Source organism: Mycobacterium sp. NGS58, assembly GCF_059812385.1.
Genome location: NZ_JCALCO010000001.1, coordinates 113439 through 340095, shown reverse-complemented (window position 1 = coordinate 340095; position 226657 = coordinate 113439). Strand labels below are relative to the sequence as shown.

The window sequence follows — 226657 nt, the reverse complement described above, 5'->3', positions numbered from 1 at the left end:
CGACATCGACGCCCACGAGGTGCGGATGGGCATGCGCGTCGAGGCGGTGTGGAAACCCCGCGAGGAGTGGGGATTTGGCATCGACAACATCGAGTACTTCCGGCCGACCGGGGAACCCGACGCCGACTACGACACCTACAAGCACCACCTGTAAAGGGCTTACCTGCACATGAGCGCTCGCAACGTTGCGGTTGTCGGCTTTGCCCACGCCCCACACGTCCGCCGCACCGACGGCACCACCAACGGTGTCGAGATGTTGATCCCGTGCTTCGCCCAGCTCTACGAGGAGCTGGGCATCGAACGGACCGACATCGGCTTCTGGTGTTCGGGATCGTCCGATTATCTTGCCGGACGCGCATTTTCGTTCATCTCGGCGATCGACTCGATCGGTGCCGTACCGCCGATCAACGAATCGCACGTCGAGATGGACGCGGCCTGGGCGCTTTACGAGGCCTACATCAAAATCCTGACCGGCGAGGTCGACACCGCGCTGGTGTACGGCTTCGGCAAGTCCTCGGCCGGCATCCTGCGGCAGATCCTGACGCGGCAGACCGACCCGTACACCGTCGCGCCGTTATGGCCGGATTCGATCTCGATGGCCGGGCTGCAGGCGCGCATCGGCCTCGACACCGGCACGTGGACCGAGGAGCAGATGGCCCGCGTGGCCTTCGACTCATTTGCCAATGCGCGCCGGGTGGACAACGTGGAGGGGTCGATCAGCGTGGCCGAGTTGCTCGAGCGGCCGTACTTCGCCGAACCGTTGCGCCGTCACGACATCGCACCGATCACCGACGGCGCCGCGGCGATCGTGCTCGCGGCCGGCGACCGGGCGCGCGAGCTGCGCGAAAAACCGGCCTGGATCACCGGAATCGAGCACCGCATCGAAACCCCGTCGCTGGGCGCGCGTGACCTCACCGAGTCCCCGTCGACCAAGGCCGCCGCCCAGGTGGCCACCGGCGGGCGGACCGACAATCTCGACGTGGTCGAAATCTGCGCGCCGTTCACGCACCAACACCTGATCATCGAGGAAGCCATCCGCGTGCCGGGACCGACCAAGGTCAACCCATCCGGCGGCGCGCTGGCTGCCAATCCCATGTTCGTCGCCGGTCTCGAACGCATCGGCTTTGCAGCACAACACATCTGGAGCGGTTCGGCTGACCGGGTGCTGGCACACGCCACCAGCGGGCCTGCGCTACAACAGAACCTGGTCGCGGTGATGGAAGGAAAGAACTGATGGCCGGTGCAGGGCCAAACGTTGCTGCGGTACTGGGTACCGGACAGACGAAGTACGTCGCCAAACGCCAAGACGTTTCGATGAACGGCCTGGTGCGGGAGGCGATCGATCGGGCGCTGGCCGACTCCGGCAGCACCTTCGACGACATCGACGCCGTCGTGGTCGGCAAGGCGCCGGACTTCTTCGAGGGCGTCATGATGCCCGAGTTGTTCATGGCCGACGCCATGGGTGCGACGGGTAAGCCCCTGATCCGGGTGCACACCGCCGGATCGGTGGGCGGTTCCACCGGCGTGGTGGCCGCCAGCCTGGTCCAATCGGGCAAGTACCGGCGCGTGCTCGCGATGGCCTGGGAGAAACAGTCGGAATCAAATGCAATGTGGGCGTTGTCGATTCCCATTCCCTTCATCAAGCCGGTGGGGGCGGGCGCGGGTGGCTACTTCGCCCCGCACGTGCGCTCGTACATCCGCCGGTCCGGCGCGCCGACGAACATCGGCGCCATCGTCGCGGTCAAGGACCGGCTCAACGGCAGCAAGAACCCGCTGGCGCACCTGCACCAACCCGACATCACCGTCGAGAAGGTGATGGCGTCGCCCATGCTGTGGGATCCGATCCGCTACGACGAGACCTGCCCGTCATCGGACGGTGCCGCCGCCGTCGTGATCGGCAACGAGGAGGCGGCCGAAGCCCGTCTGGCGCAAGGGCATCCGGTGGCCTGGATTCACGCCACCGCGCTGCGCACCGAACCGCTGCAGTTCTCCGGACGCGACCAGGTCAGCCCGCAGGCCGGCCGTGACGCGGCCGCGGCGCTGTGGAAGGCCGCCGGCATCGAGAGCCCGATCGACGAGATCGACGCCGCGGAGATCTACGTCCCGTTCTCCTGGTTCGAACCGATGTGGTTGGAAAACCTCGGGTTTGCCGCCGAGGGCGAAGGCTGGAAGCTCACCGAAGCCGGGGAAACCAAGATCGGCGGCCGGCTCCCGGTGAATCCGTCGGGCGGCGTGCTGTCGTCGAACCCGATCGGCGCCTCGGGCCTGATCCGCTTCGCCGAAGCGGCCATTCAGGTAATGGGCAAGGGCGGTGACCACCAGGTGCCCAACGCCCGAAAAGCCTTGGGACACGCCTACGGCGGCGGCTCTCAGTACTACTCGATGTGGGTGGTCGGTGCCGACAAGCCCGCGGCCCAGAAGGTCGATGCGTGAGCGCGCCGACGACGATGCAGAGCGCCGCGATGAGGTGGGGGCACCTCCCGCTTGCGGGGGAGAGCGGCGCCCTTGACTGAGCATCCCGCGCACGAGGCCGGCCGCCGCTCCCGCGACGCGGTGGCGGCCCGGGACAAGGACGCTTGGCTCGCGGTATTCGCCGACGACGCCATCGTCGAGGACCCGATCGGACCCTCGGTGTTCGACCCCGAAGGCGTGGGGCACCGGGGCCGTGATGCCATCTCGGCCTTCTGGGACAAGGCGATCGCGCCCACCACGAAGATCGAGTTCTTCTTCCGCGACACCTATCAGTGCGGCAACGAGGAAGCCAACGTCGGGCACATTCTCATCACCACGGGTGAGTACCAGACGACCGCCGAGGGAGTCTTCACTTACCGAGTCGACGCCGAGGGCAAGATGGTGGCCCTGCGTGCCTACTGGGAGATGGAGCGCGCGGCGGCCAACACGCGCAAAGTCTAGAGCGGCTCCAGCCCGGCCAGATGTCGCTGGGCGAGCTCGCGGTAGGCCTGCGGGTTCACCTTGACCCACATCTCCGCGCCGGTCCCGGCGACCGGTCCCTTGATCTGCGCCGGCGCACCAACGGCGAGCATCCCGGCCGGGATCTTGGTGCCGGCCGTCACCAGTGAATGCGCGGCGACCAGGCTGCGCGCACCGATCACCGCACCGTCCAAAACGGTAGCGTGGTTCGCGATCAGCGCCTCCTGCCCCACGTGGACCCCGTGGATGACGCACATATGCGCGACCGTCGCACCGGGACCGATGTCGACGGGGATGCCGGGAGGCGCGTGCAAAACCGACCCGTCTTGGACGTTGGCGCCCTCACGCACCACGATGGGCCCGTAGTCGCCGCGCAACACGGCGTTGAACCAGACCGACGCCCCCTCCTCCACCACGACATCGCCGATCAGAGTGGCCGTCGGGGCTATAAAAGCGGTCGGATCGACCCGTGGCGCGCGGCCCTCGAACGCAAACAGCGGCATCGTTTAGATATACCCCGAGTGCGGATGCGTTGCGGGAAATCCCAGCCAGACGCGCCGTCGTTGCGCGGCACGGGCGCAAAACTGTAACGTGTTCTAGTTAGAGGCCCAGTGAGTTGGAGGTGACAGGTGAGTACCGACACCAAGGCGGTCGGCATCCGGGAGATCGATCCCGGCGACCTGCCGACCCGATACGCCCGCGGCTGGCACTGCCTGGGCGTCGCAAAGGACTTCCAGGACGGTAAGCCGCACGCGATTCAGGCTTTCGGCACCAAGCTGGTGGTGTTCGCCGACTCGCAGGGCGACATCAAGGTCCTCGACGGGTATTGCCGCCACATGGGCGGCGACCTCTCGGAGGGCACCATCAAGGGCGACGAGGTCGCCTGCCCGTTCCACGATTGGCGCTGGGGTGGCGACGGCCGCTGCAAGCTGGTCCCCTACGCCAAGCGCACACCCAAGACGGCGCGGACCCGATCGTGGGCGACCGACGTGCGCGGCGGCCTGCTGTTCGTCTGGCACGACCACGAGAACAATCCCCCGGACCCCGCCGTACGCATTCCGGACATCCCGGAATCCCACAGCGACGAGTGGACCGACTGGCGATGGAACAGCATCCTCATCGAGGGCTCCAACTGCCGCGACATCATCGACAACGTCACCGACATGGCGCACTTCTTCTACATCCACTTCGGGTTGCCGACGTACTTCAAGAACGTTTTCGAGGGACACATCGCGTCACAGTTCCTGCACAATGTGGGCCGGCCCGACGTCAACGACCTCGGCACGTCTTACGGTGAGGCGCACCTGGATTCCGAGGCGTCCTATTTCGGGCCGTCGTTCATGATCAACTGGCTGCACAATAGCTATGGCGGATACAAGGCCGAGTCGATCCTGATCAACTGCCACTACCCGGTGACCCAGAATTCGTTCGTGCTGCAGTGGGGTGTCATCGTCGAAAAGCCCAAGGGCATGGATGAAAAGATGACCGACAAGCTGTCGAAGGTGTTCACCGAGGGGGTCAGCAAGGGCTTCCTGCAGGACGTCGAGATCTGGAAGCACAAGACACGCATAGATAATCCGCTGCTGGTCGAAGAGGATGGCGCGGTCTATCAGTTGCGTCGTTGGTACCAGCAGTTCTACGTCGACGTCGCCGACATCGAGCCGGAGATGGTGGAGCGCTTCGAGATCGAGGTCGACACCACCCGGGCCAACGAGTACTGGAATGCGGAGGTCGAGCAGAACCTCAAGGCCAAGGACTCCGAGGCGGACGAGCCCGTCACCGACGACGTGCCGGCCAAGCAACACTAGGAATCATGGGCGACGATCAGCCGGCGGTACCTGACGTCGATCGGCTTGCGCGATCGATGCTGTTGCTGCACGGCGATCATCACGACCACGACGAGCATCCGGCCCGCTCCGAGCGCAAGGGTGGATCCTGGTCGAAATCAAAGGATTTCGCCAACGATCCACAGCGCGCCGCTGCGGTCGCCGAAGCCAGTCGTGCCGACCGCGAGCGTTACCTCAATTCGGGTCTGCTGCCGGTGGACTGCCGGTTCTGCCATGTGCGGGTCACCGTTCGCCGGCTCGGGCCGGGACACACTGCGGTGCAATGGAACACCGAGGCGTGGCAGCGGTGTGCGCACTTCACCGAGGTGCGTGAGTCCGGCGGCAACACCGCGCGTACGAGGTCGTGCCCCAAACTCGCCGACAGCATTGAGCATGCGGTCGCGGAGGGCTACCTCGATGAGGCGCAGGACGAAGAGTGAGCGGCGGTCTATAGCTCACAGGCCCGAGAAGCGCTCCTTGACGGTCTCGGTGCTGAGCCCATAGTCGGCCAGCGAGTAGGTGTGCTTCGGCGCGCGCTCGCCTGACTGGCTGTCGGCGTGGGTTTTCTCCATTGCGGCCTTGGCCTCGTCGGTCAGCGCCAGCCCGAAGTGCCTATAGATGTCGGCCACGGTGCCCATCGGGTCGGCGATCAATTCTTTGTAGTCGACGTCATAGAATTGCGACGGACTGTATCTGGCCCGCGCGGTGTTGAACCGCTCCAGCCCCCGCGACCAGGTTTCCATTGCGTCAGCACCGATTTGGGCCCCGGTGAACGATGTCGACCACCCCTCCGCGGTGTGCTGCGCCAGTGAGCACATCGACGCCATGATCGTCTCGACCGGCCGATGGGTCTGAATCACCAACGCGTCGGGATAGGTCGCCATCAGTGCGTCCAACGCGAACAGGTGGCTGGGATTCTTCAGCACCCAGCGCTTGTCGGCGTCGTTGAGCCCAATCAGCTGAAGGTTGCGGCGGTGCCGCTGGTACGACGGCGTCCAGTCCTGCTCCGAGAGCCACCGCGCGTAACTCGGCAGGTGCGCCAGCGTTTCGTAGGAAACCGAATGCAGCGACTGCCGCAGGAGCTGCCAGCATTCCTCCAGCTCGTAGGCGGCCATGAAATGCAGCCCCGTGTAGCCGGGGTTTTCCTGGTGATGCTGGGTGAACTGCGCGTCGAGCTGGCGGTAAAGCGGGTGTGATTCCCAGGTCTCGCGCGGCGGGCGCGGTTGCGGGAATTCGGCCAGCCACATGTGCAGGCCCTGATGCGCGGGATCGGCGCCCAGGAGCCGGTGCAGCGCCGTGGTTCCGGTGCGCACCAGGCCGGTGACGAAGATGGGCCGTTCGATGGCAACGTCGGCATACTGCGGGTACTGCTTCCATGCGGACTCGGACAGCAGTCTCGCCACCAGCGCACCGCGCAGGAAGAAGCGATTCATCTTGCTGCCCAACACCGTAAGCCCCGCTTCGGTGCGGTAGGAGTCGAGCAGCACTCGCAGCGCTTCGCGGTAGTTGTCATCGTCTGCGCCGAAGTCGTCGAGCCCCGTCAGCTTGGTGGCCGATGCGTGCAGCTCGTCGACGGTCCCGATATCGGTGCGATCGCTCATTGTTGCGCCGCCTCCTCCTCATCGCTTCGCTCTGCATCGTCAGCGCCGGACATCAGGCGTGATACTCCCCGCAGTTGACGTCCAGGGTCTGCCCGGTGATGCCGCTGGACAGGTCACTGGCCAGGAACAGAATGGCCGACGCGACTTCGTCCTCGGTGGGCAAGCGCTTGAGGTCGGAGTTCGCCGCGGTGGTGGCATAGATCTCGTCGACGCTGGTGCCGTACTTGCCCGCCTGATGCTCGAAATAGGCCTGCAATGTGTCGCCCCAGATATACCCCGGCGCAACCGAATTGACCCGGATTCCCTTGTCCCCGAGCTCGGTGGCCAGCGATTGGGACATGGAAAGCAGCGCGGACTTGGCCATTTTGTATGCGCCGTATTTCGCCTGCGAGTGGCGCAGCACCATCGAGTTGACGTTGACGATCGATCCGTGGGTCGCCTCCAGCGCCGGCGTGAAGGCCTGGATCAGCCGCAGCGCGCCTAATGCGCTGAGCTCGATCGCGTCGCGGATGTGCTGAAAGCTGGTGCCGGCCAGCGGTTTCATCGACGGGACCCGGAACGCGTTGTTGATCAGTACGTCGACCTTGCCGTACGTGGCCATGGTCGTCTCGACTAGGTAAGCGACCTCGTCGTCGTCGGTGATGTCGGTGCGCACCGCCACGGCCTTGCGGCCGGAGTCGTTGACCCGCTTGGCAACCTCGTCCAGCCGTTCGACGGTACGGGCCGCCAGCACCAAGTCGGCACCGTTGTCGGCACATCGGTGTGCCAGCGTGGTACCGAGACCCGGGCCGACGCCACTGATGATCACTACCTTGTCGTTGAGCATGCCTGACATCGTCACCCCAGCATCCTTGCCGCAATCTGTTGTTGGCGCAGCGCAATTCGCGCGCGCCATTCGTCGTCGGAAATCTTGTTGTGCTCGAAGTACGGCAGCGTAACCGGTATGGCGTCGATGTCGACCAGCTCGACGGTAGGGCCGTCGGCTTCGGTGAGCTCGCGCGACACCCGTTGCCAGCGGAACTGCAGGATGCCCTTGCGATGACCGAGGGTCTCGACCCAGTTGGTCACCCCCGGATTCTGGTCGGCGACGACGATGCGCACCTTGCCGTCCGGATCCGCTTGCGCCTGAGTGTTGTTCAGCGAAGTCTGGTGGTTGATGTAGTCCAGCGAGATGTACCACAGGCTGCCCAGCTGGAACCCGAGGTAAGGTGCGTCGGTGACGGGGATGGTGATCACCAGCGCTTGGTCGGGCTGCAGCTCGTAGTGCCCCACCGACGAGTACTGGGTCGCGAGTCCGCCGGGTGTGAGCCGGGGTGCGACCATCGTGTTGACCGGGATGTTGAAGTAGAACCACTGCGGAAACTGCAACCACGTCTTGACCCGGTTCACCAGCTGCTTTCCGGCTGTGGCGTACCGCTTTTCGATGATTTCGCGGGTCAGCGGCGGCGGTGCGGTGCCCGCGGTGTCCAGCCGCGAGATGGCCAGCGTGCCGCGCTGCGCCGCCCAGTCGCCGTACACCTCGCGGATGACCAGTTGTCCCGGGCTCGTCGGTCGCACCCGCCACTCGAAGCTGCCGTCGGGTGCGATCTGCAGTTCCCGATCGTCGAACGCGGCCTGGCTGGCCGGGACGTTGTCGTCGGTGTACTCGCCGCCGAGCAGCTGGAAACTCAGGTCGGTGGTGGAGCCGCGCCGACCGGTGACGACGTAATCGTGATCGGCGTGCACCCGCGTGCCGAAATAGAGCGTGTCGGGGTTGTCCAGGCCCATCTTGGTGAACGGCCCCGTCCCAGACTGCAAGAAGGGATGGTCGCGGTCGTAGTCGAACGACAGGTGCAGACAGCCGGCGATGCAGCCGGCCAGGTACTGCAGCCCTTCCAGCAGGTCGGCCTCGGACTCGATGTGGGGCGCCGCGGCCACCAGCTTTTCGGACTCGGCGATGGCTTCGGTGAGGGAATCAGAGAACACGCCTAGACGCTAGAACGTGTTCTACTTTTTCGTCAATGGCGAACGTTCCCGCGCGTCGGCCACAGCGTTCAAAGACGACGCCGAGTCACTAGGGTGGGCACGCGTGGGAAAGGTCGATCAGGTGCTGGCGGACGTCGGGATGCCGATTGAGGTAGTCGATGACGTTGCCGTTACCGCCCTCGGCCTCAGACCGTTGCTGCAGCTGCTGGTGGAGGTCCGGATGCTTCTGCAGGTACGAATCGATGGATGCACCCACGTCCTGATTGCACTGCGCGCTGGCCGTGCCGGCCAAGGGCACCGCGATCACCATAGCGGCGGTAGCGGTCATCAATCCCCCGGCGAGCAGGCCGTACAGCCCACGACGTCGAGCGCCGACTGTGTTGGATGTGCTCATGCGCGCCAGGCTACCCGCGGCACCTTAGCGTGGCCTGTGCGTGCCATCGGCCGAACGGCGGATCAGCGCGGAACCGCGGTGCCGCTCTCTTGCTCGCGCTTGATCTCGAGCGCGATGTCGATCAGCTGGTCTTCCTGGCCACCGATGAGTTTGCGCTGCCCGGCGCGGTGCAACAGCTGGTGGGCCGGCACACCGTAGCGCTCGGACTGGCGGATGGCGTGCTTGAGGAAGCTGGAGTACACGCCGGAATACCCCATGATCAGGGCGTTGCGGTCGAGCAGGCACTCGGCGGGCATGGCGGGGGCGACCACCTCTTCGGCGGCGTCGGCGATGTCGAAGAAGTCGATCCCGGTCTTCACGCCGATCTTGTCGAACACCCCGATCAGCGCCTCGACGGGAGCGTTCCCGGCCCCGGCGCCGAACCGGCGGCAGGAGCCGTCGATCTGCTTGGCGCCCGCCCGGACGGCCTCGACGCTGTTGGCGACGCCGAGCCCGAGGTTCTCGTGGCCGTGGAAACCGACCTGGGCGTCGTCGCCGAGCTCGGCGACCAGCGCCGCCACCCGGTCACGCACGCCTTCGAGGACCAGCGCTCCGGCCGAATCGACCACGTAGACGCACTGGCAGCCCGCGTCGGCCATGATGCGGGCCTGCGCGGCCAGCTTCTCCGGCGAGATGGTGTGGCTCATCATCAGGAACCCGACCGTCTCCAGGCCGAGCTCGCGGGCCAGGCCGAAGTGCTGGATCGACACGTCGGCCTCGGTGCAGTGCGTGGCGATCCGGCAGATCGAACCGCCGTTGTTCTGGGCCTCTTTGATGTCTTCCTTGGTGCCCACGCCGGGCAGCATCAAGAAGGCGATCTTGGCTTCCTTGGCCGTGTCGGCGGCCAGCTTGATCAGCTCCTGCTCGGGGGTCTTGGAGAACCCGTAGTTGAAGCTCGAGCCGCCAAGGCCGTCGCCGTGGGTGACCTCGATGACGGGCACCCCCGCGGCGTCCAGGGCCGCCACGATGGCGCCGACCTCGTCCTTGGTGAACTGGTGGCGCTTGTGGTGGGAGCCGTCCCGCAACGAGGTGTCGGTCATCCGGACGTCCCAGATCGGGTTGAAGAAGATGTCGGTACTCATGCCTGCGCTCCTCCGGCCGTCGCGCTCAACGACTCCTTGGCGATCTCCTCGCCGACCTTGGTTGCCGCGGCGGTCATGATGTCCAGATTTCCAGCGTAAGGCGGCAGATAGTCGCCCGCACCCTCCACCTCGACGAACGTGGTGACCAGCGCCTGGCCACCGGAGTTGATCGACGGGTCGTCGAACTGGGGCTCGTTGAGCAGCCGGTAACCCGGCACATAGGTCTGCACCTCGGCAACCACGTCGTGGATGGACTTGGCGATCGCGTCCCGGTCGGCGTCCTCCGGGATGGCGCAGAAGATGGTGTCGCGCATGATCATCGGCGGGTCCGCCGGGTTCAGGATGATGATCGCCTTGCCGCGTTCGGCGCCGCCGATGGTCTCCACACCCCGGCTGGTGGTCTTGGTGAACTCGTCGATGTTGGCGCGGGTGCCGGGGCCGGCCGACAGCGAGGCGACCGAGGCGACGATCTCGGCATACGGCACGCCGCCGAGGTCGGCGACCGCGCGTGACACCGCGTAGACGATCGGGATGGTCGCCTGCCCGCCGCAGGTGATCATGTTGACGTTCGGCGCGTCCAGGTGCTGGCGCAGGTTGGCCGGCGGGATCACCGCGGGGCCGACCGCGGCCGGCGTCAGGTCGATGGCCCGGATGCCGGCGGCCTCGTACTTGGGTGCGGCGTCGCGGTGCACGTAGGCGCTGGTCGCCTCGAACACCAGGTCGGGCTTCTCCGACTGGGCCAACAGCCAGTCCACACCCTGGTGGGTGGTCTCCAGACCCAGCTTGCGGGCCCTTGCCAAGCCCTCGCTCTCCGGATCGATGCCCACCATCCAGCGGGGCTCCAGCCAGTCCGAACGCAGCAGCTTGTAGAGCAGGTCGGTGCTGATGTTCCCCGACCCGACAATGGCCACAGTCGCCTTAGTCGGCATGATGCTCCTCGAGCTTTGAGATTTAAGTTGAATGATTTAAATCGAGCCTATTCGAACGACAGGCGGACCGAACCGAGGCCCGCGAAATCGGCGACGAAGTCGTCGCCGGGATGCGCGTCGATCGCCCGCGTGCACGACCCGGGCAGCACGACGTCACCCTTGCGCAACCGGACGCCGAAGCTTTCCACCTTGCGCGCCAGCCAGGCCACCGCGGTGACCGGATTGCCCAGCACGGCGTCACTGCGACCCTCGGCGATCACCTCGCCATTGCAGGTCAGCACCGCGTCGATCTTCGTGACATCGAGCTCGGCGGGCGACACCCGGGCCTGACCCAGTACGTAGCCCGCCGATGACGCGTTGTCGGCGATGGTGTCGCACAATCCGATCTTCCATTCGGTGATCCTGGTGTCGATCAGCTCGATCGACGGGACCAACGCCTCGGTGGCCGCGAGCACGTCCGCCTCGGTGCAGCCCGCGCCCGGCAGGTCGGCGGACAGGATGAAACCGACTTCGACCTCCACCCGCGGGTACAGGTAGCGGTTCGTCTTGACGGGGGTGTCTTCGAACAACTGCATCTCGTCGAGGAGATGGCCGTAGTCCGGCTCGTCGACCCCCATCATCTGCTGCATCGCCTCGCTGGACAGCCCCACCTTGTGGCCCAGCACCCGGGCCCCCTCGGCGACCCGCTGACGGATGTTGATCAGCTGAATCTCGTAGGCGTCGACGACGTCGATGTCCGGGTGGGCGGCGGTCAGCGGGGCGATCGGTTCGCCGCTCCGCTCGGCTTGCGCCAGATCGGCGGCCAGCTCGTCGCGCGTGGCAACACTGAGCATTTTCTCCAAGTCTCCTCGTCGGTCGACCGGGCCAGTAGCGGCCGCCCCGGGCAATTCTATAACGTGTTCTACATGTCAGCGCAGGAGTACGACGTCGTCGTGGTCGGAAGCGGCGGAGCCGGCATGGTGGCCGCCCTTACCGCCGCTCACCGGGGTCTTTCCACCATAGTCATCGAGAAGGCCCCCCACTTCGGCGGCTCTACCGCACGCTCCGGCGGCGGCGTTTGGATCCCAAATAACGAAGTGCTCAAGCGTGACGGGGTCCGCGATACGGCCGAGGCCGCCCGCACCTATCTGCACGGGATCGTCGGCGATGTCGTCGAGCCCGAACGGATCGACACCTACCTCGAGCGCGGCCCCGCGATGCTGTCGTTTGTGCTCAAGCACACCCCGCTGAAGATGTGCTGGGTGCCGAAGTACTCCGACTACTACCCCGAGTCGCCGGGCGGCCGCGCGGAGGGCCGATCGATCGAACCGAAGCCGTTCAACGCCCGCAAGCTCGGCGCCGACGAATCCGGCCTGGAGCCGGCGTACGGCAAGGTCCCGCTGAACGTCGTGGTGATGCAACAGGATTACGTTCGGCTGAACCAGCTCAAGCGGCACCCGCGCGGCGTCCTGCGCAGCTTGAAGGTCGGGGCGCGCACCATGTGGGCGAAGGCGACCGGCAAGAACCTCGTCGGCATGGGCCGGGCGTTGATCGGACCGCTGCGCATCGGGTTGCAGCGGGCCGGGGTGCCGGTAGTGCTCAACACCGCGCTCACCGACCTCTACCTCGAAGACGGTGTCGTGCGCGGCGTCTACGCGCGCGGTGCCGACCAGGCCGAATCCAATGAGCCGCAACTCATCCGGGCCCGGCGTGGTGTCATCCTGGCATCGGGTGGGTTCGAGCACAACGAGCAGATGCGGGTGAAATACCAGCGCGCCCCGATCACCACCGAATGGACCGTGGGTGCGGTGGCCAACACCGGCGACGGAATCCTGGCGGGCGAAAAGCTCGGCGCCGCATTGGACATCATGGAAGACGCATGGTGGGGCCCGACCGTCCCTCTGGTGGGGGCGCCCTGGTTCGCGTTGTCCGAGCGCAACTCGCCGGGGTCGATCATCGTCAACATGTCGGGCAAGCGGTTCATGAACGAGTCGATGCCCTACGTGGAGGCCTGCCACCACATGTATGGCGGCCAATATGGTCAGGGACCCGGGCCGGGCGAGAACATTCCCGCGTGGCTGGTGTTCGACCAGCAGTACCGGGACCGCTACATTTTCGCGGGATTGCAGCCCGGACAACGCATTCCGCGTAAATGGTTGGAATCCGGCGTCATCATCCAGGCCGACACGCTGGCCGAGCTGGCGCAGAAGGCCGGACTTCCGGTCGGCGAACTCACCGCGACGGTGGAACGTTTCAACGGCTTCGCGCGCTCCGGCGTCGACGAGGACTACCAGCGTGGCGAGAGCGCCTACGACAGGTACTACGGCGACCCCACCAACAAGCCGAACCCCAACCTCGGCGAGATCAGTCACGCGCCGTACTACGCGGCCAAGATGGTGCCCGGCGACCTCGGAACCAAGGGCGGTATCCGCACCGACATCCACGGCCGGGCGCTGCGCGATGACGGCAGCATCATCGAAGGCCTCTACGCCGCCGGCAATGTCAGCGCTCCGGTGATGGGCCACACCTACCCCGGTCCGGGTGGCACCATCGGTCCGGCCATGACGTTCGGCTACCTGGCGGCGTTGCACATTGCCGGCGGAGCCGGGGAAAGGTAACCGCGATGCCAATCGACGTAGAAGTCGCGCTGAATGCCGAGCTGGATCCCATCGAATTCTCCTGGTCCAGTAGCGATGTGCAGCTCTACCACCTCGGACTGGGTGCGGGCGCCGACCCGATGGACCCACGCGAGCTGCGCTACCTGATCGACGACACCCCGCAGGTGCTGCCGACGTTCGGCAACGTCGCCGCCACCTTCCACGCCACGAAACCGCCCACAGTCAAGTTCCCCGGCATCGACATCGAGCTGGGCAAGGTGCTGCACGCCAGCGAGCGCGTCGAAGCCCCCGCTCCGCTGCCGCCGTCCGGGTCGGCGAAGGCCGTCACCCGGTTCACGGACATCTGGGACAAGGGCAAGGCCGCGGTGATCTGGAGCGAGACGACGGTGAGCGCGCCGGATGGCACGCTGCTGTGGACGCAGCGCCGATCGATCTTCGCCCGCGGCGAAGGCGGATTCGGCGGCGAGCGCGGTGCCTCGACATCGGACAACGCGCCGGACCGTGCCCCCGATCTCGAGGTCGACGTGCCGATTCTGCCGCAACAGGCGCTGCTCTACCGGCTGTGCGGTGACCGCAACCCGCTGCACTCCGATCCCGAATTCGCCGCTGCCGCAGGCTTTTCCCAACCCATTCTGCACGGGCTGTGCACGTACGGCATGACCTGCAAGGCGATCACCGATGCGCTGCTCGACGGTGATGCCGGCGCGGTGGCGGCCTACGGCGCGCGTTTCGCCGGGGTGGCGTTCCCCGGCGAAACGCTCAGGGTCGGCATCTGGAAGGACTCGACGTCTTCTGAAGGCCGCTTTTTGGCCAGCGTTGTCGCGCCCTCGCGCGACAACGCCGTCGTGCTCTCGGGCGTCGAACTGGTACCCGCGTAGGCGCTTTCACGCGGGCCCTGCCCCGAGCACCCCTGCCGCGCCCCTGCGCACCTCTTCCCGAGGCGAGCGTGAAACTAACTTCACGTTCGGAGCCCAGCGTGAGACTAGTTTCACGCTCGGCGGGCACGGGCGGCACGGACTCGGCGGACGATGTCGGCGGGCCGATCCCCCGCGACGACCCGAATGACGATCCAGCCCTGGTGCTGCAACCTTTCCAATCGCCTGATATCCCAACCGAATTGTGAACGATCGCTACGGTGGTGGTCTCCGTCGTACTCCACAGCGACTTTGACGTCGTCCCAGCCCATGTCCAGGTACGCAATCGCTTGGCCGAACTCATCGCGCACCGGGATTTGCGTTTGCGGCCTCGGTAGTCCAGCCTCCATCAGAACCAAGCGCAGCCACGTCTCCTTCGGAGACTGCGCCCCGGCATCGAACAGAGTGAGCGCACGGCGTGCGCGCGCGATGCCGCGACGTCCCGAGTACCGCTCAGCCAACAGTCGTACATCAGCCACTTTGAATTCCGCCGCACGCGCCAGCGAGTCGATGGCAGCGACTGCGCTCGTGGTTGGGTACCAACAGCCGAGATCGAGCACTGTCCTGGCCACCGTAGTCACCGGAACGCCGTTGAAGACCGTTATCTCTTCGTCCTCTATGCGGTCCCCGCGCGTATGAATACCCGGCAAGCGGTGGCGGTTATCATGGATCAATTCGACTGTCGTCGTACCGTCGACCCACTTACTTCCGTGCAAGGCAGCCGCAGATAGCCCCGCGACTACTCCTCGGCGCTTGGCCCAGAGCCATCCGGCTTGCGCGCGCAATGCGGCAGTTACCTGTACATCCCGATTGACATAGACATCGCGGAACAGCCTGATGTAACGGGTAGCAAGCTGACTTCTGGTCAGCGTTCCATTTGCAATGGCCTCGCTACCAAGGAACGGCTCAGCCATCGCCGCAGCGTCGCATGCCGCGGAGACGACGTCACTTCACCCGTCCAACGTGAAGCTATTTTCACGCTCGGTCACGAACGTGAGACTAACTTCACGCTCGGCAAAAGGCCGGCGCCAGACGGGCGCTAAAGCGCCCAGAAGCAAGCCTTAACCCAGGATCAGGCCCGACGTGGGCACGCCGGTTCCCGCGGTGACGAGTACGTGCTCGACGTCGGGCACCGGGTTCACCGATGTCCCCCGCAGCTGGCGCACTCCCTCGGCGATGCCGTTCATGCCGTGGATATAGGCCTCGCCGAGCTGGCCACCATGGGTGTTGATGGGCAGCCGCCCGCCGATCTCGATGGCACCGTCGGCGATATAGTCCTTCGCTTCACCCTTGCCGCAGAATCCCAACTCCTCCAACTGAATCAGCGTGAACGGGGTGAAGTGGTCGTAGAGCACGGCGGTCTGAATGTCCGTCGGCTTCAGACCGGATTGCGACCAGAGCTGCTGGCCCACGACCCCCATCTCGGGCAGGCCGAGCTCGGGCCGGTAGTAGCTGACCATCGTGTACTGGTCGGGGCTGGAGCCCTGCGCCGCCGCCTCGATGATCGCCGGTCGCTGCTTGAGATCCTTCGCGCGCTCCGGCGACGTCACCACGATCGCGACCGCTCCGTCGGTCTCCTGGCAGCAGTCCAGCAGCCGCAGCGGCTCGGCGATCCACCGCGAATTCTGGTGATCCTCAATCGTTATCGGCTTCTCGTAGAAGTATGCCTTCGGATTCTTGGCCGCGTGCTTGCGGTCGGCGACCGAGATCGCACCGAAGTCCCGGCTGGTCGCGCCGGACAGATGCATGTACCGCTGGGCGATCATCGCGACCTGCGCGGCCGGCGTGGACAGCCCGTGCGGGTACGAGAAGGAGTTGTCCGCCGCCGTCGAATCAGCCTGCACGCCGGCGTTTCCCACCAACCGGGTCTGAACCTGACCGAACCGCATGCCCGAGCGCTCGTTGAACGCCCGGTATGCGACGACGACGTCGGCGACCCCGGTGGCCACGGCGATCGCCGCCTGCTGGACGGTCGCGCACGCGGCGCCGCCGCCGTATCCGATCTGCGAGAAGAACTTCAGGTCGCCGATGCCGGCCGCACGCGCGACGGCGGTCTCGTTGTTGGTGTCCATCGTGAAGGTGGTCAGCCCGTCGACATCGGACGGCGAAAGCCCCGCGTCGTCCAGCGCATCCAGCACCGCCTCGGCGGCCAGCCGCAGCTCGCTACGGCCGGAGTCCTTGGAGAAGTCGGTGGCGCCGATGCCGACGATCGCAGCCTTGCCCGACAACATCAGACTCCCCCGATCGTCAGCGTGACGTTAGCGATCACGTGGTCACCAAGGCTGTTGCGGCCGAACACCTTCAGCGTGATCAGGCCGTCGTCGACGGCGGTCACCTCACCGGAGAAGGTGACCGTGTCGTACGCGTACCACGGCACACCGAGCCGCAACCCGATCGATTTGATCAGCGCCGTCGGACCCGCCCAGTCGGTGACGTAGCGCTGCACGAGGCCGGTGTCGGTGAGGATGTTGACGAAGATGTCCTTGGACCCCTTGGCTTGAGCCAGGTCCCGGTCATGGTGCACGTCCTGAAAGTCCCTGGTGGCCAGAGCCGTCGAGATGATGAACGTGGGCGTGCCATGCAGCTTGAGTTCGGGCAGGGTGGTGCCCACTTCGACAGCCGGTGCGCTCATGCTTGATCTCCCAGGGGCTCCCAAGCATACAGGCTCCATTCCGGACCGGACTCACCGGCCGGGAAGTCGATATAGGTTGCGCGGACCGGCATTCCGATTTTGATGTCGGCGTGGTCGACGTTGCGCAGCTCGCCGAGCATCCGAACGCCCTCTTCCAGCTCGATCAGCGCGATCACGAACGGCAGCGTGCGCCCGGGCACCTTGGGTGCGTGGTGCACCACGAAGCTGAACACCGTGCCGCGGCCGCTGGCCACCGCGTAGTCGATGGGCTCGGCCTTGTCCTGCCACACCGCCGGCACCGGTGGGTGCTGCAGGGTGCCGTCGGCGAGGCGCTGGATGCGCAGCTCGTGGGAGTTGACGCCCTCCCAGAAGAACGCGGTGTCGCGTGACACCGCGGGACGCATCATGGCGTCGGCGTCCAGATCCTGCGGGACGGAGCCGGTGGCGCCGGAATCCTCGCGTGGCCTGAATTTCAGTATGCGCCAGGCCATCTCGGCGACATTCTCGTCGCCGACCCGCCACGTGATGTGCTGGTTGATGAACCAGCCCTCACCGAGCCCGGTCTGCTTGGGGCCGACCACGTCGCGCATCTCGGAGTGGACCGTGACCCGCTCGCCCGGACGCAGATACCGGTGATAGGTCTGTTCGCAGTTGGTCGCGACCACACCGATGTAGCCGGCGTCGTCGAACAGCTGCATGATCGGGCCCATGGGGTCGTCGGTCGGGCGCTCGCCCCCCAGACCGAACATGGTCCACACCTGAATCATGGCCGGCGGGGCGACGATTCCGGGATGACCGGCGGCCTTGGCGGCGGCCTCGTCGACGTAGATCGGGTTGGCATCGCCGAGCGCCTCGACCCAGTTGTTGATCGTCGGCTGGTTCACCGGATCCCGGGCGTCCCGCGGCTTAGCGACGACGGTGGCGGTGATTTCCGCGACCGCTTCCTTGATATCGGTCATCGAGGCACCCTCGGCACTTGGAGGCCGGACGCCGCGATCATCTCGCGCATCACTTCGTTCACGCCCCCGCCGAAGGTGATGACCAGGTTGCGCTTGGTCTGGGAGTCCAGCCAGTTGAGCAGATCGGCGGTGTCCGAATCGGCGGGGTTGCCGTACTTCCCGACGATCTCCTCGGCGAGCCGGCCGATGTACTGGATGCGCTCCGTGCCAAAGACTTTCGTCGAGGCGGCATCGGCCACGTTGATGTCCTCGCCCGCGGCGGCGACCTGCCAGTTGAGCAGCTCGTTGATCCGCCACATGGCGTGGATCTCACCGAGCGCTCGCTTGACGTCCTGGTGGTCGATCGGCGTGACGCCGTCACTGCCCGGCTTGGACGCCCAGGCGTGCACCCGGTCGTAGATGCCTGCGGTGCGACCGGCGGGGCCCAGCATGACGCGCTCGTTGTTGAGCTGGGTGGTGATCAGCCGCCATCCGCCGTTCTCCTCGCCGACCAACATGTCGGCGGGCACCCGTACATCGTTGTAATAGGTGGCGTTGGTGTGGTGCGCGCCGTCGGACAGGATGATCGGCGTCCAGGAGTAGCCGGGGTCCTTGGTGTCGACGATCAGGATCGAAATGCCCTTGTGCTTCACGGCTTCCGGGTCGGTGCGGCAGGCCAGCCAGATGTAGTCCGCGTCGTGGGCACCGGTGGTGAAGATCTTCTGCCCGTTGACGATGTACTCGTCGCCTTGGCGCACGGCGGTGGTCCGCAACGAGGCCAGGTCGGTGCCCGCCTCGGGCTCGGTGTAACCGATCGCGAAGTGCACCTCGCCCGCCAGGATGGCCGGCAGGAACCTCTTCTTCTGCTCATCGCTGCCGAACTGCTGCAGAACCGGGCCAACCGTCTGCAACGTCACCGCGGGCAGCGGCACGTCGGCCCGGTGCGCCTCGTTGACGAAGATCGACTGCTCGATCGGGCCGAAGCCCAAGCCGCCGAACTCCTTTGGCCATCCGACACCGAGCTTGCCGTCGCGGCCCATTCGCCGGATCACCGCGCGGTAGGCCTCGTTGTGGCGGTCCTGCTCCATCGCCTTCATCTCGTCGGACGAGATCAGGTTCGAAAAGTATTCCCGCAGTTCCGCTTGCAGCTGGCGCTGCTCCGGAGTCAGGTCTATGAACATTGCGCTCCCACCAGGTCGAGACGATGAGAAGGACCGCCCAGCAACCGGGACAGGTCCTTGATCGTGGAGTAGTACCGGTGCATCGGATAGGTGATGTCCATTCCCATCCCGCCATGCAGGTGATGGCAGATCTGCATGACCGGGGGCGCCTGCGAGGTGACCCAGTAGCCGAGCACGTCCAGGTCGTCCACCACCTGGGGGGCGGATCCGCCCCTTTCCGACAGGCCCCAGACAACCGACTTCGCCACCAAATCGATGGTCCGCGAGGCGATGTAGACCTCGGCGAGCTGGGCGGCCACCGTCTGGAACGTCGACAGCGGCTTGCCGAACTGCTTGCGGTTGGCCACGTAGTCCGCGGTCAGGCGCAGCGCCCCGGCCACCAGCCCGTCGGCGTAAGCGCCGATGGCGGCCAGCACCAACTGGTTGACCCGGGACGCCGTCGCGCCCGCCAGCACATCGGAGTCGTCGACCGCGACGTCGACGAACGTGACCGTGTATTCCTCGGAGCCGTTCGAGGTCGGGGTTTGCACGACCTCGACCCCGTTGGCCTTCGGCGACACCACGACCACCGCGCTGTCGGCGGTGACGAGGATCCAATCCGCTTGTCCGGCATAGCCGACCCCGACCTTGGTGCCCGACAACCGTCCGTTGCCGAACGCGGTCGAGGGCCGGTCCGGCAGCGCGGTCCCCGGCTCGTTGAGGGCGGCGGTCAGGACCGCCCCCTTCGCCCCTTTAACCAAGCCGGCCAAAAACCGGTCCTGCTGTTCGTCGGAGGCCAGCTCGAGCAGCGGCAGCGTACCGAAACCCAACGTGGCGAGGGCCGGCGTGATGGCGCCGTGGCGGCCGATCTCGGTGAGCACGTTGGCCACCTCGGGCAGACCCACGCCATCGCCACCGAGACGTTCCGGCACCGCAAGCGCCGTCACGCCCCCGCTGACCAAAGCGTCCCAGCTCAATTCGCGCTCGGACACCGACGTCACCACATCGGCGACGGCCTGTTGGGTCGCGGTGAGGTCGAAGTCCATCAGGACGTCACCGCGGGCTGGCCGGCGTAGTCGACCTGCCAGTGCTTGATGCCGTTGAGCCAGCCCGACCGCAACCGCTCGGGCTCGCCGATCGGCTTGAGATCCGGCATGTGATCGGCGACCGCGTTGAAGATCAGGTTGATCGTCATGCGGGCCAGGTTCGCACCGATGCAGTAGTGGGCCCCGGTGCCGCCGAAGCCGACGTGCGGGTTCGGGTCGCGCAGGATGTTGAAGGTGTGCGGGTCTTCGAAGACCTCTTCGTCGAAGTTGGCCGACCGGTACGACATCACCACCCGCTGGCCCTTCTTGATCTGCACGCCACCCAACTCGGTGTCCTCGTTGGCGGTGCGCTGGAAGGCCGAAACCGGTGTGGCCCAACGGATGATCTCGTCGGCCGTGGTCGCCGGGCGTTCCTTCTTGAAGAGCTCCCATTGATCGGGGTTGTTCGCCATCGCGATCATGCCGTGGGTGATCGAGTTCCGTGTGGTCTCGTTGCCGGCCACGGCCAGCATGACGACGAAGAATCCGAACTCGTCGTCGGAGAGCTTCTCGCCGTCGATGTCGGCCTGGATGAGCGTGGTGACGATGTCGTCGGTGGGGTTCTTGCCACGCTCCTCAGCCATCGCCATGGCGTAGGTGATGAGCTCCACCGACGACTGTGCCGGGTCGACGTGCGCGTACTCGGGGTCGGTGCCACCGGTCATCTCATTGGACCAGCGGAAGAGCTTGTCGCGATCCTCCTGCGGTACGCCCAGTAGACCCGCGATGGCTTGCAGGGGCAGTTCGCACGAGACCTGTTCGACGAAGTCGCCGCTGCCCTCTTTCGCGGCGGTCTCGGCGATGTTCTGGGCGCGCTGGGCCAGCTCGGCCTCCAGCCGTCCGATGGCGCGCGGCGTGAACCCGCGCGAGATGATCTTGCGCAGCCGGGTGTGGTGCGGCGCGTCCATGTTGAGCATGACGCTGCGCTGCAGCTCGACCTGCTCACGCTTCATCTCCGGCGGCCAGGTCGGGATGGCGCCGTTCATCCAGCTCGAGAAGATATCGCTGCGCTTCGACACCTCCTTGACGTCGGCGTGCTTGGTGACGATCCAGTATCCGTGGTCCTCGAACCCGCCCGCGCCATTTGGGATGTCAACCCAGTGGATCGGCTCTGCCTTACGCAGCTGGGCGAGCTCCTCGACGGGCAACCCGGCAAGGTTGACGTCGGGGTCAAGAAAGTCGAAGTCGGCGGGAATGTTGGGGGGTGCCATGTAGGGTGCGCTCCTTTTACAACACTAATTGCAACGTGTTCTAGTGCCAGTAAAACACGCCTCCTGCGCAGATAAAAGGCAGGTCATCATCCTCGCTTGTCAGAGTAATGAAACGTGTTCTAGCCTGACGGAATGGGTAACCCTGTCATCGTCGAAGCCACCCGTAGCCCTATCGGCAAACGGAACGGCTGGCTGTCCGGCCTGCACGCCACCGAGTTGCTGGGGGCCACGCAGAAGGCTCTTGTCGAGAAGGCCGGCATCGACGCCGGCGACGTCGAGCAGATCATCGGCGGCTGCGTCACGCAGTTCGGCGAGCAGTCCAACAACATCACGCGCGTTAGCTGGCTGGTCGCGGGCCTGCCCGACCACGTCGGCGCGATGACCGTGGACTGCCAGTGCGGCAGCGGCCAGCAGGCCAACGGCCTGGTCGCCGGTCTTATCGCGGCGGGTGCCATCGACATCGGCATCGCGTGCGGAATCGAGGCCATGAGCCGCGTCGGGCTCGGCGCGAACGCCGGTCCCGACCGGACCGTCCTGCGTCCGTCGTCGTGGGACATCGACCTTCCGGACCAGTTCACCGCGGCCGAGCGCATCGCCAAGCGGCGCGGCATCACTCGTGACGAGATCGACGAGTTCGGCCTGGCGTCCCAGACCAAGGCCAAGCAGGCTTGGGAAGAGGGCCGTTTCGATCGCGAGATCTCCCCGATCGAGGCCCCCGCGCTCGACGAGAACAAGCAACCGACGTCCGAGCGCGTCACCATCAGCCGCGACCAAGGCCTGCGCGACACCACGCTGTCGGGCCTCTCCGCGCTGAAGCCGGTCATCGAGGGCGGAATCCACACGGCGGGAACGTCGTCGCAGATCTCCGACGGCGCCGCTGCCGTGCTGTGGATGGACGAAGACAAGGCCAAGGCGCTGGGCCTGCGGCCACGGGCCCGCATTCTCAGCCAGGCGCTGGTCGGGGCCGAGCCGTACTACCACTTGGACGGCCCGGTGCAATCGACGGCGAAGGTGCTGGAGAAGGCCGGGATGAAGATGGGCGACATCGACATCACCGAGATCAATGAGGCCTTCGCCTCGGTGGTGCTGTCGTGGGCGCGGGTGCACGACCCGGACATGGCCAAGGTCAACGTCAACGGCGGGGCGATCGCGCTGGGGCACCCGGTCGGCAGCACCGGCAGCCGGCTGATCACCACCGCCCTGCACGAGCTGGAACGCACCGACCAGACCACCGCGCTGATCACCATGTGCGCGGGCGGCGCCCTGTCGACCGGCACCATCATCGAGCGCATCTAGCGTTCGCGCGTTTTCGGTCGTGAGCGTTTCCGACGAACGCCGCATCGCCGCGGCGCAGTCCTACATCGACGCGTTGGTCAGCCATGACGGTGACGCCGTTCCCTTTGCCACGCACTGCACCCGCATCGAACAGGGAATCAAGAACGGTTTCTCGGGAAACCATCTGCGGCGCAGCCTCAATCGCGGGCTCCAGTACCGGTTGCTCGCGAACACAACGCCACCGGATTACCGCATCGACGGCGACCGGGTGCATGCGGCGTACCAGGTGCTGACCAAGGCCGCGTTCGGCGGCCGGCGGCTCGCCGCGCACATCGACGAGACGTTCGTGATCCCCGCCGAAAGCGCAAGCGGGAAAGCCGAGATCCATCACATCAAGGTTCGCTTCCAACCCTTCATCCAGCGCTAAGGAACTCCCATGCCGAAACCGAAGCCACGTTCACTGAATGCCCCCTGGGTCGGCTTCATCATCAAGTGGATGGCCAAGGGCAACACGTGGATCTATAAGCGCAGCAACGGAAAGTTCGGCGGCACCTTCCAGAAGGCGCCGGTCGCCCTGCTCACCACCACGGGCCGCAAGACCGGTGAACCGCGGGTGAGCCCGCTGCTCTACCTGCGCGAGGGAAACCGGGTGATCCTGGTCGCGTCGAAGGGCGGCAGCGACAAGCATCCGCTGTGGTACCTCAACATCAAGGCCAATCCCAAGGTGTCCGTACAGATCAAGGACGAGGTCCTGCAGCTGCAGGCCCGCGATGCCACGGAGGCGGAACGTGCCGAGTACTGGCCGAAGCTGGACGCCATGTATCCCTCGTTCGACGACTACCGAGCCTGGACCGATCGCGTCATCCCGATCGTGATCTGCGACCCCTGAGTTTTTATTTCATCGGGGTGGGGAATCATCTGGGCACCATGCCCGACCACCACTGGATCCGCAACTCGCGTCCGATTGCGCTGCTGCTCAAGTATTTCGCGCGTGCCCATATATGGGTGTACCGCCGAACCAACGGCAAGGTCGGGGCAAAGCTGCTGCGGTTCCCGGCGGCCCTGTTGACCACCACCGGACGCAAGTCCGACGAGCCGCGAACCACCGCGACGCTGTACCTGCGCGACGGCGACCGGGTCATCGTGCCCGCGTCCTTCGGCGGGCGCGACGAAGATCCGCTGTGGTATCTCAACCTCAAAGAGAATCCCGACGTACGGGTGCAGATCCGCGCCCAGCGCCTGGACCTGGTCGCCCGCGACGCCACCGCCGCTGAGCGCGAACGGTATTGGCCGCGATTGACGCGGATCTATCCGCCCTATCGCAAGTACCGCGAGGCCGCGGACCGTGTCATCCCGCTGGTGGTGTGCGAACCGCGTCAGGCGCCATAGACGGGCACCGGCCGCCGGGCCTTGGCGAGCAGATCGGCGACGACGCGCCCCAGTTCCGCCGGATCCCACCTGGCGCCCTTGTCGATCTCCGGCCCGTGCGCCCACCCCTCGGCAACCCGGATCTTGCCGCCCTCGATCTCGAACACCTTGCCGGTGACGTCACGCGATTCGACGCTGCCCAGCCAAACCACAAGTGGTGAAATGTTTTCCGGGGCCATGGCGTCGAAGTCCTGGTCCTGCGTCGCCATCATCTCGGCGAACACCGTCTCGGTCATGCGGGTGCGGGCCGAGGGTGCGATGGCGTTGACGGTGACGCCGTAGCGCCCCATCTCGGCGGCACCGACCAACGTCAACGCCGCGATGCCGGCCTTGGCGGCGCTGTAGTTGCCCTGCCCGACGCTGCCCTGCAGGCCGGCGCCCGAACTGGTGTTGATGATCCGGGCGTCCACGGTTTTGCCCTCCTTGGACAGCCCACGCCAGTACGACGCGGCGTGGCGCATCGTGGCGAAGTGTCCCTTCAGGTGCACCGCGATGACGCCGTCGAACTCCTCTTCGCTGGTGTTGGCCATCATCCTGTCGCGCACGATGCCGGCGTTGTTCACCAAAACGTCCAGGCCGCCGTAGGTTTCGACCGCGGTGTGGATCAGGCTCGCCGCCTGGTCCCAGTCGGCGATGTTGGATCCGTCGGCTACGGCTTCACCACCGGCGGCGACGATTTCGTCGACCACGCCCTGGGCGGCGCTGCCACCGCCGGCCGGCGAACCATCCAGGCCCACCCCGATGTCGTTGACCACCACACGCGCGCCTTCTTCGGCGAAGGCCAGCGCATGTGCGCGACCGATACCGCCGCCCGCTCCGGTGACGATGACGACGCGGCCGTCAACCACTCCCATAGTCCTTGTCTCCTCTACTTGATCGCGCTCGCGTTCGTGGTGGCCAGATAGTGCGGCGGCTCGCCGCCGCCGTGCACCTCCAACGAGGCCCCGCTGATGTAGGACGCCACGTCAGAGGCCAGAAATGCTGCGGCCCAACCGATATCGACGGGCTGGGCGAGCCGGCCGAGGGGGACGTTCTTCGAGATCGCGGCGATGGAATCGGCGTCGCCGTAGAACAGTTCGGATTGCTCGGTCTCCACCATGCCGACCACGCAGGCGTTCACCCGGACCTTCGGGCCCCACTCCACGGCCAGGGTCTGCGTCAGGCTTTCCAGGCCGGCCTTGGCGGCCCCGTAGGCAGCGGTGCCCGGGGAGGGCCGGCGGCCGGACAGGCTGCAGACGTTGATAATCGATCCACCCTGCTGTTGGTCCTGCATGTGCGCGTTCGCATGCTGCGAAACCGACAGCGCACCAATCAGATTCAGTTCGATGATCTTGCGGTTGAACTTGGCGCTGGACTCCGCGGTCAGCACGTACGGCGATCCGCCGGCGTTGTTGACGACGACGTCCAGGCGCCCGTGCCGGTCCACGACGGTGTCGATCAAGCCCTTGACGGCGTCGTCGTCGCGGACGTCGCACGAGTGGAATTCATACGGCAGTCCCTCGACCGCCCGCCGCGCGCAGGTGACGACGGTGGCGCCCTGCCCGGCGAAAACGGAGCTGATGCCGGCACCCACGCCACGGACACCACCGGTGACGAGAACCACCCGCCCGGCCAGCCCCAAGTTGATGGCGTCGGATGCTTCGGCGCGAGTCACTGTGCTAGCGTACCAAGCAAGTGCTTGCTTAGGTAGTTACCCCACAAGGAAGTGGCACCTTGCCCATCACATCCATCACCACCGAACCGGGCATCGTCGCGGTCACCGTCGACTTCCCGCCCGTCAACGCCATCCCGTCCCGCGGCTGGTTCGAACTCGCCGACACCGTCACCGCCGCCGGCGACGACCCCAACACCCACGTGGTGATCCTGCGCGCCGAGGGTCGCGGCTTCAACGCCGGCGTCGACATCAAGGAGATGCAGCGCACCGAGGGATTCACCGCGCTCATCGACGCCAACCGCGGCTGCTTCGCCGCGTTCCGCGCGGTCTACGAGTGCGCGGTGCCCGTCGTCGCGGCCGTGAACGGATTTTGCGTTGGCGGCGGCATCGGGCTGGTCGGCAACTCCGACGTCATCGTGGCATCCGACGACGCCACCTTCGGGCTGCCGGAGGTGGAACGCGGTGCCCTCGGCGCGGCGACACATCTGTCGCGACTGGTTCCGCAGCACATGATGCGCCGGCTGTTCTTCACCGCGGCCACCGTCGACGCCGCCACCCTGCACCACTTCGGTTCGGTGCACGAGGTGGTGCCGCGCGACGAGCTTGACGAGGCCGCCCTGCGGGTCGCGCGCGACATCGCCACCAAGGACACCCGCGTCATCCGGGCGGCCAAGGAGGCGCTGAACCTGATCGACGTACAACGAGTCAACTCGAGTTACCGCATGGAGCAAGGCTTTACGTTCGAGCTCAACCTCGCCGGGGTTTCCGACGAGCACCGCGACGCGTTCGCCGGTACCGAGAAGGGCAAGAAGTAGTGGCCGACAAGAGAACCACTCTCGACGAGGCCGTCGCGCAATTGCGCAGCGGCATGACGATTGGCATCGGCGGCTGGGGATCACGGCGCAAGCCGATGGCGTTCGTGCGCGCGCTGCTGCGCACCGACATCACCGACCTGACGGTAATCACCTACGGGGGGCCGGACCTGGGCCTGCTGTGCTCGGCCGGCAAGGTCAAGCGGGTCTACTACGGATTCGTTTCGCTCGACTCCCCGCCCTTCTACGACCCGTGGTTCGCCAAAACCCGCGCCAATGGCGCGATCGAGGCCCGGGAGATGGACGAAGGCATGCTGCGCTGCGGGCTGCAGGCCGCCGCGCAGCGCCTCCCGTTCCTACCGATCCGGGCCGGGCTGGGCAGCTCGGTGCCGGACTTCTGGGAGGGCGAACTGCAGACCGTGACCAGCCCGTATCCCGCGCCCGGCGGCGGGCACGAGACGTTGCTCGCGATGCCTGCGCTGCGCCTGGACGCCGCGTTCGTGCACCTCAATCTTGGTGATGCGCAGGGTAATGCGGCCTACACCGGGATAGACCCGTACTTCGACGACCTGTTTTTGATGGCCGCCGAGAGGCGCTTCCTGTCGGTGGAGCGCGTCGTGCCCACCCAAGAGTTGGTCAAGGCGGTCCCCCCGCAGGCGCTGCTGGTGAACCGCATGATGGTAGACGGCGTGGTAGAAGCGCCGGGTGGTGCGCACTTCACCACCGCCGCACCGGATTACGGCCGCGACGAAAAGTTCCAGCGGCACTACGCCGAAGCGGCCTCGACGGATGAGGGTTGGCAGCAGTTCGTGCAAACCTTCCTCTCGGGCAGCGAAGAGGACTATCAGGCGGCCGTGCGCGCATTCAAAGAGGAGGCCTCGTCATGAGCGGCGACGCGATCACCCGACCCGAGGTCTGCGCGGTAGCCTGCGCCGAATTGTTCCGGGATGCCGGGGAAATCATGGTCAGTCCGATGACGAACATGGCCTCGGTCGGGGCCCGGCTGGCCCGGTTGACCTTCTCGCCGGACATCCTGCTGACGGACGGCGAGGCGCAGCTGCTGGCCGAGACCCCCGCCCTGGGCGCCTCCGCGCCCGTCGAGGGCTGGATGCCGTTCGGGCGGGTCTTCGAAACCCTGGCCTGGGGCCGGCGACACGTGGTGATGGGTGCCAATCAGGTTGACCGCTTTGGCAATCAGAACATCTCGGCGTTCGGCCCGCTGCAGCGGCCCAAACGTCAGATGTTCGGTGTCCGCGGTGCGCCCGGCAACGCCATCAACCACGCCACCAGCTACTGGGTGGGCAATCACTCCAAGCGGGTGTTCTGCGAGAAGGTCGACATCGTCTGCGGAATCGGCTGGGACAACGTCGACCCCGACAACCCGGCGTTCCGCTTCGCCAACACGTATCGGGTGGTGTCCAACCTGGGTGTGTTCGACTTCGGCGGGCCGGACCGCACGATGCGGGCGGTGTCACTGCATCCCGGGGTTTCGGCGGATGAGGTCGCCGAAAACACTTCGTTCGACATCCACGGCCTGGACGGAGCAGAGGAGACGCGGCTGCCGACCGACGACGAGCTGCGGCTGATCCGCGAGACGATCGACCCAAAGTCGCTGCGCGACAGAGAGATCCGTTGATGAGACTGCGCACGCCGCTGACCGAGCTGGTCGGTGTCGAGCATCCGGTGGTTCAAACCGGGATGGGTTGGGTGGCCGGTGCCCGGCTGGTATCCGCCACCGCCAACGCCGGTGGGCTGGGCATCCTGGCCTCGGCCACCATGACGCTGGACGAATTGGCGACGGCCATCGGCAAGGTCAAGGCCGCCACCGACATGCCGTTCGGCGTGAACATCCGCGCCGATGCCGCCGACGCGGGCGACCGCGTCGACCTGATGATCCGCGAAGGCGTCAAGGTGGCGTCCTTCGCCCTGGCGCCCAAGCAGGAACTCATCGCCCGGCTGAAAGATGCCGGCGCCGTGGTGATTCCGTCGATCGGCGCGGCCAAGCACGCCCGCAAAGTGGCGAGCTGGGGGGCCGACGCGATGATCGTGCAGGGCGGGGAGGGCGGTGGGCACACCGGGCCCGTCGCCACGACCTTGCTGCTGCCCTCGGTCCTGGATGCCGTGCAGGGCAGCGGGATTCCGGTGATCGCGGCCGGAGGGTTCTTCGACGGGCGGGGCCTTGCGGCCGCGCTGAGTTATGGCGCCGCCGGCGTCGCGATGGGCACCCGCTTCCTGCTCACCTCGGATTCGACCGTGCCCGATGCGGTGAAGCGTCGCTACCTGGAGTCGGCGCTGGACGGCACGGTCGTCACGACGCGCGTGGACGGCATGCCGCACCGGGTGCTGCGCACCGGCCTGGTCGAGAAGCTGGAAGCCGGTTCACCGGTACGGGGCCTCACCGCGGCCGTGCGCAACGCCGCCAAGTTCAAACACATGTCGCAGATGACCTGGCGGTCGATGGTCAGCGACGGGCTGGCGATGCGCCGTGGCAAGGAGCTGACGTGGTCGCAGGTGGTGATGGCGGCCAATACGCCAATGCTGTTGAAAGCAGGACTGGTTGACGGCAACACCGAAGCCGGCGTGCTTGCTTCCGGACAGGTGGCCGGGATCCTCGACGACCTGCCGTCGTGCGCCGAGTTGATCGAGAGCATCGTGCGCGAGGCGGTCGAACACCTGAAGGCCGCGGCCGCACTGGTCGAGCAAAACCCAGCTGTGGACTAAGGACCCTGGCCGTAGCTCACCCGCGGTGTCACCCTGGACGCCGAAGAGCTGAGCGGTGGCCCGAGGCGTGATTCAGCTATATCCTAAATTCTGAGAAAATTAAGCTATAGTCTTCATATGCCTAAGGTGAAGGCTAATACTTCACTACGCGCGACGCTGATCGGCGACGTGGTGGGCTCGCGGCGGGTCAGCAACCGGCCAGCGCTGCATCGTAACCTCGCCGCCGCTCTGAGCCGGATCGCCCGCGACGCAATCGACCCGCCGGCCTTCACCGTCGGCGACGAGTTTCAGGGCAGTTATCCGAGCGTCGGTGCCGCCATCGACGCGGCGTTGACCGTGCGCCTCCTGCTTGCGCCCGACGTCGATATCCGGTTCGGCATCGGCTGGGGCGCGGTCACCATCCTCGACCCCGACGCGGGAATCCAGGACGGGCCGGGCTGGTGGGCCGCGCGAGACGCCATCCAGCAGACCGCAGACGTTCAGCGACAACCCGGGTTCGCGCTGGTACGCACGACCTTCCGAGCGGCCGGCGACACACGCGGCGACGCCGGCGCGGTCAACGCGGCCCTGATGTGTCGGGACCATCTGCTTGGATCGCTCGATGAGAGATCGTTGCGGATCGTGAGGGGGCTGATGACGGGCCGGACCAAAAAGGAGCTAGCCGCGGACGAGGGCATCAGCCCGTCGGCGGTATCCCAGCGCGCCAGCCGCGACGGCCTGGACCTGATTGTCACTGCGAGCCAATATCTTCGGAGCCTCCCGTGAGCGCCGTCGCGGTCTTGCTCATCGCACTGGGCGTCGCCGATCTCTGCCGGCGCGCGACCGGTGCGGTCTGGCCGCCGCTGTTGATCGGGCCGGTCGCTGTATTGGCATGCGCGGCCGTGGGCGCCCTGTGGCATGCCGGCGACATCGCGTTACTCGTGCTCGCGGCCGTGGCGGTCATCGCCTGGGAATGGCTGTGCGCCAGAAGCGAACGCACCGGCACTGCGCAAGGCGCACCCTTGGCCGTCTTCGGCTCGGCACTGGCGCTGCCGGCGGTCGTGTCGGGCTGGTCATCACCGACCGGCGGCGTCGTCGCGCGGTGGTCGGCCTGGGTTCACCTGCCGCTCGGCCACGTCACGCCCACCCGACTGCTGATGCTCGTGGGCGTGGTCCTGGTCCAGTTCGCCACCGCGAATCAGCTGGTGCGCCTGGTGCTTGGCTCGGTGGGCGCGGTGCGCCCGGCCGGCGAGCCGCAGCCGTCGGACCGGCTCAAGGGCGGCAGGCTGCTGGGACCCATGGAACGCCTGCTGATCCTGAGCCTTGGCGTCGGCGGACAGGTGGCCGCGGCCAGCGCCGTCGTCGCCGCCAAGGGCATCATCCGGTTTCCCGAACTGAACGCTCAAACGAACCGCAACGGCAGCGTCGGCATCGACGAGGTCACCGAGTACTTCCTCGTCGGCAGCTTCACGAGCTGGCTGCTTGCCTTGGGCGGCATCGGTCTCGTCGTGGCTACCCCTTAACCGTCCGGCTACAGGCGCTCGATGATGGTGACGTTCGCCGTCCCGCCACCTTCGCACATCGTCTGCAGGCCATAGCGTCCGCCGATGCGCTCCAGTTCGTTGAGCATGGTCGTGAACAGCTTGGCGCCGGTGGCACCCAGCGGGTGGCCGAGCGCGATCGCGCCGCCGTTGGGGTTGACCTTCTCCGGGTCCGCCTTGATCTCCTTGAGCCAGGCCAACACCACCGGCGCGAAAGCCTCATTGATCTCCACGGTGTCGATGTCGTCGATGGACAGCCCGGCCTTGTCCAGCGCATAGCGCGTCGCCGGGATGGGCCCGGTCAGCATGAAGACCGGGTCGGCGGCGCGAGCGCTGATGTGATGGATGCGGGCTCGTGGCGTCAAATTGTGCTCCTTGACGGCCTTTTCGGACGCCAGCAGCACGGCACTGGCACCGTCGGAAATCTGACTTGCCATCGCCGCCGTCAGTCGGCCACCCTCGACCAGCGGCTTGAGCCCGGCCATCTTCTCCAGCGACGACTCGCGCGGGCCCTCATCGACCCGGAACGGCCCGGATTCCGTTTCCACGGTGATGATCTCGTTGTCGAAGTGGCCGCCACGGATGGCCGCGAACGCGCGCTCGTGACTGGTCAGCGCGTAGCGCTCCATCTCCTCGCGCGACAGGTTCCACTTCTCGGCGATCAGCTCCGAACCCCGGAACTGCGAGATCTCCTGGTCGCCGTAGCGGTGCAGCCACTGCTTGGATTCGTTGGTCGGCGAAGTGAAGCCGAACTGCTCGCCCACCGTCATGGCCGACGAGATCGGGATCTGGCTCATGTTCTGGACGCCGCCCGCGACGATGAGATCGGCCGTGCCGGACAGAACCGCCTGTGCGCCAAAAGAAATCGCCTGCTGGCTGGAACCGCACTGCCGATCGACCGTGACCCCCGGAACCTCTTCGGGATAGCCGGCGGCCAGCCACGAGAGCCGGGCGATGTTGCCCGCCTGGGCGCCGATGGCATCGACACAGCCGGCGATCACGTCGTCAACTGCGGCGGGATCGACGTCGACCCGGTCGAGCAGTCCCCGCCATCCCAGAGCACCCAGGTCGACCGGGTGAACCCCGGCCAACGATCCGCCGCGCTTGCCGACCGCGGTACGCACAGCGTCAATGACGTACGCCTCTGGCATTTCAGACTCCTTCTTCGATCTTGTTTGATCCCGCGGTAATTCCGCCAAGAACGATGGCGAGGTATTGCCGACCGACTTGCTCCGCGGTGAGCGGGCCGCCCGGCTGATACCAGCGCACCGACACCCACGTGGTGTCCCGGATGAAGCGATAGATCAGGTCGACGTCGAGGTCGGGGCGAAAGCAGCCCTCCGCGACGCCCTGATTGAGCAACTCGAGCCACATCTTGCGCTGTTGCCGGTTCATGTCCTCGATGTAGGAAAACCGGGGTTGGGACAACAGGCGCTGGGCCTCGTCCTGGTAGATGACGACCTGCGCGTGCCGGTGCTCGATCGCCTCGAAGGACGCCATGAACAAACCCTTGAGCCGCTCCAGGGGGTTGGCCTCGCTGTCCACGATTTCGCGGTAGCGCGCAAACAACCAGTCCAGAAAGCTTCGCAACAGCTCGTCGACCATCTCCTCTTTGGAGGAGAAATGGTGATACAGACTGCCGGACAGGATGCCTGCGCTGTCGGCGATGTCGCGGACTGTGGTGGCACGCAATCCGCGCTCGGCGAACATGGCCGCGGCAAGCTCCAGTAACTCGTCTCGACGGCTGTTGGCCTGACCGGGCGCTCGGTCCACCCGACCAGAGTATCAACCAAGCGCTTGCTTGGCCACCGAGGTCGGTTCGCGGCCGCGTCGGCCGTTGCCCGGGTCAGCGCAGCGAGACCGCGGGCGGAGTCTGCGACTCGTCGGCGTTGCCGGACACGAACGCGTTGACGACGCTCGTTTTGGTGCCACCCGACCGGGTCTGGGCGGTCAGCGGGAAGTTGACGGACCCGGAGAAGGTCGCCTCGAGACGGAAGGGGTCGAACAGGTTGATCTTGAGGCCACTGATGTCCGGCTTGCCCCAGGCCGCGGTCCCATCCACCAGGTCGTAGTCGAAGGCGTGCTGGGGGCAGTCGGGCGGTCGCAGTTGATTCGAATTCGCGCAATTCGCCAGCGCGGCCGATATCGCTGCGCTGGTCGCGGACAACCCCTTGTCGCTGAGTTTGAACTCCAGGTCGTTGAAGTACGCACCCGATGCCGTCAGATTGTCAAGCAGGAAGGGCTTTTTCACGTTGACGGCCAGATTCGGATTGCTGCTGGCGACGTCCACCCAACCCGGAAAGACGTATACCGGCGCGGTGCCGACGGGCTTGTCGAAGAACGTCGCCGTCTTGACGGCGGCCTGCTCGATGCCGGCGTTGAGGGTGTCCACCTTGATCGCGGCGTGGTCCAGCTTCCAGTCGCCGCCGACCTTCTTGATCGACATCGTCACGTCCGAGGTGTTCTCGCCGAATTTCGCCGAAACATGCACCTGGCCGAAGCCGAAGCTGCGGGCGGAATTGTCATCGAGGATCTTGATGTCGGTGATCGGCCACCGCGCGATCTGTCGTTTGAGGATGTCGTCGGTCAGAAACTCTTTCGACGCGGGCTGGTCGGTGCTATAAGTCAGCGCGGCTTGCGCGTCCCCGCGGGCAAGCGCTTCGAGGTAGCCCTTGGCGGCATCACCGGCGCTGCCCGATCCGCCGCCGCTGCTGACGGCAATCACGATGATGACGATCACGACGAGCACGACCGCGGCCACGCTCAACCCGATGATCAACGGCTTGCGATTGCGGCGACCGGGGCTACCGGGCGGGCCGTTGAAGTTGGCGACGGTCACCGGTGGTGGCGAGGACCACGAACCGTACGCGGGCTGGCCGAACGGGGCTGCCTGGCCCCCCTGGCCCCACTGTTCCGGCCAGCCGGCATCGGATTGCCAGGGGGTGCCCGGAGGCTGGCCGGGTGAGTTAGCAGGACTCGGGTTCTCACCCCACGGTCGGTGACCCGGCCCTTCGCTCACAGCACCCTCCCACCTGCATCGACCGCGTTGGTCGACAATTGTAAACACGTCGCGGGCTCCCGCCAGTCAGCGATATCGCAGCTCACGGGTGCTGACTGGATACCGAGATGACCTCTCCCGTGAGATAGCTCGAGTAATCGCTGGCGAGGAACGCGATGGTGGCCGCCACCTCCCACGGCTCGGCGGCCCGCCCGAAGGCCTCGCCGGCCGACAACCGGTCGAGCAACTCCGACGACGACGTCTTCTCCAGGAATTTGTGCCGCGCGATGCTCGGCGACACCGCATTGATCCGCACGTCATACTCGGCGGCTTCGATTGCGCTGCAACGGGTCAGCGCCATCACCCCCGCCTTGGCGGCGGCATAGTGCGACTGCGAGTGCTGTGCGCGCCAGCCGAGAACGCTGGCGTTGTTGACGATCACCCCGCCGTGCGGCGCGTCGCGGAAGTACCGCAGCGCCGCGCGGGTGGCGCGAAACACCGACGTCAGGGTCACATCCAGGACGCGGTCCCACTCCTCGTCGGTCATGTCGACCACCGGTGTCTGTCCGCCCAGCCCGGCGTTGTTGACTAGGACGTCGATGCGTCCCATCCGGGCAGTGGCCGAGGCGAACAGGGCATCGATCTGCGCGGTGGACGTCACGTCGCACAGCACGCTTTCGACGCGGCCCTGTCCCAGCGCCGTGAGCTCGTCGGCGGTCTCCCCGAGCCGGCGCTCGTGGTGGTCCGAGATCACCACGTCGGCCCCCTCGGCCAGCGCCCGTCGTGCCGTCGACGCGCCGATACCGGTGCCCGCGGCCGCGGTCACGACCACCACCTTGCCCTGCAGAAGTCCGTGTCCGGCAATCTCTTTCGGAGCTTCGGACAGACTCATGCTTCCTCCTCAGTCTTTGCGCAAGCGCTCATCCACGAACTTCTCGAGGTAGGCCGAGCACCCGCTCGGCGATGATGTTGCGCTGGATCTCGTTAGATCCGCCGTAGATGGTGTCGGCGCGGGTGAACAGGAACAGCCGCTGCCATTCGTCGAACTCGCCGTCGGCCAGGGTCAGTCCGGGCTTACCGATGACATCCATGGCCAGCTCGCCCAGATCGCGATGCCAATTGGCCCACAACAACTTCGACACGTTATCTTTCCCGACGGCCTGGCCGCCTCGATCGACGTCCATGGTGGCCAACGCGTAACTGCGCATGGCCCGAAGCCCGGTCCACGCGCGGGTCAACCGCTCGCGGATGAACGGGTCGTCCGCGGCGCCGGTGCGCTCGGCGAGCTCGGCCAGGTTGGAAAGCTCACGGGCGTAACGAATCTGCTGTCCGAGCGTCGACACGCCCCGCTCGAAAGTCAGCGTCCCCATGGCGACCCGCCAGCCGTCGCCGGGCTCGCCGACCACCAGAGCGGCCTCAGTGCGGGCGTCGTCGAAGAACACCTCGTTGAATTCCGCGGTGCCGGTGATCTGGACGATCGGGCGGACCTCCACGCCCGGCTGGTCCAGCGGGACCAGCAGATACGACAAGCCGGCGTGCCGCTTGGAGCCCTTCTCGGTGCGCGCGACCACGAAGCACCATTGCGACAGGTGCGCCAGCGACGTCCACACCTTCTGGCCGTTGATCACCCACTCGTCGCCGTCGAGTTCGGCGGTGGTCGCCACGTTGGCCAGGTCGCTGCCGGCACCGGGCTCCGAATATCCCTGGCACCACAGTTCGGTCACGTCGAGGATCTTCGGCAGGAAACGCTGCTGCTGCTCGGGCGTCCCGAACGCGATCAGCGTGGGGCCGAGCAGCTCCTCGCCGAAGTGATTGACCTTGTCCGGGGCATCGGCCTTGGCGTACTCCTCGTAGAACGCCACCCGGTGCGCGGTGGACAGGCCGCGGCCGCCGTGCTCGACCGGCCAACCCAGGCAGGTCAACCCGGCCTCGGCGAGATGCTGGTTCCAAGCCCGCCGTTCTTCGAACGCTTCGTGCTCCCGGCCGGGCCCGCCGAGGCCCTTGAGAGCTGCGAATTCGCCGACCAGATTGTCGGCGAGCCACTGACGGACCTCCGCCCGGAACTCCTCGACGTCCTGCATGCCCTGTAGGCTAACCTACCAAGCACTTGCTTTGTTAGACCGTCGGTGACTGCGCCTCGCGGACGGAACTCTCTAGGAGCATTCGATGACCAACGATCCGCGCACGGTCCCCGCGGCGCTGGATCGATTCGCGGGCCGGCTCCCCGATCACGACGCGCTGATCACCGACGAACGCTCCTTCACCGCCGCCGCGCTACGCGACGAGGTGCACCGCGCCGCCGCCGCGCTCATCGATCTCGGCGTCCGACCGGGCGACCGGGTGGCCATCTGGTCGCCGAACACCTGGCATTGGGTGGTCGCCTGCCTGGCGATCCACCACGCCGGCGCGGCGATGGTGCCGCTGAACACCCGCTACACCGCCGCCGAGGCCGGCGACATCCTGGCCCGCACCCGGGCGCCCGTGCTCTTCGGGATGGGCCGATTCCTGGGCAACGATCGCGTCGCCGACCTGGACCGCGCGGCGCTGCCCGCGCTGCGGCACATCGTGCGGATACCGATCGAGGCCGCGGAGACCGGGGCAGGCACCTGGGAGGAATTCGTCGCCCGTGGCGCCGACGTCGGCGCGGTCGCCACCCGTGCGTCCGCCGTCGTACCCGATGACGTCAGCGACATCCTCTTCACTTCCGGTACCACCGGCCGCAGCAAAGGCGTGCTGTGTGCACACCGGCAGTCCCTGTCGGCCTCGGCGGCCTGGGCGGCCAACGGCAAGATCACCAGCGACGACCGCTATCTATGCATCAATCCGTTCTTTCACAACTTCGGTTACAAGGCCGGCATCCTGGCCTGCCTGCAGACCGGTGCGACGCTGATTCCCCACCTGACCTTCGACCCGCTTCGCGCGCTGCAAGCCATCGAGCAGCATCGCATCACCGTGCTGCCCGGGCCGCCCACGATCTACCAGACGTTGCTGGACCACCCGGCACGCAACGACTACGACCTGAGCTCGCTGCGGTTCGCGGTGACCGGTGCCGCGACCGTGCCGGTCGTGCTCGTCGAACGCATGCAAACCGAACTCGACATCGACATCGTGCTGACCGCGTACGGACTGACCGAGGCCAACGGCATGGGAACCATGTGCCGCGCCAACGACGACGCGGTCACCGTGGCCACCACCTGCGGACGCCCGTTCGCGGACTTCGAACTGCGCATCGACTCCCACTCGCCCGGGGAACCGGGCGAGGTGCTGCTGCGCGGGCCGAACGTGATGCTGGGCTACCTCGAGGACCCGGAGGCGACCGCCGCCGCCATCGACACCGACGGCTGGCTGCACACCGGTGACATCGGCGCCGTCGACGAAGCCGGCAACCTGCGCATCACCGACCGGCTCAAAGACATGTACATCTGCGGTGGATTCAACGTCTATCCCGCCGAGGTCGAGCAGGTCCTGGCCCGGCTCGACGGCGTGGCCGACGCCGCCGTGATCGGAGTTCCAGACGAGCGCCTCGGTGAAGTGGGCCGGGCGTACCTGGTGACCCGGCCCGGTGTGCAGCTCGACGAAGAATCTGTGATCGCTTACACCCGCGAGCATCTGGCGAACTTCAAGGCGCCGCGATCGGTGCGGTTCGTCGACGCGTTGCCCCGCAACGCGGGCGGCAAGGTGCTCAAACCACAACTGCGAGAGCAGGGCTAATGGATCTGGAACTCGACGAAGACACCTTGGCCTTCCAGGCGGAGGTGCGGGAATTCTTGTCGGCCAACGCCGACTCGATCCCGACGAAGTCATACGACAACGCCGAAGGCTTTGATCAGCACCGGCATTGGGACCGCGTGCTGTTCGACGCCGGCCTGTCGGTGATCAACTGGCCTAAGAAGTACGGCGGACGCGACGCACCGCTGCTGCACTGGGTGGTGTTCGAAGAGGAGTACTTCCGGGCCGGGGCACCGGGGCGCGCCAGCGCCAACGGCACCTCGATGCTGGCGCCGACGCTCTTCGCGCACGGCACCGAGGAGCAGCGTGACCGGATCCTGCCGAAAATGGCCAGCGGCGAGGAGATCTGGGCCCAGGCGTGGTCGGAGCCGGAGTCCGGCAGCGACCTGGCGTCGCTGCGGTCCGCCGCCACCCAGACCGACGGCGGCTGGCTGCTCAACGGGCAGAAGATCTGGAGCTCGCGAGCACCGTTCGCCGAGCGGGGATTTGGGCTGTTTCGTTCCGATCCCGGCGCCGAGCGGCACAACGGGCTGACGTATTTCATGTTCGACCTGAAGGCCGAGGGCGTCACCGTGCGGCCGATCGTTCAGCTCGGTGGTGACACCGGCTTCGGCGAGATCTTCCTCGATGACGTCTTCGTTCCCGACGAGGACGTCATCGGTACCCCGCACGAGGGCTGGCGGGCGGCCATGAGCACGTCGAGCAACGAGCGCGGCATGTCGCTGCGCAGCCCGGCACGCTTCCTGGCAACCGCCGAGCGGTTGGTGCGGCTGTGGAAGGACAGTGGCTCACCGGCCGCGTTCGCCGACCGGGTCGCAGACGGCTGGATCAAGGCGCAGGCCTACCGGCTGCAGACCTTCGGCACGGTGACCCGGCTGGCCCTCGGCGGGGAGCTGGGCGCCGAGTCGTCGGTGACCAAGGTGTTCTGGTCCGATCTCGACGTCGAATTGCACCAGACCGCGCTCGACCTGCTGGCCGCCGACGGGGAGCTGGCGAGCCGATGGACCGAGGGGCTGTTGTTCGCATTGGGCGGCCCGATCTATGCCGGCACCAACGAGATTCAGCGCAACATCATCTCCGAGCGGTTGCTGGGCCTGCCGCGCGAGATGTCCGGGGGCAAGAAGTGAGATTTGCGCTAGACGAACAGCAGCGCGACTTCGCGGCCAGCATCGACGCCGCGCTCGGCGCGGCGGACCTGCCCGGCGCGGTGCGCGCGTGGTCCACGGGCGATACGGCACCGGGCCGCAAGGTGTGGGAGCAGCTCGCCAACCTGGGCGTCACCGCCCTGGCCGTGCCGGAGAAATTCGACGGCATCGAGGCTCATCCGGTCGACCTGGTCGTCGCCATCGAGCGGCTGGGGCGTTGGTGTGTGCCGGGTCCGGTGGCCGAATCCATCGCTGTGGCACCGGTATTGCTGGCCGACGATGAACGCTGCGCAGGCCTGGCTTCCGGCGAGCTGATCGCCACCGTCGCACAGCCGCCGCACACACCGCGGGCCGTCGACGCCGACGTCGCCGGCCTGGTGCTGTTGGCGGGCGAGGACGGTGTCACCGAGGCGACACCGGGTGACGTCCACGAGTCCGTCGATCCCAGCCGCCGGCTCTACGACGTGATGGCCACCGGAGCGGCATGGAGAGCAGACGTCAAGCGCGCCTACGAATTCGGCGCGCTGGCCACCGCGGCACAGCTGATCGGTGCGGCCGAGGCGCTGCGCGACGGCGCGGTCGACTATGCCAAGCAGCGCACCCAGTTCGGCCGGGTGATCGGCTCGTATCAGGCGATCAAGCACAAGCTCGCCGACGTGCACATCGCCATCGAACTGGCCCGTCCGCTGGTGTACGGCGCGGCGCTGACCATGGATCCGCGCGATGTCAGTGCGGCCAAGGCGGCCGCATCCGAGGCGGGCCTGCTGGCGGCGCGGTCGGGGTTGCAGACCCACGGCGCCATCGGTTTCACCCAGGAACACGACCTGTCGCTGTTGCTGCTGCGCGTGCAGGCGCTGCGGTCCGCCTGGGGTACGCCGGAGGAACATCGGCGGCGAGTGCTGGAGGCGCTATGACTCACGCCGGCCACGATGCAGAACGCGGAGATGCTTAGGGAGTGGCGCCAATGACTGAAGAACGGCAGATGCTGGCCGAGACCGTCGCCGCCCTGGTGTCCAAGCACGCCGGCCCTGCGGCGGTGCGCGCGGCCATGGAGTCCGACCGTGGTTACGACGAATCGCTGTGGCGACTGCTGTGCGAACAGGTCGGCGCCGCGGCCCTGGTAGTGCCCGAGGAGTTGGGCGGTGCGGGCGGCGAATTGGCCGATGCCGCAGCCGTGTTGCAGGAACTCGGCCGCGCCCTGGTGCCCTCCCCGCTGCTGGGTACCACCCTGGCCGAGTTGGCGCTGCTGAGCGCGACCGAGCCGGATGCCGCGACGCTGGAAAGCCTTGCCGAGGGCGGCTCGATCGGTGCGCTGGTGCTCGATGCCGACTACGTGATCAACGGCGATATCGCCGATGTCGTGGTCGCCGTCGAGGACGGCCGGCTGAACAGGTGGACCCGATTCGGCGCTGAGCCCGTCGCCACCATGGACCCGACGCGGCGCCTGGCGCGAGTCACGGCCGAGGAGACCGTGTCGATCGGCACCGACCCGGGGCTGGCGGACATGGCGGCAGTCCTGCTGGCCGCCGAGCAGATCGGCGCCGCCGAACGCTGTCTGGAACTGACCGTCGACTACGCCAAGGAGCGAGTGCAATTCGGTCGGCCGATCGGCAGCTTCCAGGCCCTCAAGCATCGGATGGCCGATCTGTATGTCATCGTCGCGGCCGCGAAGGCCGTCGTGACCGACGCGTGCGAGAACCCCAGTCCCACCAACGCCGCCACCGCGCGCCTGGCCGCCACCGAGGCACTGAACGCGGTGGCCGCCGAGGGCATCCAGCTGCACGGCGGCATCGCGATCACCTGGGAACACGACATGCACCTGTACTTCAAACGTGCTCACGGCAGCGCGCATCTGCTGGAATCGACGCAAGAACTACTCAAGCGACTGGAATCCGAGGTACTCACGACGCCGTGACCGACCGTGTCTCGCTACGAGCCGGCATCCCACCGTTTTACGTGATGGATGTCTGGCTGGCGGCCGCGGAACGCCAGCGCAGCCATGGCGACTTGGTCAACCTGTCGGCGGGCCAGCCCAGCGTGGGGGCGCCCGAGCCGGTGCGCGCAGCCGCGGCCGCCGCCGTGCATTCCAACGAACTGGGTTACTCGGTCGCACTGGGCATTCCCGAGCTGCGGGCCGCGATCGCCGCTGACTATCAGCGCCAGCACGCACTCGAGGTGGAACCCGACGCGGTGGTGATCACCACGGGTTCCTCGGGCGGCTTCCTGCTCACCTTCCTGGCCTGCTTCGACGTCGGCGACCGGGTGGCGCTGGCCAGTCCTGGCTACCCGTGCTACCGAAACATCCTGTCGGCGTTGGGATGCGAGGTGGTGGAAATACCATGCGGACCGCAGACCCGCTTCCAGCCGACCGCGCAGATGCTCGCCGAACTCGACCCCCCGGTGCAAGGTGTGATCGTGGCAAGCCCGGCCAACCCCACGGGCACGGTCATCGAACCGACGGAGCTGGCCGCTATCGCCTCGTGGTGCGATGCGACGGGAGCGCGATTGATCAGTGATGAGGTCTATCACGGACTGGTCTACGAAGGGGCACCCCAGACCAGCTGCGCGTGGCAGACGTCGCGGAATGCCGTGGTGGTCAACAGCTTTTCCAAGTACTACGCGATGACGGGCTGGCGGCTGGGCTGGCTGCTGGTGCCGTCCGAGCTGCGCCGTGCGGTGGATCGCCTCACCGGGAACTTCACCATCTGCCCGCCCGTGCTGTCACAACTCGCCGCGGTGGCGGCCTTCACCCCGGAGGCCACCGCCGAAGCCGACGGCCACCTGCATCACTACGAGGCCAATCGCTCGTTGGTGCTCGACGGGCTGCGCAGCATCGGCATCGCGCGTCTGGCTCCGACCGACGGGGCCTTCTACGTGTACGCCGACGTCTCGGAATTCACCGACAAGTCGATCGACTTTTGCGCGAAGCTGTTGGGCGACACCGGCGTTGCTATCGCGCCGGGCATCGACTTCGACACCACCCGGGGCAATTCGTTCGTGCGCCTGTCGTTTGCGGGGCCGACGCTCGACATCGAAGAAGCGGTGCGCCGGCTCGGGCCCTGGCTTTCGGCCCAGTAGCAAAAGCCGGCGAGGCGCTCAAGCGTCGAGCGCTTGCGCGATGCGCGCCTCGAGCGCGGTCCGATCGCCGATACCCGCAACGTCGATGCCGAACCGCTCACCGAGCGCGTCGAGGACCGCCGCAGCGTCGTCAAGGCGGATCTTCTCGCTGCCGTCGGCGCGGTGGACGGTCAGGTTTGCACCGGCCAGGTTGTAGCGGGCGTCGTCGGTGGTCAGCGCGACCATCAGGCCGGTCACGAAGATCGACGACGGGTGCGTGGACACGTACCAGCTGCCCACCGTCAGATCGATTTGCGGCACGGTCTGCGTGCCGAACATGTACAGCGGTTGCCACTCGTCCCGGACCAGGGCCTGCAGGACCAGGCCGTCACCGCGATCGCTCAGCCGGTACGGCTCGTGCGTGGTCTGCTGGGCGTTCCCGGTCTGCAACCGGATCGGAGAGGTCAGGGTCTGGCCGCCGAACCCGACGTCGACCAGGAAGGAACCCTGCGACCCGGGGAATGTCACCGCCAGCACCGTGTGTGTCTGGGCGCCCAGCGGCGCGTCGGGCGGCTGCATCCAGACCACCCGCCCGGCCAACCGCCGCACCCGAAACCCGATTTCGGCCAGTACGTACCCCATCAGACCGTTCTGCTCGTAGCAGTAGCCCCCGCGGCGCCGGTAGACCAGCTTGTCGGTCAGCGCTTGCGGGCTCAGGTCGTCGACCGGCACGCCCCTCAGCGGGTCGAGATTCTCGAACGGGATCGAGCCGGTGTGCGCGGTCATCAGGTCCTGCAGCACCTCGAGGGTCGGCTCGGCGGGACCGCCGTAGTTGATGCGGTTGAAATACGCGCCCAGGTCCACCGTCATGCCATCATTCTGTCCCGCGGCCGTCCGGCAAACGAGCGGGGTTGTTTCATCCGTGTGGAATACGGCAACCCGCCACAAGGGGCCTCAGCGCTTTCCAACACAAACGGAGTCCATCATGAACAGCAGCAACACCGTCTGGATCGTCATCGCCGCAGTCGTGGCCGTCTTCATAATCATCGTCCTCGTCATGCTTGCCCGGAGAGCGAGCATGCGCCGCCGCGAGCGGGAGGCCGAAGGCATTCGCGAACAGGCCAAGGTGGAGAGCGCCAAGGTCGAGCGCCGTGAAGCGCTGGCGGCGGAGACGGCCGCCAAAGCCCGCGCCGCTCAGGCCGAAGCCGAGGCCAAGGCGGCCGAAGCCGCCCGCCTGCAGGATCGTGCGGCGGCGCACCAGACCGAAGTGGCGTCCTCGCGCGAACAACTCAATGAACAGTTTCAGCGGGCTGACAGCCTGGACCCGAAGGTGAGGGCCGAAAAGGACTCGGCCGCCGACGAACGCGGTGCCGACCGCGACGCCGCGTGGAGCCAGGAGCAGCCGATTGCGGACAACTCCCCCACGGTGAACATGTCGGAGCGCGAGCGCGAGCGCGACGCGGGGAGCCATCGCGCTGGGCCCACCTAAAGAACCACTACAGCCAGGTGTCTTGGGTGGTGGTGGTCAAAAACGCCTCCAGGTCGTCGCGCCATTGCGCAGGCGTCGTCTTGTCCGGCTCGATGCCGGTGTATTCACCGCGGTAGAACAGCAGCGGCCGCGGCTTGATCTTGGGCGCCTCCGAAAGCGATTGGACAGCACCGAAAACCACGAAGTGATCGCCCCCGTCGTGCGCGGAGGCGACCGTGCAGTCGATGTAGGCCAGCGAATTGTCGATGATCGGGGAGCCGAGTTCCGAAAGGTGCCAGTCGATTCCGGCGAACTTGTCCGGCTCCTTGGAGCCGAAGCGGGCCGAGACGTTCTTCTGATGCTCGGTCAGCATGTTGACGCAGAACCGGCCGCTGGCCTCGATGGCCTTCCACGACCGCGACACTTTGGTGGGGCAGAACAGCACCAGCGGCGGATCCAGCGACAGCGCGGCGAACGACTGGCACGCGAAGCCGACCGGGGCGTCGTCGTGCACGGTGGTGATGATGGTGATTCCGGTGCAGAACTGGCCGAGCACGCTGCGGAACGTACGCGGGTCGATCGGCGCGGCAGTCATAGCCTCGAATTTAACCCTTGAAACCGACGCTGAAGTCGTGGCCCCACAGGCTGATCGCGGTGCTCTCCCGGGCGATCCAGTCGTCGTCTTCGACTTGCCTTCCCTCGCAACCGAATTCGACGTCGAACCCGCTGGGCGTCTTCATGTAGAAAGACAGCATCAGGTCGTTGACGTGGCGGCCCAGCGTCGCCGACATCGGCACTTTGCGGCGCAGCGCCCGATCCAGACACAGGCCCACGTCGTCGGCTTGTTCGACCTCGACCATCAGGTGCACGATGCCGCTGGGCGTCTGCCCCGGCATGAAGGCCAGGCTGTGGTGACGCGGGTTGCACCCCAAAAAGCGCAGCCACGCCGGCGGCCCGTCGGCCGGTCGGCCGACCACCTGCGGTGGTAACCGCATCGAGTCGCGCAGCTTGAAATCGAGCACGTCCCGGTAGAAGTGCAAAGTCTCTTCGTCGTCGCGGGTGGTCAGCACCACGTGCCCCAGCCCCTGCTCGGCGGTGACGAATTTGTGCCCGTACGGGCTGACCACCCGGCGGTGTTCCAGGGCGGCGCCGTGGAACACCTCCAGGCAGTTGCCGGACGGGTCGGAGAACCGGATCATCTCGTCGACCCGGCGGTCCGCCAGTTCGGCGGCGGTTGCCTCCTTGTAGGGCGTGCCCTCGACGTCGAGCCGGTTGCGGATCTCTTGCAGGCCAGCGGCATTCGCGCATTCCCAGCCGGCCTCGATGAGCCGGTCCTGCTCGCCGGGCACGATCACCAGGCGGGCCGGGAAGTCGTCCATCCGCAGATACAGCGCGCCCTCGGTCGCGCCCTTTCCCTCGACCATGCCGAGGACCTTCAGGCCGTAGTCGCGCCAGGCCGCCATGTCGGTGGCCTCGATACGCAGATAGCCCAGAGAGCGGATGCTCATCGCGCACCTCCCAGGAAATCGATGGTGAGCTTGTTGAACTCGTCGAACTTCTCCACCTGCGCCCAGTGCCCGCATTGCCCGAACACGTGAAGCTGCGCGCGCGGAATGGTTTTCAGCGCGACCAGAGCCCCGTCCAGCGGGTTGACCCGATCCTCGCGGCCCCAGATCAGCAGCACCGGCTGGCGCAGCCGGTGCACCTCGCGCCACATCATGCCGAGCTCGAAATCCGCTCCGGCGAAAGACATTCCCATCGCCCGGGTCGCCGTCAGCGATTCCGGCGTACTGGCCAACTCGAACCGCTGCTCGACCAACTCCGGGGTGATCAGTTTCTGGTCGTAGACCATCACCCGCAGGAACGCCTCGAGGTTTTCGCGGGTGGGCTCGGCGGAGAACTTGCCCAGCCGTTTGACGCCCTCGGTCGGGTCAGGCGCGAACAGGTTCACGCTCACCCCACCCGGCCCCATCAGCACCAGGCGCCCGGCCCGGTCCGGGTAGTCCAAGGCGAAGCGGACCGCGGTGCCACCCCCCAGCGAGTTCCCAACCAGCGGAACACGTCCCAGCCCCAGCTGGTCGAAGAGGCCCGCCAGGGCGCGCGCCGCGTAATGGTTGAACTGCCCATGCTCAGCGCGCTTATCGGAGTGCCCGTACCCGGGCTGGTCGACGGCCAACACATGAAACCGCTCGGCCAGCACCGGGATGTTGCGCGAGAAGTTCGTCCAACTCGCCGCCCCCGGACCGCCGCCGTGCAGCAGCACGATTGTCTGCTCGTTGCCGACGCCCGCCTCGTGGTAGTGCAGCTTCAGCGGACCGTCGACGTCGACCTCAACGAATCGCGAGGTGGACTCGAACGTCAGCAGCCCCGTTGTCGCGGTCATGCGTTAGACCATGGTGTCGCCGGGCGGCAACCCGAACTCATTGTTCCCGAAGATCTGGTAGGCCCGCTCGGGGTCGTTGGCCGCGTGCACCCGGCCGGCGTGCGCGTCGCGCCAGAACCGTTGCACCGGTTGGTCATTGCCCAGGGCGGTGGCACCGGAAGCCTCGAACAGCCGGTCGATGGAGGCGATCGCACGGCCGGTCGCGCGCACCTGGTCGCGACGAGCGCGGGCACGCAGGTCGAAGGGGATCTCCTTACCGGCCGACAGCAGCGCGTACTCGTCGGCGACGTTGCCGCTCAGCTGGCGCCACGCCGCGTCGATGTCGCTGGCCGCTTCGGCGATGCGGACCTTGGCGAACGGGTCGTCCTTGGCCTTCTCGCCCGCGAACGCCGCGCGCACCCGCTTGCCCTGGTGCTCGACGTGCGCGTCGTACGCCCCGTAGGCCATGCCGACGATCGGCGCCGAGATCGTGGTGGGGTGCATTGTGCCCCAGGGCATCTTGTAGACCGCGGCGCTGTTGGTCTCGTAGCCGCCCGCGGTGCCGTCGTTCATCGCCTTATAGGACAGGAAGCGGTGCCGCGGCACGAAGACGTCCTTCACGACGACGGTGTTGCTGCCGGTGCCGCGCAGGCCGACGACATGCCACACGTCGTCGATGCGGTACTCGCTGCGCGGGATGAGGAAGGAACCGAAGTCGACCGGGCGGCCGTCCTTGATCACCGGACCGCCGAGGAACGCCCACGTGGCGTGGTCACAGCCCGAGGACCAGTTCCAGGAACCGTTGACCAGGTAGCCGCCGTCGGTCACCACGCCCGCGCCCATCGGGGCATACGACGACGAGACCCGGGTCGTGGGGTCCTCGCCCCAGACCTCTTCCTGCGCCCGTTGGTCGAACAGCGCCAGGTGCCAGTTGTGCACGCCGATGATCGAGCTCACCCATCCGGTGGACCCGCACGCGCTGGCCAGCCGCCGCACCGCCTCGTAGAACAGCGCCGGATCGCATTGCAACCCGCCCCACTGCTCGGGCTGCAACAGGGTGAAGAAGCCCACGTCCTGCAGGTCCTGAACGGTCTCGTCGGGCAACCGCCGCAGGTCCTCCGTCGCCTGAGCGCGTTCGCGTATCTGCGGGAGCAGATCATCGATGCCAGCCAAAACCGACTGCGCATCACGCTGTTGAATGGACGTCACTTAGGTTTGCCTCCTGCGCCAGACTTACTCAGCGGACTTACACCAGAGACTAGAACACGTTCCGATTTGTGTCGAGCAGGGTATTCCTGCGGCTGGTAGCGATACGAATCCGCTTTTCTGTAACATGTTCTAGTTGCAACGAAAGGAAGGGACGGGCCTTGACCGAGGCGGATCTGGACCAAGCACCCGACGAGCCGCTCGGTGACCACGTCCTTGAACTGCAGATCGCCGAGGTCATCGCCGAGACCGACGATGCGCGGTCGCTGGTGTTCGCGGTACCGGACGACGCCGGCGACCCCGACGTCCCGCCCGAGCGGCTGCGGTACGCGCCGGGCCAGTTCTTGACGCTGCGCATTCCCAGCGAACGCACCGGGTCGGTGGCACGCTGCTACTCGCTGTGCAGCTCGCCCTTCACCGACGACGCTCTGACGGTCACGGTCAAACGAACCGCGGACGGCTACGCGTCCAACTGGCTGTGCGACCACGCGCACAAGGGCATGCGGATCCACGTGCTGGCCCCGTCGGGCAACTTCGTCCCCAAGACGCTGGGCGACGACTTCCTGCTGATGGCAGCCGGCAGCGGGATCACCCCGATCATGTCGATCTGCAAGTCGGCGCTTGCCGAGGGCGGCGGGCAGGTGACGTTGGTCTACGCCAACCGCGACGACCGTTCGGTGATCTTCTCCGACGCCCTGCGCGAGCTGTCGGCCAAATATCCCGACCGGCTGACGGTGCTGCACTGGCTGGAATCGCTGCAGGGCCTGCCCACCGTGGCCGCGCTGGCCAAGCTGGCCGCCCCCTACACGGACCGGCCGGTGTTCATCTGCGGACCGGGCGCTTTCATGGACTCGGCGAGACAGGCCCTGGAAACGCTGAAAGTGCCTGCGGCGCAAATACATATCGAAGTCTTCAAGTCGCTGGACTCGGATCCCTTCGCGGCGGTGAAGATCGAGGACACGGCCGAAGGTGACGAGCCACCCGCGACTGCGGTGGTCGAGCTGGACGGCGAAACCCACACGGTGTCGTGGCCGCGCAACGCCAAGCTGCTCGACGTGCTGCTGGCCAAGGGCCTCGACGCGCCCTTCTCCTGCCGCGAAGGTCATTGCGGCGCGTGTGCGTGCACGTTGCGCAGCGGCAACGTGAGCATGGAGGTCAACGACGTGCTCGAGCAGCAGGATCTGGACGAGGGCCTGATCCTGGCCTGTCAATCTCACCCTGAATCTGATTCGGTAGAAGTCACCTACGACGAGTAGTCGCCGGGTTAAGTTCACCCTTGGGCCACAGGGAAGGGAAGCATCGATGATGCGGCTGGTATGGGGATTCGCAGTCGTCGCGATGATGCCGATGTTTGCGCCCGCCGGGGTGTGCGCCGCGGCGAGCAACACCGCCACCACGCTGTTCCCGCTGGATGGGCCCAATCAGCTGGAGACGCGCGCCATCCTGAATTGCTTCAAAGCCGATGGCCACTGTGACTTCACCGCCGGGGCGGACATGCTGACGCCCGACGGGGTCACCGGTTTCCCGCCCGGCCTGTGGGCCCGGCAAACCACCGAGATCCGGTCCTCCAACCGGCTGGCCTACCTCGACGCGCACGCCGACGGCCAGTACGAGCGGGTACACAAGTCGATGGGTTTTGACGAGATCACCACCATCTACATGGGTGAGGGCCCGCCGGAGAAATATCAGACGCACGGGCGCATCGACTCCACAGACTGGCAGACGGGCCAGCCCAAGACGGACAACAACGTCATCGCCTGCACCCACATCCAGGTGGTCTACTCCGGGGTCAACATCACGTCCCCGAGCACCTGCGCGGTCACCACGTTCTCCTGAAACGCCACGGGTTACGGCGAATCAGATCAAGGCTTTTCCTTCCACGCTTGCAACGCCCGGTAGAGCTCGGCGCGGGATCGGATGCTCAGTTTGCGGTAGACGCGGCTGAGGTTGACCTCCACGGTCTTGGGGCTCAGGAACATCGCGGCGGCGATGTCGCGATTGGTCAACCCCGAGACGGCCAGGTCGGCAACGCGTTCTTCGGTCGCGGTCAGTCCTGGGTCGCGGGTCCGGATCGAGAGGCCGCGCGCCAGTTCGGTTTCGGCGCGCTCGGCCCACACGGTGGTCCCGAGTCGCACAAAGGTGTCCCGTGCCTCGCGCAGCGCTGCGCCGGCCGTGTCGCGCCGGCGCTGGCGGCGCTGCAGCTGGCCGAACAACAGCTGAGTGCGGGCGCGCTCGAAAGGCATTGCGAGGCGTTCGTGTTCGGCCAATGCCAGCTCGACGCTGCCGATGGCGCCCGCGACATCACCGTGCGCAGCCTGAAGCATGCCGCGACAGCGCATACCGACCGCCAGGGTCCATGCGCGGTCGAGTCGGCGGCCATTGCGCACCAGGGCTTCCACCAGTGGCTCCGCATCGTCCAATCGACCGAGACCGACCATGGCTTCAACGGCTTCGGGAACGAAAGACGACGAGATGATCTCACTTGCTTCCGGGAAGAGTGCCGCCATGGGCAACAGCGGTTCAAGCGCGCTCATCGCCGCTTGGTAGTCACCTGCCGACACCTCGACGAACCCGGCTATCGTTGCCGGCCACTCGGCCAAACGTCTTGAGCCGCAACGTTGCGCAGCCGCTATCGCCTGGCTCAGGTCGCTTCGAGCTTCCCCGAGGCGGCCGACGTGTGCGGCGACCGCGGCCCGAAGGGTAAGCCCGATGAACATCGGGAAGTCACCGCCCAGCAGAGTTGCCCGTTCCATCGTGGCGTCGGCGATTACCGCCGCACTGGCGAGGTTGCCAAGCCAGATATCGATGAGCGTGAGGTGAAAACCGATGAAGATCAGCTCGGCCTCCTCGCCGAGAGCCAGGCATTCCCGTTCTATTTCCGCTAGTTCGTCACGGGCCGGCCACAACTCGCCCGTCCAAGCGCGCAACAAACTCATCTGTGCACGAGGCCGTAACGGCAACGGGACTGGCGCGCCTGGCCCTTCCAATTCGACCGCGCGTTGCATCGCGGGCCCGTCAAAGCCCTTGCCGCCCATGAAGTCGATCATCACTCGCATGCCCAGCGCCGGGCCGAGCAGTGCCGCGGTGCCGAGGCGCTCGGCATCGGCCACGGCCCGCTCAACGCGCGCGTAGGCATGCTCGTGTCGGCCAGCGTTGAGGAGGGCGAATGCCAGGCCGATCAGGATGCGGACCCGCAAGGCGGCGTCGGTGCCGCTTTCGTCTACAGCCTGCTCGAGCACGCTCGCCGCTTCCAGGAAGCTGTCGTCAGACAAGACGATCAGCCCCAGCTGATGCAACGCTTCGGCACGGGTCGGTCCGTGCGGCAGCGCCGCGATGACCGCATCCAGGATCCGCCGGGCACGTGCGGGGTCACCCGCAACGAAATGGTCTGTCGCACAGCGTATCTTGCGCATTGGATCGTCGTCGCCGGCCAGACCGACGGCAAGTTCAACCAGCTCGGCGGCGGCGGCGGGGGCGCCCCTGCCGCGGGCAATCTCGGCTGCCCTGTCCAGCGCGGCCACCGTCTCCGGCTTCCCGGACGTGTCGGCGAGCGCGAGGTGGCGGGCGTGCAACTCGGGTTGGGCGGTGAGTTCGGCGAGCCGGCGGTGCATTTCGCGGCGGCGACCGGGCGCCGCTGCGCTGTAGACGCCGTGCGCCAAGAGGGGGTGGGTGAACCGGAGCCGGGTTCCGTCGATGGCCACCACCGCTTGGTCTTCGGCTTTCCTGAGCGATTGCACCACTTGATCCGGTGGCGAATTGGTGGCCTGCGCCACCATCGCCACCGTCGGATCGGGCAGGCTGGCGATGGCAAGCAGAATGTCTTCGGCGCCGACCCGACTGATCCTCGCGCGGACCAGCTCATTGAGGCTGCCGGGCAGACTCATTTCGAAAGGGCGTCCCTCGGCGCCCAGTTCTCGGGCCAACTCCAGCGCGAAAAATGGGTTGCCCGCGGCTATCTCGTGAATGCGCAGCAGCGTGGGGCGCGCCACCGAGTGTCCCAGCCGCATCAGCAGGACCTGGTGCAATTCGCCTACGGTCAACGGCTGCATTCGGATGCGACACACGTCGCCGGGACTGGGCAGCTGCAACCGCTCGGCGGCCCCTTCGGTACGCGTCGTGCACAGCAGGGCCGCGCCGGCGCGAAGGCGGCGCGCGGCATACGCCACCACACTGGCACTCGACGCGTCCGACCACTGCAGGTCGTCGATGGCGATCACGACAGGCCGCACCGCGGCGAGTCGACCGACGATCGCCACAAACGCCGCCGCCACCGCCCTGGGATCAATCTCGGAAGCCTCGACGAACTCTCTCAACAGCGCACCGCCCAAGGCCTGCTGCTGCGGAGACGGCAGATCGGCCCATACCGAGTCGTCGACGTCATCGAGCAGGTCGGCCAGCACCGTGTACGCCAGCACCGATTCGGCCGCTGCGGCGCGGCAGCTCAGCACGCGATATCCGCATTCATCAGCCCGACGGACCGCGTCCGCCCACACCGCCGTCTTGCCGATCCCCGCCTCGCCCTCGATAACGAGTGCGCACGATCGATGTGGCAAAGACGCAAGAAAGTCGCTGACGGCGCGCTCTTCGGCCTGCCGGCCGACCAATCGCTCCGTCACATCAACCCTCACACCATCAGACGGCCGGACCGCCACGTCGACGCCGAAGTCGCGATGACAATCCATCCCCCACGGCCAGACACCCCGATGTCCGGCTCCTTCGTTTGCCAGCCCTGGAGCCGGGCGTGGCCGGTGGCTACTGCAGGGATTCTCGCAGAAGTTCGCTGAAACGGCACGATTTTCCGCGATATAAATGATCGGCAACGATGCATGAACGGCCGAAAAACTTTGCTCGACGGCACCCGCGAGCCCACGGGCAGACATGGTGGCCGCCGTCGAGCCAGCCCGTCAGCCGTCCCGAAGCCACATCCAACCGACGCCGCAGCTGATCCGCTCCGCGGGCGTGCCGACGTCGGCGCAGACCTGCGCGACGAGCTCGGCCGACTCGGCAGCAAAGACACCGAAGGTGTAATCGTCGTCCGGCACCGTCATCGCCGTCAGAAGCTGGACCGGCGTTCCACGAGTCGTCATCAATTCAGCACGACTATTCAGTCGGTCGACGATATCGCCTATCGAGTGGGCGGCTGTTCGTGGTCCGTACCACTCGACGAGGAACCGTTGTGGTTGAGGCCCCGTAATCGCCATTTGTTCTTCAAGATATAGACGCCTTTAATCGCCGGCATCAGGGTTTTCCCTACTGCCTTTCAAAAGTGTAGGGACATTCCCGATTCATCGGCCGAGAAACCGACGTAGCGCCGCCAATCAATATTTACGTCTGCTACCGCGGGAGCGCGAGGAATTCTCATGGCGATCAACGGCACTCCACGACGGCGTACGAGCGGCGACCTCGGCGATCAGCCTAGATGCGCAAGGTCACTCCACAGGTGCCCCCATAAAGAAATTCGATCGCGCACGCCGGCGCAAGTCACTTTCATTTCCAGAAGCCGTCCGGAATTTTCTGTGCGCTTTCAAATCCTGAAAAACCCGAACCCGGGGGCGCCCGAATGGATGCCCCCGGGCTTCAGCCGTTATCGCCGTCAGTACAGCGGTATCCACGTACCGAAGAACCAGTAACCAAAGCCGCCGTAGTCCGCGTTGAAGACCGGAAGGACGGTGAAGTTGTTGTAGGTGAACGGCGCGTAATAGTTCTGGCCGTAAGACGCGTCAACCGGCGTTCCTTGCCAGGGCTGGTTCCAGCCGCCGGCAGGCGGCGGCCCGTTCCAGCCGCCGGACGGTGGCGGGCCTTCCCAGTTCGGCGGTGGGGCGCCAGGCGCGGGGCCGTTGTTCCATCCGTAGCCGCTCGGTGGCGGCGGAGGTGGCGCTCCCTGGCCCGGGACCCAGTAGCCCGGCGCGTTGGTGGGGCCGCCTATCTCCCCGGTGGGGCGAAGGATCGGTGGGGGCGGCGGGTAGTACGGCGGGTGGGGAGGCTGAGTCCACGGCGCGTTAAGAACCGGGCGAGGCGGCCTGGGCGGGTACGAGTTGCGCTCGCCCGGCTGGTTGGTCGTACCGCCCCAGGGTGCCCCGGTGGTCGGGGTCACGCCACCCCACGGCGCGCCGTTTTGTGGCGTCGTGCCCGAGCCCCCGTACCCGGGATTGGGATTGGGGTTGGGCGCGGGGGTGCAATTCTTGTACCAGGCGGGACATACCGTCGGCATCGATGACGTCGAGCCGTTCTGCGCCGGCTGCTGCCACGGGCTCGGCGGCGTCGAGCCGTTCTGGGCCGGCTGTTGCCACGGGCTCGGCGGCGTGTTGTTCGGCGGCGTCGTCCCCGAGCCCCCGTAACCGGAATTCGGGCTGGGGCCGGGGGCGGGGGTGCAGTTCTTGTCCCAGTTGGGGCATTCGGTCGGCATCGGGGCCGTCGTGCTGTTAGGTGGCGGCTGCTGCCAGGTGCTCGACGCGGGCGGCGGCGAACTGTGCGCCGGCGTGCTGGGTGGCGGTTGCGTGGTGTGCGGCGCCGGCGTGGACTGCCACGTGCTGGGCGGCGGTTGCGTGCTGGGCGGTTGCGTGGTGTGCGCCGGCGCCGTCGACTGCCAGGTGCTCTGTGGCGGCGGGGTGCCGTGCGGCGCTGTGGCTACCGGTGGCGTGCCGGTGCCCCCGTAACCGGGGTTGGGGCTGGGGTTGCCGGAGCAGCCCTTCTGCCAGCTGGGGCACGGCGGGTCCAGCGGGGCGGAATTCGCGAAGCCCCCGTTGACAGTCGTGACCGACATTCCCAGGCCCGTCGCGACTGCCGCCGCTGCGGCGAGGCGTTTGATCGACATTGGTTACGTCCCCTCTCGGGCGTTGGTCCGAACGATTCGGCTGCGCCGCCCTACGGGCAGGTCACGTCGATCTCGAATGGCTTGGTCACCGGCTTCGGCTGGTGGGGATCGCTCACGTCGGCACCGGTCGCCGTGCCCTTGATCTGAATAGCGTTGTCGCCCACCGCGGCTCCGGCGTTCCCGCCCTGCCCCTTTGCGGCATCGGAGAAACCGAGCGTGATGCCGTCGACGTTGCCCAGTCCGACAGCGTGAACGATTGGGGGGTTGTCCTTGCTGACCACGGCCCCGACGCCCTTGGCCGGGTCGCCGATGCCGATGTTGATGTTGTCGCCGACGGGTTTGCAGGTGACCGGACCGCTGACGTTCTGGCTCTTGCCGTCCACGATCACCTGCGGCCCAGCGGGCGGCCCCGCCGAGTTCGACGCTTGTGGGTTCGACTTATTGCTGGAACAGCCTGCGCCACTAGTGATTACGATGGCCATGCCGGCTACACCGACGATGATCTGACGCTGCACGGCTGTTCTCCTTCAGGTGGGGATGTCCACTGTTCGCGATCCCGATGGACTACTGCGCCGGACCCGGGATTTGGTAAGCGCACCTACCGGTCGTGTGTTCGGTCAGCGCGACGGGGTGGCCGTCCACCTGGATCGCGCAGTCGTGCGGACCGCCGGTCTTGTCGGTGTAGTTCAGCGCCAGGTACGGGCTTCCGGTGACCTGCACGGTCTGCGACCACGGGACCGAAACCCAGGTCGTGGTGCTCGCGGGATACACCGGGGTCCCGGGATCCGGGATGACGGAGAAAACGTCGCCGCCGCCGAGGATCCGGTACACGACGGTGTGTTGCGTCGGGTCCGCCTTGGCTGCGGGCAACAGGGCCGGTGGTGCGGCGCTCATCGCGATGGCGACTGCCGCGAGCACCCCGGCCAGGGCGCTCGGACGTGCAGCCGTGTCGGAGCGGCGCCTCCGGCGAGAGTCAGCATTCAAGTGGTGGTGAGCCGAATCCGTTGGCATGGCGTCCCTTTCGATGCGCAACCGCCGCGACATCAGGCGTGCCCGCAGCCTTCCGGTGAAGCAACTATCGCCGGGGCGGTCGCTACAAGCTAAGGCCGCGCGCTGAAACGTCTCAATTAGGGATTTCCCTACACTTTTCGCCCGACGGGTTCGCCGCAACCCGCTATCGGCCGTCAAAGGTTCCCGAGCAACGGGCGGCCGAAAGCCTTTGTATCAGCGGGGCAGGCCGAGAAGCCGCTCGGCGGCGACCGTCAGCAGGATCTGCTCGGTGCCGCCCGCGATGGTCAGGCAGCGGGTGTTGAGGAAATCGAACACGGCCTGGTTGTGCACCAGGCCGCCGCCCTCGGACACGTCCATCGTGTACTCGGCGAGCGCCTGGCGGTAGCGGACGCCGATGAGCTTGCGGACACTGGACTGCGCCCCGGGGTCTTGCCCGCCGACGGCCAGCTGAGCGATCCGTTGATCCAGCAGCGCACCGGTCTGCGCCGCGACGATCAACCGGCCCAACCGGTCTTGCTCCGCCGCGTCGAGGTCGAGCTCGGCCAGCATCTCGAGCAGCTCCTCCATCGGGTTGCCCAGCGCGGTTCCGTTGGCCATCGCGACCCGCTCGTTGGCGAGGGTGGTGCGGGCCAGCCGCCAACCGTCGTTCACCTCGCCGACGACCAGTTCGTCGGGAACGAACACGTTGTCCAGGAACACCTCGTTGAACAACGAGTCACCGGTGATCTCGCGCAGCGGACGGATCTCGATGCCCGGTGAGCTCATCTCGACCAGGAAGTAGGTGATGCCTTTGTGTTTCGGCGCGTCCGGATCGGTGCGCGCCAGGCACACTCCCCACTTCGCCTTGTGCGCGGCCGACGTCCAAACCTTCTGCCCGGTCAGCTGCCAGCCGCCGTCGGTGCGGACCGCCTTCGTGCGCAGCGAGGCGAGGTCCGAACCGGCGCCCGGTTCGGAAAACAGCTGACACCAAAGGAATTCGCCGCGCGTGGTGCCCGGCACGAAACGCTCGATCTGTTCCGGCGTGCCGTGCTCGAGGATGGTCGGCGCCGCCCACCAACCGATCACCAGATCGGGCCGGGCCACACCGGCGGCCGCCAGCTCCTGATCGATCAGCAGTTGCTGGGCGGGTCCCGCGCCGCGCCCGTAGGGCGCCGGCCAGTGCGGCGCCTGCAGGCCCGCCTCGGCCAGGGCCGCCTGCCGCTTCTCCTCGGGCAGCGCCGCGATTTGGGCTACGGCGGCGGCGATCTCCTGGCGCTGGTTCTCCACCTCAGTGAGGTCGATACCCAGCCGGCGCCGCACGCCCGCCTGGGTCAGCGCGGTGATGCGGCGCAGCCAGGTCTCGGCCCCGCCCAGGAAGCGGCCGAGGGCGTGAGCGCGGCGCAGATACAGGTGCGCGTCGTGCTCCCAGGTGCAGCCGATGCCGCCGAGCACCTGGATGCAGTCCTTGACGTTGGCCTTCACGGCGGCGATGCCGGTGCTCGCGGCCAGGGCCGCGGCGATGGAGAACTGGGATTCGTCGCCCTCTGCCGCCGCCCGCGCGGCGTCGGCGGCGGCCACCTCCGCCTGCTCGGCTCGGCAGAGCATCTCCGCGCAGATGTGCTTGATGGCCTGGAAGCTGCCGATCGGCTTGCCGAACTGCTCGCGGACCTTGGCGTAGTCGACGGCGGTCTCCAGCGACCACCGGGTGATGCCGGCCGCCTCGGCCGCCAGCACCGTCGCGGCCAGCTCCTCGACGCGTTCGCGGCTGTCCGACACGACGGTGGCCGGGGCCAAGTTCAGCGTCAACCGCGCCAGTGGCCGGGAGAAGTCGCTGGCCTGCAGGGGCTCGATCCGCACACCCTCCCCGTCGGCGTCGATCAGCAGCCACTTGGCGCCAGCCGGCGCCAACAGCACGGCACCCTCGGCCACCCCGAGCGCGCACGCCACGGTGCCCGAGGCCTTGGACGTCGCGTCGTCGAACTCGATCTCACCTTCCAGCGCCAGGCCGGCGAAGCGCTCACCCGAGGCGAGGGCGCCCAACAACTCGGGATCGGACACAACCAACGTGGCCAGCGCGGTGGTGGCGACCGGCCCGGGAACCAGCGCCTTCGCCGCTTCCTCGACCATCGCGCACAGGTCTTCGATGCTGCCGTCCGCGCCGCCGAACTCCTCCGGGATGGCGACGCCGAAGATCCCCAGTTCCGCCAGCCGGGAGTACACCGGCCGCCAGGCGTCGGACTTACCCTGCTCCACGTCGCGGATCGCCGTGGTTCCGCCAGGTCCGGACGTCGAATTGCGGGCCCAGTCGCGCACCAGGGCTCGCGCGGCAAACTGCTCGTCGGTGACGGTCGCTACCACCTGAGAGGACCTCCGCGTCATGAGTTTCGATGTGACAAGGGGGTGGGCCCCTGTCCCGATTGTGCGATCTGCCGGCCGAGCGGGTACCTCTGCATCGGGTGTTGGCACGCAACCCGCTCTCCGAAGACTAGAACGTGTTCTAATAGTGCCAGTGATCGACCGTCAAGTCGAACGCCATCACAGCAGCACAGCGCTTGTCCGCGGCGGTATGGAGGTGGGAGATTCACACGCAGAATGCGTATCGTTTGCTAACGAACCGCCGGGAACAGGAGCAAACCGTCACATGCCAGCCAACGCAAATCCGAGCCGCGTTTCCGACTCGCAGCCGCGCGAGGTCATGAACGTGGCGGTATTGGCGGAATCCGAACTGGGGTCGGAGGCGCAGCGGGAACGCCGCAAGCGCATCCTCGATGCCACCATGGCCATCGCTTCCAAGGGAGGCTACGAGGCGGTTCAAATGCGCGCGGTGGCCGATCGCGCCGATGTCGCGGTGGGGACGCTGTACCGCTACTTCCCGTCGAAGGTGCACCTGCTGGTGTCGGCGCTGGGCCGCGAGTTCAGCCGCATCGACGCCAAGACGGACCGCTCGGCCATGACCGGCGGAACGCCCTTTCAGCGGCTCAACTTCATGGTGGGCAAGCTGAATCGCGCGATGCAACGTAATCCCCTGCTGACCGAGGCGATGACGCGTGCGTACGTGTTCGCCGACGCGTCGGCCGCCAGCGAGGTCGACCAGGTCGAGAAGCTCATCGATTCGATGTTCGCGCGAGCGATGGCCGACGGCGAGCCGACCGAGGACCAGTACCACATCGCCCGGGTGATCTCGGACGTGTGGCTGTCGAACCTGCTGGCGTGGCTCACCCGCCGGGCGTCGGCCACCGACGTCAGCAAGCGACTGGACCTGGCCGTGCGGTTGCTGATCGGCGACCAAGACTCCAAGTAGTCCGGCTCACGCCGGCGGACCGGCGGTGCGGCCGCGGATCAGCTCGGTGTCCAAGAGTTCGACGGCCGGTAGCCCCGATCGTGGCGGTTTCAACAACAGCTCCGCCGCGCGACACCCCTTCTGCAGGCTGGACTGCGACACCGTGGTCAGGCCGCGGTTGGTGGCGTCGGGCACGCCGTCGAAACCGGTGACGGTCATCTGCCCCGGCACATAAATGCCGTGTGCCCGTAGGTAATCCATGGCGGACAGGGCCAGGATGTCGGCGGTGCACATCAACGCGGTGATCCGCGGATTGGCCTCCAGGGCTGCCTTGGCGGCGCCGCCGCCCGATTCGGGCAGGTGCTCGTAGCTTTCCACCACGGTCAGGGAATCCGGGTCGATACCGGCGGCCGTCATCGCGTCCCACACGCCGATGACGCGCTCGCGCTGCACGTCGAATGCGGGCGAGCGCAACCGGTCGGCGTCCACCAGGCCCTGACGTCGGTCCCGGCCCAGCCGCATGGTCAGCAACCCGATCTCGCGATGCCCCAGGCCCAGCACGTAGTCGGCGATCTCGCGCATCGCGGCGCGGTCGTCGATGCCCACCCGGGAGACACCGGCCAGCCCCTTGGGTTGGTCGACCACCACTACCGGCAGCCGGCGCTGCAGCACCACCTGCAGGTAGGGATCCTCGTCGCACACCGAATAAACCAGGAAGCCGTCCACCCCGGCCGAAAGCACAGCGGCTGTACCGTCTTTCAGGCTGCGGCTGGGCCCGACGGCCACGAGCAACAGCCCCTGCCCCAGCGCCTCGCACGACTGCGCCACCCCGGCGACGAAGTCGCGCGCGGCGGGGTCGCTGAAGAAGTAGGTCAGCGGTTCGGCCATCACCAGGCCGACCGCGCCGGCCTTGCGGGTCCGCAAGGACCGCGCCACCGGGTCGGGGCCGGCGTATCCCAGCCGCTTGGCAGTCGCGAGCACGCGCTCGCGCAGGTCCGGGGAGAGCTGATCGGGCCGGTTGAAGGCATTCGAAATCGTCGTGCGGGAAACGTTGAGCTCGTCCGCCAACGACGCCAGAGTCGCACGCCGGCGCGGTGGGGGGCTCACGTCCGCTGAGGCTACAGCGGACCGGGGTCCCCGCGTACGAGCTTCAAGTTGCGGTTTTGTAATGGAAACGATTTTCATTAGTATTATGGTTCGGCTGACGGGCCGGCAGGAGGAATCGGACGTGCGCACGGCACTGACGCGGCAACGAACGGCGGAGGCCGGGCCCGCCGATGCGACGCGATGGCTGGCGGCCGCTCTGGTGGTGACCGGCGGCCTGCTGCTCATTGGCTGCAGCGGCACGGCGCACTCGCGCGCCCTTTCCGTCGTCGCTTCCACCGACGTGTGGGGCAGCGTGGCCCGCGCCGTCACCGGCCGGCACGTCGCCGTCAAATCCATTCTCAGCGGGGCCGACATCGACCCGCACTCCTATGAGGTCAGCCCGGCAGACGCCGCCGCGATCGCCGACGCCCCGCTGGTGGTGTTCAACGGCGGCGGCTATGACGGCTGGGTCGACGAGGTGCTGGCCCACCACCGCGACGCCAAGCCCGTCATCGCCTACTCCTTCCTGGAGACCAGCGCACAGCCCCGCAACGAGCACGTCTTCTACGACCTGACCGTCGCCAAATCCGTTGCCGTCGCCATTGCCGATCGGCTCGCGACGATCGACCCCGAAAACGCCGCCGACTACCGCGCCAATGCCGCCGCGTTCGGCCGCGGCGCCGACTCCATCGCCGGGGCCGAACACGCAATCGCCACCAGCCACCCCAACACACCGGTGCTCGCGACCGAACCGGTCGCGTTCTACCTGCTGAAGGCTACGGGGTTGGTGAACCGGACACCGCCCGCGTTCGAGGCGGCCATCGAGAACGAGACCGATCCCGCGCCGGCCGACATGGCGGTGGTTCTCGACCTGGTCGGCCGGCGTCAGGTGTCGGCCGTGTTGATCAATCCGCAGACCTCCACGACGGCGATCAACGGCCTGCGCGATGCCGCCCGGCGGGCGGGCGTCCCGGTCACCGATGTGGCCGAAACGTTGAGCGAAGGCGCGGATTACCTGACCTGGCAACGCAATACGGTCAGCCAGTTACAGTCCGCGCTGCAGTCGAGCCGGCCCGTGCGGTCATGAGCCTCGAACCCTTCGCGGAAGTCGAAGACTCCGCCGAGACAGTGTCGCTGCGCGGGGCTCGGCTGGCGTTCGGCGACCGGGTGCTGTGGGACCACCTCGACCTGTCCGTGGGCCGCGGCGAGTTCATCGCGGTGCTCGGCCCGAACGGCAGCGGCAAGACGTCGCTGCTCAAGGTGCTGCTTGGGCAGCTGGCACTGAGCGCCGGTGCCGGGTGGGTGGACGGAAAGCCGATCACCTCGGGCAGCGGGCGCATCGGCTATGTGCCCCAACATCATCCGATGGACGCCGACGTAATGCTGCGCGGGCGCGACCTGGTTCAGCTGGGCATCGACGGGCCACGCTGGGGTGCCTTTCCGCTGCGGTCCGCCGATCGGGCCCGCCGGCGCGCGGCGGTGCGGCAGGCGCTGCGCCAGGTCAACGGCGAACACCTGGCGGACGTCCGGGTCGGAACGATGTCGGGTGGGGAGTTGCAGCGGGTGCGCATCGCCCAAGCATTGGTCAGCGACCCGCTGCTGTTGCTGTGCGACGAGCCGCTGCTGACGCTGGACCCGGCCAACGCCAAGCTGGTGTCGGCGCTGATCGAGCGGCGCCGGCAGGACACCGCGACCACGGTCATCGTGGTCACCCATGAGATCAACCCGATCCTGCCGTACGTGGACCGGTTGCTGTATCTGGTCGACGGCCGGTTCGAGATCGGCACCGTCGAGCAGGTGATGACCAGCCAGACACTCTCGGCGCTGTACCAATCGGACATCCAGGTGGTGAAGGTCAAGGACGGTTACGTGGTGGCCGGCGCACGGGACGACGGGTATTGCTGATGGAGCATCGGCTCGTCGGCTTGCTGGACAATCTGCTCTCCTTCGACATCACCGCGCACCTGCTCGGTCATGACTTCGTGCAGCAGGCGCTGGTGGCGGCCGCGCTGCTGGGGTTGGTGGCCGGACTGATCGGGCCGTTCATCGTCATGCGTCAGATGTCGTTCGCCGTGCACGGTTCCAGCGAATTGTCGCTGACCGGAGCCGCTTTCGCGCTTCTGGCCGGCTTTGGCGTGGGAGTCGGCGCGCTGATCGGCAGCGCCCTGGCAGCGGCGCTGTTCGGCGTGCTGGGGCGGCGCGATCGGGAGCGCGATTCGGTGATCGGCGTGGTGCTGGCCTTCGGGTTGGGCCTCGCGGTGTTGTTCATCCACCTCTACCCGGGCCGCACCTCGACCAGCTTCGCCCTGCTGACCGGCCAGATCGTCGGGGTCGGCTATACGGGGCTGACCATGCTGGCGCTGGTGTGCCTGCTCGTCATCGCGGTGCTCGCGACGTGTTACCGCCCGCTGCTGTTCGCCACCGTCGATCCCGACGTCGCCGCGGCGCGCGGCGTGCCGGTCTACCGGCTGGGTATCGTGTTCGCCGCGCTGGTCGGCGTGGTGGCGGCCCAGGCGGTGCAGATCGTCGGGGCGCTGCTGGTGATGTCGTTGTTGATCACTCCCGCCGCGGCGGCGGCCCGGGTGGTCTCCTCGCCCGCGGCAGCGATGGTGACCTCCGTGGTGTTCGCCGAGGTGTCCGCCGTGGGCGGCATAGTGCTGTCGCTGGCGCCCGGGGTGCCGGTGTCGGTCTTCGTCGCCGGCATCTCGTTCCTGATCTACCTGGTCTGCTGGTCGATCGGACGCCGACGATCCGCTGCCGCCTAAGCTGGGCGCATAGCTCGACCAACGAAGGCAATGGTGCGCCGGCGAATCGCATTGATGCAGGCGGCGGTGTCCGCCCTGGCGACCGGCTGCACCACCATCGTCGGCGGGACCGCGTCGCCCGCGGACACCTCCGGTCCGCTGCCCCAGACCCCGGTGGCCGCCGCGTCCCTGGATGCGGTGCTGCTCGGCGTGGACCAGATCAACTCGTCGCTCAGGTCGGGCATGCGGCTGCGATACGGCGCGCAGACGATGTGGGACTGGAGCTCGACTTTCAGCGACAAGACCTGCCTGGCGATGGACGGCCCCGCCCAGGAGGCCGTCTACGCGGACACCGGCTGGACCGCGATGCGCGGCCAGCGGCTGGATGACAACTTCGACGACCCGGCGGTCCGCAACAACTCCGCCATCCAGGCCGTGATCGCCTATCCTTCCGCGCGGAAGGCCGATACGTTCTACGACGCCTCGGTGCGACGATGGTTCGGCTGCGCCAACCGCACGTTTGCCGAACATCCCACGGACAAGCCCGAAATCGTGTGGAAGGTGGGCGAGGCCCACAACGTGGGCGGCACGCTGAGCACGTCCGAAGTCCAGGAAGACAGCAACGGCTGGACGTGCCAGCGGGCGCTGACCGCGCGCAACAACGTCGTCATCGACGTCGCCACCTGCGGCTCCTTCCTGCCCGGCGGATCGGCGGTCGACCTCGCCGAGCAGATCGCCGCCAAGGTCGCCAGGCAGTAGCTTGGCGCCCGCACCGCGTCCTCGCCTACGCCGGCGCCCGGGCGCCCCCATAAGCTGGGCGGGTGGCCGCAATCGACCTCAACGCCGACTTGGGCGAGGGCTTCGGCGTCTGGCGCCTGGGTGACGACGAGGCCATGCTCGGCATCGTCACGAGCGCCAACGTCGCGTGCGGTTTCCACGCGGGCGACCCTGCAGGCCTGTTGCGGGTATGCCGGTCGGCCGCCCAACGCGGGGTCCGGATCGGAGCGCAGGTGAGCTACCGCGACCTGGCCGGGTTCGGCAGGCGCTTCATCGATGTCGCCGCCGGGGACCTGATCGCAGACGTGGTCTATCAGATCGGCGCGTTGCGGGCGATAGCGCACGCGGCCGGTTCCGCGGTGTCCTACGTCAAACCGCATGGCGCGCTGTACAACACGATCGTGACCCATGCCGAACAGGCGGCCGCCGTGGCCGAGGCGGTGCGCCTGGTGGATGCCGGGCTGCCGGTGCTTGGCATGGCGGGCTCGGCGTTTTTCGACGAGGCCGCCCGCCGCGAGTTACGCACGATCGCAGAGGCTTTCGCCGACCGCGCCTACCAGCCGGACGGCCGGCTGGTGTCGCGTAAGGAGCAGGGCGCGGTGCTGGACGACCCGGCGGCAATCGCCGAGCGGGTGGCGACCTTGGTCACCTCTGGGCAGATCGCCGCGATCGACGGTACCCAGCTCACCTTGGAAGCGGAATCGGTTTGCGTGCATGGTGATTCGCCGGGAGCGGTGCAGATCGCCACCGCCGTTCGCGAGAGCCTCGTGGCGGGCGGCACCGAGATCAGGGCCTTCTGCTGATGCGACTCAAACTCGGCCGCCCCGACATCGCCCGGTTCGCGGACCGGTTCGACGCCCCCGCCGCCGGACCCGACGCGCTCTCGGTGACCTGGATGGGGGTGGCGACCCTACTGATAGACGACGGGTCGTCGGCGTTGATGACCGACGGCTACTTCTCCCGGCCGAGCCTGGCGAAGGTCGCGGCCGGCAAGGTGGCACCCTCGCCCGCACGCGTCGACGGATGCCTCGCGCGGGCGAAGGTCTCGCGGCTGGCGGCGGTGATACCGGTGCACACCCACATCGACCACGTTCTGGATTCCGCGCTGGTCGCCGACCGCACCGGCGCGCAGCTGGTCGGCGGGCAGTCCGCCGCCAATGTCGGGCGCGGTTACGGGTTGCCCGGGAGCCGGATCGTCGTCGCCGTCGACGGCGAACCGATGCGGTTGGGCGCCTACGACGTCACCCTGATCGAATCGCACCACTGCCCGCCCGACCGGTTTCCCGGCGTCATCGACGAACCGCTGATCCCACCCGTGAAGGCGTCGGCGTATCGCTGCGGAGAGTCCTGGTCGACGCTGGTGCACCACCGTCCGACCGGCCGGCGGCTGCTGATCCAGGGCAGTGCCGGCTTCGTCAAGGGCGCCCTGGCCGGCCACCGCGCGGACGCCGTGTACCTGTCCGTGGGGCAGCTGGGGCTGCAGCCGCGGTCATACCTCGTCGACTACTGGACCGAGACAGTGCGCGAGGTGGGGGCTCGCCGGGTGATCCTCATTCATTGGGACGACTTCTTCCGCCCGCTGACAAAACCGTTGCGCGCCCTGCCCTATGCCGGCGACGACTTGGAAGTCTCCGTCGGCATCCTCGACGAGCTGGCGGCGCAGGACGGCGTCGCGATGCACCTGCCCACGGTGTGGCGGCGCGAAGACCCTTGGAAGTAAAGCGGTTTAAACGTTGGCCCTGACGCTTGCGCTGTTACTGCTTGCTGTGGTCCTGGCGTTCGCCGTCGCGCGCCCCGGGGGCTGGCCCGAGGCGCTGGCGGCGGTCCCGGCGGCCCTCATCCTGATCGCCGTCGGCGCGATCTCGACACATCAGGCGGCAAAACAGATCGCCGACCTGTCCGGGGTGGTGGCGTTCCTCGGGGCGGTGCTCGTGCTGGCCAAGCTGTGCGACGACGAGGGCCTGTTCGAAGCCGCGGGCGCGGCGATGACGCGGGGGCGGGTGGGGTCGGCCGGCCTGCTGCGCCGCGTGTTCGTCATCGCCTCGGTGATCACCGCGGTGCTGAGCCTGGACGCGGCCGTGGTGTTGCTGACCCCGGTTGTGCTGGCCGCCGTTCGGCGAGAGCGCACCCGGGTGCGGCCGTACGCGTACGCCACCGCGCACCTGGCGAATGGCGCATCGCTCTTGCTTCCGGTGTCGAACCTGACCAACCTGCTGGCCTTCCACACCGCCCACATCTCGTTCACGAGATTCACGTTGGTGATGGCGGCGCCGTGGGTCGGCGCGGTGGCTGTCCTCTACGTGATCTTCCGGTGGTTCTTTGCCAAAGACCTGCGGGTGCAGCCGGACCCGGAGCAGATGGGCGCGCCACCGCGCCCACCGGTGTTCGTGTTGGTCGTCGTCGCTCTCACACTCGCCGGTTTCGCGGTCGCCCAGTCCGTGGGGATCGCCCCGGCCTGGGTGGCGCTGTGCGGGGCCGCGGCGCTGGCGGTGCGCAGCCTGCGGCACCGGCACACCTCGGTTGCCGACATCGTGCGCTCGGCGAACGTGTCGTTTCTGGTCTTCGTGCTGGCGCTGGGCGTCGTGGTGCAGGCGGTCATGCTCAACGGGATGGACAGGGCGATGTCAGCGGTGCTGCCGTCGGGTTCGGGCCTGCCCGCATTGCTCGCCATCGCCGCTATCGCCGCCGTGCTGGCCAACGTCGTCAACAATCTGCCCGCCACGCTGGTGCTGCTGCCGTTGGTTGTGCCGAGTGGGCCGGTGGCAGTTTTGGCGGTGCTGATCGGGGTGAACATCGGCCCAAACCTGACTTACGTCGGTTCGCTGTCGAACCTGTTGTGGCGGCGCGTGTTACGTCAGCACGATGTCGACGCCGGGGTAGGCGAATACACCCGCCTGGGCGTGTGCACCGTGCCCGCCTCGCTGGCGGTGGCGGTGCTTGCGCTGTGGGCGTCGGCGCGGCTGCTGGGTCTCTAGGGCGCGGGCGGGCCGCAGGGGCCCGATCGGATTATCGACGCCAACTCCTCGCGCGACTGCGCCCCCACCCGCTGACAGGCCCGGTACACGTGGCCCTCCACGGTGCGCACCGACATCACCAGCGCCTCGGCGATCTCGCGGTTGGACAGGCCGGCCACGACGAGTTCGACGACATCGCGCTGTCGGCCGGATAACTTCAGGCCGGTCGGAGTGTGCAGCGCCGGCGTGTGCAGGCCACCGCAATCGTCGGCCAATTCCCTGGCCAGTGCCGCGGCGTACAGGCCGCGGCGACGCTGTTGGTGTTCGTCGAACACCACCGAGGCCTGCGCCGCGGCATCGGCGGCCGCGACCCGATCGCCGATCCCCCGGTACGCCACCGAGGCCGCCAGCAGGCCCTCGCCGTCCTTGGCCGATAACGCCTCCACATGCGACGCGACGGCGGCGGCCAACGGCAGCGACAACACGTCGGCCAGCTCCCGTGCCCGGACCGCCTGCGAGGCGTCGCCCCATTGCGCCGCCGCCTGGATGCAGGCCACCTCGTGCGTGGGCTGGCCGCGATCGCGGGCAAGCCGCGCCGCCTCCTTCACGCCCGCTACGGCCTCCGGCAGCCGGCCCCCCGCCGCCAGGGCCCACCCTTCGGCCAGCGACAGGCCGGTATGCATGAACAAGAAGTCGGCCGGCACGCAGGACCGTGCCGCGGTGACCGCGTCGTTCGCATCGTCGGCCTGCCCGAGTTTGGCGTGCGCCTCGGCCAGCGCGAAGTAGCTCGCCGGGCGCAAACCCGTTGTCACATAGTGTATTTGAACTCCGGCCACCGCCTCGTGCACGAGCCGGGCCGCCTCGGCGACCGCGCCGCGGGCTAGCTCGGCGTTGCCCGACAGGAGGGCGAGGTTCGCATAGGCCAGGCCCGGAATGTCACGGGACGAATCGGCCAGTTGCTGCGCCGTGCTGACGAATTCGTCGATTCGGCCGGTCAGCCGGCAGGCCCGCCCGTAGACGGCGCCGAACCAGAACCGCATATGCGAGGCCTGAAACGAGGTCGTCGCCCGCCGCAGCGTCTGCTGGGCCACGTCGGCGAGCTCATCGACCTGTCCCAGCGCCCCCATGGCCATGATCAGCGCGAGCGACGCCATCATCGCGTGGAAGCCGGGCAGGTCGGGGAAGGCCAGGGCGGCGCGGGCATTTGCTGCCGCGGCCGCACAGCGTGCCGCCACCGCATCCAGGCACGCCTGCACCGCCAACCGCTCCGCCCGCTGGGCCGGCGTCTCGGAATCGAGCGCCGCGAGACCGTCGAGGATATCGGCCGCGTCCTTGGGCTTGAAGAGATGCCAGATCAGGTTGGCCGCCCGCACCGTCGCCCAGTGATGGCCGTCGGGCAGGTCACAGTTGGCCATCTCACGCAGCGCCGCCTCAGCCTGCTCACCGCGCCCGAGCAGCGCCAGGTTCATGGCTCGCACGCCCGCCGCCCCGGGCGCACCGGCTTCGGCGGCGGCGGTGGCGAACCGGTCGGCCAGATCGAGATCCAGCAGGGTCATGGCATGCCGTGCCGATTCCAGGTAGAGCGCGGGGTCGGGATCGAGGTCGGACTCGAGACGAAGCAGCGCGCGGCGCACGGTGGCCTGCATGTCCGCGTCGCCGTCTTTGCCCAGCCGCGCCGCCAACCTGCCACGGATCTCCGACAGGTACAGCTCTCCGGCGCCCGCGCGGCGCAGCTCACCGAACAGCGGATGGGCGAGCCTGGCCGTCAACCCCGCGCCGGTGCGTTCGATGTTCACCAGCCCCATCCGCTCGGCTGCGGCCAGGTCGCTGCGCCGGGCCAGATCGCACAGCACCTCCACGGCCAGCGGCTCACACTGCGACAACGTGTCGATCACCATCGCCATCTCCGGACTGAGGCGGCCCATCTGACGGCTCACTGTTTCGGACAGGCTCGACGAGACCGCGACATCGCCGTCCCACATCCACACCCCGGCCGTTTTACGCATCCGCCCGGCGGTCACCTGATCCGCCACCAGCTGCCGCAGGAACAGCGCGTTGCCACCGGTCAACTTCTGGAACCGGTTTGCGCTGCGCGCATCGACCGGACCGTCCAGCTTGCTTTCGATGACTTCGCGCGTCTGGGCAGCCGAAAAAGGTTTGAGGTCAAGTCTTTCCAGCAGTCCGTCTTTCCACAGTGCTGTCACCGCATCGGGCTCGTCGCTGCCGCTGCGTACGGTGACCACCAGCCGGACCCCGCCGGACTGCGCCAGCTGGTGGACGACGAGCGCCGACAATCCATCCAGCAGGTGCGCATCATCTATCCCCACCACCACGCGGCGCTGACGCTGTTGCGCGACAAACGAATTGATCACCCGTCGCACATCGGTCAGCGGGTCCGACCGAGCCTCGTTCATCGCCTCGGTCATCACACCGATGAATGCCCCGAGGGGCAGCGCCTGCGCCGAGTCGGTGCCGACGATCCACCTGGTCCGCTCGCCGGACGCCTCGGCGCGCCGCAGCACTTCGTGGGCCAGCCAGGTCTTACCCACTCCGGCGGCGCCGACGATCACCACGCCCGTGTGGGCACCGCCCGGACCCAGGGCGCGGCGAATAATGCCCCATTCGCTGTCACGCCCGGTCAGCGGCTCGGCGCCGATCACTCGGCGACTATAACGGCGCGCAAGCGCCGCATGGGAGGCTTTGGCGGTGTTTCGGGGACCTCACGTGTAGGCGCCCCGCAGCAATGACGTAGTCGACTACGCTGTCCACCCCATTTTCCGACCATGAGCATGGCTTTTGTCAGATAGGCGCTCAGCACAGGTGGTGGGGTATGGCAAAGGTCGGCAATCACGCATTGGTACTGGGAGCGAGCATGGCGGGTCTGGTCGCCGCGCGAACGCTCAGCGAGTTCTTCCACACGGTCACGGTGGTGGAGCGCGATCCGCTGCCCGACATCCCTCCCGATACCGCCGCCGCTCGCCGGGGCGTGCCACAGGGTCGCCACCTTCATGGCCTGCTGCCCCGCGGCGCTCAGGTACTCGAGCAATTGTTCCCCGGCGTCCTCGATGAGATGGTCATGGACGGTGCACATCACCTGGACGGCCGGGACCTGTCCCGGCTCTACTACCACCTGGGCGGGCACCTCATGGTGCGCACCGGCGGCGCCCCCTCGTTCGCCGCGTATCTCGCCACCCGGCCCTTCCTCGAGGAACACGTCCGCGCGCGGCTGCGCCGCATCGCCAACGTCACTCTGCTCGATGAGCACGACATAGTGGACTTGACCACGACGCCGGATCGCCGGCGCGTCACCGGCGCCCGAATCGTCAACCGCCGGACCCGCGAGGACGTCACGTTGAGCGCGGACCTGGTGCTCGATGCCACCGGGCGCGGCGCTCGCACCCCGGCATGGTTGACCGCCCTGGGCTACGAGCGTCCGCCCGAGGTCCACGTGCCCGTGCATCTGACCTATGCGAGCCAATGCCTGCGCATGGCACCGGACGCGCTGCACGAATTCGGTTTCATCGTTGGGCCGGTGCCGGGCCGGCCGCGTGGGCTGGGCCTGCTGCGCGCGGAGAACGACACCTGGATGTTCACCGTTTTCGGCGTCGCGGGCAACGCGCCGTCGACAGACCTGATATCGATGTGCGAGTTCGTCTGGGACTGCGCACCGCCCCACCTGCTGGCCGCGGTCCTGGCCGCCGAACCCGTCGGGGAGCCCACCCGGCACGGTCAGCCGTCCAGTCAATGGCGGCGCTACGACAAGATGCGTCGCTTCCCCGAAGGCCTGCTGGTCATGGGCGACGCGATCTGCAGCTTCAACCCGATTTACGGTCAGGGCATGACGGTCGCCGCGCTCGAGGCAGTGGCGCTGCGCGACTGCTTGTCCGGCGGCACGGAGCAGCTGGCGCGGCGATTCTTCCGGGCCGCCGCGGTGCCGATCCGCCAGGCGTGGGAGCTGTCGGCCAACCCGGACCTGTGCCTACCCGAAATCGAGGGCACGCCACCGCTGCTCACCCGACTGCTCAACGGGTACATCGATCGCATACTCACCGCGACCGAATACGATCCCGTCGCGGTCGACCGCTTCGTCAAAGTCACCGCGCTCATCGATCCCGCCACCCGGCTGCTGCGGCCGGACATGATGTGGCGGGCCGCCCTGGCCAACCGCCGCAAACCCGCGGACCGTTCGGTTGACGTGACGGAGACGTCGGCGGATGCGGCCGATAACGTGATCCTGAACTGGTGAGCGCCCTATCGTAAGGGCCATGACGGCCGCACTGGCCTGCCTGAAATGCGGCGCCGAACTGCGGCTGACCGCAAAGTTCTGCGACGAGTGCGGTTCACCCACTGCGGTGCCCGGCCCTTCCGCGGAGTACAAGCAAGTCACTGTGCTGTTCGCCGACGTGGTGCGTTCGATGGACATCGCGGCGGCCGTCGGCGCGGAGCGGCTCCGCGAGATCATGGCCGGGCTCGTCACCCGTGCGGCGGCGGTGGTCCAACGGTATGGCGGCACGGTGGACAAGTTCACCGGCGACGGCATCATGGCGGTATTCGGCGCGCCGGTCGCTTTGGAGGACCACGCACTGCGCGCCTGTCTGGCGGCGCTCGGCATCCAGGAGGAGGTCGCCGACCTGGCGGCAGACGTTGAACGCCGCGACGGTCTGGCCCTGCAGTTGCGGGTGGGGCTCAACTCCGGCCAGGTGATCGCCGGTGAGATCGGTTCCGCCGCTGTGGGTTACACCACCATCGGAGAACAGGTGGGGATGGCCCAGCGGATGGAGTCCATCGCGCCGCCCGACGGCGTGATGCTCAGCGAATCGACGGCTCGGCTGGTCGACGGCGCGGCGGTGCTGGGCGAGCCGCAATTGCTCCGCATCAAAGGCGCCGAGGACGCAGTGCCGGCGCGGCGCCTGCTGAGCGTGGCCACCGAACGGACCGGTGTCTCGCACTCGAAATTGGTGGGCCGCGACTGGGAATTGACCACGCTGACCGCGATGCTGGATCGCTCGATGGCGGGCCAGGGGTGTGTGGTGGCCGTGGTCGGCCCTCCCGGCATCGGCAAGACCCGGCTCACCGCCGAAGCCGCCGATGCCGCGAAAAGCCGTGGCGTCGAGGTGTTTTCCACGTTCTGTGAATCACATGCCACCGACGTTCCATTCCATGCTGTGGCGCGCCTGCTACGCGCGACCGGCCGACTGGGCGGCTTGGACGAGCAGACCGCACGGGCACAGGTTCGGACGCAATTTCCCGACGCCGATCCGCAGGACCTGTTGCTACTCGACGACTTGGTGGGCATCGCCGACCCCGCGGTCACCTTGCCGAAGATCGACCCCGATGCCCGGCGACGGCGACTGACCGCGTTGATCAACTCGTCCCAGCTGGCCCGCACCGAACCGGCGGTCTTCGTGATAGAGGATGCGCACTGGATCGACGAGGTCAGCGAATCGATGATCGCCGATTTCCTTGCGGTGGTACCGCATACGCCCGCCCTGGTGCTGATCACCTATCGCCCCGAATACCGCGGGGCGCTGGCGCATGTCGCGGGCGCGCAGACCATCGCCCTTGCACCATTGACCAATTCGGAGACCGTGCAGCTGATCGGTGAACTGCTCGGCGCGGCTCCATCGGTCAGCCACATCGGCGAGATAATCGCCGAGCGCGCTGCCGGCAATCCCTTCTTTGCCGAAGAGGTCGCCCGTGATCTCGCCGAACGGGGTGTGCTAGTCGGCGAGCGTGGCGGCTACACATGCCACGTCGATGTGGCCGACATCAGTGTGCCTGCCACACTGCAGGCAACCATCGCCGCCCGCATCGACCGGCTCGGCAATGCGGCCAAACGCACGCTTGCAGCCGCCGCCGTCATCGGCTCCCGCTTCAGCACCGATCTGCTGGCCACCCTCGAGCTCGATCCGGCTGTCCACGAACTGATCGCGGCGGAGCTGGTCGACCAGGTGCGGTTCAGGCCAACCGCCGAATACGTGTTCCGTCACCCGCTCATCCGCACGGTCGCCTACGAGTCGCAGCTGAAGGCGGATCGCGCGCACCTGCATCGTCGGCTGGCCACCGCGATCGAAGCCGGCCAGCCGCAGTCGGCCGACCAGCACGCGGCGTTGATCGCCGAACACTTGGAGGCGGCCGGCGACATGCACGCCGGCTACGAATGGCATATGCGCGCGGCGACGTGGGCGACCAACCGCGACATCAACGCCGCGCGGCTCAGCTGGCAGCGCGCAATGAGCATCGCCGACGCGCTACCCGACGATGCTCCGAACCGCACCGCCATGCGCATCACCCCACGTACTTTGCTGTGCGGAACGGCATTTCGTGTTCACGTTAGTGTCGGAGCCGCCCGCTTCGAGGAGTTGCGCCGGCTGTGCACCGAAGCCGGCGACAAGACGTCGTTGGCCATCGCCACGGTAGGGCGGGTGGCCGATCACGCATACCAGGGCCGGTTGCGTGAGGCCTCGAGACTGGCGGCCGAAGCCTGGACCCTGGTCGAGTCGCTCGACGATCCGACCCTGACCGTGGGGCTGTCCGCCGGGCCGATCTACGCGAAAATGGAGGCCTCTGAGTACTCGGACGTACTGCTGTGGTCGCAGCGCGTGGTCGAACTGGCCGACAACGACCCGTCCAAAGGCAACTTCCTGCACGGATCTCCATTGGCCCTCGCCCTCACCAGCCGTGCCCTTGGCCGGTATTGCCTCGGTCGTCCCGGATGGCGCGACGACCTGCTGGACGGATTGACCATGGCGCGCAACGCAGACCCCTTGACGTACGCCGGAACCGTGACCTACGCCTATGGCACCACCATTCCGACGGGAGTGCTCAAACCCGACGATTCCGTGATGCATGAGATCGAGGAAGCCCTGACCGCCGCGGAGCGATCCGGTGACGATTTCGCCTTGGCCCACGCGCAGGTGACGATGGCCATTGCGTTGGTGCACCGCCCCACAGTTGCCGAGCGCGACCGCGGCGAGCGGCTCGCGGCCGAGGTCCACGACATATTCCTGCGCGATCAACACCATCTGGGCGATTTGCCCGTCGTCCGTGCGGCTTTGGCGCGTGAAATGGCTCGACGTGGCGACCACGACCGCGCCATCTCGCTCATGCGTGACACCACTGAAAACGTGGTTCATCAGGGGCAGTTACTGGGGTGGGGCATCGTAACGACGGCTGTCCTGGTGCAGACGCTCCTAGACCGCGGTGCCGACGGTGACCTGACCGAAGCGGAGGCCGTCACGGAGCGGCTAGCGGAGGCGCCGACCAATGAACGATATGCGTTGCGCGACATATTCGTGCTTCGATTTCGTGCCCTACTGGCCCGGGCCCGCAGTGATGACGCGGCATACGCCGGCCTGAGGGATCGCTACCGCGATATGGCGAGAACGCTTGGCTTCGAAGCCCATATCGCCTGGGCCGACGCTATGACCTGACTAGCCGCGCCGGTAGGCGGGCGGCAGCGGCATCGCCAGTCCGGCGAGCACGCTGCGCAACACCGTCGGGTAGTCGGTGATGATGCCGTCGACGCGAAAGCCGATCTGCTGACGCATGGCGGCGGCGTCGTTCACCGTCCAGGGAATCACCTTGAGCCCCAACGCATGCGCGCGATCGACGAAGGGCTGGCCGGTCACCAGCCGGTAGTCCGGTGAGGCGATGCTCGCGCCCACCATGCGCGCGCCGATCAGGGGGTCGCCGATGAGGGCGGGGTCTTCACCGGCCAGCCACGGGGAGTCCGCCGCCCAGGTCCGCGCGTCATACAGGGCCACCAACGGAACTGACGGTTCGGCGCCGCGTACCAGTGGCAGGGTGCGCCAGTCGAAGCTCTGGATCTCCACGCGGTCGACCTTGCCCGCGGATCTGACCGCGGCCAGTATCACGTCGACGAACTCCTGCGGTTCGGCGGATGTGCCGGGCTGATCGGCCTCCACTTTGGTCTCGATGTTGTAGCGGATCGCACCGGCGCCGTAGGAGTCGGCGAGGGCGAACACCTGCGGCAGCGTCGCTATCTTGTTGCCCCGCACCACTTCGGCGCGAGGGTAGTCGACGAGCGGACGCCCACAGTCCAGGGTGTCGACCTGCGCCAGGGTGAGCTCGTGCACGAGCTTGCCGACATACGGATACTGCGGATCACCGTCGAACGCGGGGGCGGTGTCGGCGCACTTCTCGGGCTGAATCGTCGGGTCGTGCCACACCAGGGGTTGACCGTCCTTGGTGAGGACGACGTCGAGTTCCAAAGTGCTGACGCCCAATTCGAGGGCCTTGGCGAACGCTCGCAGGGATTCCTCGGTGGTCTCCCCGCGCCCGCCGCGGTGGGCCTGCAGGTCGAAGTCGGGTGATTGGGCGCGGGCGATGCCGACAGGCCACAGCACGACGGTCAGCATCACGATCAGCACGGCACGACGGCGCGCGCAGGGGCGGGGCAACCGAGTTAACCCCTGCGCTGGCGCGTGATTTCGGCGAGCACCACCCCGGCGGCCACGGACGCGTTCAGCGATTCGGTGTTCTGAGCCATCGGGATGGACACGACTTCGTCGCAGTTCTGCCGCACCAGGCGTGACAGTCCCTTGCCTTCCGAGCCCACGACGACCACCAGCGGATCGGTGCCGTCGATGTCGTCGAGCGTGGTCTCGCCGCCGGCGTCCAGTCCGACCACCCGCAGCCCGCGGCCGGCCCAATCCGTCAGTGTTCTGGTCAAATTGGTGGCCCGCGCCACCGGGATGCGGGCCGCGGCCCCGGCGCTCGTGCGCCACGCGACCGCCGTCACCGAGGCCGAGCGCCGCTGCGGGATAAGCACACCGTGGCCGCCGAACGCGGCCACCGAACGCACGATGGCACCCAGGTTGCGCGGGTCGGAGATGTTGTCCAGCGCGACCAGCAGCGCCGGCGGCGAGGCGAGCGCGGCAGCAACCAGATCGTCGGGGTGGGCGTAGTCGTAGGGCGGCACCTGCAACGCGATCCCCTGGTGCAGGTGGTTGCTGGTCATCCGGTCCAGATCGGTGCGCGGCACCTCCAGGATGGAGATTCCCAAATCGGCTGCGCGGGTGACGGATTCGGTCAACCGCTCGTCGGCTTCGGTGCCCAGCGCCACGTAGAGCGCGGTAGCCGGCACCCCGGCCCGCAGGCACTCGAGCACCGGGTTGCGGCCGAGCACGGTCTCGGATTCGTCGGTTCGGCCCCGCGCCGGCCGACGGGCCTGGGCCTTAGCGCGCCTGGCGGCCGGATGATTCGGGCGCATATGCGCGGGCGGGGTGGGACCGCGGCCCTCCAGGCCGCGGCGGCGCTGTCCCCCCGACCCCACGGTGGGTCCCTTCTTGGTGCCCTCTTTGCGAATCGCCCCGCGGCGGCGCGAGTTGCCGGCCATCTACTTGTCGCGCTTTTCTTCGTGGGCCAAAAGCTCCCACTGCGGCCCGTCGGCGGTGTCGGTGACCTCGATGCCGGCGTACTTGAGCCGGTCGCGGATCTCGTCGGCGAGCGCCCAGTTGCGTTCCTCGCGCGCCTTCTGCCGATTCTCCAGCTCCGCCTGGACCAACACGTCGACCGCGGCCAGCGCCGCCGACGTCTCGTCGCGGGTCTCCCAGCGTTCGTCGAGGGGGTCGCACCCTAGGATGCCCATCATCGCGCGGATAGCGCCGGCATGCTGCAGCGCGCCTTCGTGATCGCCGGAGTCCAGCGCCCGGTTGCCTTCCGCGCGGGAGGCGTGCACTTCGGCCAGCGCGGCCGGCACCGCCAGGTCGTCGTTGAGGGCCGCGGCGAACCGCGGCGTCCACTGCCCGGGCTCGACCCCACCCACCCGCACCCGCACGCGATGCAGGAATTCCTCAACGCCGACATACGCTTTCACCGCGTCCTGCAGGGCGACCTCGGAGAATTCCAGCATCGACCGGTAGTGGGCGCTGCCCAGGTAGTAGCGCAGTTCGGCGGGGCGCACGCGCTGCAGCAACGCCGGTATCGCGAGCACGTTGCCCAGCGATTTGCTCATCTTCTCGCCGCCCATCGTCACCCAGCCGTTGTGCAGCCAGTAGCGGGCGAAGCCGTCACCGGCGGCGCGGCTCTGGGCGATCTCGTTCTCGTGGTGCGGGAAGACCAAGTCCATTCCACCGCAATGGATGTCGAATTCCGGGCCGAGATAGGTGCGGGCCATGGCGGAGCATTCCAGGTGCCAGCCCGGTCGCCCTCGCCCCCACGGCGAGGGCCACGACGGCTCGCCGGGCTTTTCGCCCTTCCACAGAGTGAAGTCGCGCTGATCGCGTTTGCAGGTCGCGACGCCCTCGCCCTGGTGGACGTCGTCGATTTTGTGGCCGGACAGCTGCCCGTATTCGGGATAGCTGAGCACGCTGAAGTAGACGTCGCCGCCGGCGGCGTAAGCGTGATCGGTTTCGATCAGCCGTTCCATTAGTTCGACCATCTGGGTGATGTGCCCGGTGGCTCGCGGCTCGGCCGACGGCGGTAGCACGTCCAGGGCGTCATAGGCGGCGCTGAAGGCGCGTTCGTAGGTGGCCGCCCACTCCCACCACGGCCGACCCGCCGCGGCGGCCTTGCTGAGGATCTTGTCTTCGATGTCGGTGACGTTGCGGATGAACGCGACGTCGCAGCCGCGGGCGATCAGCCATCGGCGCAGGATGTCGAAGGCCACCCCGCTGCGGACATGGCCGATGTGCGGCAGGCCCTGGACTGTGGCGCCACACAGGTAGATGGAGACATGACCCTCGTGCAGCGGAACGAAATCACGCACGGCACCGGCTGCCGTGTCATGTAGCCGCAAGCGGGCGTGATCGGTCACGACGTGCCAGCTTACCGGGTAGTTCCACGGCGCCCGGCGCTGCGCGGCCTTACCCGGTGGCGATCACCAGCGCGGTGGCGATGGCGGCGAGGCCCTCGCCGCGTCCGGTCAGCCCTAACCCGTCGGTCGTCGTCGCCGACACCGAGACCGGCGCGCCCAGCAATTCCGACAGCACCCGCTGCGCCTCGTCGCGGCGTGGACCGACCTTCGGCCAATTCCCGATGACCTGCACGGCGGCATTGCCGATCCGAAAGCCCTGGTGCGACGTCAGATCCGCGACATGGCGCAACATGTCGGCGCCACTGACGCCCTTCCAGCGCGGATCGTCGATCCCGAATACCGCCCCCACGTCGCCCAGTCCGGCCGCCGACAATACCGCGTCGCACAGCGCGTGCGCCCCGACGTCGCCGTCGGAATGCCCGGCGCAGCCGTCGGCGTCGGCAAAAAGCAGACCCAGCAGCCGGCACGGCCGACCGGGTTCGATGGGGTGCACGTCGACGCCCAGCCCGACCCTGGGGAGGTGATCCGGCGCGTTCACCCGCGCACCACGGCCTCGGCCAGCAACAAATCGAGCTGCGTGGTGATCTTGAATGCCAGCGGGTCGCCCTCGACGACCTGGACCTGGCCGCCGACGTGCTCGACCAGCGATGCGTCGTCGGTGAAACCCGGCATCCCGGCCCGGGCGCGGTAGGCACGTGACAGCAGCTCGGTCGCGAAGCCCTGCGGCGTCTGCACGGCGCGCAAGCCGGCGCGCTCCGGCGTCCCCAGGACCACCCCGTTGGCGTCCACGGCCTTGATGGTGTCATGCAGGGGCAGCGCGGGCACCACGGCGTCGTGACCGGCCTTCAGCGCCTCCACCACGCGGTTGATCAACACCGGGGGAGTCAGCGCCCGCGCGGCGTCGTGCACCAGCACGAACTCGGACGCCGCCGAAAAGGACGCCAGGGCGGCGAGGGCCAGGTTGACGGATTCGGTGCGGTCGGGCCCGCCCGCGACGACGGTGATCTCTCCGGCGGTGAGGTGATCACCCAGGAGCCGCTTGGCCTCGTCGATCCGGTCGGCGGGAACCGCCACCACGACGTGATCGACGACCCCGGATTCGAGCAAACCGGCGACCGCGCGCTGCAGCAGCGTGCGGCCGTCAACCACACAAAATGCCTTGGGAATTCCTGCGGCCAGTCGTTCGCCCGATCCTGCGGCGGGGACGACTGCGACTACTCCGCCCGAGGTGCCCGTCTCCGGGGCCACCGAAGTGTCAGGACCTTCAGGAAGCGGCGGCCAGAACCTCGTCGAGGATGGTCTCCGCCTTCGCGTCGTCGGTGCTCTCGGCCAGCGCCAATTCACCGACCAGAATCTGCCGGGCCTTCGCCAGCATCCGCTTCTCCCCGGCCGACAGCCCACGCTCCTGGTCGCGACGCCACAGGTCGCGGACTACCTCGGCGACCTTGTTTACATCACCGGAAGCGAGCTTCTCGAGATTGGCCTTGTAGCGGCGCGACCAGTTGGTCGGCTCTTCGGTGTGTGGGGCGCGCAGCACCTGGAAAACCTTGTCGAGACCTTCTTGTCCGACGACATCGCGGACACCGACGTACTCGGCGTTTTCGGCGGGAACTCGAACGGTCAGGTCACCCTGCGCCACCTTCAAGACGAGATACTCTTTTTGCTCCCCTTTGATGGTGCGGGTTTCGATCGCCTCGACTAACGCAGCACCGTGATGCGGGTAAACAACGGTGTCGCCGACCTTGAAGATCATCTGATTCGAGCCCCTTTCGTTACTTCATCCTAACACGGCCACCCAACTACGCGCGAAGCAACGATGCAGGTCAGGGGCACAACACGCGAAGATTAGGGGTTGACATGGGGATCAAGTCGTGCAGTGCAGGACATTACCAACGCCCCCGGGGCGGCCCGGCGGCGGCCTTGAAAACGGCTCTTGGGGCGCTCCTGCGCAGGTCTGGCGCCCCGCGCTATCGCGCGCGAGACCTTGCTACTACTGTGCATAGTTGCATTAGTCGAACCCGGCTCAGCAGGAGGCTTGAGAGAGTGAACCGCTTCAAGATCCGCCTCGGCCTCCCCGCGCTCGCCGTCGCCGGCGCGACGGCCGTTCTGCTCAGCGGTTGCGGAGCCGGTCAGGTCTCGCAGATGGCGGTCCAGGAACCCGCCATCAACGGCAACAAGGTCACGTTCAACAACGTGGCGCTGCGCAACATCCGGATCCAGGCCAGTCAAAGCGGCGACTACCTGCAGCCGGGCCGGACCGTGGACCTGGTGCTGGTGGCCGTCAACCAGTCGGTGACCACGGCCGACAGACTCGTCGGCATCACCAGCGACATCGGCACGGTGACGGTCAGCGGCGACGCTCGACTGCCCGCGGGCGGCTCGCTGTTCGTCGGCACGCCGGAGGGCGCGAAGGTGGCACCGGGTCCGATCGGTGCCAACACCGCGGCGGCCAAGGCGACGGTCAACCTGGCCAAGCCCATCTCCAACGGCCTCACCTACAACTTCACCTTTAATTTCGAGAAGGCCGGGCAGGCCACCGTCGCCGTGCCGATCTCGGCCGGGCTGAAGCCACCGCAGGAAAACCAGGCCGGGTAACCGCCTGTCGTGACGCGGGCTTGTCGTAGCGGCTCGATACCGTCATGACGTGGCAACAGCGCGCTCCCAATACCGGTGTTCGGAATGCCGGCATGTCACCGCGAAGTGGGTCGGCCGCTGCCTGGAGTGCGGCACCTGGGGCACCGTTGACGAGGTCCCGGTTCTCAGCGCGGTCACCGGCCGTCGTAGCGGGCTGGCGATGGTGTCGCCGGCCGTGCCCATCACTTCCGTCGAGCCCAACGCCAGCCGGCACCGCACGACGGGCGTAGGCGAACTCGACCGGGTACTCGGCGGCGGCGTGGTGCCCGGCTCCGTCACCTTGCTGGCCGGCGATCCGGGCGTGGGTAAGTCGACGCTGTTGCTCGAGGTCGCGCATCGATGGGCGCGATCCGGTCGGCGCGCGCTGTACATCTCGGGTGAGGAGTCTGCGGGCCAGATCCGGCTGCGCGCCGACCGCATCGGCTGTGGCAGCGACGAACTTTATCTGGCCGCCGAATCGAATCTCCACGCCGTGCTCGAGCACATCGCCACGGTCAAGCCGGCGCTGGTGATCGTGGACTCGGTCCAGACCATGTCCACCACCGAGGCCGACGGCGTGGCCGGCGGCGTCACGCAGGTGCGCGCGGTGACGTCGGCGCTGACCGCGGCGGCCAAAACCAACGGCGTCGCGCTGATCCTGGTCGGGCACGTCACCAAGGACGGTGCCATCGCCGGGCCGCGTTCCCTGGAGCACCTGGTCGATGTGGTGCTGCACTTCGAGGGCGACCGCAACGGCTCGCTGCGCATGGTCCGGGGGATCAAGAACAGGTTCGGGGCCGCCGACGAGGTCGGGTGTTTCCTGTTGCACGACAACGGGATCGAGGGCGTCGCCGACCCGTCGAACCTCTTCCTGGACCAGCGTCCGGCGCCGGTTCCCGGCACCGCGATCACGGTGACGCTCGACGGGAAGCGGCCACTCATCGGTGAGGTGCAGGCGCTGCTCGCCACGCCCGCGGGCGGCTCGCCACGCCGCGCCGTCAGCGGCATCGACCAATCCCGGGCCGCGATGATCACCGCAGTGCTGGAGAAGCACGCCAAGCTGCCGGTCGCCGCCAACGACATCTACCTGTCCACGGTCGGCGGCATGCGGCTGACCGATCCGTCGTCTGACCTGGCGGTCGCGGTCGCGCTGGCGTCGGCGCTCGCGGACCTGCCGCTGCCGACCACGGCGGTCATGATCGGCGAGGTGGGATTGGCCGGAGACCTCCGGCGGGTCAGCGGCATGGATCGGCGCCTGTCCGAGGCCGCGCGCCAGGGGTTCAGCATCGCGCTGATCCCGGACGGCGACGATCCCCGCCGCGAGATCGTGCCGAACGGGATGCAGGCCCTGCGCGCGCCCACCATCGTGGCGGCGCTGGAGCACATGATCGACATCGCCGGCCACCGCGGTGGCGCGCCCGCAAACCCGCGTTCGCTAGACGCATGGCGCGTTCGGCCTGAAGAATGACCTTCTGTGACCCGTCCGACGCTGCGTGAGACCGTCGCCCGCCTGGCACCGGGCACCGGGCTGCGTGACGGCCTGGAACGGATCCTGCGTGGGCGTACCGGCGCGCTGATCGTTCTCGGCAACGACGAGGCGGTCGAGGCCATCTGCGACGGCGGATTCGCGCTGGATGTGCGCTACGCCCCCACCCGGCTGCGCGAGCTGGCGAAGATGGACGGCGCCGTCGTGCTGTCCACCGATGGCAGCCGCATCGTGCGGGCCAACGTGCAGCTGGTACCGGACCCGTCGATCGCGACCGACGAATCGGGCACCCGACACCGCTCGGCGGAGCGGGCCGCGATCCAGACCGGCTACCCGGTGATCTCGGTGAGCCACTCGATGAACATCGTGACCGTCTACGTGGGCGGGGAACGCCATGTGGTCGCCGACTCGGCGACCATCTTGTCGCGGGCGAACCAGGCCATCGCCACCCTGGAGCGCTACAAGATCCGGCTCGACGAGGTCAGCAGGCAGCTGTCGCGCGCCGAGATCGAGGACTTCGTCACGCTGCGTGACGTCTTGACGGTGGTGCAGCGGCTCGAGCTGGTCCGACGGATCGGTGAGGTGATCGACAACGACGCGGTGGAACTCGGCACCGACGGCCGCCAACTGCGGCTGCAGCTCGACGAACTCCTGGGCGGCAACGAGGATGCGCGCGAACTGATCGTGCGCGACTACCACGCCAGCCCAGAACCGCTGTCGGAGGCGCCGGTGACGGCCACGCTCGACGAGCTGGACGCGCTGTCGGATACCGAGCTGCTCGACTTCACCATTCTGGCAAAGGTTTTCGGATATCCGACGACCACCGAGGCGCAGGATTCGGCGGTCAGCCCGCGCGGCTATCGCGCGCTGGCCGGCATCCCCCGTCTCCAGTTCGCCCACGCCGACCTGCTGGTTCGCTCATTCGGGACGCTGCAGAACGTGCTGGCGGCCAGCGCCAGCGACCTGCAATCGGTCGACGGCATCGGCGCGATGTGGGCACGCCACGTGCGTGAGGGATTGTCGCAGCTGGCCGAGTCGACGATCACCGACTCATTGAACTAGGTGCGCGCTGATGCGTGCCGGCCTCAGCCCGCCGGCGGCGCGGGCATCGGCGGCGCCTCCGGCGGAGGCACGGCGCCCGGCTGCCCCGGTCCGGGCACCGGACCCGGCGGCGGCGGCGGCTGGTTCATGATGAACGGAACCGGCATCGAGCGAAGATTCCCCAGTTGCACGACGAGGTTGTACGTGCCCGGCCCGATGGCCGGCCGCGGCAGCGGGCAGTGCGGGGCCGAACCCATTCCCGTCCACGTCACCGCGGTGGTGACCTGCTCGCCCGGCGTGAAGGTCTTGATCAGCGTTTCGTTGGACGGGGCGCAGTCCAGGTTCGACCACAGCCGTTTGTTGTCCAGCGAGTAGACGTAGGCGGCCAGCACCGCGGCGCCGACGTCGCGCTTGCAGGCCACCAGCCCGATGTTGGTGACGACCATGGTGAATTTCGGTTGGTCACCGATGAAGTACTGCGGCGCATTGGTCAGACCCTTGACCGCCAGCGTCGAATCGGGGCAGTCGTCGCCCTCCTTCAGAATCGGCGGCGGCTGCACCGCTGCCGTGGGGGTGGGGGTCTCCGGGTTCTGCCCCTGCGCCGGCGGCACCACGGGAGCCGGTCCCTCGGGGCCCGCCGGTGGGGGCGCCTGCGGCGCGGGTGATACCGGCTTGTTCGCAGCGGCGGTGGCTTTGTCGGCGTTGGCGGGTTTAGCTCCCGCGTTATGTCCCATGAACGCGATGACGACGGCGGCTACGATCCCGATCACGACGACCGCGATGCCAATGGCCAGGCCTCTGCGCCGCCAATAGATCTCGGTGGGTAGCGGGCCACGCGGTTCCAGATCGAGCACGTTCGCAGCGTAGGCCCAGGTCACATCGATTCGGCTGACCCGGCTCGGCGTGTCGCCGGGTTTGCTGGGCGACCGCCGTGTAGTAGCGCCCGAAATCGGGGCCGAAGCGTGCCCTATCCGGCGTTATTCACCAATGTCGCCGGCGTGATCGCACAACTCCGCCCGCCCGTCCGCAAGGTGGTAGGTGACCCCAGCCACCGCTGCCGTGCCCGCGGCCACCCGTTCGGCGATGATCGCCGACCGAGACGTCAACTGCGCAACGGTTTCGCAGACGTGTCGCTTCTCGAACTCGTCCACGCGGCTCAGGCCCTCGCGCCTGCCCATCAGGATCGATGGGGCGACGCGTTCCACCACGTCACGCACGAAACCGCCGGGTATCGTGCCGTCGTCGATCGCGGCCAGCGCCGCTTTGACCGCGCCGCAGCTGTCGTGACCCAGCACGACGATGAGCGGCACGTTGAGCACCGCCACGGCGAACTCGATGGAGCCCAACACCGCCGAATCGATGGCCTGCCCCGCGGTGCGCACCACGAACATGTCACCCAAGCCCTGATCGAAGATGAGCTCGGCGGCCACCCGGCTGTCGGCGCAGCCGAACACCACGGCGGTGGGGCTCTGACCCGCGGCGAGGCTCGCTCGATGCTCAACACTTTGGCTGGGATGCTGCGGCTTGCCGGCGACGAATCGCTCGTTACCCTCTTTGAGTGACTTCCACGCGGTTACCGGACTGGTGTTAGGCATGGCCGACATCTTGCCGCATCCGCCGGTTGCGGGCCCCGAATTCATATCAGTCACCGATCTTGTTCACTGGTACGACCGGTCGCGTCGCGATTTGCCTTGGCGCGAGCCGGGGGTGAGCGCCTGGCAGATTCTGGTGAGCGAATTCATGCTGCAGCAGACGCCGGTATCGCGGGTGCTACCGATCTGGACGGATTGGGTGCGGCGCTGGCCGACCGCGTCGGCCACGGCCGCGGCCAGCGCCGGGGACGTGCTGCGCGCATGGGGCAAGCTGGGCTACCCGCGCCGGGCCAAGCGGTTGCACGAGTGCGCCACCGTGATCGCGCACGATCACGATGACGTTGTGCCCGATGATGTCGACACCCTGCTGACGCTGCCCGGTGTCGGTAGCTACACCGCACGCGCAATCGCCTGCTTCGCCTATGGCCGGCCGGTCCCGGTGGTGGACACCAACGTGCGCCGGGTGGTGGCGCGTGTGCTGCATGGCCTGGCCGACGCGGGCGCACCGTCCGCGACGCGCGACCACGCCGACGTGTCGGCGCTGCTGCCCGACGACGCAACGGCACCGAAGTTTTCCGTCGCGCTGATGGAACTGGGCGCGACGGTCTGCACGGCGCGCACACCGCGCTGCGGGCTGTGCCCGCTGGACCGGTGCGCGTGGCGAGACGCCGGCCATCCGCCCGCCCAAGGTCCGGCCCGTCGCGTACAGACCTACGCCGGAACCGACCGTCAGGTCCGCGGGAGGCTGATGGATGTGTTGCGCGCCAACGATTCTCCGGTGACGCGCGCCGAGCTGGATGTGGCTTGGCTGACCGATACGGCGCAGCGCGACCGGGCGCTGTATTCGCTGCTGGCCGACGGCTTGGTGACGCAGACGCGCGACGGCCGGTTCGCGCTGGCCGGCGAGGAGTAGTCGGTCAGGCCGGCGGCAACGGCGCCAGGAACGACTCGACCGCCTCGCGGTACAACTGGGGCGCCTCGTCATGAACCAGGTGACCGGCGTCCGGGACCTTCAAATACGTTGTCGCGACTCCCGTTTCGGCCATCTCCTGCATCTGTCCCGGCGGGGTGACCGAATTGCCGGCCTCGATGAGCAGTGCGGGCACGCGCACGTCGCGCCATTGCGTCCAATAGTCCCGGGTGCCCCACTCCGCGGCGATCTCGATCCACCGCGCGGTGTGACCGTGCAGCCGCCAACCGGTTTCGGTGCGGTCGAAGGCCTCCAGGAAGTATTGCCCGGCGACGGGCCCGAATTCGTCGCAAACCTGTTCGGCGGAGTCGAATTCGACCGGCAGGGCGTGCAGCCACGGCTCCCAGGGGCCGGTGGTGCGGCCGCGGAAGTCCGGCGCCATGTCCTCGAGCACCAAGGCGGAAACGAGTTCGGGCCGCTCGGCGGCCAAGCACCATGCGTGCAGGGCGCCCATCGAGTGCCCGACCATCCGGACCGGCACCTCCAGCGTGCTGACCACGTCGGCCAAGTCGGCCACGAACCGTTCGGTGCTGATCGGGTGGGGATCGTCGACGTCGCGGCCGCGGTGCCACGGCGCGTCGTAGGTGTAGACGGTGCCCAGCCGGGTCAGCCAGGGCAGCTGCCGCGGCCAGGTGGTTCCCCGTCCCATCAGGCCGTGCACCAGCACCAGCGGCTCGCCGTCTCCCCCGCGGCAAGTCAACAGTTGGCTGGGCATAGCACCATCTTGCGTGCACCGCCCACGGCCCGAGCATGGGGATGGGCGGGGTAGCCTGGCGGCATGTCGCCAGTGGTGAAGATCAACGCAATCGAAGTACCCGCCGACGCCGGCCCGGAACTGGAGAAGCGGTTCGCCCACCGGGCACACGCCGTCGACAACCAGCCCGGCTTCCTCGGCTTTCAACTGCTCCGCCCGATCAAGGGCGAGAACCGCTACTTCGTGGTGACCCAGTGGGAGTCCGAAGAGGCATTCCAGGCGTGGGCGCAGGGGCCCGCCATCGAAGCGCACTCCGGTGAGCGGGCGAAGCCGGTGGCGACCGGGGCTTCGCTGCTGGAATTCGAGGTTGTGATGGACGTTGCCGGCAACAAGCAGGCTGGCTAGCGGGCGATCGGCCCGGCGCCGCGCATTGACGCTGAGCGCGGCCGCCGCTTTGGTAGTGACACTGGCGCCCGGTTGCGCCCCCAACCCCTCCCCGCAGGCGAACGCGGCGAATCCGGGACGGCAGATCGACATCCGCACCCCGCCAGGGATCCGGGCCCAGCAGACGCTGGACATGCTCAACTCGGACTGGCCCATCGGCCCGGTCGGAGTGGGCACCCTCGCCGCGCCCGACAAGGTCGAGTCGGTGGAAACCACCATGGAGGCGCTGTGGTGGGACCGTCCGTTCGCCCTTGACGGCGTCGACCTCGGCGCGAATGTGGCGACCCTGCACCTGACCTCGTCCTACGGTGCCCGGCAAAGCATCCGGATTCACACCGACGATGGCGGGTGGGTGGATCGGTTCGATCTCGACACCCAGACGCCCACGATCAACTCCTGGCACGACATCGACGCGGTGCTGGGCAAGACGGGTGCGCGCTACTCCTATCAGGTCGCCGAGGTCGACGACGGGCACTGCGACCCGGTGGCAGGCACCAACACCCACGAATCTTTGCCGCTGGCATCCATTTTCAAGCTTTACGTGTTGCACGCGCTCGCGGGCGCGATCAAGAACGGAACGGTGTCCTGGGATGACCAGCTGACGGTCACCGCTAAGAGCCGCGCAGTCGGCTCGTCAGGGCTGGCTTTGCCTGCGGGAGCGCATGTTTCGGTACGCACCGCCGCCGAGAAGATGATCGCCACCAGTGACAACATGGCGACCGATTTGCTGATCGACAAGATGGGCACGCACGCCATCGAGCAAGCGCTGGCCACGGCAGGCCATCACGATCCGGCCAGCATGACCCCATTCCCCACCATGTACGAGTTGTTCTCCGTCGGCTGGGGCAGGCCAGACCTGCGCAGCCAATGGGAGCATGGATCACCGCAGGTCCGCGCGCAGCTGCTAAAGCAGGCGAATTCGACGCCGTATGACCCGGATCCGATGCGGGCCCACTCGCCGGCATCCTCCTATGGTGCCGAGTGGTACGGCAGCGCCGAGGACATCTGTCGCGTCCATGCGGCGCTGCAGGCCGACGCGGTGGGCAAGGCCGCACCCGTGCGCGAGATCCTCTCCGCGGTCGCGGGTATCCAGCTGGACCACAATGTCTGGCCGTATATCGGCGCGAAAGCCGGTGGCCTGCCGGGTGATCTGACGTTCAGCTGGTATGCCGTCGACAAGACACAGCAGCCGTGGGTGGTCAGCTTTCAGCTGAACTGGCCGCGCGATCACGGGCCGACGGTGACCGGCTGGATGCTGAAAATCGCCAAGCAGGCCTTCGCGCTGATCGCCCCGCGCTGAGGCTCAGAGGCGCAGCGTCCAACGGCCACCCCGGAAGTGCATCACAACGCGGCTGACCGGCTCGACGTCGATTCGCCAGAACGATTCCGGGGTGATGTCCAGCGCCGCCACGATCGCAGATCGGATCACCGCCGGGTGGGTCACCGCAACCGTGCGTAACGGATTGGCGATCAACGACTCCAGCCACTGCCCCACCCTTCGGATCAGGTCGGCGATCGACTCGCCGCCGTGCGGCGCGGCGCCCGGTCGGCTCAACCAAACCTCGAGTTCATCCGGTGGCAGGGCCGAAAGCGCCTCGCCGCGCCACTTTCCGCAGTCCAGATCGGCTAACAGCGGCTCGGTTTCGGCTTGTAGGCCAAGCAGTTTCGCGGTCTGCCGGGTGCGCCGCTCGGGCCCGGACATCCGCCGCTGTGCGGCGCCGCCGACGTCGTCCATCGCCTCGACCTGGCGGCGGCCGATCGCGTTCAGCGGTTCGTCGGCGGGAAAACGGCCGCCGGCCATGGCGTCCGTCATGCCATGGGAGAGCAGGGTCAACCGGACGACGCCGGTCACATCGCGATACTCGCCGCCTGCCGGGTGCGTATCGAAAGCAGCCGTCCGCTGATCGTCGCGAACACCAGACCGATCCCCGCCCACAGCACCAGCTGGGTGGCCAGCGACAGCAACCTGAACTCGTAGAGCACGTCGGCGGGAAATCCCGGATAGATGATCGTCCCCGCGGCGTCGCGCAGCGGTCCGGGTGTCTCGTCCACGGCCGGCAACAGCATCGCCACCACCACGATCGCCACCAGATAGGTTCCGGCCGCCAGCAGGCCCGCGCTCCAGGCACCGAACCGGGCGGCGAGGCGGCGCGCCAGCCACACCGCGGCGATCGCCAACACCACCGACACCAGCACCAGCACCAGGTACCAGCCGGTGCGCGCACCGATCGTGTCGGCCTGTCCGACGGCCGGTGGGTTCGGCGGGTACTTCACGAACGGGACCACGTACACCGCCCCGAACGCGCCGGCCGCCAACAGCAGCGAAAGCCGCTGCGGCCGGCCCACTTCCGCCCGCGCATAGACGACGCTGAACAGCACTGCGAACAGCGCCCCCATGGCAAGGCCGAAGATCAGCACACCGAATCCCAGTCCGGGGCCCGATTGCACGCCGCGGGTGAACAGCTCCGCGCCGTGCTCGTGCACGCCGTGGGCATTCTCGGCGTCGGTGCGGCCGTCTTCAAAGGCGATCGCGCGGCCAATGACGGGCTCGGCGCACACGCGGGCGAAAATGAACGCCAGCACCGCGCCGACAGCGCCCGCGAGCAGGCCGCCCCCGATTAGGCGTTTCTCCACGAGACGCGATCAGTGGCAGGGGAAGCCGAGCAGGTGCCGTGCATCGTGCACGAACTCGTGCACGTGCGAATCGCTGCCGAACAGCGAGACCGCCCCCTGGTCGACACCGACGAAGTACAGCGCCAGCAACGCGAGGAAGACGGTCGCCGCGAACCAGAGTGCGGTGCGCGCCGCGGACAGATCGACCGATCGGGTGCGGCTGCCGGTTAGCTGCGGGTGGGACACAATCGACTCCTTCTGGGGATAACGCGTCCCCGCTGGGTATGACGAGCCGCGGGTCTGACTTTTGACAGTGGCGCGACCGTTCTGGACTTTCACCAGATTCCGTTGCACGTCGGTGACAACGGTCAGTGTAGGGGGCAGCGAAAACGGGCGGTAGTCCGACATCGACTACCGCCCGTTTCCCTTGTTCGCTACTGGACGTCCGGCCCCGGGTCGGCGGCGCTGTGCGCTCCGGCTTTGGCCAGGTCCGGCTCGGCCGGCGGCTTGCGGGTCCCGGTGAAGGTGAAGGTCGCGTCCTCGCCCGCGCTTTCGCCGTCCCAGTTGTCCACGTCGACCGTGACGACCTGGCCCGGACCGACCTCCTCGAAGAGGATCTTCTCGGAGAGCTGGTCCTCGATCTCGCGCTGGATGGTGCGCCGCAGCGGGCGGGCACCCAGCACCGGGTCGAAGCCGCGCTTGGCCAACAACGCCTTGGCCTTGTCAGTCAGCTCGAGGGCCATATCCTTGCTCTTGAGCTGGGTGGCGACCCGGGTGATCATGAGGTCGACCATCCGGATGATCTCGTCCTTGGTCAGCTGGTGGAAGACGATGATGTCGTCGATGCGGTTCAGGAACTCCGGGCGGAAGTGCTTCTTCAGCTCGTCGTTGACCTTCTGCTTCATCCGCTCGTAGTTGTTGTCACCGCCGCTCTGGGTGAAGCCCAGGCCGACCGGCTTCGAGATGTCCGAGGTGCCGAGGTTCGAGGTGAAGATCAGCACGGTGTTCTTGAAGTCGACCGTGCGGCCCTGGCCGTCGGTGAGCCGGCCGTCCTCGAGGACCTGCAACAGGCTGTTGTAGATCTCCTGGTGGGCCTTTTCGATCTCGTCGAACAGCACCACCGAGAACGGCTTGCGCCGCACCTTCTCGGTCAGCTGGCCCCCCTCCTCGTAGCCGACGTATCCCGGGGGCGCGCCGAACAGCCGCGACGCGGTGAACCGGTCGTGGAACTCGCCCATGTCGATCTGGATGAGAGCGTCGTCGTCGCCGAACAGGAAGTTGGCCAATGCCTTGGACAGCTCGGTCTTCCCCACACCGGACGGGCCGGCGAAGATGAACGAACCCGACGGGCGCTTGGGGTCTTTCAGCCCCGCGCGGGTGCGGCGGATCGCCTTGGAGACGGCCTTGACGGCGTCCTCCTGGCCGATGATCCGCTTGTGCAGCTCGTCCTCCATGCGCAGCAGCCGGGTGGTCTCGGCCTCGGTGAGCTTGAACACCGGGATACCGGTCCAGTTACCGAGCACCTCGGCGATCTCGTTGTCGTCCACCTCGGCGACCACATCGAGATCACCTGAGCGCCATTGCTTTTCGCGCTCGGCACGCTGGCCGACCAGTTGCTTCTCGCGATCGCGCAGGCTGGCCGCCTTCTCGAAGTCCTGGGCGTCTATCGCCGATTCCTTCTCCCGGCGCGCCTCGGCGATCTTCTCGTCGAACTCGCGCAGGTCTGGCGGCGCGGTCATCCGCCGGATCCGCATCCGGGCGCCCGCCTCGTCGATCAGGTCGATCGCCTTGTCCGGCAGGAACCGGTCGTTGATGTAGCGGTCGGCCAGGGTGGCCGCGGCCACCATCGCGCCGTCGGTGATCGACACGCGGTGGTGCGCCTCGTAGCGGTCGCGCAAACCCTTGAGGATCTCGATGGTGTGCTCCACGGTCGGCTCACCCACCTGGACCGGCTGGAAGCGGCGCTCCAGCGCGGCATCCTTCTCGATGTACTTGCGGTACTCGTCGAGCGTGGTGGCGCCGATGGTCTGCAGCTCGCCGCGGGCCAGCTTGGGCTTGAGGATGCTCGCGGCATCGATCGCGCCCTCGGCGGCGCCGGCGCCGACCAGGGTGTGCAGCTCGTCGATGAACAGGATGATGTCGCCGCGGGTGTTGATCTCCTTGAGCACCTTCTTCAGGCGCTCCTCGAAGTCACCCCGGTAGCGGCTACCGGCCACCAGTGAACCCAGGTCCAGCGTGTAGAGCTGCTTGTCCTTGAGCGTCTCGGGAACCTGGCCATGCACGATCGCCTGCGCCAGGCCCTCGACGACGGCGGTCTTACCGACACCCGGCTCACCGATCAGCACCGGGTTGTTCTTGGTGCGCCGGCTCAGCACCTGCATCACCCGCTCGATTTCCTTCTCGCGGCCGATGACCGGGTCCAGCTTGCCTTCCATCGCGGCGGCTGTCAGGTTGCGGCCGAACTGGTCGAGCACCAGGGACGTGGACGGGCTGCCGGATTCGCCACCGCGCCCGCCGGTGCCGGCCTCGGCGGCTTCCTTGCCCTGGTAGCCACTCAACAACTGGATCACCTGCTGGCGCACCCGGGTCAGTTCGGCGCCCAGCTTCACCAGCACCTGCGCGGCCACGCCCTCACCCTCACGGATCAGGCCCAGCAAGATGTGCTCGGTGCCGATGTAGTTGTGGCCGAGCTGCAGCGCCTCGCGCAGACTGAGTTCGAGAACCTTCTTGGCGCGGGGCGTGAACGGAATGTGTCCCGACGGGGCCTGCTGACCCTGGCCGATGATTTCCTCGACCTGGCTGCGAACGCCCTCGAGCGAGATGCCAAGTGACTCGAGCGACTTCGCCGCGACGCCCTCACCCTCGTGGATCAATCCCAGCAGGATGTGCTCGGTGCCGATGTAGTTGTGGTTGAGCATCCGGGCCTCTTCTTGCGCCAGGACGACGACCCGCCGTGCTCGGTCGGTGAATCTTTCAAACATCGGGTTACCTGCTCTCCCTCACATCGGTACAAACCTGTTAGCGGCCCAGTGCCGGTCCCTGTGGCCGGAATCGCGTACCTGTCTCCACTGTAGTGGTCGGCTTGCCGGCGGGCCTAACCTTGGCGGCCGTTCTTCGCCGCGGACCCGCCCGGTCCTTCCTGGGCCGGTCTCACCTGCGACTGCCTGCGGCGTTGCCCGCCATATCTGAAGAAACGTTGCGGTGTTCCAATTCGTTTCCCCGGGCCGCCCGACGATTGTTTCGCGCCCAGCGAAATGACAAACCGGCGCCTGGGACGTGAGTCCGGGCGCCGGTTTGCGGACGGCTAGGTGGCTGCGTGGAACGCGTCGATCACGTCGGCCGGGATGCGGCCCCGCGTCGACACGTTGTGCCCGTTGCGGCGGGCCCATTCGCGAATGGCGGCGCTCTGCTCACGGTCGATCGCGCCGCGGCCGCGTCCCGACCCGGAACGGCCACGCCGCCGGCCCCCGACGCGGCGGCCGGCTTCCACCCACTGCTTCAGATCGCCACGCAGTTTCGCGGCATTCTTGGACGAAAGATCAATCTCGTAGGTGACTCCGTCAAGCCCGAATTCCACCGTTTCGTCGGCCGCGCCGGCACCGTCGAAATCATCGACCAGGGTGACGGTCACTTTTTTTGCCATTGGCTTATCCTCGCATTTCGTCCTGAGCAGTTACTGAGCAGATCGGATCAAACCTCCCCGGGCCACCAATGTGCCATAGCAGTGCAGCATACTCAATCTGTACGGAAGCCGCACATTGAGACTTTCAACTACAACTGGGGCCTAACAATCGGGAACAAAACAGTCTCTCGAATTGACAGTCCAGTCAATGTCATCAACAACCTGTCGATGCCCATTCCCGTTCCGGTGCATGGCGGCATCGCATACTCGAGCGCGGCAAGAAAATCTTCGTCGAGCACCATGGCCTCATCGTCGCCGGCGGCGGCCGCGCGCGCCTGCGCGGCGAACCTCTCGCGCTGCACGACGGGGTCGTTCAATTCGGAATAGCCGGTGGCCAATTCGACTCCGCGCAGATAAAGGTCCCACTTCTCGGTGACGCCCGCGATGCTACGGTGCTGGCGCGTCAAAGGCGTTGTCTCGACCGGGAAATCCCTCACGAACGTCGGTGCGACCAGCGCGTTGCCCACGGTGTGCTCCCACAGTTCCTCTACGATCTTTCCGTGTCCGTAGCCCCGGTCAGCGGGAATCTCGACGCCGAGCCGATCGGCGATTCCGAGCAACTGTTCGACCGAGGTCGCGGGCGTGATCTCTTCACCGAGTGCCGCAGACAATGACGGGTACATTTGTATGGAAGCCCATTCTCCGTCTATGTCGTAGACGCTGCCGTCGGGAAGCGGGAGTTGTCGGGTTCCGATCGCCTCATCGGCTACCTCTTGAATAAGCTCGCGCGTCACTACTGCCGAATCGTCATAGGTTCCGTACGCCTGGTAGGTCTCCAGCATGGAAAATTCCGGAGAATGGGTGGAATCCGCACCTTCGTTTCGGAACACTCGATTTAGTTCGAAAACCCGGTCGAATCCACCGACGACGCAGCGCTTCAGGAACAGTTCCGGTGCGATCCTCAAGTAGAGATCGATGTCGAGTGCATTGGAATGTGTGATGAACGGCCGCGCGGCCGCGCCACCGGCCAGCGTCTGCAACATTGGGGTTTCGACTTCGAGAAACCCACGGCGTTCCAAAGCGCTGCGTAGCGCGCGGATGACGGCGATCCGCTGCCGTGCCACCGTGCGCGCCTGCGGTCGCACGATTAGGTCGACGTAGCGCTGCCGTACGCGCGCCTCTTCGCTCATCTCCTTGTGCGCGACGGGCAGCGGACGCAGCGACTTGGACGCCATCTGCCAGGAGTCGGCCTGCACGGACAATTCGCCCCGTCGCGAGCTGATCACGTTGCCGTGCACGTAGACGATGTCGCCGAGGTCGACGTCGGCCTTCCAGGCATCGAGGGACTGCCGGCCGACCTTGTCGAGGCTGATCATCACCTGCAGGCTGGTGCCGTCGCCCTCCTGCAGCGTCGCGAAGCAGAGTTTGCCGGAGTTGCGGGCGAAGATCACCCGGCCTGCGACGCCGACGATGTCATCGGTCGCGGTGTCGACAGCCAGGTCGGGATGGGCCGCGCGGACCTGCGCCAGCGTGTGGGTGCGTTCGACCGCGACGGGGTAGGGGTCGTGCCCCTCGGCGAGCAGCCGAGAGCGCTTATCGCGGCGAATTCGGTACTGCTCGGGAATGTCTAGGTCGTCGGCACTCACGACGTGCCAGCTTAAAGGAACGCGCTTTGAGGGTGCGCCGACGGCTTTGCCTGTGCGCCGCGGCGCGGGAGTGTCAGCGTGCCGTCTTCAGCCGGCCGCGCTGCGCATCGCGGTTGCGTTCGAAGATCAGCCGCAGCCCGTGCAGAGTCAGGTGCTGGTCGTAGTGGCTGACGGTCTGCAACTCGGGCAGCAACAGCGGTGCGGTGTGGCCGGTGGCGACGATCGCGACGTCGTCGCCGGCAAAGCCGTCTACATCCTCGCGGATGCGCCCGACCAAACCGTCGACCAGCCCGGCGAAACCGAATACGGCCCCCGCCTGCATGCACTCGACGGTGTTCTTGCCGACCACCGAACGGGGACGGGTCAATTCCACCCGCCGCAGGGCGGCCGAGCGGGCCGCGGCGGCATCGGAGGACACCTGCAAGCCCGGCGCGATGGCGCCGCCGAGGAACTCACCCTTGGCCGACACCACGTCCACACAGATCGAGGATCCGAAGTCGATGACGATGGCGGGGCGGTTGAACCGGTGAAAAGCGGCCAGGCAGTTGACGATTCGGTCGGCGCCGACTTCCTTGGGGTTGTCGACGAGCAGCGGGATGCCGGTGCGCACCCCGGGCTCGATGAGCACGTGCGGCACCGACGGCCAGTACTGGTCGAGCATGATCCGCACCTCGTGCAGCACCGAGGGGACGGTCGACAGCGCCGCGGCGCCGGTGAGCCGCTCCGAATCGTCGCCGATGAGACCGTCGATGGTCAGCGCCAACTCATCGGCGGTGATCTCGGCTTCGGTGCGAATCCGCCATTGCTGCACGACGTTTGCGTGCTCTTTGGATCCCGAGATCAGCCCGACGACGGTATGGGTGTTACGGACGTCGATCGCCAGCAGCACGGCTACCGCGCAACGATCCGGGGATCGAGTAGCTCGGCCGCATCGTCCGGTACGAACGCCGGATCGCTGCCCAGGTCGACCTGCTTGTTGTCGGCGTCGACGAAGACGATCCGCGGCTTGTAGGCGCGCGCCTCGGCGTCTTCCATGGTCCCGTAGGCGATCAGGATCACCAGGTCACCCGGGTGGACGAGATGTGCTGCCGCACCGTTGATTCCGATCACACCGCTGCCGCGTTCGCCGGTGATCGCGTAGGTGACCAGCCGGGCGCCGTTGTCGACGTCGACGATGGTGACCTGTTCACCCTCGAGCAGGTCCGCGGCGTCCATCAGATCCGCGTCGATGGTCACCGAGCCCACGTAGTGCAGGTCGGCCTGCGTGACGGTGGCCCGGTGGATCTTCGACTTGAGCATCGTCCTGCGCATCAATTCCTCCAAGGTGATTGGGCGTATTCGTGGTGTCCGTCCGGCCCAGCGGTGCCGGCGGGTGTTTCGATCTGCATTTCGATGTTGTCCAGCAGCCTGGTGGTGCCCAGCCGGGCCGCGACCAGCAGCCGGGCCGAACCGTGGGTGGGCGCCGGGCCGAGACCGGCGTCGCGCAGCTCGAGGTAATCGACCGTGAGGTCGGGCACGGCGTCGAGCACCGCGCGGGCCGCGGCCAGCGCGGCAGCACCGCCGTCGTGCGCGGCATGCGCACCGGCGGTCAGCGCGGCCGAAAGCGTCACGGCCAGTTCGCGTTGCGTGGGGTTCAGGTAGCGGTTGCGCGACGACATCGCCAGGCCGTCGGATTCCCGGACGGTCGGCACCCCGACGACCTGCGCGTCGATGTTGAGGTCGACGACCATCTGACGGACCATCACCAGCTGCTGATAGTCCTTCTCCCCGAAGAAGATTCGGTCCGGCCGCACGATCTGCAGCAGCTTGCACACGACAGTCAGCATTCCGGCGAAGTGGGTCGGCCGGACAGCGCCCTCGAGCTCGGCGGCCAGCGGGCCCGGCTGCACTGTCGTGCGCAGACCGTCGGGATACATCGCGGCGGCGGTTGGGGCGAACACGATTTCGACGCCGTCGGCGCGCAGCAGTGCGACGTCGTCGTCCAGGGTCCGGGGATAGGCGTCGAGGTCCTCGCCGGCGCCGAACTGCAGTGGATTGACGAAGATCGACACCACCACCACCGCGCCGGGCACCCGCTTGGCCGCGCGCACCAACGCCAGGTGTCCGTCGTGCAGTGCACCCATGGTCGGCACCAACATCACCCGGCGCCCGGTGTGGCGCAGGGCGCGGCTGATGTCGGCAACATCGCGTGGGCCCGAGTAAAGGTTGAGTTCGCCCGCCGTGAAGGCCGGAGGCTTGCCGGGTCTCATGGCGCCAGCACCTCCACGACGTCCTTGGGGGCATGCGCCCGCTGGGCGGTGCGCAGGGCGTTCACCCGGTACGCCTGCGCCAACTCCGGCCCGACTTGTCCCAGTGCGGCCAGATGGGCCGCGACCGCGGCAGCATCGCCACGCGCGACCGGACCGGTGAGCGCCGCCTGGCCGCGCTGCAGGGTGTTCTCCAGCGCGGCCCTGACCAGCGGTCCGATGATGCGTTCGGCGATGCCGCCCGGCTGGTCGTCGACGGTCTGCTGGCCGAGCAGTTCGCTCCCGCGCAGTGCGGCGCGCAGCGCGTCCAGCGCGTCGGCGAGCACGGTCACGATGTGGTTGCCGGCGTGGGCGAGGGCCGCGTGGTACAGGACGCGGGCCTCCTCGGCGACGCAGAACGGTTCGCCGCCCATCTCCAGGACCAGCGATTGGCCGATCGCGTATCCGATTTCGTCGGCCGCGGTGACGCCGAAGCAGGAATCCGCCAGCCTGCTGATGTCTTCATCCGAGCCGGTGAACGTCATCGCCGGGTGAATCGCGAGCGGGATGCAGCCGTCACGGGCCAGCGGCTCGAGAACGCCGATCCCGTTGGCACCGGATGTGTGGACCACGATGGTTCCGGGCCGCACCGCCGACGTCGCGGCCAGCCCTGATACCAGGCCGGCGAGTTCGCTGTCGGGAACCGCGAGCAGCAACAACTCGGCACCGGCGGCCACGTCCGGTGGTGGTGCCACCGGCGTATCGGGCAGCCGGCGTTGCGCGCGCTGCCGCGACGCATGGGAGATGGCGCTACACGCCACCACGACATGGTCCGCGCGCTCCAGCGCGACACCGAGAGCGGTGCCGACGCGGCCGGCCGAGATGATTCCCACCTTGAGCCGAGCCGGGCGCAAACCGTCGAGCTGCACCATCGCAGACGACCTCACAGATATCTTGTTTCGTTCCGGTCCCACCTGGTGGGTACCGTTCGGTCACTACGACTGTAGTCGATTACCAGGTATTACCCAATGTGAGGAAGCTCCCAGCTCAGCTTTCGCGACGACGTCGCCGGCCGCCTTGGGAGGGCTGCACCTGGAGGCGGGCCAGCAGGTCGGCCACCGACTGGCCCCCCGTGGGAGTCGCTTCTCCCGTGCCCTGAGGGTCCTCTAGCTGCGGGTCACCGCCGTGCCGGGGCGCCTGCTCCGGTGTCGGTGGCGGGGCCAGGCGTGGCGGTGGCGCGCCTGCAGATGGGCCCGGGTGCTCCGGCGGAGCCGGCGGTGGGGGTGGCGGCGTCGCGGCAGCGGGCGGGGGCGGCGCGCCGGATGGTCCGGGCGACGGTTCGCCAGTGGGCGAGAAGTTACTCACTGGGTAGTCGCGGTACTCCGCCGAGTGGCGAGACCGTACCCGGCGGCCGGAGTCTCCGTACGGCGGCGGGGGCACCGGCTCGACGGGCGGGCCATCCGAGGCTTCGTCGACGCCCGAATGCCGGGCACGCCGCCGCCCACCGGCCGAGTCCGCACTCGAACCGGTGCCGGCCCAATTGCTACCCGGCGCGCCCGGCGGCAACCACTGGCCTTCCGCGCCGGCCGGCTGCCAACCCTGCCCCGGCCACTGCGCCCGCGGCTGTGGTTGCGGTTCTGGCGACGGTTCTGGTTCGCGCTGCGGTTGGGGTTCCGGTTGGAACTGTGCCGCCGGCGCGGCCGGCGGCGGTGGCAGGCGAGGCTCGAACCGCGGCTCCGCAGGTCCCGCATAGGGGGACGCTTCGGCGTAGGCGGGGTCCTGGGCGTACGCGGGATCCGGCGCCGGCTCGTAGTGGTTTTGCACCCGTTCCCGGCGGGGCGGCGGCTGCTGCCGCGGGGCAACCAGCGGTTCCTCGGGCACGTCGATGATGGCGTCGTCGGTGCGGCCGGTGTTCTCCTGCGGCACCGACGTCACGCGGTCACTGGGCACCCAGTCGACGGCGGTATCGCGGGGGTTATCTCCGTTGCGATCCCACTCGCTGTACGCGCGCTCCGGTTGCGGCTCGGAGTCCTGCGTGCCGCCGAGGGCCGGACGGTGCGCGAGGTCGGTGTCGAACAAGATTTCCAGGCTGGTCCGCAACGCGGAAAGTTCCGCGCGCAACTCGGCGAGATCGTCGGCGGCCTGAGCGCGCAGCTCGGAGGCCAGCTCGCGACGCAGTTGCGACTCGACGGTCAGCTCGTATTCGCGCCTGGCCGAGATCTCCCGGTCCAGCTGCAGGTCGTACACCAGCTTGAGGTCGCGGACCCGGGACTGATCGGCGTCACTTTGGCGGCGGTAGAGCACGGAAACGAAGGCACCGGCGACTGCGGCCCACAGCGCCAGGATTACAGCGAGCTTGAGAAGTTCCACCCGATTGGTGAAAACCAATGCGGAACTGGCCCCCATCGCGAGGACCAGCAACGCCGTCAAGAGCACCCACCCCGGCCTGCGGCCGCCGCGCCGGACTCGAGCGCCGCGGGACAGAACGGTCATGGCCTGAGAGTACCTGTGCGAGGTCAATCCGCGTGTCGCGCGGCTTCGGCGATTCTCGCGCGGGTTAACCGCAAGGCCGCGGGCGTTAACCGCCCGCCCGTTGCCGGCAATCGCGGGCGCGGGGCTAGCTTTCCGCCCCCTCGCCGTGCTCCGTCGAATCCGGCGGCGACTTGCAGCAATGTTGCAGCCAGAGTGCGGCAACCACGAGCGCCAGTGCGCTGACGGCGGCCACCACCGTCCCGGAGGTGTCCTCGGCAGCAGCGCGCAACCAAGATTTGCGGGGCAGGAAGTACACCAAGATGCCCACCCACCAGCCGAGCATCAACGCGCCAACCCAGGCCGAGGCCTTGGCGACTATCAGGCTGCGCGCCACCGCAAGCGGGTGCAGCCAACCCGGACCGGATCCGATTTCGCCCTCGTTGATCCTGGCTCGCACGTAGCGCGCCCACAGCGCCTCGGCGATGGCCACCGCGAGCAGCGACAGGCCGGTCCACACTGTGATCGGCGGAAACCACCGGTAGAGCCCATTGACCAGCAAATACCCCACGACGGCCGCACCGACCACCGCGGCCGTCAGGTCACGCTTGCGGGTGGGCCCCATCAGCTCGTCGGCCCCCGGCCGGCCGGCCGGTTCCCGTTCGGGCGAAGCGATAGGGCGGTCGGCCGCACGCCGTCCCGGTCGGCCGCGTCCAGCTGGGCGAGCAGGTCGGCGACGGGCTGCGGGCCGTCGGCCAGCGTCAGCCGGGCTTCCGGGTCGACATCCAGCCATGGGATGAGCACGAACGCCCGTAGGTGAGCCAGCGGATGCGGCAACGTCAGGTTGTTCTCCCGCGAGATCAGCTCGGTCGGGCCATAACAGGCGATCAGGTCGACGTCGAGGGTGCGCGGTCCCCAGCGCTCGCCGCGCACCCGGCCCGCCGCGCGCTCGAACTCCTGCGCCCGGCGCAGCCAGCCCTGCCCGTCGCACTCCGGGTCGTCGGCGATCAGCACCGCATTGAGGAATGGTGCCTGATCGACCCGGCCCCACGGGTCGGTCTCGTACACCGGTGACACGGCGAGCACCAACTCCCCCAGCCCGTCGACCACCGACTGCAGCCGCCCCAGCCGGTCGCCCAAATTGGAGCCGATGGACAGCACGACTCTGGTCATGGGCGCCGCGTCCCCCACAAGTGGGAGGTGCCCCCACCCCCGCAAGCGGGCGGTACCCGCACGATGGTGGCCGCGCCGGCAGCACCGTCGTCGCGGGTCATAGCGCCCCACCGCCCGCCGGAATCACCGAACCGCGGCCGCCGCGGCGCGACCGCCGTACCGCCACCGAGACGTCGGCGAACTGCTGTGGCATCGGAGCCTGCGGCTTGTGCACGGTCACTTCGACGGCGTGCACGCGTTCGTCCGCCATCACCTGGTCGGCGATCTGGGCCCCGACGGTTTCGATCAGATTGCGCGCGGGCCCGGCGACCACATCCGCGGCCAGCCGGGCCAGCGCGGAGTAGTCGTAGGTGTCGGCCAGTTCGTCGCTGACCGCTGCGTCGGCGAGATCGATCCACACGGTGATGTCGACGACGAAGTCCTGACCGTTGGCGCGCTCGTGGTCGAACACCCCGTGTTGTCCGCGAATCTTCAGGCCGCGCAGGTCGATTCGATCAGCCATTGTCTCCAGCCAGTTCCGTGTACGACCCGTCGGTCCAGGCCGCTACGACCTTGAGGGCGTCGACCGTGGCCCGTACATCGTGAACACGCACCCCCCAGGCGCCGTGCAACGCGGCCAGTGCCGAAACCACCGCGGTCGCCGTCTCCCGCCCATCGGGTGGTCGCGGCGAACCGTCGGCCCCGGCCAACAACGTACCGAGGAACCGCTTGCGCGATGCACCCAGGAGCACCGGGATGCCGGTGGCGACGAGTTGCGGCAGGGCATGTAGCAGCGCCCAATTGTGTTGTCCCGTCTTAGCGAACCCCAGTCCCGGATCGATCATCAGCCGACCGGGGTCGACACCGGCAGACACCGCGGCGTCGACGCTGGCCAGCAGCTCTGCGCGCACCTCGGCGACCACGTCGCGGTAGTGCGGCGTAGCGTGCGGCCGCCCGGCCGACACCGATCGCCAATGCATCAGGACCCAGGGCACTTTCGCGTCGGCCAGCAGCGGCGCCATGGCGGGATCCGCGCGGCCGCCCGACACGTCGTTGACGATTTGCGCTCCGGCGCACAGCGCGGCGCACGCGACCTCGGCGTGCATGGTGTCGATACTGACGGTGATATCTTGTGCGGCAAGATCTTTGACGACGGGTACGACCCGTGCCGTCTCGACGCGCGGATCGATCCGCGTGGCGCCGGGCCGGGTGGACTCTCCCCCGACGTCGACGATGTCGGCGCCGTCGGCGATCAGGGTCAAACCCTGCGCGACGGCCTTGTCGGGGTCGAGATAGCGGCCGCCGTCGGAGAACGAATCGTCAGTGACGTTCAGAACTCCCATTACCTGCACAGGCGCCAGGCTCACTTACGCAGGATCAGGTCGAGCGCTTCGGCTCGAGAAGCGGCGTTGGTTTTGAACAGTCCGCGCACCGCCGAGGTGGTGGTGACCGCTCCGGGCTTGCGAACACCCCGCATCGCCATGCACAGGTGCTCGGCCTCCACCACGACGATCACGCCACGCGGATTGAGCTTTTTCACCAAAGCGTCGGCGATCTGGCTGGTGAGCCGCTCCTGCACCTGGGGCCGCTTGGAGTACAAATCGACCAGCCGCGCGATCTTGGACAGGCCGGTGACCCTGCCGTCGTTGCCCGGGATGTAGCCGACATGGGCCACGCCGTGGAACGCCACCAGGTGGTGCTCACACGTTGAGTACAGCGGGATTTCCTTGACCAGCACCAGCTCGTCGTGATCCTCGTCGAACATCGTGTTCAGCACGCTGTCGGGGTCTGTATAGAGCCCGGCGAACATCTCGCGGTACGCGCGGGCGACCCGTGCCGGTGTTTCCCGCAACCCATCCCGGTCGGGATCCTCACCTATCGCGTGCAGCAACTCGCGGACGGCGGCCTCGGCGCGCCCCTGATCGAACGCCCGCGTCTTTGGCATCGCGGTATCCGGCAGCGCCATCGAATCCTCCGTTTGCTCAGCCGTGAGCCGGCGGGTTGGACCGGCTTACGTCGTCGTCCTGCCGGTCGGGCGATCCGCCCTCCGGGGCAGGCTGGCCGGGCGGGGGATACGGCGGATACGGCGGATAGGCGGGATGGGGCTGACCCGAGCGACCCGTGCCGCCCTGCGGACCGGGATGACTTTGCTGACCGCCAGGGTGGCCCTGCTGTCCGGGATAGCCCTGCGGGCCGGCGTAACCGCGTACGGGTTGCTGCCAGTAGGGCTGCTGGCCGGGCTGGGCGGGTGGATGCCAGTGATTCGGCTGCTGTTGCTGCGGCGGCCAGCCCGGCGCCCGCCAGCCGGCCGGTGCGCCGTAGTCGGGTTGCGTGGGCCCCTGCGGCTCCCCCGGACGATTACCGCCTGGAGCGCCATGGAATCCGTTGCCGCCGTTGGCGTTTCGCTCGGCCTCTGCCTGCGCGGCCGCGGCGGCCTCGGTGGCCCGCGCGATGGCCGCCTTGAAGGCGGGCTCTTGAACCGGCGGGGGCCAGGGCTCGCCGCGCTCGATGGCCAGCTCGCCGGGCGTCTTGATCGGCGGTTTGTCCGACGGGATGCGGCCGCCGAAATCGTCGAACATGGTGAGCCGCGGCCGTTTTTCGACACCGGAGAAGATGCCCTCCAACTCGGCGCGGTGCAGCGTTTCCTTTTCCAGCAGCTCGCCCGCCAAAGTGTCGAGAATGTCGCGATACTCGGTGAGGATCTCCCACGCCTCGGTGTGGGCGGCCTCGATCAGTTTGCGGATCTCGTCGTCGATGTCGCGGGCAACCTCGTGCGAGTAGTCAGCCTGGGTCCCCATGGTGCGACCCAGGAATGGGTCGCCGTGTTCCGAACCGTATTTGACGGCACCGAGTTTGGAGCTCATCCCGAATTCGGTGACCATTGCGCGGGCGATCTTGGTCGCCTGCTCGATGTCGGACACCGCGCCCGTCGTCGGCTCCCGGAAGACCAACTCCTCGGCGGCGCGCCCACCCATGGCGAACACCAGCTGCGCGATCATCTCCGAGCGCGTCCGCAGGCCCTTGTCTTCCTCCGGTACCGCGACCGCATGCCCGCCGGTGCGCCCACGAGCCAAAATCGTCACCTTGTAGATCGGCTCGATATCGGGCATCGCCCATGCGGCCAGCGTGTGCCCGCCCTCGTGATAGGCGGTGATCTTCTTTTCCTGCTCGCTGATGATCCGCCCCTTGCGACGCGGCCCCCCGATCACGCGGTCCACCGCTTCCTCCAGGGCCGCGCTGGTGATGACGGTGCCGTTCTCGCGGGCGGTGAGCAGCGCCGCCTCGTTGATGACGTTGGCGAGGTCGGCGCCGGTCATGCCGACGGTGCGTTTGGCCAACCCGGCGAGGTCGGCGTCCGGGCCGATCGGCTTGCCCTTGGAGTGCACTTCCAGCACGGCTTTGCGACCGGCCAGGTCCGGGTTGGAGACCGGGATCTGGCGGTCGAAGCGGCCGGGGCGCAGCAGCGCCGGGTCCAGGATGTCCGGTCGGTTGGTGGCCGCGATGAGGATGACGCCGGCCCGCGGGTCGAACCCATCCATTTCGACCAGCAGCTGGTTGAGCGTCTGCTCGCGCTCGTCGTGACCGCCACCGAGGCCCGCGCCGCGCTGGCGGCCCACCGCGTCGATCTCGTCGACGAAGATGATGCAGGGATTGTTCTGCTTGGCCTGATCGAACAGGTCGCGCACCCGGGAGGCACCGACGCCGACGAACATCTCGACGAAGTCGGAACCCGAGATGGTGAAGAAGGGCACACCGGCCTCCCCGGCGACCGCGCGGGCCAGCAGCGTCTTACCGGTTCCCGGCGGCCCGTACAGCAGCACGCCTTTGGGAATCTTGGCGCCCAGCGCCTGATAGCGGCCGGGGTTCTGCAGGAAATCCTTGATCTCGTAGAGCTCCTCGACCGCCTCGTCGACACCGGCAACGTCGGCGAACGTGGTCTTGGGCATGTCCTTGGACAGCTGCTTGGCGCGCGACTTGCCGAAGCCGAAGCCCATGCGGGCGCCGCCCTGCATGCGGGAGAACATGACGAACAGCCCCACCAGCAGCAGCAGCGGCAGGACGTAGACCAGCAGCTCACCCAGGATGCTGCCCTGGTTGACGACGGTGCTGACCTTTGCGTTCTTGGCGCTCAGCGCATTGAAGAGGTCGACCGCGTAGCCGCTCGGGAACTTGGTGATGACCTTGTCGGAATTGTCGGTGTCACCGTTGCCCTTCTTCAGGGTCAACCGAAGTTGCTGTTCGCGGTCATCGATTTGTGCGCTTTTGACGTTGTCGCCGTTGATCTGGGACATCGCCACCGACGTGTCGACGGGCTTATAGCCGCGGGTGTCGTCACTGAAGTAGAAGAACGACCAACCGAGCAGCACCACGACAGCAATCGCCGTGATGGTGCGAATCACGTTTTTCCGGTTCATCAATCATCGGCCTTGCCGGCCAGGTCCTTCCCGATGTGCACGCAGCTGGAAAAGTCCAGGCTACCGCTAGTGGCGATCGCCAGCTCCGGCAGAGCCGGGGCGCAGCGGGTCGACACCGTACCGCTAGTGGCGATCGCCAGCTCCGGCAGAGCCGGGGCGCAGCGGGTCGACACCGTTCTTTCTCAGTTAACGTCCGGCAGTTCCCGGCTACGCGTAATACCGGGCCTCGACCACGTTGCCGTCCGGATCGGCGAAGTAGAACCCCTGCGGTGCCCACCCCCGCGCGCCGAAGCTCCGGTTCAGCCGCGCGCTGGTGTCCACGCCTTCGGCCTGCAGCCGTTGGTCCAGCGCATCGTATTCGGCCTTCGACAGCGCGAGGCAGACGTGATTGACCGGATGGCCGGCGCTGCCCTCGATGCGGGTCAGCGCTTCGGTCGCCGAAATGCCTTCGGCGGGCATCAAGTCGATGATGGAGTCCGCACACACCCGCACGCTGGGAAAGGGCGCATCCCCCGCTTCGAATTCGGCGAACCGGACCGGTTCCAGCCCGATGACGCGGGTGTAGAAGTCCATCGACACCTGCGGATCCTTCGTCCAGAGCACCACATGATCCAGTCGCATCGCACCGAGTATTCCCCCTACTGGGCTTTTGATCGTCAACCGAGAGCGGTTCGGGCGAGCCAACACCGTTCGGGGCCTTCTCAGCCAGCAACCGTTGTGCTTTGGTGGGACGGTGCCCCCAACCGAACGGTTAGTAGACACCAATGGTGTGCGGCTGCGAGTGACGGAGGCGGGCGACCGAGGCGCACCCGTGGTGCTCCTGGCGCACGGCTTCCCCGAGCTCGCCTACTCCTGGCGTCACCAGATACCCGCCCTCGCCGACGCCGGCTACCACGTGCTCGCGCCCGATCAGCGAGGCTACGGCGGTTCGGATCGTCCGGATGCCGTCGACGCCTACGACATTCATCAGCTGACCGCCGATCTGGTCGGTCTGCTCGACGACGTCGGCGCGCAGCGCGCCGTCTGGGTCGGGCACGATTGGGGCGCCGCCGTGGTGTGGAACGCCCCGCTGCTGCATCCGGACCGGGTCGCGGCCGTCGCCGCTATGAGCGTGCCGGTCACGCCGCGCCCCCAGGTGGCGCCGACGACGGCGTGGCGCAAGACGTTCGGCGACAACTTCTTCTACATCCTGTACTTCCAAGAGCCCGGCGTGGCCGACGCCGAATTGAACGCCGATCCCGCTCGGGTGATGCGCCGCATGATGGGCGGCGGCCTGCGGACCGATGACAAGGCCACGGCGCTGCGGATGGTGGCCCCCGGTCCCGAAGGGTTCATCGAACGGTTGCCCGAACCCGACGGGCTGCCAGACTGGATAAGCCAAGACGAGCTCGACCACTACATCGTCGAGTTCACCCGCACCGGTTTCACCGGCGGCCTGAACTGGTACCGCAATTTCGACCGCAACTGGGAGACCACCCCCGAACTCGACGGCGCGAAGATCTCGGTCCCGTGTTTGTTCATCGGCGGGACGGCCGATCCCGTCCTGTCTTTCACCCGGACCGATCGCGCCGCGGATGCCATCTCGGGTCCGTACAAACAGGTCATGATCGACGGCGCCGGGCATTGGCTGCAGCAGGAGCGCCCCGACGAGGTGAATGCGGCCCTACTGGAATTCCTCAACGGATTGGAGCTGAAATGAGCGCGCCCCTGCGTTTCGGTGTCTTTATCACCCCGTTTCATCCCATCGGTCAATCCCCAACCGTGGCACTGGAATACGACATGGAACGCGTCGTCGCCCTGGATCGGCTGGGATTCGACGAGGCCTGGTTCGGCGAGCACCACTCCGGTGGCTACGAGCTGATCGCCTGCCCAGAGGTGTTCATCGCGGCGGCGGCCGAGCGGACCAAACACATCCGGCTGGGCACCGGCGTCGTGTCGCTGCCCTACCACCATCCACTCATGGTCGCCGACCGCTGGGTGCTGCTGGACCACCTGACCCGCGGACGGGTGATGTTCGGCACCGGCCCCGGCGCGCTGCCGTCGGACGCCTACATGATGGGCATCGACCCGATCGAGCAGCGCCGGATGATGCAGGAGTCGCTCGAGGCGATCCTGGCGCTGTTCCGCGCCGCACCCACCGAGCGCATAGACCGTCACTCCGACTGGTTCACCCTGCGCGACGCGCAGTTGCACATCCGGGCCTACACGTGGCCCTACCCCGAAATCTCCACGGCGGCAATGATTTCGCCGTCAGGGCCGCGGCTGGCCGGCGCACTGGGCACGTCGCTGCTGTCGTTGTCGATGTCGGTGCCCGGCGGCTACGCGGCGCTGGAAACCACCTGGGACGTGGTCCGCGAACAGGCCGCGAAGGCGGGCCGGGGGGAGCCGGATCGGGCCGGCTGGCGCGTCCTGAGCATCATGCACATCGCCGACAGCCGCGAGCAGGCCATCGACGATTGCACCTACGGCCTGCAGGATTTCGCGAACTACTTCGGCGCCGCAGGTTTTGTGCCGCTGGCCAACAGCGTGGAAGGCACCCAGACGCCACACGAATTCGTCGCCGACTATGCGGCCAAAGGTAACTGCTGCATCGGAACTCCCGAGGACGCCATCGCTCACATCGAGGATCTGCTCGACCGCTCCGGCGGTTTCGGCACCCTGCTGATGCTCGGCCACGACTGGGCCTCCCCGCAAGCGACGTACCACAGCTATGACCTGATGGCGCGCAAGGTGATTCCGCACTTCAAACGACAGCTCGAAGCCTCCCGTTCTTCGCACGACTGGGCGAAGGGCAAGCGCGACCAGTTGATCGGCCGGGCCGGTGAGGCCGTCGTGAAGGCCATCACCGAACATGTCGACGAGCAGAAAGACGCGGTGCACTGATGCGCGCGGCGGTGTTGCGGGACGGTCGCATGGTCTACCGCAACGACGTGCCCGACCCGATACCCGAGGCCGGCCAGGTGCTGGTGGGGGTGCGAGCATGCGGGATCTGTGGCTCCGATTTGCATTTCGCCGCCCACGGCGCCCAGGTGCTGGAAATGAGCGACCGCGTGGCCGGCGGCTCCGGCGCCATGCACGTCGACCTGAACCACGACATCTTCATGGGTCACGAGTTCAGCGCCGAGATCCTCGAAGCCGGGCCAGACACCGAGACCCATCCGTCGGGCACCCTGGTCACCTCGTTACCAGTTCTGTTGTCTGCCAAGGGCGTTGACCCGATCGTTTACAGCAACAGCACCATCGGTGGCTACGCCGAACGGATGCTGCTCTCGGCGCCCCTGCTGCTGCCGATCCCCAACGGCCTGGACGTCAAGCACGCAGCCTTGACCGAGCCCATGGCGGTGGGGCTGCACGCCGTCAACAAGTCCAACATCGCCCCCGGCGAGACGGCCCTGGTGCTCGGCTGCGGCCCGATCGGAATCGCCATCATCGCCGCTCTGCGGGCAAAGGGCGTCGAAACCATTGTGGCGTCCGATTTTTCGCCTAAACGCCGCGAGCTGGCTGCCGAGATGGGAGCCCACCAGACGCTGGATCCGGCGCAGGGTTCGCCCTTCGACACCGTCAAGTCCGCGGTGGTGTTCGAGGCGGTCGGCGTGCCAGGCATCATCGATGACGTGCTGCTTCGCGCGCGGCCCGGCACCCGCCTGGTGGTCGCCGGTGTGTGCATGCAACCCGACACGGTGCATCCGTTCTTCGCGATCGCCAAGGAGATCAACGTCCAATTCGTACTCGCCTACACGCCCGAGGAGTTCGCCGATTCGCTGCGCGCCCTGGCCGAAGGCGACATCGACGTCAGCCCGCTTATCACCGGTGAGGTCGGGTTGGACGCGGTCGGTACGGCTTTTGACGATCTCGCCGACCCCGAGCGGCACTGCAAGATTCTGGTCACGCCGTAAACGTTGTCGGTCGGGCCGCCTATAATCGAACTTATGTTCGAATTGCCGCCCGATCCGCGTTCCCTCGTAGCGCTCGTCGAGTCCACGCACCGGGAGGAATCGATCCTGGTGGCCCGCCGGTTGGCGGCGGTGGCGGCGTTGCTTCGGCACCGGGTCGCCACCGCGGAACGGCCCGAGCGGGAGTACGCGGAAATCGACGGCTTCGACCAGACCGCCGCCGAGGTCGCCGCCGCGATGAACCTCTCGCCCGTGGGCGCCAGCTACCTGGTGTCGTACGCGGAGGCCCTCGACACCAGGTTGCCCGAGGTCGCGGCTCTGCTGGCCGAAGGCCGAACTGATTGGCGCACAGTGCGGTTGATCATCACCCGTACCGATCTGGTCACCGATGGTGACATCATCGCCAAGCTCGACCATTCGCTCGCCGACCGCATCGGCAACTGGCACGGCTGGTCGAGGCAGCGGATCGTCAACGCGGTCGATGCAGCCGTACGCTGCTTCGATCCCGATGCCGCCCGTGAACGCCGCCTTACCGCCGAGAATGACCGTCACATTGCAGTCCGTGCGAAAGACGATGGGATGGCGGAAATCTACGGCTCAGTCGCGGCCGCCGCGGCCGCTGAGTTTGACCGCCGGCTCTCCCAGCTCGCCACGCAGGTGTGTGCGCGCGACCCCCGGACACTAGATCAGCGCCGGGCCGACGCGTTGGCCGCGTTGACCGAGGGCCGTGGATTGGCCTGTGCCTGCGGACAGCCGGAGTGCCCTACCCGTGCGGGCGACCACCGTCCCGACGGTGATCGCGCCGAGGCGCGCGTGGTCATCAACGTCGTGGCCAGCGAACAAACCGTCTACACCAATGGGGCCGAGCCCGGCTACCTGGAGGGTTATGGCGTCATCGATGCCGAGCAGGTGCGCCAATTGGCCTCCGCCGCATCCGTACTCGTCGCCAGCCCGGCGACCAGCGCGGCCGAGGAGCTGCGCTACCAACCGTCTGCGGCGCTGGAACGGGCCGTTCGATGCCGCGATCTCACCTGCCGCTTCCCGGGCTGCAGCCGGCCCGCGGCGGTCTGCGACCTCGATCACACGGTTCCGTTCAATCACCAGACTCCGGCGGCAGGAGGACGGACCACCGCGGATAACCTCAAATGCCTTTGCCGCCAGCATTAGCGAGCCAGAAAAGTACTCTCTAGGCATGACCACGAAAAACACCCCAAACCCCCAGGTCCGGGCCGGTTGCTACTGCCGCATCTCCTCCGACCCGAAGGACAAGCGCCAAGGCGTAGACCGGCAACGGGAGGACACCTCCGCGCTGTGCGAGGCGAAGGGCTGGACTCCGGTCGGCTTCTACGTCGATAACGACCGGTCGGCCTCGAACGGCAAGGCGCGGCCGGAGTGGGACCGGCTCCTCGCCGACGTGCAGGCCGGACGGCTAGACGCCATAGCCGTGTGGAACCAGGATCGCGGCTGGAGACAGATGAGCGAGCTTGAGGAGCTGCGGAAGTTCTTCACCAAGCTGGGCCGCAAGATCCTGCTGTCCGCGACGGTTATTGGCGACATCGATCTCTACGACCCCTACAGTGTGCACGCGGCGCAGAACCGGACCTCGGCCAGCGAGCTGGAGACGGCCGTGATGAAGATCAGGATGCGTCGTGCAGCTCGTGAGCGAGCCGAGAAGGGTGTTCCCGCGTGGCGACGGGCATTCGGCTACGGGGAGGACCGGCAGCCGGACCCGCGCACGGCTCCGCTCGTCGCGGAGGCGTACCGGGCCATCGTCGCCGGGTCCTCTCTCGGGGACATCTGCCGGTCGTGGAACGAGGCCGGGGCGCTCACGTTGAACGGGAAGCTGTGGACGCAGCCACAGCTGTCGAACTTCCTGCGGAAGCCCCGGAACGCTGGACTCCGGTCGCACAACGGGAAGATCGTCGTGAAAGTCGTTGATGGCGAGGAGAAACCGGTGAAGGGCGCTTGGCCGGCACTCGTAGACGAGGACCTGTGGCGGCGGGCGCAGGCCGTCTTGAACGCGCCCGGCCGCGCTCCCGGCGCGAAGTCGGTGCAGCGGCACAAGCTCACGGGCGTGATGCTGTGCGGCAGCCCCGGCTGCGGCGGCTACCTGGCGGGGAATTGGCAGATGCAGCAGCACAGGGGCGGGCCCCGCGCTCATTCGATTGCGTACCGCTGCAAGACGTGCCGTGGGGTGTCGATCAGGGCCGAGCACGTCGAACCCCTTCTGTACAAGCTCGTTTCCGCCCGCCTGGCGCGGCCGGACGCCGTGGACCTGCTGAAAGCCGAGTTGCACGACACGCTGGAGGCAGAGCGCATCCGCACCGAAAAGACCGTGCTTCGAGGGCGTTTGAACGAGCTGGCGATCGAACGGGCCAAGGGCGAGCTAACCGGGGCTCAGGTCAAGGCTGCTACGGAGTACGTGCAGGCGCAGATCGACGCCCTCGACGCGGCCGAGCAGGACCAGGAACGGCGGAGGCTGTTTGACCGGATTCCGCTCGGCAAGCCGGAGGTCGCGGCCGCAGTCGAGAGCCTATCGCCGGACCGCTTCCGGGCGATCCTCTCCGTCCTCGCGACGGTCACCATCTTGCCGGTTGGCAAGGGGAGCCACACTTTCCGGCCGGAACGCGTACAGATCGAATGGCGATAAAAGCCCAGCGTAGCCACACCCTAAACCGTAGGACCCTACGGACGCAACGGTTTTGGGTGGAAACGCCGGGGCGCGTCGTCCCCGACTTTCCTGTCCGGGTAGTAGAGTCACGTCCGCACGCGAGGTCACGGGCCGTACGCCACTAGGGCACAGTAACCGGCCGGAAGTCCCGCCGTAATCGGCAACCTCCTGAAAACAGGAGCGATTGCCGATGTCACGACCTCCTCAGCCCACGCTGCTCCGGCCCCGCGAAGTCCAGGCCCTCCTCGACCTCGATTGCGTCGAGACCGTATGGCGCATGATCCGGCGGGGCGAGCTACCCGCCACGAAAATCGGCCGGTGGTGGCGTGTACGCCCCGAAGATGTCGATGCCTACCTGGCCGGCCGGTCTACCGCTGACAGCGAGCTAGACGCCTACGTGGAGCGGCTTGTGGACGCCGCACCGAGGCTCAGCCCTTCCCAGCGCGAGAAGCTGGCGGAGCTACTCCGGCCGGCCCGGCAGACGGGCGCGTTCGGATGATCCCGAACAGCAGAGCGCCCGCCTCAAGCGCTGGGCACTCAGCATTGGCGGGCAGCTCTTCCCTTGGCACGGGGAATGACGATCTTCCGTCGTCACGTATTCGGTTATCGCCCGATCCTGCCATGGGCCACCGACTGATTCCGCCTCGCCGCGCCGGACAGAGCGGGGGCGCAGGATGACGTGGACCAAGTTGTCCGACGACTACTCCGACGACTGCTGGGAGCTGTCCGACGCCGCATTCCGGCTCCACACCGAGGGATTGATCTGGTCAAACCGGAAACTCCTCGACGGACGGCTACCGAAGGACGGCATCCAGCGGTGGGCTAAGCGCCCTGAGGCTGCTCCCGAGCTAGTCGCGTGCGGTTGGTGGGAGGACCGGGGCGATCACTACCAGATCATCCACCACGCCCGTTATCAGCCGACCCGCGAACAGGTTCTGGCCCGGCAGAAACGGAACCAGAAGAACGGGCAGGCGGGTGGCCGTCCGAAGGGTCCGCCGCGAGAGCAGGCCTCTCGGAAGGACGGTCAGGAAACCCAAGTGGGAACCCAAATGGAAACCCAAGTGGGTTCTGACGATAACGAGAACGGGAGCCTAGAAATCCACACGGAAACCCAAGTGGGTAACCCACCTGGCAACCCACCTGGCAACCCACAGGGACGGGACGGGCCGGGACAGGAAGGGACTGGCTCACAACAGGGGTACGGAACTAACGGGGAGCTAGCCGAAAACGGTTCGGTGTCGGTGAAGTTGGTTCTGTGCCATGACTGCCGGGTGAATCCGACTGTGAGGTCCTCCGGCGAGGAGCAGCCGTACGACGACCCCATGTTGTGCCGGGGCTGCAACAACATCAGCCTGGCGGATTCGGCTGCGCCTGACGACGACCAGGAGTGGCCGTGATTTGCGACCTCTGCGGCTGCGACCTCCTCCGGCCTGAATCGATCGCCCTCCGAGCCTGTTTGGAATGCCGACTCAGGATCGCGAGCGAGAACACCGAGAGCCTCTCCGACCGGCGACGCCGGATCGTCGCGGCCCGGATCGCCGAACTCGAGGCCGGGGCCGGTGGTGCGTGAGCGGTCGGGGCTGGGACCGGCGAAAGGACGGCGAACCTCCGGAACCGTCCGTGGCGCAGCTTGTGTGCTGGCGCATGGGGATCGCGGGCCGGAGCGAAACCCTGCTCGCCCCGATCGCGGAATTTACGGGCTGGGCCTCGGTTTCCGAGGCGTGCCAAGCGAGCGTGGAACTCCAGCCGTGCGATGAACGATGCACCGGCGACCACGCAGTCGTCTACACGGACGAGCGGGGCCGTGTCTGCTGCCGCCGCATACCGAAACCCAACAGCGGAAACGGAAGGAACGAAACCGATGACCAACCAACCGATTGATGACGACATGGACGGCCTCGACCCCGACCGGCTGCACGTCCTCGCAGGAGTCAGCAACTACTTCGCGCAGGCCCGCCGCATGGAGGCCGCGCTCGCGGCCGGAGACGCCGACGCCATGGCCCTGATTTGCGGTGAAATCGCCTCCGGAGACGTCATGATGGCGTTCATCGCGGCGTGTACGGAGTGTGTGCAGATGGCCCGGCAGCTGTGGGGCGACGAGAAGGCGGAGGCGATCTTGGCGGAACGCGCCATCCGCCAAATCGACCTTGCGGAGCGGCAGAAGCAGCAATTCCGCAACGAAGGACCCGCCGATCCTGGCACTCGCCCGGACGGCCCGGACGCGCCCTAGTGTCAGGACCGGCCCGGCAGGAGGCAGGCCATGCACCGAGCGACACCCGTCCGCCGCTCCTGCCGGGCCACACCCCGAGTGTCGGAACGGTTTCTGTCGGGGCGCGGGTGTACGCTCGGCTCGAACTGGTGGTGTTGTCACGCGCAGCTGCCGGTGAGAGCGGGAAGTTCGGCAAAGCCACGGCTGGCCGAGATCGCGCTGGAGGCCACAGGCCCCGCGATCCCCGGATGAATCACAGGTCTTGTTTTCGCTTGCGCTGCAACGGTTTTGGTGTGCGGGGCTACCCCACCATCGAAGGACAACAATGGAGCAGTTTCTTGCCCAGCTGCAGCAGCGGCGGGCGGCAGTAATCGAGGACCGGGCACGCGCATTCGCCGAGCGCCAGGCAGCAATTGACGTACGAGCAGAGGCCGGCCGACGTAAGTTCACGACATCTGAGGCGAGGGTGTATCGGAATGCCCAAGCGACGATCGCTGATTGCGACCGCACCATCGCGCAGCTGGATGAGCGGATCCAGCATCAGAAGGACGAAATCTGCCGGGCCGGTCGTGACCCCGACAACCCAAACCCCAACGTGATGGCGCTGATGGGTGCTCGCGGTAACGGTGGCGGCATGGACGCCCGTGCGATGGGTGAGTCGTGGGCACGCCGGACGGCCCAGCTGATTGCGGGTGGTCGCGGCGAAGCGAGGGCGATCGGAAGCGGCAGCCTGGACGTCCCAAGCCTGGTGCTCCCCGGCGTTGTGAGCATCCCTTGGCCGACCCGGCTCATCGACCTGTTTGCGAGCCGCAAGCCCGCCCTGTCAAACGCGATTGAATACTTCCGGCAGACGGTGCAGACGAACAACGCCGCCCCGGTCCCAGACCTCGGAACGAAGCCAACTTCGACGTTCACCATCGAGGCGATCCAGGATCATTGCAGGGTCGTCGCGCATTTGAGCGAGGCGGTCCCGATCCGGTTTTTGCAGGACGTGGATGCGCTATCCGGTTGGCTCTCCAACGAAATGGTCCAAGGCGTGTTCTCGGGCCTCGAAGAGCAGGTCGTGTCCGGGAACGCGCAGGACGAGAACATGCAGGGCCTGCTGACGCTGCCCGGTGTCACAACCGTTCCGTATCAAGGTGATCCCGCCACGACGATTCGGCACACCCTGACGGTGCTGCAAAATATGGGTGAGCAGCCAAATGGCATCGCGCTCAACCCATTTGATGCCGAGGAGCTGGATCTTCAGCGGTGGGGAACTGCTGGCGGGCTCTTGACCAGCGGTTTTGACCATCCGAACACGACCGGCTGGGGATCGTCCAATAACTTTTTCGGTGACTCCTCGCAAATCCGCCGTGTCACTAGCCCTTCGGTTCCGGCCGGGACCGCGATCATCGCGAACTGGAACACCCTCGACCTGTTCATCCGCGAAGGCGTGAACGTCCTGATGAATCAGTGGGGCGAGGAGCAGTTCACCACGAACAGCTTCGTCGTCCGTGCGGAGCTGCGGGCCGTCGCCGCGTTCACGAGGCCACGAGCGTTCGCGCTGGCGACGATCACGGGTAGCTGACCGGTGGATGTCTACGCGGACCGGTACCCGGCTGTGCACGCGCAGCTCGCCGGTCGGCGTGACCTCGATGACGACTACGACGATGACGATGACAGCGACTACGACGATGATGCCGTGGACGCCCTGCGCGTAATCCACGACCTCGCTGCCAGCCACGGAGGCGTCTCCTGTGATTGATGACCGGGAATGGTTGGAGCCGGAGGAGGCCGCGAAGCGGATGGGCCTCACCGCCGGGCAGCTGAACGATCTCGTGCGCCGGGGAGCCGTCCGCGCCCGCCGGAACGGCTGGGCCATCGAGGTCGAGCCCGCGATCGTGAACGTGCAGCCACGCCCGGAAAAGCCCTCGCCTAAGCGGGGTTCCGGAGCTGCGAAGAAGAGCCCCCACACGAGCGTGCGGGGCGGTAAATGAGCCCTCGTCCCGGTCACAGACTTAACCTCCCTGCGGCCGGGGCGAGTCGGGGCGCGGCGTGACCGCTCGGAGGCCCAGAGCGGACCGGGCTGGGATTGGCCTTGGTTCGCCCTCGCGGTCACGCCGCAGCCCCGTTCCAGTCCTCGTGGTGGAGGAACGGTTCAGCGACCAGATCGGTACGCACGGACCGGGATCGGGTCGGCCGTGGTCAAGAAGCGGCCCGGCCGTCCCGTTCCGAACACACAGACCGGGCGTGCCCCAGGTGGTTTCCTTCGCCGGATTGGCTACCTCGCGCACGCTTCCGGGCGGGCGTTGGCCGTGACCACGCCGGAGCCGCCGAAGCGCGAAGGAAGCGCGCTGTGCTCTGCGCGTGGACAGGGACACGGCCAACGCCCCCGCCCCAAACAGTCGATGCCACTTGGCAACCCCACCCAGGACCCCGGCGGAGGACACCACCACCACCGCCGTTGGAACCGGCCCGACCCCGAAGGGTTCTCCTCGCACCGCCGGGGGCCGGGCCGGCCAACAGGGACCTACCCCAAACACCGAGTGCGGAGCGGGCTTTGCAGAACCACCCCGAACCCGTGGTGCCGAGCGGTGATTCCGAGACCACCCCAAACCCTCGGTGCCACTCGGGGATTCCGACCAACCCCCAGGGGGAGTGAAAAGTTCCAGGGGCGCGCCTCGTCGCGACTCCCGAAAGGAATTGGCATCCCTCCCCGAAACTTCACACCAAAAATCGCAATCCCCGCTAGTCAGAAGGGATTTGGCAGTATGGGTCGTGAAGGTCGTGAATTGCCGAGTGGCATGGTCGTTTTGCGAGGTAGTGATGCCTAGGGTTGCGTCCGACGAGCGCCGTGAACGCGATGCGCTGATCCTCCGGCTGTTCCTGGCGGGGTCCTCCTATCGCCAGATCGCAAAACACCCGAGGGTCAATCTGTCTGCGCGTGGTGTTGGGGACGTGATCCATCGGGAGCTGGCCGCTGACGCCCCGCACCGGGAATCCCTCTCCCAGCAGGCGGCGGATATCTACCTGCTGCGGTTGGAGCGGATGCTTGCGGCCGCGATGCCGTCGGCTCTCCAAGGGGATTGGCGGGCGTGGGAGGGCTGCCGGAGGTTGCTAGAGCAGCAGGCCCGATTCTTCGGGCTGACCGCGACCCCCGCCAATGATGACGGCTCGATCCGGCCGGGGCTCCCGGAGCGCGACGCGGACGGCCCGACCGTACTCGAACGGTACCGTCGCCGCCACAAACCGCCGCAGCTGTCCTAGAGGGGCGTACGGCATAGTTGTACTGGTGATGCCAGATCGTAAGGCGGGAACCCTCGCTGATTGCGGCTGCGAGGCCGAAGCTATTGCGAGTGATCCTGGATGGCAGCGTGCAGCCCGCTGGGCGCGCTGGCTGGCGTGGGTGAGCCTCCTTTGGATGTGTGCAGAAGGCGCTATCGGTTTATGGCAAGGGTTTGTGGCAGGTTCGATCGCTCTTGTTGGCTGGGCACTCGGCAGTGCAGTCGAAGGCTTGGCGAGCTTGATCGTGGTGTGGCGGTTCACGGGATCCCGCACTCTGTCGGAAGCTGCCGAGCAGCGAGCGCAGCGCGGCGTCGCCGTGTCTTTCTGGTTGATAACTCCCTACATTGCCGCCGAGTCGGTGCGAAACCTGGTTAACGCGGAGCGACCGGGCACGACCGTTGTCGGTATCGCGCTTACCACTGTGGCGCTCCTCGCAATGCCGTTGCTCGGCCGGGCTAAGCACAAGCTCGCCGCTCGACTTCAATCGCAGGCCACAGCTGGCGAGGGCACGCAGAACTACCTTTGCGCGGCGCAGGCCGCGGCCGTGCTGCTCACGCTGGCTGTGGTCGCCATCTGGCCCGGCGGCTGGTGGCTCGACCCCGCAGTGGGCCTAGGCATCGCCGGAATCGCTGCCTGGCAAGGCGTTCAAGCCTGGCGTGGTGAAGACTGCGGCTGCTAGCGATAAATGGGGATTACGGCTGCTTAGTGACCGGGTCCCATCATTCCGCCAGGTCCCATCATGCCGCCGGGTCCCATCATGCCGCCGGAGCCTCCCATCATTCCCCGCATCATCGGGGGCATTCCATCTCGCACGAACCCGCTCACTTCCCCGGCGTGGGCACGGATAGCTTCGGTGAGGGCGGGATCGTCGGAGGTTTCTTCGGCGATTACTCCCGTGGGAGTCAGGGTCAATTGGCGTCGGTAGCCGCCGGCGTTGCGGAACAGGGTCGGCAGGCTGCCGCTCATGCACATGACCTCAGCACCCCGGTCGACGTGGGAGTACATGCTCGACACGTGGGCTTGGAGTCGCGCAACAAGGTCGGGCGAATTCGACTGGGTGGTAGTGCGTATCCCGCCGGGGATCTCCTCGACCGTGCGGGTGATCTCCGTGTGGCGGTTGAACATCTCCATGTAGAGGCTCATGTCGGCCGGACTGGCACCCATCATGCCCCCGTCAGTCAGGCGGATCCGCAAAACGGGCGATCCGACGACGCCGCGAAGCGCATACCCGATACCCACAGCAGCCGTCGCGCCAAGCGCCGCAAGCGCAGTCCGCCGCGTGAACCTAACCATGTGACGCTATGGCCGAGGGCCGCTAGGGGTCGTGGTTGCGGGCGACTGCGGAGCAGGTCCCATCATCCCACCGGGCATCATCTCGCCGGGTTTCATGTGGCTACAGCAGGCCATCCGTTCCGAACCCATATGGCCGCCCCACGGACCACCGAGGCTTGAGCTCAGGAAAAACCCCGAGAAGAAGATCGCCCCGACGATGAACAAGCCTCCGGCGACAATGCCGACCCAGGCCAACGCCTGGTTCAGACGGCTCGGCCGCGGCCGGGAGTTCTTGGGTTGATGGGTGGTTGTGCCGGCACCATCTGCCGCCGGGGCTACGTCGGTCGGACTTGCCATGGCTGGAACCTCCTGTCTAAGGATTGGTAAGTCGCGGCCGATACTACCCCACCCTAGGTGGGGTGGGTAAGCTGCTGAAAAGCGCAGGTCCGTGGGGCCCCTTTGCCCTTGACGGGAGCGGGAAGGAGACGCGGGTGGAGCAGGAGCTGACAGGTAAGAAGCGTGCGGCGCTGAACCGCCTCAAGACGGTGCGTGGCCATCTCGATGGGATTATCCGCATGCTCGAATCCGACGCGTACTGCGTGGATGTGATGAAGCAGATTTCTGCGGTGCAGGCGGCATTGGAGCGCACGAACCGAGTGATGTTGCATAACCATTTAGAGACCTGTTTCTCGGAGGCCGTCCTGGGTGGGCGGGGCTCAACAGCTATCGACGAACTCGTTGACGCCCTTAAGTTCAGTCCCGCATTGACTGGTCCGGACGCTTGTCTGAACGGCACCACCCCCGACGAGGTCGAGAAAGCTGGCACAGCATGACCGGCAGCCTGCCCGACGGCTCGGTGCGAGCAGCAGGACGCCCAAGTGCGGGCCGGCAACCCGGCCGGAATCTTCGGCCTCTACCCGCCCGGCTAGTAGCAGACGGCGATGGTTATGAACAACCAAGGCCGATGGTCGTCGAGGACGAGTGCTTCGTTGCCGCCCGGACTAACCTAGCTACTCATGCATTGGCTGCACTCCCTGCACTACGGTGATGTGCCTGCTTACCTGTCAGCTGCCGTCGCGATCGTCTTCGGCACCCTGGGGTGGTGGTCATCTCGGCGATCCAAGAAGGCTGAAAAGGCAGCCACGCAGCAAGCAGTGAAGGCAACGCAGGCCGCTCAGGATGCAGCAGCTGCACAGCGGCAAATTGCCGAGGACACCAGGCGACTCGCGACCGCCCAGGAGACGCACACGGCGCTATTACAAGATGCGGCGGAGCAGGCCGAGCGATTCCCCTGGGTCATCCATCGCCAGGGCGATTCCATGGACTTCCGACTACGCAACCTCACCAACACCCGTAAGTACCAGGTGGTTGTCACCGGCGAGCCAGCAGGACGGCCAGCAGGAGTTTTCCGCATGGGCGGCGGCGGAGACAACCAATTCGATTTCATCGACGGACACGAAACGGTGGAACTGGACCTCTTCGTTGCGGCGCAGACGATCGACCGGACGGTCACAGTGAGTTGGCATCCGACACAAGACCATACGGGCGACCCGTGGACACAACGCATCGGACTGCCATAGACATCCCGAAGCGGTCTTAGCGGACTCGTCAAGGGTTCTTTCGACTTTCGTTCCCATCATCGACTCAAGACTTTCGGTGGCTGGCACGACAAGCAACTTGCCGACGGCACCGTAGTGTGGACGTCACCGAGCGGACGGACCTATCGGACCTCACCCGCCGGTGCCGACCTCTTCCCGCAGCCGCGCCGTCCGGCATGCGTGATGCCCTCCCAACGACAGCGAACCAGATCACAGTACCGCGGCGCACGAATAGCCCAATCGCGCAAGCACAATCGTGAACAACGGCCGGTCAACGAGGCCCGAAAGCGGTTGGAGCAGGCGCGAGAACAAGAGATCGCGTCGCGCAAGTTTCGCAACCACATGCGCGACATGCTTTTCCTGTTCAAGGGCGCGCCGAGCACCAGCCCGTATTGCACCTGGGTGAACGATCCGCGAGAAGCCGAAGAGCTACCACCTGGTTGGACGCCCAATGAGCCGGTGCTGCAGCCCTTGCCGGACGATCCGCCCTTCTAACCCGTCCCAATACCGGTTCGGTCCTCGGCTCAGCCTCCGGCCGGGGGCTGGGCAATGACGGTGGGCTTGAAACCGTAACGGGGGGCCACAAAGTGGGCGCCGGCGCTGCGCCCCGTACCGCCGGTGGACGTAATCGGCACCCCACCGACCGCATTCGTGGCACGGTCAGCCATCCCCGCGGCTGTGGCGCCGTTGAGGGCGACGGCCACCGAAGGTGCCGTCGGGGCCGTGCTCGCCCAGGCTGCCGGTACCGACAATCCGCCGACTGATGCCGCCTTTCCGACGGCTCCGCCAACCGCGCCCACCGAGCCCGGACCCGCGCCCGAAACGGTGGCATGCAGCGAGGCTTCCGCGGCTTTGGCGACGCCCTCGGTGGCCGACTTAGCGGCCGGCATCATGCCCTGCGCGATGCCTTGGATGTCTTTGAACGACGTGGTGAAGAGCCGCGTCGGGGAATCAATCGGATGAACGCGTCGAAAGGCGTACTGGCATCCAATGTTTGCGACCCCGTCAGGCCCTCCAACAAATCACCCAACGGGCCCCCCACCACCAGGCCATCGCCGTCGGGGTTCAGGCTGATGCCGCCCAGGGAGAGTGTGGGATTGGCGGACGGCGTGGGATTGTTCGTCGACCCGGTCAGCGCATTCAGCGTTTGGGGCACCGCGTCCTGCCCGCTCGCGCTTCCGGCCGCTTCTGCCACCGCGGCGGCCTGACGAGCCGGGCCGGCAGGGTTGGTAGCCGGTGCGGCCGGCTCGAATGGCGGCAACATCGACGCGGCGGCCGACTCACCGGCGTATCCGTACATCGCGCCGGCGTCTTGAGCCCACATTTCGCCGTATTGCGCCTCGGTGGCCGCGATGGCCGGGATGTTCTGGCCGAGGAAATTCGTAGCCAGCAACTGCGCCAGCAAGGCCCGGTTCGCCGCAATCACCGGTGGTGGCACCGTTTCGGCGAATGTCCACTCATAGGCACTCGCCGCGACCACCGCCTGAGTGGCGACGTGTTCGGCCTTTCCACCCGCGGCGAGTAACCACGCCACCTGTGGGGCAACCGCAGTGAGCATTGCCGAGGCGGCCGGCCCCTGCCACGGTCCGTCGGTGAGGCCCGCGATCACCGCCGCGTAGGCGGTGGCCGCGGAATGCAACTCAGTGGCCAGACTTTCCCAGGCCGACGCGGCGGCTAGCAGTGGCGCCGAGCCGGGTCCTGCGTACATCAGCGCGGAGTTGATCTCCGGCGGCAACTGCGCGAAGTCGAGCATGGTGTTCTCGCCTAACCGACCGCGGCAGTGTTGGCGATCTCCGTTGCGGCGTACGAACCGGCGCTGATGCCAAGCACTGTCGCCAGCTGCTCACGAGCCGACGCAGCCTGCGCGCTTATCTCTTGGAAGAGCTGGCCGTGCCGGGAGAATTGCTGCGCGGTCAATATCGATACCGCGTCGGCTGCGGCGGGGGCCACCATGGTCGTGGGAAGTACCACCGCCGAACTTCCCTCCCGCACGGACGCATTGATCCTGTGCAGCTCGCGAGAAGCAGCATCCAATATCTCGGGCTGCGCATTCAAGAACGACATGTCTTGTCAAACCCCTTTCAATTCAATAAATCTCGGCACCGATAGATCCGCCGAGTCATACGCCTGGACACGTTAGGCCAGTCATGTCCACCGATGACAGCCCGAGAGTGGTCAATTCACGACCCAGATGGGAACTGTTCACTTAGCTGAGCCGAAATGGTGCAACATTTGGAGGCGGCATGAAACCAGTTGTGAAAGAATATATTTGGGGTCATATAAGAATCTATATGAGGTCACTGAGGCGCTCACCGGGCTTTGCCGACGATGGTTTGGACGGGGCCCGGCCTAGCCGAGCGTTGGGAGTCGTCATGCTCCCCGTGGCCGGCGGCTGAGCCTGGGCGCGGCCCAGAACGTGTCATGCACTACCGAATCAGCACTTTATGCGGGGTGGCGGTATTCGCCCGCTCACCGTCATGGCTTCGGCGTCAAATGGTCTGTTGTATCTCATTGTGCGCGTCTGCAGGCCGCGCGAAGCCGGCACCTCCGGCCGCCTTGACGACGGCGAGTTGATCTCCAAAGTCTTGTCCGCCTCGAGCGCCCTGGCGGCCGCGATCTGCCCGGCGGTCAACCGAGCAATGCCGAACCAATGTTGCACATTTCCCTAAATCCTCTGCGGACCGCGATATCACCGTCTATCGTCCCGAATAAATACCGGACAGGTCTGAAGTAGGCAGCATGGACGACCAGAAAAGAACGCCAATCACACTCGCCATATACCGTGACGTGCGCGTGGGCATGGTGATTTTAGCCCTGATGGTCTTTGTGGCCATTGTCATAGAGCAGCTAGCCTCAACCTGCTGGCAATTCACCCTCAGTGCTTACTATTACACCTCCGCGCACAGCATCCTGATCGCCGCGCTTCTGGCGTTGGGCGCGCTATTCATCATGTACAAGGGCAGCAACGACACCGAAAATGTGTTGTTGAATCTGGCCGGAGTCTCCGCATTGATGATCGCGATGGTGCCGCAGGGTCGACCCACGCCCCTGTGTGGAAAGAATGATCTGCCGCCCCAATTCGAGCCCGCAATTCAGCCCAACGTGTGGACGGTCGTTATCGCGCTGTTTGGGGGCTGGTTGACAATGGCCGCGCTGCACAGGCGCAACCACACTCGGCATAAGAAAAGCCCGTTGGGGGCCGTAGCGTTGTTGATTTTCTGGGCGATTATGGCGATCGGCTTCATTGCCCTTGTCTTTTTCCCGGACCGGTTCTACGGGTATATCCACGGCATCGCCGGCGTCCTGATGCTCTTGTCCTTCATCATCACCGTGTTCTGCGCCGCGCTCGTTGTCAGGCAGGAGGACACTGTGAAGTCACCGCACAAGGACCGCTATAAGTGGTGCTACTGGATCATTGCCGGGATGATGCTGGTGACGTTAATCGTGATTGTCGCAGTGCATCTCAAGCATCCCGCATGGCAACCAATAATCATTCTGGTCGAATCGGCGGTGATCCTCGAGTTCGCCTTGTACTGGGCGATCCAGACCTGGGAACTGTGGAATTCGCCCGACCGCATTGGGCGCCTCCCCGACGACGTCCAGCGGAGGCTCGCGGATAAACGGGCGAGGGACAAGGGAATCCGTGGATTCAAGTCCGACTCGTCCGGACCACCCGAAGAGGGTCCGGGCGGAAAGATACTGCCGCTTCTGTAGGGCGAGCCCGGCGTGGCACAAAGGTGCGCCAAACCTGCACTCAGGCAAGCAGAATCGCGATCGCGTTGCGTTGGTGATGCCGCAACGCTTGTTGAAGCAATCCAGCCGCTAAGGTCCAGTCATGCCGAAACCCAGCATTAGAAGGTTTGTCCGCCGATCGATCGCCGTGACCGCGGCCGGGCTCACACTCGCGGCGATCTCGGCATGCGACAAGCACAACCCGCCGCCCCCCGGGGCCAACCCTCGTCAGGTCACGGTTGTGGGCACCGGCCAGGTGCAAGGCGTCCCGGACACCCTGACCGCGGACGTCGGCATCGAATTCACCGCACCCGATGTCACTACGGCCATGAACCAAACCAACGATCGCCAACAAGCGGTCATCAACGCACTCACCGGCGCCGGCATCGACAAAAAGGACATCAGCACCACCGAGGTCACGCTGTCACCCGAATACAACAACCCCGGACCCAGCGGTACCGCCGCCATCACCGCGTACCGCGCCACCAACGCCATCGCCGTCAAAATCCACCCGACGGATGCCGCGTCGCGGTTGCTTGCCCTCATCGTCGGCACTGGCGGGGATGCCACCCGCATCAAATCCGTCCGCTATTCCATCGCCGATGACTCGCAACTGGTGAAGGACGCCCGTTCGCGGGCGTTCAACGACGCGAAGAGCCGCGCCGAGCAGTACGCACAGCTGTCCGGGCTCCGGCTGGGCCGGGTGCTGTCCATTTCGGAGGCCGCCGGCAACACCCCGCCGCCGGCCGGGGCGCCGCGGGCCATGCCGTCGATGGTTCCGCTGGAGCCCGGCAAGCAGACGGTGACCTTCTCGGTGACCGCGGTGTGGGAGCTGGACTAGCGGCGATCGCAAGCGCGGCGTAGCCGGGCGTAGCGGGTCGCCGCCATCGGACTGAGCCCGGCGAGTCCGGGCGGGGTCTACTGCTGATAGACCCTGGGATCCAGGGTTCCGATGTAGGACAGGTCGCGGTAGCGCTCGTCGTAATCGAGGCCGTAGCCGACGACGAAGTCGTTGGGAATGTCGAAGCCCACGTAGGCGATGTCGACATGGGCGCCCTGCGCGTCGGGCTTGCGCAGCAGCGTGCACACCCGCAGCGAACGCGGGTGGCGCGTCTTGAGGTTGCGCAGCAGCCAGGACAGGGTGAGGCCCGAGTCGACGACGTCCTCGACGATCAGCACGTCGCGGCCCTCGATATCGCGGTCCAGATCCTTGAGAATGCGCACCACGCCCGAGGAAGACGTCGATGATCCGTACGAGCTGACGGCCATGAACTCGAACTGCGTCGGCAGCGGGATCGCGCGGGCCAGGTCGGTGACAAAGATCACAGCACCCTTGAGGACGGTGATCAGCAGCAGGTCCTGTCCTGTCTCGATCGCCGCGTCGCGGTAGTTCTCCCCGATTTCGGTGCCGAGTTCGGCAATTCGCGCCTGAATTTGCGCCGACGTCAACAGCACAGACTTGATATCCCCGGGGTAGAGCTCCGCGGGTTGAGCGGGGGTGATCGCCGAGGAGATCTGGGCCACGCCCACAGAGTGCCACGAGGACGGGCGAATAACCAAGGGCAGCCCCGACGCTGGGGCTATTGCCTTGGTTTGCCGACGGGCTCGCGCCACAGCGTCAGCACGCCGTCGCGGCGGCCCGCGAACAATCGTTGATCGGGAACCGGCGACCCCACCGCCACTCCGCCCTGCCCACGCCAGTCGGTGGCCAGGGCGTCCACCGCGCGAATCTGCTTGTCGGTCAGGTTCGTTGCCCCGCCCGTCAGCAGCCAGGCCCGGATCACCCGCCGCCGCACGGGGGCGTCCAGCGTCACCAGCGCCCGCACCCGCAGGCCGGAGTCCGCCCTGGTCTCGGGCAGCGCCCGGGCCGCCAGCGCGTCGATCAACTCGGAATCCTCCCTCAGCGAGGTCGCGGTGCGGGCGAGCGCCTCGGCCACGCCACCTCCGAGCACGTCTTCCAGCAGCGGCAGCACCTCGGCGCGCAGCCGGGTCCGGGTGAAACGGCGGTCGGTGTTGTGCGGATCCTGCCAGGGAGTCAGCCCAAGCTCTTGGCACGCGCCGTGCGTGACGGCCCGGCGCACCTCCAACAACGGCCGGCACCACGGCGGGTCGTACGGCCGCATCCCGGCGATCGAGCGCGCCCCGGACCCGCGGCCCAGACCCAACAGCACGGTCTCGGCCTGGTCGTCCAGCGTGTGGCCCAGCAGCACTGGACCGGTGTGATAGGCGCTCAACGCCGCGTACCGGGCCGCGCGCGCCGCCGCCTCGGGACCGCCCCGGTTGCCCACCTGAGCCCGGATCACTTGGGCCGCAACGCATCCCAACGAAATGGCCTGCGCGCGGGCGGTCTCGGCGACGGCGGCCGAGTCGGATTGCAACCCGTGGTCGACGACCACCGCGGTAGTGGGCCGCAGCTGGGCCGCGACCGCGGTGAGCGCCAGCGAATCCGGGCCGCCGGACAGCGCCACGCACCACTGTTCGACGGTGGCGAGGTGGGCCTTGATGAACGCCTCGACAGCCGCGCGCAGCTGGCCTACAGCACCCGGTCGATCCATCGCTGGGGCTCTTCGATCTCGGCGGGCAGCGGCAGCGTATCGGGGCCCGTCCAGATGGCGTTGAACCGCGCCATCCCCACTTGGCCGACCACATGGTCGACGAACGCCTTGCCGCGGGTGTACTGGCTGAGCTTCGCATCGAGCCCCAGCAGCGCGCGCAACAACCGCTGCAGCGGCGGCTGCTTGCGGTGGCGGCGCTCGTCGAACCGGCGGCGGATGGTGGCCACCGACGGCACCGCCATCGGCCCGACGGCATCCATGACGTGGTCGGCGTGGCCCTCCAGCAGCGTGCCCAGCACCAGCAACTGGTCCAGCGCCTGCCGCTGCGGTTCGGACTGCACCGCGCGCACCAGTCCCAGAACCCCCGACGAGTTGGCGTCGGGTTCCGACGGCTTGTCGCCGCGACTGCGGGCATAGTCGGCGAGCCGGCCGATCACCTGCCCGATGTCCTCTCCGGTATCGCGGGTCAACAGCCCGAGCGCGTGCGACATGTAGTCGGGCAGCCACGGATTTGCGGTGAACTGCACCCGATGGGTGACCTCGTGCAGGCACACCCATAGCCGGAAATCCGACGGCTCGATCCGAAGCTGCCGCTCGACGGCGAGGACGTTGGGGTACACCAGCAGCAGGCAGCCCGTCTTGGCCCCGTTATCACTGGCGAACGGGTCGTATTGGCCGAGGATCCCCGAGGACACGTACGCCAGGACGGCGCCGGTCTGCGCGCCGGTGACGCGACCGGTGAGAAACCCGCGCGGCTTCTCGGCGCCGTGCATCATCACACGCATCGACTCGGTGGCCGCGGCGATCCAGTCCGGACGGTCGACGATGCGGGCGGCCGGCACCGCACCATTGGTCACCAGGCCGGTGACGTCACGCACCAACGGTTCGGCTTTGGTGGACGCGGCGGCGAGTTCGTCGATCACCTGGCGGCGGGTGTAGTCGCTGGACGGCGGACCCGGCCGGGCCAGCCGCCGACCGACCGAGGCCGCGAACTGCCAGTCGACGGCGGTGCCCAGGGTCAAGTCCGGCGACGGCGTCATGAGCACCCGCAGGACCACAGCCGGGTCGCCAGCGCGTCCATCACGTTGCGACCGTTCGGGCCGGCATCGTTGGAGATGAACGCGAAGGTGAGCACCCGGCCGCTGCGGTCGGTGAGCACTCCGGCGAGCGCGTTGATGCCGGTCAGCGAGCCGGTTTTGGCCCGCAGCCAGCCCGCCGGGCCCTGGGCCGTGGAGGCGTCGGTGAAGCGATCGGCGAGCGTCCCGCTGCCGGCGGCGATCGGGAGCAGATCCAGCAGCGCCCGCAGCGACGGCTGGTCGGGCCCCGCCGCGGCCTGCAGCACGCCGTCGAGCGTCTTGGCCGTCAGCCGATCGTCGACCGAGAGTCCACTGGAATCCAGCAGCGTTGCACCCGCGGTGTCGACGTGCGCGGTGGTCAGCCGGTTGGTCACCGCGTCGACGGCGCCGGCGAAGCTACGCGGTCGGTTGATCGCGGCCGCCACCTCGCGAGCGATGCTTTCGGCAAGCACGTTGTCGGAGTGATCCATCATCTCGGACAGCCGCTGGACCAGCGGCGCCGACTGAACGACCGCCAGCTGCCGTGCCCCCGACGGCGCGGCGACGATCGTCACCGCGTTCGGGTCCAATCCCAGCGCCTTGGCCAGCTCCCGGCCGGCATCCAGGGCCGGGGTACGGGACCGCCGTGAGTTGACTGTCGAAGGCTGGATGCGGCCGGCGTCGATCATCACCGACTCGATCGGCGCGATATCGCCGTTGTCGACGTCGGCCAGGTCCCAACCCTGCGCCATCGTCGGCCCGCTGAACGCCGAGGTGTCCACCTGCACCGCGGTCGGCGTAACGCCGCTGCGGCGGATCTGTTCGACGAGATCGCTGATCCGGGCCGACCCCCGGTACCACGTGTCCACGCCGGGCGGCGCGGCGGACAGCGCCGGATCGCCCGCGCCCACCAGCACGACGGGTCCCTGCGCGTTTTGGCTGCCGGCCACCACGCGGGTGCTGATCCGGGCTTGATGGTCGAGCGTGAGCAAGGCCGCGGCCGCCGTGAGCACTTTGTTGGTCGAGGCGGGCACCAACGGCATGTCGGCCGCCACCTGCCACAGCTCTTTTCCGGTGATGGCGTCGGTGATTCGTCCGCCCAGCCGACCCAGGTTGGGGTCGCTTGCCACCGGCGCCAGCATTGCGCCGACGCCGGGTCCGCTGGGTAGTTCGGCGGTGTCGCTCACCGGAGTCATGCCGGGCTTCACCGCCGGCGCGTGCGGGGGCGGTATCGGGGCATGCGTGCTGTTGGCGCCGTGTCCGGTCGTGGTGAAAAACACCGCCGCCGCCACGACGGCGGCGACGAACACCAGCACGCCCAACCCGATGAGCACTGGGGTGGATTTTTGCCAGCGAGTACGGGCCATCACTCTCCTGACTGTCTGGACCCATTCTGCCGAATCCGCGCCGATGCGCTCGACTAGGGTGTAGCAGGGCAAATTTGGTCTGCCCAAACAGACGCCTTCCTCATCAGACAAGGAGCCGACGCGGTGGAATTCGACGTGACCATCGAGATCCAAAAGGGCCAGCGGAACAAGTACGAGGTCGACCACGAGACTGGACGGCTACGTCTGGACCGCTACCTGTACACCGCGATGGCCTACCCGACCGACTACGGCTTCATCGAGGACACCCTCGGCGAAGACGGCGACCCGTTGGACGCGATGGTGCTGTTGCCGCAGTCGGTGTTTCCCGGCGTGATCGTCGAGGCGCGTCCGGTGGGCATGTTCCGGATGACCGACGAAAAGGGCGGCGACGACAAGGTCCTGTGCGTACCGGCCGGCGACCATCGCTGGGACCACGTCCAGGACATCGGGGACGTTCCGGAGTTCGAGCTGGACGTGATCAAGCATTTCTTCGTGCACTACAAGGACCTGGAACCGGGCAAGTTCGTCAAGGCCGCGGACTGGGTTGGTCGCGAAGAAGCCGAGGCGGAGATCCAGCGCTCGATCGAGCGGTTCAAGGCCGAAGGGCACTGACCTACGCCGGCGGGCACTAGTCTCCGGCGCGGGCGGCGCGCCGATTGCGCAGGATGCTCCAGCCCAGCGCCGCCGCGATGAAGACCACGCCGACCGAGGCCGTGACCGCTTCGGGGACCTCGAATCGGGGCTCGATGGAGCCCAGCATGATGACCGCCAGCGCGCCTATGGCCCAGTGCGCTCCGTGTTCCAGGTAGGCGTACCGGCCCAACGCCTCCTGGCCCACCAGGTAGATGGTGATCGACCGGACGAACATCGAGCCCACCAGTCCCAGCCCCAACGCAATGACGATGGGATCCGAGGTGATGGCGAACGCGCCGGTGACGCCGTCGAACGAAAACGCGGCATCGAGCACTTCGAGGTAGAGGAACAGCGTCAGGCCCGCCCAGCCAGTCGCGGCGGCCGTCGCCTCGGCGTCGGATGGCCGAAACGCCCGGCTCAACCCGTTGACCACCAGATAGGTCACCATGCCCAGCAGCCCGGCGGTCAGCACCGTCGCCGCCTCGTCACCCGAGTGCGTCAATTGCGTGCCGACTCCGACCAGCACCAGGCAGGTGACCACCAGCGACACCTGCCCCAGCCGGCCCAAGCGTGCGAACGGGATCTCAATCCACTTGAGCCACTTTATTTCTCGGTCATAGAAAACGAAATCCAGGAACAGCATCAGGAGGAAGATTCCACCGAACGCGGCGATCTGGGGGTGTGCCGCCATGACGAGCTTTTGGTAGCTGGGCGAGCCGTCCGGAAACTCCAGCGCGCCGTGCGGCGGCGGATGCAGGGCCAGCTCCATCGCGCGCACCGGGTCCAGACCAGCTGTCGCCCACACGATGAGCAGCGGGAAGAGAAGTCGCATGCCAAACACGGCGACGAGGATTCCGATCGTCAGAAACATCCGCTGCCAGAAGCGGCTCATCCGTTTCAGGATGGAGGCGTTGATGATCGCGTTGTCGAACGACAACGACACCTCGAGGACGGCCAGCACCAGCAGCAGGTACAGACCTTTGAAGCCGCCGTAGGCATATCCGACGCCGAGGGCCGCCGCGGTAACCAGCAGCGAGATCCCGAACGTGCGCAAAGCGGACATGGATCCTTCCCCGACAGCCGACCACCCTAGCGAACCGGATCGCCGCGGTGGTCGCTTGCTGCGGGCCGCATAGAATTTTCAAATTGTGGCGAGACATCGGGACACCCGGCCGAAAGCGCCGCCGCCCCGATGACCGAAATCAGCGCCTCACAGGGGCCGGTGGCCCGCGGCAGCATGGCCAGGGTCGGCACCGCCACCGCGGTGACGGCGCTGTGCGGCTACGCGGTGATCTATCTGGCCGCCCGCGATCTGGCGCCGAGCGGCTTTTCGATCTTCGGGGTGTTCTGGGGCGCTTTCGGACTGGTGACGGGAGCGGCCAACGGCCTGCTGCAGGAGACCACCCGGGAAGTTCGCTCTTGCTTCGCTCGAGGGCCCTATGTCAGCGACCTGGCCGCCCTGCCGGTGTCCGGCGAACCCCGTACCCACCCGATGCGGGTCGCCCTGCTGGTCGGGATGGCCGCGGCCATCGTGATCGCCGGCAGCTCTCCGCTGTGGAGCGGACGGGTGTTCGTCGAGGCGCGGCTGGGATCGGTGGCTCTGCTGTCCGTCGGGCTGGCCGGGTTCTGCGTGCACGCCACGTTGCTGGGTATGCTGGCCGGCACCAACCAGTGGACCCGCTACGGCGCGCTGATGGTGACCGACGCCGTCATCCGCGTGATGGTGGCCGCGGCAACCGTGGCACTCGGCTGGCGTCTGGTCGGCTTCTTGTGGGCGACGGTGGCGGGCGCGGTCGCCTGGCTGATCCTGCTGACGGCCTCGCCGGCGACCCGGGCCACCGCCCGCCTGCTGACCCCCGGCGGCACCGCGACTTTTTTAAGGGGCGCTGCGCATTCGATCACCGCGGCCGGGGCCAGCGCCATCCTGGTGATGGGTTTTCCGGTGTTGCTGAAGCTGACCAGCGCGGAGCTCGGCGCGCAGGGCGGGGTGATCATCCTGGCCGTCACGCTGACCCGCGCGCCACTGCTGGTGCCGCTGACGGCCATGCAGGGCAACCTGATTGCCCATTTCGTCGACGAGCGCAGCGACCGGATTCGTGCGCTGCTCGCCCCGGCGGCGATCGTTGGGGGAATCGGCGCGGTCGGGGTGCTGGCCGCCGCCGTGGTGGGCCCGTGGCTGCTGCGGGTCGCCTTCGGGCCTCAGTACCACGCCAGCAGCGCGCTGCTGGCGTGGCTGACCGCCGCCGCGGTGGCGATCGCCATGCTGACGCTGACGGGCGCGGCGGCGGTGGCCGCCGCCCTGCACCGGGCCTACTCGCTGGGTTGGGTGAGCGCCACGGTCGCCTCGGGACTGCTGCTGTTGCTGCCGCTGTCCCTGCAGACCCGAACCGTGGTCGGGCTGCTGTGCGGCCCGCTGGTGGGGATCGGAGTTCATTTGGTGGCTCTGTCGCGCGCCGCGCGCTCTACCGGCTGATATGACCGCGTCAGCGTGTACCTTGTGGGCTTAAATGGGTACTGAAACGCAGGTCGTGTGGGTCGTCATTCCGGCCTTCAACGAAGCAGCTGTCATCGGTGAGGTGGTGGCCGATGTGCGCTCGGTGTTCGACCATGTCGTGTGCGTGGACGACGGCAGCGCCGACGACACCGGCGAGATCGCCCTGCGGGCCGGCGCTCACCTGGTGCGGCACCCGATCAACCTCGGGCAGGGCGCCGCCATCCAGACCGGTGTCGAGTACGCCCGCCAGCAGCCGGGGGCCGAGATTTTCGCCACGTTCGACGCCGACGGCCAGCACCGCGTGAAGGACCTGGCGACGATGGTCGACCGGTTGCGCGTGGGCGACGTCGACATCGTCATCGGCACCCGGTTCGGCGCGCAGCACGGCGCCCGGCCACCGTTCATGAAGCGGATCGTGTTGCAGACCGCCGCGCGGTTGAGCCGGCGCGGCCGCCGACTTGGCTTGACCGACACCAACAATGGGCTTCGGGTGTTCAACAAGAAGGTCGCCGACGGCTTGGACATCACGATGAGCGGCATGAGCCACGCCAACGAATTCATCATGCTGATCGACGAAAATAATTGGCGCGTCACCGAAGAACCGATCGAGGTGCTCTACACCGCGTACTCGATGTCGAAGGGGCAGCCCCTGCTCAACGGCGTCAACATCATTTTCGACGGGTTCCTGCGAGGCAGGCTTCCGAGATGAAAAGGGTTGAAAAATGAACTGGATTCAAGTGCTGCTGATCGGATCGATTGTCGCGCTGCTGGTCTATCTGTTGCGCTCGCGCCGCAACGCCCGATCCCGGGCGTGGGTCAAGGTGGGCTATGTGGTGTTCGTGCTGGCCGGCGTCTACGCCGTGCTGCGGCCCGATGACACTACGGTGGTGGCGCAGTGGTTCGGGGTGCGCCGCGGCACCGACCTGATGCTCTACGCGCTGATCATGGCGTTCTGCTTCACCACGCTCAGCACCTACATGCGGTTCAAGGACCTCGAGTTGCGGTACGCGCGGCTGGCCCGGGCGGTGGCAATGGAGTCCGCGCAGGCTCCCGAAGCGGTCTAGCCGGCCTGCGCCCGCCGGAAGAATTCCACCGTGCGGGCCACCCCCTCGGACAGCTCGACCTTCGGTTTCCAGCCCAATACCGCTGCGGCCGAACCGATGTCGAGGCAGGACCGCTTGAGGTCGCCAAGCCGCGGCGGCGCGAACTCCGGGTCATCGGGCCCCCCGACAGCGGCCGCCACCGCCGAATGCAGTTGGCGGTCCGAGGTTTCGATGCCGGTGCCGACGTTGAAACGCTGCCCGCCACCCGCCTCTCCGGACGCCTTGACGAAGGCGTCCACGACGTCGTCGACGAAAACGTAGTCGCGGGTGTTGCTGCCGTCGCCGAAAACCTTGGTGGGCTTACCCGAGAGCAGCGCCTGGGCGAAGATCGCCACCACACCGGCCTCACCGTGCGGATCCTGGCGGGGGCCATAGACATTCGCCGGCGCGATATGTGAACAGTCCAGGCCGTACAGGTGGCGGAAGGTGTTCAGGTAGATCTCGCCCGCCACCTTGCCCGCCGCATACGGCGAGGCGGGATCGGTCGGCACGGTCTCGGGCGTGGGGTACCGCGGCGGTGTGCCGTAGATGGATCCGCCCGAGGAGGTGTGCACGACCTTGCGGACCTGCGCGCGGCGCGCGGCCTCGGCCAGGCGCACCGTGCCGATCACGTTGACCGATGCGTCGAACTGTGGGTCGGCCACGGAGTGCCGCACGTCGATCTGGGCCGCTAAGTGGAACACCACCTCCGGGCGGTGCTCGTCGAGGATGGCCTCCAGGTCGGCGGTCACGATGTCCGCTTCGACGAAGACATGCGCCGGATTGTCGGCCAGATGCTCGAGGTTGGTCGCGCGGCCGGAGGCGAAGTTGTCCAGCCCCACCACCGCATGACCGTCGGCCAACAGACGGTCGACTAGCGTCGAGCCGATGAATCCGGCCGCCCCGGTAACCAGTGCACGCACCGGCCCACCATACATAGCTGCCTTGGCCGCCGCGCTCATCGCGGTGCAGCTGGTGGTGCGCGCGGTCCTGGCGTTCGGTGGCTACTTCTACTGGGACGACCTGATCCTCATCGGCAAGGCCGGCACCCACAACCTGCTGGCGCCGTCGTATCTGTTCGACGACCACGACGGCCATCTCATGCCCGGGGCATTTCTGGTCGCGGGCACCATCATCCGGCTGGCGCCGCTGAACTGGACCTGGCCGGCGGTCAGCCTGGTGGTGTTGCAACTGCTGGCATCGCTGGCGTTGTTGCGCGCGCTGTGCGTCATCCTGGGCTGGCGGCCGGTGCTGCTGATCCCGTTGACGTTCGCGTTGTTCACGCCGTTGGCGGTGCCCGGATTCGCGTGGTGGGCGGCGGCGCTGAACTCACTGCCGATGCTGACCGCGCTGGCCTGGGTGTGCGCCGACGCCATCTTGCTGATGCGCACCGGCGAACGCCGCTACGCGGTGACCGGGGTACTGGCGTACTTCGGCGGGCTGCTGTTCTTCGAGAAGGCCGCGGTGATCCCGTTCGTCGCGTTCGCGGTCGCCGCGCTGATGTGCCATGTGACCGGCGATCGCAGCGTGGGGTCGGCGCTGGCGACCGCGTGGCGGGGCGGCCGGCGGTTATGGATCGCGGCGCTGGTCGTCACCGCCGGCTGGATCGCGCTGTATCTGGCCGTGGTCAATCAGCAGCGGTGGAGTTCCGACCTCTCGATGACGTGGCAGCTGCTGATGCGCTCGATCACGCACGGCATCGTGCCGGGGTTGGCCGGCGGCCCGTGGCACTGGGATCGGTGGGCGCCGGCCTCGCCCTGGGCCACACCCCCGCCGTCGGTGATGGTGCTGGGCTGGCTGGTGCTGGCCGGCACCCTCGCGGTCTCACTGGTTCGCAAGGAACGTATCGGGCCGGTGTGGCTGGTCGCCGTCGGCTACGCCGTGGCCTGCCAGGTGCCGATCTATCTGATGCGGTCGTCGAAACAGACCGCGCTGGAACTCGCGCAGACCCTGCGCTACCTGCCGGATCTGGTCGTGGTGCTGGCGCTGCTGGCGGCCGTGGCATTGAGCGCCCCCAACCGGCAGGCCGGACCGCGCTGGCTCGACGCTTCGCGCAAACGCACCGCGGGTGTCGCGGGTCTGACGGTGTTGTTCGCGGCCAGCAGCCTGTACTCGACGTCGACGTTCCTGACCAGCTGGCGCGACAACCCCGCCCAGCCATACCTGCGCAACGCCCGGGCTTCACTGGCCGCCGCGCGTGCGGCCTCGGACGCGCCGCTGCTGGATCAGGAGGTCGATCCGTTGGTGCTGCAGCGGGTGGCCGCCCCGGAGAATATGGCCAGCCACCTGTTTGCCCTGCTACGCGATAGGCCCGAATTCGCGCCTGCGACAACCCAATTGCGCATGATCGACAGCTCGGGCCGGCTGGTCAAGGCGCGGGTCACCTGGGTTCGGACCATCGCTCCTGGGCCCATGCCGCGGTGCGGTTACTTCGCCCAACCGGACAGGCCGGCCCGCCTGGTCCTCGACGGCCCGCTGCTGCCGGCCGACTGGACCGTCGAACTGAACTACCTGGCCAACAGCGACGGCTCGATGACGTTGTCGATGACCCAAGGCCCCCAGGTCAAGGTGCCGGTGCATCCCGGACTCAACCGGGTCTTCGCCCGGCTGCCGGGCGCCGGGGACGCGATCACCGTGCGCGCCAACACCACCGCGCTCGCGTTGTGCCTCGCATCGGGCCCGGTGGGGTTCGTCGTACCCGCGTAAAACTATGGAGCCGCCTGGGGGAATCGAACCCCCGACCTATTCATTACGAGTGAATCGCTCTACCGACTGAGCTAAGGCGGCATACCCGCACGCCGGGCGGCACGAGTCTACGGCAGAAGGGCAGGCACTCCCAAGCCGCCCGAAATCAATCACGCAGTTCCTGGCCGATGGTGGCGACCATGGCGTCGACGGCGAACTTGGGCTTGACGTTGATCGCCAGCGCCTCGCGGCATTCGAGCACCGCTTCGATGCAGCGCAGCAGCCGCGCGGGCGGGGCGTGGGCGGCGAGCGCCGCCACCCGCTCGGCCATGTCGGGATGGTTGGCCCGCACCCCCCCGGCACTGGCGGAGGTCATCAGCGCGTCACGGAAATAGGTCGCCAGGTCGATCAGCGCGCGGTCCAGGGCGTCGCGCGAGGCGCGGGTCTGACGCGACTTCTGCCGTCGCTCAAGGTCCTTCATCGCACCGGCCGCGCCGCGCATCGCGCCCGCGGTGCCCTTGCCGGTGCCGCCGCCACCCAAAGCCGTGCGCAGCTCTTCGGTCTCGGCCTCCGCGCGGTCCGCGGTCAGCACGATCGCCTCGGCTTCGGCCGCCGCCACCAGCTCTTCGGCGGCGGCGTAGGCCCGCGACGGGGTGGCGGCGTCGCGCACCAGCGTCAGCGACCGCTCCCGGCGCGCGCGGGCCTCGGGGTCGGTGGCCAGCCGTCGCGCCCGGCCCACATGGCCACCGCTGACCGACGCCGCCCAGCTCGCTGTGTCGGGCGTCAAGCCGTCGCTCTCGGCCAGCACGTGTGCGATCGCCTCGGTCGACGGCGTCACCAGCGCCACATGCCGGCACCGGGAACGCAATGTGATGGCGATGTCCTCAGGATCCACCGACGGCGCGCAGAGCAGGAACACCGTCGACGGCGGCGGTTCCTCGACGACCTTGAGCAGGGCATTGGCGGCGCCTTCGGTCAACCGGTCGGCATCCTCGATCACCACAACCTGCCAGTGTCCGGTGGCGGGGCGCCGCGACGCGATCTGCACGATCGAACGCATCTCGTCGACGCCGATGGACAGGCCTTCGGGAATCACCCGCCGCACGTCGGCATGGGTGCCGGCCATGGTCGTCGTGCATGCATGGCAACGTCCACAGCCCGGCTCCCCGTCGGACGTGCACTGCAGCGCGGCCGCGAAACACAACGCCGCCACCGAGCGCCCGGAACCGGGCGGACCGGTGATCAGCCACGCATGTGTCATAGTCCCCGCGCCCGCGACGCTGTGGGCTGAGTCACCACGGGCGGCGTGGGCGGCCGCCAGCAACTCGGCCGTCACCGCATCCTGGCCTACCAGCCGCGTAAACACCCCGGACATCACCGGTAACACTAATGGCGCTGCCGACAGATACCGAACGGCCACCGTACCGCGACCGTTCCGTTATCTCCGACGTCGTGGCGGGCCCCGGGCAACCTGCCTAGATGAGTATTAAGTTTCCGAAGGGTCACCGGTGACCGATACGGTGGGTTAGTGACAACGGCGGCTGCACTACCGGGGCGGATCAGCGCATTCGTCCGCTGGGTGATGCGTACACCGTGGCCGCTCTTCTCGCTCAGCATGCTGCAGGCCGACATCATCGGGGCACTGTTTGTGCTCGGCTTCCTCCGCTACGCGCTGCCGCCCGAGGATCGCATCCAGTTACAGGATCTGCCCGTCTTGAACGTGGCGATCTTCGCCACGGCGCTGGTCGTCGTGTTCCTCACCGGCTTGGCCCTGACTCTGCGGCTGCTGCTGCCGGTGTTCCGGTGGCAGCGCCGCGACAACATGCTGGCCGAGGCCGACCCCGCCGCCACCGAGCTGGCCCGCAGCCGGGCGTTGCGAATGCCGTTCTACCGCACGCTGATCAGCATCGGGGCGTGGGCCATCGGCAGCGTGGTGTTCATCATCGCCAGCTGGTCGGTGGCCCGCTACGCCGCACCCGTGGTGGCGGTGGCCACCGGGCTGGGCGCCGCGGCGACCTCGATCATCGGCTACCTGCAGTCCGAGCGGGTGCTGCGGCCGGTGGCGGTGGCCGCCCTGCGCAGCGGGGTGCCCGAGAACGTCAAGGCGCCCGGGGTCATCCTGCGGCAGATCCTGACCTGGATGCTGTCCACCGCCGTGCCGGTGCTGGCGATCGTGCTGGCGGTGGTCGCCGACAAGATCTCGCTGCTGCATGCCACGCCGGAGAAGTTGTTCACCCCGATCCTGTTGCTCGCGGTGGCCGCGCTGGGCATCGGGTTGGTCAGCACGCTGCTGGTGGCCATGTCGATCGCCGACCCGCTACGCCAGCTGCGCTGGGCGCTCTCCGAGGTGCAGCGCGGAAACTACAACGCGCACATGCAGATCTACGACGCCAGCGAGCTGGGCCTGCTGCAGGCGGGCTTCAACGACATGGTGCGCGACCTGTCCGAGCGGCAGCGGCTGCGCGACCTGTTCGGCCGCTACGTCGGTGAGGACGTGGCCCGACGGGCGCTGGAGCGCGGCACCGAGCTCGGCGGCCAGGAGCGTGACGTCGCGGTGCTGTTCGTGGACCTGGTCGGCTCCACCCAGCTGGCGGCGACCCGCCCGCCCGCCGAGGTCGTCCACCTGCTCAACGAGTTCTTCCGGGTGGTCGTGGAAACCGTCGGCAAGCATGGCGGTTTCGTCAACAAGTTCCAGGGGGACGCCGCGCTGGCCATCTTCGGCGCTCCGATCGAACACCCCGACTCACCCGGTGGAGCGCTGGCCGCGGCCCGGGAACTGCACGACGCGCTACTGCCGGTGATCGGTTCGGCCGAGTTCGGCATCGGAGTGTCATCCGGGCGGGCCATCGCCGGTCACATCGGCGCGCAGGCCCGCTTCGAGTACACGGTGATCGGCGACCCGGTCAACGAGGCGGCCCGACTCACCGAGCTGGCCAAGCTGGAGCCCGGGCACGTCCTCGCGTCGGCCATCGCGGTCAGCGGGGCCCTGGACGCCGAGGCCCTGTGCTGGGATGTCGGCGAGGTCGTGGAGCTGCGCGGCCGCCGGGCGCCGACCCAGCTGGCGCGCCCCGTGCACTTGGCGGGAACGGCGGATTCGGCGCCCACCCAGGCTCGGGCCCAGGAGATGTCCGGCGAAACCATCGGCCCGGGCTACTGAGCCGGACTAGCTGCGCTTGGCGGCCTTTTTGGCCGCCGCCTTCTTGGCCGGCGCCTTGCGGCTGGTCTTCTTGGCGGGACGCTTCGCCGGACCACGCGCGCGGCGGTCGGCCAGCAGTTCTGCGGCGCGCTCGTCGGTGATCGACGCGACGTCGTCGCCCTTGCGCAGACTGGCGTTCGTCTCGCCGTCGGTGACGTACGGCCCGAACCGGCCGTCCTTGATCACCATCGGCTTGCCCGTCGCCGGGTCGGCGCCCAGCTCGCGCAACGGCGGCGCGGCGGCGCCCTGCCTGCCGCGGCGTTTAGGTTCGGCGTAGATCTTCAGCGCTTCCTCGAGAGTGATGTCGAACATCTGCTCCTCGGTCGCCAGCGAGCGAGAATCGGTGCCGCGCTTCAGATATGGGCCGTAACGGCCGTTCTGCGCGGTGATCTCCTCGCCGGAGGCGGGATCGACGCCGACCACCCGCGGCAGCGATAGGAGCCGCAGCGCATCCTCGAGCGTGACCGTCTGCAAGTCCATGGTGCGCAGCAGCGAACCGGTGCGAGGCTTGGGGCCGGTGGGCTTCTTGCCCTTCTTCGCCGGCGCGGCGCTGCCGTCGTCGTCGGGCGGTGGCTCGGGCAGGACCTCGGACACGTACGGCCCGTACCGGCCGTCCTTGGCGACGATCTCGTGACCGGTGTTCGGGTCGACCCCGAGCACGCGACCCTCCTGCGGGGTGGCGAACAGCTGCTCGGCCACCTCCAGCGTCAGCTCATCGGGGGTCAGCGAGTCGTTGAGGTTGGCCCGCTGCGGTTTGAGTTCGCCGCTGGGATCATCGGGGTCGCCGGTCACCATGCGTTCCAGATAGGGCCCATTCTTGCCGACCCGCACATACACCGGCCGGCCCTGCTCGTCGTCAAAGAGCTTGATGGAGTTGACTTCTCGAGCGTCGATGCCTTCCAGGTTGACGCCGACGAGTTTCTTCAGGCCACCGGAGCGGGCCACCGAATCGGCCACCCCGTGCTCACCGCCGAAGTAGAAGTTGTTGAGCCAGTCGGTACGCCGTTCCTGTCCCGAGGCGATCGCGTCGAGCTCGTCCTCCATCGCGGCGGTGAAGTCGTAGTCGACCAGGCGCCCGAAATGCTGTTCCAGCAAACCGGTTACGGCGAACGCCACCCATGAAGGCACCAGCGCGCTGCCCTTCTTGTGGACGTAGCCGCGGTCCTGGATGGTCTTGATGATCGACGAGTAGGTCGACGGGCGGCCGATGCCCAACTCTTCGAGGGCCTTCACCAGTGACGCCTCGGTGTAACGCGCCGGCGGGTTGGTGGCGTGGCCGTCGGGGGTGAGTTCGATGGCGTCGAGCCGCTGGCCCTGGGTCAACTGCGGCAGCCGGCTCTCCGCGTCGTCGGCCTCACCGCCGGCCAATTCGTCGACGGTCTCCACGTAAGCCTTCAGAAAGCCCGCGAAGGTGATGGTGCGACCGCTGGCCGAAAACACCACGTCGCGATTGGCTGATTGGCCGTTGATCCGCAGACTCAGCGTGGTGCCGCGCGCGTCGGCCATCTGCGAGGCCACCGTGCGTTGCCAGATCAGCTCGTAGATGCGGAATTCGTCGCCGTCGAGTTCGCGGCGCACCGCGTCCGGGGTCGCGAACGTCTCACCCGCGGGCCGGATCGCCTCGTGCGCCTCCTGGGCGTTCTTGACCTTGCGCGTGTACTGGCGCGGCGACGGGGACACGTATTCGGCGCCGTAGAGCTGGCGGGCCTGGGTGCGCGCGGCGTTGATCGCCGACTCCGACAGCGTCGTGGAGTCGGTACGCATATAGGTGATGTAGCCGTTCTCGTAGAGCCGCTGGGCGATGCTCATCGTGCGCTCGGAGGAGAACCGCAACTTGCGGCCGGCTTCCTGCTGCAGCGTCGAGGTCATGAAGGGTGCGTAGGGCCGCCGGGTGTAGGGCTTTTCTTCCACCGACGCGACGCTGAGCTGGGCGCCGCGCAGGCCCGCGGCCAGCTGCGTCGCGCTCGCCTCGTCGAGGACGGTCACCTCGTCGGCCTTGCGCAGCTGACCCAGCGAGTCGAAGTCACGGCCCGTGGCCACGCGCAGGCCGTCGACCCCGGTCAGGCGGGCGGTGAAGGTGGGCGGCTGTGCCGTCGGATCGGACACGCTGGCGTCCAGCTTGGCCAGGATGTCCCAGTACGAGGCGCTGCGGAACGCCATGCGGTCGCGCTCACGCTGCACGATGATGCGGGTGGCCACCGATTGGACCCGGCCCGCCGACAGCCTGGGGGCGACCTTCTTCCACAGCACGGGGCTGACCTCGTAGCCGTATAGGCGGTCCAAGATGCGCCGGGTTTCCTGCGCGTCGACCAGGTCGATGTCGAGGTCTCGGGGGTTTTCGGCGGCCTCGAGGATCGCCGGCTCGGTGATCTCGTGGAACACCATCCGCTTGACCGGAATGTTCGGCTTGAGGGTTTCCAGCAGGTGCCAGGCGATGGCTTCGCCCTCGCGGTCACCATCCGTGGCCAGATAGAGCTCGTCGACGTCCTTGAGCAGGCCCTTGAGCTCGGTGACCGTGCTCTTCTTCTCGGGGCTGATGATGTACAGCGGTTCGAAGTCCGCGTCCACGTTCACCCCGAGGCGGGCCCACGGCTCCGACTTGAACTTCGCGGGCACGTCGGCCGCGGCCCGGGGGAGGTCGCGGATGTGACCGCGCGACGATTCGACGATGTACCTGGAGCCCAGGTAGCTGGCCAGTTTGCGCGCCTTGGTGGGCGACTCGACAATCACGAGCCGCCGCCGGCCGCTGCCGGTGTCCTTTAGTTTCGGGTCAGCCAACTGCCCTTACGCTCCATCCCTGATTGGTCCCCCCGCGAGACCACCTGCAGGAAGAATGACAGGTCGGCATCGAAAATTCCGGTGAAACTCAGGTACGCGACCGTTCCTCCGCCCTGCGGCACCTGACAATTTCGCACCCTTGGGCGGGCCCACGCAAACCGACCTTCGCGAAGACGACGGAAAGCCAATGCGATTTCGGGTGCTGTCCGCCGGCTAGACGCGGGGCCACCGCGATAACGCCTCGGCGCCGTCGGGCGGCTCCCCCACGTTCTCTACCAGGCGCGATAGCCTGCGACGTCCGCTGATCCGCAGCGCCGGCCGACCGCCACGGGTGCCGATCAGGGTGGGCGCGATCCCGACGCGCATCAAAGCGGACGCCAGCGGCGAGTGCATGTCCGGCGCGTGGGGATCCAATGCCAGCAGGTAATGCTCGCCCTCCGGGTTGCCGGCCGCCAGCGTCCACGCCCGCAATTCGCGTGGCCCTGGCAGCCAGCGCGGCGGCACCGTCTTGACGGCACCGCGCGTCCATTCGCTGGCCAGCGTCCTCAACGAGGGGTCCACAGCCGTCCGCACCAACGGGGTGTCCTCATCGGTCCGGCTGATCTCGGCCACCAGGCCGGCCTCCCGGATCATCTCGGCCAGCGCCGAGGCCCGCCAGGACTGATCCACGACCACCGACAGCCGGGCACCCGCGACGGGATTTTCACCGGTGGCACCCACGGTGACGATCTGCCCGGACGCCGCCAGCACCCCGGAAAGATCGGCGACCGCGGGCGGCACCGACTCCGCTGTAAAGAAGGAAAGCTGGCTCACGCCCCCGACAGTAGGCCAGCGGGCCGGTCCGCGTCTTGAGGCAACCGGCGCGGCGTACCGGGCCAACCGCGATGCGCCCCTGGTCGTGGCAGTAAAAGAGGAAACCCCCCGGCTGGACCCGCTGGGCGGGTCTGCACGGGGGGTATCCGTTCAGGTCTGCTCTGTCTTAGACGGAGCGGACTCCGGTGGCCTGGGGGCCCTTAGGGCTGTGGCCGATCTCGAACTCGACCTTCTGGTTTTCTTCGAGGGTGCGGAAGCCCGAACCCTGGATCTCCGTGTAGTGGACAAACACATCGGCGGAACCGTCTTCAGGAGCAATGAACCCGAAGCCCTTCTCCGCGTTGAACCACTTCACAGTTCCCTGTGGCATCTCTCGATCTTTCCTTTTCTTCTGGGTGCGGGGCATCGCCTTTCGATGTCCCGGGCCTGGTACGACCGCCATACCTCGCTGAGTCGCCGGAACTTCACCCGACCGATTAACCTCGCAGGAACCGCGGCCGCAACGTCGATCCTGCGAAAGTTTTACACGAACACAGAAGCTGCGACCGCAAATAGTCAACCATGTTCATCGCGTCGGCGACAGACTTGTCTCTCCCGCCGATTTGAAGGCCGATAGCCAGGCCGATTTCACGATGGATCCACCGGAGGAGTGAGATGGCGAGTTTCGGCAGCGACCTGCTGGTCGCCGCACTCGCCGGAACCGCGTCGGACGAGCATCCGCTGCGCCATGTCGCCGAGCTGCCACCGCGCAGCGGACGGCCGCTCGACTGGCCGGCCTGGGCCGAGTCCGACGTGGTCAGCGCGTTCGCCGCGCGCGGGATCACCTCACCCTGGTCGCATCAATTCGCGGCCGCGGACCTGGCGTACGCGGGCCGTCACGTGGTGCTCAGCACCGGTACCGCGTCGGGCAAGTCGCTGGCCTATCAGCTTCCCGTCCTCAACGCGTTGGCGACCGATCCGCGGGCCCGGGTGCTCTATCTGTCGCCGACCAAGGCGTTGGGCCACGATCAATTGCGGGCCGCGCACGCGCTCACCGCGGCCATTCCGCGGCTGCATGACGTCGCTCCCACCGCCTACGACGGTGACAGTCCCACCGATGTCCGACGCTTCGCGCGAGAACGTTCGCGGTGGTTGTTCTCCAACCCCGACATGATCCATTTGTCGATCTTGCGCAATCACGCCCGCTGGGCCGTCCTGTTGCGCGGTCTGCGATTCGTCATTGTCGACGAATGTCATTACTACCGTGGGGTTTTCGGCTCCAACGTGGCGATGGTGCTGCGCCGCCTGCTGCGGTTGTGCGCCCGGTATTCGTCGTCGCCGACGGTGATCTTCGCCAGCGCGACAACGGATTCGCCGGGCGCGACGGCCGCCGAGCTGATCGGGCTGCCGGTCGAGGAAGTCACCGAGGACGGTTCGCCCCAGGGCGCCCGGACGGTGGCGTTGTGGGAGCCCGCGCTGCGCGCCGATCTGACCGGCGAGAACGGCGCGCCGGTGCGACGCTCCGCCGGTGCCGAGGCGGCGCGGGTGATGGCCGACCTGATCGCCGAGGGCGCTCAGACGCTCACGTTCGTGCGATCGCGCCGCGCCGCGGAATTGACCGCGCTGGGCGCCCAGGCGAGGTTGGACGACATCGCGCCGCAGCTGTCCCCGACCGTGGCGTCGTATCGGGCCGGTTACCTCGCCGAGGACCGCACCGCGCTGGAGCGCGCGCTGGCCGAGGGCCGGTTGCGGGGCCTGGCGACGACCAACGCGCTGGAGCTGGGCGTGGACATCGCCGGGCTGGACGCGGTGGTGCTCGCCGGTTTCCCCGGAACGGTCGCCTCGTTCTGGCAGCAGGCCGGCCGGTCCGGGCGGCGCGGGCAGGGCGCACTGGTGGTGCTGATCGCCCGCGACGATCCGCTGGATACCTATCTGGTGCACCACCCGGCCGCGCTGCTGGACAAGCCTGTCGAGCGGGTGGTGATCGACCCGGCCAACCCCTACATCCTGGGTCCGCAGCTGCTGTGCGCGGCAACCGAACTACCGCTGGACGAGGCGGAGGTGCGCACGTTCGGCGCCACCGAGGTGGCCGACGGCCTGGTCGATGACGGGTTGCTGCGGCGGCGCGGCGGCAAGTACTTTCCGGTGGCCGGCCTGGAACCGCATGCCGTCGTAGACATCCGGGGTTCGGCGGGCGGCCAGATCGTCATCGTCGAGGCCGACACCGGAAGGCTGCTGGGCAGCGCCGGTGCCGGGCAGGCACCGGCCACCGTCCACCCCGGCGCGGTGTATCTGCACCAAGGTGACAGCTACGTGGTGGACTCCCTGGACATCGAGGAAGGCATCGCGTTCGTGCACGCCGAGGACCCCGGTTACGCGACCTTCGCGCGCGAGATCACCGATATCGCCGTCACCGGCACCGGCGAGCGCTTGATGTTCGGAGACGTCACGCTAGGTCTGGTGCCGGTCAGGGTCACCCATCAGGTGGTGGGTTATCTGCGTCGCAGACTCTCCGGGGAGGTGATCGACTTCATCGAATTGGACATGCCGGAACACACCTTGGCCACTACCGCGGTGATGTACACGATCGCCGGCGATGCGTTGCAGCGCAACGGTATTGAGGACACGCGGATCCCCGGAGCGTTGCATGCCGCCGAGCATGCGGCGATCGGGCTGCTGCCGCTGGTGGCCAGTTGCGATCGTGGCGACATCGGCGGTCTGTCGACCGCGGTCGGGCCCGACCCCCTGGGTTTGCCCAGCGTCTTCGTCTACGACGGATATCCGGGCGGCGCGGGGTTCGCCGAACGGGGCTTTCGCCAGGCCCGCACCTGGCTGGGTGCGACAGCAGCCGCCATCGAAGCATGCGAGTGCCCCCGGGGGTGCCCGTCGTGCGTGCAGTCCCCCAAGTGCGGCAACGGCAACGACCCGCTTGACAAGGCAGGCGCGGTGCAAGTGCTGAAGCTGGTCCTCGCAGAGTTGGCGCAGGGGCCACGGGAGCGCAAACCCGCCGATGACGACCGACCCCTCGACGGTCGATTCACTGGGTTCGTCTTGTGACGCCTACGCCAACAACGCATTTCCTGCTGCTCAAGAAATGGCGGCGTGCTGTCGCACGGTTCAGAGATAATCGGGTTGTGCGCCGCCCGCAATCCCGACGATGCGGGCGCAGCAGGAAAAGTTACCAAGGCCGCGACGGCATCGCAAGCACTGCTGACGCCGCCCGGCGGACATCGATGCCTGGGGCCTTCGGCGCCGGCGAAACCGCCCGCACTCCCCTGGACCGGTCGGCTCGCCGGTAAAATCGGCCGCATGGCCCACGACTGGTTGCTCGTGGAGACACTCGGGGGTGAGCCCACGGTGGTGGCGCAGGGCCGCCAACTCAAGAATCTCGTCCCCATCACCACATTCCTGCGCCGCAGCCCCTATCTCGCCGCGGTTCGCACGGCGATCGCCGAATCGGTGCAGACCGGCCAGGCCCTCACCAGCATCACGCCCAAGCGGGACCGCATCATTCGCACCGAGCCGGTGGTCATGTCCGACGGCTTCATCCACGGCGTTCACGTCTGGACCGGCCCCGCCGACGTCGAGCCGCCCGAGCGGCCGATCCCGGGGCCGCTGAAGTGGGACCTGACGCTGGGCGTGGCCACCGACACTCGCGAATCGCTGCTCAACAGCGGGAAGAACCCTGAGGTGGAAGTCACATTCGGCAGGGCCTTCGCCGAGGACCTGCCGTCGCGTGAGCTCAATCCGAACGAAACCAAGGTGCTGGCCATGGCGGTCAAGGCCAAGCCGGACCAAACACTGTGCAGCACCTGGGATCTCACCGACTGGCGAGGCGAGTCGATCCGGATCGGTTTCGTCGCACGCACGATTCTGGAACCGGGACCCGACGGCCGGGAGCACTTGGTGGCGCGGGCGATGAACTGGCCATCCGAACTGAAGGGCCCGGAGGTTTCGACCGACGTTCTCGCGCAACGAATCCTCAGCGGCCTAGCCCAGGCCGGGGTGCACCGCGCGCTGATCGACCTCAACACCTGGGCCCTGCTGAAATGGCTCGACGAGCCGTGCCCCTTCTACGACTGGCGCAGCAGTGAGACGGGCAAGCCCAGGGTTCATCCCGACGACCACGACTTGATGGCCACCATGACAAGGGAATTCAGCGGGGGCGCCACCAGCCGGGTGTTGCGGATGCCCGGGCATGACGGGGATTGGGTCCCGGTGCACGTCACCGTCAACCGGGTGGAACTGGAGCCGGATGCGTACGCCGGGCTGGTGTCCTTGCGGCTGCCCAGCGACGACGAGCTGGCCACCGCGGGGTTGTCGCCAAGCCCCGACGCCGCACCCTAATCGGATTTCTCAGTCACCGGCCCCGCCCGCGCCGCGGCCCTTGCCGCACCGCCGAAGGCGACCGCAACCCGCGCCGTGACTACGACGTCGAGACCATCCACCGCACAACGGATGTCGTCGGTTCGCATCTGGCGGGCCAGGCCCGCGGCACTTGCGCAGGCCGCATCCGCTCCGGAACTCAACCGCGCCGCGGCCGCCAACGCGGCCAGGTCGGCCACCGCCTGGGCGCGGTGCCGTGCCACGACCGCCGAGCCCAGGTACGCACCTGCACCGGTCGCCGTCAGCAGGACCACGATCATCCAGGCCGCGACCAGGGTGGCAGATCCTCGCTCACCGCGAAGGTTCGGCCGCCGAGACCGCGTTGGCTGCAATGTCGATGGTGGGCAACAGCTTCGAATGCGCGACGACGGTGGCCACCAGGTAACCGCCGTCGCGCCGCAGGTCGACCCGTGCACCAGCGGGCGCGAGCTTGCGCGCGGCGGCCACCGCTGAGCGTTGGTCGCCGCGGGCCGCCAGCCGGGCGGCCTCGCGGGCGGCGTCGATGCAGCGCACCTGCATCGACACCGCGGTGACTCCGGCCAGGCACAGCACCAGCACCACCACGAGCGCGGCGATACCCAGTGCGGCCTCCACGGTGCTGGAACCCGCACCGTCGGCTACACCTTGGTGTTCAGCGCACGACCGATGATGCTGGTCAGCGCCGAGACGATGGAATCGCCGGTGACGACGGTGTAGAGCACCGCACCGAAAGCGGCTGCCGCGATGGTGCCGATGGCGTACTCGACCGTCGACATGCCCGACTCGTCGGCCGCCAAGACGGCGGCTCGTGTGCAGAGGTCGCGAATCATCTTGATCATCAATGTGTTCCTTTCGTCTCACAGCAGGCCCGACTGCAGAACATCACCGGCCAAGCCGGCCACCACCGGGACGATGCCCAGGCAGACGAACGCCGGCAGGAAGCACAGTCCCAACGGTCCGGCGATCAGTACGCCGGCCCGCTCGGCGACGGCGGCTGCCGCGTGCGCGGCGCCGTGGCGAGACTCCTCGGCCAACTCGGTGACGCCATCGGCCAACGCCGCCCCCGAGGACGCAGAACGTCGGGCCAGCCGCAGCAGCGCATCGATCTGCGGGTCCGTCGAGTTCTGCGGACCGGACGGAATAGACCATGCGACAGCGGGATCGGCGCCTAGCGCGAGCAGGTCGGCGGCGCGACGCAGCACCCTCGCCAGATCCGGCGGTGCAGACGGGGCGGTGGCCGCCGCGGCCGTCGACACGGCCATGCCCGCCGCCAGGCACACGGCCAGCACATCCAGGCAGGAGGCGACCGCCAGCGGATCGGGGCCGCGCGCCGGTGCCGAGCCTCGCAGGGGTCGGCCGCCCCGCGCAGGCATTCCGGCGCGGCTACGCACCAGTGAAGGGCCCGGGCCGATGCAGAGTGCCGCGGCCAGCAGCACCGCCGCCAGGTTCATGCGCCGCCCTGCCCCGCAAGCGGGCCCGGGCACATCCCACTGGTGGTGGCCTGGCCCCACCTCATCGCATCGCTGCGCATCGTCGCCGCCGCGCTCACGACGTCACCCGATCGGCGATGCGGTCCGACCACAGCAGACCGACGCAGGTCAGCGCCGACCCGACGAGCAACAGCCAGCCACCCGCGTGCCCGCCCAGTAGAAAGCCCAACGGCCGAGCCCCGATCAGTTGGCCAAGCAGCACGCCAAGCACCGGCAGCGCGGCCAGTATCGCCGCGGTTGCCCGCGCACCGGCCATGCTCGAGGACACGCGGGCCGAGAACCGTTGGCGCTCTGCGATATCGCGCTGGGCCGCACGCATCAGGGTGGCTATTCCCAGCCCGTTGTCACTAGCCAGCCGCCAGCACAGCGCGAGCCGCTCCCATTGCATGGGCAGCGCCGAGCGGCTGGCCGCGGCTGCCAGTCCGGCCGCGACGTCGGCGCCCAGCCGGGCGCGCGCCGCCACCGAGCGCAGCGATACCGCGACGGCGCCGGCGGTGTCGTCGGCGGCGACGCAGAACGCGCGCACCGGATGCGAGCCGGCTCGCAATTCACCGACCAACACCTCGAGCGCGGATTGAAGCGCGTGGCCCTCAGCTGCCGCGCGCCGGATGCGGCGTCGTCGCCGATACCGCAGTCCCGCGGTCGCGCCCACGATCGCAACGCACAGGACGGTCGTCAGCGGCAGCGCGATCACGGCGATGCAGCCGATACCCGCGGCGACGCAACCCGCCCCACCGGGCCCGATCGTCGGAAGGCGCGGGTGCCGTGACGGGGACAGTCGTCGCCGCGCGGAGGGCCGAACCGCGATGAGCGCGAGCGCCACCAGCACAGCGCCGGTCAGCGGGCCATTCACGCCGGCATCCTGCTGTGCACCAGGCGCTGCAGTTGCGGGGCGGCGGCCGTCATCCCCCGATCCGCATGCCACACGGTGACCGCGCTTACCTTGCCCTGATCATGTTGCAGCGCAGCGATTTCGCTGAGCCGGCGTCGGCCGGCGCGGTCGCGCTCGACATGCAGCAACACCTGCACGGCGGCGGCGAGTTGGCTGTGCAGCGCGGCACGATCGAGGCCGCCGAGCGCACCCAAAGCTTCGAGGCGGGCGGGAACTTCGGCGGGGTTGTTGGCGTGCACGGTTCCCGCGCCGCCGTCGTGGCCGGTGTTCAGGGCGGCCAGCAGGTCCACCACTTCGGCGCCCCTGACCTCGCCGACCACGATGCGGTCGGGCCGCATCCGCAGCGCCTGCCGGACCAGCTGACGTACCGGCACCTCGCCGACGCCTTCGATGTTGGCGCACCGGGCGACCAGCTTCACCAGATGCGGGTGGCGCGGCGCCAGCTCCGCGGCATCCTCGACGCAGACGATCCGTTCCGTCGGCGGCACGGCGCCCAGCATCGCGGCGAGCAGCGTCGTCTTTCCGGCCCCGGTACCTCCGCTGACCAGGAACGCCAGCCGGGCTTCGATGATGTCGGTGATCAGTGCGGCGGCCGCGGGGTCGATCGCACCGGCGGCGATCAGGGCCGCCAGATCCTGACTGGCCGGCCGCAGCACACGCAGCGAGATGCAGGTGCCCGCGGCCGCCACCGGCGGCAGCACCGCGTGCAACCGCACGGCGAACCCTCCGGCGCCAATGCCGGTCAAATCGCCGTCCACCCAGGGTTGCGCGTCGTCCAGGCGGCGGCCGGCGGCCAGCGCCAACCGCTGCGCCAGCCGCCGCACCGCGGCTTCGTCCGAGAATCGAATCTCGGTGCGTCGCAGGCGGGTGCCGTCGTCGACCCACACGGCGTCGGGTGCGGTGACCAAGACATCGGTCGTCCCGTCCGCGCAGAGCAGCGGGTCGAGGATGCCGGCACCGGTGAGTTCGGTCTGCAGCACCCGGAGGTTGGCCAGCACCTCGGTGTCGCCGAGCATCCCACCGGACTCGGCGCGGATCGCGGCGGCCACCGCGGCCGGCCCCAGCGGGCCGGCCTCGCCTGCCAGTCGCTCGCGGACGCGGTCGATCAGCGAACTACTCACGCCGCCTTACCGTTCTGTCGCGTCCGCCGCCGCGCACCGGCCGGGGGGAGGACGCCGAGCACCTGGCGCGCCGCCACCGCGAGGGCCGAGCGCCGCCCCAACCGCAGACCGCCGCGATCGATCTGCTCGGCGAGTTGCGGCTGCGCTTTGATCGCCGCCAGCAACGGCAGGCCCGCGATCTCGGAGATTTCGGCCGCCCGCAATCCCGCGGGCGACGGCCCCCGCACCACCAGGCCGACATTTGGGTTCGTGGCCGCCAGGATCTGGGCCAGGGCGCCGGTCGCCGCGCATGCACGCACGTCACAGCGGCTGACGACGACCACCAGGTCGGCGGCGTTCAGCGCGGCTTGGGTCGCCTCGGTGAAGCGACGGGGCAGGTCGCAGATCACGCTGACCGCGCCGCGCCTGCCGGCGTCGACGAGAGCGTGCACCGGGGCGGCGTCCAACTCGTAACCGCGCCGCGTGCCGGACAGCACGCTGACTCCGCGGTGCCGTGGCAACGCGTCGCGGACGGCCGACCAGTTGAGCCGCCCACCCTGTAACGCCAGATCCGGCCACCGCAGCCCTGGCGTGGTTTCGCCGCCGAGCAACAAGTCGAGGCCGCCACCCCACGGGTCGAGGTCCACCAAGAGCGCGTCGGTGGCGGCCTGCGCCAAGGCGACCGCAAACAGGGAGGCGCCGGCTCCGCCGCAACCCCCGATGACGGCGACCGCGTGGCCACGCGACCCGTCGTCGCGCGACGATTCGGCGGCTTCGGCGAGTGCGCCGACCAAGTCCGCTTCCTGCTCGGGCAGCCGCAGCACGTGCTCGGCACCGACCCCGACGGCGGCCGCCCACGTCGTCGTCTCCGGTTCGAGCACAGTCAGCACGGTCACGTGATCGCGGCGCGGCAGTGCCCATCGCCCGCAGCGCGCCGCCGACCGTGCGTCCAGCACGACGGCCGCGGCTGCCGCCCAACTCTTGCGGCTGACCGGAGACGCGTCACTGGCATGCACCACTCGGACGCCGGCGGCGGCCGCCACCCGGTCCACCTCGGCGCGCAGTTCGGGCTCGGCCAGCACCGCCAACACGCCCGCCGAACCCGTCACATCCGCACCGGAACCGCTAACCACCCGACCACTGTGCGTGGCCGTGACCTTGGCACGACAGTCCCAAACCCAGATTTGTGGATAGAGACGCGAGTGTGCACAAACGCGCCGCGAGGGCACGCCGTCAGCGACGGCGGACACACTTCCCGCAACGCACCGAGAGCTGAGCCTGGCGTCGTGCGGCGAGAACAACCGACGGTAGAAATGGGACGACCCCCGCCAGGGGGGGAGGAGGCGAGGGTCGTCGTGCATCAGCCCCGGGGGGTCGGGCTGATACACCCTCGGCTCAAAGCCGAGTAATGCTTACTATACACATGACAAGCCGGAGTAACGCAAGAGCTCGTTTACTGAAAAGACAGCTTGAGCCGCGAAAACACTGCTCCGCAGGAAGACCCGGACCCTGAGCGGCCATTTCCGGTGCGGGGTCGCCGCCTCGCGGGACCGCCGACCTATGCTGGGTCGGTGACCGTCTTCGACCCCACCGCGGAACAGTCGGCCTCGAACCAATCAGCGGCAACCACCGCCCCCCACGCCCGCACGGCGGCCTTCTTCGACCTGGACAAGACCATCATCGCCAAGTCCAGCACCCTGGCGTTCAGCAAACCGTTTTTCAACCAAGGCCTGCTCAACCGCCGCGCCGTGCTCAAGTCGAGCTACGCCCAGTTCATCTATCTGCTCTCGGGTGCCGATCATGACCAAATGGATCGGATGCGCGCGCACATGACCAATATGTGCACCGGCTGGGACGTCGAACAGGTCAAGTCGATCGTCAACGAGACGCTGCACGACATCGTGACTCCGCTGGTGTTCGCCGAAGCCGCCGATCTGATTGCGGCCCACAAGCTGTGCGGGCGTGACGTCGTGGTGGTGTCGGCTTCGGGAGAGGAAATCGTCGCCCCGATCGCCCGGGCCCTGGGCGCCACGCACGCGATGGCGACCCGGATGGTCGTCGACGACGGTCGGTACACCGGAGAGATCGCGTTCTACTGCTACGGCGAGGGCAAGGTGCAAGCGATCCGCGAGCTGGCCGCCCGCGAGGGTTACCCCCTGGAACACTGCTACGCCTACTCGGACTCGATCACCGATCTCCCGATGCTGGAGTCCGTCGGCCACCCCAGCGTCGTGAATCCCGACCGCGGCCTGCGCAGGGAAGCCGTGGAACGCGGCTGGCCCGTGATGTCGTTCTCCAAGCCGGTGTCGTTGCGCGACCGCATCCCGGCGCCGTCCGGCGCCGCGATCGCCACGACGGCCGCCGTGGGCATCAGTGCGCTGGCCGCCGGAGCTGTCACCTATTCGTTTTTGCGCCGCTACGCGTTCTGAACCCAGCAGCGCCCGCCAGCAAACTGGTTAAACGCGCAACACAAAACGGATTCGGCGCTATTCGCAATTGGGCCTTGCTGTGCTAGGGGTCTAGTAGTACAAAGGAACCACGGAAGCCCGGTGAGGCCAAGGTCGATCCGGAAGAGAAGGTTCGTTCTCCCGACCCGGGCGCCCAGCACGGTGCTCGGCACCCACGCGGAGTCATAGCCGCGAAAATGGCAGAAGTGTTGCGGGCCTGCGAAATTGCGAAGTGCAGACGGTCTGGACGGCCCTTTGGGTGGGGTCGCAACCATAAGCGTCGTGAGATCGCCGAGGCCAACCCACGCAGCCCCGAGATGCACGCTTGGTAACCGAGTCCCGTGCTAGCGGGCGGCGAACCGAACATTCGGATCGTCGCCCGCTCTGCATGTCTGCGGCCGTTTTTCCGTTGGCACTCTCCCGGGTATCGGCAACCACAGCTATCGGTTCGACATCGAGTCGGCGATCGACACGGCCTCTTGCGCACCGGCTTTCATCGCACGGCAACACAGCACCAGCCAGGCTCCCACGCCCTGCGGCGTGCCCTCGGCGAACTTCTGCGCCGCGTCGCGATACGCGGCGGGCTGGCGCATCCAACTCACCTCCGGCACACCCAGCCCGTGCGGGTCCAGCCCACTGGCGATCGTCACCAATCTCGCCACTGCGCGCGCCACCACGCCGTCCGCGCTGCCAAAAGGCTTGAGCGCCAGCAGTTCGCCGTGGGCGACGGCGGCGACCACCGGCGCCGGAACTTCGGTGCGGCCACCCACGATGTCCGCCAGCAGTGCCAGACGCGACTTCACCTCCGCGTCGGGCCGCGGTCGGCCCAGTCGATCCTGGTCGGCCAGGTCCGCGGCGGCCAGCATGTGCAAGCGCGCCAGCGCCTGCAGGGGGGCCCGCTCCCAGGTCCGCACCAGCGGGCCCTCGCCGCCCTCCAGCTCCTGGGCGACCCGCAATGCCCCCCCGAACACCGGATCACTGATCTGCCCGGCATCGGCGAGATCCTCCAGCCGAACCGGGCCGCCGTCCAGCACCGATGACGCACGGGCCGCCCGCAGGGCCGCCTCGGCGGCGGTCACCGGCCATCCGCGCAGGTTGGCGCGGTGGCGGTGGGCACGCCCGAGCGCGTCGCGGGCGCGGTCACTCGCCTCGGCGACGCCGGGCAGTTCCATCAGCGGGGCCAGCGGGTCGGCTGTCACAACTTCACAACCTATCCCCGGGGGATTCCGGCGCACGCGGGATGGCATCCAGCAACTGCTGGGTGTACTCGTGCTCGGGATCGGTGAACAGCCGCTCGGCGGGCGCGTGCTCCACCACGCGGCCCGTCCGCATGACCAGAACATCGTCGGCGATCTGCCGGATCACCGCCAGGTCGTGGCTGATGAACAGGTAGGCCAGGCCCAGTTCGGCCTGCAGGTCGACGAGCAATTCGAGTATCTGCGCCTGCACCAGAACGTCGAGCGCCGAAACTGCCTCGTCGCAGACCAGGACGTCTGGACGCAGCGCGAGCGCCCGCGCGATAGCGACCCGCTGGCGTTGGCCGCCCGACAACTCACGGGGCAGCCTGCTCAGCACCGACGACGGCAGCGCCACCTGGTCGACGAGTTCGCGCACGGCCTTCTCACGGTGCGCGCGGTCGCCGACGCGGTGAATGCGCAGGGGTTCCTCGATGGCGCGAAACACCGAGTACATGGGATCCAGGCTGCTGTAGGGATTTTGGAACACCGGCTGTATGCGCCGGCGAAAGGCCAGCATTGCGTCCCGACCCATCGCGTCGGAGATCCGCGTGCCATCGAAAACGACTGTGCCCGAAGTGGGTTGGAGCAGGCCTAGCGCCATGCGGGCCACCGTCGACTTTCCTGAGCCGGACTCGCCGACAATGGCCAGGGTGCGCGCCCGTTGCACCCGGAACGACACCGCGTCGACGGCGCGCAACTCGTCACGCCGCCACGGCGCGCCGTGCGAATCCCGGTAGACCTTGATGAGATCCGAGGCGACGAGGATGTCATCGGTCCGGGTGGCCACCGGCCGGCGCCGGCGTGCGAGTGACGGGGCCGCCGCCACCAACCGCTGCGTGTACTCGTGGTGCGGATCGCGCAGAATGCTCCGCGCGGCACCGGATTCCACCACGACGCCGCGGTGGACGACGAACACCCGCTCCGCCCGTTCGGCGGCCAGCGCCAGATCATGAGTGATCAGCAGCAGCGCGGTGCCCAGCTCGTCGGTGAGGCTCGCCAGGTGATCGAGCACCTGCCGTTGCACCGTGACGTCCAGGGCCGACGTCGGTTCGTCGGCGATCAGCAGCTGGGGGCGGCCCGCCAGCCCGATGGCGATCAGCGCGCGCTGGCACATGCCGCCCGACAATTGATGCGGGTACTTACCGGCCTGCTTCGCCGGGTCCGGCATGCCGGCCTGCGCAAGCAATTCGACCGCCCGGCGTCTGTTCCGGCGCCCATCGGTGTTGGCCCGCAACGCTTCTGATATTTGAAAGCCGACCTTCCAGACGGGGTTGAGGTTGGTCATCGGGTCTTGAGGCACGTAGCCGATGCGGCGCCCTCGGATCGACCGCAGTAGCCGCCGATCGGCGGAGGTGATGTCGATGCCGTCAAAAGTGATGCGGCCAGCCGTGATTCGACCCCCCGGGGACAGCAGCCCGAGGATCGCGGCGGCGGTGGTGGACTTCCCGGATCCCGACTCGCCGACGACGGCGACGGTCTGGCCGCGCAGGACGCTCAGGTCTACCCCGGCCACCGCGGGGCTGTGGTCGCCGAACCTGACCTCCAGGCCCTCGACCGTCAACAGTGGCTCACGTGTGGTCATGCGCGCCTCGCCCGCGAGGCCGGATCCAGGGCGTCGCGCAGGGCGTCGCCCATCATCATGAATGCGAGCACCGTCGTCGCCAGCGCGCCCGCGGGATAGAACAAGATAGGGGAACCGGCCCGCAGCCGCGTCTGGGCGAGGTTGATGTCGCCACCCCAGGACACCACCGAGGTGGGCAGCCCGACGCCGAGGTAGGACAGTGTGGCCTCGGTGACGATGAAGGCCCCCAACGCGATCGTGGACATTGCGATCACCGGTCCCACCGCGTTGGGCAGTGCATGACGCAACAGCGTCTGAAACCTGCTCAGCCCCAGTGCTTTGGCCGCGAGCACATAATCACTGCCGCGCACCTCCAGTACCGCGCCACGAGCGATCCTGGCTATCTGCGGCCAACCGAACAAGGCCAGGATCGCGATCACCGTCCACACCGTGCGATGGTGCAGAACCTGCATGAGGACGATCGCGGCCAGCAGCAGCGGCAGCCCGAAAAAGATGTCTGTGACGCGAGAAACGACGGCATCAAGCCAGCCTCCGTAGAAGCCGGCCAACGCGCCCAGCGCCCCGCCGACGAGGAAGACCAGCAGAGTCGCGCCCAACCCGACGGTCACCGACGCCCGCGTCCCATAGATGGTGCGCGCGTAGATGTCGTGGCCCTGCAGATCGGTGCCGAACCAGTGCGCCACCGAAGGGCCGCGCAAGCTTTGGCTCGGATCGGCATAGCCGGGGTCGGCGTGGGTGAACAACGAGGGATACAGCGCGACAAGAAGAATGAGGAGGATCAGGACGGCGGCGACGACGAACTTCGGACGGCGGTAAAGCTTGCGCCAGGTCTCGGCCCAAAAGCTCTCAGCCATAGCGGATCCTCGGGTCCAGGGCTGCATAGAGCAGATCCACCACCAGGTTGGTGACCAGATAGATCAGGACCAGCACCGTCACGATCGACACCACGGTCGGCGCCTCCTGCCGGGTGACGGCCTGGTAGAGCACGCCGCCGACGCCATGAATGTTGAAGATGCCTTCGGTCACAATGGCTCCCCCCATCAGCGCACCCAGGTCGGCACCCAGAAATGTCACCACCGGGATCAGCGAGTTGCGCAGGATGTGCACGGTCACAACCCGTGGGCGCGACAACCCCTTGGCAGTTGCGGTGCGGACATAGTCGGCCTGCGCGTTGGCGGCCACGGCGGATCGCGTCAACCGTACGATGTAAGCGAATGAGACGGAGCCCAGGACGATTCCGGGAAGCAGCAGGCGCGCGAACGTCGCCCGTTCGCCGACGGTGACCGGCGCGATGCCCAGCTTGACCCCGAACAGGAACTGGGCCAGGAAACCGAGCACGAAGATCGGGATCGCGATGATGATCAGCCCGGCGATCAGGACGGTGGCGTCGAATAGTCCTCCCTGGCGCAGCCCGGAAATGACGCCGAACCCGATGCCCAGCACCGCCTCCACGACCAAAGCGATCAACGCGAGCCGGATCGTGACCGGAAAGGCATGTGCCAGCACGGAGCTGACCGGTAGGCCGGAATACGCGCGGCCCAGGTCACCGTGCACAACGCCGCCCAGATAGCGCAGGTACTGCACGAGGAACGGATCGTCGAGGTGGTAGCGCGCCCGGAGCGCGGCGGCCACCGCCGGAGTCAGCGGGCGGTCTCCGGCGATGGCCGCCAGGGGGTCGCCGGGCAGCAGGAAGACCATGCCGTAGATCAGCAAGGTGGCGCCCAGGAAGACGGGCACCATGACGGCGATCCTGCGCGCGACATACCAGCCCATGTATTAACCCTTGACGAGATTCTCGTAGTCGGGCAGCCCGTTCCAGGTGACCTTGACGGCGCTGATCTCAGGTGACCACCCGATCACGGCGATGTAATACCACAGGGGCACGGCGGGCATGTCGTGCAACAGGATTCGTTGAGCGACGTTGACCAGGACGTCGGCCTGCCGTAGGTCGGCAGCCGCCTCGGCGGCGGCCAGGCCGGCGTCGAATTCGCGGCTGGAGTATCCGACGTCATTGGATCCCGCACCGGTCGCGTACAACGGAGCGAGGAATTCGATCATCGACGGGTAGTCGCCTATCCAGCCGGACCGGAACGCTGTGTCGATGGTGCGATTGGTGATCTGGGTGCGAAACCCCGCGAAGGTGGGCTGTGGCGCGCCGACGGCGTCGATGCCCAGCACGTTCTTGATGCCGTTGGCCACCGCGTCCACCCACTCCTGATGCCCGCTGTCCGCGTTGTAGGCGATGGCGTACCTGCCGGTCCACGGCGAGATCGCGTTGGCCTGGGCCCAGAGTTGGCGCGCCCGTTCGGGATTGAAGTCCAATCCCTCGCTGCCCGGAATGTTCGGGTCGAATCCGGGCAACGAGCTGGCGGTGAAGTCGCGGGCGGGGCTGCGGGTCTTGTTGAAGATCTGGCGACATATCTGGGGGCGGTTGATGGACGCGGACAACGCGAGCCGGCGCAGTCGGCCTTCCTCGCCGCCGAAATGCGGCAGTCGCAGCGGCGTGTCGAGCGATTGGCTGACGGCGACGGGCCCGCTGGCGGCGTTGGCGCCCAGGTCGCGCTTGTAGATCGTCAATGCGCTGGACGGAATCGTATCCAGCACATCGAGATTGCCCGAGAGGAGATCGGCGTACGCGGTGTCCAGGTTTGCGTAGAATTCGAATCTCAGGCCCTTGTTGCGGGGTTTGCGGTTGCCGTGGTAATCGTGGTTGGGCCGCAGGTCAATTCGGACGTTGTGCTCCCACGCGGGCCCATCGGGACCGTCGGCGAGCCGGTACGGGCCATTGCCGATCGGATGCTGCCCGAAAGCGCTCATGTCCCGAAAGGCCGCCTGCGGCAGGGGATAAAACGCGCTATGCCCCAGTCGCAACTTGAAGTCGATGGTGGGCGCCTTCAGCCGGACGGTGAACTCCCGGTCGTTGATCACCTTCAGGCCGGACATGGTGGTGGCGGCCGGCTTGCCGTCGGCCGTCAGCCCGGCGACGGCCTCGAAACCGTCGATGGGGCTGAAAAAGCTTTGCTGCAGTTGGGCATTGGTGCTCAGCGCCCCGTAGTTCCATGCGTCGACGAACGAATGGGCCGTCACCGGCGAGCCGTCGGTGAACGTCCAACCGGGTTTGAGGATGATCCGGTAGTTGACGTTGTCGGTGGTATCGACCGACTGAGCCACGTCCGGCGACGGATTGCCCGCTGCGTCGTAGGACATCAGCCCGGCGAACAGCCGATCGAGGATCCGGCCGCCCAGGCTGTCGTTGGTGCCGGTGGGAATCAGGGGGTTCGGCGGTTCCCCGCCGTTGACCACGACCAGATCCGGGCTGAGGACGCCGCCACCGCATCCGGCCAGTGACGCCGCCACCAGCGTGACGACGGCAGCGACAGCCGGCCAGCCCCGCATCCAACCCATGACAGCGACCCTAGGGCCTGCGATCGCGGCGGCTGCGGAAGCTCCCCTGCCCGGCGCCGACCGAAGCCGCTCAGATTCCACTCGCACAGCTACGCCTCACCGGGCTAGGCTCGCAGTCGGCCAAAAGCGCGAGGCCACTTCAACGGCGCAGTCTCGACACAGGAGAAAGCCAGTGACCGCCCCCAACACCGCAGGCCCGTCGTCGTATCCGCCTTCGCCGGAGTTCGTCGAGCAGGCCAACGCCGGCGAGGAGCTCTACCGCGAGGCCGAAGACGATTGGTTGGCGTTTTGGGCGAAGCAGGCCAATCGGCTCGCTTGGGCGACGCCGTTCACCGAGGTGCTGGACTGGTCCGAGGCGCCGTTCGCCAAGTGGTTCGCCGACGGCAAGCTCAACGTCGCTTACAACTGCGTCGACCGCCATGTGGAGGCCGGGCACGGGGAACGGGTCGCCATCCACTGGGAGGGCGAACCCGGGGACAGCCGCAGCCTGACCTATTCCGACCTGCAGGGTGAAGTCTGTAAAGCTGCCAACGCCCTGACCGATCTCGGCCTGGTCGCCGGCGACCGGGTCGCGATCTACATGCCTTTGATCCCCGAAGCGGTGATCGCGATGCTGGCGTGCGCGCGCCTCGGCGTCATGCACAGCGTGGTGTTCGCCGGTTTCACCGCCAAGGCATTGCGCGCCCGCATCGCCGACGCGCAGGCCAAGTTGGTGATCACCACCGACGGGCAGTTCCGGCGCGGCAAGCCCGCACCGCTCAAGGACGCGGCCGACGAGGCGGTCTCGGATGCGAATAGCCCGGTGGAGCACGTACTTGTGGTGCGGCGCACGGGAATTGACGTGAGCTGGAACGACACCCGTGACCTGTGGTGGCACGACGTCGTCGACGCGGCATCGACCGAACACACCCCGGAACCCTTCGATGCCGAGCAGCCCCTGTTCCTGCTGTACACGTCGGGAACAACTGGCAAGCCCAAGGGCATCGTCCACACGAGTGGCGGGTATCTGACCCACGCCTCCTACACGCACTACTACGTTTTCGACATCAAGGCAGAAAGCGACGTCTTCTGGTGCACAGCCGACATCGGCTGGGTCACCGGACACACCTACGGGGTCTACGGTCCCCTGTCCAACGGGGCCACCGAGGTTCTCTACGAGGGCACGCCCGACTCGCCCACCCGGCACCGGCATTTCGAGATCATCGAAAAGTTCGGCGTGACAATCTATTACACCGCGCCCACGCTGATCCGCACGTTCATGAAGTGGGGACGCGAGGTTCCCGACGCGCACGACCTGTCCAGCCTGCGACTGCTGGGCACGGTCGGTGAACCGATCAACCCTGAAGCGTGGCGTTGGTACCGCAAGGTGATCGGCGCCGAGCGCCTCCCGATCGTGGACACCTGGTGGCAGACCGAAACGGGCGCCACGATGATCTCGCCGCTGCCCGGAGTCGCGGCGGCAAAACCCGGTTCGGCGATGAGGCCGCTGCCCGGCGTCTCGGCCAAGATCGTCGACGACCACGGCGATGAGCTGACGCCGGCCGTGCACAAGGAGGAGCACATCACCGGCTACCTGGTCTTGGACCGGCCGTGGCCGTCGATGCTGCGCGGCATCTGGGGCGATCCGGAGCGCTACGTCGAGACCTACTGGTCCAGGTTCGCCGAGCAGGGCTGGTATTTCGCCGGCGACAGCGCCTATTACGACCGCGACGGCGCCATCTGGATGGTGGGCCGCATCGACGACGTGATGAATGTGTCGGGGCATCGGCTGTCCACCGCCGAGGTGGAGTCGGCGTTGGTCGGTCACGCTTCGGTGGCCGAGGCGGCCGTGGTCGGGGCGACCGACGCGACCACCGGCCAGGCCATCTGCGCGTTCGTCGTCCTGCGCGCCGACCATCAGGTGGACGACGGGATCGTCGACGAATTGCGCGTTGAGGTGGCCCGCGAGATCTCGCCCATCGCCCGCCCGCGCGAGGTGCACGTGGTGCCCGAGCTACCCAAGACCCGCAGCGGCAAGATCATGCGCAGGCTGTTGCGCGACATCGCCGAAAACCGCGAATTGGGTGACACCTCTACGCTGCTGGATCCCGACGTGTTCGATGCGATCAGGGCGGCGAAGTAGTCGCTGTCTTTTCAGGCCGGCAGCGGGCTGAAGCCCGCACCGGGCCGATGTTTGGCGTTGATGTCGCCCAGTACGGCGTTGAAGGACACCACCACCGCCGGCGTATGCAGCGGGATGTATTTGATGATGCACGTCGGCAGATTGTCGCTGAACGCGCCGTGGATCATCCCGACCAATTGATTGTTGACCGTGACCGGCGCTCCCGAGTCGCCCGGCTGACCACACACCTGCATGACGATGGTGCCCGGTGACTGACCCATGCCCCAGGTGACACCGCACGAATTGCCGGTCGTGCGGCCCTGTTTGCAAGCGATCTCGCCGAAGGCGGGGTCGGGACCGATGCCGGTGATCAAGAAGCCGTTGAAGTTGGCCACCGGTGTCACCTTGGCCGGGTCGAACTTGATCACCGCGTAGTCGAGGTTGTCGTTGCCCGCCACCATGGTGCCCAGTACGCCCGCGTTCTCCGCGCCCTCGGCGGTGACCTGGGCTCCAGGGCCGCCGCAGTGCGCGGAGGTGAAGCCGATCAGCTCACCGGCGGCGTCGCCGCCGATTGTGGTCAGGGTGCACATGGTGTCACCGTTGATGACGATGCCCGCACCACCGCCTATCGGGATGCGGACGTCAGCGGCAGCCGCGCGGCCAAAAGAACCCGCCGCGGCCACGAGCAGCGCGACCATCCCCACTAAGAAGCATCGGTGCGCCCTCCGCACAGCCCCACTCCCATCAGTAGGCCGGAAATCAGGACCGGCTTGGCCGAGTGTAATCGTCCAGGATGTGATGTTCGTTCTGGACAAAGCGCGTTGCGCGCGGCGTCGCCGGCGGCCCTCTGGCCGAACCCAACTGGCCGGCTCGCGCTCAAAGCGCGCGGCCTGGCGGTCGGCTGGCCTCGTCTGGCTTCTTCTATCCGGGCGCCACATGGCAACATGAACCGCGACGGCAGCGAGCCGGGCAATGACGAAAGAGGACGGTCTGTGAGCAAAGCCGATGACAAGAACGGTGTGCCCAGCACCCTGACCACGATCCCGTTGACGGACCCGCACGCCAAACCCGCCGAGCCGTCCATCGGTGATCTGATCAAGGACGCGACAACCCAGGTCTCCACGCTGGTAAGGGCCGAAGTCGAACTGGCTCGCGCCGAAATCACCCGCGACGTCAAAAAGGGTCTCACGGGGAGCGTCTTCTTCATCGCGGCGCTGGTGGTGCTGTTCTACTCCACCTTCTTTTTCTTCTTCTTCATCGCCGAGCTGCTCGACACCTGGCTGTGGCGCTGGGTTTCATACCTGATCGTGTTCGGGATCATGGTGGTGGCCGGCGCCCTGCTGGCCCTGCTGGGCTTCCTCAAGGTGCGCCGGATCCGCGGGCCGCGTCAGACCATCGAATCGGTCAAGGAAACACGCACCGCGCTCACGCCGGGCCACGAAAAGGCTCCCGTGGGCGTCAAGCAGCTCCCCGGCAGGCACGCGAAGCCGGGAAACGGCGCTGCCGGCGATCCATCGGGTTGGTAGATGGCACCGCCGGATCCGTCGGTAACGCACATCGAGGGGCCGTGGCGCCACCTCGATGTGCATGCCAACGGCATCCGCTTCCACGTCGTCGAGGCTCTTAACGACGCCGACGGCCCAACCGCAACGGCCCGCCCGCTGGTGATGCTGCTGCACGGTTTCGGGTCGTTTTGGTGGTCCTGGCGTCATCAGCTGCGCGGACTGCGCGGCGCGCGGGTGGTCGCCGTCGACCTGCGCGGCTACGGCGGCAGCGATAAGCCGCCCCGCGGTTACGACGGCTGGACCATGGCCGGCGACGCCGCCGGACTCATTCGGGCGCTGGGGCACTCCTCGGCGACGTTGGTTGGCCACGCCGACGGCGGGCTGGGCTGCTGGGCCACCGCCTTGTTGCATCCCCGGCTGGTCTCGGCGATCGCGCTGATCAGTTCTCCGCATCCGGCGGCGTTGCGGCGATCCACGTTGACGCGACGCGACCAGGGTTATGCGCTGTTACCGACGCTGCTGCAATACCAGATACCGTTGTGGCCCGAGCGCCTGTTGACCCGCGACAACGCCGCCGAGATCGAGCGCCTGGTCCGCAGCCGCAGCTGCGGCAAATGGCTTGCCTCCGAAGACTTCTCCGAGAGCATCGGCCATTTGCGGACGGCAATCCAAATCCCTGCGGCCGCACACAGCGCCCTGGAATACCAGCGCTGGGCCGCGCGCAGCCAGCTGCGCGATGAAGGCCGGCGTTTCATGCGGTCGATGAGCCAGCAACTCAGCGTGCCGCTGTTACACCTACGCGGCGAGGCGGATCCCTACGTGCTGGCCGACCCCGTCGACCGCACGCGACGCTACGCGCCGCAGGGACGCTACGTATCCATCGCGGGCGCAGGGCATTTCAGCCATGAAGAGGCGCCCGAGGAAATCAACAGGCACCTGACGAGATTCCTGGAACAGGTGCATCTGACCCGGGCTCGGTAGGCGCGGCGGCTCAGCCGACGCAGGAACCTGTGCCCACCATTTGAGTGTCACCGATCCTCGATAGCTGACTGGCCACCTCGTCGGCGGTCAACACGAACCCGGTGTCGGGGTCGTCGACCGCCGCACCGAACACCACGCCGAGCACATGACCGTCGAGATCGATCAAGGGGCCGCCCGAATTGCCTTGCTCCACACTGGCTCTGATTGTGTATACGTCGCGGGTGACGGGCGCGGGATCCCGGTAGATGTCGGGTCCGCTCAACTTGATCAGCTCGCGGATCCTGGCTGGGGTCGCGGTGAAGTTCCCGCCGCCGGGATAGCCCAGGACCACAACGCTGGCACCGGTTTTCGCGTCGCCCTGGGCGAAGGCCAGCGGGGGCGGCGGCAGGTTGGGGACGGACAGGATCGCAATGTCGACCGCCGGATCGTAGGACACCACGGTGGCGTCGAGGGGATTGCCGCTGGCGTAAATCTGAACGCTGTTCGAGCCGGCCACCACGTGCGCGTTGGTCATCACCCGGTCGGGTGCGATCACAAAGCCGCTGCCCTCCAACACTTTCTGGCAGCTGGGGGCCAGGCTGCGGACCTTGACCACGCTGGGCGCGGTGGTCTGCACCACGGGGTTGCCGGCGAGCTCGGGATCGGGCGAGGCGACGGGAATGACCGGGGTGCGGCTGAACGGCTCCAGCACCGCGGGCAGACCGGAGGTGTTCAGCAGCGCGGACAGCCGCTTCGGCACCGTCTTGAGCCAGGGCGGCGCGACGTCGTTGACGCGAGCCAGCACTCGCGAACCGCGGACCGCGGCGGCCAGCTCCGGCTGGTCCTTGGACTGGGTGAGCGGCGTCGCCAACAACCACGCCGCGGTCAGCACCACGACCAGCTGGACCGCCACCCCGATGATCGAGTCGACCGTTCGGATGGAACGGCTACGGATCGCGCCGCGAACGGCCCGTCCGAGCACCACGCCGGCGACCTCGCCGATGACGACGAGCGCGAGGATCAGGAACAGTGCGGCAAACAATTTCGCGCGCGGCGCGGCGATGTGGCTGACCAGGTGGGGCGCCAGCAGCACCCCGGCGATTGCGCCGAGCAAGACCCCGACGAACGACAGCAACGAGCCCAGCGCGCCGGACCGCCAGCCGGAGATCGCCGCGATGAAGGCGACCGCGAGGACGGCGACGTCCAGCCACTGCGACGGTGTCATGGAATTCATCGAGACCCGTCCCCCTCGCCGACCAGTGCCATCGCCGCGTCCAACTCCCGCTCGTCGGTGGTGTCCCACGGTCGGGCCCAGCCGGCGACGTCGAGCAGCGCGGAGATTACCTGGCCGGTGAATCCCCAGACCAGCATCTCGTTGAGCAGAAACGCCGGGCCGGCCCACCGGCGGCCGAGATCGCCGCGGTACACCATCAGCCGGTTGTCCGGGTTGATGAAGGCGCGCAACGGAACTCGCGCCACGATCGCCGTTTCGGCCTCGTTGACGACGGCCACGGGTCCCGGATCCGGCGAGTAGGCCAGCACCGGGACGACGTGGAACTGCGACGGCGCGATGAACATCTTTTCCATCGTGGCCAAGGGATACAGCCGGCTGACGTCGATGCCGGTTTCCTCGCGGGCCTCGCGGAGCGCGGTGTCCACCGGACCTCGGTCGGTGGGATCGGAGGCACCGCCGGGGAATGCCGCCTGGCCGGCGTGGTGGCGCAGAGTCGATGCCCGCACGGTGACCAGTAGGTCGGCGTCGTCGGGGAAACCGCCGTCGGGCGGGCCGGATTCCGAACCGGAGAACAACACCAGGACGGCGGCTTCGCGGCTTGCGCCGCGCAGGGTCGTTACCGCCGACACGGCCTTGCTGGTGATCATCGCCAGCACGTCGGCCGGCAGGCGACGCCTGGCGGCATCGGGAACGTGATCGACGTCGTCGACCAACGGACGCAGCCACGAGGGGCAGGCGTCAGGCCTCAGCGGAACGGTCCCGCGCGCGGGAGCGGGGTCCCCATTCCGCAGGGGTGAACCCCCAGCACTCACGGCCCCTCCAGTCGGTTCAATTTTTCCGCTTATCCCCTGTCGTTGCCGATCGCAGCCGCGATCTCATCGGCAGTGTTGAAAGCTCGTGGCAGCGTTTGGGCAACGCTACCGTCCGGCCGAAGGACCACCGTCGCGGGCATCACATTTACCACCCGCAGCGCGGCCGCGACCCGGCGACGACCGTCCTGCAGCGTCGGCAGGCGCACACCCAGCTCGGCCAGCCGCAGCAGCGCCGCCGTCTCGTTCTCGTCTTGATGCACCGTCACCACCATCACGTCCGGACCGGCCCGACGTTGATACTCGGCCATCGCGGGCAGTTCGGCAGCGCAGGGCGCGCACCAATATGCCCACAGGTTGAGGACCACCCGACGCCCGGCCAGTGCGCGGGCGACGTCGACCAGGGATCCGTCGGCGGCGCAATCGACCGCCACACCGCGCAGCGCCTCGGGGCCGTCGCCGGTTCCGGCGGCCGGGCATGGCGGCAGGTCGGCGCGCTGCCGCGGGCCCGACAACGCGGCGGGCGTATCGGCGTCGCGGTGCTCCCGGTCGGTCACCGCGTGATCATTCGCGGGCATCGACGTCGGCGCGGAGTCATCGCGCAGCTGGGCGACGAGCGCCGCGATCAGCGCGACCACCACCGCCAGAATCGCGATGTGCCAGCGAGCCCTCCGGGTCAGCGTCAGCATTGCGGTCCCTGTGCGCGTCGTTCGCGGCCGGTTTACAGCCCGGCCAGGGCGAGCAGGTGCTCGGTTTCCGGGCCCTTCACCAACGGTGCGGCCAGCGCAGGCTCGGTGGGACCGAGGCCGAACGACGGGCAGTCTTTGGCGATCAGGCATACGCCGCACGCGGGTTTGCGGGCATGACACACCCGGCGGCCGTGGAAGATCACCCGGTGGCTCAACATGGTCCACTCACCGCGTTCGATGAGCTCGCCGACGGAATGCTCGATTTTGACCGGATCCTTGTCCGCGGTCCAGCGCCACCGGTGCACCAGCCGCGCGAAATGGGTGTCGACCGTGATGCCGGGAATCCCGAAGGCGTTTCCCAGGATGACGTTCGCAGTCTTGCGCCCGACCCCGGGCAGGGTGACCAGTTCGGCCATGGTCGACGGCACCTCGCCGTCGAACCGTTCAACCAGGGCCTGTCCCAGGCCGATCAGCGACGACGCCTTGTTGCGGAAAAAGCCGGTCGGACGGATCAGGGTTTCCAGCTCGGCGCGGTCCGCTTGCGCATAATCCAGCGCCGACGCGTACCGCTTGAACAGCGCCGGCGTCGTCAGGTTGACCCGCTTGTCGGTGCTTTGCGCCGAAAGGATTGTGGCGACCGTCAATTCCAGCGGCGTCGTGAAATCCAGCTCGCAGTGGGCGTCCGGAAACGCTTGTGCCAGCGTACGATTCATGCGCCTCGCCCGTCGCACCAAGCCGACTCGGGTTTCCTCGGACCAACGTGGGGAATCGGCGCCACCTGGCGGGGCCGGAGTCGATTTCGAACGCCCGGACGACTTTGCCGCTGTCACCTACGACAGAGTACTGATTTCGTGATCTTGCTGAGACCCCGTGTTGATTGATGGCGATGTTTACTCTTCGATGTGTCGTGGTTGCTGGTGGCCGGTGTTCCGGCGCTGCTGATGCTGGCGGCGCTGGGTCTCGGGCGGCTCGAGTCCGAGCTCACCCCTGACGCCCGCGCGGTAACCATCGACGACGAGTTCCCCGAGCATGCCGACGGTGTAAACATGCACACGCTGGCCTCCGAAGGCATGCCCGAGGCGCTGGAATACCTACACCAGCGCGAGCTTGCTCAGCTACTTGAGGCCCCGACGAACGAGCGCAGCGGCGGGCCGCGCCACGCCGCGCCGTCGTTCGCCGTCAGCTTCGTCGACCGCGATGAAATGACGCTCCCGACCCGGATACACAGCCATTCGCACGTCAATCCGCAGTTTAGGGCACCTCGACACGCCAATCCTGTGTAGCGTTGGCACGTTGGACACAATGGCGTTCCTCTAGACTCGTCACGCGAGCAAGGGGTTAGCCTGCCCGTAGCACACTAAATTTTCTGGGAAAGTTGAAGAGGCAACGTGGACGAGATCCTGGCAAGGGCAGGAATCTTCCAAGGGGTTGAACCCGGCGCAGTCACAGCGCTGACCAAGCAGCTGCAACCCGTCGACTTCCCCCGTGGACACACGGTCTTCGCCGAGGGGGAGCCCGGCGACCGGCTGTATATCATCGTCGCGGGGAAGGTGAAGATCGGTCGCCGTTCGCCCGATGGACGCGAGAACCTGCTGACGATCATGGGCCCTTCGGACATGTTCGGCGAATTGTCGATCTTCGACCCGGGTCCGCGAACGTCCAGCGCCACCACCATCACCGAGGTGCGCGCGGTGTCGATGGACCGCGACGCGCTCCGGGCGTGGATCGCCGATCGACCCGAGATCGCCGAGCAGTTGTTGCGGGTGCTGGCCCGACGCCTGCGCCGCACCAACAACAACCTGGCCGACCTCATCTTCACCGACGTGCCCGGGCGGGTGGCCAAGCAGCTGCTGCAGCTCGCGCAGCGGTTCGGCACCCAAGAGGGCGGCGCCATGCGGGTCACCCACGACCTGACGCAGGAAGAGATCGCCCAGCTGGTCGGGGCGTCGCGGGAGACGGTGAACAAGGCGCTGGCCGACTTCGCCCACCGCGGCTGGATCCGTCTGGAGGGTAAGAGCGTGCTGATCTCGGACTCCGAGCGACTGGCGCGCCGAGCGCGGTAAGCGCGCTACGGGGTTACTCCGAGAGCTCCGAGCGCAGGTGGTTCAGCTGCACCTGCACCGACCACTCGGCGGCATCCCAGAGTTTCTCGTCGACATCGACGTAGACGTGTTCGACGATCCGGCGAGTGCCCGCGTCGTCTCCCAACTCCCGCAACGCCGCACGCACCTGATCCAGTCGCTCCCGCCGGTGCGCGAGATAGCCCTGCGCGACACTTTCCAGATCGGCCAGATCCGGGCCGTGTCCGGGCAGCACCGTCCTTCGGCCCAGGCCGCGCAACCGCCGCAACGATTCCAGGTAGTCCGTCAGGCTGCCGTCCTCCTTATCGAGGACGGCCGTGCCGCGGCCCAGGACGGTGTCGGCGGTCAACACGGCATCGTCGAGCAGGAAGGACAGCGAATCGGCGGTGTGGCCCGGGGTCGCCATCACCTTGATCTTGAGGCCGGCGGCATCGATTACCTCGCCGTCGGTCAGCTCGCCGCCAAGGCCGCGCAGAAAACCACTGCCCGCCGAGCGCACGGTGGCGCCGGTCAGCTCGACCAGCTTGTCGATGCCGTCGGTGTGATCGCTGTGCCGGTGGCTGATCAGCACCAGGGCGATGCGGCCCAGCGCGGCAAGCCGTGCGATGTGGTCGTCATCATCGGGTCCGGGGTCGACGATGACCAGCTCGTCGCTGCGCGGGCCGCGCAGCACCCAGGTGTTGGTGCCCTCGAGCGTCAGCAGCCCGGGGTTCTCGGCCAACAGGACCGACGCCGTCTCGGTGACCACCCGTAGCTTGGCGTATGCGGGATGGGTCAGTGACTCGGCGGCCTGGGTCACGGACGTCAGCCGACCTCGACGATCAGCTCCACTTCCACCGGCGCATCCAGTGGCAGCTCGGAGACGCCGACCGCCGAGCGCGCATGCGCGCCCCGTTCGCCGAACACCTCGCCGAGCAGTTCGGAGGCCCCGTTGATGACGCTCGGCTGGCCATTGAATCCCGGAGCCGAGGCGACGAATCCGACGACCTTCACCACCCGGGTCACCTCGTCGATACCCACCAGCGAGTTGACGGCCGCCAGCGCGTTGAGCACACAGATCCGGGCCATCGCCTTGCCCTCGTCCGGGCTGACGCCGGCGCCCACCTTGCCGGTGGCCAACAGCTTTCCCTCCCGCATCGGGAGTTGGCCCGCGGTGTAGATCAGGTTGCCGGTGCGCACCGCCGGTACGTAGGAGGCCAGCGGCGCGACCACTTCCGGGAGCGCGAGGCCGAGCTGCCCGAGCCGGGCCGAAGCACCCATTGGACTCGACCCCTTTACTTGGGCCGCTTCAGATACGCGACGTGCTGCTCGCCGGTCGGCCCTTGCAGCACCGACACCAGCTCCCAGCCGTCGGCGCCCCACTGGTCCAGGATCTGTTTGGTGGCATGCGTCAGCAGCGGAACGGTGACGTACTCCCATGCGGTCGGTTGGCTCATGCCGCGAGCTTATCGGGTCGGGCTAGCATGCGAAGGTGGCAACCACATCGAGCGGCGGAGCTGCCGTCGGCTGGCCCTCGCGCTTGACGAAGGCCCGTTTACATTTCGTGACCGGCAAAGGCGGAACGGGTAAGTCGACCATCGCGGCCGCGCTGGCACTGACCCTCGCCGCGGGAGGGCGCAAGGTCCTGCTCGTGGAAGTCGAGGGCCGCCAAGGGATTGCACAACTCTTCGACGTGCCACCCCTGCCCTATCAGGAGGTGAAGATCGCGACCGCCGAACGCGGCGGTCAGGTCAACGCCCTGGCGATCGACATCGAGGCCGCCTTTTTGGAGTACCTCGACATGTTCTACAACCTGGGCATTGCGGGCCGCGCGATGCGCCGGATCGGCGCGATCGAGTTCGCGACGACGATCGCACCGGGCCTGCGTGACGTGCTGCTGACCGGCAAGATCAAAGAGACGGTGATACGCGTCGACAAGAATCGGCTGCCCGTTTATGACGCGATAGTCGTCGACGCCCCGCCGACCGGACGGATCGCGCGGTTCCTGGATGTCACCAAGGCCGTGTCCGATTTGGCCAAGGGCGGCCCGGTGCATTCGCAGGCCGACGGCGTGGTGAAGCTACTGCACTCCGAACAGACGGCCATTCACTTAGTGACCCTGCTGGAGGCGCTGCCGGTTCAGGAGACGCTGGAAGCCATCGAGGAGCTCGCCGAGATGCAGCTACCGATCGGCAGCGTGATCGTGAACCGCAACATCCCCTCTTACCTACAGCCGGCCGATCTGGCGAAGGCCGCCGAGGGACACGTCGACGCCGACTCGGTGCGTTCGGGGCTGGAGAAGACCGGAATCAACTTGAACGACAAAGACTTTGCCGGCCTGCTCACGGAGACCATCGAGCATGCGACGGTCGTCGCCACCCGCGCCGAGATCGCGCAACAGCTCGATGCACTGAATGTGGCGCGATTGGAATTACCAGCCATTTCCGACGGGGTCGACCTCGGTAGCCTTTACGAGCTGTCGGAATCACTTGCGCAGCAGGGGGTTCGATGAGCACCACGCCTACACGGCTTGACATGGCGGCCATCCTGGCCGACACGACCAACCGCGTGGTCGTCTGCTGCGGCGCGGGCGGGGTGGGCAAGACCACCACCGCCGCCGCTATCGCGCTGCGCGCCGCCGAATACGGCCGCAATGTCTGCGTTTTGACGATCGATCCGGCCAAGCGATTGGCACAGGCACTCGGGGTCAGCGACCTCGGCAACACTCCGCAACGGGTCCCCCTGGCGGCGGAGGTTCCCGGCGAGCTGCACGCGATGATGCTCGACATGCGCCGCACCTTCGACGAGATGGTGATTCAGTACTCCGGACCCGGTCGCGCACAAGCGATTCTGGATAACCAGTTCTATCAGACCGTCGCCAGTTCACTCGCCGGCACGCAGGAGTACATGGCGATGGAGAAGCTCGGCCAGCTGCTGGCCGAGGACCGCTGGGACCTGGTGGTCGTCGACACCCCGCCATCGCGCAACGCACTGGACTTCCTGGATGCGCCCAAACGGCTGGGCAGCTTCATGGACAGCCGGCTGTGGCGCCTGCTGTTGGCACCCGGCCGGGGCATCGGCCGATTGGTAACCGGCGCAATGGGTTTGGCGATGAAGGCGATGTCCACAATCCTCGGTTCACAGATGCTCGGCGACGCGGCGGCCTTCGTGCAGTCGCTGGACGCCACCTTCGGCGGCTTCCGCGAGAAGGCCGATCGCACCTACGCGCTGCTGAAAAGGCGTGGGACGCAGTTCGTTGTGGTGTCGGCGGCCGAGCCGGACGCGCTGCGGGAGGCGGCCTTCTTCGTCGACCGGCTCTCGCAGGAAGGCATGCCGCTCGCCGGCCTGGTCTTGAACCGCACCCATCCGCCGCTGTGTTCCCTGCCGGCCGAGCGGGCGATCGACGGCAGCGAAATGCTGGAAGAGGACGGCGACTCCGAAGCTGCGTCGCTGGCCTCGGCGGTGTTGAAGATTCACGCCGACCGTGCGCAGACCGCCAAGCGGGAGATCAGATTGCTTTCCCGATTCACCGGAGCCAATCCGCACGTACCGGTCATCGGCGTGCCGTCGTTGCCCTTTGATGTTTCGGATTTGGAGGCGCTGCGCGCGCTCGCCGATCAGATCACTTCGGTAGCCGACGATGCGGGCCGGGCAACGGCCCGCTGAAAACCCCCCGCCCCCACACAAGGCTCAGCCGACGCTGCGGGTGCGCCTCTTGTCGAAGAAGTCCGCCCAGGAAACCACCTCGGGGTGCTGTTTGAGCAGGGCGCGACGTTGCCGCTCGGTCATGCCGCCCCACACCCCGAACTCGACCTTGTTGTCCAGCGCGTCTGCCCCGCATTCCTGCATCACCGGGCAGTGCCGGCAGATCACTGCCGCTTTACGCTGGGCCGCTCCTCGGACAAACAGTTCGTCGGGATCGGTGGTCCGGCATAGCGCCTTGGAAACCCAAGCGATCCGTTCCTCGGCATCGACACTGCGAAGTACCCCTTGTGCGGCTGCAATGTTTGTCCTACGCGCCGCCGGCCGTATTGGTGACACGAACTGTTCCCTTCCCTATCGGCCGCCCGACACGGCCGCCCTCCTCGGGTGCAGATCCCGACCAAGCGATCTACGCCACACCATGTACATCGGTGTTACCTGAATCTCACCGTGTGTCTAAGTTAGGTGGTCAGGTGCCAATTGCGCAACAGTCCGATAACGGTTTTTTTGGGACGGGCGTGCCGTCTCGTGCCAAACGGCGAGCGCGGAAGTGATCTTGGGCGGTAAGGTGCGCGCCGCGTGACGCAAGTGCAAATTTCGCGCCCGCCGGCGCCGGGCGCTCAGCTGGACACATTTTGTGGGTGAACGCGCAGCGTGGCGGCGTGACTCAGGGCCGCTAATGTAGTAGCCATGTCAGACCGCCCCCCGGCCGCGCTCACGATCCTCAAGCTCGCCGGGCTGTGCTTGTTGGCCAGTGTCGTTGCCACGGCGCTGCTGTTCCCATTCGCCGGCGGCATCGGACTTGTGTCCAATCGGGCCTCGGAAGTGGTGGCCAACGGCTCGGCTCAGCTTCTCGAGGGCGAGGTGCCGGCCGTGTCGACGATGGTCGACGCCAAAGGCAACACCATCGCTTGGCTGTACTCGCAGCGCCGGTTCGAGGTACCCACCGACAAAATCGCCAACACGATGAAGCTGGCGATCGTGTCCATCGAGGACAAGCGGTTCGCCGAGCACAACGGGGTGGACTGGAAAGGCACCCTGACCGGGCTGGCGGGCTACGCGCGCGGCGACGTAGACACGCGCGGCGGCTCGACCATCGAGCAGCAGTACATCAAGAACTACCAACTCCTGGTGACCGCCAAAACCGACGCCGAGAAGCGCGCGGCCATCGAAACCACCCCGGCCCGCAAGCTGCGCGAGATCCGCATGGCGCTCACGCTGGACAAGACGTTCACCAAGCCGGAGATCCTGACCCGGTATCTGAACCTCGTCTCGTTCGGCAACGGCTCGTTCGGCGTGCAGGACGCGGCGCAGACCTACTTCGGCATCAACGCCTCCGACCTGAACTGGCAGCAGGCGGCGCTGCTGGCGGGCATGGTGCAGTCGACCAGCGCGCTGAACCCCTACATCAATCCCGATGGTGCGTTGGCACGACGAAACCTGGTGCTGGACACCATGATCGAGAACATCCCGCAGGAGGAGGAGGCGCTGCGCGCCGCCAAGGCAGCGCCGCTGGGAATCCTTCCGCAGCCCAACGAGTTACCCCGCGGCTGCATCGCGGCGGGTGATCGCGCGTTCTTTTGCGACTACGTCCAGGAGTACCTGTCCCGGGCCGGGATCAGCAAGGAACAGGTGGCCCGGGGCGGTTACACCATCAAGACCACGCTGGACCCGGACGTGCAGATCCCGGTCAAGGCGGCCATCGACAAGTTCGCCAGCCCGACGCTTCCGGGGATCTCGAGTGTGATGAGCGTGCTGCAGCCGGGCAAGACGTCGCACAAGGTGATGGCGATGGCCAGCAACCGGACCTACGGGCTGGACGTCGACGCCGGCCAAACCATGCGCCCGCAACCCTTCTCGCTGGTCGGCGACGGCGCGGGATCCGTCTTCAAGATCTTCACCACGGCCGCGGCCCTGGACATGGGGATGGGCATCAACGCCACCCTCGAGGTGCCGGGCCGGTTCCAGGCGAAGGGCATGGGTAGCGGTGGGGCCAAGGGCTGCCCGAAGGACAACTGGTGCGTGGTCAACGCCGGCAACTACCGCGGGTCGATGAACGTCACCGACGCGCTGGCCACCTCCCCAAACACCGCGTTCGCCAAGCTGATCCAGCAGGTCGGCGTGACCCGCACGGTGGACATGGCGATCAAACTCGGGCTGCGTTCCTACGCCGACCCGGGCACGGCCCGCGACTACAACCCCGACAGCAACGAGAGCCTGGCCGACTTCGTCAAACGGCAGAACATCGGCTCGTTCACGCTGGGACCGATCGAGGTGAACGCGCTGGAGCTGTCCAACGTCGCGGCCACCCTCGCCTCGGGCGGCACCTGGTGCCCACCCAATCCGATCGACAAGCTGGTCGACCGCAAGGGCAACGAGGTCGCGGTGACCACCGAGACCTGCGATCAGGTGGTGCCCGAGGGCCTGGCGAACACACTGGCCAACGCGATGAGCAAGGACGCGCTGGGCGGCGGCACGGCGGCCGGATCGGCCAGCGCGGCGGGCTGGGACCTGCCGGTATCCGGTAAGACGGGCACCACCGAGGCGCACCGCTCGTCGGGCTTCGTGGGGTTCACCAACCACTACGCGGCGGCCAACTACATCTACGACGACTCCCCCAACCCCACCGACCTGTGCTCGGCCCCGCTGCGCCATTGCGGTGAGGGCGACCTGTACGGCGGTAATGAGCCGGCCCGCACGTGGTTTACCGCGATGAAGCCGATCGCCAACAACTTCGGGCCGGTGCAGTTGCCGCCCACCGACCCCCGCTACGTCGACGGGTCACCCGGCTCGCGCGTGCCCAGCGTCGCCGGTCTGGACATCGACGCGGCCCGCCAGCGCATCAAGGAGGCGGGCTTCCAGGTCGCCGACCAGAACAACTTCGTCAACAGCAGCGCAAAACAGGGCGAGGTGGTCGGAACGACACCGAGCGGGGCAACCATTCCGGGCTCGATCATCACCATCCAGGTCAGTAACGGCATCCCGCCTGCCCCGCCGCCACCGCCGGAAGGTGCACCGCCGCCGGTCGGCTCGCAGGTTGTCGAGATTCCGGGTCTGCCGCCGATCACCATTCCGCTGCTGGCACCACCGCCGCCTCCGCCGCCCGGGCAGCCGCCCCCATAGTCGTCGCGAGACGCCGAGAGATACGTTGCCAGTCCGCGCGCGGCAGTAGGCTGCCAGCATGGCTGATGCTCAAGTCCCGATTGCCCGGCTCCTGCCCGGGCCGCCTCGCGGCCCGCATCGTCGCCGAGCGGTGCCCGTCCTGATACGTGCTGGCGCCGCCGCGCTCGGTTCGAGCGTCGCAGGCCTTGGTTATGCCGCGGTCATCGAGCGCAACGCGTTCGTGCTGCGCGAGATCACCATGCCCGTGCTGACTCCGGGCTCGACTCCGCTGCGGGTACTGCATGTCAGCGACCTTCACATGACGCCCGGCCAGCGTCGTAAACAGGCATGGCTGCGTGAGCTGGCGGGCTGGGAACCGGATCTGGTGGTCAACACCGGCGACAACCTGGCCCACCCGAAGGCGGTGCCCTCGGTCATCCAGGCGCTGGGCGACCTGCTGTCGCGACCGGGCGTCTTCGTGTTCGGCAGCAACGACTACTTCGGCCCGCGGCTGAAGAATCCGCTGAACTACTTCACCAACCCGTCGCACCGGGTTCGCGGTGAACCCCTTCCCTGGCAGGACCTGCGGGCGGCGTTCACCGAGCGTGGCTGGCTCGACCTCACCCACACCCGGCGCGAGTTCGAAGTGGCGGGTCTGCACATCGCCGCCGCGGGTGTTGATGACCCACACATCGACCGCGACCGCTACGAAACCATCGCCGGCCCGGCCAGTCCGGCCGCGAATCTCCGGCTGGGACTGACGCATTCGCCCGAGCCGCGGGTACTGGACCGCTTCGCCGCCGACGGCTATCAGCTGGTGATGGCCGGACACACCCACGGCGGCCAGGTGTGCCTGCCGTTCTACGGCGCACTGGTGACCAATTGCGGGCTGGACCGCTCACGCGCGAAGGGGCCGTCCCGCTGGGGCGCGAACATGCGGTTGCATGTCTCCGCCGGGATGGGCACCTCGCCGTTCGCGCCGGTGCGTTTCTGCTGCCGGCCGGAGGCCACCCTGCTGACGTTGATCGCCACCCCGATGGGCGACCGCGACGCGGCCAGCGATCTGAGCCGTTCGCAGCCAACAGCATCGGTGCGTTGACCGACCAGACCCGGATCGCGGCCCGCAGCCGCTCACGCCGCTGGGCTGACGATGCGATCCGGCTGATCCAGGCCGATGCCCGCCGCAGCGCCGACACTCATCTGCTGCGCTACCCGCTGCCCTGCGCGTGGAGCACGGGCGGTCCCGGCGCTCAGGTAGCGCTGTACCTGAAAGACGAGACGACGCACATCACCGGCAGTCTCAAGCACCGGTTGGCGCGCTCGTTGTTCCTCTACGCGCTGTGCAACGGCTGGATCGACGAGGGCACTACCGTGGTCGAGGCGTCGTCGGGGTCGACGGCGGTGTCGGAGGCCTATTTCGCGGCCCTGCTGGGTCTGCCGTTCGTCGCCGTGATGCCCGCGGCGACGAGCACGTCGAAGGTGACGCTGATCGAAGCCCACGGCGGCCGTTGCCATTTCGTGCAGAGCTCCGGCGAGGTTTACGCCGAGGCCGAGCGGGTCGCGCGCGAAACGGGCGGGCACTACCTGGACCAGTTCACCAACGCCGAGCGCGCCACCGACTGGCGGGGAAACAACAACATCGCCGAGTCCATCTTCGAGCAGATGCGCGAGGAGAAGTATCCCGTCCCGGATTGGATCGTGGTCGGGGCGGGCACCGGCGGAACCAGCGCCACGATCGGCCGTTACATCCGCTACCGACGGCACGCCACCCGGCTGTGCGTTGTCGATCCGGAGAACTCCGCGTTCTTTCCCGCCTATGCCGAGGACCGCGACGACATCGTGATGACCACCTCGTCGCGCATCGAGGGCATCGGCCGGCCGCGGGTGGAGCCATCTTTTCTGCCGAGCGTGGTCGATCGCATGGTGGCCGTCCCGGACGCGGCGTCGATCGCGGCCGCGCGGCACGTGAGCGCCGTCCTGGGGCGCCGGGTGGGGCCGTCGACGGGCACCAACATGTGGGGGGCGTTCGGTCTGGTCGCCGAGATGGTTGCCCAGGGCCGCAGCGGTTCGGTGGTGACGCTGCTCGCGGACAGCGGCGACCGCTACCGCGACACCTATTTCAGCGACGACTGGGTGGCGGCGCAGGGCCTGGATCCGGCGGACGCGGCCGCGGCGCTGGTCGAGTTCGAGCGATCGTGCTCCTGGAAGTGACGTACCGCACCGCGGTTTGGCCAGCAGATGGCCCGGTGCGATAGGCTGTCGAAGCTTCAAGCGGGGTGTGGCGCAGCTTGGTAGCGCGCTTCGTTCGGGACGAAGAGGCCGTGGGTTCGAATCCCGCCACCCCGACTCGTGATCAAAGCCCTGACCGGCAGCAACGCGGTCAGTTCTTGACTGGTTCAAGAGACCGCGTCGGACGATTTATCAGTGCGCCCTGATCGGCAAAGCCTTTGTGAAAGCGTCTAGCTCGACTTCTTGCCGCCTGTGCGCCCGGCGGCCGCCAAACTCCTCCGGGTCCATTTGCGGCCATGTAAGCGGCGCACTATTCGGTGTAGCGTCATCGTTGTTCGGCGGGACGTTGGCGTCCGGGACAGACTCAGATGGTTCGGCGGGACGTTGGCGTCCGGGACCTAGCGAATTTCCTGCTTCGGTTGCCGGAGCGGGCGCCCGTTGCAAAGGAGGGCTCCCTCCATGACCACCAACGACACGTCGCAACCGGTGAGTCCGGCACGGCCTGACGATCTGCGCATCACCCTGGCCTCAAGACGGGACAAGCTCGTTCGCCAGCGCGTGGACGTGCTGGCGCAGATTCGCACGCTGTCCAGCCAGCTGGAATCGATCGACCGCCACCTCGAACACATCGCGCACATCGAGGCCGCGCACGGCGAGCGCTGATCGAAGCTCAACTCCCTCGGCGCAGCCGCCCACCCGAGCCATCAGCCACACGTTCGCGGGACCGGTGGCGGGCGCAATCACCCGAAACCGGGCCGATATAGTGGATTTCACCGTAATGCTGAGCAAACAGCATTGACATTCGTCGCCGTCAAATTCGAAGTGATCGCCTCGCGAGACCGCAGGCTGCTGGAACGGCACGGGGTAATGCCTGCCATCGGTCTCGAAGCAAGAGGGCGACACTCAGTGACCAATTTTGACGATCTCACGCTGCTCACCGACGTTCTGCGCGCCATTTATTCGGCGGACGCCGGGGCCTTCCCCCGGGTGCTGGACGACCTGACCAGGGCGGCCGCGCGCTGGGTACCGGGCGCCCAGGAAGCGGGAATCACCGTCACCAGCCGGCAGAACGAGGTCAGCACGCCGTCTGTCACGCATGAGTGCGCCCGGTTGCTCGACGAGTTCCAGCAGCGCCATCTCGAAGGACCCTGTGTTCACGCCGCGTGGACCCGGAAGGTCGTCGTCATCGACGACCTCGAAGCCGACGCGCGCTGGCCGAAGTATCAGGCCGACGCGCTCGCGCAGACACCGATTCGCAGCGTGCTCTCGCTGCCCATGTTCGCCGACGAGCTGAGCATGGGTGCGCTGAACTTCTACGCCGAGCGCCCGCGGTCCTTCTGCGAAGATTCCCGCCGGGTCGGCGCCACGTTCGCGACGCTTGGGGCGCTGGCATGGAGCAACGTCGTGCGCACCCAACAGTTTCGGGAAGCCCTGAGCACCCGCGACACGATCGGGCAGGCCAAGGGCATCCTCATCGAGCGCTACGACCTCGACGACCAGACGGCCTTTAATACCCTGATCAAACTCTCGCAGAGCATGAACACCCCGCTGCGGGACGTCGCGCGCCGGGTGATCGAGGACGCTACCGGGCGGTGAGGTCGCGGCGTGGCCGCTTTGCCCGGCCAAACATGCTGTGAGCCAACCGATCTCGCTAAGCTTCCCACTCAGATTCTAGCCGCTGAGTCCTGACGTGGGGCGAGACCCCATATGTGCGCCGGCCGCCCCGCAAGACAATGGGCTGAATCCGCGTCCAGCTCTGCAATTGGGTGCGCCCCACCAGGCGGCACCGGTGGGTGCCGGCCAATTGGCGGGCCGCTTTGGTGAAGGTCTGGTTGGTCACGACGACCGTCCGGTTGCAGCCATGGTGCAGCGCCCCGGCCACGACCTGTTGGACGGCCGCGACACCGACGGCCTTCGCGAGCCTCTTGCATTGAACCGCCATGCGGACGCCGTCTTTCTTGGCGATCAGATCCACGCCGTAATCTCCGGTACTGGCCGTGGGTGCGACGCTGTAGCCCGCGATGCGAAGCTGTGCCGCAACGAAATCCTCGAAGTCGGTGCCGGACATCCGGTCGATCGCCCGCAGCCCCGACTTCGCGAATTTGAGATCGCGTCGTCGGTGCGCGTCGGCCTCGTAGCGATCCCGTTGACGCGACAGCCACCACAGGACGGCCACCGCGACGGCGAGCCCACCGAGCCCGGCCAAGCATCCCGCCGGCAGACTGCCCGTGGCCTCCTGCGTGAAATACCAAGGGACCGCTAACCCCAGCACGAGGAGCGACCCGAGTATCTTCTCCATGACTCCTCAACGTGCCGTTCGCGCCGACGCCTACTTGTCCGCTGAACCTAGTGGATGCCACCGACATTTCAGGGCAATCCGGGACGTTTCAGGGTCGCGCCACGGCAGGCGGGACGGGTCGTCCCGCCCGAGGAGTCGGCGTCAGGCGCAGTCTGCGCACACCGGGAGGCCGGAGCTGGAGGCACGCATCCGGCTACGGTGTTGCACCAAAAAGCAGCTCGAACAGGTGAACTCGTCGGCGCGCTGGGGAATGACCGTCACCGACAGCTCTTCCCCGGACAGGTCGGCGCCCGGTAGTTCGAAGAAATGCACATCGTTGGGGTCCTCGTCGACCACGGTGGTGACGGACCCTTGCAGGGTCGGAGCCAGTTCGCGAAGCGAAGGCTTGTCCTGCGTGTCGGCGTCGGATACACGGCGTGCGTCGTAGTCAGTGGTGGTCGCCATCGGGGTTCCTTCCTGCTTTGGAACGGGTTGACGCACTTTCCTGTACTCACCCGTGGCGCAGGCTGTACCCAGTTCGAGGGTTGGCTACACCGCTGCGGCCCGAAAAGTTGCGGCGACCGAGAAATCGACCGGTCACGACGTCCCGCCCGGCGCTGGGTCGGGCATGCGGCGCGGCCGGCTGCACCCGGATGCTCAGCTGCTAGGCGGCGGCGCAGGCTGATCGGAATACGCGGCGTGCCAGCGCAGTTCGACGTCGCGGACCTTGCGGTGGGCACGGAGCAGCCACGCCGCGCTCAGCGCGCCAAGTACGACGGCCACGACCAGGGCGATGGCGCCGGCCGCCAGATTTCCGGCCGCCACGGCGAACAAGCCCACGGTCAGTGCTATCACCGCGACCGCCGAACCGGCCAGGCCGGGGACGTTGGCGCCGTTCCTCAGGGATTCGCCGGCGTGCTGACGAGTGGTACGGGCATAGTCGACCGGCGCGTTCTTTTGGTGATCCAACGTCATTCCTCGTCGAAGATTATTGTGCACGAACATTATTCGCACGGCTACGCTGCAGTTCTTCTCCCCTGACAGGCGCAGCGAAACGGCCACGATGCCGCGGACCGTCACGCAGGTGTACCCCTTGCCCCGATAGCCAAACGAAACCGTGTCAGCGACGGCAGGCATGGGTATGCCGGACCTATGACTTCACGACCGCACGCCGGCACGCGTCCCGACACCGACGCGGGGAGCACGCACTGATGGCTGCCGGGGGAACACCCGCCGTCCTGTTCGACGTCGACGGCACCCTGGTGGATTCCAACTATCTGCATGTTCATGCCTGGCAGCGCGCGTTCGACGCCGAAGGCATGGTGGTGGCGTCCTGGCAGATCCATCGCTGCATCGGCATGGACGGATCCAGGCTGGTCAGGACTCTGTCCGATGACGCCCCTGACGACGTGCAGGAGCGTCTCAGCGACAAGCACAGCGAGTACTACCGGGAGATCACGCCGCTGCTGCAACCTCTGCCCGGTGCCCGTAGCCTGCTGCACCGCGTCGCCGATCTGGGCTTACAGGTCGTGCTGGCCAGCTCGGCGCCCGAAGACGAACTCGAGATTCTGCGCAAGGTGCTCGACTGTGACGACATCATCGCCGAGACGACGTCGTCACGTGATGTCGATACCGCGAAGCCCGAACCCGGCATCGTGCAGGTAGCCCTGGACCGCGCCGGGGTCAATGCCGAGCATGCCGTGTTCGTCGGCGACGCCGTGTGGGACGCACACGCCGCGGCCGGCGCGCGATTACCGTGCATCGGCCTGCTGAGCGGCGGCATCTCCCGTGCGGAGCTGCTGGAGGCGGGCGCCGAACCCGTCTTCGCCGATCCCCGCGACCTGCTCGAACACCTGGAAGCCACCCGAATCACCGCGCTTGCGCCGGGCGGCTGACCGACGAGCTCGCTCTCACTCGCCGTGCGTGCGCAGCATCACCGGCAGCACCCACCAGAAAAAGATGAACAGCGGCAGCGCGCACGCTCCTGCTATGAGGCCGACATTTCGCCCTGCCACCGCGGCGAAGATGATCGTGGTCAGGCCGATCACCGCCAAACCGAGCAAGCCCAGCCCGGCGAACGCACACCGGTGCGCGGCCGACACGAGGACCTGGAGCCGGTGCCGCCGAAAGAGTATTCGGTGCATGGCGACCGGCGCGATCAGCAAGAGGGTCGCGCACACCGCACACACCACGGTCGCCAGATAGATGATGCGCATCGGCGGTCCCAGCACGTCGAAGCGTTGCTGGAAAGGCAGTGTCAGCAGGAATCCGGTGAGCAGCTGCACCCCGGTTTGGACGACTCGCAGCTCCTGCAGCAGGCTGTTCCAATTGCGGTCCAGCCGTTGAACTTCGGTTTCGCCTCGCTCACGGCGATCCCACCGCTGATCTTCTTGCGGATGGTCGACGTCCATACCCCGATCATCGCATCTGAGCTGGGCGTGGACACCGCATCGAAAGGCCGCATTCGGAGATGGTTTTTCGCCATCAAAGTATGCGAGCTGATCGCGACGGCCCGCTACGTCCTGGAAAAAGCGCGATCAGTCCCGAATGGTATGCGGAACGGAATTCGGCGCATGTGCGCGAAATATGTTGTCGGGCAAGCGATGCGTACGGCCGAACGGCATGCGGAACGCTCCGGGCCCGCCGTGCTGAATCACTAGCCGTTAAGGTTGCCGTCCCGAACCCCGGTCAACGCGTCGTCGAGCGTCGGGTACAGCGGGAAGGTCTTGTCCAGACCGGTCAGGTGTATCGGCCTGCGGGTGGCCGGGCCGCGTGCGACCACGCCGAACCCGGTCTGCTTGCCCAGCTTCTCGTAGGTCGCCGCTAGGATTTTCAGGCCGACCGAACCCAGAAACTCGACCGCGGACAGGTCAATGATCAGCGCAGTCGGACTATCTGCGACGACCGCGCTGATGGCCTGTTCCAGGGCGGGAGCCGTGACCAAATCGATTTCGCCGCTGACACTGACCACGGAAACCCCGTCGTGGTCCTCGATCAACGTGGTAATCGAATCAGGAGCTGACAATGGCAATCCTTCGTCCTGGGCTGTGGCGTGGTTCAACCCTAGCGTGCGTTATGAACTGCGAGAAGAATATGCCCTCTATACGTGCCCCGCGACAACCCAGGCTAGTCTCGCAACAGGAACTGCAGACCACAGGGCGCGACGTGGCACTCGGGAGGCCAGATGTCAGATTCGCCGTCGGATTTCAACAGTACCGGCACTGCGGCACAGACCGTGGGCATCTCGAGCGAGGGTCTGCTGCCGCAGCTGGTGCAGCATCTGCGGCAGAATCGAACGATTCTGCGCGAGGAGTGGGCCCGCAGGATCACCGAGGCCGAACTGCTGACCGCGATGTCGCCGGAGGAGATCTTCTCCGAGGCGACGACGGTGTACGACAGCTACGTCGAGGTGCTGGAGACCGGTAGCGTCGAGGCTCTGCAGGCCTACGCCCGCGACCTCTCGGAACGCATCATCCCCCGAGGCGTGGAAACCGACGAGGTCGTCGGCATCGTGCTACTGCTGCGTGACGTCCTGGCTCGTTCGCTGTTCGAGAAGTACCAGACCGAGTTCGAGATGCTCAACCGCGTCCTCGACGCCTATGAGCCCGCCGCCAATCGCATCGCGAATACCGTAGCCGTCAGCTTCGTGCAGGAACGCGAGCGCATCATCCGCCAGCAGCAGGAGGCCATCCGGGAGCTGTCCACACCGGTGCTGCAGGTGCGTGAGCAGCTGCTGATCCTGCCGATCATCGGTGTGCTGGACAGTCAGCGCGCCCGCCAGGTCACCGAGCAGTTGCTGCGCGCCATCCGCGCGAACCGCGCCAAAGTGGTGGTCATCGACATCACCGGTGTTCCCACCATCGACTCCACGGTGGCCAACCACCTGGTGCAGACGGTCGACGCGTCGGGGTTGATGGGTGCCAGCGTGATCATCACCGGCCTGTCCTCCGAGATCGCTCTGACACTGGTGACCATCGGGCTGGACCTGTCGAAGATGAACGCCGTCGGTGACCTGCAGGGCGGTATCGAGGAAGCCGAACGCCTGCTGGGATACGAGGTCACCCGTACGGGCGAGCAGACCGGATAACCACCATCGACGCGAGCACCCCATGCCAGTACCGATCCTGAAACAGGGCTCGATTCTCATCGCGTCGGTGCAGGCCGCCCTCACCGATTCCGACGCCGAACGCCTGCGGTACGACTTGATGGAAAGGGTCAGCCAGTTCCGCGCCCAGGGCATCATCGTCGACGTCACCGCCATCGATGTCATGGATTCCTTCGCCGCCCGGTCGCTGCGGACGATTGCGCACATGACCCGACTGCGCGGCGCGGACACGGTGATAGTCGGTTTGCAGCCGGAGGTGGCCTTCGCGATGGTCCAGCTTGGTCTGGCGTTCGACGACATGAACACCGCGCTGGATCTTGAAGAGGGTCTCGCGCTGCTGAATCGCCAAGCGCTGAATCGCCAAGGCGGAGTGCAGAAGTCAACGATCGGGCTCGACGGTGGTGGCTGATATCGTCGTCGCCATCGACCATCCCGACGACATCGTCGAAGCCCGCAAAGCCGGCCACCAACTCGCACTTGATCTGGGATTCTCCCTCACCGACGTCACGATGATCGCCACGGCGATCTCGGAGATCGCCCGCAACATCACCAGCTACGCCGGCCGTGGCGCCGTCTCCGTCGCGGTCACCGACCGGGAAGGGCGTAGGGCTTTGGTGGTGCGCGCCGAGGACCAGGGCCCCGGCATCGCCGACATCGAGCGGGCGTTGGAGGACGGTTACACCACCGGGCGCGGGCTGGGATTGGGTCTGCCGGGAGCACGCCGCCTGATGGACCGGCTGGTCGTCGAGTCCACCCCCGGTCGGGGAACCGTCATCGAAATGTGGAAATGGGTGCCTCCCCGTGCATAAAAATGGTCGCTTCGGACCGATCGAGTGGGCCAGGGCGGGCCGGCCCCTGCCCAGCGAGTACACGTCCGGCGACCGCGGTATCGCGGTCGATATCGACGGCGCGGCGGCGTTGTTCGGTGTGGTGGACGGGCTCGGCCACGGGCCCGCCGCGGCGGAGGCGGCGTTGCGCGCCGTCGATGTGGTCACAAACGCCAGTTCCGAGCCGCCCGAGGCCTTGATCCAGCTCTGCCACCGCGCCTTGGTCGGCACCCGAGGAGTCGCAATGACGTTGGCGCGCATGGATTTCGCCGCCAACACCCTCACCTGGGCGGGCGTCGGTAACGTCAGTGCCGACCTGGTGACCAAGGCGCCGACCGGTACCCTAGTTCGGTCCAGCGCACGGCTCAGCGGCGGTATCGTCGGCTACCGGATACCGGAACCCGCACCGGCGCAAGTGGTTTCGATCCGCCCCGGAGATCTGCTCCTGATGAGCACCGACGGCATTGCCGATGATTACCTGGACCACATCGACTTCTCGGCCACCGCTGTCACCATCGCTGAAGGGCTCCTCGGGAAGGACGCGAAGGAGACCGACGACGCGATGGTGCTGGCGGCACGTCACAGGGGAGTAACAAGTTGAGCGGCGACAACAACTTCCACGATCAGTACGAGGCCGCCCTACGGGCCTACCTCATCGCACGCGACGAAGCCACCCTGTCGATCGGCAACGAGCTCGGGCGCAGGGCGCTGCAGGAACAAATAAGTCTGCTCGACCTCGTCGAACAGCATGTCCGGCTGGTCTTCGAACTCTCGCAGGACGTCCGCATGGATGCGCCGATCGCGCTGGAGTTCCTCCTGCAGCTGCTGGTTCCACTCGACGTCGCAACGCGCGGGTTCATCGACGGCAACAGGCGCTATGCCGAACAACGGGCCCGCGCCGAAGGACTGGCCGACCGCGACAAATTCCGCACCGCCCTGGTCAATTCGCTACAGGAAGGCTTCTTCGTCGCCGATCACGAGGGCTCCGTGATCGAGATGAACAGTGCCTTCATCGAGATCCTCGGGTATCCCAACGAGGGCTTACCGTACCGGTGGCCGCACCCCTGGCTGGTCGACACGACGACGGCGGCCGAACAGACAACACGAGTCATGGCCGAGGGTAGGGCCGACTACGAGACGCCCATTCGCCATGCGGACGGCCACCTGGCGTGGGTCAAGGTGAGCATCAACGCGGTCAAGGAAGCCGGCAGCGATCGCGACGTTTATGTCGGAACGATCCGCGACGTCACCGCCGAGCGTGCCTTCGCGGCCCGGGAAACCGCGGTGCTCCGGTTGGCCACCGCCGTCGCGGTGGCCAAGAGTGTGGACGAGCTGCTGTCGATCACACTCGACGAGTGCAGCACGGCCATCGATGTGCAACGGGTCATCGCCGTCTCGTGGCCCAACGGCGACGCTGACCCCACGGTCCAGGTGGCCGGCGAGCCCTCGGTTTCGTCGTGGCGCGCGCTGGATCCGTGGTTGCGTCACACCTTTCAAGACGCGCGCCATCAGCTGCCGCTGACAGCGAAAACCGTTGAGGCACCTGGTAATCCCGGCAAAGTCCAGGGGCTGGTGGCGGTGCTCTCCGGTACCGGGGACCTCGCGTTGTGGCTGGAGCTGCGCACGCCTCGCTGGGTCAGCGGGGAGGATCGGCTGCTGGTCACCGTGCTGATCGGGCATCTGAGTCTGGCCATGCAGCATGTGCGTCAGTTCGAGAGCGCGCGTGAGACGTCGCTGACGTTGCAGCGTGCCATGCTGCCGCCGGTTCAGCCGCCGCCCGGGTTCACCGTTCGCTACGAACCCGCCGTGCCGCCCTTGGAGATTGGCGGTGACTGGTACGACGTGCTACCGATTGGTGAGCATCACATCGGCATCGTCGTCGGAGACTGCGTGGGCCGCGGCCTGCCGGCGGCCGCGATCATGGGTCAGCTGCGGAGCTCCGCGCGGGCACTGCTGATCAACGGCGCCGAGCCCGCGGTGCTGCTTGATCAGCTCGACTCGGCGGCATCGCTCATCCCGAACGCGTACTGCACGACGGTCTTCCTGGCGATTCTGGACACCGAAACGGGTGTGCTGCAGTACAGCAACGCCGGCCACATGCCGGCCATCCTGGCCGGCCCGGAGTCCGGCACGACGACGCTATTGACCGACGCCGCATCGGTGCCACTCGCAGTCCGCCGAAACGAACCGCGCCCGCAGGCCACTCAGGTGCTGCCGCCCGGCTCGACACTGATGCTGTTCACCGACGGGCTCGTCGAACGCAAGCATGAGTCGATTGACGACGGAATCGCCCGTGCGGCAGACGTTCTGGCGCACACCATGGCATCGCCGCTGGACACGGTCGCCGATGTGGTGCTGCGTGAACTGGCGCCGCCTGCGGGGTATGACGACGACGTCGCGATGGTGATCTACCGGCATCAACAGACACCGCTGCGCATCGAAAGTGACGCCACCGCCGAGCAATTGGTCCTCATCCGGCATCGGCTGGCGGACTGGCTGCACGCCGGTGGCGTCACGGATGACCAGGCCGCCGACATCGTGCTGGTCGTCAATGAGGCGTGCACCAACTGTGTCGAACACGCTTACCGTGGATTCGCCGCCGGAAGCATGTCGCTCGAGGTCAGCCTTGCCGACGGCGAAGTGCGCACCCGGATCACCGATTACGGATCGTGGAAGACGCCATCCGCCATTCCGGGCAACGGCGGACGCGGCTTGCCGCTGATGCGGGTGCTCAGCGACTCGATGGAGCTCAAAACCACCGCCACCGGCACCACCGCCGAAATCACCTTCCGCCTGCCGGCAGCGGCCGTCTGAGGCGGATTTCAGAGGTGGGAGCTGCCGCGAGCCCGTTTGCCCGCCCCGTGCAGCGGGTAGACATCGGCGTGACCCACGCACCGACCACGACCGAACCCGTCCTGCCTGCGGCGCACGGGGCGCTGTCAACGGCCGTACGTTGCGCGCTGGCGGGTCCGCCATCGGCCGACCACTTGGCGCGAATCGGCACCTCTGTACGAGATTCCGACCCTTATGGCCTGGACCTGCAACTGGCGCTGTCCATGTGCTACGAGCTGCACTACCGCGGGCTTGCCGGCGTCGACCCGGCATGGGAGTGGAATCCAACGCTGCTGGGCCTGCGCGCCGAACTGGAACGGGTGTTCCTGGCCGGCGTCCGCCGCGACGTCGGACACATCGATCCAGATCAGACGGCGGCGGCCGAGATGGAAGCGCTCACGGTAGAAGCCGTCGACGGCACCGGCCCGTCGTATCATCTACGCGACACCGGAACCTGGCAGCAGATATGCGAGTACTTCGTGCACCGCTCCCTGTATCACCTCAAAGAGGGCGATCCGCACGCCTTTGCCATTCCACGCCTGACTGGTGTGGCGAAAGCGGCTTTTGTGGCAATCGAATTCGACGAATACGGGGCCGGAAGGGGTTCGCGGCTGCACCAGCGGCTGTTCGCCGACCTGCTCGCGGCTGCCGGCCTGGATGCGACCTATTGGGGCTACGTCGACGCGGTGCCGGCCGAAGCCCTGGCGGCGGTCAACCTCATGTCGCTGTTCGGGTTGCATCGCTCGTTGCGCGGCGCCGCGATCGGGCACTTCGCCTCGACGGAGATCACCTCGCCGCCGGGATCGCAACGCATGGTGAAGGCCTTGCGGCGCCTGGAGGCTCCGGCGGCGTGCATCGAGTTCTACAGCGAGCATGTCGAGGCCGACGCGGTGCACGAGCATGTCGTGCGCAACGATGTCGTGGGCGATCTCGTGGCCCAGGACCCGCGGCTCGAGCACGATGTCATCTTCGGCATCCGTGCCCACGCGGCGGTCGAAGACCGTCTGGCGGAACGGATTATGACGTCGTGGGGGCGGAATCAGACGTCGCTGCGGAGGCCGCTGGAGCAGACGAGCGTGCCGACGTCTTGAGGCGCCGGCACCGGCGATGACTGGTGTCGCAGAGCGGGTAGCGGTCGCTGCGCCGGCAGGTACAGATCGCGACCATGAACCGATCGGACTCGACCACCTCGCCATTGGGCATCTCGATCCGCACCGGGCCCGACACCAGCACGGGCCCGTTGGGCACCACCTGCACCCGGGTTGCGGTCATCGCTTCTCCGCGCGGATGACGATCAGCTCCTCTTCCCGGCGTCCGCGCGGTATCAGGCCGACCTCCTCGAGCCACGCAGCCCGAGACGACATCACCGGACCGAACGGTATCCATTTGGACGCAATCACCTTCGCGTCCATGCCGGCCCACTTGAGCGCATCCAGCGACTGCTGAACACCGGCGAGCGCCGAATGCACCAGAAGCAGGGATCCACCGTCGCGCAGGAGTTTTGGCGCCGACTCACACAGCGGGTCGAGGATCATCCGGCCGTCCACCCCGGCGTTCCACGCCCACGACGGTCCGGCCGCCGGGCAGATCTCTTCGATCTCGGCACCGGGCGGCGTGGGGACATAGGGCGGGTTTGACACAACGACATCGAACGGCGCGCAATCCACTGCCGCGACCCACGATCCTTCGCGAACGTCCACCTCGACACCGGCAGCCACCGCGTTTTCCCGAGCGCAGCGCACCGCCTGCGGGCAAATGTCGAAGGCCGTCGCCCCGGCGCACCCCATCGCGGCAGCCGCGATGGCGACGAAACCGCTGCCCGTACACAGATCGAGGATCCGCCGCCCCGGGATCAGGCCGGTGTCATGCATCACGTCCACCAGCAATCGAGAATCTTCCTGCGGCTGATACACGTAGGGAACGGACGAAACAGCGGGCTCGGGATACGTGGTTGTCACTGTTGGCCTTTCGAGAACCCAATAGATTTGCCGCTGATCACGGCTTGGCGGGATAATGCCCGCAAACCGGTGCATTCAAACGAACGAGCCGAAAAGTGGTCGCTTAACCCGCCGTCGCGTGGGCGAACTGTTTGAGAATGGTCGCGCAGAACGCCGGCAGGTCCGACGGGGAGCGGCTGGTGATCAGATTGCCGTCGACGACGACCTCCTCGTCGACGACGTGGGCGCCAGCGTTGCGCAGATCGGTGCGAATGCTGGGGTACGACGTCAGCGTCCGACCCACTGCCACACCGGCTTCGGCCAGCGTCCACGGACCGTGACAGATGGCCGCCACCGGCTTGCCCGACCCGACGAAGTCACGGACAAAGGAGACGGCGGAGCTGTCCATGCGCAGCTTGTCTGGGTTCACGGTGCCGCCGGGCAGCACCAGGCCGTCGTAATCTTCGACCGAGGCCTCGGATACCTTTCGCTCGACGGCGAAGGTTCCGGCCGGTTCGAGATCGTGGTTGCGCGCTTGAATTTCGCCGTCCTTCAGCGACAGCAGCTGCACTTGTGCACCGGCTTCCCGCAGCGCCGCACGCGGCTGTTCGAGCTCCACCTTCTCCACGCCGTCAGCCGCAAGGATCGCTATTGTTTTGCCCTGCAATTTGTTTGACATCGTCGCATCCCTTTCTCGCGATCGCCGATTTTCGTCGGCTCAAAGCTCTCGTTACTGCGAAGCGCCCCGATGCGCCCCGTTGCCGGTGGTTCGCAACGCCGTATACAGGTCCAGGCCGGCGATTCCGGAAAGTAGAACCGCGGAGATGGTGCCCTGGCGCCGTCGGCCGGGCCCGCGGGCAACGACGCCGGCGATCAACAGCGTCATGTCCAGGACGTCGCCGGCCACCCGGGTCCACACCAGCTTGGGCGGACCGCCCAGCAGCGCCGCACCGTGGCCGCATTCGCGCAGCCCGAGCGCTCGAATGATCCGCCGCGTCCTCCTCGTGTCGTCCACGCCCGCAATGGCGGCGACCTTCGCCGGGGCCACCAGTTCGCTCATACCCAGGCCGAAACTGGCGCCGCTGAGCGCCCTTACCAGTGTGGTTGTGGTGTCACCGTTGCCATCGCTCATCGTTCACTCCCCCTGCTTAGCCGGAATGCGCGTATTGCGAGCCGGCTGTGCGGCAGCGGTCATAGAGACCAACGCACGCCGGAACGCCCGTTCACGTCCCAGCTCTACCGAACGTCCGACGCGCGTTGGTTGCTGCGCACGACTGCGACCCTGGATACCCGGGCGCAAAGCGGTCAAACCTGCGATCAGTTTGCTGCATCGCGCAGGGCCGCGAGCAACGGCTCGGCGGCTTCGGCGAGGAATCGTTCCTGGGTGTCTCCGCCGATCTGCACGAGCGCGATGTCGGTGAAGCCCGCTTCCCAGTACGGCCGGACGCTCTCGACGATGGCGTCGAGGTCAGGACCGCACGGGATCGTCTCGGCGACGTCTGCGGGTCGCACGAACTGGGTCGCGCCCGCGAAGCCGGCCGGCGTCGGCAGGTCGGCGTTGACCTTCCAGCCGCCGGCGAACCAGCGGAACTGGTCGTGCGCACGCTTGACGGCGGTGTCACGGTCGGGATCCCAGGACACCGGGATCTGGCCGACCACCCGGCCACCGCCGGCGAGGTTGGCCGCTTGGCGGGCGGAGTGCCATTCGCGGACAAGTTCTGCGTCGGGCTCCACGGCGATCAGGTGTTCGGCCAGCTTGGCGAACTTGTCGACGCCCTTCGTCCCGGACATCGCCACCCCGATACCCACCGGAACGTCGGGGACGTCCCACAAGCGCGCCGAATCGACCTGAAAGAAGTCGCCCGCGAAGTCGACCAATTGGCCGCCGAACAGCTCCCGGATGATTTTGATGGCCTCGCGCAGCATGTCTTGCCGGCGCGTGACCGCCGGCCAGCCCTTACCGACGACGTGTTCGTTCAGGTTTTCACCGCTGCCCAGTCCAAGGGTGAATCGGCCATCGGACAGAATCTGCACGGTGGCCGCCTGCTGGGCGACGATCGCGGGGTGATACCGCATGGTCGGGCACGTGACGTAGGTGTAGAGGTCGACCCGCTCGGTGGCCTGCGCCACCGCACCCAGCACCGCCCAGGCGTTCGGAGCGTGTCCTTGCGAGGTGAGCCACGGCGTGAAGTGGTCGCTGCACACGTGAAAGTCGAAGCCGCGCTCTTCGGCCGAAACCGCATCGCGGACAAGGTCTTTGGGTCCACTCTGCTCGGTCATCAAAGTGTAGCCAAAATTCGTCATGCGTGACGGAGTACCCGGCTGCTCCGAGCGCAAACGGCGCCCCGATTTTTTCGTCCGCGATGGTGATGAGTGCTCGGTGATGCCAGCCGCCGCGTGGGCGGCGCGCCTGCGGCAGAATGCCATTCGCTGACCGTCAGCGGCCGGTGCGGGGCGCGACTGCGATCACGACGGCCACTTAATGTTGCGGTGCAACGTCTTTCGCACGATGCGGGCCATTCCGGGCGCCGAGCCGTTGCCGGTGGCTGACCCGCGTGGCTACAGCCGCTCTTTGACGGCGGCCGAGAGCCGGGCGCCGTCGGCCTTGCCGGCGGCGATCGCGGTGGCGGCCTTCATCACCATGCCCATGTGCTTCATTCCCGGTCGCTCGCCGATTTCCTCGGCAACCTGCGCGATCGCCGTATCGGCCACGTCGGCCACCTCGGCCTCGGTGAGCGGGGTGGGCAGGTACTCGTCGATGATCCGGCCCTCGGCGTGCTCGTTGGCGGCGAGTTCCCCGCGCCCGTTCTGGGTGTAGATCTCCGCGGCTTCGCTCCGTTTGCGTGATTCCCTGGCCAGCACCTTGATGACCTCCTCGTCAGTGAGATCTTTCGCCTCTTTACCGGAGACTTCCTCGGTTTGGATCGCGGCCAACAGCATGCGCAGGGTGGCCGTTCGCAACTTGTCCTGGGCCTTCATCGCCGCGGTCAGGTCCGTCCGGATCCGGGATTTGAGTTCCGCCATGTGTGAGACGCTACGCGCCGGGTGGGGGGTCAACATTGTGAAATGCCCCGGCCGCCGACAGGATGGAGCCCATGACGTACGACGCGCCCGGCTGCAAAGGCCGCGGGGTTCGGTGAGCGGGCCGCCACCTGGTTATCCGGCTGGCCCGCCGCCGGCATACGGTCCACAACCTGGATACGGTCCACCCGCAGCGTATGGCCCGCAACCGGCTTACGGCCCACCATCGGAGTATGGCCCGCCGCCGGCGTATGCCCCGCCGCCTGGCTACCAGTCCCCGCCCGCCTATCAGCCCCCACCCAGCTACCCGCCGCCCGGCTACGGACCACCTCCGGGCTACGGGCCGCCGGCCGGATACGGGCCTGCGTCGGGCTACGGATCGATGCCCCACTTCGGCCGTTACGGAGCCGTCAAGCCGGGGATCATCCCCCTGCGGCCGCTGACCCTGGGCGACATCTTCAACGGCGCGGTCGGCTACGTCCGGGCGAACCCGAAGGCGACGCTCGGTGTGACCGCCATCGTGGTGGTGATCATGCAGATCGTCACCAAGGCCGCATTCTTCGGACCGCTGGCCGCGGCCGACAGATTCCCCAGCGATCGATCCGGCGAACTGAGCTCGGGGTTCGTGGGTGCCTGGTCCGCGTCATTGATCGGCGGCCTCCTGGTCAGCTGGCTGGGCGGCATGCTGCTGTCCGGCATGCTCACCGTCATCATCGGGCGGGCGGTGTTCGGCTCACCCATCACCATCGGCGAAACCTGGCTCAAGATCCGCGGGCGCCTGCTGGCCCTGCTCGGCCTGGCCCTGCTGGAAGCCGTCGCGGTGGCGGCCCTTGCCGGGTTGGTCGCGGTGATCATCGGCGTGCTGGCGGCGATCGGCAACGCCGCTGCGGCCGTGGTGTTGGGCATTCCGCTGGCGCTGGCCGTCCTCGCGCTGCTGGTCTACCTGTACACGGTGGTGTTGTTCGCCCCGGTGCTCATCGTGCTGGAGCGACTGCCGGTCATGGAAGCGATCGCCCGCTCCTTCAAGCTGGTACGCAACGGCTTCTGGCGGGTGCTAGGAATCCGGGTGCTCGCGTTGCTGGTGACATCCGTCGTCGCCAACGCCGTCGCCGTGCCGTTCAGCATCGTCGGCCAGTTCGTCCAAGTCAGCTCGTCGGCCACTGCGTTCGTGGTCAGCACGGCGATTCTCTCGGTGGGGGCGGCGATCGGCGAGATCATCACCGCGCCGTTCAACGCGGGCGTGATCGTCCTGCTGTACACCGACCGCCGGATGCGCGCCGAGGCATTCGACCTGGTGCTGCAAAGCGGGGCCGCCCAGGGGCCGTACGCGGCCGCGTCCACCGACAACCTCTGGCTGACCCGGCCCCTGTAAGGGCCGAGCGAGGATAGCTGAGGATGCCATCGATCGACATCGACCGCGATGCCGCACACAGCGCGGCGCAGGACGAGCTCAACAAACCGATCTATTCGAAGGGCTCCCCCGGGGAACATTTCATCAACTGGGTGTTCGACCAGATTTACCGGCTGCTGCAGAAGATCTCGTCGGTTCCGGGCGGATGGTTCACCGCGACAGTGCTTTTCACCCTGGTCGCCATCGCGGTGATCGTCGGCATCCATATTCTGCGACGCACCATGCGCACCCGCCGCGGCGGTGACCACTCGCTGTTCGAAGCCGGCCAACTGACCGCCGCCCAGCATCGCGTGACCGCCGAAAACTTCGCGGCCGAGGGCAATTGGGCTGCGGCGATTCGTCACCGCCTGCGCGCCGTCGCCCGCCAGCTCGAAGAAACGGGAGTGCTGACATCCGCCCCCGGCCGGACGGCCAACGAGCTCGCCCGCGATGCCGGTGCCCTGCTGCCGCACCTGGTCAGCGAATTAGGGCGAGCGGCAATGGCTTTCAACGACGTCACCTACGGCGAACAACCCGGAACCCAAGCGGCCTATCAGATGATCGCCGGCCTGGACGACCAGCTGCTGACCCGCTGGCAGGGCGGTCCGCTCGAGCCCAGCCAACCCGCCGCAGCCGAGTCGTGGGCGCAGGTGCGGTGATGACGGCGATCACCGGCACCGATCCGGAAGTCACGCAGCGGCGCTGGCGCTCCTGGCGCTGGGTGCTCGTCACGGTGCTGGTGCTCGCCGTCATCGCCGGCGTCGACGCGTATCTGAACGCGCCACGACCGGGCCCCCGCATGGACCCGGCGTCCACCAGCTCCGACGGTGCGCACGCGCTGGTGGAGTTGCTGCGCCGTGCCGGAGTCGACGTCGTCGTGGCCCACAACATCGCCGACGTCGAGAATGCGGCACGCCCGGACGCGCTGATACTGGTGGCCGAGAGCCAACATCTCACCGACACGCTCCTGGACCGGCTGGACAACGTTCATTCGGACCTGCTGCTGGTGGAACCGACGGCGCGGGCCCGCGAGGCGCTGCTGCCCGGCGTGCGGGTCTCGCACGTGAAAGGTTTTGACCTCGACCCGAATTGCACACTGCGCGAGGCTGTTCGATCCGGGCCGGTCCGCTTCGGGGCGAGTAACAAATACGAGTCCGAAGACGGCCGCGCGATGACCCGCTGCTACGACGGCGCGTTGATCCGCTTCCGTGACGACGGTCGCACCATCACAGCCGTCGGTAGCACCGACTTCATGACCAATGGCAACCTGCTGCAAGCGGGCAACGCCGCCCTGGCGATGAACCTGGCCGGCGATCGACCCCGGCTCGTCTGGTACGCACCCCAACACGTCGAGGGTGAATCCTCGCCCAAATCAACGCTTTTGCAGCTGCTTCCGTCCAAAGTGTTCTGGCTCGTAGGCCAACTGGCGCTGGTGGTGCTGCTGGTCGCCGTGTGGAAGGCCCGCCGGCCCGGACCGCTGGTGGCCGAGGCCATACCGGTGGTGGTGCGCGCGTCGGAGACCGTGGAGGGCCGCGGCCGGCTGTATCGGTCCCGACGGGCACGCGATCGCGCGGCCGCCGCTTTGCGCGCGGCCACTTTGGCGCGGCTGCTGCCGCGGCTCGGCCTGGGTGCGGGTGCTTCGCCGTCGGCGGTGGTGACCACCGCGGCCGGGCGCATTGGATCCGATCCGGCGTTCATCTCCTACCATCTGTTCGGTCCGCCTCCGACGACCGACAACGACCTGTTACAACTCGCCCGTGCGCTCGACGAAATCGAAAGGCAGGTCGCACACCCGTGACACAATCCACTACCGCCCAATCTCCCACCGCTGAATCGGCGCGCGAGGCGCTGCTGGCCCTGCGCGGCGAGCTGGCCAAGGCCGTCGTCGGACAGGAGGGCGTGGTCAGCGGCCTGGTGATCGCGCTGCTGTGCCGCGGCCACGTGCTGTTGGAAGGCGTTCCGGGAGTGGCCAAGACGCTGTTGGTCCGGGCGCTGTCCGCGGCGCTGCAGTTGGAGTTCAAGCGCGTGCAGTTCACCCCCGACCTCATGCCCGGCGACGTGACGGGCTCGCTGGTGTACGACGCGCGCACCGCCGCGTTCGTCTTCCGGCCCGGTCCGGTGTTCACCAATCTCCTGCTCGCCGACGAGATCAACCGGACCCCGCCCAAGACCCAGGCCGCGCTGCTCGAGGCGATGGAAGAGCGTCAGGTCAGCGTCGATGGCGAACCGCAGCCGCTGCCCGACCCCTTCATCGTGGCCGCGACCCAGAACCCGGTCGAATACGAGGGCACCTATCAATTGCCCGAGGCTCAGCTGGACCGCTTTTTGCTCAAACTGAATGTGACCCTCCCGCCCCGGGACGCCGAGATCGCCATCCTGCATCGGCACGCGCACGGCTTCGACCCGCGCGATCTGTCGGCGATCAAGCCGGTGGCCGGGCCCGGCGACCTGGCGGCCGGTCGCGACGCCGTGCGCAACGTGCTGGTTGCCGACGAGGTGCTGGGCTACATCGTCGACATCGTCGGGGCCACCCGCTCCTCCCCCGCGCTGCAACTCGGCGTGTCACCCCGTGGGGCGACCGCCCTGCTCGCCACGGCGCGCTCGTGGTCCTGGCTGTCCGGGCGCAACTACGTCACTCCCGACGACGTGAAGGCGATGGCCCGCCCGACGCTGCGGCATCGGGTGATGTTGCGGCCCGAGGCGGAACTGGAAGGGGCCACACCCGACGGGGTGCTCGACGGGATACTGGCGTCGGTTCCGGTGCCCCGCTAGTGGTCCTGACCGGACGCACCGGGCTGGTCGCACTGATCTGCGTCCTGCCGATTGCGCTGTCTCCTTGGCCGGCAACGGCTTTCGTGGTCCTACTGATAGCGCTGGCGACCGCGGTGGCCGTCGACGTCGTACTGGCGGCCGGCACCGCCAAGTTGCGCTACGTGCGTTCCCCGGACCGCTCGGCCCGGCTCGGGCAGCAGGTGGAGTGCGGCCTGCTGATCCACAACGGCGGTCCGCGCCGGTTCCGCGGCCAGGTCCGCGACGCCTGGCCGCCCAGCGCCCAGGCACGACCGCGCATCCATCCCATCGACATCCCCGCCGGGCAAGAACAGCACGTCCAGACCCAGTTCCAACCGGTGCGCCGCGGCGACCAAAGAGCGACGGTGGTGACCGCCCGATCGATCGGCCCGCTGGGGTTGGCGGGGCGGCAGAGTTCGCGACCGGTGCCGGGGCAGCTGCGGGTGCTGCCCCCGTTCCTGGCCCGCAAGCACCTGCCGTCGCGGCTCGCCAAGCTACGGGAGATCGACGGTCTGCTGCCCACGCTGGTACGCGGTCAGGGAACCGAATTCGACTCGCTGCGAGAATATGTCGTCGGCGACGACGTGCGCTCGATCGACTGGCGCGCCACCGCGCGTCGCGCCGATGTGGTGGTGCGCACCTGGCGGCCCGAGCGCGACCGGCGGGTGGTGATCGTGCTCGACACGGGCCGCACGGCCGCGGGGCGGGTCGGCGTCGATCCGACGGCGGCGGATCCCGCGGGCTGGCCGCGGCTGGATTGGTCGATGGACGCCGCACTGCTGCTGGCGGCGCTGGCATCGCGCGCCGGCGACCATGTCGACTTCCTCGCCCACGACCAGGTGAGCCGGGCCGGTGTGTTCGGCGCCTCACGCACCGAATTGCTCGCCCAGCTCGTCGACGCGATGGCGCCCCTGCAACCGACGCTTGTCGAATCCGACTGGCGAGCGATGGTTTCCACGATCGCGCTGCGGGCCCGCCGGCGGTCGCTGGTGGTGCTGCTGACCGACCTCAACGCGGCCGCCCTCGAGGAGGGACTGTTGCCCATATTGCCGCAGCTATCTGCCAAACACCACCTGCTCCTGGCCGCGGTCTCCGACCCGCGCGTCGACCAAATGGCCGGGGGGCGTTCGGATGCCGCGGCGGTGTACGACGCGGCGGCCGCCGAACGCTCCCGCAATGACCGCGGCGCGATCGCCACGCGGCTCCGCCGCAGCGGGGTCGAGGTCGTCGACGCAGCGCCCGATGAACTGGCGCCCGCCCTCGCCGATCACTATCTGGCGATGAAGGCGACCGGGCGTCTGTGACCGCGCGCCGCGAGACCGCAACCAACGACGCGTTTCCCGGGTAACCCGTCCGTACTTGCGGTCTCGCGGAACTCAGCCGGTGGGCACCACATCGGGCGACTCTTCCATATCACCGATTTCGCCGGCCTGCACAGCGCGGCGGCCGAAGTAGACGATGTAGGACAAGAACGCCGCCTCAGCGATGACGCCGATGCCGACCCGCACGAACGTCGGCAGTCCGGACGGGGTCACCAGCGCTTCGATCAACCCCGAGACCAAGAGCACCGCAACCAGACCCACGGCGACCGAGACGACGGCACGGCCCTGTTCGGCGAGCACCTGGCCGCGTGGCCGATCGCCAGGCGAGATCACCGACCATCCGAGCCGCATTCCCGTTGCGCCCGAGAGGAATACCGCCGTGAGTTCCAGCAGCCCATGCGGGGCAAGCAGACCCAGCAGCAGGGCGCCTTTGCCGGCAGGAAACATCAGGCCGGCAGTGACGCCCAGGTTGGCGGCATTCTCCAGCAGAACCAGGGGGATCGGCAGTCCCAGCACCACCGACATGGCGATGCATTGAGCGGACACCCACGAGTTGTTGATCCAGATCTGCAGTGCGAACGCCGCGGCGGGATGTTCGCTGTAGTACGACTCGACGTCGTGGTTGATCAATTGGTCGATGTCAGTAGGTGTTCCGATCAACGACTGCACGTCCGGGCTGCCGGCCACCCACAGAGCGACGATCACGACCACGGCAAAGAACGCCGCCGCGGTGCCCAGCCACCACCGCCAGGTGCGGTAGGCAACCACCGGGAACGACACCGTCCAGAACCTGGTGAATGCCCTGCTCAGTGGAGCATGGGCGCCGGTCACCGCGGACCGGGCCCGCGCGACCAGGCTCGAGAGCCGACCGATCAACACGGAGTCCGACGAAGCCGAGCGCAGCATCGACAGGTGGGTGGAGACCCGCTGATAGAGGTCGACGAGTTCGTCGACCTCCGCACCGGACAGCGATCGGCGCCGCCCGATCAATCGGTCGAGGCGGTCCCAGGTAGGGCGATGGGCCAGCACGAATGCATCGACGTCCACCCTCGGCAGCCTAATCGCATCGCCGGCACAGCAAAGTGCGGCGGGCCACACCCAGCCAACCTGTACCGTTCGAAGTTATGTCGGAGGTGGTGACCGGGGACGCTGTGGTGCTCGATGTGCAGATCGCCCAGCTGCCGGTGCGGACGTTGAGCGCGCTGATCGATATCGCGGTCATGGCCATCGGTTACCTGCTCGGCCTGATGTTGTGGGCGGCCACGCTGACCCAATTCGATACCGCTCTGTCTCAAGCGATCCTGCTGATCTTCACGGTGCTGGTGGTCGTGGGCTATCCATTGATTCTCGAAACAGCAACGCGGGGACGCTCGGTGGGAAAGATCGCGATGGGCCTGCGAGTCGTCTCCGACGACGGCGGGCCAGAACGGTTCCGTCAGGCGTTGTTTCGCGCCCTGGCGTCGTTGGTGGAGATCTGGATGCTGTTCGGGAGCCCCGCCGTCATCTGCAGCATCTTGTCCCCCAAGGCCAAGCGGATCGGCGACATTTTCGCCGGCACGGTGGTGGTCAACGAACGCGGGCCTCGACTCGGGCCGCCGCCGATGATGCCGCCCTCCTTGGCGTGGTGGGCATCGTCGCTGCAGTTGTCCGGGCTGTCGGCCGGCCAGGCCGAGGTTGCGCGCCAATTCCTTTCCAGGGCAACACAGCTCGACCGCCAGTTGCGCATACAAATGGGATACCGGATCGCCGGCGATGTGGTGGCCCACATCGCGCCGCCCCCACCGCCCGGCGCTCCGCCGGAACTCGTGCTCGCCGCGGTCCTCGCCGAGCGGCACCGCCGCGAACTGGCTCGGTTGCGGCCGGTCATGCCCGCGCCGGGGCAACAACCGAGGGGGCCGGTGGCGTGGCCGCCGCCCGGCGCCGCATATCAGGGCCCCCCGGCATGGCCCAGCCCGCCGCCGGGTGCGATAGCGCAACCGCCCCCTCAGGCATGGCCACATCCGCAACCCGGTCGATCGGGCCCGGAAAACACCGATACGCCCGGCGGTTTCTCACCGCCGGGCTAGCCGGCCACACTCGCCGCCATGAGTAGGACGTCGGCAACCAGCAGCGCCCATCCGCACAGCGGAACCGCGATACCGCCGCGGCGTTTGGCGGTGAAAAACGAGATGATGATGATGACGACGGCGACCGCGGGCGCGCCGTAGAACGCGACGCCGAAGTTGATCCCGCCTTGGCCCAGGCTGGGACAGCTGGCTTCGCTGCAGCCGTCGGTACTCATTACGGCACCGAGCGCGAAGAGCATCACGAGCGCGGCGGCGGGCACCGTCGCCAGCGCCAGTCCCCAATTGATCCAGGGCCGGGTGTTGCGGCGCCGCGCACCATCGGGTCGCCCAACCGCGGCCGCGCCGACGCCACCGCCATCGACCTTCAGGTGATTGTCGGGATCCATCCCGGTAGGACCTACCCGTCGTCTAGCCCATGCAAACCGCTCTGGCGGACGGATCGTTGACCGATGAACATCTAATTCTCCCAGGTCAGCCGCCACCCGCCGGTCTCAACCGACACTCAGCGTTGCATCACGTTAGTTTCCGATATATCGTGATGTTTCGTAGCGCACGCCCGGTGCGCGACCCACAAACGCAAGGACAGACACATGAGCAACCCATTCACTCCCCCCGACGGCCCCTTCGCCGGCCGACCCGGTTTCGGATTCGGCTTCGGATCCGGCCCGGCTGACCGGCGCGCCCTGCACGAGGCACGGCGCCAGGCCCGACGGGACTTCCGCGAGCATCTGCGCGATCATGCCGGCGGCCACGACGGCCCGCTCGGCTTCGGGCCCGGTTTCGGACCGGGCTTTGGTCCCGGCTTTGGTCCCGGCTTCGGCTTCGGCCCCGGTGGACGGCGCAGCGGATGGCGCCGCGGCGGTCCGGGTCGGGGCAAGCGTGGCGACGTGCGAGCGGCCATCCTGAAGCTGCTCGTCGAGCGGCCGATGCACGGCTACGAAATGATCCAGCAGATCGCCGAACGCAGCAACGGACTCTGGAAGCCGAGCCCCGGCTCGGTGTACCCGACGCTTCAGCTGCTCGACGACGAAGGCCTGATCACCGCGAGCGAAACCGAAGGCAGCAAGAAGCTTTTCGAGCTGACCGAACCGGGCCGCGCCGCGGCCGAGAAGATCGAGACGCCGCCGTGGGACGAGATCACCGAAGGGGCCGACCCCGGTCACATGAATCTGCGGGCCGCCGTTGGTCAGTTATTCGGTGCGGTCGGGCAGTCCGCCCACACCGCTTCCGCCGAGCAGCAGCAGCGCATCGTCGACATCCTCAATAACGCGCGACGCGAAATCTACGGGATTCTCGGCGAAGACTGAGGGCCTTCGGCGGATCCTGGATGGGTGGCGTCACGTGACCCCTCAAGTTACGGAGACCCAATCCAGGGTCCGCTGCACGGCTTTTCGCCAGCCCTCGTAACCCGCGGCGCGCTGCTTGTCGTTCCACGCGGGCGCCCAGCGCTTGCCCTCTTGCCAGTTGGCACGCAGGTCGGCCGGATCGGCCCAGAACCCTACCGCCAGACCGGCCGCGTAGGCGGCGCCCAGCGCGGTCGTCTCGGCGACGACGGGCCGGACCACGTCCACCCCCAACACGTCAGCCTGGATCTGCATGCACAGTTCGTTCTCAGTGATACCGCCGTCGACTTTCAAAACATCAAGGCGCACACCGGAATCCGCCGCCATCGCGTCCACCACATCACGGCTCTGATAGCAGATCGCTTCCAGTGTCGCGCGCGCCAGGTGGGCGTTGGTGTTGAACCGGGACAGGCCAACGATCGCGCCGCGCGCATCGGATCGCCAGTAGGGCGCGAACAGCCCGGAAAACGCCGGAACGAAATAGACTCCGCCGTTGTCGTCCACCTGGCGCGCCAGTGCTTCGCTTTGCGCGGCACCGCTGATGATGCCCAGCTGATCGCGCAGCCACTGCACGGCCGCGCCCGTCACCGCGATCGAACCCTCCAGCGCGTACACGGGTTTGGCGCCCCCGAACTGATAGCAGACGGTGGTCAGCAGCCCGTTGTCTGACCGCACGATCGTCTCGCCGGTATTGAGCAACAGGAAATTTCCCGTGCCGTAGGTGTTTTTGGCTTCCCCCTCGGACAGACACACCTGGCCCACCATCGCCGCGTGCTGATCGCCGAGCATCCCGGTGATCGGCACCTCGCCGCCGGCCGGCCCGGTCTCCGAGGTCACGCCGTAGGGCTGCGGCGACGACGACGGCGCGATTCTCGGCAACATCGCACGAGGAATGGCGAAGATCGACAACAGCTCGTCGTCCCAGTCCAGGGTCTCCAGGTTCATCAGCATGGTACGGCTGGCGTTGGTCACGTCCGTGGCGTGCACGCCGCCCCGCGGCCCGCCGGTCAGGTTCCACAACACCCAGGTGTCGGCGGTGCCGAACAGGGCCTCACCGTTTTCGGCGGCCTGACGCACGCCGTCGACGTTGTCCAGGATCCATTGCAGCTTGGCCCCGGAGAAGTAGGTGGCCGGGGGCAGCCCGGCCTTGCGCCGGATCACGCCGCCGCGACCGTCGCGTTCCAGCGCCGACGCGATCCGGTCGGTGCGGGTATCCTGCCAGACGATCGCGTTGTAGTAGGGGCGCCCGGTCTTGCGGTTCCACACCAGCGTGGTCTCGCGCTGATTCGTAATGCCGAGCGCGGCAATGTCTTTCGGACTAAGATTGGCGCGGTTCAGCACCGACGTCAGCACCGAGGAGGTGCGCTCCCAGATCTCGACCGGGTCGTGTTCCACCCACCCGGCCCGGGGCAGGATCTGCTCGTGCTCGAGTTGATGGCGCGCCACTTCGGCACCCTCGTGATCGAAGATCATGCAGCGGGTGCTGGTGGTCCCCTGGTCGATTGCGGCGACGAATTCGGCGAACTCGGCCAACTGCTCTCCTCCACCCGTGACACGTTTGCGGCAAAAGTCCATCATGGTCTACCCCGCCGCACGGCCGAGGCGGCAACCGCGACTCGCGGGAGCTTGCGTTACGGGCGGTAACCCTGTTGCATCTGCGGTGTGGGCGAAGAGGTCAAGCGCACCACGTACGACAGCGCGCATCGGCGAGAATACCGCCGCAAGGTACAGCTGTGCCTGGAGGCCTTCGAAACGATGCTGGCACGGTCATGCTTCGATTCCGAGCAGCCGTTGACCGGCATGGAGATCGAGTGCAACCTCGTCGACTCCGGCTATCAGCCGGCCATGTCCAATCGCCACGTGCTCGACGCTATCGGCGATCCGGCGTACCAGACCGAATTAGGCGCCTACAACATTGAATTCAACGTTCCGCCGCACGCGCTGCCCGGACATACCACGCTCGATCTCGAGGCCGAGGTGCGGGCCAGCCTGAACGAGGCCGAGAACAAGGCCAGCGCCGCCGGCGGCGCCCACATCGTCATGATCGGCATCCTGCCCACGCTGATGTCCGAACACCTCGACCATGGCTGGATGAGCGAGTCGACGCGATACGCCGCACTCAACGACTCGATCTTCACCGCCCGCGGCGAAGACATTCCCATCGACATCTCCGGCCCGGAGCCGCTCAGTTGGCACACCGCCACGATCGCACCCGAATCCGCTTGCACCAGCATGCAATTGCATTTGCAGTTGGCGCCCGAGGCGTTCGGCGCCAACTGGAATGCGGCGCAGATCGTGGCAGGCCCGCAGCTGGCGCTGGGCGCCAACTCGCCCTTCTTCTTCGGGCACCAGCTATGGGCGGAAACCCGCATCGAGCTGTTCACCCAATCCACCGACACCCGGCCGGAGGAGCTGAAAACTCAAGGCGTGCGCCCCCGGGTGTGGTTCGGTGAGCGGTGGATCGGCTCGGTGCTCGACCTCTACCACGAGAACGTCCGTTACTTCCCGTCCCTGCTGCCCGAGGTCTCCGACGAGGACCCGGTCGCGGAGCTCGCCGCCGGGCGCATCCCGCAGCTTCCCGAACTGCGCCTGCACAACGGCACCGTCTACCGGTGGAATCGGCCGGTGTACGACGTGGTCGACGGCCGCCCCCATCTGCGACTCGAGAACCGGGTGTTGCCGGCCGGACCGACCGTCATCGACATGCTGGCGAATTCGGCCTTCTTCTACGGCGTGCTGCGCAGCCTGTCCGAAGCCGACGACCCGTTATGGGGCAGGATGGATTTCGCTGTGGCGGAAGCCAATTTCCTGGGGGCGGCGCGCTACGGCATCGACGCCCGCCAGCGCTGGCCGGGGGTGGGTGAGGTGAGCGCACGCGAACTTGTGCTCGACACGCTGCTACCGATCGCCGACGAAGGGCTGCGACGCTGGGGCGTGGACGCCGAGGTACGCGACCGGTTCCTCGGGGTCATCGAGGGCCGGGCCCGAGCGGGGCGCAACGGTGCCAGCTGGCAGGTGTCGACCGTGCGGGCACTGCAGGACGGCGGCATGAGCAGGCCCGCGGCGCTGGCAGAGATGCTGCGCCGGTATTGCGGCCACATGCACGCCAACGAACCGGTGCACACCTGGGAGTAGCTTGAGGTCCATGCCGTCTGACGAAGTGATGGACTGGGACAGCGCGTATCGAGAGCAGGCCCACTTCGAGGGCCCGCCGCCGTGGAACATCGGCGAGCCGCAGCCCGAACTGGCCGCCCTGATCGCGGCGGGCAAGTTCCGCAGCGACGTGCTGGACGCTGGCTGCGGAGTCGCAGAGCTGTCCTTGACCCTGGCCGCCCAGGGCTACACCGTGGTCGGCATAGACCTGACACCGACGGCGGTCGCGGCGGCCACCAAGGCGGCGGCGGACCGCGGCCTGACCACGGCCACCTTCGTGCAGGCGGACATCACCTCGTTCACCGGCTACGACGGACGGTTCTCCACCGTGGCCGACAGCACGCTGTTCCACTCGTTGCCGGTCGAGGGCCGCGACGGATACCTGAGGGCGGTACACCGGGCGGCGGCGCCGGGTGCCAGCTACTTCGTGCTGGTCTTCGCCAAGGGCGCCTTCCCCGCCGAGTGGGAAGCCAAGCCCAACGAGGTCGACGAAGACGAGCTGCGCGACGCGGTGAGCAAGTACTGGGAGATCGACGAGATCCGGCCGGCCTTCATCCACGCCAACATTCCGCCGGTCCCCGACGGCCCGCAGCACGAGCGCGACGAGAAGGGCCGGATGAAGATGCCCGCCTACCTGTTGACCGCACACAAAGCCGGCTAGCCAGTCGCGGTCGCCGCGGTGGCGGCGATGAGCGCCTCGGCGAAGGTCTCCAGGTCTTCGGCCGTGGTGTCCACGTGCGGAGAGATCCGCAACACGGGTTCCGCCAGCTCCAGCGGCGCCCGCTGCACGCCGGCGAAGGTAGTCAGGATCCGCCGCTCGGCGAGCAGCCAGCCGCGCACCTCTTGCGGGTCGGCGCCGTCGTTCGCCGCCAAAGTGGTGATGGCACTGGGCTCTTCGACCTCTTCGACCACCGTCCAGCCGGTCACATCGGCCAGCACCACGCGGCTCAGGCTGCCCACCTCGGCGAGCCGCGCACACACCGCGGATGGCCCGTACGCCAGATATTCGCCCAGTGCCAGCGAAAACCCCACGCGCGCGGCGATATTCGCTTCGCCGAATTCCAGCTCTTCGGCCACGGTCGGCGAGCCGTCCTTGCGGGCCCAGTCCGGCGCGGCCAGCCGTGGACGCAGGGTCTCCATCAACTCGCGGCGGACACCTAACATCCCGACACCGCGCGGCCCGGCGATCCACTTGCGCGACGACGAGTAGGTCACGTCGGCGTTTGCCGCGCAGTCCACCTGACCCAGCGCCTGCGCCGCATCGACGACGAGCGGCAGCCCCAACTCCCGGCAGAGTCGGGCGACCATCGAAACGGGTTGCACCACACCGCAATGGCTGGCCACCGCCGTCAGGTGCACCAGGTCCGGCGGATCGGCGTCCAACGCCAGCGCCGCGTCGTCGAGCGCGACCCGCCCATCCCCCATGGTCGGCAGCAGCTGCCGGCCGTATCCGTGCGCTGCCATCAGGGCCAGGTTGGGCCCGTACTCGCCGGGCAGGCATGCCACCGTTCGTCGCTCCGCCGGCCAGCTGCCCAGCAGCAGGTCCAAAGCGTTCAGCGAGCCCGTGGTGAAAACCATTTCGGCATCGGGCATTCCGGTCAGCGCGGCGAAGGCGACACGTCCGGCGTCGAGCACCGGCGCTGCCGCATCCGCCGCGATATAGCCACCGACCTCGGACTCATTGCGGGCGTGCTGCGCGGCCGCCTCGATCACCGCCAGGCTCTGGCGGGAACACGCCGCATTGTCCAGGTGCAGCCCGGCCATCGGCGGGCGGGCTGACCGCCATCGCTCGGCGAGCGCGTCGGCGTCGGTCACTTCACGGCCAGCGACAACCCGAAGTCGCCCGCCTCGTCGGTCCACCACCGGGTGCGGCGCAATCCCGCGGCGGCCAGTTCGCCAGTCACCTTGTCGGAGTGGAACTTACACGACACCTCGGTGAGCATTTCCTCGCCGGCGTCGAAGTCTACGGTCAGCTCGAGCGCACCGACCCGGACGCGCTGGCGGCGGCCGGACCGCAGCCACATCTCGATGCGTTCTTCTGCCGCGTTCCACCGGGCCACGTGCCGGTAGGCGTCGACGTCGAAGTCGGCATCGAGTTCGCGGTTCACCACCGCGAGCACATTGCGGTTGAACGCCGCCGTCACCCCGGCGGCGTCATCATAGGCGCGCACCAGCCGCTCGGTGTCCTTGACCAGGTCCGTGCCCAGCAGCAGGCTGTCGCCGGGCAGCATCTGCGCGGACAGCCCGGCAAGGAATTCCGCCCGCGGTCCGGGCGTGAGATTTCCGATCGTGGATCCCAAGAAAACGAATAGCCGCCGCCCGCCTTCGGGGATCTCGGTCAGGTGCTCTTCGAAATCGCCGCAGACGGCGTTGATCTCGACCCCCTTGTATTCCCGCTGGATGGCCGCGGCGGCGGTCGACAGGATGCTCGCGTCGACGTCGAAAGGAACGAACCTGCGCAGCGAACCGCGTGCCTGCAGCGCGTCGAGCAACACACGCGTCTTCTCCGAGGTGCCGCTGCCCAATTCCACCAGGGTGTCGGCCTCGCTGGCCGATGCGACTTCGGCCGCGCGGGCGCGCAGGATCTCAGCTTCGGCGCGCGTCGGATAGTACTCCGGCAGCCGGGTGATCTGGTCGAACAGATCGCTACCCACCGAATCGTAGAACCATTTGGGCGGCAATGTCTTTGGCGATTTCTGGAGGCCGTCCAGCACGTCGCGGCGCAACGCGCGGTAGGCCGAGTCGGCGGCCAGGTGGTTCGACAGCGACAGCGTCATCAAGATCCTCTCGGCTGGTCCAGCGGCGTCATCGTGACGCCATTCGCAGTGACATCGACGAGGTGCCGGTCCGGCACGTCCTCCCAGTCGGAGTCGTTGTCGTAGGGTTCGCTGGCCAGGACCACGCCGTCTGGGCGCCGCAGAATGGACAGCGTGTCGCCCCAGGCCGTCGCCAGCATGCGAGATCCGTTGGCGGCCAATACGTTTAGCCTGGAACTCGGATCGGCCGCGGCGACCTCTTCGATGGTCTCCCCAAGCGCGTCGAGGCCGCGCTCGAAGATCAGGGCCGCCAGTATCGCGCTGTCACAGACGGATTCGGCCCGTGATGTCGTCGGTAGCACGGCCCGGTCGACGATTCCGTTGTGCGACAACAACCACTGGCCGTCGGTGAACGGCGCGCACGCGCTGGCCTCGATCGGCATGCCCACGGTGGCCGAGCGGACCGCCGCGACCACGCAGTGGCTGCGCAGCGCCGGTGCGATGGAATCGAACGACACGTCACCCCACAGCGGTGCCTGGCTGCGCCAGCGGCGCGGCACCCCACCCTCCGGGGAGCCCGGCGAGGACGTGTCGAAAAACCCGACGCCCCAACCGTCGGCGTTGAGCAGGCAGTGCTTTTGGCGGCGCGGCGCATAGGACTGAACGCGCAACCCGAACGGCCGGTCGAGCACTAACGAGGAAACCGTGACGGCGGATCCCAGCCAGCCCAGGTGCCGGCACATCAGGCAAGATCCCCAGCGTCGGAGACGTCCCACGCCAGCCGGACGCCGGAGAAGATCTGGCGTCGGTAGGGGTGATCCCAGTTCCGGAAACTCGGCCGGATAATGCCCGGCTCCACGGCCCACGAGCCGCCGCGCAGCACCCGGTAATCACCGTCGAAGAATGGCTGGGAATACCGCTCGTAGAGCATCGGGACGAACCCCGGCCAGGGCCGCAGCGGGGAGGTGGTCCACTCCCAGACCTCGCCGAGCATCTGCTCGGCCCCGTACGCCGAAGCGCCTGCGGGGTAGGCGCCCACGGGCGCCGGCCGCAACGCGCTGCCGCCCAGGTTGGCCAGCGTTTCGTCCGGTGTGCGCTCCCCCCACGGATACCGGCGCCGGCTATTGGTGGACGGGTCCCAGGTGCAGGCCTTCTCCCATTCCATTTCGGTGGGCAGCCGCGCGCCGGCCCAGGCCGCGTAGGCCTCGGCCTCGAAATAGCTGACGTGCTGGACCGGTTCATCGGCCGGGATCTCCTCGACGTTTCCGAACCGGGTACGGATTGCGCCGTCGGAACTCCAGAACTGCGGCGCGGTCAGGCCCGCGGCCTGGCGGTGCTGCCAGCCGCGCTCCGACCACCAGCGCGGCTGGTCGTACCCGCCGTCGTCGACGAACTGGCGCCATTCGCCGTTGGTGACCGGAACGCGCCCGATGCGGAACGCGGGCAGGTCGACGACATGGGCCGGTCGCTCGTTGTCCAGCGAATGCGGTTCACTGGCGGCGTCGACACCGAGCACAAACTCGCCGCCGGGAACCGGCACCGAAGTGCCCGCCACCCCCGCCCGACCGGCCGGTAGCCCAGAGCCGTCCCGCAACAGCGGTGCGCCGCTGCGCAAATTCAATGCCTGCAGCATGGTTTCGTCGTGCTGGTTTTCGTGGCTGACCACCATGGCGTACACGAACGCCGTCTCGTCACTGGCGGGATCGTCGGGCAGGACGTCGAGCGCGTCGAGCACGGCGGACCGCACGGTTTGGCAATAGGACCGCGCCTTGGCCGGCGTGAGCAGCGGCAGTTCGACACGGCTGGCGCGGGAGTGCACGAAGGCGTCGTAGAGCCCCTCGACCGCCTGTGGCAACATCCCGGGCCGCGCGGGATCACCACCCCTCAGCAGCCACAGCTCTTCCTGCTGACCGATGTGCGCCAGGTCCCACACCAGGGGGCTCATCAACGGGTCGTACTGCCGCCAGAGTTCCGCGTCGTCGAACTCGACCAGACGCAGCGTCCGCGCCCGCGCGCGCGCCAAGTCATCGGCGATGGCTTCCCGGCGTGACGACCGCAAGCACGGCGTAGCCGGGCGCAGCGGGTCGGAATCATCAGGAGACGTCACAGCTCCCCTTGCGCCAGTCGCGCCACCGTAGGCGCGAGGCCGTGCTCGATCACCTGGTCGGAGAACTCGTCGCCGGGGCAGCGGCCGCGGTCGACGAGGCTGACCAACCGCTCCATCGAATCACCCAGTTCGGCCGGAGCCTTCGCGGCGGCGACGGCCAGGCACGCGTTGGCCGCCGCGTACAGCCGCCGATCCCGCAGCCCCACCCGTGCGGCGATGTCCCAGGCGGTGGCAACCGGTTCGACCGCCGCGGCCGCGATATCGGCTGCCGCCGGGTCGTCGAGCAGGACCGCCAGGGTGAACGCCACCGCGGGCCACAATCCGTCCGGAACGCTGTCGAGATAACGGATCTCCAGCCACTGCCTGGGCCGCACCGGCGGGAACAGCGTGGTCAGGTGGTACTCCAGGTCAGCGACGCTGGGCCGGCGATCACCGAGCAATACGCGGCCGTCGACCCAGTCGGCAAACGGCACCCAATGCGTGACGGCTTCGGCGTCGGGGTTGTGCACCAGCATCACCGGGGCCTTGAGCGCATACCGGGCCCAGTCGGTGCCCGGGTCGTCGCCGCTGGCCCCCAGGATGGGTCCGCAGCGTGCCGAGTCCATCCGACCCCACACTCGCTGCCGGCTCGACACCCAGCCGGTGAATTCACCGCTCAGCATCGGCGAGTTCGCCGTTATCGCGATCATGGTGGGCCCCAACGCATGTGCCAGGCGCACTCGCGCCGCCCAGCCGTCCCGCGGCCCCGCGTCCACGTTGATTTGAATCGATGCGGTGGACGTCATCATCGCCGCTCCCGCTTCCCCCGACTGGCTGGTCGCGAAGAAGCGCTCCATGGCGCGATACCGGGCGCCGGGATTGATGCGCCTGGGCGGGCGCAGTGGGTCGGCGCCGAGAAAAACCAGCCCCAGCCCGGCCTCGGCAAACGCGGGCTGCAGCACGGCCTGATCGCGGCGCATGGCGTCGATGGCGGGCACAACACCGTCGGCCGGGGGCCCGGACAGTTCGACGGCGCCGCCCGGCTCGACGGTGATTCTGCTGCCCCCGGGCAACGCCGGGAGGCCGTCGAGCACGTCGGCGATCTCGTTCCAGCCCGGTCTGCGGTACGGGTCCGCCGGGTCGTGGCAGTGGGCCTCTAATTCCAGACCGATGCGGCCCAGCGGGCCATCCACCAGACACCCCTCGGCGATGTACTGTGCGACGGCCGCGGAGTCGGCCAGTTCGGCAATGTCCAGCTGCGTGGCGGGGTCGGCACCGGCCACCCGGGACTGCGACTGCGACGCCGCGGAGGTGATCGGCGCGAACGTCATATCACGATCCCTTCGGGTCCGGGCAAGCCTGAACATGGACTTGCGGACCGCGTCCCTGCGGCAGCTAATCGAACGATAATCGGCACTACTTCGTCTAGTGCTTCATCTATCAGATGCCCCCGACATATTCCTGGCCGCACTCCCGCGCGCACGGGAAAGACGGATACCCAATCGCCCGATTATTGACCCAGGGCGTTCTGCATCGCCCCGGCCAGCACGTTCACCGCGGGCCCGGCGTTGCCGGACTGACACACTTTCGCCTGCAGCAACACGTTTTCGCGCAGCCTGGTTTGATTGAAGCACCGACGATCGGTGCCTGCCTCCTGCTTTGTCCAGTTCTCGTCGGCGGGGCCGGCCGGCCCGCCGTCGAAGGACCAGACCTGGGTGCTGCCGTTGTCGAGATGAAGCGCGGTCGTCTGTCCCGAACAGCCCACCGTTCGATCCACCACCCGATGAAAAGCCCGACCCGCCGCGTCGTTGGTGGCGAACACCCCAACGGCCTGTTTGACCAGATGGGTCTGGTCGGTCGCCGACGTCTGGGTGAGGGCGCCGTTGAACGACGCCAGGTCGGGATCGTTGTAAACCTCGGGCAAACCGATGTCGGCCCAGTTGTTGCACTCCGGGAGGTCCACCCAGTCGCCTTGGCCGGGCTGGGTGAACACCGACTCCCACCCCATGGGTCCGCCGACGATGTTGCCGACCGAGCCTCTGCCTAGTACCGCGTAGTTCACCACGCCCGGCTCCGACGGGTGTGCGCCGGCGATGGGCGCCGTGAGGACCCCCGCCAGGGCCAAGCCGACGGCCATCACGGCCCCTTGCAACTGGGCAACCCGCGCAACCCGCATGGTCATGCAGCGATCATGCCAGGCGCGCAGACGTGCGGTCAGCCCCCGTTGCCCCGGACGCCGTCCTCGACCTTTTTCCCGAGGTCGGGATCGACGTTGCGCCAGTATTCGAACACCCTGGACAACACCGGCTCCTTCACGCCTTGCGACACGTGGCCAATGATGTTGTCCGCCAAGCGTTCCCGGGCCGCGTCGTCGAGGACTTCCCGGACCATGGTGCCGGCCTGCCCCCAGTCGTCGTCCTCGGGGTGCAGCGTGTACGCCGACCGGACCATGTCGCCGTCGGCGTGCCAGCGGATCTCGGCGGCGCGTGCCGGGTCGGCGTGCGGCCCACCGTAGGAGTTGGGCGCATACACCGGGTCGGAGACGTTGTTGATTCGCATCGCCCCGTCTTTGGAGTAGCTGTTCACCTCGACTCTGGGGGTGTTGACCGGGATCTGCCGGTAGTTGGTCCCCAACCGGGCGCGATGCGCGTCGGAGTACGAGAAGCCCCGCGCCTGCAGCATTTTGTCCGGGCTGAGGCCGGTGCCGGGCACGGTGTTGTTCGGCTCGAACGCCGCCTGCTCGATCTCGGCGTGATAGTCGGTGACGTTGCGGTTCAGCGTCATCCGGCCGACGTCGATCAACGGGTAGTCGCCGTGCGGCCAGACCTTGGTGAGATCGAACGGGTTGAACCGGTAGTTCTTGGCTTCCTCGTACGGCATGATCTGCATCTTCAGCGTCCAGCTCGGGTGATCCCCGCGCTCGATCGACTCGAACAGGTCGCGCTGGTGGTAGTCGCCGTCCTCGCCGGCCAACCGGTCCGCGTCCTCCTGGGTGAGGAACTCGATGCCCTGATCGGTGATGAAGTGGTACTTCACCCAGAAGATCTCGCCGGCCGCGTTGATCCAGCTATAGGTGTGGCTGCTGTAGCCGTTCATGTTGCGCCAGGTCTTCGGGATTCCCCGGTCGCCCATCAACCAGGTCACCTGATGCGCCGACTCCGGCGAGAGACTCCAGAAGTCCCACTGCATGTTGTGGTCACGCACATTGCTTGCCTGCAAGCGCTTCTGGGACCGGATGAAGTGCTGGAACTTCAGCGGGTCGCGCATGAAGAAGACCGGGGTGTTGTTGCCGACGAGGTCGAAATTGCCTTCGCTCGTGTAGAACTTCAGCGCGAAGCCACGCGGGTCGCGCCAGGTGTCTGGGCTGCCCCGCTCGCCGGCGACGGTGGAAAACCTGGCCAACATGTCGGTTTTGGTGCCGGGCTGGAAGACCGCCGCCCTGGTGTACTGGCTGACGTCATTGGTCACCTCGAATTGACCGAACGCGCCGCCGCCTTTGGCATGCGGCTGACGCTCCGGGATTCGTTCCCGGTTGAATTGGGCCATCTGTTCGATCAGGTAGTGGTCCTGCAACAGAATCGGGCCGTCTGGGCCGATCGTCAGCGACTGATCGTCGCTCGGCGCGGCGATACCGGCATCTGTGGTGGTGAAACGCTCCGTCATTGGCTCTCTCTCCTCATCACCGGGCTGAAGGCCGCAGCATCCGATCCCGCACACCGCGATACCGAATCCACTTGTGCATCAAGCATTTTCGGTACTGCAGTAAACGCCCCGGATCGTCCGGCCTGTCACCGAGTATTCCCCTTATCTTGATCTAGTCAAGAAATACGGACGGCCGCGACCGGCTGCCCACTCTGGGTTAGTACCCGTTCCGCGCGTGGCTTAAGGATTCGACTCAGGGGATCGCTGTTACGGGCGTGGCGGGGGCGCGCCGGGGGCCGGGCCGACGCCCGGGGGCTGCCCGGGGCCGCTGACGCCCGGGCCGGCAACCGGTCCGCCGGGACCGCCCGGACCGCCGGGGGGCATCGGCACGATCAACCCGGGTCCGCCCGGCCCATATCCCCACGGTCCGTTGTCGGGTCCCGGACCGCCGGGCCCGCCGTAATACGGTCCGTAGCCGCCGCCGGGGCCGCCGAATTGCCCAGGCCCGTTACCCGGCCCGGGGCCGCCGGGTCCCCACGGTCCATTGCCGGGTCCGGGGCCGCCTGGGCGGAACATGCCGTGGTGGTGGTGCTGGCAGTAGTAGTTGTGCTTCCAGATGTAGGCGCCGACGAAGAACAGCGACGTGAGGATGAAGACGACGCCCGCGACGATCACCACCCAGGCCGCAGCCGTGTAGAGCCGCGGCGGTTTCACCCGATGCGGGGGTGGTGACGGTGGTGGCCCAGCGACGGGGGTGGTGGGCGTGTGCTCAGCGCTCGCCGTTGGCTCGGTGGTCGGCTCGACTCGTGGTTCGGGTGTCTCGCTCATGCCTTGCCATATTGCCCCGCATATGCGGTCCCTAACAGGCCCTGACGATAAAATGTTGCGAATCGAGATGCGGCGGTTAGGCACCGGCGACCGCGCGAAACAGGGGGCCCGGCGCTCGCGTGGAGCGCCGGGCCGCTGGTTGATGAGGGCTTTTCAGTTGGTCAGGACGATGACGCTCGGGACCTGTCCCGGAGCGCCGTGCGCCGTGGCCGCGGAGTGGAAGAGCGACGGCGGGAGCTGACCCGGGGCCATGCCACCGGGGCGCACGCCCGAGGTAGCCGGAGGAGCGGTGGTGGCTCCCGGACCGTTCTGTCCACCCTGTCCACCCTGGCCACCCGGTGCGCCCGGGCCGCCGAAGTTTCCGGGTCCGCCGGGGCCGCGGTGGTGCATCATCGCGTGGTGGTGCTTGTGGTGGTGGCCGTGATGGCCGCCGCGGTGGCCGAGGATGAAGCCGGTGAAGAAGATGACCGCCAGGATGAACACAATCCCGGCGACGATGGCGACCCACGCGGCGATTTGGAAGACCCGCGGGGCCCGATAGGCCGCTACCGCTTCCGCGGCGGCCGGTGCAGTTGCGGTGGAGTGCCGCACAGTGGGGGTTTCAGATGTTTCACTCATGAGACAAATGATGAAGCCGTTAACAGTAGTGCCTGCTATGCGCTACTTATGTAGGAGCTGTGAACTAAAAGCCCCCGGTCAGCGGGTGAAACGGGCGGTTTCGCGACCCGGCGCCTCGCGGCCTCCGACGCACAAAGCGCGATCGCGGGGTTGACTGCGATTGTTAACTCCGCATGGGGGTTGCGGAGCTGCGATGGTCGTTCGGAAAAAGCGTCTGGTCACCGCCTTTAGCCGCCTTGTCAGTGGCGACTCACAAGAGCGCCGAACGTCGCTCGCAGTTTGCTGAGTGGCGGTGGGTTCGGTGTGACATTCTGAGCGAGTGTCCGAAGGAGGACCGCCTTCTGGAGTCGTGACGTTCCTGTTCACCGATGTCGAGGGTTCGACCCGTCGGTGGGAGGCCGACGCCGACGGAATGCGCGCCGCGCTGGTTGCCCACGACAAGGTGCTGCGTGACGCTGTCGCGGCGCACGGCGGGTTCCTCTTCAAACACACCGGTGACGGTGTGTGCGCGGCCTTCAGCTCGCCCAAGGCAGCGGTGGATGCGGCGGTGGCCGCGCAGCCGGCGCTGGGCTTGCCGGTGCGGATGGGTGTCGCGACCGGCGAAGCCGAGCTGCGCGACGGGGACTACTTCGGCGCGGTGCTCAATCGAGCAGCGCGGGTGATGGCCGCCGGGCACGGCGGACAAATTTTGGTGGCCCAGTCGACGGCGAGTCTGCTCAGCGGCGTGGATCTGTTGGATCTGGGACCGCGGCGGTTGCGGGATGTACCAGCGCCGGTCGGGGTGTTTCAAGTCCGGGCGCCGGGCCTGCAGACAGAGTTTCCACCACTACGGGCGTCGGATGCGAGTCCGGGGAACCTGCGATTGGCGACCAGTAGCTTCATCGGACGCGAGTCGGAGGTCGCCGAGGTGCGCGCCGCGATAAAAGCTCACCGGCTCGTGACGTTGACCGGGGTTGGCGGGGTCGGCAAGACCCGGTTGGCGCTGGAGGTCGCGAGGCGTGTTAGCGATGAATTTCCGGATGGTGTCTGGGTTTTCGAGTTGGCGGCGGTCACCGATCCAGCGGCGGTACCCGACGCGGTAGCCGCGGTGCTGGGCATCACTCAGCAGCCGGGAAAGAGTACCGGCGAGTCGGTGGCCGCCGCGATGGCAGGCACGATCCGGTTGTTGGTGATCGACAACTGTGAGCACGTGCGCGAGGCTGCGGCCGATCTCGTCGAGGAGATCTTGGCGCGGTCTATTTCGGTGAAGGTCTTGGCAACCAGCCGCGAGGGACTCAGGGTCGCCGACGAGCAAGCTTGGCTGGTGCCCTCCCTGGACGTCGGGGCAGGGACCGAATCTGCCGCCGTGGCTCTGTTCGTCGAACGCGCACGAGGCGAGGCCTCGCAGTTTTCGATGGCCACACCCACCGAGGGGGCGGCGGTGATCGAGATCTGCCGCCGTCTGGACGGGATCCCGCTGGCCATCGAATTAGCGGCCTCCCGCATGGCGTCCATGACCGCCAGCGAGGTACGGGATCGTCTCGACCAGCGGTTCCGGCTGCTGGTGGGCTCGCGACGCGCTCTGGAACGTCACCACACGCTGCGCCACGCCGTCGCCTGGTCTTTCGAGTTACTCGACGACACGGAACAAGTGCTGCTGGAACGTTGTTCGGTGTTCACCGGTGGATTCGACCTGCAAAGCGCCTGCGCGGTAGGGAGATTCGACGGCGCGGACGATCTCGGCGTCCTGGATCTCCTCGATGCATTGGTGCGTAAGTCGCTGCTGGTCACCGACCGGTCGGCGGGACGAACGCGGTATTCGATGCTGGAAACCATCCGCCAGTTCGCCGAGGAACAACTCGTCACGCGCGGCGAAGCCTCCGATATTCGGGCCGCCCACTCGCGTTACTTCGCCGGACGCGAAGCCGACATCATGGCCCTGTGGGACAGCCCCCGACAACGCGATGCCTACGACTGGTTCACCACCGAATTGGCCAACCTGCGCACCGCATTCCGCTGGGCTGCCGACCAACGCGATCTCGACAGCGCTACCGCGCTCGCGTTCTACGCGGCGTTTCTCGGCTTATTGACCGAACAATACGAGCCCGCCGGCTGGGCCGAAGAGATTATTGAGCCTGCACGAAGGGCGAACCATCAGCGGCTGGCGCAGCTCTACGTCGTCGCCGCGCAGTGCCACACGGTGGGACGATCTGATGACGCCGCCGATTATCTCGATGCCAGTTGTGAGTTGATGAAGAGCGGCGATTTCGAAGACGTTCCCTACGAGTTGCAAATCTCGACCGGAATTGTGTACAGCCACGCTGGTCAGAGCGAGCGGTGGGTTGAGTTGTGCCGCACTGTGCTCGGCCAGCAGCCGGGCCCTCAAACGATCGCACGGGCAAGTCTGGTCATGGCGTTCTACTTCTTGGGTCGAGGCGATGACGCGAGAGCGGCATCGCAGGGGCTCCCCGCCGCCGCAGACAGCACTGCAAATCCGTTCACGGCTAGCTTTGCGCTGTTGGCGAACGGCCTTGCCTATCACGATGCCGACCCCACGGCGGCTCATGACGCCCTACGGCGATCCCTGACGATCGCTCAGGAGAGCGGCAATCGACAGATGGAGTCGGCATCGGCGTCAACGCTGTTGCTTGTGGCGGCTAACCACCGCGATCTCATCGAGTGTTTCGAGACTCTGCTGGTTTTGATCGGCCGCTATTACGACACCGGAAACACGGCCCTCATAAAGAACCCGCTGGCAATACTCGCATCCCTGTTGGACCGGCTCGGGCACCACGAACAGGCCGCGATAGTCAGCGGGTTCGCCGCAACTACCTTTACGCGTGCGAGTTATCCCCAGCTGAACAGCGCTATCGTCCACCTCCGCGAGGTCCTCGGCGACCAGATCTATGACTCCCTCGCCCGGGCGGGTGAGACCATGACCACCGCCGACATGGTGGCGTACGCCCACGACCAAATCGCCCAGGGCCGGGCAGAACTGGCGACGAGTTGATCGCGGAGTCGCCCGGAATTGTTGAGGAGAGCCGCTACTCGGGCCGCAGCGGATTGACCGCGAATTGAATCACCCGGTACGGCGCGGCAACCCGCGCCCGAGTGTCCCACTGGCTCACGAAAATTCGCAGCTCGTCGAGCGTCGAACCGGGCGAGATGTAACCGCCGTACGGTTGCGCGAGCCGGTTGTCGTAGGGCGGCGGCAGGCTCTCCGCCGGCTCCGGCCACTCGTCGTGCTGCACCACCGTGGTGACCGGCGCGTCGCCCAGCGACGTCGGGTCGTTGGCCACCCGGACCTCCATGTTGCCGGTGACCGCATTGAAATAGGACAGCACCGCCTTGCCGTCGATCTGCCGGATGCACATCTCGCCCACCGCGTCCGGCCACAACGGCGTCGGCGGCTTGCCCCAGCCGCCGCCCGGGCCCGCCGCCCAACCCTGCCACCGCGACCGGTCGGTGAACGTCTGCGGCGTGGCCCGATACAGCAGCACCGGGTCCCTGCGGGTGAAACTGTCGGCGACGATGTACACCCACCCGCTGGCAGACTCCGGGGTGGGGATCGGGTCGTAGTAGCCGCTGATCTGCGTCTGTGAGCCGCCCTGGTACGACGCGGGTCGCTTGGATCCCGGGATCGTCTGCCAGCCGGCGCGCGCCGGTTCGGCGGTCACCAATCGGGAGGTCTGCGGCTCGAGGTTCTTGGTGGTTGTCACCATCAGGTAGTTGCGCCGGTTGATCTGCACGACCCCGGCCGGCAGCTGCGAAGCTCCCGGCGGGGTGGGTTCGGCCAGCAGCGGATTGCTGATGCCGGTAACCCCGGTGTAGCGCACTCCACCGGGGTCGTCGACGGACGAGGTGTCGACGCGCAACGCGACCGGTGCGTACCAACCGCCGAATCCAACTCCCTCACCCGCGAAGCTGTCGCCGCACACTTGGAGCAATTCGGCGGGAAACTCGACGAACTCACACAGGTCTGTCGCGCCAATGCCGTAATCCACGGTCGGCGTGCCGGTTCCGGCGCTGGGCCCGATGCGCAACACCTGACCGGGCGCCAGCGGCTGCAGCACGGGTTCGGGGGCCGGTGCCGCCGGGTCGGCATGCGCGACGCTCATCCATTGCGGCAGAACCAAACACACTGCCGACGCGGCGAACAGCGAACACCGCGTGGCGAAGCGAGTGTGGGTGGTGCTCACCCGCTTGTCACAGCTGGTTGGCCAGCAGCTCGGCGATCTGGATGGTGTTCAGCGCCGCCCCCTTGCGCAGGTTGTCGCCGGAGATGAACAGTGCCAGGCCGCGGCCGTCGGGCACCCCGGGGTCGCACCGGATCCGGCCGACCAGGGATTCGTCGACGCCAGCCGCAGCCAACGGGGTCGGCACGTCGACCACCTTGACGCCGGGCGCGGCGTCGAGCAGCTCCCGGGCCCGCTCGGGTGACAGCGGCCGGGCGAACTCGGCGTTGATCGACAGCGAGTGGCCGGTGAACACCGGTACCCGCACACAAGTGCCGCTGACGGCCAGGTCTGGAATGCCGAGGATCTTGCGGCTCTCGTGGCGCAGCTTCTGGTCCTCGTCCGTTTCACCCGAGCCGTCGTCGACCAGGGATCCGGCGAGCGGCACCACGTTGAAGGCGATCGGCGCCACGTAGGTCTTGGGCCCTGGGAACCGCACCGCACTGCCGTCGTGCACCAGCTGCTCGGCGCCGTCGATGACCGCGCGCGCCTGCGTGGCCAGTTCTTCGACCCCGGCGATCCCGCTGCCGGACACCGCCTGATAGCTGGACACCACCAAGCGCTGCAGCCCCGCTTCCTCGTGCAGGACCTTGAGCACCGGCATCGCCGCCATCGTGGTGCAGTTCGGGTTGGCGATGATGCCCTTGGCCAGCGAGCGCGCGTCCCGGACGTCCCGCTCGAAGTTCACCTCGGATACCACCAACGGCACTTCCGGGTCCTTGCGCCAGGCCGATGAGTTGTCGATCACCGTCACCCCGGCCGCCGCGAACCGCGGCGCCTGCACCAGCGACATCGTCTTGCCTGCGGAGAACAACGCGATGTCCAGGCCGCTGGGGTCCGCCGTCGCGGCGTCTTCGACCTCGATCTCCTGACCGCGGAAGGCCAGCTTGCGGCCTTGCGAGCGCGATGACGCGAAGAACCGCACCGACCCACCGCTGTCCCGAGCGGGGAAGTCCCGCTCGTCGAGCAACCGGCGCATCACCTGACCGACCTGGCCGGTGGCGCCCACAACTCCAATGGCAACCATCTATCTACCTGTCCCCGCGTACACGGTCGCCGACTCCTCGCCGCCGAGCCCGAACGCCTCGTGCAACGCCACGACGGCCTTATCTAGTTCGGTGTCGCGGCACAGCACCGAGATGCGGATCTCGGACGTGGAGATCAGCTCGATGTTGACGCCCACCTCGGCCAGGGACTCGCAGAAGGTGGCGGTGACCCCGGGGTGGCTGCGCATGCCCGCCCCGATCAGCGACACCTTGCCGACGTGGTCGTCGTAGAGCAGCTGGCTGAACCCGATCTCGTCCTGCAGTGCGTCCAACCGTGCCACCGCGGTGGGTCCGCTGTCGCGCGAGCAGGTGAAGGTGATGTCGGTCTTGCCGTCCTCGACCTTGGAGACGTTCTGCAACACCATGTCGATGTTCACGTCGGCATCGGCGAGTGCCCGGAAGACCCGGGCGGCGTATCCGGGGATGTCGGGGATGCCGACGACGGTCACCTTGGCCTCGCTGCGATCGTGTGCGACTCCGGTCAGGATGGGGTCTTCCATGTCTATGTCCTTGATCGATCCGACGACTATGGTGCCTGGGTTCTCCGAGTAGGAGGATCGGACGTGCACCGGCATGTTGTAGCGGCGTGCGTATTCCACGCAGCGCAGCATCAAAACTTTGGCGCCGCACGCCGCCATCTCGAGCATTTCCTCGAAGGTGACCGTGTCCAGTTTGCGGGCGTTGTGCACGATCCGCGGGTCGGCGCTGAAGATGCCGTCGACGTCGGTGTAGATCTCGCAGACATCGGCGTGCAGCGCCGCGGCGAGGGCCACCGCCGTGGTGTCCGAACCCCCGCGGCCCAGCGTGGTCACGTCCCGGGTGTCCTGGCTGACACCCTGGAAGCCGGCCACCAGCACGATGCGGCCCTCGTCGAGCGCGGTCTGCAGCCGGCCCGGAGTGACGTCGATGATCTTGGCGTTGCCGTGCGTGCCGGTGGTGATCACGCCGGCCTGCGAACCGGTGAACGAGCGCGCCTGCGCACCCAGCGATTCGATCGCCATCGCGACCAACGCATTGGAGATTCGCTCGCCGGCGGTCAGCAGCATGTCGAGTTCGCGCGGTGGCGGCGCCGGACACACCTGGTGGGCCAGATCCATCAGGTCGTCGGTGGTGTCGCCCATCGCGGAGACGACGACTACCACGTCGTTGCCCTGCTTCTTGGTAGCGACGATGCGCTCGGCCACCCGCCGGATCCGGTCGGCGTTCGCCACTGAGGATCCGCCGTACTTCTGCACGACGAGCGCCACGTTATTTCCTGCCTCTCCGGCCTGGACATGTGGATTTCGGGTTTAAGTCCACAACAGAATACGTGCCACCGCACGGTGATTTACGTCGCGATACCGCCCCACCCCACCATGCGCATTCGCTGCGGGCGCGGCGCAATTTTTACCAATGCATTAAAAGCGGTAAAGTTGCCGACGTGCAGCGGGTGCTCCTCCTCGGACGCCGCGACGGGGTCTGATCCAGACCGGCAACCCGTCGCGGGTGTCGGCGATGCGCCGGTCTGAAGTTCCCCTCTTCAATCCCCCGGAGCAATCACCGTGACTTCCAATCCCGACGCATTCAGCTCGAAACGAACCATCGTTCGGCCCGCCGGCCCGTCAGCGCCCGGCCAACCCGCATGGAACCCGCAGCGCGGCTCGTCGATGCCGGTCAACCGGTACCGCCCCTTCGCCGATGAGGTCGAGCCCATCCAATTGGCGGACCGCACGTGGCCCGACCGCGTCATCACTCATGCCCCGCTGTGGTGTGCGGTGGATCTGCGCGACGGCAACCAGGCGCTGATCGACCCCATGAGCCCGGCGCGTAAGCGCCGCATGTTCGATTTGCTCGTTGGCATGGGCTACAAGGAGATCGAAGTCGGGTTCCCGTCTGCCAGCCAGACCGACTTCGACTTCGTGCGCGAGATCATCACCGACGGCGCAATCCCCGACGACGTCACGATCCAGGTACTGACCCAGTGCCGGCCGGAACTAATCGAGCGCACCTTCGAGGCGTGCGACGGTGCACCGCAGGCCATCGTGCACTTCTACAACTCGACGTCAATCCTGCAGCGCCGCGTCGTGTTCCGCGCCGATCGGGCCGCCGTGCAAGCCATCGCGACCGAAGGCGCGCGCAAGTGCGTCGAAGAGGCCGCCAAGCACCCGGGCACGCGCTGGCGCTTCGAGTATTCGCCGGAGTCCTACACCGGCACCGAACTGGAGTACGCCAGGCAGGTGTGCGACGCGGTCGGCGAAATCATCGCGCCGACGCCGGACAACCCGATCATCTTCAACCTGCCCGCCACGGTCGAGATGGCCACACCCAACGTCTACGCCGACTCGATCGAGTGGATGAGCCGCAACCTGGCCAACCGGGAATCGGTCATTCTGAGCCTGCATCCGCACAATGACCGCGGAACCGCCGTTGCCGCAGCGGAATTGGGCTACCAGGCCGGTGCCGACCGCATCGAGGGCTGCCTGTTCGGCAACGGCGAGCGCACCGGCAACGTCTGCCTGGTGACGCTGGGGCTGAACCTGTTCTCCCGCGGCGTGGACCCGCAGATCGACTTCTCCAACATCGACGAGATCCGCCGCACGGTCGAGTACTGCAACCAGTTGCCGGTGCACGAACGTCATCCGTACGGCGGCGACCTGGTCTACACCGCGTTCTCGGGCAGCCATCAGGACGCCATCAACAAGGGCCTGGACCAGATGAAGATCGACGCGGACGCCGCGGACTCCGACGTCGACGACATGCTCTGGCAGGTGCCGTATCTGCCGATCGACCCGAAGGACGTCGGTCGCACCTATGAGGCGGTGATCCGGGTCAACTCGCAGTCCGGCAAGGGCGGGGTCGCCTACATCATGAAGGCGGATCACGGCTTGGCGCTGCCGCGACGGCTGCAGATCGAGTTCTCCCAGGTGGTGCAGAAGATCAGTGAAGGGGAAGGCGGCGAGGTGAGTCCCAAGGAGATGTGGGACGCCTTCTCCGAGGAGTACCTGGCGCCGGTGGTGCCGCTGGAGCGGATAAAGCAGCGCGTCGACGCCTCCGAGGACGACAGCGGTGTCACCCGCCTCACCGCGACCGTCAAGATCAACGGCGCGGAGACCGAGATCAGCGGGGAGGGTAACGGCCCACTTGCCGCGTTCGTCCACGCGCTGGGCGGTGTCGGTTTCGACGTGGCCGTCCTGGACTACTCCGAGCACGCCATGAGCGCCGGCGACGACGCCCAGGCGGCCGCCTATGTGGAGGCGTCGGTGGACGGTCGCACGGTGTGGGGGGTCGGCATCGCGCCGTCGATCACCTCCGCGTCACTGCGGGCGGTCGTGTCAGCAGTCAACCGCGCCGCGCGCGGCTGATCAGAACAGCGCCAGCTGCTGGTCCAGGGCGCGGGCGTCGGTGAATTCGTCCATGCTGGTGCCCCCGATGACGGCGCCGACGTAGTCCATGAACTGCGCGTCGCAGATCACCGGCACCCCGAGTTGCCGGGCGAGGTAGCCCTTGCCCTGCTCGGGGGCGGGATCGTTGCAGACCACCAGCGAGGTCTCCCGGTCGACGGCCTCGGTGTAGGCCAGCCCGGCGTGCAGGATGCGTTCCACCAGCTCCTCGTGGGTGCGACCGACCTCGGCCGCCAGTGCCACCCGCATGCCCTGCACCAGCGGTCGGCCGCCCACGTACGGCCCCGGGTTGAGATAAGGGCAGGGCATCCGGGACGCCAGAACCTTGAGTGGTCGCAGCTCGTCATGCGTGACCCGGCCGTTCGGCCAGCGGCGCCGGGTCACCGGATGTACCGGCAGCCAGACGTCGCCTTCCCGGGCCAGTTTGAGCGCCGAGGCCAGCACCCCGGTCAGCACCATCGCGTCGTCGAACGCGTCGTGCGGCCGCTCCTGGGTGACGCCCCAGTGCGCCGCGAGCGTCTCCAACCGCAGGTTGTCGAGGCCCAGGTCGAGCCGTCGGGCCAGCTCGACGGTGCACATGACGCTCTCGACGGGCAGCTCGGTCTCGGCCAGTTCGGCTTCGGCGGCGAGAAACGCATAGTCGAACGCCACGTTGTGGGCGACCAATGTGCGGCCGCGCAGCACCTCGGCCACGTCGCCGACGATGTCGGCGAACTGCGGCTGGTCTTCCAACATGGCGGCGGTCAGGCCGTGCACGTGGGTGGGACCAGGGTCAACGCCGGGGTTGAGGAGGCTTACCACCGAGTGTTCGACGTTGCCGTCGGCGTCCAGGCCGAGGGCCGCAACGCTGATGATCCGCGCCTGACCCGGCCGAAAGCCCGAGGTCTCGACATCGACGACGGCCCAGCCCGCGTCCGGCTCATTCGCCGGCCGACCCCAGGACACCCCGCTCATGCACTGAGGATGGCACGGCCGACCGACATCGCCCGTCCGCTGCGCGCCGTGTCGGGCCGGAATTCGACGCGGGCGACCCGCCGTTCCCGACGCCGAGCGCGGCCTTGCGATCGCCCGGAATTCGAAGACGGCGGCGGTACGCATTTAAACTTCCCGCGTGGTCACCACCCGTGCTCGTCTGGCCCTCGCCGCGGGAGCGAGCGCGCGCTGGGCGTCCCGGGTGACCGGACGCGGGGCAGGGGCGATGATCGGCGGCCTCATCGCCATGACGCTGGACCGCTCGGTTCTCCGCCAACTCGCGCTCGGACGGCGCACCGTCGTCGTCACCGGCACCAACGGCAAATCCACCACCACGAGGATGACGTCGGCCGCGCTGGCGACGCTGGGCGTGGTGGCCACCAACGCCGAGGGCGCCAACATGGACGCCGGCCTGGTCGCGGCGCTGGCCGGCAACCGCGATGCACCCCTGGCGGCCCTCGAAGTCGACGAGATGCACGTCCCACACGTTTCCGACGCCGTCGAACCCAGCGTCGTCGTGCTGCTCAACCTCTCACGCGACCAGCTGGACCGGGTGGGTGAGATCAACGTCATCGAGCGGACCCTGCGGGCGGGCCTCGCCCGGCATCCCGCGGCGGTGGTCGTGGCCAACTGCGACGACGTGCTGATGACGTCCGCGGCGTACGACAGCCCCAACGTGGTGTGGGTCGCCGCGGGTGGTTCGTGGGCGAACGACTCGGTCAGCTGCCCGCGCAGCGGCGAGGTCATCGTCCGCGACAGGGGTCACTGGTATTCCACGGGTGCGGACTTCAAACGGCCGAGCCCGCAATGGTGGTTCGACGATGAGACCCTCTACGGGCCCGACGGCCTGGCCCTGCCGATGCGATTGGCGCTGCCCGGCGCGGTCAACCGCGGCAACGCCGCCCAGGCCGTCGCGGCCGCTGTCGCGTTGGGCGCCGATCCCGCGTCGGCGGTGGCAGCCGTCTCGACGGTCGACGAGGTCGCCGGGCGTTATCGGACCGTCCGGGTCGGTGCGCACGAGGTGCGCATCTTGCTGGCCAAGAACCCGGCCGGCTGGCAGGAGGCGCTGTCGATGGTGGACAAGCATGCCGCCGGGGTGGTCATCGCTGTCAACGGCCAGGTGCCCGATGGGGAAGACCTGTCGTGGCTGTGGGATGTGCGATTCGAGCACTTCGAAGAGACGGAAGTGGTAGCCGCCGGCGAGCGCGGCACCGACCTGGCGGTGCGTCTGGGATACGCGGGCGTCGAGCACACCCTGGTGCACGACACCGTCGCCGCGATCGCCTCGTGCCCGCCGGGGCGCGTGGAGGTCGTCGCCAACTACACGGCGTTTCTCCAGCTACAACGAGCGTTGGCGCGCCATGGCTGACTCGGTGGTGCGGATCGGGTTGGTGCTGCCCGACGTCATGGGCACCTACGGCGACGGCGGCAACGCCCTCGTGTTGCGCCAACGGCTCCGGCTGCGCGGCATCGCGGCCGAGATCGTCGAAATCACGCTGGCCGACCCGGTGCCCGAATCGTTGGACCTCTACACGCTGGGCGGGGCCGAGGACTACGCGCAGCGCTTGGCCACCCGGCACCTGATCAAGCACCCCGGCCTGCAGCGCGCCGCGGAGCGGGGTGCGCCGGTGCTGGCCATCTGCGCGGCCGTTCAGGTGCTCGGTCACTGGTATGAAACGTCGGCCGGGGAGCGCGTCGAGGGAGTGAGCATGCTCGACGCGACGACGTCGCCGCAACAGGCGCGCACCATCGGCGAGTTGGCGACCAAGCCGCTGCTGGCGGGCTTGACCGAGCGCCTGACCGGTTTCGAGAACCACCGCGGCGGCACCCTGCTCGGGACGGCGGCGTCGCCGCTGGGCGCGGTGGTCAAGGGCGCCGGCAACCGGGCCGGCGACGGCTCCGACGGCGCGGTGCAGGGCAGCGTGATCGCGACCTACATGCACGGGCCGTGCCTGGCGCGCAACCCGCAACTGGCCGACCTGCTGCTGAGCATGGTGGTCGGCGAGCTGCCGCCGCTGCCGATGCCGGAGGTGGAGTTGCTGCGCCGCGAACGACTGGCCGCTCGCTAGGGCGTGCTCAGGGCGAAACGCATGGTCGCAGGCACAACCGGTTCCGGGCAGCAAAGTTTTGGGTACGTGACGTGTCAATGAGCAACGGACGCGGCGGCACAGGCACTGATTCCCGGGACACCGATTCGTCAATGCGCCGGGACACCCTGGCGACTGCCATCGGCAATTTCATGGAGTGGTACGACTTCGGCGTCTACGGCTACATCGCGACCACCATTGCGCAGGTGTTCTATCCGGGCAATAGCGTCAGCGCGGTCCACCTGATCGCCACCTTCAGCACGCTGGCGGCGGCGTACGTGGTGCGTCCGCTCGGCGGGTTCGTCCTCGGCCCTCTCGGGGACCGTGTCGGGCGCAAGCGGGTTTTGGTGATCACGATCCTGCTGATGGCGGTCGGGACCACCATGACCGGCCTGCTGCCCGGCTACAGCACGATCGGCGTCTGGGCGCCGATCCTGCTGCTGGTCGCCCGGGTCTTCCAAGGCTTGTCTACCGGCGGCGAGTTTGTCGGCGCGATGACGTATCTCGTTGAGCGTGCCCCAGACCGCAAACGCGGCACGATGGTCGGGTTCCTGCCGCTGGGCAACCTGGTCGGGTTCGTGCTCGCCGGGATGCTGGTGACCGCTTTGCAGGCCTGGCTGCCAAGCCATTCCATGCTGGCGTGGGGGTGGCGGATTCCGCTGTTGTTGGGAGCGCCCTTCGGCGTCCTCGCTCTCTATTTGCGCCTGCGGATCGAGGAGTCACCGGCCTATAAACAGGTGAGCGGCAACGGGGATGTGCCGGTCGACCGCGGCTGGCAGCAGTTTCGGCGCACCGTGGTGGAGCAGTGGAAGCCGATGGTGATCTGCGCGGCCGTGGTGGTGGCCTCCCAGATCCCCGACTTCATGCTCACCGGATACTTACCGACATACCTGAAAGTGGTTGTGCACCTGGGTAACACGGCAAGCCTAGTGATTATCGTGGCGACCTTGGCGATCCTGATGGCCTCGGTGGTGTTCGTCGCCATGTTGTCCGACCGTATCGGCGTCAAACCGATCATGTGGACGGGCTGCGGATTGCTCCTTCTGGCGTCGGTCCCAGCGTTCTTGCTGATGCGCTTCGGCGGTGTCTTTGCGCTGGTCTTCATCGGTGTGTTGCTGGTCGGGCTGATGGAACTGTGTTTCGACAGCACCACCCCCCAAGCCCTGCCGGCGCTGTTCCCGACCAGGGTGCGCAGCGGGGCGCTGGCCATTTCGTACAACATCGCGCTATCGACCGTCGGCGGAACCACTCCGGTGATCGCTCAAGCGCTGATATCAGGCACCGGCAGCCCCATGGTGCCGGCCTACATGCTGATCTTCGCGGGCGTGGTCGGGACGGTCGCCCTTCGCTTCATGCCGGAAGTCGCCGGCAAGCCGCTGCCGGGATCGGGGCCCACTGTCGAACGGGAGGCCGGCGAGCTGGCCGGGGCGTGAGAGGGCCGCGAACCCGACGCCTCAGACCATGGCCCGGCGGCCGGCGAGCGCGCGACCGAGCGTCAGTTCGTCGGCGAACTCCAGGTCACCGCCCATCGGCAGCCCGGACGCGATCCGCGTCACGGTCAGGCCGGGGATGTCGCGCAGCATCCGCACCAGGTAGGTGGCCGTGGCCTCGCCCTCGGTGTTCGGGTCGGTCGCGATGATCACCTCGGTGATGTCGACGTCGTCGACCCGCTCCCCGATCCGGCTCAGCAGCTCGCGGATCCTCAGCTGGTCGGGGCCCACGCCGGACAACGGATCGAGCGCACCTCCCAGCACGTGGTAGCGGCCGCGGAATTCGCGGGTGCGCTCGACGGCCTGGACGTCTTTGGGCTCCTCGACGACGCACACCTGCGAGCCGTCCCGGCGGGGATCGGCGCAGATCCGGCAGCGCTCGTTGTCGGAGACGTTGCCGCACACCGCACAGAACCGCACGCCGTCGCGGACCTTCGCCAGCACCGCGGTCAGCCGGTCGATATCCGGCGGTTCGACCGACAGCAGGTGGAAGGCGATGCGCTGGGCGCTCTTGGGCCCGATGCCCGGCAGCTTGCCGAGCTCGTCGATCAAATCCTGGACGGGTCCTTCGAACATGTCGGTCGCGGAGTCTAAAGCCCCTGCGCCGGCGCGGGGGGTTGCCCAGGCGGCGGGCCGAAACCGCCGGCCAGCGACCCCAGCCGTTCCTGGGCCATCCGGGTGACCTGCTTGGAAGCGTCACCCATGGCGCCGACGATCAGGTCCTGCAGGGTCTCGACGTCAGACGGGTCGACGACGGAGGGATCGATCTTCACCGCGACCACCTCGCCGCTGCCTTTGACGACGACCTCGACCAAACCCCCACCGGCCTGACCGCGTACCTCAGCGTTCGCCAGTTGTTGCTGCGCCTCCATGAGCTTCTGCTGCATCTCCTGCGCCTGGGCCAGCAGCGCCGACATATCGCCTCCGGGTTGCATGACAATCCCCTCGCATCTTGGTCTCGAGTTGGTTTCGCTCGTGAGTCTCCGGCGATTCGAAACACCCAGCGTAGACCGCCCGGCGCTAGCTTTGCGCCGTGGACCTACGAGTGAGCAGGCGTGTCGGCCTCAGGACGATCATCTGCATGATCGTCGCTGCGTCGGCCATCGTCATCCCGAACGCAATGGCGGCCCCATCCAGCATCGCCGGCATGGTGGTTTTCATCGATCCGGGCCACAACGGGTCCAATGATGGCTCCATCA

Annotated in this window: 226 protein-coding genes, 2 tRNA genes and 4 pseudogenes (2 of these 232 only partly in view); 105 read left to right on the top strand and 127 right to left on the bottom strand. The window is 67.4% G+C overall.

Features of this window, described 5'->3' with window-relative positions:
- The 4 genes from AC5Y4H_RS01710 to AC5Y4H_RS01695 all read left to right on the top strand — a co-directional run.
- On the top strand, positions 1–154 hold the end of the coding sequence (locus AC5Y4H_RS01710) for a Zn-ribbon domain-containing OB-fold protein (protein ID WP_499977978.1). Its footprint begins 848 nt before the window's first position; only the last 154 of its 1002 coding nucleotides appear in the window; its start codon lies beyond the left edge, outside the window; it ends in the stop codon at positions 152–154.
- A gap of 15 nt (positions 155–169) precedes the next feature.
- The gene (locus tag AC5Y4H_RS01705) at positions 170–1234 is read left to right on the top strand and encodes a thiolase family protein (RefSeq protein ID WP_499977976.1); all 1065 of its coding nucleotides are present in this window, start codon (positions 170–172) and stop codon (positions 1232–1234) included.
- Positions 1234–2433: a thiolase family protein gene (locus AC5Y4H_RS01700; RefSeq protein ID WP_499977974.1), complete on the top strand. Its 1200-nt coding sequence runs from the start codon at positions 1234–1236 to the stop codon at positions 2431–2433. Before AC5Y4H_RS01705 ends, AC5Y4H_RS01700 begins: the two co-directional genes overlap by 1 nt.
- A 72-nt stretch (positions 2434–2505) precedes the next feature.
- On the top strand, positions 2506–2913 hold the full coding sequence (locus AC5Y4H_RS01695; protein ID WP_499977972.1) for a nuclear transport factor 2 family protein: 408 nt from the start codon (positions 2506–2508) through the stop codon (positions 2911–2913).
- Here AC5Y4H_RS01695 and AC5Y4H_RS01690 read toward each other — a convergent pair.
- Positions 2910–3434: a gamma carbonic anhydrase family protein gene (locus tag AC5Y4H_RS01690; RefSeq protein ID WP_499977970.1), complete on the bottom strand. Its 525-nt coding sequence runs from the start codon at positions 3432–3434 to the stop codon at positions 2910–2912. The genes AC5Y4H_RS01695 and AC5Y4H_RS01690 overlap by 4 nt on opposite strands.
- A gap of 126 nt (positions 3435–3560) precedes the next feature.
- Between AC5Y4H_RS01690 and AC5Y4H_RS01685 the strand changes: the two genes are divergently transcribed.
- Both AC5Y4H_RS01685 and AC5Y4H_RS01680 read left to right on the top strand, forming a co-directional pair.
- Positions 3561–4739 (top strand): 3-ketosteroid-9-alpha-monooxygenase, oxygenase component, encoded by a 1179-nt coding sequence (locus AC5Y4H_RS01685; protein WP_499977969.1) that lies wholly within the window; start codon positions 3561–3563, stop codon positions 4737–4739.
- A 5-nt stretch (positions 4740–4744) separates the two neighbouring features.
- Positions 4745–5197 carry a hypothetical protein gene (locus AC5Y4H_RS01680; protein ID WP_499977967.1) on the top strand — a complete coding sequence of 151 codons (453 nt, stop codon included), beginning with the start codon at positions 4745–4747 and terminating at the stop codon, positions 5195–5197.
- Between the two features lie 15 nt (positions 5198–5212).
- Here the strand turns inward: AC5Y4H_RS01680 and AC5Y4H_RS01675 are convergent, their stop codons facing one another.
- The 7 genes from AC5Y4H_RS01675 to AC5Y4H_RS01645 all read right to left on the bottom strand — a co-directional run bounded on the left by AC5Y4H_RS01675 (position 5213) and on the right by AC5Y4H_RS01645 (position 11600).
- Positions 5213–6358 carry a sulfotransferase family protein gene (locus tag AC5Y4H_RS01675; protein WP_499977965.1) on the bottom strand — a complete coding sequence of 382 codons (1146 nt, stop codon included), beginning with the start codon at positions 6356–6358 and terminating at the stop codon, positions 5213–5215.
- Positions 6359–6410: 52 nt separating this feature from the next.
- Positions 6411–7193, bottom strand: a complete 783-nt coding sequence (locus AC5Y4H_RS01670) for an SDR family oxidoreductase (protein WP_499978124.1) — start codon at positions 7191–7193, stop codon at positions 6411–6413.
- Positions 7194–7195: 2 nt separating this feature from the next.
- Complete coding sequence (locus AC5Y4H_RS01665) at positions 7196–8323, bottom strand: hypothetical protein (protein ID WP_499977964.1); 1128 nt, start codon at positions 8321–8323, stop codon at positions 7196–7198.
- 88 nt (positions 8324–8411) lie between these two features.
- Positions 8412–8717 (bottom strand): hypothetical protein, encoded by a 306-nt coding sequence (locus AC5Y4H_RS01660; RefSeq protein ID WP_499977963.1) that lies wholly within the window; start codon positions 8715–8717, stop codon positions 8412–8414.
- A gap of 62 nt (positions 8718–8779) precedes the next feature.
- Positions 8780–9838: a 4-hydroxy-2-oxovalerate aldolase gene (dmpG, locus tag AC5Y4H_RS01655; RefSeq protein ID WP_499977961.1), complete on the bottom strand. Its 1059-nt coding sequence runs from the start codon at positions 9836–9838 to the stop codon at positions 8780–8782.
- Positions 9835–10767, bottom strand: coding sequence for an acetaldehyde dehydrogenase (acetylating) (locus tag AC5Y4H_RS01650; protein ID WP_499977959.1), 933 nt, complete (start codon positions 10765–10767; stop codon positions 9835–9837). The genes dmpG and AC5Y4H_RS01650 overlap by 4 nt, the downstream gene beginning before the upstream one ends.
- Positions 10768–10814: 47 nt before the next feature.
- On the bottom strand, positions 10815–11600 hold the full coding sequence (locus tag AC5Y4H_RS01645; RefSeq protein ID WP_499977958.1) for a 2-keto-4-pentenoate hydratase: 786 nt from the start codon (positions 11598–11600) through the stop codon (positions 10815–10817).
- Positions 11601–11672: 72 nt separating this feature from the next.
- Here AC5Y4H_RS01645 and kstD point away from each other — a divergent pair, with 72 nt between their 5' ends.
- Both kstD and chsH3 read left to right on the top strand, forming a co-directional pair.
- Positions 11673–13364, top strand: coding sequence for a 3-oxosteroid 1-dehydrogenase (gene kstD, locus AC5Y4H_RS01640; protein WP_499977955.1), 1692 nt, complete (start codon positions 11673–11675; stop codon positions 13362–13364).
- 5 nt (positions 13365–13369) lie between these two features.
- Positions 13370–14242 (top strand): enoyl-CoA hydratase ChsH3, encoded by an 873-nt coding sequence (chsH3, locus tag AC5Y4H_RS01635; RefSeq protein WP_499977952.1) that lies wholly within the window; start codon positions 13370–13372, stop codon positions 14240–14242.
- 110 nt (positions 14243–14352) lie between these two features.
- Here chsH3 and AC5Y4H_RS01630 read toward each other — a convergent pair whose 3' ends face one another.
- The 7 genes from AC5Y4H_RS01630 to AC5Y4H_RS01600 form a co-directional block, all read right to left on the bottom strand.
- Positions 14353–15192, bottom strand: coding sequence for a hypothetical protein (locus tag AC5Y4H_RS01630; RefSeq protein WP_499977951.1), 840 nt, complete (start codon positions 15190–15192; stop codon positions 14353–14355).
- A 147-nt stretch (positions 15193–15339) separates the two neighbouring features.
- Positions 15340–16509 carry a 17-hydroxy-3-oxo-4-pregnene-20-carboxyl-CoA lyase gene (gene ltp2, locus AC5Y4H_RS01625; protein WP_499977949.1) on the bottom strand — a complete coding sequence of 390 codons (1170 nt, stop codon included), beginning with the start codon at positions 16507–16509 and terminating at the stop codon, positions 15340–15342.
- Positions 16509–16910 (bottom strand): MaoC family dehydratase, encoded by a 402-nt coding sequence (locus tag AC5Y4H_RS01620; RefSeq protein WP_499977948.1) that lies wholly within the window; start codon positions 16908–16910, stop codon positions 16509–16511. Before AC5Y4H_RS01620 ends, ltp2 begins: the two co-directional genes overlap by 1 nt.
- Complete coding sequence (locus AC5Y4H_RS01615; RefSeq protein ID WP_499977945.1) at positions 16907–17869, bottom strand: bifunctional MaoC family dehydratase N-terminal/OB-fold nucleic acid binding domain-containing protein; 963 nt, start codon at positions 17867–17869, stop codon at positions 16907–16909. Before AC5Y4H_RS01615 ends, AC5Y4H_RS01620 begins: the two co-directional genes overlap by 4 nt.
- Complete coding sequence (gene fadE29, locus AC5Y4H_RS01610; RefSeq protein WP_499977943.1) at positions 17866–19029, bottom strand: acyl-CoA dehydrogenase FadE29; 1164 nt, start codon at positions 19027–19029, stop codon at positions 17866–17868. Before fadE29 ends, AC5Y4H_RS01615 begins: the two co-directional genes overlap by 4 nt.
- Entirely contained in the window at positions 19020–20054 is a 1035-nt protein-coding gene (locus tag AC5Y4H_RS01605; RefSeq protein ID WP_499977941.1) for an acyl-CoA dehydrogenase family protein, read from the bottom strand. The genes fadE29 and AC5Y4H_RS01605 overlap by 10 nt, the downstream gene beginning before the upstream one ends.
- Positions 20054–21304, bottom strand: coding sequence for a cytochrome P450 (locus AC5Y4H_RS01600; RefSeq protein WP_499977939.1), 1251 nt, complete (start codon positions 21302–21304; stop codon positions 20054–20056). Before AC5Y4H_RS01600 ends, AC5Y4H_RS01605 begins: the two co-directional genes overlap by 1 nt.
- A 132-nt stretch (positions 21305–21436) precedes the next feature.
- On the opposite strand from AC5Y4H_RS01600, the gene AC5Y4H_RS01595 reads away from it, so the two are divergent.
- From AC5Y4H_RS01595 to AC5Y4H_RS01580, 4 genes are read left to right on the top strand one after another with little or no spacing between them, the layout of a single operon-like run.
- Positions 21437–22600, top strand: a complete 1164-nt coding sequence (locus tag AC5Y4H_RS01595) for a steroid 3-ketoacyl-CoA thiolase (protein WP_499977937.1) — start codon at positions 21437–21439, stop codon at positions 22598–22600.
- A gap of 19 nt (positions 22601–22619) precedes the next feature.
- Positions 22620–23006 carry a DUF8021 domain-containing protein gene (locus AC5Y4H_RS01590; protein ID WP_499977935.1) on the top strand — a complete coding sequence of 129 codons (387 nt, stop codon included), beginning with the start codon at positions 22620–22622 and terminating at the stop codon, positions 23004–23006.
- A gap of 9 nt (positions 23007–23015) precedes the next feature.
- The gene (locus AC5Y4H_RS01585; protein ID WP_499977933.1) at positions 23016–23468 is read left to right on the top strand and encodes a nitroreductase family deazaflavin-dependent oxidoreductase; all 453 of its coding nucleotides are present in this window, start codon (positions 23016–23018) and stop codon (positions 23466–23468) included.
- A gap of 38 nt (positions 23469–23506) precedes the next feature.
- Entirely contained in the window at positions 23507–23968 is a 462-nt protein-coding gene (locus AC5Y4H_RS01580; RefSeq protein WP_499978123.1) for a nitroreductase family deazaflavin-dependent oxidoreductase, read from the top strand.
- On the opposite strand, the gene AC5Y4H_RS01575 is transcribed toward AC5Y4H_RS01580, so the two are convergent.
- Positions 23956–24861 carry an SDR family oxidoreductase gene (locus AC5Y4H_RS01575; protein ID WP_499977932.1) on the bottom strand — a complete coding sequence of 302 codons (906 nt, stop codon included), beginning with the start codon at positions 24859–24861 and terminating at the stop codon, positions 23956–23958. The two genes, AC5Y4H_RS01580 and AC5Y4H_RS01575, sit on opposite strands and share 13 nt — an antisense overlap.
- A gap of 14 nt (positions 24862–24875) precedes the next feature.
- Positions 24876–25661: an SDR family oxidoreductase gene (locus AC5Y4H_RS01570; RefSeq protein WP_499977931.1), complete on the bottom strand. Its 786-nt coding sequence runs from the start codon at positions 25659–25661 to the stop codon at positions 24876–24878.
- Between the two features lie 59 nt (positions 25662–25720).
- On the opposite strand from AC5Y4H_RS01570, the gene echA20 reads away from it, so the two are divergent.
- The 6 genes from echA20 to AC5Y4H_RS01540 all read left to right on the top strand — a co-directional run bounded on the left by echA20 (position 25721) and on the right by AC5Y4H_RS01540 (position 30696).
- Positions 25721–26476 (top strand): (7aS)-7a-methyl-1,5-dioxo-2,3,5,6,7,7a-hexahydro-1H-indene-carboxyl-CoA hydrolase, encoded by a 756-nt coding sequence (gene echA20, locus AC5Y4H_RS01565; RefSeq protein WP_499977929.1) that lies wholly within the window; start codon positions 25721–25723, stop codon positions 26474–26476.
- The gene (gene ipdA / locus AC5Y4H_RS01560) at positions 26476–27360 is read left to right on the top strand and encodes a cholesterol ring-cleaving hydrolase subunit IpdA (protein ID WP_499977927.1); all 885 of its coding nucleotides are present in this window, start codon (positions 26476–26478) and stop codon (positions 27358–27360) included. The genes echA20 and ipdA overlap by 1 nt, the downstream gene beginning before the upstream one ends.
- Positions 27357–28109 carry a cholesterol ring-cleaving hydrolase subunit IpdB gene (gene ipdB, locus AC5Y4H_RS01555; RefSeq protein ID WP_499977925.1) on the top strand — a complete coding sequence of 251 codons (753 nt, stop codon included), beginning with the start codon at positions 27357–27359 and terminating at the stop codon, positions 28107–28109. Before ipdA ends, ipdB begins: the two co-directional genes overlap by 4 nt.
- On the top strand, positions 28109–29194 hold the full coding sequence (gene ipdC, locus AC5Y4H_RS01550) for a (3aS,4S,5R,7aS)-5-hydroxy-7a-methyl-1-oxo-octahydro-1H-indene-4-carboxyl-CoA dehydrogenase (protein ID WP_499977923.1): 1086 nt from the start codon (positions 28109–28111) through the stop codon (positions 29192–29194). The genes ipdB and ipdC overlap by 1 nt, the downstream gene beginning before the upstream one ends.
- A 117-nt stretch (positions 29195–29311) precedes the next feature.
- Positions 29312–29959 (top strand): SatD family protein, encoded by a 648-nt coding sequence (locus tag AC5Y4H_RS01545; RefSeq protein WP_499977920.1) that lies wholly within the window; start codon positions 29312–29314, stop codon positions 29957–29959.
- On the top strand, positions 29956–30696 hold the full coding sequence (locus AC5Y4H_RS01540; protein WP_499977918.1) for a hypothetical protein: 741 nt from the start codon (positions 29956–29958) through the stop codon (positions 30694–30696). Before AC5Y4H_RS01545 ends, AC5Y4H_RS01540 begins: the two co-directional genes overlap by 4 nt.
- An 8-nt stretch (positions 30697–30704) precedes the next feature.
- On the opposite strand, the gene fadA6 is transcribed toward AC5Y4H_RS01540, so the two are convergent.
- The 5 genes from fadA6 to ipdE1 all read right to left on the bottom strand — a co-directional run bounded on the left by fadA6 (position 30705) and on the right by ipdE1 (position 35793).
- Positions 30705–31865 carry a steroid 3-ketoacyl-CoA thiolase FadA6 gene (gene fadA6, locus AC5Y4H_RS01535; protein WP_085292171.1) on the bottom strand — a complete coding sequence of 387 codons (1161 nt, stop codon included), beginning with the start codon at positions 31863–31865 and terminating at the stop codon, positions 30705–30707.
- Between the two features lies 1 nt (position 31866).
- Positions 31867–32487: a TetR family transcriptional regulator KstR2 gene (gene kstR2, locus AC5Y4H_RS01530; protein ID WP_499977916.1), complete on the bottom strand. Its 621-nt coding sequence runs from the start codon at positions 32485–32487 to the stop codon at positions 31867–31869.
- 73 nt (positions 32488–32560) lie between these two features.
- The gene (locus AC5Y4H_RS01525) at positions 32561–33733 is read right to left on the bottom strand and encodes a hypothetical protein (protein ID WP_499977914.1); all 1173 of its coding nucleotides are present in this window, start codon (positions 33731–33733) and stop codon (positions 32561–32563) included.
- Positions 33734–33815: 82 nt separating this feature from the next.
- Positions 33816–34604: a (5R,7aS)-5-hydroxy-7a-methyl-1-oxo-2,3,5,6,7,7a-hexahydro-1H-indene-carboxyl-CoA reductase gene (ipdF, locus tag AC5Y4H_RS01520; protein WP_065028570.1), complete on the bottom strand. Its 789-nt coding sequence runs from the start codon at positions 34602–34604 to the stop codon at positions 33816–33818.
- Positions 34605–34632: 28 nt separating this feature from the next.
- Complete coding sequence (ipdE1, locus tag AC5Y4H_RS01515; protein ID WP_499977913.1) at positions 34633–35793, bottom strand: acyl-CoA dehydrogenase IpdE1; 1161 nt, start codon at positions 35791–35793, stop codon at positions 34633–34635.
- Positions 35794–35878: 85 nt separating this feature from the next.
- On the opposite strand from ipdE1, the gene fadD3 reads away from it, so the two are divergent.
- From fadD3 to AC5Y4H_RS01490, 5 genes are read left to right on the top strand one after another with little or no spacing between them, the layout of a single operon-like run.
- Positions 35879–37423: a 3-((3aS,4S,7aS)-7a-methyl-1,5-dioxo-octahydro-1H-inden-4-yl)propanoate--CoA ligase FadD3 gene (gene fadD3, locus AC5Y4H_RS01510; protein WP_499977910.1), complete on the top strand. Its 1545-nt coding sequence runs from the start codon at positions 35879–35881 to the stop codon at positions 37421–37423.
- Positions 37423–38568 carry an acyl-CoA dehydrogenase family protein gene (locus tag AC5Y4H_RS01505; protein ID WP_499977908.1) on the top strand — a complete coding sequence of 382 codons (1146 nt, stop codon included), beginning with the start codon at positions 37423–37425 and terminating at the stop codon, positions 38566–38568. The genes fadD3 and AC5Y4H_RS01505 overlap by 1 nt, the downstream gene beginning before the upstream one ends.
- Positions 38565–39500, top strand: a complete 936-nt coding sequence (locus AC5Y4H_RS01500; RefSeq protein ID WP_499977907.1) for an acyl-CoA dehydrogenase family protein — start codon at positions 38565–38567, stop codon at positions 39498–39500. Before AC5Y4H_RS01505 ends, AC5Y4H_RS01500 begins: the two co-directional genes overlap by 4 nt.
- A 50-nt stretch (positions 39501–39550) precedes the next feature.
- Complete coding sequence (ipdE2, locus tag AC5Y4H_RS01495; RefSeq protein ID WP_499977906.1) at positions 39551–40501, top strand: acyl-CoA dehydrogenase IpdE2; 951 nt, start codon at positions 39551–39553, stop codon at positions 40499–40501.
- The gene (locus AC5Y4H_RS01490) at positions 40498–41664 is read left to right on the top strand and encodes a pyridoxal phosphate-dependent aminotransferase (protein WP_499977905.1); all 1167 of its coding nucleotides are present in this window, start codon (positions 40498–40500) and stop codon (positions 41662–41664) included. Before ipdE2 ends, AC5Y4H_RS01490 begins: the two co-directional genes overlap by 4 nt.
- An 18-nt stretch (positions 41665–41682) precedes the next feature.
- Here AC5Y4H_RS01490 and AC5Y4H_RS01485 read toward each other — a convergent pair whose 3' ends face one another.
- Positions 41683–42513 carry an arylamine N-acetyltransferase family protein gene (locus AC5Y4H_RS01485; RefSeq protein WP_499977903.1) on the bottom strand — a complete coding sequence of 277 codons (831 nt, stop codon included), beginning with the start codon at positions 42511–42513 and terminating at the stop codon, positions 41683–41685.
- A 115-nt stretch (positions 42514–42628) separates the two neighbouring features.
- On the opposite strand from AC5Y4H_RS01485, the gene AC5Y4H_RS01480 reads away from it, so the two are divergent.
- A complete protein-coding gene (locus tag AC5Y4H_RS01480; protein WP_499977901.1) occupies positions 42629–43132 on the top strand; it encodes a hypothetical protein in 504 nt (167 codons plus the stop codon).
- Between the two features lie 7 nt (positions 43133–43139).
- Here AC5Y4H_RS01480 and hsaB read toward each other — a convergent pair whose 3' ends face one another.
- The 4 genes from hsaB to hsaA are packed head-to-tail and all read right to left on the bottom strand — an operon-like array spanning position 43140 to position 46682.
- Positions 43140–43706: a 3-hydroxy-9,10-secoandrosta-1,3,5(10)-triene-9,17-dione monooxygenase reductase subunit gene (hsaB, locus tag AC5Y4H_RS01475; RefSeq protein WP_499977900.1), complete on the bottom strand. Its 567-nt coding sequence runs from the start codon at positions 43704–43706 to the stop codon at positions 43140–43142.
- Positions 43707–43716: 10 nt separating this feature from the next.
- Entirely contained in the window at positions 43717–44619 is a 903-nt protein-coding gene (gene hsaC, locus AC5Y4H_RS01470; RefSeq protein ID WP_499977898.1) for an iron-dependent extradiol dioxygenase HsaC, read from the bottom strand.
- A complete protein-coding gene (gene hsaD / locus AC5Y4H_RS01465; RefSeq protein ID WP_499977897.1) occupies positions 44616–45494 on the bottom strand; it encodes a 4,5:9,10-diseco-3-hydroxy-5,9,17-trioxoandrosta-1(10),2-diene-4-oate hydrolase in 879 nt (292 codons plus the stop codon). Before hsaD ends, hsaC begins: the two co-directional genes overlap by 4 nt.
- A gap of 3 nt (positions 45495–45497) precedes the next feature.
- Positions 45498–46682, bottom strand: a complete 1185-nt coding sequence (hsaA, locus tag AC5Y4H_RS01460) for a 3-hydroxy-9,10-secoandrosta-1,3,5(10)-triene-9,17-dione monooxygenase oxygenase subunit (protein ID WP_499977895.1) — start codon at positions 46680–46682, stop codon at positions 45498–45500.
- Positions 46683–46840: 158 nt separating this feature from the next.
- On the opposite strand from hsaA, the gene AC5Y4H_RS01455 reads away from it, so the two are divergent.
- Both AC5Y4H_RS01455 and AC5Y4H_RS01450 read left to right on the top strand, forming a co-directional pair.
- Positions 46841–47935: a 2Fe-2S iron-sulfur cluster-binding protein gene (locus AC5Y4H_RS01455; protein WP_499977893.1), complete on the top strand. Its 1095-nt coding sequence runs from the start codon at positions 46841–46843 to the stop codon at positions 47933–47935.
- A gap of 46 nt (positions 47936–47981) precedes the next feature.
- The gene (locus tag AC5Y4H_RS01450) at positions 47982–48515 is read left to right on the top strand and encodes a hypothetical protein (RefSeq protein WP_499977892.1); all 534 of its coding nucleotides are present in this window, start codon (positions 47982–47984) and stop codon (positions 48513–48515) included.
- Between the two features lie 26 nt (positions 48516–48541).
- On the opposite strand, the gene AC5Y4H_RS01445 is transcribed toward AC5Y4H_RS01450, so the two are convergent.
- The 3 genes from AC5Y4H_RS01445 to AC5Y4H_RS01435 all read right to left on the bottom strand — a co-directional run bounded on the left by AC5Y4H_RS01445 (position 48542) and on the right by AC5Y4H_RS01435 (position 53085).
- The gene (locus AC5Y4H_RS01445; RefSeq protein ID WP_499977891.1) at positions 48542–51295 is read right to left on the bottom strand and encodes an AAA family ATPase; all 2754 of its coding nucleotides are present in this window, start codon (positions 51293–51295) and stop codon (positions 48542–48544) included.
- A gap of 288 nt (positions 51296–51583) precedes the next feature.
- Positions 51584–51766 (bottom strand): hypothetical protein, encoded by a 183-nt coding sequence (locus AC5Y4H_RS01440; protein WP_499977890.1) that lies wholly within the window; start codon positions 51764–51766, stop codon positions 51584–51586.
- Between the two features lie 506 nt (positions 51767–52272).
- Positions 52273–53085, bottom strand: a complete 813-nt coding sequence (locus AC5Y4H_RS01435) for an MAP_0585 family protein (RefSeq protein ID WP_499977888.1) — start codon at positions 53083–53085, stop codon at positions 52273–52275.
- On the opposite strand from AC5Y4H_RS01435, the gene AC5Y4H_RS01430 reads away from it, so the two are divergent.
- Positions 53048–53335 carry a hypothetical protein gene (locus AC5Y4H_RS01430; protein WP_499978136.1) on the top strand — a complete coding sequence of 96 codons (288 nt, stop codon included), beginning with the start codon at positions 53048–53050 and terminating at the stop codon, positions 53333–53335. The two genes, AC5Y4H_RS01435 and AC5Y4H_RS01430, sit on opposite strands and share 38 nt — an antisense overlap.
- 208 nt (positions 53336–53543) lie before the next feature.
- On the opposite strand, the gene AC5Y4H_RS01425 is transcribed toward AC5Y4H_RS01430, so the two are convergent.
- From AC5Y4H_RS01425 to AC5Y4H_RS01415, 3 genes are all read right to left on the bottom strand, one after another.
- Entirely contained in the window at positions 53544–54008 is a 465-nt protein-coding gene (locus tag AC5Y4H_RS01425; RefSeq protein ID WP_499977886.1) for a lipoprotein LpqH, read from the bottom strand.
- A 49-nt stretch (positions 54009–54057) separates the two neighbouring features.
- Positions 54058–54411, bottom strand: coding sequence for a hypothetical protein (locus tag AC5Y4H_RS01420; protein WP_499977885.1), 354 nt, complete (start codon positions 54409–54411; stop codon positions 54058–54060).
- Between the two features lie 306 nt (positions 54412–54717).
- Complete coding sequence (locus tag AC5Y4H_RS01415; protein ID WP_499978122.1) at positions 54718–56841, bottom strand: acyl-CoA dehydrogenase family protein; 2124 nt, start codon at positions 56839–56841, stop codon at positions 54718–54720.
- A gap of 343 nt (positions 56842–57184) precedes the next feature.
- Here AC5Y4H_RS01415 and kstR point away from each other — a divergent pair, with 343 nt between their 5' ends.
- Positions 57185–57784 (top strand): cholesterol catabolism transcriptional regulator KstR, encoded by a 600-nt coding sequence (kstR, locus tag AC5Y4H_RS01410; RefSeq protein ID WP_066867395.1) that lies wholly within the window; start codon positions 57185–57187, stop codon positions 57782–57784.
- Between the two features lie 6 nt (positions 57785–57790).
- On the opposite strand, the gene AC5Y4H_RS01405 is transcribed toward kstR, so the two are convergent.
- A complete protein-coding gene (locus tag AC5Y4H_RS01405) occupies positions 57791–58870 on the bottom strand; it encodes an Rv3575c family transcriptional regulator (protein WP_499977884.1) in 1080 nt (359 codons plus the stop codon).
- Positions 58871–58955: 85 nt separating this feature from the next.
- On the opposite strand from AC5Y4H_RS01405, the gene AC5Y4H_RS01400 reads away from it, so the two are divergent.
- The 7 genes from AC5Y4H_RS01400 (at position 58956) to AC5Y4H_RS01370 (ending at position 65345) form a co-directional block, all read left to right on the top strand.
- Positions 58956–59936 carry a metal ABC transporter solute-binding protein, Zn/Mn family gene (locus AC5Y4H_RS01400; protein WP_499977881.1) on the top strand — a complete coding sequence of 327 codons (981 nt, stop codon included), beginning with the start codon at positions 58956–58958 and terminating at the stop codon, positions 59934–59936.
- On the top strand, positions 59933–60754 hold the full coding sequence (locus tag AC5Y4H_RS01395) for a metal ABC transporter ATP-binding protein (protein WP_499977880.1): 822 nt from the start codon (positions 59933–59935) through the stop codon (positions 60752–60754). Before AC5Y4H_RS01400 ends, AC5Y4H_RS01395 begins: the two co-directional genes overlap by 4 nt.
- Positions 60754–61614, top strand: coding sequence for a metal ABC transporter permease (locus tag AC5Y4H_RS01390; RefSeq protein WP_499977878.1), 861 nt, complete (start codon positions 60754–60756; stop codon positions 61612–61614). The genes AC5Y4H_RS01395 and AC5Y4H_RS01390 overlap by 1 nt, the downstream gene beginning before the upstream one ends.
- Positions 61615–61644: 30 nt before the next feature.
- Complete coding sequence (locus AC5Y4H_RS01385) at positions 61645–62352, top strand: sensor domain-containing protein (RefSeq protein WP_499977877.1); 708 nt, start codon at positions 61645–61647, stop codon at positions 62350–62352.
- A gap of 62 nt (positions 62353–62414) precedes the next feature.
- Positions 62415–63173: a LamB/YcsF family protein gene (locus AC5Y4H_RS01380; protein WP_499977874.1), complete on the top strand. Its 759-nt coding sequence runs from the start codon at positions 62415–62417 to the stop codon at positions 63171–63173.
- Positions 63173–64090: an MBL fold metallo-hydrolase gene (locus AC5Y4H_RS01375; protein WP_499977872.1), complete on the top strand. Its 918-nt coding sequence runs from the start codon at positions 63173–63175 to the stop codon at positions 64088–64090. The genes AC5Y4H_RS01380 and AC5Y4H_RS01375 overlap by 1 nt, the downstream gene beginning before the upstream one ends.
- 13 nt (positions 64091–64103) lie before the next feature.
- Entirely contained in the window at positions 64104–65345 is a 1242-nt protein-coding gene (locus AC5Y4H_RS01370; protein ID WP_499977871.1) for an SLC13 family permease, read from the top strand.
- Here AC5Y4H_RS01370 and AC5Y4H_RS01365 read toward each other — a convergent pair.
- Positions 65342–67984 (bottom strand): LuxR C-terminal-related transcriptional regulator, encoded by a 2643-nt coding sequence (locus AC5Y4H_RS01365; RefSeq protein WP_499977870.1) that lies wholly within the window; start codon positions 67982–67984, stop codon positions 65342–65344. The two genes, AC5Y4H_RS01370 and AC5Y4H_RS01365, sit on opposite strands and share 4 nt — an antisense overlap.
- Before the next feature lie 170 nt (positions 67985–68154).
- Between AC5Y4H_RS01365 and AC5Y4H_RS01360 the strand changes: the two genes are divergently transcribed.
- Entirely contained in the window at positions 68155–69570 is a 1416-nt protein-coding gene (locus AC5Y4H_RS01360) for an FAD-dependent oxidoreductase (protein WP_499977869.1), read from the top strand.
- Positions 69571–69589: 19 nt separating this feature from the next.
- Positions 69590–72757, top strand: coding sequence for an AAA family ATPase (locus AC5Y4H_RS01355; protein WP_499977868.1), 3168 nt, complete (start codon positions 69590–69592; stop codon positions 72755–72757).
- On the opposite strand, the gene AC5Y4H_RS01350 is transcribed toward AC5Y4H_RS01355, so the two are convergent.
- From AC5Y4H_RS01350 to carD, 6 genes are read right to left on the bottom strand one after another with little or no spacing between them, the layout of a single operon-like run.
- On the bottom strand, positions 72758–73705 hold the full coding sequence (locus AC5Y4H_RS01350) for a glycerophosphodiester phosphodiesterase (RefSeq protein ID WP_499978120.1): 948 nt from the start codon (positions 73703–73705) through the stop codon (positions 72758–72760).
- A 47-nt stretch (positions 73706–73752) separates the two neighbouring features.
- Entirely contained in the window at positions 73753–74685 is a 933-nt protein-coding gene (rlmB, locus tag AC5Y4H_RS01345; RefSeq protein ID WP_499977866.1) for a 23S rRNA (guanosine(2251)-2'-O)-methyltransferase RlmB, read from the bottom strand.
- Positions 74686–76104, bottom strand: a complete 1419-nt coding sequence (gene cysS / locus AC5Y4H_RS01340; protein ID WP_499977865.1) for a cysteine--tRNA ligase — start codon at positions 76102–76104, stop codon at positions 74686–74688.
- Between the two features lie 49 nt (positions 76105–76153).
- Positions 76154–76642 (bottom strand): 2-C-methyl-D-erythritol 2,4-cyclodiphosphate synthase, encoded by a 489-nt coding sequence (ispF, locus tag AC5Y4H_RS01335; RefSeq protein WP_499977864.1) that lies wholly within the window; start codon positions 76640–76642, stop codon positions 76154–76156.
- Positions 76639–77352 (bottom strand): 2-C-methyl-D-erythritol 4-phosphate cytidylyltransferase, encoded by a 714-nt coding sequence (gene ispD / locus AC5Y4H_RS01330; RefSeq protein ID WP_499977862.1) that lies wholly within the window; start codon positions 77350–77352, stop codon positions 76639–76641. The genes ispF and ispD overlap by 4 nt, the downstream gene beginning before the upstream one ends.
- A gap of 16 nt (positions 77353–77368) precedes the next feature.
- On the bottom strand, positions 77369–77857 hold the full coding sequence (carD, locus tag AC5Y4H_RS01325) for an RNA polymerase-binding transcription factor CarD (protein ID WP_003419482.1): 489 nt from the start codon (positions 77855–77857) through the stop codon (positions 77369–77371).
- Between the two features lie 290 nt (positions 77858–78147).
- On the opposite strand from carD, the gene AC5Y4H_RS01320 reads away from it, so the two are divergent.
- From AC5Y4H_RS01320 to disA, 3 genes are read left to right on the top strand one after another with little or no spacing between them, the layout of a single operon-like run.
- Entirely contained in the window at positions 78148–78699 is a 552-nt protein-coding gene (locus AC5Y4H_RS01320; RefSeq protein ID WP_499977861.1) for a copper chaperone PCu(A)C domain-containing protein, read from the top strand.
- 49 nt (positions 78700–78748) lie between these two features.
- Positions 78749–80185, top strand: coding sequence for a DNA repair protein RadA (radA, locus tag AC5Y4H_RS01315; RefSeq protein WP_499977860.1), 1437 nt, complete (start codon positions 78749–78751; stop codon positions 80183–80185).
- Between the two features lie 6 nt (positions 80186–80191).
- Positions 80192–81265, top strand: coding sequence for a DNA integrity scanning diadenylate cyclase DisA (gene disA / locus AC5Y4H_RS01310; RefSeq protein WP_499977858.1), 1074 nt, complete (start codon positions 80192–80194; stop codon positions 81263–81265).
- A 23-nt stretch (positions 81266–81288) separates the two neighbouring features.
- Here disA and AC5Y4H_RS01305 read toward each other — a convergent pair whose 3' ends face one another.
- The gene (locus AC5Y4H_RS01305; protein ID WP_499977857.1) at positions 81289–82098 is read right to left on the bottom strand and encodes a hypothetical protein; all 810 of its coding nucleotides are present in this window, start codon (positions 82096–82098) and stop codon (positions 81289–81291) included.
- Between the two features lie 123 nt (positions 82099–82221).
- Positions 82222–82839, bottom strand: a complete 618-nt coding sequence (locus AC5Y4H_RS01300) for a carbonic anhydrase (RefSeq protein ID WP_499977856.1) — start codon at positions 82837–82839, stop codon at positions 82222–82224.
- Here AC5Y4H_RS01300 and AC5Y4H_RS01295 point away from each other — a divergent pair.
- On the top strand, positions 82838–83749 hold the full coding sequence (locus tag AC5Y4H_RS01295; RefSeq protein ID WP_499977855.1) for an HhH-GPD family protein: 912 nt from the start codon (positions 82838–82840) through the stop codon (positions 83747–83749). The genes AC5Y4H_RS01300 and AC5Y4H_RS01295 overlap by 2 nt on opposite strands.
- A gap of 4 nt (positions 83750–83753) precedes the next feature.
- Here the strand turns inward: AC5Y4H_RS01295 and AC5Y4H_RS01290 are convergent, their stop codons facing one another.
- Positions 83754–84521: an alpha/beta fold hydrolase gene (locus AC5Y4H_RS01290; RefSeq protein ID WP_499977854.1), complete on the bottom strand. Its 768-nt coding sequence runs from the start codon at positions 84519–84521 to the stop codon at positions 83754–83756.
- A gap of 63 nt (positions 84522–84584) precedes the next feature.
- Here AC5Y4H_RS01290 and mhuD point away from each other — a divergent pair, with 63 nt between their 5' ends.
- Positions 84585–84905, top strand: a complete 321-nt coding sequence (gene mhuD, locus AC5Y4H_RS01285) for a mycobilin-forming heme oxygenase MhuD (RefSeq protein ID WP_007772332.1) — start codon at positions 84585–84587, stop codon at positions 84903–84905.
- Complete coding sequence (locus AC5Y4H_RS01280) at positions 84880–86244, top strand: serine hydrolase (protein ID WP_499977852.1); 1365 nt, start codon at positions 84880–84882, stop codon at positions 86242–86244. The genes mhuD and AC5Y4H_RS01280 overlap by 26 nt, the downstream gene beginning before the upstream one ends.
- Positions 86245–86247: 3 nt before the next feature.
- Here the strand turns inward: AC5Y4H_RS01280 and AC5Y4H_RS01275 are convergent, their stop codons facing one another.
- From AC5Y4H_RS01275 to AC5Y4H_RS01185, 19 genes are all read right to left on the bottom strand, one after another.
- Positions 86248–86796: a histidine phosphatase family protein gene (locus AC5Y4H_RS01275; protein WP_499977851.1), complete on the bottom strand. Its 549-nt coding sequence runs from the start codon at positions 86794–86796 to the stop codon at positions 86248–86250.
- Complete coding sequence (locus AC5Y4H_RS01270; protein ID WP_499977850.1) at positions 86793–87578, bottom strand: CbtA family protein; 786 nt, start codon at positions 87576–87578, stop codon at positions 86793–86795. Before AC5Y4H_RS01270 ends, AC5Y4H_RS01275 begins: the two co-directional genes overlap by 4 nt.
- A 9-nt stretch (positions 87579–87587) precedes the next feature.
- Positions 87588–87803 (bottom strand): CbtB domain-containing protein, encoded by a 216-nt coding sequence (locus AC5Y4H_RS01265; protein WP_448295827.1) that lies wholly within the window; start codon positions 87801–87803, stop codon positions 87588–87590.
- Between the two features lie 188 nt (positions 87804–87991).
- On the bottom strand, positions 87992–90538 hold the full coding sequence (gene clpC1 / locus AC5Y4H_RS01260) for an ATP-dependent protease ATP-binding subunit ClpC (RefSeq protein ID WP_499977848.1): 2547 nt from the start codon (positions 90536–90538) through the stop codon (positions 87992–87994).
- 323 nt (positions 90539–90861) lie between these two features.
- The gene (gene lsr2, locus AC5Y4H_RS01255; RefSeq protein WP_008263502.1) at positions 90862–91200 is read right to left on the bottom strand and encodes a histone-like nucleoid-structuring protein Lsr2; all 339 of its coding nucleotides are present in this window, start codon (positions 91198–91200) and stop codon (positions 90862–90864) included.
- Between the two features lie 128 nt (positions 91201–91328).
- The gene (lysS, locus tag AC5Y4H_RS01250; RefSeq protein ID WP_499977847.1) at positions 91329–92825 is read right to left on the bottom strand and encodes a lysine--tRNA ligase; all 1497 of its coding nucleotides are present in this window, start codon (positions 92823–92825) and stop codon (positions 91329–91331) included.
- A gap of 73 nt (positions 92826–92898) precedes the next feature.
- Positions 92899–93714: a type III pantothenate kinase gene (locus tag AC5Y4H_RS01245; protein ID WP_499977846.1), complete on the bottom strand. Its 816-nt coding sequence runs from the start codon at positions 93712–93714 to the stop codon at positions 92899–92901.
- 2 nt (positions 93715–93716) lie between these two features.
- On the bottom strand, positions 93717–94136 hold the full coding sequence (panD, locus tag AC5Y4H_RS01240; protein ID WP_499977844.1) for an aspartate 1-decarboxylase: 420 nt from the start codon (positions 94134–94136) through the stop codon (positions 93717–93719).
- Positions 94136–95074: a pantoate--beta-alanine ligase gene (gene panC / locus AC5Y4H_RS01235; protein WP_499977843.1), complete on the bottom strand. Its 939-nt coding sequence runs from the start codon at positions 95072–95074 to the stop codon at positions 94136–94138. The genes panD and panC overlap by 1 nt, the downstream gene beginning before the upstream one ends.
- Entirely contained in the window at positions 95071–95982 is a 912-nt protein-coding gene (locus AC5Y4H_RS01230; RefSeq protein ID WP_499977841.1) for a Rossmann-like and DUF2520 domain-containing protein, read from the bottom strand. The genes panC and AC5Y4H_RS01230 overlap by 4 nt, the downstream gene beginning before the upstream one ends.
- Positions 95983–96097: 115 nt before the next feature.
- Positions 96098–97543: a DUF6779 domain-containing protein gene (locus tag AC5Y4H_RS01225; protein WP_499977840.1), complete on the bottom strand. Its 1446-nt coding sequence runs from the start codon at positions 97541–97543 to the stop codon at positions 96098–96100.
- Positions 97544–97667: 124 nt separating this feature from the next.
- Entirely contained in the window at positions 97668–98144 is a 477-nt protein-coding gene (locus AC5Y4H_RS01220) for a DUF3180 domain-containing protein (protein ID WP_499977838.1), read from the bottom strand.
- Complete coding sequence (folK, locus tag AC5Y4H_RS01215) at positions 98144–98692, bottom strand: 2-amino-4-hydroxy-6-hydroxymethyldihydropteridine diphosphokinase (RefSeq protein ID WP_499977837.1); 549 nt, start codon at positions 98690–98692, stop codon at positions 98144–98146. The genes AC5Y4H_RS01220 and folK overlap by 1 nt, the downstream gene beginning before the upstream one ends.
- A 97-nt stretch (positions 98693–98789) precedes the next feature.
- Positions 98790–99194 carry a dihydroneopterin aldolase gene (folB, locus tag AC5Y4H_RS01210; RefSeq protein WP_499977836.1) on the bottom strand — a complete coding sequence of 135 codons (405 nt, stop codon included), beginning with the start codon at positions 99192–99194 and terminating at the stop codon, positions 98790–98792.
- Complete coding sequence (gene folP / locus AC5Y4H_RS01205) at positions 99187–100038, bottom strand: dihydropteroate synthase (RefSeq protein ID WP_499977835.1); 852 nt, start codon at positions 100036–100038, stop codon at positions 99187–99189. The genes folB and folP overlap by 8 nt, the downstream gene beginning before the upstream one ends.
- Positions 100035–100637 (bottom strand): GTP cyclohydrolase I FolE, encoded by a 603-nt coding sequence (gene folE, locus AC5Y4H_RS01200; RefSeq protein WP_499977833.1) that lies wholly within the window; start codon positions 100635–100637, stop codon positions 100035–100037. The genes folP and folE overlap by 4 nt, the downstream gene beginning before the upstream one ends.
- Before the next feature lie 16 nt (positions 100638–100653).
- Complete coding sequence (ftsH, locus tag AC5Y4H_RS01195) at positions 100654–103086, bottom strand: ATP-dependent zinc metalloprotease FtsH (protein WP_499977832.1); 2433 nt, start codon at positions 103084–103086, stop codon at positions 100654–100656.
- Complete coding sequence (locus tag AC5Y4H_RS01190) at positions 103086–103259, bottom strand: hypothetical protein (protein ID WP_499977831.1); 174 nt, start codon at positions 103257–103259, stop codon at positions 103086–103088. Before AC5Y4H_RS01190 ends, ftsH begins: the two co-directional genes overlap by 1 nt.
- A gap of 34 nt (positions 103260–103293) precedes the next feature.
- The gene (locus tag AC5Y4H_RS01185) at positions 103294–103707 is read right to left on the bottom strand and encodes a VOC family protein (RefSeq protein ID WP_499977830.1); all 414 of its coding nucleotides are present in this window, start codon (positions 103705–103707) and stop codon (positions 103294–103296) included.
- A 112-nt stretch (positions 103708–103819) separates the two neighbouring features.
- On the opposite strand from AC5Y4H_RS01185, the gene AC5Y4H_RS01180 reads away from it, so the two are divergent.
- The 13 genes and pseudogenes from AC5Y4H_RS01180 (at position 103820) to AC5Y4H_RS01120 (ending at position 115805) form a co-directional block, all read left to right on the top strand.
- Complete coding sequence (locus tag AC5Y4H_RS01180) at positions 103820–104785, top strand: alpha/beta fold hydrolase (RefSeq protein WP_499977828.1); 966 nt, start codon at positions 103820–103822, stop codon at positions 104783–104785.
- Complete coding sequence (locus tag AC5Y4H_RS01175) at positions 104782–105969, top strand: LLM class flavin-dependent oxidoreductase (protein WP_499977827.1); 1188 nt, start codon at positions 104782–104784, stop codon at positions 105967–105969. The genes AC5Y4H_RS01180 and AC5Y4H_RS01175 overlap by 4 nt, the downstream gene beginning before the upstream one ends.
- Positions 105969–106982: a zinc-binding dehydrogenase gene (locus tag AC5Y4H_RS01170; protein WP_499977826.1), complete on the top strand. Its 1014-nt coding sequence runs from the start codon at positions 105969–105971 to the stop codon at positions 106980–106982. The genes AC5Y4H_RS01175 and AC5Y4H_RS01170 overlap by 1 nt, the downstream gene beginning before the upstream one ends.
- 33 nt (positions 106983–107015) lie before the next feature.
- Positions 107016–108143, top strand: a pseudogene (locus AC5Y4H_RS01165) (HNH endonuclease signature motif containing protein); the annotation flags it as partial.
- A 28-nt stretch (positions 108144–108171) separates the two neighbouring features.
- The gene (locus AC5Y4H_RS01160) at positions 108172–109629 is read left to right on the top strand and encodes a recombinase family protein (RefSeq protein WP_499977824.1); all 1458 of its coding nucleotides are present in this window, start codon (positions 108172–108174) and stop codon (positions 109627–109629) included.
- Between the two features lie 211 nt (positions 109630–109840).
- Positions 109841–110149, top strand: coding sequence for a helix-turn-helix domain-containing protein (locus tag AC5Y4H_RS01155; RefSeq protein ID WP_499977823.1), 309 nt, complete (start codon positions 109841–109843; stop codon positions 110147–110149).
- Positions 110150–110324: 175 nt separating this feature from the next.
- Positions 110325–111047, top strand: a complete 723-nt coding sequence (locus AC5Y4H_RS01150) for a hypothetical protein (protein ID WP_499977822.1) — start codon at positions 110325–110327, stop codon at positions 111045–111047.
- A gap of 464 nt (positions 111048–111511) precedes the next feature.
- Positions 111512–111880: a hypothetical protein gene (locus AC5Y4H_RS01145; protein WP_499977821.1), complete on the top strand. Its 369-nt coding sequence runs from the start codon at positions 111512–111514 to the stop codon at positions 111878–111880.
- A gap of 304 nt (positions 111881–112184) precedes the next feature.
- Positions 112185–113429 carry a phage major capsid protein gene (locus AC5Y4H_RS01140; protein ID WP_499977819.1) on the top strand — a complete coding sequence of 415 codons (1245 nt, stop codon included), beginning with the start codon at positions 112185–112187 and terminating at the stop codon, positions 113427–113429.
- Positions 113430–113432: 3 nt separating this feature from the next.
- A complete protein-coding gene (locus tag AC5Y4H_RS01135) occupies positions 113433–113606 on the top strand; it encodes a hypothetical protein (protein ID WP_499977818.1) in 174 nt (57 codons plus the stop codon).
- Positions 113599–113838, top strand: coding sequence for a hypothetical protein (locus AC5Y4H_RS01130; RefSeq protein WP_499977817.1), 240 nt, complete (start codon positions 113599–113601; stop codon positions 113836–113838). The genes AC5Y4H_RS01135 and AC5Y4H_RS01130 overlap by 8 nt, the downstream gene beginning before the upstream one ends.
- 829 nt (positions 113839–114667) lie before the next feature.
- Positions 114668–115108, top strand: coding sequence for a hypothetical protein (locus AC5Y4H_RS01125; RefSeq protein ID WP_499977815.1), 441 nt, complete (start codon positions 114668–114670; stop codon positions 115106–115108).
- Between the two features lie 28 nt (positions 115109–115136).
- Positions 115137–115805, top strand: coding sequence for a cation diffusion facilitator family transporter (locus tag AC5Y4H_RS01120; protein ID WP_499978119.1), 669 nt, complete (start codon positions 115137–115139; stop codon positions 115803–115805).
- A gap of 23 nt (positions 115806–115828) precedes the next feature.
- On the opposite strand, the gene AC5Y4H_RS01115 is transcribed toward AC5Y4H_RS01120, so the two are convergent.
- A complete protein-coding gene (locus AC5Y4H_RS01115; protein ID WP_499977814.1) occupies positions 115829–116419 on the bottom strand; it encodes a hypothetical protein in 591 nt (196 codons plus the stop codon).
- Positions 116420–116889: 470 nt separating this feature from the next.
- On the opposite strand from AC5Y4H_RS01115, the gene AC5Y4H_RS01110 reads away from it, so the two are divergent.
- The 3 genes and pseudogenes from AC5Y4H_RS01110 to AC5Y4H_RS01100 all read left to right on the top strand — a co-directional run.
- On the top strand, positions 116890–117231 hold the full coding sequence (locus AC5Y4H_RS01110; RefSeq protein ID WP_499977812.1) for a metal-sensitive transcriptional regulator: 342 nt from the start codon (positions 116890–116892) through the stop codon (positions 117229–117231).
- 183 nt (positions 117232–117414) lie between these two features.
- Positions 117415–117978 (top strand): hypothetical protein, encoded by a 564-nt coding sequence (locus AC5Y4H_RS01105; protein ID WP_499977810.1) that lies wholly within the window; start codon positions 117415–117417, stop codon positions 117976–117978.
- Between the two features lie 48 nt (positions 117979–118026).
- Positions 118027–118491: pseudogene (locus AC5Y4H_RS01100) on the top strand (HNH endonuclease signature motif containing protein); the annotation flags it as partial.
- Positions 118492–118520: 29 nt separating this feature from the next.
- Here AC5Y4H_RS01100 and AC5Y4H_RS01095 read toward each other — a convergent pair.
- Positions 118521–119749 (bottom strand): annotated as a pseudogene (locus AC5Y4H_RS01095) (PPE family protein).
- 11 nt (positions 119750–119760) lie between these two features.
- Positions 119761–120060: a PE family protein gene (locus AC5Y4H_RS01090; RefSeq protein ID WP_499977808.1), complete on the bottom strand. Its 300-nt coding sequence runs from the start codon at positions 120058–120060 to the stop codon at positions 119761–119763.
- A 675-nt stretch (positions 120061–120735) separates the two neighbouring features.
- Here AC5Y4H_RS01090 and AC5Y4H_RS01085 point away from each other — a divergent pair.
- Positions 120736–121710, top strand: coding sequence for a hypothetical protein (locus tag AC5Y4H_RS01085; RefSeq protein WP_499977806.1), 975 nt, complete (start codon positions 120736–120738; stop codon positions 121708–121710).
- A 121-nt stretch (positions 121711–121831) separates the two neighbouring features.
- Positions 121832–122569: an SIMPL domain-containing protein gene (locus tag AC5Y4H_RS01080; protein WP_499977804.1), complete on the top strand. Its 738-nt coding sequence runs from the start codon at positions 121832–121834 to the stop codon at positions 122567–122569.
- 77 nt (positions 122570–122646) lie between these two features.
- Here the strand turns inward: AC5Y4H_RS01080 and hpt are convergent, their stop codons facing one another.
- From hpt to dacB, 4 genes are read right to left on the bottom strand one after another with little or no spacing between them, the layout of a single operon-like run.
- Positions 122647–123258: a hypoxanthine phosphoribosyltransferase gene (gene hpt / locus AC5Y4H_RS01075; RefSeq protein WP_067133494.1), complete on the bottom strand. Its 612-nt coding sequence runs from the start codon at positions 123256–123258 to the stop codon at positions 122647–122649.
- Positions 123259–123308: 50 nt separating this feature from the next.
- Positions 123309–124283: a tRNA lysidine(34) synthetase TilS gene (tilS, locus tag AC5Y4H_RS01070; RefSeq protein ID WP_499977803.1), complete on the bottom strand. Its 975-nt coding sequence runs from the start codon at positions 124281–124283 to the stop codon at positions 123309–123311.
- The gene (locus AC5Y4H_RS01065; protein WP_499977801.1) at positions 124262–125323 is read right to left on the bottom strand and encodes a zinc-dependent metalloprotease; all 1062 of its coding nucleotides are present in this window, start codon (positions 125321–125323) and stop codon (positions 124262–124264) included. The genes tilS and AC5Y4H_RS01065 overlap by 22 nt, the downstream gene beginning before the upstream one ends.
- Positions 125320–126705, bottom strand: coding sequence for a D-alanyl-D-alanine carboxypeptidase/D-alanyl-D-alanine endopeptidase (dacB, locus tag AC5Y4H_RS01060; protein WP_499977800.1), 1386 nt, complete (start codon positions 126703–126705; stop codon positions 125320–125322). The genes AC5Y4H_RS01065 and dacB overlap by 4 nt, the downstream gene beginning before the upstream one ends.
- Positions 126706–126828: 123 nt before the next feature.
- On the opposite strand from dacB, the gene AC5Y4H_RS01055 reads away from it, so the two are divergent.
- Complete coding sequence (locus AC5Y4H_RS01055; protein WP_499977798.1) at positions 126829–127317, top strand: inorganic diphosphatase; 489 nt, start codon at positions 126829–126831, stop codon at positions 127315–127317.
- Positions 127318–127333: 16 nt separating this feature from the next.
- On the opposite strand, the gene AC5Y4H_RS01050 is transcribed toward AC5Y4H_RS01055, so the two are convergent.
- Positions 127334–128401, bottom strand: a complete 1068-nt coding sequence (locus AC5Y4H_RS01050; RefSeq protein WP_499977797.1) for a DUF475 domain-containing protein — start codon at positions 128399–128401, stop codon at positions 127334–127336.
- Between the two features lie 129 nt (positions 128402–128530).
- On the opposite strand from AC5Y4H_RS01050, the gene AC5Y4H_RS01045 reads away from it, so the two are divergent.
- The 3 genes from AC5Y4H_RS01045 to AC5Y4H_RS01035 are packed head-to-tail and all read left to right on the top strand — an operon-like array spanning position 128531 to position 130896.
- Positions 128531–129811: a hypothetical protein gene (locus tag AC5Y4H_RS01045; protein ID WP_499977796.1), complete on the top strand. Its 1281-nt coding sequence runs from the start codon at positions 128531–128533 to the stop codon at positions 129809–129811.
- A 34-nt stretch (positions 129812–129845) separates the two neighbouring features.
- Positions 129846–130541, top strand: a complete 696-nt coding sequence (gene ppgS, locus AC5Y4H_RS01040) for a polyprenyl-phospho-N-acetylgalactosaminyl synthase PpgS (protein ID WP_499977794.1) — start codon at positions 129846–129848, stop codon at positions 130539–130541.
- A 13-nt stretch (positions 130542–130554) separates the two neighbouring features.
- On the top strand, positions 130555–130896 hold the full coding sequence (locus tag AC5Y4H_RS01035; protein ID WP_499977793.1) for a DUF2304 domain-containing protein: 342 nt from the start codon (positions 130555–130557) through the stop codon (positions 130894–130896).
- Here the strand turns inward: AC5Y4H_RS01035 and AC5Y4H_RS01030 are convergent.
- On the bottom strand, positions 130893–131837 hold the full coding sequence (locus tag AC5Y4H_RS01030; protein WP_499977792.1) for an NAD-dependent epimerase/dehydratase family protein: 945 nt from the start codon (positions 131835–131837) through the stop codon (positions 130893–130895). The two genes, AC5Y4H_RS01035 and AC5Y4H_RS01030, sit on opposite strands and share 4 nt — an antisense overlap.
- On the opposite strand from AC5Y4H_RS01030, the gene AC5Y4H_RS01025 reads away from it, so the two are divergent.
- The gene (locus tag AC5Y4H_RS01025; RefSeq protein WP_499977790.1) at positions 131803–133620 is read left to right on the top strand and encodes a hypothetical protein; all 1818 of its coding nucleotides are present in this window, start codon (positions 131803–131805) and stop codon (positions 133618–133620) included. The two genes, AC5Y4H_RS01030 and AC5Y4H_RS01025, sit on opposite strands and share 35 nt — an antisense overlap.
- A 5-nt stretch (positions 133621–133625) precedes the next feature.
- On the opposite strand, the gene AC5Y4H_RS01020 is transcribed toward AC5Y4H_RS01025, so the two are convergent.
- Both AC5Y4H_RS01020 and AC5Y4H_RS01015 read right to left on the bottom strand, forming a co-directional pair.
- Positions 133626–133701 (bottom strand) — tRNA-Thr (locus AC5Y4H_RS01020).
- Between the two features lie 64 nt (positions 133702–133765).
- On the bottom strand, positions 133766–134974 hold the full coding sequence (locus AC5Y4H_RS01015) for a DNA polymerase III subunit delta' (protein WP_499977788.1): 1209 nt from the start codon (positions 134972–134974) through the stop codon (positions 133766–133768).
- 153 nt (positions 134975–135127) lie between these two features.
- On the opposite strand from AC5Y4H_RS01015, the gene AC5Y4H_RS01010 reads away from it, so the two are divergent.
- Entirely contained in the window at positions 135128–136756 is a 1629-nt protein-coding gene (locus AC5Y4H_RS01010; RefSeq protein WP_499977786.1) for an adenylate/guanylate cyclase domain-containing protein, read from the top strand.
- A gap of 6 nt (positions 136757–136762) precedes the next feature.
- Here the strand turns inward: AC5Y4H_RS01010 and topA are convergent, their stop codons facing one another.
- The 3 genes from topA to cspA form a co-directional block, all read right to left on the bottom strand.
- A complete protein-coding gene (topA, locus tag AC5Y4H_RS01005) occupies positions 136763–139573 on the bottom strand; it encodes a type I DNA topoisomerase (protein ID WP_499977784.1) in 2811 nt (936 codons plus the stop codon).
- A gap of 213 nt (positions 139574–139786) precedes the next feature.
- Positions 139787–140386 carry a hypothetical protein gene (locus tag AC5Y4H_RS01000; protein WP_499977781.1) on the bottom strand — a complete coding sequence of 200 codons (600 nt, stop codon included), beginning with the start codon at positions 140384–140386 and terminating at the stop codon, positions 139787–139789.
- Between the two features lie 166 nt (positions 140387–140552).
- Positions 140553–140756, bottom strand: coding sequence for a cold shock protein CspA (gene cspA / locus AC5Y4H_RS00995; protein ID WP_007166602.1), 204 nt, complete (start codon positions 140754–140756; stop codon positions 140553–140555).
- Positions 140757–141040: 284 nt separating this feature from the next.
- Here cspA and AC5Y4H_RS00990 point away from each other — a divergent pair, with 284 nt between their 5' ends.
- Both AC5Y4H_RS00990 and AC5Y4H_RS00985 read left to right on the top strand, forming a co-directional pair.
- Positions 141041–143422: a DEAD/DEAH box helicase gene (locus AC5Y4H_RS00990; RefSeq protein ID WP_499977778.1), complete on the top strand. Its 2382-nt coding sequence runs from the start codon at positions 141041–141043 to the stop codon at positions 143420–143422.
- A gap of 252 nt (positions 143423–143674) precedes the next feature.
- Entirely contained in the window at positions 143675–144712 is a 1038-nt protein-coding gene (locus AC5Y4H_RS00985) for a PAS domain-containing protein (protein WP_499977776.1), read from the top strand.
- Here the strand turns inward: AC5Y4H_RS00985 and AC5Y4H_RS00980 are convergent.
- From AC5Y4H_RS00980 to ssd, 7 genes and pseudogenes are all read right to left on the bottom strand, one after another.
- On the bottom strand, positions 144709–145083 hold the full coding sequence (locus tag AC5Y4H_RS00980; RefSeq protein ID WP_499977775.1) for an Rv3654c family TadE-like protein: 375 nt from the start codon (positions 145081–145083) through the stop codon (positions 144709–144711). The genes AC5Y4H_RS00985 and AC5Y4H_RS00980 overlap by 4 nt on opposite strands.
- Positions 145052–145345: pseudogene (locus tag AC5Y4H_RS00975) on the bottom strand (TadE family type IV pilus minor pilin); the annotation flags it as partial. The pseudogene AC5Y4H_RS00975 and the gene AC5Y4H_RS00980, both read right to left, overlap by 32 nt.
- Positions 145346–145368: 23 nt before the next feature.
- Positions 145369–145569, bottom strand: coding sequence for a DUF4244 domain-containing protein (locus AC5Y4H_RS00970; protein ID WP_499977772.1), 201 nt, complete (start codon positions 145567–145569; stop codon positions 145369–145371).
- 18 nt (positions 145570–145587) lie between these two features.
- Positions 145588–146181: a type II secretion system F family protein gene (locus AC5Y4H_RS00965; RefSeq protein ID WP_499977771.1), complete on the bottom strand. Its 594-nt coding sequence runs from the start codon at positions 146179–146181 to the stop codon at positions 145588–145590.
- Positions 146182–146275: 94 nt separating this feature from the next.
- A complete protein-coding gene (locus AC5Y4H_RS00960; protein WP_499977769.1) occupies positions 146276–147073 on the bottom strand; it encodes a type II secretion system F family protein in 798 nt (265 codons plus the stop codon).
- The gene (locus tag AC5Y4H_RS00955) at positions 147070–148233 is read right to left on the bottom strand and encodes a TadA family conjugal transfer-associated ATPase (RefSeq protein ID WP_499977768.1); all 1164 of its coding nucleotides are present in this window, start codon (positions 148231–148233) and stop codon (positions 147070–147072) included. The genes AC5Y4H_RS00960 and AC5Y4H_RS00955 overlap by 4 nt, the downstream gene beginning before the upstream one ends.
- A complete protein-coding gene (ssd, locus tag AC5Y4H_RS00950; protein WP_499978117.1) occupies positions 148230–149294 on the bottom strand; it encodes a septum site-determining protein Ssd in 1065 nt (354 codons plus the stop codon). Before ssd ends, AC5Y4H_RS00955 begins: the two co-directional genes overlap by 4 nt.
- A gap of 489 nt (positions 149295–149783) precedes the next feature.
- On the opposite strand from ssd, the gene AC5Y4H_RS00945 reads away from it, so the two are divergent.
- Entirely contained in the window at positions 149784–150641 is an 858-nt protein-coding gene (locus tag AC5Y4H_RS00945; RefSeq protein ID WP_499977767.1) for an HAD-IB family hydrolase, read from the top strand.
- Positions 150642–151099: 458 nt separating this feature from the next.
- On the opposite strand, the gene AC5Y4H_RS00940 is transcribed toward AC5Y4H_RS00945, so the two are convergent.
- The 5 genes from AC5Y4H_RS00940 to AC5Y4H_RS00920 are packed head-to-tail and all read right to left on the bottom strand — an operon-like array spanning position 151100 to position 156884.
- A complete protein-coding gene (locus tag AC5Y4H_RS00940) occupies positions 151100–151858 on the bottom strand; it encodes an oxidoreductase (protein ID WP_499977765.1) in 759 nt (252 codons plus the stop codon).
- Between the two features lie 4 nt (positions 151859–151862).
- Positions 151863–153479 carry a dipeptide ABC transporter ATP-binding protein gene (locus tag AC5Y4H_RS00935; RefSeq protein WP_499977762.1) on the bottom strand — a complete coding sequence of 539 codons (1617 nt, stop codon included), beginning with the start codon at positions 153477–153479 and terminating at the stop codon, positions 151863–151865.
- On the bottom strand, positions 153476–154333 hold the full coding sequence (locus tag AC5Y4H_RS00930) for an ABC transporter permease (protein WP_499977760.1): 858 nt from the start codon (positions 154331–154333) through the stop codon (positions 153476–153478). The genes AC5Y4H_RS00935 and AC5Y4H_RS00930 overlap by 4 nt, the downstream gene beginning before the upstream one ends.
- Complete coding sequence (locus AC5Y4H_RS00925; protein WP_499977758.1) at positions 154326–155252, bottom strand: ABC transporter permease; 927 nt, start codon at positions 155250–155252, stop codon at positions 154326–154328. The genes AC5Y4H_RS00930 and AC5Y4H_RS00925 overlap by 8 nt, the downstream gene beginning before the upstream one ends.
- Before the next feature lie 3 nt (positions 155253–155255).
- Positions 155256–156884: a peptide ABC transporter substrate-binding protein gene (locus tag AC5Y4H_RS00920; RefSeq protein ID WP_499977755.1), complete on the bottom strand. Its 1629-nt coding sequence runs from the start codon at positions 156882–156884 to the stop codon at positions 155256–155258.
- Positions 156885–157056: 172 nt separating this feature from the next.
- Here AC5Y4H_RS00920 and acs point away from each other — a divergent pair, with 172 nt between their 5' ends.
- On the top strand, positions 157057–159006 hold the full coding sequence (acs, locus tag AC5Y4H_RS00915; RefSeq protein ID WP_499977753.1) for an acetate--CoA ligase: 1950 nt from the start codon (positions 157057–157059) through the stop codon (positions 159004–159006).
- A gap of 11 nt (positions 159007–159017) precedes the next feature.
- Here acs and AC5Y4H_RS00910 read toward each other — a convergent pair whose 3' ends face one another.
- Positions 159018–159716 (bottom strand): S1 family peptidase, encoded by a 699-nt coding sequence (locus AC5Y4H_RS00910; protein ID WP_499977751.1) that lies wholly within the window; start codon positions 159714–159716, stop codon positions 159018–159020.
- 261 nt (positions 159717–159977) lie between these two features.
- On the opposite strand from AC5Y4H_RS00910, the gene AC5Y4H_RS00905 reads away from it, so the two are divergent.
- Positions 159978–160511 carry a phage holin family protein gene (locus AC5Y4H_RS00905; protein WP_499977749.1) on the top strand — a complete coding sequence of 178 codons (534 nt, stop codon included), beginning with the start codon at positions 159978–159980 and terminating at the stop codon, positions 160509–160511.
- Positions 160512–161471, top strand: a complete 960-nt coding sequence (locus AC5Y4H_RS00900) for an alpha/beta fold hydrolase (protein ID WP_499977747.1) — start codon at positions 160512–160514, stop codon at positions 161469–161471.
- Between the two features lie 10 nt (positions 161472–161481).
- Here AC5Y4H_RS00900 and marP read toward each other — a convergent pair whose 3' ends face one another.
- Genes marP through nth form a run of 4 tightly spaced genes read right to left on the bottom strand, consistent with a single transcriptional unit; the run spans position 161482 to position 164895 of the window.
- On the bottom strand, positions 161482–162675 hold the full coding sequence (marP, locus tag AC5Y4H_RS00895) for an acid resistance serine protease MarP (RefSeq protein ID WP_499978116.1): 1194 nt from the start codon (positions 162673–162675) through the stop codon (positions 161482–161484).
- Positions 162676–162680: 5 nt separating this feature from the next.
- Complete coding sequence (locus AC5Y4H_RS00890; RefSeq protein WP_499977746.1) at positions 162681–163496, bottom strand: NUDIX hydrolase; 816 nt, start codon at positions 163494–163496, stop codon at positions 162681–162683.
- Between the two features lie 29 nt (positions 163497–163525).
- Positions 163526–164182: a TlpA disulfide reductase family protein gene (locus AC5Y4H_RS00885; RefSeq protein ID WP_499977743.1), complete on the bottom strand. Its 657-nt coding sequence runs from the start codon at positions 164180–164182 to the stop codon at positions 163526–163528.
- Positions 164183–164214: 32 nt separating this feature from the next.
- A complete protein-coding gene (gene nth, locus AC5Y4H_RS00880) occupies positions 164215–164895 on the bottom strand; it encodes an endonuclease III (protein ID WP_499977740.1) in 681 nt (226 codons plus the stop codon).
- 189 nt (positions 164896–165084) lie between these two features.
- Between nth and AC5Y4H_RS00875 the strand changes: the two genes are divergently transcribed.
- Positions 165085–165465, top strand: a complete 381-nt coding sequence (locus AC5Y4H_RS00875; RefSeq protein ID WP_499977737.1) for a hypothetical protein — start codon at positions 165085–165087, stop codon at positions 165463–165465.
- A gap of 105 nt (positions 165466–165570) precedes the next feature.
- Positions 165571–166245 carry a cAMP-activated global transcriptional regulator CRP gene (gene crp / locus AC5Y4H_RS00870; RefSeq protein WP_007772229.1) on the top strand — a complete coding sequence of 225 codons (675 nt, stop codon included), beginning with the start codon at positions 165571–165573 and terminating at the stop codon, positions 166243–166245.
- 13 nt (positions 166246–166258) lie between these two features.
- On the opposite strand, the gene AC5Y4H_RS00865 is transcribed toward crp, so the two are convergent.
- The 3 genes from AC5Y4H_RS00865 to sp36 are packed head-to-tail and all read right to left on the bottom strand — an operon-like array spanning position 166259 to position 167699.
- A complete protein-coding gene (locus tag AC5Y4H_RS00865) occupies positions 166259–167062 on the bottom strand; it encodes an MBL fold metallo-hydrolase (RefSeq protein ID WP_499977735.1) in 804 nt (267 codons plus the stop codon).
- A gap of 5 nt (positions 167063–167067) precedes the next feature.
- Positions 167068–167523, bottom strand: coding sequence for a RidA family protein (locus AC5Y4H_RS00860; protein WP_499977733.1), 456 nt, complete (start codon positions 167521–167523; stop codon positions 167068–167070).
- 14 nt (positions 167524–167537) lie between these two features.
- Positions 167538–167699: a Sp36 family protein gene (gene sp36 / locus AC5Y4H_RS00855; protein ID WP_007772224.1), complete on the bottom strand. Its 162-nt coding sequence runs from the start codon at positions 167697–167699 to the stop codon at positions 167538–167540.
- Between the two features lie 35 nt (positions 167700–167734).
- Between sp36 and bagA the strand changes: the two genes are divergently transcribed.
- Together bagA and bagB are read left to right on the top strand one after the other, a co-directional pair.
- Positions 167735–168754 (top strand): ATPase BagA, encoded by a 1020-nt coding sequence (gene bagA, locus AC5Y4H_RS00850; RefSeq protein WP_499977730.1) that lies wholly within the window; start codon positions 167735–167737, stop codon positions 168752–168754.
- Positions 168751–169908: an ATPase BagB gene (gene bagB, locus AC5Y4H_RS00845; protein WP_499977726.1), complete on the top strand. Its 1158-nt coding sequence runs from the start codon at positions 168751–168753 to the stop codon at positions 169906–169908. The genes bagA and bagB overlap by 4 nt, the downstream gene beginning before the upstream one ends.
- 24 nt (positions 169909–169932) lie before the next feature.
- Here the strand turns inward: bagB and AC5Y4H_RS00840 are convergent, their stop codons facing one another.
- Complete coding sequence (locus AC5Y4H_RS00840) at positions 169933–170283, bottom strand: WhiB family transcriptional regulator (protein WP_007772220.1); 351 nt, start codon at positions 170281–170283, stop codon at positions 169933–169935.
- Positions 170284–170634: 351 nt separating this feature from the next.
- Between AC5Y4H_RS00840 and ponA2 the strand changes: the two genes are divergently transcribed.
- The 6 genes from ponA2 (at position 170635) to AC5Y4H_RS00810 (ending at position 176871) form a co-directional block, all read left to right on the top strand.
- A complete protein-coding gene (ponA2, locus tag AC5Y4H_RS00835) occupies positions 170635–173067 on the top strand; it encodes a transglycosylase/D,D-transpeptidase PonA2 (protein WP_499977721.1) in 2433 nt (810 codons plus the stop codon).
- A 58-nt stretch (positions 173068–173125) separates the two neighbouring features.
- Complete coding sequence (locus tag AC5Y4H_RS00830) at positions 173126–174145, top strand: metallophosphoesterase (protein ID WP_499977719.1); 1020 nt, start codon at positions 173126–173128, stop codon at positions 174143–174145.
- Positions 174142–175257, top strand: coding sequence for an L-cysteine desulfhydrase Cds1 (gene cds1 / locus AC5Y4H_RS00825; protein ID WP_499977717.1), 1116 nt, complete (start codon positions 174142–174144; stop codon positions 175255–175257). Before AC5Y4H_RS00830 ends, cds1 begins: the two co-directional genes overlap by 4 nt.
- A 61-nt stretch (positions 175258–175318) precedes the next feature.
- Positions 175319–175392: transfer RNA gene (locus tag AC5Y4H_RS00820), tRNA-Pro, on the top strand.
- A 342-nt stretch (positions 175393–175734) separates the two neighbouring features.
- Entirely contained in the window at positions 175735–175938 is a 204-nt protein-coding gene (locus AC5Y4H_RS00815) for a hypothetical protein (RefSeq protein WP_499977714.1), read from the top strand.
- 243 nt (positions 175939–176181) lie between these two features.
- Positions 176182–176871: a GAF and ANTAR domain-containing protein gene (locus AC5Y4H_RS00810; RefSeq protein ID WP_499977712.1), complete on the top strand. Its 690-nt coding sequence runs from the start codon at positions 176182–176184 to the stop codon at positions 176869–176871.
- A 55-nt stretch (positions 176872–176926) separates the two neighbouring features.
- Here the strand turns inward: AC5Y4H_RS00810 and AC5Y4H_RS00805 are convergent, their stop codons facing one another.
- From AC5Y4H_RS00805 to AC5Y4H_RS00795, 3 genes are all read right to left on the bottom strand, one after another.
- Positions 176927–177574, bottom strand: coding sequence for a restriction endonuclease (locus AC5Y4H_RS00805; protein ID WP_499977709.1), 648 nt, complete (start codon positions 177572–177574; stop codon positions 176927–176929).
- Between the two features lie 141 nt (positions 177575–177715).
- Complete coding sequence (locus AC5Y4H_RS00800; protein WP_499977708.1) at positions 177716–178018, bottom strand: DUF4193 domain-containing protein; 303 nt, start codon at positions 178016–178018, stop codon at positions 177716–177718.
- Between the two features lie 192 nt (positions 178019–178210).
- A complete protein-coding gene (locus AC5Y4H_RS00795) occupies positions 178211–178528 on the bottom strand; it encodes a hypothetical protein (RefSeq protein ID WP_499977706.1) in 318 nt (105 codons plus the stop codon).
- Between the two features lie 236 nt (positions 178529–178764).
- Between AC5Y4H_RS00795 and AC5Y4H_RS00790 the strand changes: the two genes are divergently transcribed.
- Entirely contained in the window at positions 178765–179448 is a 684-nt protein-coding gene (locus AC5Y4H_RS00790; protein ID WP_499977704.1) for an HAD family hydrolase, read from the top strand.
- A 15-nt stretch (positions 179449–179463) separates the two neighbouring features.
- On the opposite strand, the gene AC5Y4H_RS00785 is transcribed toward AC5Y4H_RS00790, so the two are convergent.
- Positions 179464–179964 carry a DUF6328 family protein gene (locus AC5Y4H_RS00785; protein ID WP_499977702.1) on the bottom strand — a complete coding sequence of 167 codons (501 nt, stop codon included), beginning with the start codon at positions 179962–179964 and terminating at the stop codon, positions 179464–179466.
- A gap of 245 nt (positions 179965–180209) precedes the next feature.
- Positions 180210–180578, bottom strand: coding sequence for an STAS domain-containing protein (locus tag AC5Y4H_RS00780; protein ID WP_499977701.1), 369 nt, complete (start codon positions 180576–180578; stop codon positions 180210–180212).
- A gap of 159 nt (positions 180579–180737) precedes the next feature.
- On the opposite strand from AC5Y4H_RS00780, the gene AC5Y4H_RS00775 reads away from it, so the two are divergent.
- The 6 genes from AC5Y4H_RS00775 (at position 180738) to AC5Y4H_RS00750 (ending at position 186408) form a co-directional block, all read left to right on the top strand.
- Complete coding sequence (locus AC5Y4H_RS00775; protein ID WP_499977699.1) at positions 180738–181640, top strand: STAS domain-containing protein; 903 nt, start codon at positions 180738–180740, stop codon at positions 181638–181640.
- 22 nt (positions 181641–181662) lie between these two features.
- Positions 181663–182067, top strand: coding sequence for an STAS domain-containing protein (locus tag AC5Y4H_RS00770; RefSeq protein WP_499977697.1), 405 nt, complete (start codon positions 181663–181665; stop codon positions 182065–182067).
- The gene (locus AC5Y4H_RS00765; RefSeq protein ID WP_499977695.1) at positions 182057–182467 is read left to right on the top strand and encodes an ATP-binding protein; all 411 of its coding nucleotides are present in this window, start codon (positions 182057–182059) and stop codon (positions 182465–182467) included. Before AC5Y4H_RS00770 ends, AC5Y4H_RS00765 begins: the two co-directional genes overlap by 11 nt.
- Positions 182460–183086 (top strand): SpoIIE family protein phosphatase, encoded by a 627-nt coding sequence (locus tag AC5Y4H_RS00760; RefSeq protein WP_499977692.1) that lies wholly within the window; start codon positions 182460–182462, stop codon positions 183084–183086. Before AC5Y4H_RS00765 ends, AC5Y4H_RS00760 begins: the two co-directional genes overlap by 8 nt.
- On the top strand, positions 183083–185299 hold the full coding sequence (locus AC5Y4H_RS00755; protein ID WP_499977690.1) for a SpoIIE family protein phosphatase: 2217 nt from the start codon (positions 183083–183085) through the stop codon (positions 185297–185299). Before AC5Y4H_RS00760 ends, AC5Y4H_RS00755 begins: the two co-directional genes overlap by 4 nt.
- 68 nt (positions 185300–185367) lie before the next feature.
- Positions 185368–186408 (top strand): iron-containing redox enzyme family protein, encoded by a 1041-nt coding sequence (locus tag AC5Y4H_RS00750; RefSeq protein ID WP_499978113.1) that lies wholly within the window; start codon positions 185368–185370, stop codon positions 186406–186408.
- Here the strand turns inward: AC5Y4H_RS00750 and AC5Y4H_RS00745 are convergent.
- The 6 genes from AC5Y4H_RS00745 to AC5Y4H_RS00720 all read right to left on the bottom strand — a co-directional run bounded on the left by AC5Y4H_RS00745 (position 186335) and on the right by AC5Y4H_RS00720 (position 190278).
- Entirely contained in the window at positions 186335–186589 is a 255-nt protein-coding gene (locus tag AC5Y4H_RS00745) for a CDGSH iron-sulfur domain-containing protein (RefSeq protein ID WP_499977688.1), read from the bottom strand. The two genes, AC5Y4H_RS00750 and AC5Y4H_RS00745, sit on opposite strands and share 74 nt — an antisense overlap.
- The gene (locus tag AC5Y4H_RS00740) at positions 186586–187275 is read right to left on the bottom strand and encodes a HemK2/MTQ2 family protein methyltransferase (RefSeq protein ID WP_499977686.1); all 690 of its coding nucleotides are present in this window, start codon (positions 187273–187275) and stop codon (positions 186586–186588) included. The genes AC5Y4H_RS00745 and AC5Y4H_RS00740 overlap by 4 nt, the downstream gene beginning before the upstream one ends.
- A gap of 103 nt (positions 187276–187378) precedes the next feature.
- Positions 187379–187933, bottom strand: coding sequence for a type 1 glutamine amidotransferase domain-containing protein (locus AC5Y4H_RS00735; RefSeq protein ID WP_499977684.1), 555 nt, complete (start codon positions 187931–187933; stop codon positions 187379–187381).
- A gap of 51 nt (positions 187934–187984) precedes the next feature.
- The gene (locus tag AC5Y4H_RS00730) at positions 187985–188386 is read right to left on the bottom strand and encodes a malate dehydrogenase (RefSeq protein ID WP_499977682.1); all 402 of its coding nucleotides are present in this window, start codon (positions 188384–188386) and stop codon (positions 187985–187987) included.
- Positions 188387–188571: 185 nt separating this feature from the next.
- The gene (locus tag AC5Y4H_RS00725; protein ID WP_499977680.1) at positions 188572–189558 is read right to left on the bottom strand and encodes an LLM class F420-dependent oxidoreductase; all 987 of its coding nucleotides are present in this window, start codon (positions 189556–189558) and stop codon (positions 188572–188574) included.
- Between the two features lie 255 nt (positions 189559–189813).
- Complete coding sequence (locus AC5Y4H_RS00720) at positions 189814–190278, bottom strand: GatB/YqeY domain-containing protein (RefSeq protein ID WP_499977678.1); 465 nt, start codon at positions 190276–190278, stop codon at positions 189814–189816.
- Between AC5Y4H_RS00720 and AC5Y4H_RS00715 the strand changes: the two genes are divergently transcribed.
- Genes AC5Y4H_RS00715 through AC5Y4H_RS00695 form a run of 5 tightly spaced genes read left to right on the top strand, consistent with a single transcriptional unit; the run spans position 190277 to position 195759 of the window.
- Positions 190277–191647, top strand: coding sequence for a DUF7847 domain-containing protein (locus AC5Y4H_RS00715; RefSeq protein ID WP_499977676.1), 1371 nt, complete (start codon positions 190277–190279; stop codon positions 191645–191647). The genes AC5Y4H_RS00720 and AC5Y4H_RS00715 overlap by 2 nt on opposite strands.
- A gap of 23 nt (positions 191648–191670) precedes the next feature.
- Entirely contained in the window at positions 191671–192324 is a 654-nt protein-coding gene (locus AC5Y4H_RS00710) for a DUF4129 domain-containing protein (protein ID WP_499977673.1), read from the top strand.
- Positions 192324–193463 (top strand): DUF4350 domain-containing protein, encoded by a 1140-nt coding sequence (locus AC5Y4H_RS00705; protein WP_499977671.1) that lies wholly within the window; start codon positions 192324–192326, stop codon positions 193461–193463. The genes AC5Y4H_RS00710 and AC5Y4H_RS00705 overlap by 1 nt, the downstream gene beginning before the upstream one ends.
- Positions 193460–194437 carry an AAA family ATPase gene (locus AC5Y4H_RS00700; protein ID WP_499977669.1) on the top strand — a complete coding sequence of 326 codons (978 nt, stop codon included), beginning with the start codon at positions 193460–193462 and terminating at the stop codon, positions 194435–194437. Before AC5Y4H_RS00705 ends, AC5Y4H_RS00700 begins: the two co-directional genes overlap by 4 nt.
- Positions 194437–195759: a DUF58 domain-containing protein gene (locus AC5Y4H_RS00695; RefSeq protein WP_499977667.1), complete on the top strand. Its 1323-nt coding sequence runs from the start codon at positions 194437–194439 to the stop codon at positions 195757–195759. The genes AC5Y4H_RS00700 and AC5Y4H_RS00695 overlap by 1 nt, the downstream gene beginning before the upstream one ends.
- Before the next feature lie 72 nt (positions 195760–195831).
- Here the strand turns inward: AC5Y4H_RS00695 and AC5Y4H_RS00690 are convergent, their stop codons facing one another.
- Positions 195832–196824, bottom strand: coding sequence for a stage II sporulation protein M (locus AC5Y4H_RS00690; RefSeq protein ID WP_499977666.1), 993 nt, complete (start codon positions 196822–196824; stop codon positions 195832–195834).
- Positions 196825–196901: 77 nt separating this feature from the next.
- Between AC5Y4H_RS00690 and AC5Y4H_RS00685 the strand changes: the two genes are divergently transcribed.
- Positions 196902–197843, top strand: coding sequence for an RDD family protein (locus tag AC5Y4H_RS00685; RefSeq protein WP_499977665.1), 942 nt, complete (start codon positions 196902–196904; stop codon positions 197841–197843).
- Here AC5Y4H_RS00685 and AC5Y4H_RS00680 read toward each other — a convergent pair.
- On the bottom strand, positions 197840–198229 hold the full coding sequence (locus tag AC5Y4H_RS00680; RefSeq protein WP_499977663.1) for a hypothetical protein: 390 nt from the start codon (positions 198227–198229) through the stop codon (positions 197840–197842). The two genes, AC5Y4H_RS00685 and AC5Y4H_RS00680, sit on opposite strands and share 4 nt — an antisense overlap.
- A gap of 204 nt (positions 198230–198433) precedes the next feature.
- Here AC5Y4H_RS00680 and AC5Y4H_RS00675 point away from each other — a divergent pair, with 204 nt between their 5' ends.
- Positions 198434–199150 (top strand): PadR family transcriptional regulator, encoded by a 717-nt coding sequence (locus AC5Y4H_RS00675; RefSeq protein ID WP_499977661.1) that lies wholly within the window; start codon positions 198434–198436, stop codon positions 199148–199150.
- A 42-nt stretch (positions 199151–199192) separates the two neighbouring features.
- Here the strand turns inward: AC5Y4H_RS00675 and glpK are convergent, their stop codons facing one another.
- Positions 199193–200761, bottom strand: a complete 1569-nt coding sequence (glpK, locus tag AC5Y4H_RS00670) for a glycerol kinase GlpK (protein WP_499978111.1) — start codon at positions 200759–200761, stop codon at positions 199193–199195.
- 87 nt (positions 200762–200848) lie between these two features.
- On the opposite strand from glpK, the gene AC5Y4H_RS00665 reads away from it, so the two are divergent.
- Both AC5Y4H_RS00665 and AC5Y4H_RS00660 read left to right on the top strand, forming a co-directional pair.
- Complete coding sequence (locus AC5Y4H_RS00665; RefSeq protein ID WP_499977660.1) at positions 200849–202321, top strand: glutamate-cysteine ligase family protein; 1473 nt, start codon at positions 200849–200851, stop codon at positions 202319–202321.
- A gap of 10 nt (positions 202322–202331) precedes the next feature.
- A complete protein-coding gene (locus tag AC5Y4H_RS00660; RefSeq protein ID WP_499977659.1) occupies positions 202332–203000 on the top strand; it encodes a class I SAM-dependent methyltransferase in 669 nt (222 codons plus the stop codon).
- On the opposite strand, the gene egtE is transcribed toward AC5Y4H_RS00660, so the two are convergent.
- From egtE to AC5Y4H_RS00615, 9 genes are all read right to left on the bottom strand, one after another.
- Positions 202997–204103 carry an ergothioneine biosynthesis PLP-dependent enzyme EgtE gene (gene egtE, locus AC5Y4H_RS00655; protein WP_499978110.1) on the bottom strand — a complete coding sequence of 369 codons (1107 nt, stop codon included), beginning with the start codon at positions 204101–204103 and terminating at the stop codon, positions 202997–202999. The two genes, AC5Y4H_RS00660 and egtE, sit on opposite strands and share 4 nt — an antisense overlap.
- Before the next feature lie 47 nt (positions 204104–204150).
- Positions 204151–205116: an L-histidine N(alpha)-methyltransferase gene (gene egtD / locus AC5Y4H_RS00650; protein WP_499977658.1), complete on the bottom strand. Its 966-nt coding sequence runs from the start codon at positions 205114–205116 to the stop codon at positions 204151–204153.
- The gene (gene egtC / locus AC5Y4H_RS00645) at positions 205116–205838 is read right to left on the bottom strand and encodes an ergothioneine biosynthesis protein EgtC (RefSeq protein WP_499977657.1); all 723 of its coding nucleotides are present in this window, start codon (positions 205836–205838) and stop codon (positions 205116–205118) included. Before egtC ends, egtD begins: the two co-directional genes overlap by 1 nt.
- On the bottom strand, positions 205838–207154 hold the full coding sequence (egtB, locus tag AC5Y4H_RS00640) for an ergothioneine biosynthesis protein EgtB (RefSeq protein ID WP_499978108.1): 1317 nt from the start codon (positions 207152–207154) through the stop codon (positions 205838–205840). The genes egtC and egtB overlap by 1 nt, the downstream gene beginning before the upstream one ends.
- A gap of 44 nt (positions 207155–207198) precedes the next feature.
- On the bottom strand, positions 207199–208512 hold the full coding sequence (gene egtA, locus AC5Y4H_RS00635) for an ergothioneine biosynthesis glutamate--cysteine ligase EgtA (RefSeq protein WP_499977656.1): 1314 nt from the start codon (positions 208510–208512) through the stop codon (positions 207199–207201).
- 179 nt (positions 208513–208691) lie between these two features.
- On the bottom strand, positions 208692–209363 hold the full coding sequence (locus AC5Y4H_RS00630) for a sensor domain-containing protein (protein ID WP_499977654.1): 672 nt from the start codon (positions 209361–209363) through the stop codon (positions 208692–208694).
- 32 nt (positions 209364–209395) lie between these two features.
- On the bottom strand, positions 209396–210844 hold the full coding sequence (locus tag AC5Y4H_RS00625) for a catalase (protein WP_499977653.1): 1449 nt from the start codon (positions 210842–210844) through the stop codon (positions 209396–209398).
- A 246-nt stretch (positions 210845–211090) separates the two neighbouring features.
- Positions 211091–211651 (bottom strand): hypothetical protein, encoded by a 561-nt coding sequence (locus AC5Y4H_RS00620; protein ID WP_499977652.1) that lies wholly within the window; start codon positions 211649–211651, stop codon positions 211091–211093.
- A 153-nt stretch (positions 211652–211804) separates the two neighbouring features.
- Positions 211805–212242, bottom strand: a complete 438-nt coding sequence (locus tag AC5Y4H_RS00615) for a hypothetical protein (RefSeq protein ID WP_499978106.1) — start codon at positions 212240–212242, stop codon at positions 211805–211807.
- Between the two features lie 346 nt (positions 212243–212588).
- On the opposite strand from AC5Y4H_RS00615, the gene AC5Y4H_RS00610 reads away from it, so the two are divergent.
- Positions 212589–215258, top strand: coding sequence for a winged helix-turn-helix domain-containing protein (locus tag AC5Y4H_RS00610; protein ID WP_499977650.1), 2670 nt, complete (start codon positions 212589–212591; stop codon positions 215256–215258).
- A 34-nt stretch (positions 215259–215292) separates the two neighbouring features.
- Here AC5Y4H_RS00610 and AC5Y4H_RS00605 read toward each other — a convergent pair whose 3' ends face one another.
- The 3 genes from AC5Y4H_RS00605 to AC5Y4H_RS00595 are packed head-to-tail and all read right to left on the bottom strand — an operon-like array spanning position 215293 to position 218776.
- The gene (locus tag AC5Y4H_RS00605; protein ID WP_499977649.1) at positions 215293–216447 is read right to left on the bottom strand and encodes a DUF4185 domain-containing protein; all 1155 of its coding nucleotides are present in this window, start codon (positions 216445–216447) and stop codon (positions 215293–215295) included.
- Positions 216448–216454: 7 nt separating this feature from the next.
- A complete protein-coding gene (locus AC5Y4H_RS00600; protein WP_499977648.1) occupies positions 216455–217510 on the bottom strand; it encodes an aspartate-semialdehyde dehydrogenase in 1056 nt (351 codons plus the stop codon).
- Positions 217511–218776 carry an aspartate kinase gene (locus AC5Y4H_RS00595; RefSeq protein WP_499977646.1) on the bottom strand — a complete coding sequence of 422 codons (1266 nt, stop codon included), beginning with the start codon at positions 218774–218776 and terminating at the stop codon, positions 217511–217513.
- 294 nt (positions 218777–219070) lie between these two features.
- On the opposite strand from AC5Y4H_RS00595, the gene leuA reads away from it, so the two are divergent.
- A complete protein-coding gene (gene leuA / locus AC5Y4H_RS00590; protein ID WP_499977645.1) occupies positions 219071–220870 on the top strand; it encodes a 2-isopropylmalate synthase in 1800 nt (599 codons plus the stop codon).
- Here leuA and AC5Y4H_RS00585 read toward each other — a convergent pair whose 3' ends face one another.
- A complete protein-coding gene (locus AC5Y4H_RS00585; protein WP_499977643.1) occupies positions 220871–221863 on the bottom strand; it encodes a DEDDh family exonuclease in 993 nt (330 codons plus the stop codon).
- Positions 221864–222020: 157 nt separating this feature from the next.
- On the opposite strand from AC5Y4H_RS00585, the gene AC5Y4H_RS00580 reads away from it, so the two are divergent.
- The 3 genes from AC5Y4H_RS00580 (at position 222021) to AC5Y4H_RS00570 (ending at position 225401) form a co-directional block, all read left to right on the top strand.
- On the top strand, positions 222021–223250 hold the full coding sequence (locus tag AC5Y4H_RS00580) for a MurT ligase domain-containing protein (protein ID WP_499977641.1): 1230 nt from the start codon (positions 222021–222023) through the stop codon (positions 223248–223250).
- Positions 223251–223254: 4 nt separating this feature from the next.
- Positions 223255–223950 (top strand): type 1 glutamine amidotransferase, encoded by a 696-nt coding sequence (locus AC5Y4H_RS00575; RefSeq protein ID WP_499978103.1) that lies wholly within the window; start codon positions 223255–223257, stop codon positions 223948–223950.
- Between the two features lie 131 nt (positions 223951–224081).
- Positions 224082–225401 (top strand): MFS transporter, encoded by a 1320-nt coding sequence (locus AC5Y4H_RS00570; protein ID WP_499978102.1) that lies wholly within the window; start codon positions 224082–224084, stop codon positions 225399–225401.
- Between the two features lie 21 nt (positions 225402–225422).
- On the opposite strand, the gene recR is transcribed toward AC5Y4H_RS00570, so the two are convergent.
- Together recR and AC5Y4H_RS00560 are read right to left on the bottom strand one after the other, a co-directional pair.
- Entirely contained in the window at positions 225423–226034 is a 612-nt protein-coding gene (recR, locus tag AC5Y4H_RS00565; RefSeq protein WP_008263246.1) for a recombination mediator RecR, read from the bottom strand.
- 14 nt (positions 226035–226048) lie between these two features.
- A complete protein-coding gene (locus AC5Y4H_RS00560) occupies positions 226049–226393 on the bottom strand; it encodes a YbaB/EbfC family nucleoid-associated protein (RefSeq protein WP_499977640.1) in 345 nt (114 codons plus the stop codon).
- Between the two features lie 98 nt (positions 226394–226491).
- Between AC5Y4H_RS00560 and AC5Y4H_RS00555 the strand changes: the two genes are divergently transcribed.
- Positions 226492–226657: the beginning of an Rv3717 family N-acetylmuramoyl-L-alanine amidase gene (locus AC5Y4H_RS00555; RefSeq protein WP_499977637.1), read on the top strand. The gene runs 596 nt beyond the window's last position; 166 of the gene's 762 nt are visible here — the first part of the coding sequence; its start codon is at positions 226492–226494; its stop codon lies beyond the right edge, outside the window.

Bases quoted from the DNA above. Each gene is read 5' to 3' on its own strand.
- AC5Y4H_RS01705 (WP_499977976.1), top strand. From the start codon at position 170: ATGAGCGCTCGCAACGTTGCGGTTGTCGGCTTTGCCCACGCCCCACAC.
- AC5Y4H_RS01700 (WP_499977974.1), top strand. From the start codon at position 1,234: ATGGCCGGTGCAGGGCCAAACGTTGCTGCGGTACTGGGTACCGGACAG.
- AC5Y4H_RS01690 (WP_499977970.1), bottom strand. From the start codon at position 3,434: ATGCCGCTGTTTGCGTTCGAGGGCCGCGCGCCACGGGTCGATCCGACC.
- AC5Y4H_RS01680 (WP_499977967.1), top strand. From the start codon at position 4,745: ATGGGCGACGATCAGCCGGCGGTACCTGACGTCGATCGGCTTGCGCGA.
- AC5Y4H_RS01675 (WP_499977965.1), bottom strand. From the start codon at position 6,358: ATGAGCGATCGCACCGATATCGGGACCGTCGACGAGCTGCACGCATCG.
- AC5Y4H_RS01670 (WP_499978124.1), bottom strand. From the start codon at position 7,193: ATGTCAGGCATGCTCAACGACAAGGTAGTGATCATCAGTGGCGTCGGC.
- AC5Y4H_RS01660 (WP_499977963.1), bottom strand. From the start codon at position 8,717: ATGAGCACATCCAACACAGTCGGCGCTCGACGTCGTGGGCTGTACGGC.
- dmpG (WP_499977961.1), bottom strand. From the start codon at position 9,838: ATGAGTACCGACATCTTCTTCAACCCGATCTGGGACGTCCGGATGACC.
- AC5Y4H_RS01650 (WP_499977959.1), bottom strand. From the start codon at position 10,767: ATGCCGACTAAGGCGACTGTGGCCATTGTCGGGTCGGGGAACATCAGC.
- AC5Y4H_RS01645 (WP_499977958.1), bottom strand. From the start codon at position 11,600: ATGCTCAGTGTTGCCACGCGCGACGAGCTGGCCGCCGATCTGGCGCAA.
- kstD (WP_499977955.1), top strand. From the start codon at position 11,673: ATGTCAGCGCAGGAGTACGACGTCGTCGTGGTCGGAAGCGGCGGAGCC.
- chsH3 (WP_499977952.1), top strand. From the start codon at position 13,370: ATGCCAATCGACGTAGAAGTCGCGCTGAATGCCGAGCTGGATCCCATC.
- AC5Y4H_RS01630 (WP_499977951.1), bottom strand. From the start codon at position 15,192: ATGGCTGAGCCGTTCCTTGGTAGCGAGGCCATTGCAAATGGAACGCTG.
- ltp2 (WP_499977949.1), bottom strand. From the start codon at position 16,509: ATGTTGTCGGGCAAGGCTGCGATCGTCGGCATCGGCGCCACCGACTTC.
- AC5Y4H_RS01620 (WP_499977948.1), bottom strand. From the start codon at position 16,910: ATGAGCGCACCGGCTGTCGAAGTGGGCACCACCCTGCCCGAACTCAAG.
- AC5Y4H_RS01615 (WP_499977945.1), bottom strand. From the start codon at position 17,869: ATGACCGATATCAAGGAAGCGGTCGCGGAAATCACCGCCACCGTCGTC.
- fadE29 (WP_499977943.1), bottom strand. From the start codon at position 19,029: ATGTTCATAGACCTGACTCCGGAGCAGCGCCAGCTGCAAGCGGAACTG.
- AC5Y4H_RS01605 (WP_499977941.1), bottom strand. From the start codon at position 20,054: ATGGACTTCGACCTCACCGCGACCCAACAGGCCGTCGCCGATGTGGTG.
- AC5Y4H_RS01600 (WP_499977939.1), bottom strand. From the start codon at position 21,304: ATGGCACCCCCCAACATTCCCGCCGACTTCGACTTTCTTGACCCCGAC.
- AC5Y4H_RS01595 (WP_499977937.1), top strand. From the start codon at position 21,437: ATGGGTAACCCTGTCATCGTCGAAGCCACCCGTAGCCCTATCGGCAAA.
- AC5Y4H_RS01585 (WP_499977933.1), top strand. From the start codon at position 23,016: ATGCCGAAACCGAAGCCACGTTCACTGAATGCCCCCTGGGTCGGCTTC.
- AC5Y4H_RS01580 (WP_499978123.1), top strand. From the start codon at position 23,507: ATGCCCGACCACCACTGGATCCGCAACTCGCGTCCGATTGCGCTGCTG.
- AC5Y4H_RS01575 (WP_499977932.1), bottom strand. From the start codon at position 24,861: ATGGGAGTGGTTGACGGCCGCGTCGTCATCGTCACCGGAGCGGGCGGC.
- ipdB (WP_499977925.1), top strand. From the start codon at position 27,357: ATGAGCGGCGACGCGATCACCCGACCCGAGGTCTGCGCGGTAGCCTGC.
- ipdC (WP_499977923.1), top strand. From the start codon at position 28,109: ATGAGACTGCGCACGCCGCTGACCGAGCTGGTCGGTGTCGAGCATCCG.
- AC5Y4H_RS01545 (WP_499977920.1), top strand. From the start codon at position 29,312: ATGCCTAAGGTGAAGGCTAATACTTCACTACGCGCGACGCTGATCGGC.
- fadA6 (WP_085292171.1), bottom strand. From the start codon at position 31,865: ATGCCAGAGGCGTACGTCATTGACGCTGTGCGTACCGCGGTCGGCAAG.
- ipdF (WP_065028570.1), bottom strand. From the start codon at position 34,604: ATGAGTCTGTCCGAAGCTCCGAAAGAGATTGCCGGACACGGACTTCTG.
- ipdE1 (WP_499977913.1), bottom strand. From the start codon at position 35,793: ATGCAGGACGTCGAGGAGTTCCGGGCGGAGGTCCGTCAGTGGCTCGCC.
- fadD3 (WP_499977910.1), top strand. From the start codon at position 35,879: ATGACCAACGATCCGCGCACGGTCCCCGCGGCGCTGGATCGATTCGCG.
- AC5Y4H_RS01505 (WP_499977908.1), top strand. From the start codon at position 37,423: ATGGATCTGGAACTCGACGAAGACACCTTGGCCTTCCAGGCGGAGGTG.
- ipdE2 (WP_499977906.1), top strand. From the start codon at position 39,551: ATGACTGAAGAACGGCAGATGCTGGCCGAGACCGTCGCCGCCCTGGTG.
- AC5Y4H_RS01485 (WP_499977903.1), bottom strand. From the start codon at position 42,513: ATGACGGTGGACCTGGGCGCGTATTTCAACCGCATCAACTACGGCGGT.
- AC5Y4H_RS01480 (WP_499977901.1), top strand. From the start codon at position 42,629: ATGAACAGCAGCAACACCGTCTGGATCGTCATCGCCGCAGTCGTGGCC.
- hsaB (WP_499977900.1), bottom strand. From the start codon at position 43,706: ATGACTGCCGCGCCGATCGACCCGCGTACGTTCCGCAGCGTGCTCGGC.
- hsaC (WP_499977898.1), bottom strand. From the start codon at position 44,619: ATGAGCATCCGCTCTCTGGGCTATCTGCGTATCGAGGCCACCGACATG.
- hsaD (WP_499977897.1), bottom strand. From the start codon at position 45,494: ATGACCGCGACAACGGGGCTGCTGACGTTCGAGTCCACCTCGCGATTC.
- AC5Y4H_RS01450 (WP_499977892.1), top strand. From the start codon at position 47,982: ATGATGCGGCTGGTATGGGGATTCGCAGTCGTCGCGATGATGCCGATG.
- AC5Y4H_RS01440 (WP_499977890.1), bottom strand. From the start codon at position 51,766: ATGACGACTCGTGGAACGCCGGTCCAGCTTCTGACGGCGATGACGGTG.
- AC5Y4H_RS01435 (WP_499977888.1), bottom strand. From the start codon at position 53,085: ATGCCGACCGAATGCCCCAACTGGGACAAGAACTGCACCCCCGCCCCC.
- AC5Y4H_RS01400 (WP_499977881.1), top strand. From the start codon at position 58,956: ATGGTTCGGCTGACGGGCCGGCAGGAGGAATCGGACGTGCGCACGGCA.
- AC5Y4H_RS01395 (WP_499977880.1), top strand. From the start codon at position 59,933: ATGAGCCTCGAACCCTTCGCGGAAGTCGAAGACTCCGCCGAGACAGTG.
- AC5Y4H_RS01390 (WP_499977878.1), top strand. From the start codon at position 60,754: ATGGAGCATCGGCTCGTCGGCTTGCTGGACAATCTGCTCTCCTTCGAC.
- AC5Y4H_RS01385 (WP_499977877.1), top strand. From the start codon at position 61,645: ATGGTGCGCCGGCGAATCGCATTGATGCAGGCGGCGGTGTCCGCCCTG.
- AC5Y4H_RS01375 (WP_499977872.1), top strand. From the start codon at position 63,173: ATGCGACTCAAACTCGGCCGCCCCGACATCGCCCGGTTCGCGGACCGG.
- AC5Y4H_RS01360 (WP_499977869.1), top strand. From the start codon at position 68,155: ATGGCAAAGGTCGGCAATCACGCATTGGTACTGGGAGCGAGCATGGCG.
- AC5Y4H_RS01355 (WP_499977868.1), top strand. From the start codon at position 69,590: ATGACGGCCGCACTGGCCTGCCTGAAATGCGGCGCCGAACTGCGGCTG.
- AC5Y4H_RS01350 (WP_499978120.1), bottom strand. From the start codon at position 73,705: ATGCTGACCGTCGTGCTGTGGCCTGTCGGCATCGCCCGCGCCCAATCA.
- rlmB (WP_499977866.1), bottom strand. From the start codon at position 74,685: ATGGCCGGCAACTCGCGCCGCCGCGGGGCGATTCGCAAAGAGGGCACC.
- carD (WP_003419482.1), bottom strand. From the start codon at position 77,857: ATGATCTTCAAGGTCGGCGACACCGTTGTTTACCCGCATCACGGTGCT.
- AC5Y4H_RS01295 (WP_499977855.1), top strand. From the start codon at position 82,838: ATGGCCGACATCTTGCCGCATCCGCCGGTTGCGGGCCCCGAATTCATA.
- AC5Y4H_RS01300 (WP_499977856.1), bottom strand. From the start codon at position 82,839: ATGCCTAACACCAGTCCGGTAACCGCGTGGAAGTCACTCAAAGAGGGT.
- AC5Y4H_RS01290 (WP_499977854.1), bottom strand. From the start codon at position 84,521: ATGCCCAGCCAACTGTTGACTTGCCGCGGGGGAGACGGCGAGCCGCTG.
- mhuD (WP_007772332.1), top strand. From the start codon at position 84,585: ATGTCGCCAGTGGTGAAGATCAACGCAATCGAAGTACCCGCCGACGCC.
- clpC1 (WP_499977848.1), bottom strand. From the start codon at position 90,538: ATGTTTGAAAGATTCACCGACCGAGCACGGCGGGTCGTCGTCCTGGCG.
- lsr2 (WP_008263502.1), bottom strand. From the start codon at position 91,200: ATGGCAAAAAAAGTGACCGTCACCCTGGTCGATGATTTCGACGGTGCC.
- panD (WP_499977844.1), bottom strand. From the start codon at position 94,136: ATGCGCAGGACGATGCTCAAGTCGAAGATCCACCGGGCCACCGTCACG.
- panC (WP_499977843.1), bottom strand. From the start codon at position 95,074: ATGAGACCCGGCAAGCCTCCGGCCTTCACGGCGGGCGAACTCAACCTT.
- AC5Y4H_RS01230 (WP_499977841.1), bottom strand. From the start codon at position 95,982: ATGGTGCAGCTCGACGGTTTGCGCCCGGCTCGGCTCAAGGTGGGAATC.
- AC5Y4H_RS01225 (WP_499977840.1), bottom strand. From the start codon at position 97,543: ATGACCGTTCTGTCCCGCGGCGCTCGAGTCCGGCGCGGCGGCCGCAGG.
- AC5Y4H_RS01220 (WP_499977838.1), bottom strand. From the start codon at position 98,144: ATGGGGCCCACCCGCAAGCGTGACCTGACGGCCGCGGTGGTCGGTGCG.
- folK (WP_499977837.1), bottom strand. From the start codon at position 98,692: ATGACCAGAGTCGTGCTGTCCATCGGCTCCAATTTGGGCGACCGGCTG.
- folB (WP_499977836.1), bottom strand. From the start codon at position 99,194: ATGGCTGATCGAATCGACCTGCGCGGCCTGAAGATTCGCGGACAACAC.
- folE (WP_499977833.1), bottom strand. From the start codon at position 100,637: ATGGCGCTGCCGGATACCGCGATGCCAAAGACGCGGGCGTTCGATCAG.
- ftsH (WP_499977832.1), bottom strand. From the start codon at position 103,086: ATGAACCGGAAAAACGTGATTCGCACCATCACGGCGATTGCTGTCGTG.
- AC5Y4H_RS01185 (WP_499977830.1), bottom strand. From the start codon at position 103,707: ATGCGACTGGATCATGTGGTGCTCTGGACGAAGGATCCGCAGGTGTCG.
- AC5Y4H_RS01175 (WP_499977827.1), top strand. From the start codon at position 104,782: ATGAGCGCGCCCCTGCGTTTCGGTGTCTTTATCACCCCGTTTCATCCC.
- AC5Y4H_RS01170 (WP_499977826.1), top strand. From the start codon at position 105,969: ATGCGCGCGGCGGTGTTGCGGGACGGTCGCATGGTCTACCGCAACGAC.
- AC5Y4H_RS01160 (WP_499977824.1), top strand. From the start codon at position 108,172: ATGACCACGAAAAACACCCCAAACCCCCAGGTCCGGGCCGGTTGCTAC.
- AC5Y4H_RS01155 (WP_499977823.1), top strand. From the start codon at position 109,841: ATGTCACGACCTCCTCAGCCCACGCTGCTCCGGCCCCGCGAAGTCCAG.
- AC5Y4H_RS01150 (WP_499977822.1), top strand. From the start codon at position 110,325: ATGACGTGGACCAAGTTGTCCGACGACTACTCCGACGACTGCTGGGAG.
- AC5Y4H_RS01145 (WP_499977821.1), top strand. From the start codon at position 111,512: ATGACCAACCAACCGATTGATGACGACATGGACGGCCTCGACCCCGAC.
- AC5Y4H_RS01140 (WP_499977819.1), top strand. From the start codon at position 112,185: ATGGAGCAGTTTCTTGCCCAGCTGCAGCAGCGGCGGGCGGCAGTAATC.
- AC5Y4H_RS01125 (WP_499977815.1), top strand. From the start codon at position 114,668: ATGCCTAGGGTTGCGTCCGACGAGCGCCGTGAACGCGATGCGCTGATC.
- AC5Y4H_RS01120 (WP_499978119.1), top strand. From the start codon at position 115,137: ATGCCAGATCGTAAGGCGGGAACCCTCGCTGATTGCGGCTGCGAGGCC.
- AC5Y4H_RS01115 (WP_499977814.1), bottom strand. From the start codon at position 116,419: ATGGTTAGGTTCACGCGGCGGACTGCGCTTGCGGCGCTTGGCGCGACG.
- AC5Y4H_RS01105 (WP_499977810.1), top strand. From the start codon at position 117,415: ATGCATTGGCTGCACTCCCTGCACTACGGTGATGTGCCTGCTTACCTG.
- AC5Y4H_RS01090 (WP_499977808.1), bottom strand. From the start codon at position 120,060: ATGTCGTTCTTGAATGCGCAGCCCGAGATATTGGATGCTGCTTCTCGC.
- AC5Y4H_RS01085 (WP_499977806.1), top strand. From the start codon at position 120,736: ATGGACGACCAGAAAAGAACGCCAATCACACTCGCCATATACCGTGAC.
- AC5Y4H_RS01080 (WP_499977804.1), top strand. From the start codon at position 121,832: ATGCCGAAACCCAGCATTAGAAGGTTTGTCCGCCGATCGATCGCCGTG.
- tilS (WP_499977803.1), bottom strand. From the start codon at position 124,283: ATGGATCGACCGGGTGCTGTAGGCCAGCTGCGCGCGGCTGTCGAGGCG.
- AC5Y4H_RS01065 (WP_499977801.1), bottom strand. From the start codon at position 125,323: ATGACGCCGTCGCCGGACTTGACCCTGGGCACCGCCGTCGACTGGCAG.
- dacB (WP_499977800.1), bottom strand. From the start codon at position 126,705: ATGGCCCGTACTCGCTGGCAAAAATCCACCCCAGTGCTCATCGGGTTG.
- AC5Y4H_RS01050 (WP_499977797.1), bottom strand. From the start codon at position 128,401: ATGTCCGCTTTGCGCACGTTCGGGATCTCGCTGCTGGTTACCGCGGCG.
- AC5Y4H_RS01045 (WP_499977796.1), top strand. From the start codon at position 128,531: ATGACCGAAATCAGCGCCTCACAGGGGCCGGTGGCCCGCGGCAGCATG.
- ppgS (WP_499977794.1), top strand. From the start codon at position 129,846: ATGGGTACTGAAACGCAGGTCGTGTGGGTCGTCATTCCGGCCTTCAAC.
- AC5Y4H_RS01035 (WP_499977793.1), top strand. From the start codon at position 130,555: ATGAACTGGATTCAAGTGCTGCTGATCGGATCGATTGTCGCGCTGCTG.
- AC5Y4H_RS01025 (WP_499977790.1), top strand. From the start codon at position 131,803: ATGAATCCGGCCGCCCCGGTAACCAGTGCACGCACCGGCCCACCATAC.
- AC5Y4H_RS01015 (WP_499977788.1), bottom strand. From the start codon at position 134,974: ATGTCCGGGGTGTTTACGCGGCTGGTAGGCCAGGATGCGGTGACGGCC.
- cspA (WP_007166602.1), bottom strand. From the start codon at position 140,756: ATGCCACAGGGAACTGTGAAGTGGTTCAACGCGGAGAAGGGCTTCGGG.
- AC5Y4H_RS00990 (WP_499977778.1), top strand. From the start codon at position 141,041: ATGGCGAGTTTCGGCAGCGACCTGCTGGTCGCCGCACTCGCCGGAACC.
- AC5Y4H_RS00985 (WP_499977776.1), top strand. From the start codon at position 143,675: ATGGCCCACGACTGGTTGCTCGTGGAGACACTCGGGGGTGAGCCCACG.
- AC5Y4H_RS00970 (WP_499977772.1), bottom strand. From the start codon at position 145,569: ATGATCAAGATGATTCGCGACCTCTGCACACGAGCCGCCGTCTTGGCG.
- AC5Y4H_RS00965 (WP_499977771.1), bottom strand. From the start codon at position 146,181: ATGAACCTGGCGGCGGTGCTGCTGGCCGCGGCACTCTGCATCGGCCCG.
- AC5Y4H_RS00935 (WP_499977762.1), bottom strand. From the start codon at position 153,479: ATGACCACACGTGAGCCACTGTTGACGGTCGAGGGCCTGGAGGTCAGG.
- AC5Y4H_RS00930 (WP_499977760.1), bottom strand. From the start codon at position 154,333: ATGGCTGAGAGCTTTTGGGCCGAGACCTGGCGCAAGCTTTACCGCCGT.
- AC5Y4H_RS00925 (WP_499977758.1), bottom strand. From the start codon at position 155,252: ATGGGCTGGTATGTCGCGCGCAGGATCGCCGTCATGGTGCCCGTCTTC.
- AC5Y4H_RS00920 (WP_499977755.1), bottom strand. From the start codon at position 156,884: ATGGGTTGGATGCGGGGCTGGCCGGCTGTCGCTGCCGTCGTCACGCTG.
- AC5Y4H_RS00900 (WP_499977747.1), top strand. From the start codon at position 160,512: ATGGCACCGCCGGATCCGTCGGTAACGCACATCGAGGGGCCGTGGCGC.
- marP (WP_499978116.1), bottom strand. From the start codon at position 162,675: ATGACACCGTCGCAGTGGCTGGACGTCGCCGTCCTCGCGGTCGCCTTC.
- AC5Y4H_RS00885 (WP_499977743.1), bottom strand. From the start codon at position 164,182: ATGCTGACGCTGACCCGGAGGGCTCGCTGGCACATCGCGATTCTGGCG.
- nth (WP_499977740.1), bottom strand. From the start codon at position 164,895: ATGAATCGTACGCTGGCACAAGCGTTTCCGGACGCCCACTGCGAGCTG.
- AC5Y4H_RS00860 (WP_499977733.1), bottom strand. From the start codon at position 167,523: ATGGGTGCTTCGGCCCGGCTCGGGCAGCTCGGCCTCGCGCTCCCGGAA.
- sp36 (WP_007772224.1), bottom strand. From the start codon at position 167,699: ATGAGCCAACCGACCGCATGGGAGTACGTCACCGTTCCGCTGCTGACG.
- bagB (WP_499977726.1), top strand. From the start codon at position 168,751: ATGAGCACCACGCCTACACGGCTTGACATGGCGGCCATCCTGGCCGAC.
- ponA2 (WP_499977721.1), top strand. From the start codon at position 170,635: ATGTCAGACCGCCCCCCGGCCGCGCTCACGATCCTCAAGCTCGCCGGG.
- AC5Y4H_RS00830 (WP_499977719.1), top strand. From the start codon at position 173,126: ATGGCTGATGCTCAAGTCCCGATTGCCCGGCTCCTGCCCGGGCCGCCT.
- AC5Y4H_RS00815 (WP_499977714.1), top strand. From the start codon at position 175,735: ATGACCACCAACGACACGTCGCAACCGGTGAGTCCGGCACGGCCTGAC.
- AC5Y4H_RS00805 (WP_499977709.1), bottom strand. From the start codon at position 177,574: ATGGAGAAGATACTCGGGTCGCTCCTCGTGCTGGGGTTAGCGGTCCCT.
- AC5Y4H_RS00800 (WP_499977708.1), bottom strand. From the start codon at position 178,018: ATGGCGACCACCACTGACTACGACGCACGCCGTGTATCCGACGCCGAC.
- AC5Y4H_RS00795 (WP_499977706.1), bottom strand. From the start codon at position 178,528: ATGACGTTGGATCACCAAAAGAACGCGCCGGTCGACTATGCCCGTACC.
- AC5Y4H_RS00790 (WP_499977704.1), top strand. From the start codon at position 178,765: ATGGCTGCCGGGGGAACACCCGCCGTCCTGTTCGACGTCGACGGCACC.
- AC5Y4H_RS00785 (WP_499977702.1), bottom strand. From the start codon at position 179,964: ATGGACGTCGACCATCCGCAAGAAGATCAGCGGTGGGATCGCCGTGAG.
- AC5Y4H_RS00775 (WP_499977699.1), top strand. From the start codon at position 180,738: ATGTCAGATTCGCCGTCGGATTTCAACAGTACCGGCACTGCGGCACAG.
- AC5Y4H_RS00770 (WP_499977697.1), top strand. From the start codon at position 181,663: ATGCCAGTACCGATCCTGAAACAGGGCTCGATTCTCATCGCGTCGGTG.
- AC5Y4H_RS00745 (WP_499977688.1), bottom strand. From the start codon at position 186,589: ATGACCGCAACCCGGGTGCAGGTGGTGCCCAACGGGCCCGTGCTGGTG.
- AC5Y4H_RS00735 (WP_499977684.1), bottom strand. From the start codon at position 187,933: ATGTCAAACAAATTGCAGGGCAAAACAATAGCGATCCTTGCGGCTGAC.
- AC5Y4H_RS00730 (WP_499977682.1), bottom strand. From the start codon at position 188,386: ATGAGCGATGGCAACGGTGACACCACAACCACACTGGTAAGGGCGCTC.
- AC5Y4H_RS00725 (WP_499977680.1), bottom strand. From the start codon at position 189,558: ATGACGAATTTTGGCTACACTTTGATGACCGAGCAGAGTGGACCCAAA.
- AC5Y4H_RS00715 (WP_499977676.1), top strand. From the start codon at position 190,277: ATGTGTGAGACGCTACGCGCCGGGTGGGGGGTCAACATTGTGAAATGC.
- AC5Y4H_RS00720 (WP_499977678.1), bottom strand. From the start codon at position 190,278: ATGGCGGAACTCAAATCCCGGATCCGGACGGACCTGACCGCGGCGATG.
- AC5Y4H_RS00710 (WP_499977673.1), top strand. From the start codon at position 191,671: ATGCCATCGATCGACATCGACCGCGATGCCGCACACAGCGCGGCGCAG.
- AC5Y4H_RS00705 (WP_499977671.1), top strand. From the start codon at position 192,324: ATGACGGCGATCACCGGCACCGATCCGGAAGTCACGCAGCGGCGCTGG.
- AC5Y4H_RS00685 (WP_499977665.1), top strand. From the start codon at position 196,902: ATGTCGGAGGTGGTGACCGGGGACGCTGTGGTGCTCGATGTGCAGATC.
- AC5Y4H_RS00680 (WP_499977663.1), bottom strand. From the start codon at position 198,229: ATGGATCCCGACAATCACCTGAAGGTCGATGGCGGTGGCGTCGGCGCG.
- AC5Y4H_RS00675 (WP_499977661.1), top strand. From the start codon at position 198,434: ATGAGCAACCCATTCACTCCCCCCGACGGCCCCTTCGCCGGCCGACCC.
- glpK (WP_499978111.1), bottom strand. From the start codon at position 200,761: ATGGACTTTTGCCGCAAACGTGTCACGGGTGGAGGAGAGCAGTTGGCC.
- AC5Y4H_RS00660 (WP_499977659.1), top strand. From the start codon at position 202,332: ATGCCGTCTGACGAAGTGATGGACTGGGACAGCGCGTATCGAGAGCAG.
- egtE (WP_499978110.1), bottom strand. From the start codon at position 204,103: ATGGCCGGGCTGCACCTGGACAATGCGGCGTGTTCCCGCCAGAGCCTG.
- egtD (WP_499977658.1), bottom strand. From the start codon at position 205,116: ATGACGCTGTCGCTGTCGAACCACCTGGCCGCCGACTCGGCCTACCGC.
- egtC (WP_499977657.1), bottom strand. From the start codon at position 205,838: ATGTGCCGGCACCTGGGCTGGCTGGGATCCGCCGTCACGGTTTCCTCG.
- egtA (WP_499977656.1), bottom strand. From the start codon at position 208,512: ATGACGTTCGCGCCGATCACCTCCGCGGCGTCGCAGTCGCAGTCCCGG.
- AC5Y4H_RS00630 (WP_499977654.1), bottom strand. From the start codon at position 209,363: ATGACCATGCGGGTTGCGCGGGTTGCCCAGTTGCAAGGGGCCGTGATG.
- AC5Y4H_RS00625 (WP_499977653.1), bottom strand. From the start codon at position 210,844: ATGACGGAGCGTTTCACCACCACAGATGCCGGTATCGCCGCGCCGAGC.
- AC5Y4H_RS00620 (WP_499977652.1), bottom strand. From the start codon at position 211,651: ATGAGCGAGACACCCGAACCACGAGTCGAGCCGACCACCGAGCCAACG.
- AC5Y4H_RS00600 (WP_499977648.1), bottom strand. From the start codon at position 217,510: ATGGTTGCCATTGGAGTTGTGGGCGCCACCGGCCAGGTCGGTCAGGTG.
- AC5Y4H_RS00585 (WP_499977643.1), bottom strand. From the start codon at position 221,863: ATGAGCGGGGTGTCCTGGGGTCGGCCGGCGAATGAGCCGGACGCGGGC.
- AC5Y4H_RS00570 (WP_499978102.1), top strand. From the start codon at position 224,082: ATGCGCCGGGACACCCTGGCGACTGCCATCGGCAATTTCATGGAGTGG.
- recR (WP_008263246.1), bottom strand. From the start codon at position 226,034: ATGTTCGAAGGACCCGTCCAGGATTTGATCGACGAGCTCGGCAAGCTG.
- AC5Y4H_RS00560 (WP_499977640.1), bottom strand. From the start codon at position 226,393: ATGCAACCCGGAGGCGATATGTCGGCGCTGCTGGCCCAGGCGCAGGAG.